This window comes from Mycobacterium sp. SMC-4 (genome assembly GCF_025263265.1).
Taxonomy (GTDB): domain Bacteria; phylum Actinomycetota; class Actinomycetes; order Mycobacteriales; family Mycobacteriaceae; genus Mycobacterium.
In genome coordinates, this window is sequence record NZ_CP079869.1 from 2,799,633 (window position 1) to 3,030,318 (window position 230,686).

182 protein-coding genes, 2 pseudogenes and 1 riboswitch (2 of these 185 only partly in view) are annotated in these 230,686 nt (G+C 66.6%); of the genes and pseudogenes, 97 read left to right on the plus strand and 87 right to left on the minus strand.

Annotation, left to right across the window (positions count from 1 at the left end; translation table 11 throughout):
- On the minus strand, positions 1-316 hold the 5' portion of the coding sequence (locus KXD98_RS13515; protein WP_260758879.1) for an RND family transporter. 2,591 nt of this gene lie to the left of the window's left edge; only the first 316 of its 2,907 coding nucleotides appear in the window; the start codon lies at positions 314-316; its stop codon lies off the left edge, out of view.
- Complete coding sequence (locus KXD98_RS13520; RefSeq protein WP_260758881.1) at positions 313-741, minus strand: MmpS family protein; 429 nt, start codon at positions 739-741, stop codon at positions 313-315. The genes KXD98_RS13515 and KXD98_RS13520 overlap by 4 nt, the downstream gene beginning before the upstream one ends.
- A 261-nt stretch (positions 742-1,002) precedes the next feature.
- Here KXD98_RS13520 and KXD98_RS13525 point away from each other — a divergent pair, with 261 nt between their 5' ends.
- Positions 1,003-2,187 (plus strand): cytochrome P450, encoded by a 1,185-nt coding sequence (locus tag KXD98_RS13525; protein ID WP_260758882.1) that lies wholly within the window; start codon positions 1,003-1,005, stop codon positions 2,185-2,187.
- A gap of 6 nt (positions 2,188-2,193) precedes the next feature.
- Here KXD98_RS13525 and KXD98_RS13530 read toward each other — a convergent pair whose 3' ends face one another.
- Positions 2,194-2,616: a hypothetical protein gene (locus KXD98_RS13530; RefSeq protein ID WP_260758884.1), complete on the minus strand. Its 423-nt coding sequence runs from the start codon at positions 2,614-2,616 to the stop codon at positions 2,194-2,196.
- 106 nt (positions 2,617-2,722) lie between these two features.
- On the opposite strand from KXD98_RS13530, the gene KXD98_RS13535 reads away from it, so the two are divergent.
- The 3 genes from KXD98_RS13535 to KXD98_RS13545 all read left to right on the plus strand — a co-directional run bounded on the left by KXD98_RS13535 (position 2,723) and on the right by KXD98_RS13545 (position 4,700).
- A complete protein-coding gene (locus tag KXD98_RS13535; protein WP_260758885.1) occupies positions 2,723-3,532 on the plus strand; it encodes a ketosteroid isomerase family protein in 810 nt (269 codons plus the stop codon).
- A 67-nt stretch (positions 3,533-3,599) separates the two neighbouring features.
- Positions 3,600-4,175, plus strand: coding sequence for a hypothetical protein (locus KXD98_RS13540; protein ID WP_396881225.1), 576 nt, complete (start codon positions 3,600-3,602; stop codon positions 4,173-4,175).
- A 48-nt stretch (positions 4,176-4,223) separates the two neighbouring features.
- Complete coding sequence (locus KXD98_RS13545; protein ID WP_260758887.1) at positions 4,224-4,700, plus strand: NUDIX domain-containing protein; 477 nt, start codon at positions 4,224-4,226, stop codon at positions 4,698-4,700.
- A 6-nt stretch (positions 4,701-4,706) separates the two neighbouring features.
- Here KXD98_RS13545 and KXD98_RS13550 read toward each other — a convergent pair whose 3' ends face one another.
- The 4 genes from KXD98_RS13550 to malQ form a co-directional block, all read right to left on the minus strand.
- Complete coding sequence (locus KXD98_RS13550) at positions 4,707-5,780, minus strand: PDR/VanB family oxidoreductase (RefSeq protein WP_260758889.1); 1,074 nt, start codon at positions 5,778-5,780, stop codon at positions 4,707-4,709.
- Positions 5,780-6,679 carry a metal-dependent hydrolase gene (locus KXD98_RS13555; RefSeq protein ID WP_260758891.1) on the minus strand — a complete coding sequence of 300 codons (900 nt, stop codon included), beginning with the start codon at positions 6,677-6,679 and terminating at the stop codon, positions 5,780-5,782. Before KXD98_RS13555 ends, KXD98_RS13550 begins: the two co-directional genes overlap by 1 nt.
- 84 nt (positions 6,680-6,763) lie before the next feature.
- Entirely contained in the window at positions 6,764-7,228 is a 465-nt protein-coding gene (locus tag KXD98_RS13560) for a hypothetical protein (RefSeq protein ID WP_260758893.1), read from the minus strand.
- Between the two features lie 110 nt (positions 7,229-7,338).
- A complete protein-coding gene (gene malQ, locus KXD98_RS13565) occupies positions 7,339-9,477 on the minus strand; it encodes a 4-alpha-glucanotransferase (RefSeq protein ID WP_260758895.1) in 2,139 nt (712 codons plus the stop codon).
- Between the two features lie 80 nt (positions 9,478-9,557).
- Between malQ and KXD98_RS13570 the strand changes: the two genes are divergently transcribed.
- From KXD98_RS13570 to KXD98_RS13590, 5 genes are all read left to right on the plus strand, one after another.
- Complete coding sequence (locus tag KXD98_RS13570) at positions 9,558-10,772, plus strand: MFS transporter (RefSeq protein ID WP_260758896.1); 1,215 nt, start codon at positions 9,558-9,560, stop codon at positions 10,770-10,772.
- A 109-nt stretch (positions 10,773-10,881) separates the two neighbouring features.
- A complete protein-coding gene (locus tag KXD98_RS13575; protein WP_260758898.1) occupies positions 10,882-12,453 on the plus strand; it encodes a carboxylesterase/lipase family protein in 1,572 nt (523 codons plus the stop codon).
- 17 nt (positions 12,454-12,470) lie between these two features.
- Positions 12,471-13,400: a sterol desaturase family protein gene (locus KXD98_RS13580; protein WP_260758900.1), complete on the plus strand. Its 930-nt coding sequence runs from the start codon at positions 12,471-12,473 to the stop codon at positions 13,398-13,400.
- A 10-nt stretch (positions 13,401-13,410) separates the two neighbouring features.
- Positions 13,411-14,820 carry an FAD-binding oxidoreductase gene (locus KXD98_RS13585; RefSeq protein ID WP_260758902.1) on the plus strand — a complete coding sequence of 470 codons (1,410 nt, stop codon included), beginning with the start codon at positions 13,411-13,413 and terminating at the stop codon, positions 14,818-14,820.
- Between the two features lie 226 nt (positions 14,821-15,046).
- A complete protein-coding gene (locus KXD98_RS13590) occupies positions 15,047-15,679 on the plus strand; it encodes a S1 family peptidase (RefSeq protein WP_260765188.1) in 633 nt (210 codons plus the stop codon).
- Positions 15,680-15,703: 24 nt separating this feature from the next.
- On the opposite strand, the gene KXD98_RS13595 is transcribed toward KXD98_RS13590, so the two are convergent.
- Positions 15,704-32,878, minus strand: coding sequence for an Ig-like domain-containing protein (locus tag KXD98_RS13595; protein WP_260758904.1), 17,175 nt, complete (start codon positions 32,876-32,878; stop codon positions 15,704-15,706).
- Positions 32,879-33,854: 976 nt separating this feature from the next.
- Between KXD98_RS13595 and KXD98_RS13600 the strand changes: the two genes are divergently transcribed.
- Together KXD98_RS13600 and KXD98_RS13605 are read left to right on the plus strand one after the other, a co-directional pair.
- Positions 33,855-34,349 (plus strand): VOC family protein, encoded by a 495-nt coding sequence (locus tag KXD98_RS13600; protein ID WP_260758905.1) that lies wholly within the window; start codon positions 33,855-33,857, stop codon positions 34,347-34,349.
- Between the two features lie 2 nt (positions 34,350-34,351).
- A complete protein-coding gene (locus tag KXD98_RS13605; protein WP_260765189.1) occupies positions 34,352-35,854 on the plus strand; it encodes an FAD-binding protein in 1,503 nt (500 codons plus the stop codon).
- Here KXD98_RS13605 and KXD98_RS13610 read toward each other — a convergent pair.
- The 3 genes from KXD98_RS13610 to KXD98_RS13620 all read right to left on the minus strand — a co-directional run bounded on the left by KXD98_RS13610 (position 35,851) and on the right by KXD98_RS13620 (position 40,826).
- Positions 35,851-36,843: an IS481 family transposase gene (locus tag KXD98_RS13610; protein WP_260758906.1), complete on the minus strand. Its 993-nt coding sequence runs from the start codon at positions 36,841-36,843 to the stop codon at positions 35,851-35,853. The two genes, KXD98_RS13605 and KXD98_RS13610, sit on opposite strands and share 4 nt — an antisense overlap.
- 125 nt (positions 36,844-36,968) lie before the next feature.
- Entirely contained in the window at positions 36,969-38,879 is a 1,911-nt protein-coding gene (locus KXD98_RS13615) for an ABC transporter ATP-binding protein/permease (protein ID WP_260758908.1), read from the minus strand.
- 45 nt (positions 38,880-38,924) lie between these two features.
- Positions 38,925-40,826, minus strand: coding sequence for an ABC transporter ATP-binding protein/permease (locus tag KXD98_RS13620; RefSeq protein ID WP_260758910.1), 1,902 nt, complete (start codon positions 40,824-40,826; stop codon positions 38,925-38,927).
- 223 nt (positions 40,827-41,049) lie between these two features.
- On the opposite strand from KXD98_RS13620, the gene secA2 reads away from it, so the two are divergent.
- The 23 genes from secA2 (at position 41,050) to KXD98_RS13735 (ending at position 87,266) form a co-directional block, all read left to right on the plus strand.
- Positions 41,050-43,341 (plus strand): accessory Sec system translocase SecA2, encoded by a 2,292-nt coding sequence (gene secA2 / locus KXD98_RS13625; protein WP_396883196.1) that lies wholly within the window; start codon positions 41,050-41,052, stop codon positions 43,339-43,341.
- A 9-nt stretch (positions 43,342-43,350) separates the two neighbouring features.
- A complete protein-coding gene (locus KXD98_RS13630) occupies positions 43,351-43,998 on the plus strand; it encodes a CDP-alcohol phosphatidyltransferase family protein (RefSeq protein WP_260758915.1) in 648 nt (215 codons plus the stop codon).
- Positions 43,995-44,888: a DUF881 domain-containing protein gene (locus tag KXD98_RS13635; protein WP_260758917.1), complete on the plus strand. Its 894-nt coding sequence runs from the start codon at positions 43,995-43,997 to the stop codon at positions 44,886-44,888. Before KXD98_RS13630 ends, KXD98_RS13635 begins: the two co-directional genes overlap by 4 nt.
- The gene (locus KXD98_RS13640) at positions 44,885-45,217 is read left to right on the plus strand and encodes a small basic family protein (RefSeq protein ID WP_260758918.1); all 333 of its coding nucleotides are present in this window, start codon (positions 44,885-44,887) and stop codon (positions 45,215-45,217) included. Before KXD98_RS13635 ends, KXD98_RS13640 begins: the two co-directional genes overlap by 4 nt.
- Entirely contained in the window at positions 45,214-46,047 is an 834-nt protein-coding gene (locus KXD98_RS13645) for a DUF881 domain-containing protein (protein ID WP_260758920.1), read from the plus strand. The genes KXD98_RS13640 and KXD98_RS13645 overlap by 4 nt, the downstream gene beginning before the upstream one ends.
- A 34-nt stretch (positions 46,048-46,081) precedes the next feature.
- On the plus strand, positions 46,082-46,477 hold the full coding sequence (gene gcvH / locus KXD98_RS13650; RefSeq protein WP_260758921.1) for a glycine cleavage system protein GcvH: 396 nt from the start codon (positions 46,082-46,084) through the stop codon (positions 46,475-46,477).
- A 148-nt stretch (positions 46,478-46,625) separates the two neighbouring features.
- Entirely contained in the window at positions 46,626-47,099 is a 474-nt protein-coding gene (gene garA / locus KXD98_RS13655; protein WP_260758923.1) for a glycogen accumulation regulator GarA, read from the plus strand.
- A gap of 45 nt (positions 47,100-47,144) precedes the next feature.
- Positions 47,145-47,891, plus strand: a complete 747-nt coding sequence (locus tag KXD98_RS13660) for a MerR family transcriptional regulator (RefSeq protein ID WP_260758925.1) — start codon at positions 47,145-47,147, stop codon at positions 47,889-47,891.
- Positions 47,892-47,984: 93 nt separating this feature from the next.
- Complete coding sequence (locus KXD98_RS13665) at positions 47,985-48,479, plus strand: bifunctional nuclease family protein (protein ID WP_260758926.1); 495 nt, start codon at positions 47,985-47,987, stop codon at positions 48,477-48,479.
- 214 nt (positions 48,480-48,693) lie between these two features.
- Positions 48,694-49,317 carry a MerR family transcriptional regulator gene (locus KXD98_RS13670; RefSeq protein ID WP_260758927.1) on the plus strand — a complete coding sequence of 208 codons (624 nt, stop codon included), beginning with the start codon at positions 48,694-48,696 and terminating at the stop codon, positions 49,315-49,317.
- 386 nt (positions 49,318-49,703) lie between these two features.
- A riboswitch (glycine riboswitch) is annotated at positions 49,704-49,802 on the plus strand.
- Between the two features lie 154 nt (positions 49,803-49,956).
- Positions 49,957-52,806 (plus strand): aminomethyl-transferring glycine dehydrogenase, encoded by a 2,850-nt coding sequence (gene gcvP / locus KXD98_RS13675; protein WP_260758929.1) that lies wholly within the window; start codon positions 49,957-49,959, stop codon positions 52,804-52,806.
- Positions 52,807-52,823: 17 nt separating this feature from the next.
- The gene (locus KXD98_RS13680; protein ID WP_260758932.1) at positions 52,824-53,552 is read left to right on the plus strand and encodes a thioesterase II family protein; all 729 of its coding nucleotides are present in this window, start codon (positions 52,824-52,826) and stop codon (positions 53,550-53,552) included.
- A 565-nt stretch (positions 53,553-54,117) separates the two neighbouring features.
- Entirely contained in the window at positions 54,118-55,893 is a 1,776-nt protein-coding gene (locus KXD98_RS13685; protein WP_260758934.1) for an AMP-binding protein, read from the plus strand.
- Positions 55,890-61,355: a type I polyketide synthase gene (locus KXD98_RS13690; RefSeq protein WP_260758936.1), complete on the plus strand. Its 5,466-nt coding sequence runs from the start codon at positions 55,890-55,892 to the stop codon at positions 61,353-61,355. Before KXD98_RS13685 ends, KXD98_RS13690 begins: the two co-directional genes overlap by 4 nt.
- Before the next feature lie 84 nt (positions 61,356-61,439).
- Positions 61,440-63,179, plus strand: coding sequence for a fatty-acid--AMP ligase (locus tag KXD98_RS13695; protein WP_260758937.1), 1,740 nt, complete (start codon positions 61,440-61,442; stop codon positions 63,177-63,179).
- Positions 63,176-67,966 (plus strand): type I polyketide synthase, encoded by a 4,791-nt coding sequence (locus tag KXD98_RS13700; protein WP_260758939.1) that lies wholly within the window; start codon positions 63,176-63,178, stop codon positions 67,964-67,966. Before KXD98_RS13695 ends, KXD98_RS13700 begins: the two co-directional genes overlap by 4 nt.
- 4 nt (positions 67,967-67,970) lie before the next feature.
- Entirely contained in the window at positions 67,971-73,412 is a 5,442-nt protein-coding gene (locus KXD98_RS13705; protein ID WP_260758940.1) for an SDR family NAD(P)-dependent oxidoreductase, read from the plus strand.
- Positions 73,412-78,805 (plus strand): type I polyketide synthase, encoded by a 5,394-nt coding sequence (locus KXD98_RS13710; protein WP_260758941.1) that lies wholly within the window; start codon positions 73,412-73,414, stop codon positions 78,803-78,805. Before KXD98_RS13705 ends, KXD98_RS13710 begins: the two co-directional genes overlap by 1 nt.
- A 44-nt stretch (positions 78,806-78,849) precedes the next feature.
- Positions 78,850-83,205 (plus strand): type I polyketide synthase, encoded by a 4,356-nt coding sequence (locus KXD98_RS13715; protein WP_260765190.1) that lies wholly within the window; start codon positions 78,850-78,852, stop codon positions 83,203-83,205.
- 22 nt (positions 83,206-83,227) lie between these two features.
- Positions 83,228-84,262, plus strand: coding sequence for an ATP-binding cassette domain-containing protein (locus KXD98_RS13720; protein ID WP_260758943.1), 1,035 nt, complete (start codon positions 83,228-83,230; stop codon positions 84,260-84,262).
- On the plus strand, positions 84,259-85,077 hold the full coding sequence (locus KXD98_RS13725) for an ABC transporter permease (RefSeq protein WP_260758945.1): 819 nt from the start codon (positions 84,259-84,261) through the stop codon (positions 85,075-85,077). Before KXD98_RS13720 ends, KXD98_RS13725 begins: the two co-directional genes overlap by 4 nt.
- Before the next feature lie 95 nt (positions 85,078-85,172).
- Positions 85,173-85,961: an ABC transporter permease gene (locus KXD98_RS13730; RefSeq protein ID WP_260765191.1), complete on the plus strand. Its 789-nt coding sequence runs from the start codon at positions 85,173-85,175 to the stop codon at positions 85,959-85,961.
- 54 nt (positions 85,962-86,015) lie between these two features.
- The gene (locus tag KXD98_RS13735) at positions 86,016-87,266 is read left to right on the plus strand and encodes a phthiocerol/phthiodiolone dimycocerosyl transferase family protein (RefSeq protein WP_260758946.1); all 1,251 of its coding nucleotides are present in this window, start codon (positions 86,016-86,018) and stop codon (positions 87,264-87,266) included.
- A gap of 5 nt (positions 87,267-87,271) precedes the next feature.
- On the opposite strand, the gene KXD98_RS13740 is transcribed toward KXD98_RS13735, so the two are convergent.
- A complete protein-coding gene (locus tag KXD98_RS13740; protein ID WP_260758948.1) occupies positions 87,272-88,102 on the minus strand; it encodes a class I SAM-dependent methyltransferase in 831 nt (276 codons plus the stop codon).
- Between the two features lie 104 nt (positions 88,103-88,206).
- Between KXD98_RS13740 and KXD98_RS13745 the strand changes: the two genes are divergently transcribed.
- The 3 genes from KXD98_RS13745 to KXD98_RS13755 are packed head-to-tail and all read left to right on the plus strand — an operon-like array spanning position 88,207 to position 90,154.
- Entirely contained in the window at positions 88,207-88,893 is a 687-nt protein-coding gene (locus KXD98_RS13745) for a flavodoxin family protein (RefSeq protein ID WP_260758949.1), read from the plus strand.
- A gap of 27 nt (positions 88,894-88,920) precedes the next feature.
- Positions 88,921-89,424, plus strand: a complete 504-nt coding sequence (locus tag KXD98_RS13750; RefSeq protein WP_260758950.1) for a DUF2505 domain-containing protein — start codon at positions 88,921-88,923, stop codon at positions 89,422-89,424.
- On the plus strand, positions 89,417-90,154 hold the full coding sequence (locus KXD98_RS13755) for a nitroreductase family protein (protein ID WP_260758953.1): 738 nt from the start codon (positions 89,417-89,419) through the stop codon (positions 90,152-90,154). Before KXD98_RS13750 ends, KXD98_RS13755 begins: the two co-directional genes overlap by 8 nt.
- A gap of 6 nt (positions 90,155-90,160) precedes the next feature.
- On the opposite strand, the gene KXD98_RS13760 is transcribed toward KXD98_RS13755, so the two are convergent.
- Positions 90,161-90,832 carry a cutinase family protein gene (locus KXD98_RS13760; RefSeq protein WP_260758954.1) on the minus strand — a complete coding sequence of 224 codons (672 nt, stop codon included), beginning with the start codon at positions 90,830-90,832 and terminating at the stop codon, positions 90,161-90,163.
- A gap of 115 nt (positions 90,833-90,947) precedes the next feature.
- Complete coding sequence (locus tag KXD98_RS13765) at positions 90,948-92,258, minus strand: PE-PPE domain-containing protein (RefSeq protein ID WP_260758955.1); 1,311 nt, start codon at positions 92,256-92,258, stop codon at positions 90,948-90,950.
- 469 nt (positions 92,259-92,727) lie between these two features.
- On the opposite strand from KXD98_RS13765, the gene KXD98_RS13770 reads away from it, so the two are divergent.
- Positions 92,728-93,495 (plus strand): phthiotriol/phenolphthiotriol dimycocerosates methyltransferase, encoded by a 768-nt coding sequence (locus KXD98_RS13770; protein WP_260758956.1) that lies wholly within the window; start codon positions 92,728-92,730, stop codon positions 93,493-93,495.
- Between the two features lie 85 nt (positions 93,496-93,580).
- Here the strand turns inward: KXD98_RS13770 and KXD98_RS13775 are convergent, their stop codons facing one another.
- On the minus strand, positions 93,581-94,906 hold the full coding sequence (locus KXD98_RS13775; protein ID WP_260758957.1) for a hypothetical protein: 1,326 nt from the start codon (positions 94,904-94,906) through the stop codon (positions 93,581-93,583).
- Positions 94,907-95,339: 433 nt separating this feature from the next.
- Positions 95,340-96,491 (minus strand): LLM class flavin-dependent oxidoreductase, encoded by a 1,152-nt coding sequence (locus KXD98_RS13780; RefSeq protein ID WP_260758958.1) that lies wholly within the window; start codon positions 96,489-96,491, stop codon positions 95,340-95,342.
- 23 nt (positions 96,492-96,514) lie between these two features.
- Here KXD98_RS13780 and KXD98_RS13785 point away from each other — a divergent pair, with 23 nt between their 5' ends.
- The 4 genes from KXD98_RS13785 (at position 96,515) to KXD98_RS13800 (ending at position 102,283) form a co-directional block, all read left to right on the plus strand.
- A complete protein-coding gene (locus tag KXD98_RS13785; protein WP_260758959.1) occupies positions 96,515-97,306 on the plus strand; it encodes an alpha/beta hydrolase in 792 nt (263 codons plus the stop codon).
- 398 nt (positions 97,307-97,704) lie between these two features.
- On the plus strand, positions 97,705-99,342 hold the full coding sequence (locus KXD98_RS13790; protein ID WP_260758960.1) for a hypothetical protein: 1,638 nt from the start codon (positions 97,705-97,707) through the stop codon (positions 99,340-99,342).
- 119 nt (positions 99,343-99,461) lie between these two features.
- A complete protein-coding gene (locus KXD98_RS13795; RefSeq protein WP_396883199.1) occupies positions 99,462-100,895 on the plus strand; it encodes a flavin-containing monooxygenase in 1,434 nt (477 codons plus the stop codon).
- An 11-nt stretch (positions 100,896-100,906) separates the two neighbouring features.
- A complete protein-coding gene (locus tag KXD98_RS13800) occupies positions 100,907-102,283 on the plus strand; it encodes a cytochrome P450 (RefSeq protein ID WP_260758962.1) in 1,377 nt (458 codons plus the stop codon).
- On the opposite strand, the gene KXD98_RS13805 is transcribed toward KXD98_RS13800, so the two are convergent.
- The 3 genes from KXD98_RS13805 to KXD98_RS13815 all read right to left on the minus strand — a co-directional run bounded on the left by KXD98_RS13805 (position 102,271) and on the right by KXD98_RS13815 (position 105,803).
- The gene (locus tag KXD98_RS13805) at positions 102,271-103,104 is read right to left on the minus strand and encodes a class I SAM-dependent methyltransferase (RefSeq protein WP_260758963.1); all 834 of its coding nucleotides are present in this window, start codon (positions 103,102-103,104) and stop codon (positions 102,271-102,273) included. The genes KXD98_RS13800 and KXD98_RS13805 overlap by 13 nt on opposite strands.
- 45 nt (positions 103,105-103,149) lie before the next feature.
- The gene (locus KXD98_RS13810; protein ID WP_260758964.1) at positions 103,150-104,373 is read right to left on the minus strand and encodes a PE-PPE domain-containing protein; all 1,224 of its coding nucleotides are present in this window, start codon (positions 104,371-104,373) and stop codon (positions 103,150-103,152) included.
- A 350-nt stretch (positions 104,374-104,723) separates the two neighbouring features.
- Entirely contained in the window at positions 104,724-105,803 is a 1,080-nt protein-coding gene (locus tag KXD98_RS13815) for a PE-PPE domain-containing protein (RefSeq protein ID WP_260758965.1), read from the minus strand.
- A 1,018-nt stretch (positions 105,804-106,821) separates the two neighbouring features.
- Between KXD98_RS13815 and KXD98_RS13820 the strand changes: the two genes are divergently transcribed.
- Complete coding sequence (locus KXD98_RS13820; RefSeq protein ID WP_260758966.1) at positions 106,822-108,306, plus strand: NAD(P)/FAD-dependent oxidoreductase; 1,485 nt, start codon at positions 106,822-106,824, stop codon at positions 108,304-108,306.
- A gap of 91 nt (positions 108,307-108,397) precedes the next feature.
- Positions 108,398-109,753 (plus strand): cytochrome P450, encoded by a 1,356-nt coding sequence (locus KXD98_RS13825; RefSeq protein ID WP_260758967.1) that lies wholly within the window; start codon positions 108,398-108,400, stop codon positions 109,751-109,753.
- A 7-nt stretch (positions 109,754-109,760) separates the two neighbouring features.
- Here KXD98_RS13825 and KXD98_RS13830 read toward each other — a convergent pair whose 3' ends face one another.
- The 6 genes from KXD98_RS13830 to KXD98_RS13855 form a co-directional block, all read right to left on the minus strand.
- Positions 109,761-110,981 carry an alkane 1-monooxygenase gene (locus KXD98_RS13830; protein WP_396881246.1) on the minus strand — a complete coding sequence of 407 codons (1,221 nt, stop codon included), beginning with the start codon at positions 110,979-110,981 and terminating at the stop codon, positions 109,761-109,763.
- A gap of 224 nt (positions 110,982-111,205) precedes the next feature.
- The gene (locus tag KXD98_RS13835) at positions 111,206-113,170 is read right to left on the minus strand and encodes a hypothetical protein (RefSeq protein ID WP_260758969.1); all 1,965 of its coding nucleotides are present in this window, start codon (positions 113,168-113,170) and stop codon (positions 111,206-111,208) included.
- A gap of 59 nt (positions 113,171-113,229) precedes the next feature.
- The gene (locus tag KXD98_RS13840) at positions 113,230-115,431 is read right to left on the minus strand and encodes a malate synthase G (protein ID WP_260758970.1); all 2,202 of its coding nucleotides are present in this window, start codon (positions 115,429-115,431) and stop codon (positions 113,230-113,232) included.
- A gap of 81 nt (positions 115,432-115,512) precedes the next feature.
- Positions 115,513-116,370: a 3-methyladenine DNA glycosylase gene (locus KXD98_RS13845; protein WP_396883201.1), complete on the minus strand. Its 858-nt coding sequence runs from the start codon at positions 116,368-116,370 to the stop codon at positions 115,513-115,515.
- A 61-nt stretch (positions 116,371-116,431) separates the two neighbouring features.
- Positions 116,432-117,493, minus strand: coding sequence for a hemolysin family protein (locus KXD98_RS13850; RefSeq protein ID WP_260758971.1), 1,062 nt, complete (start codon positions 117,491-117,493; stop codon positions 116,432-116,434).
- A complete protein-coding gene (locus tag KXD98_RS13855) occupies positions 117,486-118,826 on the minus strand; it encodes a hemolysin family protein (RefSeq protein ID WP_396883203.1) in 1,341 nt (446 codons plus the stop codon). Before KXD98_RS13855 ends, KXD98_RS13850 begins: the two co-directional genes overlap by 8 nt.
- 357 nt (positions 118,827-119,183) lie before the next feature.
- Between KXD98_RS13855 and KXD98_RS13860 the strand changes: the two genes are divergently transcribed.
- The 3 genes from KXD98_RS13860 to KXD98_RS13870 are packed head-to-tail and all read left to right on the plus strand — an operon-like array spanning position 119,184 to position 122,850.
- Positions 119,184-120,212, plus strand: a complete 1,029-nt coding sequence (locus KXD98_RS13860; RefSeq protein ID WP_396881249.1) for an iron ABC transporter substrate-binding protein — start codon at positions 119,184-119,186, stop codon at positions 120,210-120,212.
- Positions 120,213-120,218: 6 nt separating this feature from the next.
- The gene (locus tag KXD98_RS13865; RefSeq protein ID WP_260758974.1) at positions 120,219-121,760 is read left to right on the plus strand and encodes an iron ABC transporter permease; all 1,542 of its coding nucleotides are present in this window, start codon (positions 120,219-120,221) and stop codon (positions 121,758-121,760) included.
- Positions 121,753-122,850, plus strand: a complete 1,098-nt coding sequence (locus KXD98_RS13870) for an ABC transporter ATP-binding protein (protein ID WP_260758975.1) — start codon at positions 121,753-121,755, stop codon at positions 122,848-122,850. Before KXD98_RS13865 ends, KXD98_RS13870 begins: the two co-directional genes overlap by 8 nt.
- Here the strand turns inward: KXD98_RS13870 and KXD98_RS13875 are convergent.
- The 4 genes from KXD98_RS13875 to KXD98_RS13890 form a co-directional block, all read right to left on the minus strand.
- Entirely contained in the window at positions 122,803-124,239 is a 1,437-nt protein-coding gene (locus KXD98_RS13875) for a GuaB1 family IMP dehydrogenase-related protein (RefSeq protein ID WP_260758976.1), read from the minus strand. The two genes, KXD98_RS13870 and KXD98_RS13875, sit on opposite strands and share 48 nt — an antisense overlap.
- Positions 124,240-124,289: 50 nt before the next feature.
- Positions 124,290-125,756, minus strand: a complete 1,467-nt coding sequence (gndA, locus tag KXD98_RS13880) for an NADP-dependent phosphogluconate dehydrogenase (protein ID WP_260758977.1) — start codon at positions 125,754-125,756, stop codon at positions 124,290-124,292.
- A gap of 70 nt (positions 125,757-125,826) precedes the next feature.
- Positions 125,827-126,789: a M56 family metallopeptidase gene (locus KXD98_RS13885; protein WP_260758978.1), complete on the minus strand. Its 963-nt coding sequence runs from the start codon at positions 126,787-126,789 to the stop codon at positions 125,827-125,829.
- A 14-nt stretch (positions 126,790-126,803) separates the two neighbouring features.
- Positions 126,804-127,217, minus strand: a complete 414-nt coding sequence (locus KXD98_RS13890) for a BlaI/MecI/CopY family transcriptional regulator (protein WP_260758979.1) — start codon at positions 127,215-127,217, stop codon at positions 126,804-126,806.
- A gap of 229 nt (positions 127,218-127,446) precedes the next feature.
- Between KXD98_RS13890 and KXD98_RS13895 the strand changes: the two genes are divergently transcribed.
- From KXD98_RS13895 to KXD98_RS13930, 8 genes are all read left to right on the plus strand, one after another.
- On the plus strand, positions 127,447-128,217 hold the full coding sequence (locus KXD98_RS13895) for an iron reductase (RefSeq protein ID WP_260758980.1): 771 nt from the start codon (positions 127,447-127,449) through the stop codon (positions 128,215-128,217).
- Positions 128,218-128,422: 205 nt separating this feature from the next.
- The gene (locus KXD98_RS13900) at positions 128,423-128,827 is read left to right on the plus strand and encodes a PaaI family thioesterase (RefSeq protein ID WP_260758981.1); all 405 of its coding nucleotides are present in this window, start codon (positions 128,423-128,425) and stop codon (positions 128,825-128,827) included.
- 56 nt (positions 128,828-128,883) lie between these two features.
- The gene (locus tag KXD98_RS13905; RefSeq protein WP_260758982.1) at positions 128,884-129,186 is read left to right on the plus strand and encodes an urease subunit gamma; all 303 of its coding nucleotides are present in this window, start codon (positions 128,884-128,886) and stop codon (positions 129,184-129,186) included.
- Between the two features lie 10 nt (positions 129,187-129,196).
- The gene (locus KXD98_RS13910) at positions 129,197-129,517 is read left to right on the plus strand and encodes an urease subunit beta (RefSeq protein ID WP_260758983.1); all 321 of its coding nucleotides are present in this window, start codon (positions 129,197-129,199) and stop codon (positions 129,515-129,517) included.
- On the plus strand, positions 129,514-131,235 hold the full coding sequence (locus KXD98_RS13915) for an urease subunit alpha (protein ID WP_260758984.1): 1,722 nt from the start codon (positions 129,514-129,516) through the stop codon (positions 131,233-131,235). The genes KXD98_RS13910 and KXD98_RS13915 overlap by 4 nt, the downstream gene beginning before the upstream one ends.
- Positions 131,236-131,252: 17 nt before the next feature.
- Positions 131,253-131,897, plus strand: coding sequence for an urease accessory protein UreF (locus KXD98_RS13920; protein ID WP_260765193.1), 645 nt, complete (start codon positions 131,253-131,255; stop codon positions 131,895-131,897).
- A gap of 18 nt (positions 131,898-131,915) precedes the next feature.
- On the plus strand, positions 131,916-132,599 hold the full coding sequence (gene ureG, locus KXD98_RS13925) for an urease accessory protein UreG (protein WP_396881255.1): 684 nt from the start codon (positions 131,916-131,918) through the stop codon (positions 132,597-132,599).
- Entirely contained in the window at positions 132,600-133,226 is a 627-nt protein-coding gene (locus KXD98_RS13930; protein WP_260758985.1) for an urease accessory protein UreD, read from the plus strand.
- Between the two features lie 63 nt (positions 133,227-133,289).
- Here KXD98_RS13930 and KXD98_RS13935 read toward each other — a convergent pair whose 3' ends face one another.
- From KXD98_RS13935 to KXD98_RS13945, 3 genes are all read right to left on the minus strand, one after another.
- Complete coding sequence (locus KXD98_RS13935; protein WP_260758986.1) at positions 133,290-134,663, minus strand: NAD(P)/FAD-dependent oxidoreductase; 1,374 nt, start codon at positions 134,661-134,663, stop codon at positions 133,290-133,292.
- Between the two features lie 120 nt (positions 134,664-134,783).
- Positions 134,784-135,707 (minus strand): LLM class F420-dependent oxidoreductase, encoded by a 924-nt coding sequence (locus tag KXD98_RS13940; RefSeq protein ID WP_260758987.1) that lies wholly within the window; start codon positions 135,705-135,707, stop codon positions 134,784-134,786.
- Between the two features lie 51 nt (positions 135,708-135,758).
- Complete coding sequence (locus KXD98_RS13945; protein ID WP_260758988.1) at positions 135,759-136,430, minus strand: SDR family oxidoreductase; 672 nt, start codon at positions 136,428-136,430, stop codon at positions 135,759-135,761.
- Between the two features lie 324 nt (positions 136,431-136,754).
- Here KXD98_RS13945 and KXD98_RS13950 point away from each other — a divergent pair, with 324 nt between their 5' ends.
- From KXD98_RS13950 to KXD98_RS13960, 3 genes are all read left to right on the plus strand, one after another.
- Positions 136,755-137,798 (plus strand): alanine and proline-rich secreted protein Apa, encoded by a 1,044-nt coding sequence (locus tag KXD98_RS13950; RefSeq protein WP_260758989.1) that lies wholly within the window; start codon positions 136,755-136,757, stop codon positions 137,796-137,798.
- Between the two features lie 110 nt (positions 137,799-137,908).
- Complete coding sequence (locus KXD98_RS13955; RefSeq protein WP_260758990.1) at positions 137,909-138,211, plus strand: GlsB/YeaQ/YmgE family stress response membrane protein; 303 nt, start codon at positions 137,909-137,911, stop codon at positions 138,209-138,211.
- Positions 138,212-138,233: 22 nt separating this feature from the next.
- Positions 138,234-139,250: a zinc-binding alcohol dehydrogenase family protein gene (locus tag KXD98_RS13960; protein WP_260758991.1), complete on the plus strand. Its 1,017-nt coding sequence runs from the start codon at positions 138,234-138,236 to the stop codon at positions 139,248-139,250.
- Between the two features lie 8 nt (positions 139,251-139,258).
- Here the strand turns inward: KXD98_RS13960 and KXD98_RS13965 are convergent, their stop codons facing one another.
- Positions 139,259-140,026, minus strand: coding sequence for a CPBP family intramembrane glutamic endopeptidase (locus KXD98_RS13965; RefSeq protein WP_260758992.1), 768 nt, complete (start codon positions 140,024-140,026; stop codon positions 139,259-139,261).
- 20 nt (positions 140,027-140,046) lie between these two features.
- Positions 140,047-142,542 carry a phosphoketolase gene (locus KXD98_RS13970; protein WP_260758993.1) on the minus strand — a complete coding sequence of 832 codons (2,496 nt, stop codon included), beginning with the start codon at positions 142,540-142,542 and terminating at the stop codon, positions 140,047-140,049.
- 90 nt (positions 142,543-142,632) lie between these two features.
- Here KXD98_RS13970 and KXD98_RS13975 point away from each other — a divergent pair, with 90 nt between their 5' ends.
- Positions 142,633-144,114: an acetyl-CoA acetyltransferase gene (locus KXD98_RS13975; RefSeq protein WP_260758994.1), complete on the plus strand. Its 1,482-nt coding sequence runs from the start codon at positions 142,633-142,635 to the stop codon at positions 144,112-144,114.
- On the opposite strand, the gene KXD98_RS13980 is transcribed toward KXD98_RS13975, so the two are convergent.
- From KXD98_RS13980 to KXD98_RS14005, 6 genes are all read right to left on the minus strand, one after another.
- Complete coding sequence (locus tag KXD98_RS13980; RefSeq protein ID WP_260758995.1) at positions 144,111-145,127, minus strand: malate dehydrogenase; 1,017 nt, start codon at positions 145,125-145,127, stop codon at positions 144,111-144,113. The genes KXD98_RS13975 and KXD98_RS13980 overlap by 4 nt on opposite strands.
- A gap of 15 nt (positions 145,128-145,142) precedes the next feature.
- Positions 145,143-145,766 carry a hypothetical protein gene (locus tag KXD98_RS13985; RefSeq protein ID WP_260758996.1) on the minus strand — a complete coding sequence of 208 codons (624 nt, stop codon included), beginning with the start codon at positions 145,764-145,766 and terminating at the stop codon, positions 145,143-145,145.
- Between the two features lie 7 nt (positions 145,767-145,773).
- Complete coding sequence (locus tag KXD98_RS13990) at positions 145,774-146,421, minus strand: endonuclease (protein ID WP_260758997.1); 648 nt, start codon at positions 146,419-146,421, stop codon at positions 145,774-145,776.
- Positions 146,422-146,521: 100 nt separating this feature from the next.
- The gene (gene lon, locus KXD98_RS13995) at positions 146,522-148,861 is read right to left on the minus strand and encodes an endopeptidase La (RefSeq protein ID WP_260758998.1); all 2,340 of its coding nucleotides are present in this window, start codon (positions 148,859-148,861) and stop codon (positions 146,522-146,524) included.
- 126 nt (positions 148,862-148,987) lie between these two features.
- Positions 148,988-149,761, minus strand: coding sequence for a GolD/DthD family dehydrogenase (locus tag KXD98_RS14000; RefSeq protein ID WP_260758999.1), 774 nt, complete (start codon positions 149,759-149,761; stop codon positions 148,988-148,990).
- A 58-nt stretch (positions 149,762-149,819) separates the two neighbouring features.
- The gene (locus KXD98_RS14005) at positions 149,820-150,740 is read right to left on the minus strand and encodes a sugar-binding transcriptional regulator (protein WP_260759000.1); all 921 of its coding nucleotides are present in this window, start codon (positions 150,738-150,740) and stop codon (positions 149,820-149,822) included.
- Between the two features lie 173 nt (positions 150,741-150,913).
- Between KXD98_RS14005 and KXD98_RS14010 the strand changes: the two genes are divergently transcribed.
- From KXD98_RS14010 to KXD98_RS14025, 4 genes are all read left to right on the plus strand, one after another.
- The gene (locus tag KXD98_RS14010) at positions 150,914-151,951 is read left to right on the plus strand and encodes an NAD(P)-dependent alcohol dehydrogenase (protein ID WP_260759001.1); all 1,038 of its coding nucleotides are present in this window, start codon (positions 150,914-150,916) and stop codon (positions 151,949-151,951) included.
- Positions 151,948-153,516: a sugar ABC transporter ATP-binding protein gene (locus KXD98_RS14015; protein ID WP_260759002.1), complete on the plus strand. Its 1,569-nt coding sequence runs from the start codon at positions 151,948-151,950 to the stop codon at positions 153,514-153,516. The genes KXD98_RS14010 and KXD98_RS14015 overlap by 4 nt, the downstream gene beginning before the upstream one ends.
- Positions 153,513-154,553 carry an ABC transporter permease gene (locus tag KXD98_RS14020; protein ID WP_260759003.1) on the plus strand — a complete coding sequence of 347 codons (1,041 nt, stop codon included), beginning with the start codon at positions 153,513-153,515 and terminating at the stop codon, positions 154,551-154,553. The genes KXD98_RS14015 and KXD98_RS14020 overlap by 4 nt, the downstream gene beginning before the upstream one ends.
- 70 nt (positions 154,554-154,623) lie before the next feature.
- A complete protein-coding gene (locus KXD98_RS14025; protein WP_260759004.1) occupies positions 154,624-155,673 on the plus strand; it encodes a substrate-binding domain-containing protein in 1,050 nt (349 codons plus the stop codon).
- An 81-nt stretch (positions 155,674-155,754) separates the two neighbouring features.
- On the opposite strand, the gene KXD98_RS14030 is transcribed toward KXD98_RS14025, so the two are convergent.
- Genes KXD98_RS14030 through KXD98_RS14045 form a run of 4 tightly spaced genes read right to left on the minus strand, consistent with a single transcriptional unit; the run spans position 155,755 to position 159,902 of the window.
- Positions 155,755-156,726, minus strand: a complete 972-nt coding sequence (locus KXD98_RS14030) for an SIS domain-containing protein (RefSeq protein WP_260759005.1) — start codon at positions 156,724-156,726, stop codon at positions 155,755-155,757.
- Positions 156,723-157,955, minus strand: a complete 1,233-nt coding sequence (locus tag KXD98_RS14035) for a glucosamine kinase (protein WP_260759006.1) — start codon at positions 157,953-157,955, stop codon at positions 156,723-156,725. Before KXD98_RS14035 ends, KXD98_RS14030 begins: the two co-directional genes overlap by 4 nt.
- Positions 157,956-157,959: 4 nt before the next feature.
- Positions 157,960-159,276, minus strand: a complete 1,317-nt coding sequence (locus tag KXD98_RS14040) for a glycosyltransferase (RefSeq protein ID WP_260759007.1) — start codon at positions 159,274-159,276, stop codon at positions 157,960-157,962.
- Positions 159,273-159,902, minus strand: a complete 630-nt coding sequence (locus tag KXD98_RS14045; RefSeq protein WP_260759008.1) for a TetR/AcrR family transcriptional regulator — start codon at positions 159,900-159,902, stop codon at positions 159,273-159,275. The genes KXD98_RS14040 and KXD98_RS14045 overlap by 4 nt, the downstream gene beginning before the upstream one ends.
- A gap of 266 nt (positions 159,903-160,168) precedes the next feature.
- On the opposite strand from KXD98_RS14045, the gene KXD98_RS14050 reads away from it, so the two are divergent.
- Complete coding sequence (locus KXD98_RS14050; protein ID WP_260759009.1) at positions 160,169-161,446, plus strand: ATP-binding protein; 1,278 nt, start codon at positions 160,169-160,171, stop codon at positions 161,444-161,446.
- Positions 161,447-161,507: 61 nt separating this feature from the next.
- Here KXD98_RS14050 and KXD98_RS14055 read toward each other — a convergent pair whose 3' ends face one another.
- Positions 161,508-162,512: an esterase family protein gene (locus KXD98_RS14055; RefSeq protein WP_260759010.1), complete on the minus strand. Its 1,005-nt coding sequence runs from the start codon at positions 162,510-162,512 to the stop codon at positions 161,508-161,510.
- Between the two features lie 180 nt (positions 162,513-162,692).
- On the opposite strand from KXD98_RS14055, the gene KXD98_RS14060 reads away from it, so the two are divergent.
- Positions 162,693-163,127 (plus strand): DUF1810 domain-containing protein, encoded by a 435-nt coding sequence (locus KXD98_RS14060; protein WP_260759011.1) that lies wholly within the window; start codon positions 162,693-162,695, stop codon positions 163,125-163,127.
- A 3-nt stretch (positions 163,128-163,130) separates the two neighbouring features.
- Here the strand turns inward: KXD98_RS14060 and KXD98_RS14065 are convergent, their stop codons facing one another.
- The 8 genes from KXD98_RS14065 to KXD98_RS14100 form a co-directional block, all read right to left on the minus strand.
- On the minus strand, positions 163,131-164,435 hold the full coding sequence (locus KXD98_RS14065) for an alpha-amylase family glycosyl hydrolase (protein WP_260759012.1): 1,305 nt from the start codon (positions 164,433-164,435) through the stop codon (positions 163,131-163,133).
- Between the two features lie 103 nt (positions 164,436-164,538).
- Positions 164,539-166,131, minus strand: coding sequence for a regulator (locus KXD98_RS14070; RefSeq protein WP_260759013.1), 1,593 nt, complete (start codon positions 166,129-166,131; stop codon positions 164,539-164,541).
- A 10-nt stretch (positions 166,132-166,141) separates the two neighbouring features.
- Positions 166,142-166,822: a cysteine hydrolase family protein gene (locus tag KXD98_RS14075; RefSeq protein ID WP_260765194.1), complete on the minus strand. Its 681-nt coding sequence runs from the start codon at positions 166,820-166,822 to the stop codon at positions 166,142-166,144.
- Between the two features lie 8 nt (positions 166,823-166,830).
- Complete coding sequence (locus tag KXD98_RS14080) at positions 166,831-168,237, minus strand: allophanate hydrolase (protein WP_260759015.1); 1,407 nt, start codon at positions 168,235-168,237, stop codon at positions 166,831-166,833.
- Between the two features lie 57 nt (positions 168,238-168,294).
- Positions 168,295-168,975: a GntR family transcriptional regulator gene (locus tag KXD98_RS14085; RefSeq protein ID WP_260759016.1), complete on the minus strand. Its 681-nt coding sequence runs from the start codon at positions 168,973-168,975 to the stop codon at positions 168,295-168,297.
- Positions 168,976-169,056: 81 nt separating this feature from the next.
- Complete coding sequence (locus tag KXD98_RS14090; RefSeq protein ID WP_260759017.1) at positions 169,057-170,058, minus strand: hypothetical protein; 1,002 nt, start codon at positions 170,056-170,058, stop codon at positions 169,057-169,059.
- Entirely contained in the window at positions 170,051-170,644 is a 594-nt protein-coding gene (locus tag KXD98_RS14095) for a TetR/AcrR family transcriptional regulator (RefSeq protein WP_260759018.1), read from the minus strand. Before KXD98_RS14095 ends, KXD98_RS14090 begins: the two co-directional genes overlap by 8 nt.
- 79 nt (positions 170,645-170,723) lie before the next feature.
- Positions 170,724-172,718: an FUSC family protein gene (locus tag KXD98_RS14100; RefSeq protein ID WP_260759019.1), complete on the minus strand. Its 1,995-nt coding sequence runs from the start codon at positions 172,716-172,718 to the stop codon at positions 170,724-170,726.
- A gap of 30 nt (positions 172,719-172,748) precedes the next feature.
- Between KXD98_RS14100 and KXD98_RS14105 the strand changes: the two genes are divergently transcribed.
- The gene (locus KXD98_RS14105; RefSeq protein WP_260759020.1) at positions 172,749-173,495 is read left to right on the plus strand and encodes an EthD domain-containing protein; all 747 of its coding nucleotides are present in this window, start codon (positions 172,749-172,751) and stop codon (positions 173,493-173,495) included.
- Positions 173,492-174,253: an enoyl-CoA hydratase/isomerase family protein gene (locus KXD98_RS14110; protein ID WP_260759021.1), complete on the plus strand. Its 762-nt coding sequence runs from the start codon at positions 173,492-173,494 to the stop codon at positions 174,251-174,253. The genes KXD98_RS14105 and KXD98_RS14110 overlap by 4 nt, the downstream gene beginning before the upstream one ends.
- Here KXD98_RS14110 and KXD98_RS14115 read toward each other — a convergent pair.
- Positions 174,243-174,434, minus strand: a complete 192-nt coding sequence (locus KXD98_RS14115; RefSeq protein ID WP_260759022.1) for a bacterioferritin-associated ferredoxin — start codon at positions 174,432-174,434, stop codon at positions 174,243-174,245. The two genes, KXD98_RS14110 and KXD98_RS14115, sit on opposite strands and share 11 nt — an antisense overlap.
- A 9-nt stretch (positions 174,435-174,443) precedes the next feature.
- Positions 174,444-175,076: a fatty-acid--CoA ligase gene (locus KXD98_RS14120; RefSeq protein ID WP_260759023.1), complete on the minus strand. Its 633-nt coding sequence runs from the start codon at positions 175,074-175,076 to the stop codon at positions 174,444-174,446.
- A 251-nt stretch (positions 175,077-175,327) separates the two neighbouring features.
- Between KXD98_RS14120 and bfr the strand changes: the two genes are divergently transcribed.
- The 4 genes from bfr to KXD98_RS14140 all read left to right on the plus strand — a co-directional run bounded on the left by bfr (position 175,328) and on the right by KXD98_RS14140 (position 179,849).
- Positions 175,328-175,807: a bacterioferritin gene (bfr, locus tag KXD98_RS14125; protein WP_260759024.1), complete on the plus strand. Its 480-nt coding sequence runs from the start codon at positions 175,328-175,330 to the stop codon at positions 175,805-175,807.
- 114 nt (positions 175,808-175,921) lie between these two features.
- Entirely contained in the window at positions 175,922-177,976 is a 2,055-nt protein-coding gene (locus KXD98_RS14130) for an MDR family MFS transporter (protein WP_260759025.1), read from the plus strand.
- A 21-nt stretch (positions 177,977-177,997) separates the two neighbouring features.
- Positions 177,998-178,480: a carboxymuconolactone decarboxylase family protein gene (locus tag KXD98_RS14135; protein WP_260759026.1), complete on the plus strand. Its 483-nt coding sequence runs from the start codon at positions 177,998-178,000 to the stop codon at positions 178,478-178,480.
- A 28-nt stretch (positions 178,481-178,508) separates the two neighbouring features.
- Complete coding sequence (locus tag KXD98_RS14140) at positions 178,509-179,849, plus strand: glutamine synthetase family protein (RefSeq protein WP_260759027.1); 1,341 nt, start codon at positions 178,509-178,511, stop codon at positions 179,847-179,849.
- A gap of 37 nt (positions 179,850-179,886) precedes the next feature.
- Here KXD98_RS14140 and KXD98_RS14145 read toward each other — a convergent pair whose 3' ends face one another.
- The 3 genes and pseudogenes from KXD98_RS14145 to KXD98_RS14155 all read right to left on the minus strand — a co-directional run bounded on the left by KXD98_RS14145 (position 179,887) and on the right by KXD98_RS14155 (position 183,890).
- A complete protein-coding gene (locus KXD98_RS14145) occupies positions 179,887-181,650 on the minus strand; it encodes an amidohydrolase family protein (RefSeq protein ID WP_260759028.1) in 1,764 nt (587 codons plus the stop codon).
- Positions 181,651-181,661: 11 nt separating this feature from the next.
- Positions 181,662-182,110 (minus strand): annotated as a pseudogene (locus KXD98_RS14150) (nuclear transport factor 2 family protein).
- Positions 182,100-183,890: an amidohydrolase family protein gene (locus KXD98_RS14155; protein WP_260759029.1), complete on the minus strand. Its 1,791-nt coding sequence runs from the start codon at positions 183,888-183,890 to the stop codon at positions 182,100-182,102. The pseudogene KXD98_RS14150 and the gene KXD98_RS14155 overlap by 11 nt, the downstream one beginning before the upstream one ends.
- 18 nt (positions 183,891-183,908) lie before the next feature.
- Between KXD98_RS14155 and KXD98_RS14160 the strand changes: the two genes are divergently transcribed.
- From KXD98_RS14160 to KXD98_RS14175, 4 genes are all read left to right on the plus strand, one after another.
- Positions 183,909-184,139 (plus strand): dienelactone hydrolase family protein, encoded by a 231-nt coding sequence (locus tag KXD98_RS14160; protein ID WP_313901233.1) that lies wholly within the window; start codon positions 183,909-183,911, stop codon positions 184,137-184,139.
- Positions 184,140-184,219: 80 nt separating this feature from the next.
- Positions 184,220-185,359 carry a glycosyltransferase gene (locus tag KXD98_RS14165; protein ID WP_260759030.1) on the plus strand — a complete coding sequence of 380 codons (1,140 nt, stop codon included), beginning with the start codon at positions 184,220-184,222 and terminating at the stop codon, positions 185,357-185,359.
- Between the two features lies 1 nt (position 185,360).
- A complete protein-coding gene (locus KXD98_RS14170; RefSeq protein ID WP_260759031.1) occupies positions 185,361-185,756 on the plus strand; it encodes a hypothetical protein in 396 nt (131 codons plus the stop codon).
- An 81-nt stretch (positions 185,757-185,837) separates the two neighbouring features.
- The gene (locus KXD98_RS14175; RefSeq protein ID WP_260759032.1) at positions 185,838-186,320 is read left to right on the plus strand and encodes a hypothetical protein; all 483 of its coding nucleotides are present in this window, start codon (positions 185,838-185,840) and stop codon (positions 186,318-186,320) included.
- 3 nt (positions 186,321-186,323) lie between these two features.
- Here the strand turns inward: KXD98_RS14175 and KXD98_RS14180 are convergent, their stop codons facing one another.
- Genes KXD98_RS14180 through KXD98_RS14195 form a run of 4 tightly spaced genes read right to left on the minus strand, consistent with a single transcriptional unit; the run spans position 186,324 to position 188,751 of the window.
- Positions 186,324-187,616 (minus strand): cytochrome P450, encoded by a 1,293-nt coding sequence (locus tag KXD98_RS14180; RefSeq protein ID WP_260759033.1) that lies wholly within the window; start codon positions 187,614-187,616, stop codon positions 186,324-186,326.
- 17 nt (positions 187,617-187,633) lie between these two features.
- A complete protein-coding gene (locus KXD98_RS14185) occupies positions 187,634-188,029 on the minus strand; it encodes a hypothetical protein (protein ID WP_260759034.1) in 396 nt (131 codons plus the stop codon).
- A gap of 33 nt (positions 188,030-188,062) precedes the next feature.
- Entirely contained in the window at positions 188,063-188,536 is a 474-nt protein-coding gene (locus KXD98_RS14190; protein ID WP_260765195.1) for an SRPBCC family protein, read from the minus strand.
- An 8-nt stretch (positions 188,537-188,544) separates the two neighbouring features.
- Positions 188,545-188,751: a hypothetical protein gene (locus tag KXD98_RS14195; RefSeq protein WP_260759035.1), complete on the minus strand. Its 207-nt coding sequence runs from the start codon at positions 188,749-188,751 to the stop codon at positions 188,545-188,547.
- 196 nt (positions 188,752-188,947) lie between these two features.
- Here KXD98_RS14195 and KXD98_RS14200 point away from each other — a divergent pair, with 196 nt between their 5' ends.
- On the plus strand, positions 188,948-189,832 hold the full coding sequence (locus KXD98_RS14200) for a cyclopropane mycolic acid synthase family methyltransferase (RefSeq protein WP_260765196.1): 885 nt from the start codon (positions 188,948-188,950) through the stop codon (positions 189,830-189,832).
- A 4-nt stretch (positions 189,833-189,836) separates the two neighbouring features.
- Here KXD98_RS14200 and speB read toward each other — a convergent pair whose 3' ends face one another.
- The gene (gene speB / locus KXD98_RS14205) at positions 189,837-190,844 is read right to left on the minus strand and encodes an agmatinase (protein ID WP_260765197.1); all 1,008 of its coding nucleotides are present in this window, start codon (positions 190,842-190,844) and stop codon (positions 189,837-189,839) included.
- Between the two features lie 79 nt (positions 190,845-190,923).
- Entirely contained in the window at positions 190,924-191,376 is a 453-nt protein-coding gene (locus KXD98_RS14210; protein WP_260759036.1) for a thioesterase family protein, read from the minus strand.
- On the opposite strand from KXD98_RS14210, the gene KXD98_RS14215 reads away from it, so the two are divergent.
- Both KXD98_RS14215 and KXD98_RS14220 read left to right on the plus strand, forming a co-directional pair.
- Positions 191,375-192,325, plus strand: a complete 951-nt coding sequence (locus KXD98_RS14215) for a threonine/serine dehydratase (protein ID WP_260759037.1) — start codon at positions 191,375-191,377, stop codon at positions 192,323-192,325. The two genes, KXD98_RS14210 and KXD98_RS14215, sit on opposite strands and share 2 nt — an antisense overlap.
- A 112-nt stretch (positions 192,326-192,437) precedes the next feature.
- Positions 192,438-193,202, plus strand: a complete 765-nt coding sequence (locus KXD98_RS14220; protein WP_396881280.1) for a L,D-transpeptidase family protein — start codon at positions 192,438-192,440, stop codon at positions 193,200-193,202.
- A gap of 9 nt (positions 193,203-193,211) precedes the next feature.
- Here the strand turns inward: KXD98_RS14220 and KXD98_RS14225 are convergent, their stop codons facing one another.
- Positions 193,212-193,631, minus strand: a complete 420-nt coding sequence (locus KXD98_RS14225; protein WP_260759038.1) for a lipoprotein LpqH — start codon at positions 193,629-193,631, stop codon at positions 193,212-193,214.
- A 37-nt stretch (positions 193,632-193,668) separates the two neighbouring features.
- Entirely contained in the window at positions 193,669-194,451 is a 783-nt protein-coding gene (locus KXD98_RS14230) for an acyl-CoA thioesterase II (RefSeq protein ID WP_260759039.1), read from the minus strand.
- 123 nt (positions 194,452-194,574) lie between these two features.
- Between KXD98_RS14230 and KXD98_RS14235 the strand changes: the two genes are divergently transcribed.
- Complete coding sequence (locus tag KXD98_RS14235) at positions 194,575-196,962, plus strand: Ig-like domain-containing protein (RefSeq protein ID WP_260759040.1); 2,388 nt, start codon at positions 194,575-194,577, stop codon at positions 196,960-196,962.
- Positions 196,963-197,122: 160 nt separating this feature from the next.
- Here KXD98_RS14235 and KXD98_RS14240 read toward each other — a convergent pair whose 3' ends face one another.
- Positions 197,123-197,902, minus strand: coding sequence for a helix-turn-helix domain-containing protein (locus KXD98_RS14240; RefSeq protein ID WP_260759041.1), 780 nt, complete (start codon positions 197,900-197,902; stop codon positions 197,123-197,125).
- Positions 197,903-197,989: 87 nt separating this feature from the next.
- Here KXD98_RS14240 and KXD98_RS14245 point away from each other — a divergent pair, with 87 nt between their 5' ends.
- Positions 197,990-198,397, plus strand: a complete 408-nt coding sequence (locus KXD98_RS14245; protein ID WP_260759042.1) for a hypothetical protein — start codon at positions 197,990-197,992, stop codon at positions 198,395-198,397.
- 388 nt (positions 198,398-198,785) lie between these two features.
- On the opposite strand, the pseudogene KXD98_RS14250 reads toward KXD98_RS14245, so the two are convergent.
- Positions 198,786-198,932: pseudogene (locus KXD98_RS14250) on the minus strand (TetR/AcrR family transcriptional regulator); the annotation flags it as partial.
- 56 nt (positions 198,933-198,988) lie between these two features.
- On the opposite strand from KXD98_RS14250, the gene KXD98_RS14255 reads away from it, so the two are divergent.
- Positions 198,989-200,350: an NAD(P)/FAD-dependent oxidoreductase gene (locus KXD98_RS14255; RefSeq protein WP_260759043.1), complete on the plus strand. Its 1,362-nt coding sequence runs from the start codon at positions 198,989-198,991 to the stop codon at positions 200,348-200,350.
- Here the strand turns inward: KXD98_RS14255 and KXD98_RS14260 are convergent.
- Positions 200,281-201,570 (minus strand): cytochrome P450, encoded by a 1,290-nt coding sequence (locus KXD98_RS14260; protein WP_260759044.1) that lies wholly within the window; start codon positions 201,568-201,570, stop codon positions 200,281-200,283. The two genes, KXD98_RS14255 and KXD98_RS14260, sit on opposite strands and share 70 nt — an antisense overlap.
- Before the next feature lie 96 nt (positions 201,571-201,666).
- Here KXD98_RS14260 and KXD98_RS14265 point away from each other — a divergent pair, with 96 nt between their 5' ends.
- Positions 201,667-202,110: a hypothetical protein gene (locus KXD98_RS14265; protein WP_260759045.1), complete on the plus strand. Its 444-nt coding sequence runs from the start codon at positions 201,667-201,669 to the stop codon at positions 202,108-202,110.
- Between the two features lie 5 nt (positions 202,111-202,115).
- Here KXD98_RS14265 and KXD98_RS14270 read toward each other — a convergent pair whose 3' ends face one another.
- The gene (locus KXD98_RS14270; protein WP_260759046.1) at positions 202,116-203,249 is read right to left on the minus strand and encodes a nitronate monooxygenase; all 1,134 of its coding nucleotides are present in this window, start codon (positions 203,247-203,249) and stop codon (positions 202,116-202,118) included.
- Positions 203,250-203,302: 53 nt separating this feature from the next.
- Positions 203,303-204,061: an HAD family phosphatase gene (locus tag KXD98_RS14275; RefSeq protein WP_260759047.1), complete on the minus strand. Its 759-nt coding sequence runs from the start codon at positions 204,059-204,061 to the stop codon at positions 203,303-203,305.
- Between the two features lie 231 nt (positions 204,062-204,292).
- On the opposite strand from KXD98_RS14275, the gene KXD98_RS14280 reads away from it, so the two are divergent.
- Both KXD98_RS14280 and KXD98_RS14285 read left to right on the plus strand, forming a co-directional pair.
- Positions 204,293-204,679, plus strand: coding sequence for an STAS domain-containing protein (locus KXD98_RS14280; RefSeq protein ID WP_260759048.1), 387 nt, complete (start codon positions 204,293-204,295; stop codon positions 204,677-204,679).
- 45 nt (positions 204,680-204,724) lie between these two features.
- Complete coding sequence (locus KXD98_RS14285) at positions 204,725-205,171, plus strand: ATP-binding protein (RefSeq protein ID WP_260759049.1); 447 nt, start codon at positions 204,725-204,727, stop codon at positions 205,169-205,171.
- Between the two features lie 3 nt (positions 205,172-205,174).
- On the opposite strand, the gene KXD98_RS14290 is transcribed toward KXD98_RS14285, so the two are convergent.
- Positions 205,175-206,251, minus strand: coding sequence for a Gfo/Idh/MocA family oxidoreductase (locus KXD98_RS14290; protein WP_260759050.1), 1,077 nt, complete (start codon positions 206,249-206,251; stop codon positions 205,175-205,177).
- Positions 206,252-206,330: 79 nt separating this feature from the next.
- On the opposite strand from KXD98_RS14290, the gene KXD98_RS14295 reads away from it, so the two are divergent.
- Genes KXD98_RS14295 through KXD98_RS14305 form a run of 3 tightly spaced genes read left to right on the plus strand, consistent with a single transcriptional unit; the run spans position 206,331 to position 208,661 of the window.
- Complete coding sequence (locus KXD98_RS14295; protein ID WP_260759051.1) at positions 206,331-207,077, plus strand: glucose 1-dehydrogenase; 747 nt, start codon at positions 206,331-206,333, stop codon at positions 207,075-207,077.
- Between the two features lie 30 nt (positions 207,078-207,107).
- Entirely contained in the window at positions 207,108-208,397 is a 1,290-nt protein-coding gene (locus KXD98_RS14300; protein WP_260759052.1) for a competence/damage-inducible protein A, read from the plus strand.
- A 39-nt stretch (positions 208,398-208,436) separates the two neighbouring features.
- Entirely contained in the window at positions 208,437-208,661 is a 225-nt protein-coding gene (locus KXD98_RS14305; RefSeq protein WP_260759053.1) for a hypothetical protein, read from the plus strand.
- Positions 208,662-208,664: 3 nt separating this feature from the next.
- On the opposite strand, the gene KXD98_RS14310 is transcribed toward KXD98_RS14305, so the two are convergent.
- The 3 genes from KXD98_RS14310 to KXD98_RS14320 all read right to left on the minus strand — a co-directional run bounded on the left by KXD98_RS14310 (position 208,665) and on the right by KXD98_RS14320 (position 210,270).
- Positions 208,665-209,582: an alpha/beta fold hydrolase gene (locus KXD98_RS14310; protein ID WP_260759054.1), complete on the minus strand. Its 918-nt coding sequence runs from the start codon at positions 209,580-209,582 to the stop codon at positions 208,665-208,667.
- Between the two features lie 83 nt (positions 209,583-209,665).
- On the minus strand, positions 209,666-210,034 hold the full coding sequence (locus tag KXD98_RS14315) for a hypothetical protein (RefSeq protein WP_260759055.1): 369 nt from the start codon (positions 210,032-210,034) through the stop codon (positions 209,666-209,668).
- Positions 210,031-210,270: a hypothetical protein gene (locus KXD98_RS14320; protein WP_260759056.1), complete on the minus strand. Its 240-nt coding sequence runs from the start codon at positions 210,268-210,270 to the stop codon at positions 210,031-210,033. Before KXD98_RS14320 ends, KXD98_RS14315 begins: the two co-directional genes overlap by 4 nt.
- Positions 210,271-210,403: 133 nt before the next feature.
- Here KXD98_RS14320 and KXD98_RS14325 point away from each other — a divergent pair, with 133 nt between their 5' ends.
- Entirely contained in the window at positions 210,404-210,886 is a 483-nt protein-coding gene (locus tag KXD98_RS14325) for a hypothetical protein (protein WP_260759057.1), read from the plus strand.
- A 12-nt stretch (positions 210,887-210,898) separates the two neighbouring features.
- Here KXD98_RS14325 and yaaA read toward each other — a convergent pair whose 3' ends face one another.
- The 6 genes from yaaA to KXD98_RS14355 all read right to left on the minus strand — a co-directional run bounded on the left by yaaA (position 210,899) and on the right by KXD98_RS14355 (position 216,840).
- Entirely contained in the window at positions 210,899-211,645 is a 747-nt protein-coding gene (gene yaaA / locus KXD98_RS14330) for a peroxide stress protein YaaA (protein ID WP_260759058.1), read from the minus strand.
- Positions 211,646-211,687: 42 nt separating this feature from the next.
- Positions 211,688-212,251 (minus strand): C40 family peptidase, encoded by a 564-nt coding sequence (locus tag KXD98_RS14335; protein WP_260759059.1) that lies wholly within the window; start codon positions 212,249-212,251, stop codon positions 211,688-211,690.
- A gap of 246 nt (positions 212,252-212,497) precedes the next feature.
- Entirely contained in the window at positions 212,498-213,634 is a 1,137-nt protein-coding gene (locus KXD98_RS14340) for an alkaline phosphatase family protein (RefSeq protein WP_260759060.1), read from the minus strand.
- Positions 213,635-213,638: 4 nt separating this feature from the next.
- Complete coding sequence (locus KXD98_RS14345; RefSeq protein WP_260759061.1) at positions 213,639-214,079, minus strand: response regulator; 441 nt, start codon at positions 214,077-214,079, stop codon at positions 213,639-213,641.
- Entirely contained in the window at positions 214,076-215,668 is a 1,593-nt protein-coding gene (locus KXD98_RS14350; RefSeq protein WP_260759062.1) for a CHASE3 domain-containing protein, read from the minus strand. The genes KXD98_RS14345 and KXD98_RS14350 overlap by 4 nt, the downstream gene beginning before the upstream one ends.
- Positions 215,665-216,840 (minus strand): PP2C family protein-serine/threonine phosphatase, encoded by a 1,176-nt coding sequence (locus tag KXD98_RS14355; protein WP_260759063.1) that lies wholly within the window; start codon positions 216,838-216,840, stop codon positions 215,665-215,667. The genes KXD98_RS14350 and KXD98_RS14355 overlap by 4 nt, the downstream gene beginning before the upstream one ends.
- Positions 216,841-217,084: 244 nt before the next feature.
- On the opposite strand from KXD98_RS14355, the gene KXD98_RS14360 reads away from it, so the two are divergent.
- The 3 genes from KXD98_RS14360 to KXD98_RS14370 all read left to right on the plus strand — a co-directional run bounded on the left by KXD98_RS14360 (position 217,085) and on the right by KXD98_RS14370 (position 219,368).
- A complete protein-coding gene (locus KXD98_RS14360) occupies positions 217,085-218,296 on the plus strand; it encodes an acyltransferase (RefSeq protein WP_260759064.1) in 1,212 nt (403 codons plus the stop codon).
- Between the two features lie 62 nt (positions 218,297-218,358).
- Positions 218,359-219,048: an Rv0518 family GDSL lipase gene (locus KXD98_RS14365; RefSeq protein WP_260759065.1), complete on the plus strand. Its 690-nt coding sequence runs from the start codon at positions 218,359-218,361 to the stop codon at positions 219,046-219,048.
- A gap of 26 nt (positions 219,049-219,074) precedes the next feature.
- Positions 219,075-219,368 carry a Dabb family protein gene (locus KXD98_RS14370; protein ID WP_260759066.1) on the plus strand — a complete coding sequence of 98 codons (294 nt, stop codon included), beginning with the start codon at positions 219,075-219,077 and terminating at the stop codon, positions 219,366-219,368.
- 4 nt (positions 219,369-219,372) lie between these two features.
- Here the strand turns inward: KXD98_RS14370 and KXD98_RS14375 are convergent, their stop codons facing one another.
- Positions 219,373-220,116 carry a glutamine amidotransferase gene (locus KXD98_RS14375; RefSeq protein WP_260759067.1) on the minus strand — a complete coding sequence of 248 codons (744 nt, stop codon included), beginning with the start codon at positions 220,114-220,116 and terminating at the stop codon, positions 219,373-219,375.
- 43 nt (positions 220,117-220,159) lie between these two features.
- Between KXD98_RS14375 and KXD98_RS14380 the strand changes: the two genes are divergently transcribed.
- Positions 220,160-221,044 carry an O-succinylbenzoate-CoA synthase gene (locus KXD98_RS14380; RefSeq protein WP_260759068.1) on the plus strand — a complete coding sequence of 295 codons (885 nt, stop codon included), beginning with the start codon at positions 220,160-220,162 and terminating at the stop codon, positions 221,042-221,044.
- Between the two features lie 18 nt (positions 221,045-221,062).
- Here KXD98_RS14380 and aceA read toward each other — a convergent pair whose 3' ends face one another.
- Together aceA and tenA are read right to left on the minus strand one after the other, a co-directional pair.
- The gene (aceA, locus tag KXD98_RS14385; RefSeq protein WP_260759069.1) at positions 221,063-223,351 is read right to left on the minus strand and encodes an isocitrate lyase ICL2; all 2,289 of its coding nucleotides are present in this window, start codon (positions 223,349-223,351) and stop codon (positions 221,063-221,065) included.
- Positions 223,352-223,377: 26 nt separating this feature from the next.
- Positions 223,378-224,085: a thiaminase II gene (gene tenA, locus KXD98_RS14390; protein ID WP_260759070.1), complete on the minus strand. Its 708-nt coding sequence runs from the start codon at positions 224,083-224,085 to the stop codon at positions 223,378-223,380.
- Positions 224,086-224,169: 84 nt separating this feature from the next.
- On the opposite strand from tenA, the gene KXD98_RS14395 reads away from it, so the two are divergent.
- The 4 genes from KXD98_RS14395 to KXD98_RS14410 all read left to right on the plus strand — a co-directional run bounded on the left by KXD98_RS14395 (position 224,170) and on the right by KXD98_RS14410 (position 228,060).
- The gene (locus KXD98_RS14395) at positions 224,170-224,862 is read left to right on the plus strand and encodes a DUF899 domain-containing protein (protein WP_260759071.1); all 693 of its coding nucleotides are present in this window, start codon (positions 224,170-224,172) and stop codon (positions 224,860-224,862) included.
- Positions 224,863-224,913: 51 nt separating this feature from the next.
- Entirely contained in the window at positions 224,914-225,411 is a 498-nt protein-coding gene (gene tpx / locus KXD98_RS14400; protein WP_260759072.1) for a thiol peroxidase, read from the plus strand.
- Positions 225,412-225,623: 212 nt separating this feature from the next.
- On the plus strand, positions 225,624-226,223 hold the full coding sequence (ripD, locus tag KXD98_RS14405) for an NlpC/P60 family peptidoglycan-binding protein RipD (RefSeq protein WP_260759073.1): 600 nt from the start codon (positions 225,624-225,626) through the stop codon (positions 226,221-226,223).
- A gap of 55 nt (positions 226,224-226,278) precedes the next feature.
- On the plus strand, positions 226,279-228,060 hold the full coding sequence (locus tag KXD98_RS14410; protein ID WP_260759074.1) for a fatty acyl-AMP ligase: 1,782 nt from the start codon (positions 226,279-226,281) through the stop codon (positions 228,058-228,060).
- A gap of 6 nt (positions 228,061-228,066) precedes the next feature.
- On the opposite strand, the gene KXD98_RS14415 is transcribed toward KXD98_RS14410, so the two are convergent.
- Complete coding sequence (locus tag KXD98_RS14415; RefSeq protein ID WP_260759075.1) at positions 228,067-228,744, minus strand: CPBP family intramembrane glutamic endopeptidase; 678 nt, start codon at positions 228,742-228,744, stop codon at positions 228,067-228,069.
- A gap of 3 nt (positions 228,745-228,747) precedes the next feature.
- Complete coding sequence (locus tag KXD98_RS14420; RefSeq protein WP_396881296.1) at positions 228,748-229,323, minus strand: YdcF family protein; 576 nt, start codon at positions 229,321-229,323, stop codon at positions 228,748-228,750.
- A 121-nt stretch (positions 229,324-229,444) separates the two neighbouring features.
- Between KXD98_RS14420 and KXD98_RS14425 the strand changes: the two genes are divergently transcribed.
- The gene (locus tag KXD98_RS14425; RefSeq protein ID WP_260759076.1) at positions 229,445-229,978 is read left to right on the plus strand and encodes a hypothetical protein; all 534 of its coding nucleotides are present in this window, start codon (positions 229,445-229,447) and stop codon (positions 229,976-229,978) included.
- A 12-nt stretch (positions 229,979-229,990) separates the two neighbouring features.
- On the opposite strand, the gene KXD98_RS14430 is transcribed toward KXD98_RS14425, so the two are convergent.
- Positions 229,991-230,686: the 3' portion of a S9 family peptidase gene (locus tag KXD98_RS14430; RefSeq protein ID WP_260759077.1), read on the minus strand. It continues 57 nt past the right edge of the window; the window shows 696 of its 753 coding nt (coding positions 58-753); the start codon falls outside the window, past its right edge; it ends in the stop codon at positions 229,991-229,993.

Below are 230,686 nucleotides of genomic sequence, written 5' to 3' on the forward strand. Positions count from 1 at the left end.
GGGCCGCTTCGCCGAGTGGCTCGTCTCCCTCGAACACGATCATCACCGAGCTGTCGGAGTCGCCTTCCTCGAACAGCTCTCCGACCCGGTGCATCGAGATCATCGACGGAGCGTCTTTGGGGCTCATCGAGACGGCGCGCATCTCGCCGACCGCTTCGAGCTGCGGCACCGAGATGTTCAGGACAGCGATCAGCACGATCCAGCCCAGGATGATGGGCACCGCGAAGGTCCGGATCGCCCGCGCAATAAACGGCCGGTGCGGCCGGCGCGGCGGCGGGAACGAGTCCGTCGGGGCGTCGTGAACCGACGTGCTCATGCGTTCTTCACAAGGCAGAAGGTCTGGGCATTCACACCCGTGGAGGTTCTCTCGTCCTTGAGCTCGTCGTCGACGAAGATGCGACACGTGATCGTGCTGCCGTCACCCTGGGCGACGACGTTGGGGGCCGCCGAGGGCTCGGTGGTGCTCAGGGTCAGCGACCACGGCAGGCTGACCGCATCGATGCGCTGCGGTTTGGCGGCGAGATCGAGGTAGTTCACGTCGGCGTAGGACCCGCTACCGGTGATCTCGTAGCGCACGATCTTCGGGTCGAAAGGCTCCGGCAGGTCGGCGAAGTTGCGCGGTGTCTCGATGATTCCCTCGGAACCGAAGAATGTTCGGATGCGCGACACGGTCAGGCCAGCGATGACCACGATGACCACGATGAGCAGGGGCAGCCACGTCTTTTTCAGGACGGCGATCATGACGTCCGACCCCGACACATGCCCCGCATCCCACCTCTGATTTCGTTCTGACTGTTCGGACGATCGTAACTTAGCCGGTATAACTTCTCACTCGCCGCCAGATTAGCTCAAGCAATTGTGTCTCTGCTAACCCTGCGTGGTCCGGTGCGGTCCAGGTCACTGCCAGACCCTTGACCCAGACCGAAGCGCGCTGTTACACATACCGAAACCGGCATGCTGTGCGATCGCCCAAGACCGGCGCCGACCAGGAGTGTGTACTCGATGAGGGTGTACTACGACCCCTATGACGTCGGAATCACGGCCGACCCGTATCCCACTTATGCCAGGCTGCGCGACGAGGAGCCACTGTATTACAACGAGCGCTACGACTTCTGGGCGCTATCCCGCCACGCCGACGTGGAAAGGGCGCTGCTGGATTGGGAGACCTTCTCCAACAGTCGCAGCGACATCCTGGAACTGGTCAAGTCCGAGTTCGATATGCCCGACGGCGTGATGATGTTCGAGGATCCGCCCGCTCACACGATGCTGCGCGGGCTGATGTCGCGGGTGTTCACCCCGCGGCGGATGGCCGAGATCGAGGATCAGATCCGTCAGTACTGCATCAACTGTCTGGATCCGCTGGTGGGCTCCGGTGGCTTCGACATCATCGGCGAACTGGCCGCGATGATGCCGATGCGGGTGATCGGCATGCTGCTGGGCATTCCGGAGTCCGAGCAGGTGTCGGTACGCGACGCCAACGACGCCAACCTGCGCACCAAACCCGGTGCCCCGATGAAGGTCGCCGACGCGGACAGGATCGCCGACGGCCGCATCTACGCCGATTACGTGCAGTGGCGGTCGGACAACCCGTCCGACGACCTGATGACAGCCCTGCTCAACGTCGAGTTCACCGACGAAGACGGCGTGCATCGCAAGCTGACCCGCAAGGAAGTCCTGCACTACACCCAAGTGGTGGCCGGCGCCGGCAATGAGACCACGGGCCGGCTGATCGGATGGTTGGCCAAAGTGCTCGCCGAGCACCCGCAACAGCGCCGCGAGATCGTCGAGGACAGATCGCTGGTACCGCGCGCGGTCGACGAGACGCTGCGCTTCGAACCGACCGGCCCGCATGTCGCGCGTTGGGTGGCCAGGGACTTCGCGGCCTACGACATGATGGTGCCGGCCGGCAGTGCCATGTTGCTGCTGTTCGGCGCGGCCAACCGCGACGGGCGCCGCTACCGCAATCCCGACACCTTCGACATCCACCGCGACAACATCAGCCACCTGACCTTCGGCAAGGGGCTGCACTACTGCCTGGGAGCCAACCTGGCCCGCCTGGAAGGTCGGGTCGCACTCGACGAACTGCTCAACCGGTGGCCGGAGTGGGATATCGACTACGACAGCGCCCGGCTGGCTCCCACCTCCACCGTCCGCGGTTGGGAGCACCTACGAGTCCTGGTGCCCTGAACGCGCTCAGTCGGTGCCGTCGGCCGGGTCGCTGTTTTCGCTGTCGTTGTTTGCGCTGGCGTCGAGCACGCTGACCGCGATGCCGTAGGGCAGGAAACGCACCCGACGGTTGGGATCGGTGTTGTTCTTGTTGGCGCGCAACGCATCCAGCTCGGTCGGGTAGACCTGCTCGATGTGGGCACCTCCGGTGTCGTCAACGGTGTAAACGGCCCACACACCGTCACCGGTATCACCGGTGGTCGGTGGCTCGGCGCGGCGACCGGACGGCCGGGCGAACTCGTCGAACAAACCCGACCATCCCGGGCGGTCGGCCGGGGTGGACATGAACCGACCCAGACCGTCGAGCACCTCGCGCAACCCTTCACCGGCCTCGCGAACGACACGGTCGAAATCCTCGGGATCGAACCCGAAAGGCCCGTTTCTGCTCATGCTGGCTCCTCCTGACAGCCGGGCGGACGAGCTCGGCACTACCGTCCAGTGTGCCTGTCGCGGTGGGGGGCGTCGACTGTGGCAGCGGCACGTGGTAGGCAACGATATGGCTACCACCCGGTCCGACCTGCTCACCGCAGCGCAGCGGTCGCTGACCGCCGCCAACGCCCACGACCGAGAGGGCTGGATCGGGCTGTTCACCGACGACGGACGTGTCGAAGACCCCGTCGGCTCGGCACCACACCGGGGACGAGCGGCGATCGCGCGGTTCTACGACACCTTCATCGGGCCGCGCACCATCAACTTCCACCCGCACGCCGACATCGTCAGCGGCACCACCGTCGTGCGCGATGTGACGCTCGAGATCGCGATGTCGTCGGCGCTGACGATGCAGGTGCAGACGTTTATCCGTTACGACCTGCGCGAGGTCGACGGTGCCTGGCGGCTCGCGGCGTTGACGGCGTACTGGGAACTACCGGCGATGATGCGGCAGTTCGCTCGCGGCGGCCTGGCTGCGCTGCCGGCCGGAGCTGCCCTGGGCCGCACGATGCTGACCAACCAGGGGCTGCTCGGCAGCCTCGGATTCGCCGGCGGGTTCTTCGGACTGGGATCAGCGGGCAAGAATCTGTTCGCGAACTTTCTCGACGCCGCATGCAGCGGTGACGAGGTCGGGCTGCGCCGGGTTACCGCGGGCACGTCGCTCACCCGCGGCGACAATGGTCCTGTCACGAGTTCAGAGTTGGCCGCCGAGCTTGCCGGGGCGCACTGGGACAAGCTGATCACCTCCGGACGATCGGTGGCAGCGCGCCTCGAGCGCGACGGGATCGACGGGGTGATGTTCGGTCAGGTGCGCGGCCGGGTAGGCCACGAGCGCGCGGCGCTGTCGCGACTGTGCTGGTTCACCGACGAAAGGTGAACACGACAAACCCGATCTGCCCGGGTTGTCGCGCTGCGCGCGCGCCGCGTGTCAAGCTGACACCACCATGGATATGTCCGCCGACGCTGCGCCTTATGTGTCCTACGAGGAATTCGGCCGCCGGTTCTTCGAAGTCGCCGTCAACGAAGAACGGGTAGGCGGCGCCATCGCCCAGATCGCCGGGGAAGCCTTCGAAATGGGGCCGATCGCGCAGGGGCCGGGCAAGCTGGCCAAGGTGACCGCGAAGGTGCGGATCCAGCAGCCGCGAGTCAGCCGCACTCTGGGCGAGCTGATCACCTTCGGCATCCGGATCCCGCTGGAGATCGACATGGTCGTCGATCTGCGCATCGACAAGCCCAAGTTCATGGTGTTCGGCGAGATCGCGCTCAAGGCCACCGCACGCGCCGCCGAACCGTTGCTGTTGATCCTCGATGTCGAGAAGCCGCGCGCCTCGGACATCGCCATCCACGTCACCTCAAAAACGCTGCGCGCCGAAGTGGTGCGCATCGTGGGCGGTGTCGATGCGGAGATCAAACGCTTCATCGCGATGCACGTCGCCGGAGAGATCGACAGCCCGGAATCCCAGCAGGCCAAGATCATCGACGTCGCACAGCAACTCGACGAGACCTGGACGGGAATCTGATCGCCCACCTCGGCGGTAAGAACGCCGGCCCCGGCCGCCTGGTCTGACATGCCCAAGCTCAGCGCCGGACTATTGCTGTTCCGCGACCGTGGCGGTGTCCTGGAGGTGTTGATCGGTCACCCTGGCGGCCCGTTCTGGGCAGCTAAGGATGAGGCGGCGTGGTCGATCCCGAAAGGCGAATACGACCACGGCGATGACCCGTGGCTGGTCGCGCTGCGGGAGTTCGAAGAGGAGCTCGGCAAACCCGCACCGCACGGCCCCAGGATCGAGCTCGGAGCGCTGCGACAGCCCAGCGGCAAGGTTGTCACCGTGTTCGCGGTACGCGGTGACCTCGATCTCGAGGGCGCCGTCAGCAATACGTTCACACTCGAATGGCCCAAGGGTTCAGGGAAATTCACGGAGTTTCCGGAGATCGATCGGGTGGCGTGGTGTGATGTGCCGACCGCCCGGATCAAACTCCTCAAAGGTCAACGGCCACTGCTTGATCGGCTGGTCGCCGCCGTTGGGGGCGGCGCTGCTGATTAGGTCGCGCTACAGATCAAGCGTCAGGGTCGAATCTGCTGCCGCCCGCGACACGCAGGTCAGGATCTGGCCGGCGGCTCGTTCGGGTTCGGACAGCAGCGTGTCACGGTGGTCGACGTCGCCTGCCAGAACCTGGGTACGGCAGGTTCCGCAGAACCCTTGTTGGCACGAATATGGCGGAGTGACAGCGGATCTGCGCAGCGCAGCCAGCAGCGTCTCGTCGGCGCCGACGGTGACCGTCTGACCCGTTGACCCGACAATGACGTCGAACGGGTGTCCGTCGACGACAGGAGCTGCAGCGAACCGTTCGAAGTGCAACTCCACGTCGTCGCGACCGACGAGCGCTGCGCGGATGGCGGTCAGCATCGGCGCCGGTCCGCAGGCGTAGACGGCGGTCGCGGCGGTGCAGTCACCGAGCAACTCCTCGGCGTCTGGGATCCCATGCCGATCGTCGGTGCGTACCACGACCGAGTCACCCAACGTGCCGACCTCGTCGAGGTAGGGGAGACTGTCGGCCGAGCGGCCGGCGTAGACCATCGACCAGTCGATTCCCAACTGCCGTGCGTAGCGGAGCATCGGCAGTATGGGTGTGATGCCGATACCGCCGGCGACGAAGCGCAGCCGCCGGGTCGGTGACCCGTAGCCGGGAACCGTCAGCGGAAATGCATTGCGGGGGCCGTGTGTATGCACCACAGCGCCGACGGCCAGATCGTGTACCTCGATCGACCCGCCGCCACCGTCGGGGATGCGACGCACCGCGATCCGGTAGCCCTCGCGTGAGCCCGGGTCTCCGCACAAGGAGTACTGCCGGATCCGGCCGCTGGGCAAGTGCACGTCGATGTGCGAGCCGGGATGCCAGCGCGGCAGCGCACCGCCGTGCGCCGCGGTCAGGGTCAGTTCCACCACGTCCTGATCGCGGGCAACGACGCGGCGCTGCGCCACGGTCAGCGCAATGAGGTCGCCGGCCGCGCCTCCGGGTGGGCGCGGCCGCCGCAACACCGTCGCCGCCGACAGCATGCCGGAGATCGCGACACCGGCCAGCCGCACTGTGACGTTGCGTGTGCGGTGCTGGTGCTGGGTCATCACAGGTGGGCGGCGCGTGCCGCGGGGGAGGCCGCCAGGTAGGCCACCGCCTGGGCGGTGGAGCCCACGTGCTCAGGGGAGTATCGCGGCCGGAAGTAGGACAGCGTGCTGGTTCCGAACAGCTGCCGGTAGCAGGGCAGCAACCCCAGCTTCGAGTCCCGCATCCGCATCCGGTTGAAGGTCCACCAGTTGGCCCGCACGTTCGGGTCGTTCTTGACCAGATACCACGCCGCACGCTGGAAGAAGACGAACAGCATCGGCGCCGCGACGCTCATCGCCCGGATGCGGCTGAGGTAGCTGTCGTCGAAGTAGACGGCGACGTCATGGGCGACGCTGCGGTGCTCGACCTCCTCGCTGCCATGCCAGCGGAACAGGTCGACCAAGGTCGGGTCCGCGCCGTGGTCGTCCCAGGCGCAGTTGAGCGCGAAGTCGCCCATTACGGCGGTGTAGTGCTCGATGGCGGCGATCAGCCACAGTCGTTCGCGCAAATGGTTCATCCGGCGGCGGGGATCAGCTGTGTCCGACGGTGCCAGGACCTGGCTGAAGATGTGCTCGATCTGGGCCAGGATCGGGGCGGGATTCACGCCGTGCTCGACCATGTAGTCATGCAGGACTTGTTCGTGCACGTCGGCATGGGTGGCCTCTTGGCCGATGAACCCTCGGATGTCGTCGGCGAGCTTGGGGTCCTCGACGAAGGGCAGTGCCTCGTTGAATGTCTCGACGAACCACCGCTCACCGGCGGGCAACACGATGTTGAGCACGCTCACCACGTGTGAGGCGACGGGGTGACCGGGAATCCAGTGCAGCGGGACACCATCGACGTCGAATTGCACCCGCCGGGCCTGGATCTGCACCGGCCCGGGGTCGATCTCATGGTCGAAGCGGCGCGGTCGCAACATCAAACGGCTCCTGTTCGTCGTACTCCTCCGGATTCTACGACGAAAGGGGTCGGTTAATGGGAACGGCGGTCCGGGATACCTGTGTCAGGGACGCGGCGAAGTGTTGGCGATGATCGGCGGGGGGCTGCCGGCGGCACCCGGTGCGACCGGGGTGCCGGCGCCGGGAGCTCCGGGGACCGGCACCAAGGGCGTGGGGGTCACGGTGGTTACGCCATTGGCGCCGACTCGCGGACCGCCGGTAGGGCCCATCGCCTTTATCTGGTCGGCCGCGGCCTGGGTGCAATCCAGCATCAGCTGCATGCGGCCTTTGCCGGTGACCTTCTGCTGGCTGACCAGGCACGCCGACTGTGGCAGGACGCTGCCATGAGAACCACCGAAGTACGCCTTGACGCCTTGGCTCTTCAGGATTGCCAATGCACGGCCATACTGTTCGCCCAGCACATTGTGCGGATGCGAGTCGGACGGCTGCGAGATCGCGACGCCCGCTCCGAACAGGGCGACCGTTCCTGCGGCGACGAGGCCACCGCTGAACACGACGAGCTTTCTCACGACAAATCTCCTCGCTTGTGCGGATGCGGTGCGAACATATCGCAGCGGTGTCGATTGTGAAACCGCTGCGGACGTGCCCAGCGTTACACGCTTGTCCTCCGACCGCAGCGTCAGAGGCCGGCCGCGGCGGTCCGCATGGCCTCACACAGCCTGGCCGCGGTCGCATCCTCGAACACGTCTTCCAGCAGCACCTGCCGGCCCTCGGCGTCGCCCAATGGAACACGCCAGTTGGGATACTCGTCGGTGGTGCCCGGCTGGTTCTGGGTGCGTACCTCGCCGACGGCGTCGGCCAGCGACAGCGCCAACAGCCGCGACGGTGTCCGCCCCAGATAGCGATGAAGCGCCAGCACCACCGCGGCCACGTCGGCGTCCTCGGCGAGCAGGCCGACGCGGCGGAGTTCGGCCAGCCAGGCCGCCTGCTGCGCCCGATCACCGGCCAGCTCCTCGGCGGCCGGACGGGTCAGCAGGCCCAGTCGGTCACGCAACCGCACGTGCTCACCAGCCAGGTAACCCGCGGTGGGCGGCAGATCATGGGTGGTCACCGCCGATAGGCAGAACTCGCGCCACCGTTCGGCAGGAATCGGGCTGCCGTCACCCTCGTGATCGTTTTCGAACCACAGGATCGAGGTGCCGAACAGTCCACGGTCGCGCAGATAGTCCCGGACCCAGGGCTGCACCGTGCCCAGATCCTCGCCGACCACGACCGCGCCGGCCCGCTGCGCCTCGAGCGCGACGATGCCGATCATCGCCTCGTGGTCGTAGCGCACGTAGGTGCCGTCGGTCGGCGGCACGCCCTGGGGAATCCACCACAACCGGAACAGTCCGATGATGTGGTCGATGCGCACCCCGCCGGCATGCCGCAGCACCGCGTTGACCAGTGCCCGGAACGGCTCGTACGCCTGCTCGGCGAGCCGATCGGGCCGCCACGGCGGCTGCGACCAGTCCTGGCCGAGCTGATTGAACTCATCGGGGGGTGCTCCGGCGGTAACACCGAGCGCCAACGCGTCCTGCAGCGCCCACGCATCGGCTCCGTTCGGGTCGACCCCGACCGCGAGGTCACCCATGATGCCCAGCTCCATCCCCGCCGACAGCGCCCTGGCCTGCGCTGCGGTGAGCTGCTCATCGAGCAGCCACTGCAGCCACCGGTGGAAATCCACCTCGGCGACATGCTCGGCGGCGAACTTGGCGACCGCACCGCTGCGGGGGTGCTGCAACTCCTCGGGCCACGCGTGCCAGTCCGCGCCGTACTGCTCGGCCAGCGCGCACCAGATCGCGAAATCGTCGAGGCTGGCGCCCTCACGCTCGCAGAAGGCCTGATACGCGATCTCACGCCCGGCCGAGAAATCAACCAGATACACCGACTCCAGCGCGGCTCGCTTGGCCTTCCAGGCGCGGTCCCGCTCGATCAGAGTGGATCGCTGCGCACGGGCCTGCACCTGCTCGCGAGCCTTGCGGATCCGGCCTCGGTGTCGTATCTGGGCGTACTCGGGAACGGCTTCGACCCGCAGATAGATCGGGTTGACGAAACGACGTGAGGTGGGCAGGTAGGGCGAAGGCTCCATCGGCGCGGTCGGTGCTGCTGCATGCAGCGGGTTGACGAGCACGAAACCCGCGCCGTGCCGCGCTGCCGACCACACGGCCAGATCGGTCAAATCGGTCAGGTCCCCGATGCCCCACGAGTTGCGTGAGCGTGCACTGTAGAGCTGGGTGACCAGGCCCCAGGTGCGCCCGGCTCCCAGACGTGGCGGCACGTCGAGGCGCGCGGGGGTCACGATCACCGAGGTGCTGGTCTGGAAGGTGTCGACCTGCAGATGCAACCGGTGGTAACCCAGCGGCAGGTCCGCAGGCAGCTCGAACGTCGCTTCGCCCACCAGTCGGCCATCGAGATCGTATGGCGACGTGTAGTTTTCGAGCTGTCGCAGGCCGGTGCGGGTGGTGCCGTCCTCGAGCGTCAGCCAGAGCGTGACCGGATCGCCATGGGTGACGTGCACCCAGAACGGCGTCGCCGCCCCGGCGCGGGCAATGACCGACGGCGGCAGCGAGCGCGCCCAGTGTTTGCGGTCATGGTCTTGCAGCCCGGCAGCACGCTCCTGCTCGGTCGCCGCCGGCACGTCCAGAGCTGCGAGAACAGCCACCAAGGTGGACTGCGCCACCGGCACCGTTTGGCCGCGCCAGTCCTGGTATTCGGTGGCGACGCCGTAGCGCTGCGCGAGCTCGGACAGCGATGACGGGCACGTGAGTTCGGCCATGGCGCCATCTTGCCCCGTCGACGGCGATCGCAAACGTCGAGCGGATCGGCTGCCGTCGTGCTTCGGTAGGGTCGACGACCATGGCGCCGGACCGTCTGGATGTCAACGGGGCGCCCACGAGGCGAGCGCGGGTGGCCATTGCCGCGGTGTTCCTCACCAACGGCGCGCTGTTCGCCAATCTGCTGCCTCGGTACCCGGAGATCAAGACCGACCTGACGATGTCCAATGCGCTCTACGGCGCTGCGGTGGCCTCGTTCTCGGCCGGCGCGCTGCTGGCCGGGCTGACCGCAGCCGCCATGATCCGCCGCTTCCGCTCCGCGCCGGTGGCGTTGGTCACCACCTATCTGCTCGCGGGGTTCCTGGTGGCCGCCGCGGCCGCACCTTCACCAGCGCTCTTCGCCGCCGCCCTGTTCGTCGCCGGGGCCAGCGATGCCGTCACGGATGTGGCCCAGAATGTCAACGGCCTTCGGCTGCAACGCCACTACGGACGTTCGATCATCAACTCGCTGCACGCGGTGTGGGCGCTGGGCGCCATCCTCGGTGGGCTGATGGGCGCAACGGCCATTGCGCTCGACGTGCCGCGGACCGCGCACCTCGGGGTGGCTGCGGTCGTGTTCTGCATCGTTGTCACCGTGGCCTATAGAGATCTGCTGAAGGGGCCGGATCACGAGCAGCACCCGTCGGCGGCAACATCCGGCAGGCGGGAGCGCCATCCGGCGGTCTACCTGTCGTTACTGGTGCTGGTCCTCATCGCTATCGCCGGTATCACCGTCGAGGACGCCGGAAACACCTGGGCGACATTGTATTTGCGGGACAGTCTGGGGGCACCGGCCGCCGTGGCCCCGATGGGCTATGTCGCACTGGTGACGTTCATGTTCATCGGACGGGTGACTGGTGACCGACTCGTCGACCGGTTCGGGGAACGCGCTGTGGTCCGGTGCGGGGGATTGCTGGCCGCCACCGGAATGGGAGCGGCCCTGGCGTTCCCGTCGGTACCGTTGACCATCGTCGGCTTTGCCTTGGCAGGCCTGGGTGTGGCCACCGTCGTGCCCGCGGCGATGCGCGCGGCTGACGAGCTGCCGGGCCTGCGCGCGGGTACCGGGCTGACCATCCTGAGTTGGTTGATGCGTGGCGGACTGCTGGGCGCCCCGCTGCTGGTCGGGGTGATTGCCGACGCGACCAGCCTGCGCTTGGGTCTGCTCACGGTGCCGGTCGCCGGTGTGGCGCTGGTCGCATTGGCCGGCGCGCTCAGTGCGCCGCGCCGACGAGCCCCGAGTCGTCGGCATTTGCAGTGATCGTCGGCCTATTCTGGGAGCCACCGACTTCTCGGGCGAGCCGCGTGGGCGGAGACGATCAAGCCCGCTGGTACAGTTACGTACCAGCAATTGATTCGAGGAGCTCGGCATGACCGCGGAGGCGACAACCCGCAGCGACCAGGTGACGAGGCCGGTCGTCGACACCACCTACGGCCCGGTGCGCGGCGTCGACGACGGAACCGTCAAGGTATGGAAAGGGATCCGGTATGCCGCCGCCCCGGTAGGGGATCTGCGGTGGCGCGCTCCGCAGCCCCCGGCGCGGTGGACCGAGCCCGCCGACGCCAGTCGGGTCAGCCCAGTGTGTCCGCAGCCCACCGACGCCCAGCTGCCCATCGACCTCGGCGCCCCGCAAGGCGAGGACTTTCTGACGCTCAACATCTGGGCCCCGCCAGGCACCGAGGCCGGCGACGAGAAGCCCGTCATGGTGTGGGTGCATGGCGGCGCCTACGTGCTGGGGGCGGCCAGCCAACCGCTCTACCACGGTCGCCGACTCGCCGTCGAAGGCGACGTTGTGGTCGTCACCATCAACTACCGGCTCGGCGCGCTGGGGTTTCTGGAATTGCCGACCGTCGGCGCCGACTCCGACCAGTTCACCACCAACGTCGGGGTACGCGATGTGCTGGCCGCCCTGCAATGGGTCTCCGACAACATCGCCGCCTTCGGCGGTGCCTCCCACCAGGTCACCGTGTTCGGCGAGTCGGCCGGCGGTGCGATTGTCACCACCCTGCTGGCCAGCCCGGCAGCAGGCGGGTTGTTCCACGCTGCCATCGCCCAGAGCCCGCCGGTCACCTCGTCCTATGAATCGGACCGCGCTCGCCGGGTCGCCGAACGATTCCTCGATGTCGTCGGTGTGGGCCCCCGCGATATCGCCGAGTTGACCCGGCTACCGATTCAGACCGTCGTCGCCGCGTCGCGCAAGGTATTCGACGAGATCCCGGTGCGTACCCCAGGGACCCTGGCGTTCGCCCCGATCGTGGACGGCGATGTCGTGCCGGACTACCCGGTGCGCGTCGCGCAGTCCGGCAACACCCACCCGGTGCCGCTGATCATCGGCACCAACAAGCACGAAGCGGCGCTTTTCCGGTACATGAAACAACCGCTGATGCCGATCACTCCCGAGTCGGTCAAGGCCATGTTCGCCGAGATCGCCGCCGAACAGCCAGAGCTGCCGCTACCCAGCGAAGATGAGCTGAAAGACACCTACCGCGGTCGCGGAAAAAGCAGCGGAATGCGGGTCTCCAGCGACATCGGCTTCCGGATGCCCTCGATCTGGTTCGCCGACGGGCATCGCGCCGCCGCCCCCGTCTACCTGTACCGGTTCGACTTCTCCACCCCGCTGCTGCGTGCGGTGGGACTGCACGCCGCCCACGCCACCGAACTGCCTTATGTCTGGGGCAATCTGAGGGCGGGTCGCAAAGATCCGACCTTCGCCCTCGGCGGACTCAAGGCGGGTAAGGAGGTCTCCCGCCGCCTGCGCGCGCGCTGGACCAACTTTGCCCGCACCGGGCAACCGTCTGCTGCCCCCGGGGAGCCGCAGTGGGATCCCTATGACGACGACCGGCGCGCCACCCTGGTGATCGACAAGCAAGACAGTGTCGTGCACGACCTCGATGCACCTGTGCGCCGCGCCTGGGGTGACGACATCCTGAGCTTCCGTTAGCGGGAGGCGGACTGCGTATGGATCTCCTCAACGCCCTGCCCCCACAGATGCGCGAGCCGGTACTGTTCGCCGTCCCGTTCTTCCTGCTGTTGCTGGCCATCGAGTGGACAGCGGCGCGCAAGCTCGAACACCTCGCCGATGCCGACCGCCCTGGGCGTGGCGCCCACCTGACCCGCGATTCGTGGGCCAGCGTGTCCATGGGTCTGGTGTCGATGCTGACGATGAGTGCATGGAAGTTCTTGGCACTGTTGGGATATGCGGCGATCTACACCTATGTGGCGCCCTGGCAGCTGTCGGCCACGCAGTGGTACACCTGGGTGATCGCTCTGGTCGGGGTGGACCTGTTGTTCTACCTCTATCACCGGATGGCCCACCGGGTGCGCCTGGTGTGGGCCACCCACCAGGCGCACCACTCCAGCGAGTACTTCAACTTCGCCACCGCATTGCGCCAGAAGTGGAACAACAGCGGCGAGATCCTGATGTGGCTGCCGTTGCCGCTGCTGGGCGTGCCGCCGTGGATGGTGTTCTTTGCCTTCTCGATCAGCTTGATCTACCAGTTCTGGATCCACACCGAACGCATCGGCACCCTGTGGCGTCCCATCGAGTTCCTCTTCAACACACCGTCACATCACCGGGTGCACCACGGGATGGACGCCGAATACCTGGACAAGAACTACGGCGGCATCCTGATCATCTGGGATCGCCTGTTCGGCACGTTCCAGCCGGAGACGTTCCGGCCGCATTACGGGCTGACCAAGCCGGTCGGAACCTTCAACATCTGGAAACTGCAGACTCACGAGTACGTGGCGATCGGCCGCGATGTCCGCGGCGCACGCCGACTGCGGGACCGACTCGGCTTCGTCTTCGGCCCACCCGGATGGCAGCCGGCGCCGGCACCCGCGTCAAAGCCGGCGACAACGCTGACGACCTCCGATGCCGCGACGTAGTCTGCGCACTGTGCAGACCGTTTTCGATGCCCGGGTCGATTCAGCCCTGATCGACCGCGCACTGTCTGAGACCGCATTCGGGTCGATGTGGCTCGATGTGGTCGCGCGGCCCGAATTCGGCACCCCGGCGGGACCGGTCACCTGCGACCTGCTGGTGATCGGTGGCGGCTACACCGGGTTGTGGAGTGCACTGCACGCTGCTCGTCGACATCCCGACCGCCGCATCGTGTTGATCGAGGCCGACCGGATCGGGTGGGCCGCATCGGGACGCAACGGCGGTTTCGTCGACGCCAGCCTCACCCACGGCTATGACAACGGGAAATCTCGCTGGCCCGAGGACATCGACCTGCTCGAGACGATGGGGATCGAGAACCTCGACGCGATGGGTGCCGAACTCGACGAGTTGGGCCTCGACGCCGAATGGCAGCGCACCGGGATGCTGTCGGTGGCTACCGAACCGCACCAGGTCCAGTGGCTGCGCGAGGCGGCCGATGAAGGCCAAGGTCGGTTTCTCGATCTGCGAGAGGTGCGTGCCGAAGTGCACTCGCCGACCTACCTGGCGGGCTTGTACAGCCCTGACTCGTGTGCGCTGGTGCACCCGGCCAAGCTCGCCCTCGAACTGGCCCGAGCCTGTCGCGACTCAGGTGTCGAGATTTTCGAACACACCACCGCCGCCAAGATCGTCTCCGGCGGCGCCGCGCTGCGCGTGCACACCGACGGACCAGTGATCACCTGCCGCCACGTTGTGCTGGGCACCAACGTGTTTCCCAGCCTGCTGCGGCGCAATCGGCTCTACACCGTGCCGGTGTACGACTACGTGCTCGCCACCGAACCGCTGACCGAGGCCCAGCTCGACCGCATCGGGTGGCAGGGACGTCAAGGCATCGGTGATTCGGCCAACCAGTTCCACTATTACCGCCTGTCGGCGGACAACCGGATCGTCTGGGGCGGATACGACGCCGTCTACCACTACGGCCGACGCGTCGAAGCGGCCTACGAGGACCGGGCAGAGACCTACCGACGGTTGGCTGCGCACTTCTTCCTGACCTTCCCGCAACTCGATGACGTCCGGTTCAGCCATCGGTGGGCCGGGGCCATCGACACCAACACCCGGTTCTGCGCGCACTGGGGACTGGCCCGTGAAGGTCGCGTCGCCTACGTCAACGGCTTCACCGGGCTGGGGGTGGGCGCGGCGCGGTTCGCTGCCGACGTCTGCCTGGACCTACTCGACGGTGAGGACACCCCGCGCACCCGTTTGCAGATGGTGCGTCGTAAGCCGCTGCCGTTCCCTCCCGAACCGCTGGCTTCAGTAGGTATCCAGGCCACCCGCTGGTCGCTGGACCGTGCCGACCATAACGGTGGGCGCCGTAATCTTCTGCTGCGCACCCTCGACGCTGCAGGCCTGGGCTTCGACTCATAGCACCCGCCGCCCTGTAACACGGCTTTATCGAACCGCGATGAGCCAGTTACACCAGCCGCCACCGCGGGTATCTAGCGATATCGGCGCACACGCGGCGTAGCCAATACCTCATCACACGGGGAGAGCGGAGGAGGCTGTGTCTGTTCGGTCGTCGAAGGGATCGCTGCGGCACGTGCTGCAGGCTCTGCTGATCGCCCTGGCGCCGGTGATCGCGTTGGTGGTGCCGATGACCCCGGCCAACGCCGAGCCCGGCGTGCTGGTGCATCCCGGTATGGAGATTCACCAGGACTCGGTGCTGTGCACCCTCGGCTGGGTGGACCCACAGACGCGCATCGCCTATACCGCCGGTCACTGCCGAGCGTCCGGGACCGTCACCGACAAGCACGGGACCTTCATCGGGGCCCAAGGCCCGTACCGTGACAACACCCCGGACGGCACCACCGTCGACACCAACCACCAGATCACCGACTGGCAGGTCATCAACTTGGCTCCCGAGGTCGTGATCAACAACGTGCTGCCCGGCGGCAAGGTGCTGGTGACCGACCCGTCGGTGCTGCCGGTGAAGGGAATGCCGGTGTGTCACTTCGGTGTCGTGACGGGGGAGAGTTGCGGCACCGTCGAGTCGGTCAACAACGGCTGGTTCACCATGGCCAACGGTGTCGTGAGCCGCAAAGGGGATTCCGGCGGGCCGGTCTACACGCCCACCCCTGACGGGCGCACCGTGCTGATCGGCATCTTCAACAGCACCTGGGGCACCTTCCCGGCCGCGGTGTCCTGGCAGGTTGCCAAACAGCAAGCGCAAGAGGACACCATCTCGGCAGCCGCGGCGACGATGGCCGCCGTGCAAGCGCAGCCGTAGTCTTCTTGAGGTTCTGCCAGTTGGTCAGAAGTCTCTGTCGTGTGAACCGGTCTCGGTAACTGGTGTGGTCAGGATGAGGTTGCCGGCGAGGTCGGTCAGATTCGCCGGCGGGGTCCACCTCATATCGCCGGGGCCCCAGGCGGTGGTGCGGTTGATGGTCAGGAAATTCGGTGTGGTGTAGTTCCCGAGTACGACGGTGATGGTGTTACCGGTCATCGTCATCGTCGACGGCGTCCCGGTTAACCCGTAGTAGATGGTGCCTCCGATCAAGCCGTTGACGTAGTCTCCGCGTCCCAGGTCGACCGATCCCAGCAGCGGGGTGGTGTTGGTTGCGTCGAAGATCTGAAGAGTATCTCGACCGGTCGCAATGCCCAAGAAGCTGTCGTCGTAGACCCGCACCACGACATTGGTGGTGCTGCCGTCCCATCCGGCAAGAACCGAGTTCGGATCGATCGGCTCGCTGAAGGTGAACACGATGGTGTCGCTTTGCTGGATCAGGCTCGTGGTGCCACCACCGTTGCCGGCCTGCACATCGGTCACGCTGGGTCTGACGTTGTCGATGACGGTGATCGTCACGGTCGCGACGTTGCCGTTGGTGATGCCGTCGATGACGGTGTAGGTGAACGAGTCGGTGCCGTTGTAGCCCGAGCTTGGGGTGTAGGTGAATGAGCCGTTGGCGTTGAGGGTCAGGCTGCCGTGGGCGGGTCCACTGACCATCGTGACCGTCAATGTGTCGCCGTCGACGTCGGTGTCGTTGGCCAGCACGCCGGATACCGCGTTGACGCTCAACGCAATGCCCTGGTTGGTGCTGTAACTGTCGTTGTTTGCGACGGGGGCATCGTTGACCGGGGACACTGTGATGCTTACCAACGCGAGCGTGCTGGTCGCCTGGCCGTCCGATGCGGTGTAGGTGAACGAATCCGCACCGTGGAAATCCGGATTCGGGACGTAGGTAAAAGACCCATCGGCGTAGAACACCAGCGCGCCATGAGCCGGGCCGGTCACGATGGTCGCGGTCAGCGAATCACCCTCGGCATCAGAGTCATTGGTCAGCACGTTGCCGTTCAGCACCGCATCCTCGTTGACGGTGAAGTTGTCATTCACTGCGACCGGCGCGTCGTTGACTGGGTTTACGGTGATGGTCACGGTGGCGGTGCCGCTCGTGGCTTGGCCATCAGATGCGATGTAGGTAAATGAATCCGGGCCGTGGTAGTCGGTGTGGGGCGTGTAGGTGAACGAGCCGTTCGGGTTCAGGGTCAGGGTGCCGTGGGCTGGTCCGCTAACGAGAGTGACTGTGAGGGTGTCGCCGTCGATATCAGTGTCGTTGGTGAGCACGTTGCCGACCAGGACGGTGTCCTCGTCGGTGGCGAAGGTGTCGTTGTTCGCGACCGGAGCGTCGTTGACCGCAGTGACGGTGATCGTCACGGTGGCACCACCACTGGCGGCTTGGCCGTCAGACGCGGTATAGGTAAACGAATCCGATCCGTGGAAGTCGGCATCCGGGGTATAGGTAAACGACCCATCCGGGTTGAGCACCAGGCTGCCGTTGGCCGGCCCCACCTCGAGTGTGACGGTCAGATCATCACCATCGATGTCGGTGTCATTGGTCAGCACATTGCCGACCAGGACGGTGTCCTCATCGACGGTGAACGCATCATCCACAGCGACCGGGGCGTCATTCACGGCAGTGACGGTGATCGTCACGAGAGCGGGGTCGCTGGTGGCGGTGCCGTCAGAGGCGGTGTAGGTAAACGAATCCGAACCGTGGAAATCCGGGTTCGGGGTGTAGGTAAACGAACCATCCGCATTCAGCACCAGCGACCCGTTGCTCGGGCCGGCCACCAACTCGACAGTCAACTGGTCGCCATCGACGTCGCTGTCGTTGGTCAGCACATTGCCGGTAAGGACGGTGTCCTCATCGACCGTGAACGCATCATCCACAGCGACGGGGGTGTCGTTGACCGCGGTGACCGTGATGGTCACCGTGGCCACATCGCTGGTGGCGGTGCCGTCGCTGGCGGTGTAGGTGAACGAGTCCGATCCGTGGAAGTCGGCGTCGGGGGTGTAGGTAAACGAACCATCCGCGTTGAGTACCAGCGACCCGTTGCTCGGGCCGTTGACGAGTTCGACGGTCAACTGGTCACCGTCGATGTCGGTGTCGTTGGTGAGCACATTCCCAACCAGGACGGTGTCCTCATCGGTGGTGAAGCTGTCGTCATTGGCGACCGGGCTGTCATTCACTGCAGTGACCGTGATGGTCACCGTGGCAACACCACTCGTCGCGGCGCCGTCATGAGCGGTGTAGGTGAACGAGTCCGTGCCGTGGAAATTAGTGTCCGGGGTATAGGTAAACGACCCATCAGGGTTGAGCACCAGCGACCCGTTGGCCGGGCCGACGACGAGCTCGACGGTCAACTGGTCACCGTCGATGTCGGTGTCGTTGGTGAGCACATTCCCAACCAGGAAGGTGTCCTCATCGGTGGTGAAGCTGTCGTCATTGGCGACCGGGCTGTCATTCACTGCAGTGACCGTGATGGTCACCGTGGCAACACCACTCGCTGCGAGACCATCTGAAGCCGTGTAGGTAAACGAATCGCTGCCGTGGAAATCAGTGTCCGGGGTGTAGGCAAACGAACCATCCGCATTCAACACCAGGCTGCCGTTGCTCGGGCCGGCCACGAGCTCGACGGTCAGGTCATCACCATCGACATCGCTGTCGTTGGTGAGCACATTGCCCAGCAGGACGGTGTCCTCATCGACAGTGAAGCCGTCATCATGGGCAACCGGTGCATCGTTCACTGCAGTGACGGTGATCGTCACGGTGGCAACACCACTCGTCGCGGTGCCGTCGGTGGCGGTGTAGGTGAATGCGTCTATGCCGTGGAAGTCGGTGTTAGGGGTGTAGGTGAATGAGCCATCGGCATTCAACACCAGGGTGCCGTTGCTCGGGCCGGCCACGAGCTCGACGGTCAGGTCATCACCGTCGATGTCGGTATCGTTGGTGAGCACATTTCCGACCAGGACGGTGTCTTCATCGACGGTGAAGCCGTCATCGACGGCGACCGGAGCATCGTTCACTGCAGTGACGGTGATCGTCACTGTCGCCACACCACTCGTCGCGGCGCCGTCATTAGCGGTGTAGGTGAACGAGTCCGTGCCGTGGAAATCAGTGTTTGGGGTGTAGGTGAACGACCCATCGGCATTCAACACCAGGGTGCCGTTGCTCGGGCCGGCCACGACCTCGACGGTCAGGTCATCACCGTCGATGTCGGTGTCGTTGGTGAGGACATTTCCGACCAGGACCGTGTCTTCATCGGTGGCAAATGAGTCGTCGTTCGCGACCGGGGTGTCGTTGACCGCGGTGACCGTGATCGTCACGGTGGCAACACCACTGGCGGAGAGACCATCTGAAGCCGTGTAGGTAAAGGAATCGCTGCCGTGAAAATCAGGGTTCGGGGTGTAGGTAAACGACCCATCCGCATTCAGGGTCAGGGTGCCGTTGCTCGGGCCCGTCACCAACGTGACGGTCAGGTCGTCACCGTCGACATCGCTGTCGTTGGTCAGCACATTCCCAGTGAGGACCGTGTCCTCATCGACCGTGAAAACGTCATCGACCGCCACCGGCGCATCGTTGACCGCGGTGACGGTGATCGTCACCGTCGCCACACCACTCGTCGCGGCACCGTCGGTCGCGGTGTAGGTGAATGCGTCCGTGCCGTGGAAGTCGGTGTTAGGGGTGTAGGTGAATGAGCCATCGGCATTCAACACCAGGGCGCCGTTGCTCGGGCCGGCCACGACCTCGACAGTCAACTGGTCGCCGTCGACATCGGTGTCATTGGTCAGCACATTGCCGACCAACACGGTGTCCTCATCAACGGTGAACGCATCATCAACAGCAACCGGACCATCGTTCACTGCAGTGACGGTGATCGTCACTGTCGCCACACCACTCGTCGCGGCACCGTCATTAGCGGTGTAGGTGAACGAATCGCTGCCGTGGAAATCCTGGTTCGGGGTGTAGGTAAACGACCCATCAGGGTTGAGGGTCAGCGAGCCGTTGGTCGGGCCGCCCACCAGGGTGACGGCCAGGTCATCACCATCGACGTCGCTGTCGTTGATGAGCACATTGCCGACCAGGACCGTGTCTTCATCGGTGGCAAATGAGTCGTCGTTCGCGACCGGGGTGTCATTCACTGCAGTGACCGTGATCGTCACGGTGGCAACACCACTGGCGGAGAGACCATCTGAAGCCGTGTAGGTAAAGGAATCGCTGCCGTGAAAATCAGGGTTCGGGGTGTAGGTAAACGACCCATCCGCATTCAGGGTCAGGGTGCCGTTGCTCGGGCCCGTCACCAACGTGACGGTCAGGTCGTCACCGTCGACATCGCTGTCGTTGGTCAGCACATTCCCAGTGAGGACCGTGTCCTCATCGACCGTGAAAACGTCATCGACCGCCACCGGCGCATCGTTGACCGCGGTGACGGTGATCGTCACTGTCGCCACACCACTCGTCGCGGCGCCGTCGGTCGCGGTGTAGGTGAACGAGTCCGATCCGTGGAAGTCGGCGTCGGGGGTGTAGGTGAACGACCCATCGGCATTCAACGCCAGGCTGCCGTTGGCCGGGCCGGCCACCAACTCGACCGTCAGGTCATCACCATCAACATCGGTGTCGTTGGTCAGCACATTGCCGATCAACACGGTGTCCTCATCAACGGTGAACGCATCATCCACAGCGACGGGGGTGTCGTTGACCGCGGTGACCGTGATCGTCACCGTCGCAACACCACTGGTGGCGGTGCCGTCAGAGGCGGTGTAGGTAAACGAATCGCTGCCGTGGAAATCCTGGTTCGGGGTGTAGGTAAACGACCCATCCGGATTGAGCACCAACGTCCCGTTGGCCGGCCCCACCTCGAGGGTGACGGTCAGGTCATCGCCATCAACATCGGTGTCGTTGGTCAGCACATTGCCCGTGAGGACCGTGTCCTCATCGACGGTGAAGCCATCATCAAAAGCGACCGGGGTGTCGTTCACCGCGGTGACGGTGATCGTCACGGTGGCAACACCACTGGTGGCGGTGCCGTCAGAGGCGGTGTAGGTGAACGAATCGCTGCCGTGGAAATCGTGGTTCGGGGTGTAGGTAAACGAACCATCCGCATTCAACACCAGGCTGCCGTTGGCCGGGCCGGCCACCAACTCGACAGTCAGGTCATCACCATCAACGTCGGTGTCATTGGTCAGCACATTGCCGACCAACACGGTGTCCTCATCCACCGTGAAACCGTCATCATTGGCGACCGGAGCATCATTCACGGCTGTGACCGTGATCGTCACCGTCGCAACACCACTCGACGCGGCGCCGTCACTGGCGGTGTAGGTAAACGAGTCCGATCCGTGGAAATCCTGGTTCGGGGTGTAGGTGAACGAACCATCCGCATTCAACACCAAGGTGCCGTTGGCCGGGCCAGCCACCAACTCGACCGTCAACTGGTCGCCATCGACATCGCTGTCATTGGTCAACACATTGCCGGTAAGGACCGTGTCCTCATCAACCGTGAAGCTGTCATCGACAGCCACCGGCGCATCATTCACGGCAGTGACGGTGATCGTCACGAGAGCGGGGTCGCTGGTGGCGGTGCCGTCAGACGCGGTATAGGTAAACGAGTCCGAACCGTGGAAGTCGGCGTTCGGGGTGTAGGTAAACGAACCATCCGCATTCAGCACCAGCGACCCGTTGCTCGGACCGGCCACCAACTCGACAGTCAGATCATCACCATCAACATCGGTGTCATTGGTCAGCACATTGCCGGTAAGGACCGTGTCCTCATCGACCGTGAAACTGTCATCATTGGCGACCGGAGCATCATTCACGGCAGTGACGGTGATCGTCACGGTGGCAACATCGCTGGTGGCGGTGCTGTCGCTGGCGGTGTAGGTGAACGAGTCCGAACCGTGGAAGTCGGCGTCGGGGGTGTAGGTAAACGACCCATCCGCGTTGAGTACCAGCGACCCGTTGCTCGGGCCGTTGACGAGTTCGACGGTGAGGTCGTCGCCGTCGACGTCGGTGTCATTGGTGAGCACATTGCCGACCAGGACGGTGTCCTCATCGACGGTGAAACTGTCATCCACAGCGACCGGGGCGTCATTCACGGCCGTGACCGTGATCGTCACCGTCGCAACACCACTCGACGCGGTGCCGTCGCCGGCGATGTAGGTAAACGAGTCCGAGCCGTGGAAATCCGCATCTGGGGTGTAGGTAAACGAGCCATCCGCATTGAGCACCAGGCTGCCGTTGGCCGGGCCTGCCACCAACTCGACGGTCAGGTCATCGCCATCGACGTCGCTGTCGTTGGTCAACACATTGCCGACCAACACGGTGTCCTCATCAACGGTGAACGCATCATCGACAGCCACCGGCGCATCATTCACGGCCGTGACCGTGATCGTCACGGTGGCAACACCACTCGACGCGGTGCCGTCGCCGGCGGTGTAGGTAAACGAATCCGAGCCGTGGAAGTCGGCGTCGGGGGTGTAGGTAAACGACCCATCAGCATTCAACACCAGGCTGCCGTTGGCCGGGCCGGCCACCAACTCGACAGTCAGGTCATCACCATCGACATCGCTGTCATTGGTCAGCACATTGCCGACCAACACGGTGTCCTCATCCACCGTGAAACCGTCATCATTGGCGACCGGAGCATCATTCACGGCTGTGACCGTGATCGTCACGGTGGCAACACCACTGGCGGCGGTGCCGTCGCTGGCGGTGTAGGTAAACGAATCCGAACCGTGGAAATCCTGGTTCGGGGTGTAGGTGAACGACCCATCCGCATTCAACACCAGGCTGCCGTTGGCCGGGCCGGCCACCAACTCGACAGTCAGGTCATCACCATCAACGTCGGTGTCATTGGTCAGCACATTGCCGACCAACACGGTGTCCTCATCCACCGTGAAACCGTCATCATTGGCGACCGGAGCATCATTCACGGCCGTGACCGTGATCGTCACCGTCGCAACACCACTCGACGCGGTGCCGTCACTGGCGGTGTAGGTAAACGAGTCCGAACCGTGGAAGTCGGCGTTCGGGGTGTAGGTAAACGAACCATCCGCATTCAGCACCAGCGACCCGTTGCTCGGGCCGGCCACCAACTCGACGGTCAGGTCATCACCATCGACATCGGTGTCATTGGTCAGCACATTGCCGACCAGGACGGTGTCCTCATCGACGGTGAAACTGTCATCATTGGCGACCGGGGCGTCATTCACGGCCGTGACGGTGATCGTCACGGTGGCAACACCACTGGCGGCGGTGCCGTCGCTGGCGGTGTAGGTGAACGAGTCCGAACCGTGGAAATCCTGGTTCGGGGTGTAGGTGAACGACCCATCCGCATTCAACACCAGGTTGCCGTGTTCCGGCCCGACCTCGAGGGCGACGGTGAGGTCATCACCATCGACATCGCTGTCATTGGTCAGCACATTGCCGACCAGGACGGTGTCCTCATCGACGGTGAAACTGTCATCCACAGCGACCGGGGCGTCATTCACGGCCGTGACCGTGATCGTCACGGTGGCAACACCACTCGACGCGGTGCCGTCGCCGGCGGTGTAGGTAAACGAATCCGAGCCGTGGAAGTCGGCGTCGGGGGTGTAGGTAAACGACCCATCCGCATTCAACACCAGGCTGCCGTTGGCCGGGCCGGCCACCAACTCGACAGTCAGGTCATCACCATCGACATCGCTGTCATTGGTCAGCACATTGCCGACCAACACGGTGTCCTCATCAACGGTGAACGCATCATCGACAGCCACCGGCGCATCATTCACGGCCGTGACCGTGATCGTCACGGTGGCAACACCACTGGCGGCGGTGCCGTCGCTGGCGGTGTAGGTAAACGAATCCGAACCGTGGAAATCCTGGTTCGGGGTGTAGGTAAACGACCCATCAGCATTCAACACCAGGCTCCCGTTGGCCGGGCCGGCCACCAACTCGACAGTCAGGTCATCACCATCGACATCGGTGTCATTGGTCAGCACATTGCCGACCAACACGGTGTCCTCATCCACCGTGAAACCGTCATCATTGGCGACCGGAGCATCATTCACGGCCGTGACCGTGATCGTCACCGTCGCAACACCACTCGACGCGGTGCCGTCGCCGGCGGTGTAGGTAAACGAATCCGAACCGTGGAAATCCGCATCCGGGGTGTAGGTGAACGACCCATCCGCATTCAAGACCAGGTTGCCGTGTTCCGGCCCGACCTCGAGGGTGACGGTGAGGTCATCGCCATCGACGTCGCTGTCGTTGGTCAACACATTGCCGACCAACACGGTGTCCTCATCAACGGTGAACGCATCATCCACAGCCACCGGGGCGTCATTCACGGCCGTGACGGTGATGGTCACGGTGGCAACATCGCTGGTGGCGGTGCCGTCGCCGGCGGTGTAGGTAAACGAATCCGAGCCGTGGAAGTCGGCGTCGGGGGTGTAGGTAAACGACCCATCAGCATTCAACACCAGGCTGCCGTTGGCCGGGCCGGCCACCAACTCGACAGTCAGGTCATCACCATCAACGTCGGTGTCATTGGTCAGCACATTGCCGACCAACACGGTGTCCTCATCGGTGGTGAAGCTGTCATCATTGGCGACCGGAGCATCATTCACGGCCGTGACGGTGATCGTCACCGTCGCAACACCACTCGACGCGGCGCCGTCAGAGGCGGTGTAGGTAAACGAATCACTGCCGTGGAAATCAGGGTTCGGGGTGTAGGTAAACGACCCATCCGCATTCAGTACCAGCGACCCGTTGCTCGGGCCAGCCACCAACTCGACAGTCAACTGGTCGCCATCGACATCGCTGTCATTGGTCAGCACATTTCCGACCAGGACCGTGTCCTCATCGACCGTGAATCCGTCATTGTTTGCGACCGGGGTGTCGTTGACCGCGGTCACGGTGATCGTCACCATTACCGGGTCGCTGGTGGCGGTGCCGTCATTAGCGGTATAGGTAAACGAATCGCTGCCGTGGAAATCAGTGTCCGGGGTGTAGGCAAACGACCCATCTGGGTTGAGCACCAGGGTGCCGTTGCTCGGGCCGACCACCAACTCGACCGTCAGGTCATCGCCATCGACATCGCTGTCATTGGTCAGCACATTGCCCAGCAGGACGGTGTCCTCATCGACAGTGAAGCTGTCATCAACAGCGACCGGGGTGTCATTCACCGCGGTCACGGTGATCGTCACGGTGGCAACACCACTGGTGGCGGTGCCGTCAGAGGCGGTGTAGGTAAACGAATCGCTGCCGTGGAAATCCTGGTTCGGGGTGTAGGTAAACGACCCATCAGCATTCAACACCAGGCTCCCGTTGGCCGGGCCGGCCACCAACTCGACGGTCAGGTCATCACCATCAACGTCGGTGTCATTGGTCAGCACATTGCCGACCAACACGGTGTCCTCATCAACGGTGAACGCATCATCGACAGCCACCGGGGCGTCATTCACGGCCGTGACGGTGATGGTGACGGTGGCAACATCGCTGGTGGCGGTGCCGTCGCCGGCGGTGTAGGTAAACGAATCCGAGCCGTGGAAGTCGGCGTCGGGGGTGTAGGTAAACGACCCATCAGCATTCAACACCAGGCTGCCGTTGGCCGGGCCGGCCACCAACTCGACAGTCAGGTCATCACCATCAACGTCGGTGTCATTGGTCAGCACATTGCCGACCAACACGGTGTCCTCATCCACCGTGAAACCGTCATCATTGGCGACCGGAGCATCATTCACGGCCGTGACCGTGATCGTCACCGTCGCAACACCACTCGACGCGGCGCCGTCAGAGGCGGTGTAGGTAAACGAATCACTGCCGTGGAAATCCTGGTTCGGGGTGTAGGTAAACGAACCATCCGCATTCAGTACCAGCGACCCGTTGCTCGGGCCAGCCACCAACTCGACAGTCAACTGGTCGCCATCGACATCGCTGTCATTGGTCAGCACATTTCCGACCAGGACCGTGTCCTCATCGACCGTGAATCCGTCATTGTTTGCGACCGGGGTGTCGTTGACCGCGGTCACGGTGATCGTCACCAGCGCCGGGTCACTGGTCGCGGTGCCGTCATTAGCGGTATAGGTAAACGAATCGCTGCCGTGGAAATCAGTGTCCGGGGTGTAGGCAAACGACCCATCTGGGTTGAGCACCAGGGTGCCGTTGCTCGGGCCGACGACCAACTCGACCGTCAGGTCATCGCCATCGACATCGCTGTCGTTGGTCAGCACATTGCCCAGCAGGACGGTGTCCTCATCGACAGTGAAGCTGTCATCAACAGCGACCGGGGTGTCATTCACCGCGGTCACGGTGATCGTCACCATTGCCGGGTCGCTGGTGGCGGTGCCGTCATTAGCGGTGTAGGTAAACGAATCGCTGCCGTGGAAATCAGGGTTCGGGGTGTAGGTAAACGACCCATCTGGGTTGAGGGTCAGGGTGCCGTTGCTCGGGCCGGCCACCAACTCGACGGTCAGCTGATCGCCGTCGACGTCGGTGTCGTTGGTGAGCACATTCCCAACCAGGACCGTGTCCTCATCAACGGTGAAAACGTCATCATTGGCGACCGGAGCATCATTCACGGCCGTGACCGTGATCGTCACCGTCGCAACACCACTCGACGCGGTGCCGTCAGACGCGGTGTAGGTAAACGAATCACTGCCGTGGAAATCCTGGTTCGGGGTGTAAATGAACGACCCATCGGCGTTCAAGACCAGGCTGCCGTGTTCCGGCCCGGTCTCGAGGGTGACGGTGAGGTTGTCGCCGTCGATGTCGGTGTCGTTGGTGAGCACGTCGCCGACCAGGACCGTGTCTTCATCGGTGGCAAATGAGTCGTCGTTCGCGACCGGGGTGTCGTTGACCGCGGTGACCGTGATCGTCACGGTGGCAACACCACTGGCGGAGAGACCATCTGAAGCCGTGTAGGTAAAGGAATCGCTGCCGTGAAAATCAGGGTTCGGGGTGTAGGTAAACGAACCATCCGCATTCAACACCAGGCTGCCGTTGGCCGGGCCGGCCACCAACTCGACAGTCAGGTCATCACCATCAACGTCGGTGCCATTGGTCAGCACATTGCCGACCAACACGGTGTCCTCATCAACGGTGAACGCATCATCCACAGCGACGGGGGTGTCGTTGACCGCGGTCACGGTGATCGTCACCGTCGCAACACCACTGGCGGCGGTGCCGTCGGTGGCGGTGTAGGTAAACGAGTCCGAACCGTGGAAATCCTGGTTCGGGGTGTAGGTAAACGACCCATCAGCATTCAACACCAGGCTCCCGTTGGCCGGGCCGGCCACCAGCTCGGCAGTCAACTGGTCGCCATCGACATCGCTGTCATTGGTCAGCACATTCCCAGTGAGGACCGTGTCCTCATCGGTGGTGAAACTGTCGTCATTGGCGACCGGGATGTCATTCACTGCAGTGACGGTGATCGTCACGAGAGCGGGGTCGCTGGTGGCGGTGCCGTCGGTGGCGGTGTAGGTAAACGAGTCCGATCCGTGGAAATCAGGGTTCGGGGTGTAGGTAAACGACCCATCCGCATTCAGGGTCAGGGTGCCGTTGCTCGGGCCGGCCACCAACTCGACGGTCAACTGGTCGCCGTCGACATCGCTGTCATTGGTCAGCACATTGCCCGTGAGGACCGTGTCCTCATCGACGGTGAAGCCATCATCAAAAGCGACCGGGGTGTCGTTCACCGCGGTGACGGTGATCGTCACGGTGGCAACACCACTGGTGGCGGTGCCGTCAGAGGCGGTGTAGGTGAACGAATCGCTGCCGTGGAAATCCTGGTTCGGGGTGTAGGTAAACGAACCATCCGCATTCAACACCAGGCTGCCGTTGGCCGCGCCGGCCAACAACTCGACAGTCAGGTCATCACCATCAACGTCGGTGTCATTGGTCAGCACATTGCCGACCAACACGGTGTCCTCATCCACCGTGAAACCGTCATCATTGGCGACCGGAGCATCATTCACGGCCGTGACCGTGATCGTCACCGTCGCAACACCACTCGACGCGGCGCCGTCACTGGCGGTGTAGGTAAACGAATCCGAACCGTGGAAATCCTGGTTCGGGGTGTAGGTAAACGACCCATCCGCATTCAACACCAGGCTGCCGTTGCTCGGGCCGGCCACCAACTCGACAGTCAGGTCATCACCATCAACGTCGGTGTCATTGGTCAGCACATTGCCGACCAACACGGTGTCCTCATCCACCGTGAAACCGTCATCATTGGCGACCGGAGCATCATTCACGGCCGTGACCGTGATCGTCACCGTCGCAACACCACTCGACGCGGCGCCGTCAGAGGCGGTGTAGGTAAACGAATCACTGCCGTGGAAATCCTGGTTCGGGGTGTAGGTAAACGAACCATCCGCATTCAGTACCAGCGACCCGTTGCTCGGGCCAGCCACCAACTCGACAGTCAACTGGTCGCCATCGACATCGCTGTCATTGGTCAGCACATTTCCGACCAGGACCGTGTCCTCATCGACCGTGAATCCGTCATTGTTTGCGACCGGGGTGTCGTTGACCGCGGTCACGGTGATCGTCACCATTACCGGGTCGCTGGTGGCGGTGCCGTCATTAGCGGTATAGGTAAACGAATCGCTGCCGTGGAAATCAGTGTCCGGGGTGTAGGCAAACGACCCATCCGGGTTGAGGGTCAGGGTGCCGTTGCTCGGGCCGGCCACCAACTCGACGGTCAACTGGTCGCCATCGACATCGCTGTCATTGGTCAACACATTGCCGACCAACACGGTGTCCTCATCAACGGTGAACGCATCATCCACAGCGACGGGGGTGTCGTTGACCGCGGTGACGGTGATCGTCACGGTGGCCACATCGCTGGTGGCTTGGCCGTCAGACGCGGTGTAGGTAAACGAATCCGAACCGTGGAAATCCGCACCCGGGGTATAGGTAAACGACCCATCCGCATTCAACACCAACGACCCATTACTCGGACCGGCCACCAACTCGACAGTCAGGTCATCACCATCAACATCGCTGTCATTGGTCAGCACATTGCCGACCAGGACGGTGTCCTCATCGACCGTGAAGCTGTCATCGACAGCCACCGGCGCATCATTCACGGCCGTGACCGTGATCGTCACCGTTGCCGGGTCGCTGGTGGCGGTGCCGTCAGACGCGATGTACGTGAACGAATCGCTGCCGTGGAAATCCGCGTCCGGGGTATAGGTGAACGACCCATCCGCATTCAACACCAAGGTGCCGTTGGCCGGGCCGACCACCAGATCGACCGTCAACTGGTCGCCGTCAACATCGCTGTCATTGGTCAGCACATTGCCGACCAACACGGTGTCCTCATCGACCGTGAAACTGTCATCAACAGCGACCGGGGTGTCATTGACCGCGGTGACGGTGATCGTCACCGTTGCAGTGCCGCTCGTCGCTTGGCCATCAGAGGCGGTGTAGGTAAACGAATCCGAACCGTGGAAATCCGCACCCGGGGTATAGGTAAACGACCCATCCGCATTCAACACCAACGACCCATTACTCGGACCGGCCACCAACTCGACAGTCAGGTCATCGCCATCGACATCGGTGTCATTGGTGAGCACATTGCCGACCAGGACGGTGTCCTCATCGACGGTGAACGCATCATCGACAGCCACCGGCGCATCATTCACGGCAGTGACCGTGATCGTCACGGTGGCAACACCACTGGCGGCTTGGCCGTCAGACGCGGTATAGGTAAACGAATCCGTGCCGTGGAAATCCGCATCCGGAGTGTAGGTAAACGACCCATCCGGGTTGAGCACCAGGCTGCCGTTGGCCGGGCCCACCTCGAGGGTGACGGTGAGGTCATCGCCATCGACATCGGTGTCATTGGTGAGCACATTGCCGACCAGGACGGTGTCCTCATCAACGGTGAACGCATCATCCACAGCGACGGGGGTGTCGTTGACCGCGGTGACGGTGATCGTCACCGTCGCAACACCACTCGACGCGGTGCCGTCGCCAGTGGTGTACGTGAACGAATCGCTGCCGTGGAAATCCGCATCTGGGGTGTAGGTAAACGAGCCATCCGCATTCAACACCAGGCTGCCATTAGCCGGGCCCACCTCGAGGGTGACGGTCAGGTCATCACCATCAACATCGGTGTCATTGGTCAGCACATTGCCGACCAGGACGGTGTCCTCATCAACGGTGAACGCATCATCCACAGCGACGGGGGTGTCGTTGACCGCGGTGACGGTGATCGTCACCGTCGCAACACCACTCGACGCGGTGCCGTCGCCAGTGGTGTACGTGAACGAATCGCTGCCGTGGAAATCCGCATCCGGAGTGTAGGTAAACGACCCATCCGCATTCAACACCAGGCTGCCATTAGCCGGGCCCACCTCGAGGGTGACGGTCAGGTCATCACCATCAACATCGGTGTCATTGGTCAGCACATTGCCGACCAGGACGGTGTCCTCATCAACCATGAACGCATCATCGACAGCCACCGGCGCATCATTCACGGCCGTGACCGTGATCGTCACCGTCGCAACACCACTCGACGCGGTGCCGTCGCCAGCGGTGTACGTGAACGAATCGCTGCCGTGGAAATCCGCATCCGGAGTGTAGGTAAACGACCCATCCGCATTCAACACCAGGCTGCCATTAGCCGGGCCCACCTCGAGGGTGACGGTCAGGTCATCACCATCAACATCGGTGTCATTGGTCAGCACATTGCCGACCAGGACCGTGTCCTCATCGACGGTGAAACTGTCATCCACAGCCACCGGCGCATCATTCACGGCAGTGACGGTGATCGTCACGGTGGCAACACCACTGGCGGCTTGGCCGTCAGAGGCGGTGTAGGTAAACGAATCCGAACCGTGGAAATCCTGGTTCGGGGTGTAGGTAAACGACCCATCCGCATTTAACACCAACGACCCGTTGCTCGGACCGGACACCAGCTCGGCAGTCAACTGGTCGCCGTCGACATCGGTGTCATTGGTCAGCACATTCCCAGTGAGGACGGTGTCCTCATCGACCGTGAAACCGTCATCATTGGCGACCGGAGCATCATTCACGGCCGTGACCGTGATCGTCACCGTGGCGACACCACTCGACGCGGCACCGTCGGTGGCGGTGTAGGTGAACGAATCCGAACCGTGGAAATCCTGGTTCGGGGTGTAGCTGAACGACCCGTTCGCATTCAGCACCAGCGACCCGTTGGCCGGGCCGGCCACCAGGGTGACGGTCAGCTGACCACCGTCGACATCGGTGTCGTTGTCCAAGACGTTGCCGACCAGGACGGTGTCCTCATCGACAGTGAAGCTGTCATCGGCAACAACCGGACCATCGTTGACCGCGGTCACGGTGATCGTCACCAGCGCCGGGTCACTGGTGGCGGTGCCGTCATTAGCGGTGTAGGTAAACGAATCCGTGCCGTGGAAATCAGTGTTCGGGGTGTAGGTAAACGAGCCGTCCGCGTTAAGGATCAGCGAGCCGTTCGTCGGGCCGCCCACCAGGATGACGGTCAACTGATCGCCGTCAACATCACTGTCGTTGCTCAAGACGTTGCCGACCAGGACGGTGTCCTCATCGACAGTGAAGCCGTCATCAACAGCAACCGGCGTGTCGTTGACCGCGGTGACGGTGATCGTCACCGTCGCCACACTGCTGGTGGCGACGCCGTCAGAAGCGATATAGGTGAACGAGTCGGTCCCGTGAAAGTCGGTAGCAGGCGTATAGATAAACGACCCATCGGAATTCAACATGAGGTTGCCGTTGACCGGACCGTCGAGCAGCGAAGCAGTAAGTGGGTCGCCGTCGACATCGCTGTCATTGGCCAGGACATTGCCGACCAGGACGGTGTCCTCATCGACAGTGAAGGAGTCGTCGACGGCGATCGGGGTGTCGTTGACCGCGGTGACGGTGATCGTCACGGTGGCAACACCACTCGTCGTGACTCCATCGCTTGCGGTGTAGGTGAACGAGTCGGTCCCGTGAAAATCAGCAACAGGCGTATAGATAAACGACCCATCGGTGTTCAGCACCAGGTCGCCGCGCAATGGACCGTTGACCAGGGTTGCGCTCAGGTTGTCGCCGTCAGCATCGAAGTCGTTGGCCAACAGCCCGTCCTCGGCCGCCACGGTCAGGACGCCGTCCTCGGCAACGGTGTACAGGTCCCCGACAGGGACAGGTGTCGCGTTGGCGGACGACACCGTGATGGTGATGGTTGCCTTGTTCGTATGCCCGCGGTCGGGAAGGAGGAAGCCGAGGAGGCCGTGGAAGTGCAGGCACCCGGTCTTGTCGGTGACAGTGACCACGAAGGAATCAGTTCCGGTGAAGCCATCGATCGGGGCGTAAACATAGGTGCCGGTGGCTTGATCGATGGTTACCGTGCCATGAGCAGGACCGTTGGGCGTGCCCAGGCCTGGCACTGTGTAGATCAGACGATCACCGTCAGGATCAACGGCACCAAAAGAGATCGGATTACTGACCTCGCCGGCGTTGAGGACGAGGGTGATTTCTTGAGAACGAATCTGCGGCCGACGGTTGAAGAACGTGCGCTGGATCTCTTGGCGAATCCAGGCCAGGGCGATCGCGAGAAGAGAAGGAGCGGGGGGCGCGGCCGGACTTGGCGCCAGAAACGGAGTCAACAAGGCAGAGACGAAAGCTTTGACCACCGCGACCGCGGGACTCGCTGCGGCGAGCTGGCGGAATGGATGCCGTCGCTCCTGCGGCGGTGACACATTGCCGAAGGCGGCAACGTCAACAGTGCTGGCCATCATGGTGAAGTGACTCTCCCCAGAGTCATCTTCCGGAGTGAGGCTCAGCAACGTCGGGGCTTGGCTGGAATGGGCCAGTGATTCGGACTCGTTGGTCGACGTTCGGAAATCCTCGCCGGGAAGCGTGGGGTCGGTGTGCACGCCTCGATCGCGACGTTCGTCGGAGATTATTTGGCCGCCGCTCGAGTCAGGCTGCGATGTCTCAGCCGTCACATCGTTGGACGGTGGACCATCGACGGCGCCGTCAGACACCGCGTCGACGACGACGGACTCCCCGAGAACTAGAACCGAATCGACGTAAACGTTGTCCTCGGTTGTGCTGGTTTGCTCGGTGTCGTCGCTCAGCGCTCCAGCTGGCGTCGAACCTTGGCCGGATACTCCGCCGTCATCCTCGATGGAGCTATCGGCCTTGTCGACCAACGTGGCTCCGCGCGCGGTACCCGCATTTGACGGCTCGGAGTCATCCGTCGAAGCTCCGGCACGCGCGACCGATGTGGTCTGCTTGGTCGTGTTTCCGTCCTCGGACGTTGCACGGCGGTCCTTCGGACTTGTCCCAGAAGATTGAGTGGGACCATCAGCCGATCGAGAGTTCGCGCTGTCGGTTGTGTCGGCATGAGCCACCCCGATCCCGTGGCCGCTGCTGACGAACGCACCCACTCCGAGGGCAACCGCCAGTGCGCCGACCCGACCGACGTATTTGGTGTAAGCGGATACGCCGAAGCCGACAGAGGTTGGATCAGGGACCGAGCTGGCCGGATCCACACGAAACGACGGGTACCGGCCCTGGACGCGGTCAACCCGCCTCGCCTTGCGATGACGGGGCTTGCCGGGCGCACGGGCGCGTCCACAGGGGGAGGTCATGGGCAGCGGGGACCGCTACTGCGTTCGTCAGTGGCATCCGACGTGGCTAGGAGACGTATGACTGCTTCGCTTATTGCACACGGTGGGGGGCATATAGCAAATTTACGCTAGCGAAGATCAACTTGTCACCCGTTGAACGAAAACAATCTTCTGGCTGCTACGTTGGGACACCTTGTCGACGGAAAACGTGTCGTGCAGCTCAAAATCTGGCCAATTTACGCCGACATCTTGCATGATCGCGACGGATTCACCGGAAACTATTGCGCGACGGTTAGTCGCGTAATAGACTTCGCGACTCGCTGAGTCACGCCGAGAACGTGGAATCTGGCTACTGAGCTGAGCTAGTGATTAAGATTCGCGGTCTTTGGGCATTCACGATTGCTGCTGAGTCGGCGCCCAGGCGGGCGCGCCGTCGACTGGGCGACCGAGACTGCGCGGCTGCGATCGGACGACTGGTACGCGGCGCGCTGCGACCATCGCGGTGAACTAGAACACGTTCTAGCCAGCGCGGCCTGCTGGCGATATTCTCGAACGGATGCCAAACCAGACACCTGTCCAGATTGCATGGGTGACGAACGACCTCGACGCCACCGAGGCCATGTTGACCGCGTTGCTCGGCGCCAAGAGCTGGGTGCGGATGCCCGCTGTGCACTTCGGTCCCGACACCTGCACCCACCGCGGCGCCCCCGCCGATTTCGTCGCCGATATCTCACTGAGCTATGCCGGCGACACTCAGCTCGAACTGATCGCGCCGGTTTCAGGTCAGAGCATCTATACCGAGTTTCTCGACAACGGAGGGCCCGGCCTGCACCACATCTGCGTCGAGGTCGCTGACCCAGCCGGCCTGGCCGACGCGGTGGCCGCAGCGCAGGACGAGGGAGCCTCGGTTGTTGCCACCGGCACCATGGCGGGAGGCATGGAGTTCGCCTACGTCTCTGCCCGGGACTCCGGGGTCCCCTACCTCGAAATCGCTTACATTCCAGCGCAGATCCGCGCATTTTTCGACCACGTGAAGCAGGAGCAGAAGTGACCATGAACAACGTTCCCGGCACCGTCAACGTCGGCGCGGTCGGCGAATGGTCGGAACAGGCCGACGTCGTGGTGCTGGGATTCGGTATCGCCGGTGGGTGCGCTGCGGTCAGCGCGGCCGCCGCCGGCGCGAAGGTCCTAGTGCTGGAGAAGGCGGCCGCCGCCGGCGGCACCACCTCGATGGCCGGCGGACACTTCTACCTCGGCGGGGGGACAGCCGTGCAGAACGCCACCGGCCACGAGGACTCGGCCGAGGAGATGTACAAGTACTTGGTGTCGCAATCGCGCGACCCCGAGCACGACAAGATCCGGGCCTACTGTGATGGCAGCGTCGAGCACTTCGAGTGGCTCGAGGGACTCGGCTTCCAGTTCGAGCGCAGTTACTACCCAGGCAAGGTCGTCGTGCCGCCGGGGACCGAAGGGCTCTCCTACACCGGCAACGAGAAGGTCTGGCCGTTCTGCGAGCAGGCGAAGCCGGCGCCACGCGGCCACTCGGTGCCGGTGCCCGGCGAACTCGGTGGCGCGGCCATGGTGATCGAATTGCTGCTGAAGCGTGCTGCCGAACTCGGTGTACAGATCCGGTACGAAACCGGTGCCACCGCACTGGTGCTCGGCGACGACGGCGCCGTCGCCGGGGTGGCGTGGAAGCACTTCAGCGAGACCGGGTACGTCAAGGCGGGTGCGGTCGTCATCGCCGCCGGCGGCTTCGCGATGAACGACGAGATGGTGGCCAAATACACGCCCGCCCTGGGACAGCAACGCAAGACCAAGCACCACGGCACCGTCGCGCCCTACATCCTGGGCAACCCCAACGATGACGGCCTGGGCATCGGTCTGGGCGTTTCGGCCGGCGGCGTCGCGGTCAACATGGACCAGTTGTTCATCACCGCGGCGGCCTACCCACCCGAGATTCTGATCACCGGTGTCATCGTCAACAAGGACGGCCGGCGTTTCGTCGCCGAGGACTCCTACCACTCGCGCACCTCGGCGTTCGTACTCGAGCAGCCCGATCAGACTGCGTACCTGATCGTCGACGAGGCGCACATGCAGATGCCAGAGATGCCGCTGATCAAATTTATCGACGGATGGGAGACCGTCTCCGAGATGGAATCCGCGCTGGGCATTCCGACTGGCAACCTCGCCGCGACGTTGGACCGTTACAACGCCGACGCGGCGGCCGGTGTCGACCCCGAGTTCCACAAGCAGCCGGAATACCTTGCCGCACAGGACCACGGGCCATGGGCCGCATTCGACCTGTCGCTCGGTCGGGCGATGTACTCCGGATTCACGATGGGCGGACTGAAGGTGTCGGTGGACGGCGAAGTGCTCCGCGACGACGGCTCGGCGATCGCCGGCCTGTATGCCGCCGGCGCATGCGCGTCCAACATCGCCCAGGACGGTAAGGGCTATGCCAGCGGCACGCAGCTCGGTGAAGGCTCGTTCTTCGGTCGGCGGGCCGGAACGCACGCAGCCCAACGGACGGCTGCGCACACCGCCGACGCCTAGGTGTACTGCCCAGGCAGGTTGATCAATCGGGTGATGGGTGGGACCTTGCCGATCGCCGAGTGTTGCCGATGGTGATTGTAGGTGTGTAGCCAGCCTGGCAGTGCTGAGCGACGGGTGCGTTCGTCGCGGTAGTGGCGGGCAAACGCCCATTCGTTGGCCATCGTGCGGTGAAATCTCTCGATCTTGCCGTTGGTCTGCGGCCGGTAGGGCCGAGTGCGGACGTGTTTGATCTGCAGCTCGGCGCAGGTATCGCGCCAGACGAAGGAGCGGTAGCAGCCACCATTGTCGGAGAGCACTCGACTGACCGTGACTCCGCGAGCGGCGAACCACCCCACGGCGCGTCGTAATACCGCGGCGGCTGTAGTGGCCGTTTCATCGTCGTGAATCTCGGCGTAAGCAACCCGTGAGTGATCGTCGATCACGGTGTGCACGAATGCATGTCCGATCAGCTCGTGGTGGTACTTGCTGCGAGCCTTGCCCGGGGTTAGGCGTCGATTCTTCCCGCCTTGCGCGCGACCGACGAAGCGCCATCCGCCGCCGAAGGGGATGTTGCCGAGCTTCTTGACATCAACGTGAATCATTGCGCCGGGCTGGCCATGTTCGTACCGACGGATCATCTCGCCGGTGCGAATATCGACGTGTGACAGATGGTTCAGGCGGCACCGCACCAGTACGGCATGCACGGTAGACGCGGCCATCGACAGTCGCGACGCGATCGCCAGCGGTGAGAGCCGATGTCTCCATCGCAGCTCAACGATCTTGCGCACAATTGCCGAAGGTGTGCGATGGGGGCAGTGATGGGGCCGGCTGGATCGATCTGCCATGCCCGCCGGACCCATTTCCAGATAACGGACCGCCCAGCGTTTGGCCGTCGGCCAGGACACGTGGAAGTGCTCGGCGGCCCGAACGATCGGCCAGCCCTCGTCGACGATCAGACGAGCGAGCATCAAGCGCCCGCGCGGAGTCAGAACAGCGTTAGCGTGGACCACGAAGGTCTCCTGTTCGTTGAAGTGAAGTGGTAGCAGCTCCACTCCACGACAGGAGACCTTCGCCGATCAACGATCGCTATAGCGCGTCGTCACACTTTCTCAACCAACCTGCCTGGGCAGTACACCTAGCGCGCGCCTGCCGTCGCGCCCAGCTGCCACTCGCCGCCCCCGACCAGCTTCAGCTCGCGAGTGTGGTGCTGCTCGACGGAGCTGCGGTGACTGACGCTGACCAAAATGGTGTCGGGCAATTCGCTGCGCACCAACCGATACAGCGTCAGCTCAAGACCCTCGTCGAGTGCCGATGTCGACTCATCAAGGAACACTGCCTGCGGTTTGGTCAGCAGGATCCGGGCGAACGCGATGCGCTGCTGTTCACCCGGGGACAGCACCTTGGCCCAGTCCTGCTCCTCGTCGAGTCGGTCAGCCAGATGTGGCAGCGCGACCTGGTTGAGCACCTCACGCAGCGACTCGTCGGGCAGATCACCGGACTTTGCGGGGTAGGAAACCACCGTGCGCAGGTCGCCCAGCGGCACATAGGGCAGCTGGGACAAGTAGAGAGTCGAGTTGTCCTCGCCCGGAGCCCGGATGGTGCCCGATGCATAGGGCCACAGCTGTCCCAAGCTGCGCAACAACGTGGTCTTCCCGCTGCCCGAGGGGCCGGTGACCATCAGCGCGTCGCCGGGTTCCAACGTCAGATCCAGCGGTCGCACCAGCTGTCGGCCGTCGGGGGTGCGGACCTCGACGTCGTCGAGTTCGACACGACCGCCATGGGAATCCTCGGCGTTCAGTGTGGGCAGCTGCCGGCCTTCCTCGTTGGCCACCACCAGGCCGTGCAGCCGGATGATGGCGGCACGGTAGCCGGCGAAGTCGTCGTAGGCGTTTCGGAAGAACGACAGACCCGACAGGATCTCGCGGAACGCGCTGGCGGTCTGCGACAGCTGCCCCAGCGTGATCTCACCGTTGTAGAACCGGGAAAACTGCACGACGTAGGGGATGAGCTCCTGGGCCTGGCTGATCGACAAGTTCCAGCCGAGGAACCCGGCCATCCGGTTGACGTAGCGCTTGTAGTTGTCGATCACCGGCCGGAAGAGCCGGCGCAGCCCGGTGCGCTCGGCGATCTCGCCGCGGTAGAAGGCCACCGCCTCCGCGGCATCGCGCAGCCGCACCAGCGCGTAGCGGAACGCGGCATTGAACTTCTCGTTGCGGAACGCCAACGTGATGATCGGTCGGCCGATCCAGAACGCGATCACGGTGGCGAACAGTATGTAGGCGATGCCGATCCAGAACATCGCCTTGGGCAGCTGAACCCCGATCAACGGCAAGGTCACCGGTCCGGACAGATTCCACAGGATCGCGGTGAACGAGATCATCGCGGCGATCGAGGACACGGCCCCGAACAGCAACGTCGATGCCGACGTGTTGTTCGGGCGGTTGGGCAGCGGGCCGACACCGGTGGTGAAGATGTCGATGTCCATCTGGATGCGCTGATCCGGGTTGTCGATGGTGTCGTCGATAAAGCGCGAGCGGTAATACGCCTTTCCTTCGAGCCAGTCGTCGGTCAATCGGTCGGTCAGCCAGGCGCGCCACCGCAACATAAACCGCTGGGTGACCATCAGGTCGATCATGATCTTTGCGACGTTGATGACCGCCAGTACCGCGAAAACGCCCATGGACAACCAGAACCCGTCGCGGCCCGACGTCCGCACCGCGTCGTCACCGGCGCCGACCCCGGCGGCGATCACCTGGAAGCTGGTCATCATGTCGTTGCCCTGGAAGGTGAACAACACCGACAAGCGCACGCTGGTGATCACCAGGAGCAGAATTCCTGCCAACCACAGCCACACGATGACGCTGTCAGGCCCGGTGAAGTAGCCCCGGGTGACCCGCCAGAACTGCCGCCCCCACACCGTGTACCGCGTGATGAGCACCAGCGCCACCATGGTGGCGACCGCGGCGTAAGCCCACCCCTGGGCGATCCACCACAGCGAGGTCCACAGCTCATTGCCCCAGTCCAGCGACGGGGTGAACGTTTCCATGCGGAGCAAAGTACCGCGCCGTCAGCCCCACAGCGGGATGGGGCGTTATCCCGACGGCGCGAGTCGCTCCAGGTGCCAAGCCCCGTCACCGACAAGCGCGAGACGGCTGCTGTGGAACGGGTGCACGCTGCTGCGGTGGCTGACGCTGACGATGACCGTGTCGGGCAGCGCGACGCGCAACAGCTGGTAGAGCATCAGCTCCAACCCTTCGTCCAGCGCGGAGGTCGATTCGTCGAGAAACACCGCCGCCGGCCGGCTCAGCAGAATCCGGGCGAACGCAATGCGCTGCTGTTCGCCGACCGACAGCGCATGGGCCCAGTCCTTGTCCTCGTTGAGCCGGATGACCAGAGGACCCAGCGCGACGTCCAGCAGGGCCTTCTGAATACTCTTGTCGTCCACCGATCCCGGCTGCTGCGGATAGGTCACGACGGTACGGAGGTCACCGGCGGGCAGGTAGGGCAGCTGCGGGACGAACATCACCTCGTCGCGGCCGCCGGGCAAACGGACCCGACCCGAGGCGAACGGCCACAGTCCGGCAAGGCTCTGCAGCAGCACCGACTTGCCGATCCCCGATTCACCGGTGATCACCAGGGCCTCGCCAGGCGCCACAGTCACGTCCAGGTCGTGCACCAGCGGGATGCCGTCGGGCCGCCGCACTGTGACACCGACAACCTCGACCGGTCCGCTGGAGGGCTCGATGTGGACGCTGCTGAAACTGCTTGCCCGATCGTTCTGTTCGGCGAGGCCGTCGAGACGGATGATGGCCGCCCGGTAGCTGGCGAACTGGTCGTAGGCATTGCGGAAGAACGACAACGATTCGTGGATCGCACCGAAGGCGTTCGACGACTGCCACACGTCGCCGAATGAGATGCGCTGCGCAAACAGGCCTTGCGCCTGCACCAGCCAGGGCAGCGGATTGATCGCCTGGCTGACCGACACGTTCCAGCCGAAGAACAGCATCATCCGGTTCAGCCAGTGCCGATAATTCGTCATCACATCGTCGAGCCGGCCGCGCAGCAGCGATTTCTCCGCTGGTTCACCGCGGTACAGCCCGATCGCCGCTCCCGCATCGCGGACCCGGACCAGCCCGTAGCGGAACGCCGCGTTACGACGCTCGTTGAGGTAGCTGAACCGAATGAGCGGGCGCCCGATCGCGAATGCCACGATCGTGGCGACGAGAACATAGACCAGCACCACCCAGAACAGCGCGCGCGGCACGGTGGTGGCACCGAGGGTCACGGGTTCGGAGAGCCGCCACAGGATCGGGCCGAACGACAGCACCGAAAGCACGGCCTGCACGGCACCGAACAACAGAGTGTCACTGGAGTTGTAGATCGGGTTGTTCTGGTTGGCGCCGACGCCTGTGGTGAAGATGTCGACATCCTGCTGAATGCGTTGATCCGGGTTGTCGATCGGTCGTCCGGCGAACTGAGCGCGGAAGTACGCCAGATCACCGAGCCAGCCGTCGATGAGGCGGCGGCTCAGCCAGATCCGCCACCGCATGATGAATCGCTGGGTGAGATACAGATCGAACAGCAGGCGCACCAGAAAACACCCGGCAAGTACCGCGAACACCAGCATGGTTGCCCAGAAGCCGGCGATGCCGCTGGCCCGGCCCGGATCGGCCGGGCCGCTGGAGAAGGCCACCTGCAGCGAGGTGAACAGGTCGTTGACGTAGTAGGTGAGTAGCACATTGATACGCACCGAAATGATGACCGACAGCAACAGCAGCCCGATCATGATCCACACGACCGCGCTTCGCCGACCGGTGAAGTAGCCGCCCGAAACCCGCCAGAACTGTCGTCCCCACTCGGTGAAGCGACCGATCAGCGCCAGCACGACGAGCAGGCCGACCGCGGTGAACCCCCATGTGGTGGCCACCCACGCCGCCGACGCGAAGACTTCACGGCTCCAGTCCAGCGAGGGCTGGAACGTCTGGGTGTCCACGTGTGCGACCTCCCCCCGAGAGCAGAACCAGCCTGCGGCGAAGCTACCGCAGCGACCAGGCTGTGTACCGGCGACCCGCAGACGCATCCGTGCGCGGCAAGCCACCCCTCGGGCCGCGTACCGTGATCGTGTGGCACGCACCTCCTCGAAGACGTCAAAGAAAGCTGGATCCGCGCCGGGGGCCAAGCTCAAGACCGGACGCTCGACCAACCCGTTCTGGAAGCTGCTGGGCGCGCGGGTCGACAAAGATCAGGGCCGCTCCATGGAGCTGGTGCGCAGATCCGCGGAGTTCGATGACAAAGCCGCCGACCTCGACGCCGAGCAGCTGCGCAAGGCCGCCTCCCTGCTGGAGCTCAAAGAGTTGGCCGACGCATCGGACATCCCACAGTTCCTGGCCATCGCACGGGAGGCCTCTGAACGCGCGACAGGGTTGCGCCCGTTCGACGTACAGCTGCTGGGCGCCCTGCGCATGCTCGCCGGCGACGTCGTCGAAATGGCCACCGGTGAGGGCAAGACGCTCGCGGGCGCCATCGCGGCTGCCGGTTATGCGCTCGGCGGACGCAGCGTCCACGTCATCACCATCAACGACTACCTGGCCCGGCGAGACGCCGAGTGGGTCGGCCCGCTGATCGAGGCAATGGGTCTGACAGTCGGCTGGATCACGGCCGATTCCACGGCCGCCGAGCGCCGGGCCGCCTACCAGTGCGACGTCACCTACGCCTCGGTCAACGAGGTCGGCTTCGACGTGCTGCGCGACCAGCTTGTCGTCGACGTCGAAGATCTGGTCGCCCCGAACCCCGACGTGGCGCTGATCGACGAGGCCGACTCGGTTCTGGTCGACGAAGCGCTGGTACCGCTGGTGTTGGCCGGAACCAGTCACCGCGAAACCCCGCGGGTGGAGATCATCCAGATGGTCGGCGAGCTCACCGAGGGCAAGGACTACGCCACCGATGACGACAGCCGCAACGTGCACCTGACCGAGGCCGGTGCGCAAAAGGTCGAAGCTCAGCTCGGCGGCATCGACCTGTACTCCGAGGAGCACGTTTCGACCACTCTGACCGAGATCAATGTCGCGCTGCACGCCCACGTGCTGCTCCAGCGCGATGTCCACTACATCGTGCGAGACCAGGCGGTCCACCTGATCAACGCCTCCCGTGGCCGCATCGCCACGCTGCAGCGCTGGCCCGACGGCTTACAGGCCGCCGTGGAGGCCAAAGAGGGCATCGAGGCCACCGAGACCGGCGAGGTACTCGACACCATCACCGTGCAGGCATTGATCAACCGGTACCCGACGGTCTGCGGGATGACCGGCACCGCGTTGGCTGCTGGTGAACAGCTGCGCCAGTTCTACAAGCTCGGCGTGTCACCGATCCCGCCGAACAAACCGAATATCCGCGAGGACGAGGTTGACCGGGTGTATGTGACCGCCGCGGCGCGCAACGACGCCGTCATCGAACACATCAAAGAGGTGCACGCAACCGGTCAGCCGGTACTGGTCGGAACACGCGACGTCGCCGAATCCGAGGACCTGCACCGCCGACTGGTCAAAGCCGGGGTGCCGGCTGTCGTGCTCAACGCCAAGAACGACGCCGAGGAAGCTGCGGTGATCGCCGAGGCAGGCAAGCTCGGCGCGGTCACCGTCTCGACCCAGATGGCCGGCCGCGGCACCGACATCCGGCTCGGAGGTTCCGACGTCGACGAGCAGGACGCCGAGAAAGAGCGGGTCGCCGAACTGGGCGGTCTGCATGTCATCGGCACCGGACGTCACCACACCGAGCGGCTCGACAACCAGTTGCGCGGCCGCGCCGGCCGGCAGGGCGACCCGGGCTCGTCGGTGTTCTTCTCCAGCTGGGAAGACGACGTCGTGGTGGCGCATCTCGAATCCAGCAAGCTTCCGCTGGACTGCGACGACACCGGCCGTGTGGTCCATCCCAAGGCCGCCAGCCTGCTCGAACATGCACAGCGCGTCGCCGAAGGGCGGCTGCTCGACGTGCACTCCAACACCTGGCGGTACAACCAGCTGATCGCCCAGCAGCGCGCGATTCTGGTCGAACGCCGCGACACGCTGCTGCGCACCCCGACGGCCCGCGACGAACTGGCCGAGTTGTCGCCGGAGCGCTACGCCGAACTGGTCGAGCGACTCGCTCCCGACGGCGAGACCAAGTTGGAGAAGATCTGCCGGATGATCATGTTGTTCCACCTCGACCGTGGGTGGGCGGATCATCTGGCGTTTCTTTCCGACATCCGCGAGAGCATCCACCTGCGTGCGCTGGGCCGGCAGAATCCGCTCGACGAGTTCCACCGGATGGCCGTCGATGCTTTCGCCTCGCTGGCCGCCGATGCGATCGAGGCGGCCCAGCAGACCTTCGACACGGCACCGTCGATCGAAGACGAACCCGGCATCGACCTGTCCAAACTGGCGCGGCCCACGTCGACGTGGACCTACATGGTCCACGACAACCCGCTCAACGACGACACCCTCTCGGCGCTGAGCCTTCCCGGCGTGTTCCGCTAGGTTCATCGCATGGCCGAGACATCGGCGTTCGAGGATCCACCGCCCGGCAACCGGGTGCTGACGGTGCCCAACGTGCTGTCGGTGATCCGGCTGGCGCTGGTGCCGGCTTTCCTCTACCTGCTGCTGGTCGCCGACTGGCCCGCCGCCAACGGGTGGGCCGTGGCGATCCTGATGTTCAGCGGCGTGTCCGACTGGGCCGACGGCAAGATCGCCCGGTTGTTCGACAATCAGTCCTCGCGCCTGGGTGAGCTGCTCGACCCGGCCGTCGACCGGATCTACATGGTCACGGTGCCGGTGGCGATGGCGGCGGCCGGGGTGCTGCCCTGGTGGCTGGTCGCGGTGCTGCTGGGCCGTGACCTTGTGCTGGCCGCCACGCTGCCGCTGTTGCGTCGACGCGGTCTGACTGCACTGCCCGTCACCTACATCGGAAAAGCGGCGACTTTTGCGTTGATGTCAGGGTTGCCGCTGGTGTTGTTGGGCCAATACGACGCGCTGTGGAGTCGCGTGGTGTTGGCCTGGGGCTGGGGGTTCGTCATCTGGGGACTGGCGATGTACCTGTGGTCCGGTGCGCAGTACCTGATCCAGGTGGCGATGGTGGTGCGCGCGCTGCCGCCGAACGGCCCACCCTCGCGCACCGCGGAGTCCGCGCCACGATGAGCATGCTGGGGGGATATGACCCGACTTCGGGGCGCAGCGCGCACCGGGCCGACACCCCGACCCCGATTCCGGTGCCCTCGCTGCTGCGCTCACTGCTCTCCGATCATCTCGATCCGGGCTACGCTGCCGCGGCCGCGGCCGGCAAACCGCGGGGTCGCGCCGCACAGTGGGGTTGGCAGGTGCTGGCCGCGGTGACGGTTGCCACGGTGTTCGCGCTGGCTTGGTCGCAGGCCCAGGCCACGGCCCCGGGCGAACGGGAGTCGCAGCGGGTGCTCGTCGGCAGCGTGCGTTCGGCGGAAACCCAGAGCACGCAGATCGCCGAGCGCCGCAACGAACTGGCCGTGGTGGTGGAGACCGAGCAGCGCAGCCGGCTGGAAGGTGACGTCGCAGGGCGACTGTTGCTGGGTGACCTGGACGAAGCCAACCTGGCTGCGGCAGCCACCCCGGTCATCGGGCCCGGGTTGATGGTGACGGTCACCGACCCCGGTGTCACCCCGGACCTCACCGACGTTTCCAAGCAGCGCGTGCAGGGCAGCCGGCAGGTGATCTTGGACCGTGACCTGCAGCTGGTGGTGAACTCGCTGTGGGTCAGCGGTGCCGAGGCGATTTCGGTCGGTGGTGTGCGGGTCGGTCCGAACGTCACGATCCGTCAGGCAGGTGGCGGGATCCTGGTGGACAATCAACCGATCAGCAGTCCCTACGAGATTCTCGCGGTAGGCCCGCCGCATGCGTTGCAGGACAACTTCGGTCGCAGCAGTGGGCTGCAACGGCTGCGGCTGTTGGAGACCTCGTACGGTGTCGGTGTGCGGGTCTCGGCCGGGGAAGACCTGTCCCTTCCCGCCGGTTCTGTGCGAGACGTCAACTTCGCTACTGAGATTGGTCCCAAATGATCGGCATCGTCGCCCTCGTCGTCGGCATCGTTCTCGGTGTCGCCTTCCAACCGGACGTGCCCGAATTCGTCCAGCCCTACCTGCCGATCGCCGTGGTCGCCGCCCTCGATGCGGTGTTCGGCGGTCTGCGCGCGTACCTGGAACGGATCTTCGACTCCAAGGTCTTCGTCATCTCGTTCGTCTTCAACGTGTTGGTGGCGGCACTGATCGTCTATGTCGGTGACCAGCTCGGCGTGGGAACTCAGCTCTCGACCGCCATCATCGTCGTTCTCGGCATCCGTATCTTCGGCAACGCGGCGGCACTGCGCCGGCGGCTGTTCGGCGCATGACCGAACACACACCCCAGCACTCGTCCGACCGGAAGGCGCACGGCCGCCACGAGCTGCCGCGTGAGCATGCGCGTCCCGAGATCGGTGCACTCAACGCCGGCGGGGTGGCCGGGGTCGCGCGCAAGGGCCGCTCTCAGGTGGTGTTCGGGGTGCTGGGCGTGGTGCTATGCCTGCTGTTGGGGGTAGCGATCGCCACCCAGGTGCGCCAGACCGACTCGGGTGACGCATTGGAAACGGCGCGCCCGGCCGATCTGCTGATCCTGCTCGACTCGTTGCAACAGCGCGAGGCGGCGCTGAACAGCGAGGTCGCCGAACTGCAGCAGACGCTGGCCCAGCTGCAGGCATCCGGCAACAACGACGAGGCCGCGATCGAAAACGCGCGCTCCCGGCTAGCGGCGCTGTCCATCCTGATCGGCTCGGTGCCCGCAACCGGCCCGGGCGTCACGTTGACCATCACCGACCCCACCCAGGGAGTGGCAGCCGAGACCATGCTCGATGTGATCAACGAACTGCGGGCGGCCGGAACCGAGGCGATGGAGATCCGCGGTGAACGCAACGGAGAACAGGTGGCCGTACGCGTCGGCGTGGACACCTGGGTGGTCGGGGCGCCGGGAGCCCTGATCGTCGACAGCAACACAATGGGGCCGACGTATTCCATTCTGGCCATCGGCGATGCGCCGACCCTGGCCGCAGCCATGAACATCCCCGGAGGTGCAGTGGACAGCGTCGAGCGTGTCGGCGGCACCATGACGGTGCAACAATCCGAACGGGTCGACGTGACCGCCTTGCGACAACCGAAAGCCCGCCAATACGCTCAGCCCGTCAAATGACGGACCAGCGATCGACCACAGTTCAAGGAGCGCCGTGACCGAGATTCCCGCCGACCTGTCTTTCACCACCGAACATGAGTGGGTTCTGCGGACCGGCGACGACACGGTGCGTGTCGGCATCACCGACTACGCGCAGGCCGCCCTCGGCGATGTGGTGTTCGTTCAGCTCCCCGATGTCGACACCGAGATCACCGCGGGGGAGTCGTTCGGTGAGGTCGAGTCGACCAAGTCCGTCTCCGACCTCTACGCACCGATCACTGCGAAAGTCATTGCCGTCAACGGTGATCTGGAGAGTAATCCGCAGCTGGTCAACTCCGACCCGTATGGTGAGGGTTGGTTGGTAGAGCTGCAGGTCACCGACGGCGCGCTGGAGAGCGGTCTGGCCGAATTGCTCGACTCAGAGGGCTACCGCGCCCACGTAACCGAGTGATGTGTTGTTAGGGTCAAACAGACCGGATACGACAAGCAGATCCGGTCGTGGTGGATACAACGCGGTCCACTGCGCGGTACGGTCGACACGGCGGCAATGGCCGGGGGTCTGACCGGTTACCGCCACAGCAGCCAGTGAGGAGCAGCGGGTGACGGAAAAAGACTTCAATTCGGGGGCGGACTCTGACGAAGTCACCGTGGAAACGACATCGGTCTTTCGCGCCGACTTCCTCAACGAACTGGACGCTCCGGCGGCCCCAGGTGGGGACAGCGCGGTGTCCGGTGTCGAGGGTCTGCCCGTCGGGTCGGCGCTGCTGGTCGTCAAGCGCGGCCCCAATGCCGGGTCCCGATTCCTGCTCGACCAGGCGACCACCTCGGCGGGTCGCCACCCCGACAGCGACATCTTCCTCGACGACGTCACCGTCAGCCGGCGCCATGCGGAGTTCCGGCTGGAGTCCGGTGAGTTTCAGGTTGTCGACGTCGGGAGCCTCAACGGCACCTACGTCAATCGCGAGCCCGTCGACTCGGCCGTGCTGGCCAACGGTGACGAAGTCCAGATCGGCAAGTTCCGGTTGGTCTTCCTCACCGGGCCGAAGGGCGATGACGACGGCGCCGGTAGCTGACGGACCGCACGTCACCGCCGATCGCCGAGCGACCACCACGATCCGATGACACAGCCCGAGACCTCTGCGCTGAACGGGATGTCGATCGGGGTTGTCCTCGATCTCCTGCGCGGGGAGTTCCCCGACGTCACCCACTCCAAGATCCGGTTCCTCGAAGCCGAGGGGCTGGTCACCCCGGAGCGGACCGCGTCGGGTTACCGTCGGTTCACCGCGTATGACTGTGCGCGCCTGCGGTTCATCCTCACCGCCCAGCGTGACCACTACCTACCGTTGAAGGTCATCAAGGCCCAACTCGACGCGCAACCCGACGGCGAGTTGCCGCAGACCGCAAGCGCGTACGGAACACCACGTCTGGTACCGGTGGACGACGGCGTCGACCGAGTTCCCGGCACCCCGGTACCGCCCAGCCAGGTCCGACTGAGTCGCGAAGATGTGCTGCTGCGCTCCGGCGTCGGCGAGGAGCTGCTGACGGCTCTGGTCAAAGCGGGCGTCATCACCCCGTGCTTCAAGGGCGCCACTGCCACGTTCTTCGACGAGCACTCGGTGGTGATCGCCCAGTGCGCCCGCGCCCTGGCCGACTACGGCGTGGAGCCCAGGCACCTGCGCGCTTTCCGCTCCGCGGCCGACCGGCAGTCCGATCTGATCGCGCAGATCGCCGGACCCGTGGTCAAGGCCGGCAAGGCAGGAGCGCGCGACCGCGCCGACGATCTGGCGCGTGAAGTCGCCGCACTGGCGATCACCTTGCACACGTCTTTGATCAAGTCGGCTGTCCGCGACGTTCTGGACCGCTGAGGACTAGACTCGCCGTGACGGCTCAGCCGTCAGGTCCGAGCCGTAGACGGCTGGGATGACTTGGAGCAACACCAGTGCGGAGGGTAGGCACACATGGGTGAGGTTCGTGTGATCGGCATTCGAGTTGAGCAGCCGCAGAACCAACCCGTCCTGTTGCTGCGCGAGTCGAACGGGGACCGCTACCTGCCGATCTGGATCGGGCAGTCTGAGGCCGCCGCGATCGCCCTGGAACAGCAAGGTGTCGAGCCGGCACGGCCGCTGACCCATGATCTGTTTCGAGATGTCATTGCTGCTCTTGGTCATTCACTCAAAGAAGTTCGCATCGTCGATCTGCAGGAGGGCACCTTCTACGCCGACCTGGTCTTCGACCGCGACATCAAGGTCTCGGCGCGCCCATCGGACTCAGTGGCCATCGCGCTGCGGGTGGGCGTGCCGATCTACGTCGAGGAAGCGGTGCTGGCCGAAGCCGGCCTGATGATCCCCGACGAGACGGACGAGGAGTCGGGCGGCGGCGTCCGCGAGGACGAGGTCGAGAAGTTCAAGGAGTTCCTCGACAGTGTGTCGCCCGACGACTTCAAGGCCACCTGACCGGGCATTCGATCTTGGTCACGGATGCGTCTCGTCGCGTTCGACACGCGGGGCGGGTTTTCTGAAGCACCGCGCCGGGCAGCCATACTTGGTCCCGACACGCAGTCATAGTAGGCCGTCAAAGCGTATGCTCGAATCAAGTTCGGGCAGGGTGTAAGCAGGGGTTGAGTGCGCCCACGCAGGTCAGAGTCAGATCGGCGAGAGGATTCGCAAAGTGGGAGACACGCCACGCCAGGAGCAACTGGACCTCACCACGGGCTCCCCGCAGGCGGACACCTTTCCCCGTGTGACCGCCGACCCTGTCCAGGCGGGTCTGTTCCCCGACGATTCGGTGCCCGATGAGTTGGTCGGTTATCGCGGACCCAGCGCCTGCCAGATCGCGGGCATCACCTACCGCCAGCTCGACTACTGGGCCCGCACCTCCTTGGTGGTGCCGTCTATTCGCGGCGCTGCCGGTTCGGGCAGCCAGCGGCTCTATTCGTTCAAAGACATCCTGGTCCTCAAGATCGTCAAGCGGCTGCTCGACACGGGCATCTCGCTGCACAACATCCGCGTTGCGGTCGACCACCTCCGACAGCGCGGCGTCCAGGATCTGGCCAACATCACGCTGTTCTCCGACGGCACAACGGTCTACGAGTGCACCTCAGCCGAAGAGGTGGTCGACCTCTTGCAGGGCGGCCAAGGCGTGTTCGGCATCGCGGTCTCGGGAGCGATGCGCGAGCTCACCGGCGCCATCGCGGACTTTCCCGGGGAGCGGGCCGACGGCGGCGAGTCGATCTCGGCGCCCGAGGACGAGCTGGCGTCCCGACGCAAGAGCCGGGATCGCAAGATCGGCTGAGCCGATCATCCAGGTGAAGACGGCTGAGCCGATCATCTTGTGCTGCAGTTGATGTCACGCCGCCCAGCGGTGATTGGCGAATTCCGGCGCTCGACCACCAATTTCACATGAGTTTCTCTGTGGGGCAACGGAATCACTCCGTATGACGGCGCACTCGACGTCTGAACTTCTGGCAGATGATCTCGGCCACAATGGCTTTCGCCGGCTCGCTCGGCGCAGAGGGTTGGTCGCCACAGGTGATGTTGCGCGGAGGGCGAATCGAGCGATCGGTGCCACCTGTAGACAGGTCGATATCCGCGGTGACGGAGCCTGGGCTGCGCCAGCGGCGCCAGGGTCTCGGCAGGGACGGCGTTGGGTCTGCCAGGGCGGTAGACTTACCTGCGCATCGCCCTTGCGCGGGAGAGCTCCGTGGCCGCCAGCCACGGGCGCCGAAGGAGCAACACCTCTCCGTCAACCTCTCAGGCACCCAGGACCGCGTGAAGCCCCGATGCCTCTGGAAAGCGGTTTACCGCCCCTCAACCGGCGGGTGAACCCGCCCATGGGGAAAGGCAGCACGCCGAATCTCTCAGGCAACCCGGTCCGGGTCGACGACAGAGGGGGAGGAGCCGCCATAGTTCGTGCCCCGGGAGAAGTCGTCACGTGTCTGATCAGTCTCGCTCCAACGCATTCGTCGACCGCCACATCGGCCCTGACGCGCGCGCCGTCGAAACCCTGCTGAACACCATCGGTGTCGACTCGCTCGATGACCTCGCAGCCAAGGCGCTGCCCGCCGGAATTCTCGACCAGGTCTCGGGCGACGGAGTCGCTCCCGGGCTGGAACCGTTACCCGCGCCGGCGACCGAGGCAGAGGCGCTCGCCGAACTCCGCGCACTGGCCGATTCGAACACCGTCGCGGTGTCGATGATCGGGCAGGGCTACTACGACACGCTCACTCCGCCGGTGTTGCTGCGCAACATCATGGAGAACCCGGCCTGGTACACGGCCTACACGCCGTACCAACCCGAGATCAGTCAGGGTCGACTCGAGGCGCTGCTCAATTTCCAGACCATGGTCACCGATCTGACCGGCCTGGAGGTCGCCAACGCGTCGATGCTCGACGAGGGCACCGCGGCCGCAGAGGCGATGACGTTGATGCAGCGCGCGGTGCGTGGTTCGGCCCGCCTGCTGGCAGTCGACACCGATGTCTACCGCCAGACCGCTGCGATCCTGTCGACCCGGGCGCAGCCGCTGGGCATCGAGATCGTCACCGCCGACCTGCGTCAGGGGTTACCGGACGGCGACTTTTTCGGCGTCATCGTCCAACTGCCCGGCGCCAGCGGATGCGTCAACGACTGGAGTGCGCTGATCAAGCAGGCCCACGATCGCGGCGCACTGGTGGCCGTGGGTGCGGACCTGCTGGCGATGACTTTGATCACCCCGCCCGGCGAGATCGGTGCCGATGTGGCGTTCGGCACCACCCAGCGCTTCGGTGTCCCGATGGGGTTCGGGGGACCGCACGCCGGATATCTGGCCGTTCACTCCAAGCACGCCCGCCAACTGCCGGGGCGCCTGGTCGGGGTGTCGGTCGACGCCGACGGCGCGCCCGCCTACCGGCTCGCGCTGCAGACCCGCGAGCAGCACATTCGTCGCGACAAGGCCACCAGCAACATCTGCACCGCACAGGTGTTGTTGGCCGTGATGGCGGGCATGTATGCCAGCTATCACGGCGCCGAGGGGCTTACCGCGATCGCTCAGCGCGTGCACGGTCACGCCCGCACGCTGGCCGCCGGACTGACAGCCGGCGGGGTCGAGGTTGTGCACGACACTTTCTTCGACACGGTGCTCGCACGCATCCCCGGCGCCGCCCGCGGCGTTCAGGCCGCCGCCAAGGAACGCGGCGTCAACATCTGGCTCGTCGACGAGGACCACGTCTCAGTGGCGTGCGACGAAGCGACCACCGTCGGCCACGTGGCCGATGTGCTGGGCGCATTCTCGGTCGAGACCCCAGACCATGACTACACCGGGCCGACAATCGCGACGCGCACCTCGAGCTTCCTCACCCATCCGGCCTTCACCCGGTTCCGCACCGAGACCGAGATGATGCGCTACCTGCGCTCGCTGGCCGACAAGGACATCGCACTGGACCGCAGCATGATTCCGCTCGGTTCGTGCACGATGAAGCTGAACGCCGCCGCCGAGATGGAGGCCATCACGTGGCCGGAGTTCGGCCGTCAGCACCCATTCGCCCCGGCATCGGACACGGCCGGGCTACGGCGGTTGATCGCGGATCTGGAGACGTGGTTGAGCGGCATCACCGGCTACGACCGCATTTCCTTGCAGCCCAACGCCGGCTCCCAAGGGGAGTATGCGGGCCTGCTGGCGATCCAGGCCTACCACGCCGCGCGCGGGGATTCGGCACGCAATGTGTGTCTGATCCCGTCGAGCGCACATGGCACCAATGCCGCCTCGGCAGCCCTGGCCGGGATGAAGGTCGTCGTCGTGGGATGCCGCCCCAACGGTGACGTCGACCTCGATGACCTGCGATCCAAGGTGGCCGAGCACGCTGACCGGTTGTCGGCGCTGATGATCACCTACCCGTCCACCCATGGCGTGTACGAGCACGATGTGGCCGACATCTGTGCCGCTGTGCACGACGCCGGCGGGCAGGTCTATGTCGACGGCGCCAACCTCAACGCGCTGGTCGGACTCGCCCGACCGGGGCGGTTCGGTGGGGATGTCAGCCATCTGAACCTGCATAAGACGTTCTGCATCCCGCACGGCGGTGGCGGGCCGGGCGTCGGGCCGGTCGCGGTGCGCGCGCACCTGGCGCCCTATCTGCCCGGTCACCCGCTGGCCGCGGAGCTGTCCGATGACCTCACCGTGTCCGCCGCGCCGTACGGGTCCGCATCGATCCTGCCGATCACGTGGGCCTACATCCGGATGATGGGCGCCCAGGGCCTGCGCTCGGCCACCCTGGTGGCCATCGCGTCGGCCAACTACATCGCCCGTCGGCTCGATGAGTACTACCCGGTGCTCTACACCGGTGAGAACGGCATGGTCGCCCACGAGTGCATCCTCGACCTGCGGGCGATCACCAAGTCCACCGGCGTCACCGTCGATGACGTGGCCAAACGGCTCGCCGACTACGGGTTCCACGCCCCGACCATGAGCTTCCCGGTGGCCGGCACGTTGATGGTCGAACCGACCGAGAGCGAGTCGTTGGCCGAGGTCGATGCGTTCTGCGAGGCGATGATCTCGATCCGAGCTGAGATCGACCAGGTCGGGTCGGGCGCCTGGCCAGTTGATGACAACCCGCTTCGCAACGCACCGCACACCGCGGAGTGCCTGCTGGTTGAGCAATGGACCCACCCTTACACCCGCGAGCAGGCCGCATATCCGCTCGGCAAGGCGTTCCGACCCAAAGTCTGGCCGCCGGTCCGGCGGATCGACGGCGCATATGGCGATCGCAACCTGGTGTGCTCGTGCCCGCCCGTGGAGGCCTTCGCCTGAACGGTAGGGTGCCTCCCATGACAGAGGACGCTGCGGGCAAGACCCCGAAGTTGTTCATCTTTCCGCACGCCGGTGGCTCGCCGCAGTACTACGTGCCGTTCGCCAAGGCGTTCGCCACGGACATCAAGCGAACCGCCGTGCAGTATCCCGGCCAACGCGGCAAGCAGGACTTCGCGTCGTTCACCGACCTCCCTGCGCTGGCCGACGAGGTGCTCAAGATGGTTTCACCGGACGCCGACCACGGCGGCCCGATCAGCTTCTTCGGCCACAGCATGGGCGCGCTGTTGGCTTTCGAGGTGGCGCGACGCTTCGAGGACGCCGGCAGGCCGATCTCGACGCTGTTCGTCTCGGCCTGCGCTGCGCCGGGCCTGGTCGGCTTCGAGGACGTGCCCGACACCGATGACGGGTTGCTGGCGGCGGTCAGCACGTTGACCGGTGCGAGCCCGGAGTTCATGCAGAACTCCGCGTTTGCCGCGGCGATTCTGCCCACACTCAAGGGGCTCAAGGCCATCGCAAACTACAACGTCGCACCCGAGGTGACGCTGTCCTGCCCGATCCACGCGTACTACGGCGACGACGATGAGATCGCCACGACGGAGAAGGTCATGCCCTGGGCCCAGCGCACCGCCGCGGAGTTCACGGCGCGGGAGTTTCCCGGTCATCACTTCTACCTGTTGGAACAGCTCAATGAGCTGGTGCCCGACTTGGAAGAAAAAGTCTGGGCGCGTAGCCGTGCGGTGAATTAAGCAACAGTGTGGTATTCGCCACATCCAGGGGCGGGGGGTAGCTGCCGCCACGGCGAAGCCGAGCACATTCTGCGCACGCCCCTTCGCACATTCTGCCGGCTTGTGTAGCACGTCGTCGCAGCTCGTTCTTACTGCAGAGTCAGGAACGCAATTGTCCCGCACGTGCGATTTCCGCAAATCGTTTACGCCTACGTCAAAGCCGAGCGAGCACGGGGTTCGGCTGCTGTGGAACCGTAACCGCGTACCGAACGGCCGCTGTAACGAGCAACTGGAAAGCGCCGAATATAGTGGGGTGTTTCTGCAGCTGGCAAAACTGGGCAGCAGGCCGCGGCAAGGAAATATGTAGGTGGGTACGTTCACCGCGGGCGAAAATTCAGGACGATCGCGCGCTTTTCTCTGGCAAGCAACTCGTGGTCTAATCCATCGTTGGATTCGACGACACGAGCGCTGGGTCGGTGTTAGCCTTCGGGTCGAGCGGGGGCTGCGCGGCAAGAGCTGCGGATCGGTTTTGCCAACCACGGCAATGGGGCCGGGGCGCACACACATTTGATGAAAGGACGTCGCCATGCCGTTGCTTGAGTCGACCATCCCTGGCGTTCTCGCCGAGCGCGCGCGGTTGCAGCCCAACGAAGCGGCCTACACCTTCATCGACTACGACGTCGATCCCAACGGGTTCGCCGAGACGCTGACCTGGGCGCAGGTCTACCAGCGGGTCCAGGTGGTCGCCGAGGAGTTGCTGCGCCACGGGACCAAGGGGGACCGCGCCGCCATCCTCGCCCCGCAAGGGCTCGAGTACATCATTGCCTTCTACGGGGCGATGCAGGCGGGCTTCATCGCCGTTCCGCTGCCGGTGCCCGCCATGGGCCAGCTCGACGAGCGCGTGAACGGCGCGCTGCGCGACTGCCAGCCCGTGGCCGTGCTGACCACCTCGGCGGCCGTCGGCGAGATCATGACCTACGTCGGCGCGCAGTCGGGGGCCCCGACCCCGGCGGTCATCGAGGTCGACGCACTGGATTTCGATTCGCCGAACACCGTCGAGGTCAATGTCGGGCCGCTGCCCAAGACCGCCTACCTGCAGTACACCTCGGGCTCCACGCGTGCGCCCGCCGGCGTGATCATGACCCATCGCAACGTGATCGCCAACGTGAAGCAGGTGTTCGACGACTATATGGAGCACCGCGACGGCATTCCGCCGCAGGACATCACCATGGTGTCGTGGCTGCCCTTTTACCACGACATGGGCCTGATCCAGGGCGTCTTCGCGTCTCTGCTCACGCCGTCCGAACGCGGTGGTCTGCACGGCCGCCCGGCCATGCTGATGAGCCCGGTCGCGTTCCTGCAGAAGCCGGCCCGCTGGATCCAGCAGCTGGCGACCTACTCCCATTCCTGGTCGGCGGCGCCGAACTTCGCGTTCGAGCTCGCGGTGCGCCGCACCAAGGACGAGGACCTCGACGGTATGGACCTCAGCGGCGTGCTGGGCATCATCAGCGGCAGTGAACGCATCCACTCGGCGACCATCCGCCGCTTCAACGAGCGCTTCGCCAAGTTCGGCATGCCCGACACCACCGTGCGCCCGTCTTACGGGCTGGCCGAGGCCACGCTGTACGTCATCTCCGCGCCGATGGGCCACACCCCGTCGACGGTACGGTTCGACTACGAGAAGCTCGCCGCCGGCCACGCCGAGCGCTGCGGCGCCGAGGGCGGGTCCGAGCTGGTCAGCTACGGCGCCCCGCGGTCGTCGACGGTGCGCATCGTCGATCCGGAGACTCGTACCGAGAACCCCGACGGCAAGGTCGGGGAGATCTGGGTGCACGGCGACCAGGTCGCAATGGGGTATTGGCGCAACCCGCAACAGACCGAGCGCACCTTCGGCGGCGAAATGGCCGACCCCACGCCGGGAACCCCGACCAGCCAGTGGTTGCGCACCGGCGATCTGGGCGTGATGAGCGAGGGCGAGATGTTCATCATCGGCCGGATCAAGGATCTGTTGATCGTCGACGGTCGCAACCATTACCCCGACGACATCGAGGCCACCATCCAGGAGATCACCGGTGGCCGCGTCGCGGCGATCTCGGTGCTCGACGACACCAGCGAGCAGCTGGTGGCCATCGCCGAGCTCAAGAAGCGGGGCGACTCCGAAACCGAGGCGCTCGACAAGCTGCGCGCCGTCAAGCGTGAGGTCGCCTCGGCGATCAAGAAGTCTCACAGCGTCCGGGTCGCCGACCTGGTCCTGGTGGCGCCCGGCTCCATCCCGATCACGACCAGCGGCAAGATTCGTCGTTCGGCCTGTGTGGACCGGTACCGCCAGGACGAGTTCAGCCGACTGGACGTCACCACATGACGGCAGAATTCGATGAAGCCGCGATCAGGCACTGGCTGGTCGACTACCTCGTAACCAACATCGGGTGCAGTCCCGACGAGATCGATCTAGACGCGCCGCTCAACGATCTCGCGGTGGGCTCCAGTGACGCCGTCGTGCTGACCGGAGAGCTGTCGGAACTGCTCGGGCGCACCATTTCACCGGTGGAGTTCTGGCAGTACCCGACGATCAGCTCGTTGGCCAAATTCCTCACCGGCGGTGAGGTGGAGCCGCTCGTCGACTCCGCAGCCCAGGTCGGCTCCACCGACGAGGCGATCGCCGTCGTCGGCTTGGGGTGCCGGCTGCCCGGTGACGTTCACGGACCCGACGAATACTGGAATTTCCTCATGGAAGGACGCTCCGGGGTTCGCGAGGTACCTCCCGAACGTTGGAAGGTTTTCGAGAACGGCTCACCTGAAGACGTCGCAGCCCTGGCGGGTACCACCCGCTGGGGCTCGTTTCTGAGTGATGTCGACGCCTTCGACGCGGAGTTCTTCGAGATCTCGCCGAGTGAGGCCGACAAGATGGATCCGCAGCAGCGGTTGCTGCTCGAGGTCACTCACGAGGCACTCGAGCATGCGGGCATCCCTGCAGAGTCGCTACGGCACTCCCAGACCGGCGTGTTTGCCGGTGCGTGTGTCAGCGAATACGCCTTCCTGTCGACCGCGCAGCTGAGCCAGGTCGACTCATGGTCGGGCACCGGGGGCGCGTTGAGCATCATTGCTAATCGGGTGTCGTATTTCTTTGATTTGCGGGGTCCGTCGGTGACGGTGGATACGGCGTGTTCGTCGTCGTTGGTGGCGATTCATTTGGCGTGTCAGAGTTTGCGGTCGGGGGATTCGAATCTGGCGTTGGCCGGTGGGGTGAACCTGGTGTTGGCTCCGGCGGTGACCCGCAGCTTCGACCAACTCGAAGCGATGTCGCGCAGCGGGCGTTGTCATGCGTTTGATGCGCGTGCTGATGGGTTCGTGCGGGGTGAGGGCGCGGGTGTGGCCGTGCTCAAACGCCTCTCTGATGCGGTGCGTGACGGGGATCGGGTGTTGGCGGTGATCCGGGGGTCGGCGGTCAATCAGGACGGCCGTTCCAACGGGTTGATGGCGCCGAATCCGGCGGCCCAGATGGCGGTGCTGCGCTGGGCCTATGCCGCAGCCGGGGTCGAGCCGCGCGAGGTCGATTACGTCGAGGCCCACGGCACCGGCACGTTGCTCGGTGATCCGATCGAGGCGCGCGCGTTGGGCACGGTGCTGGGCCGCGGTCGCGGTGCCGATGCCCCGTTGTTGATCGGTTCGGTCAAGTCCAATCTGGGCCATTTGGAAGCCGCTGCCGGTATCGCCGGGTTCGCCAAAGCCGTGTTGGCGCTGACCCATCAGCAGATCCCGGCCAACCTGGGCTATGAGAGCCCCAACCCGCACATCCCGTTCGACAAGCTGCGTCTCAAAGTGGTCGACGCCCACACCGACTGGGCCCCCCAAGGCCGGCCGCGCCGGGCCGGGGTGTCCTCGTTCGGGTTCGGTGGCACCAACGCCCACATCGTGCTCGAACAGGCCCCCGCGATGGCCCCGGCCCCCGCCCCGGCCGACCCGGTGATCTCCACCTTGGTGATCTCAGGCAAGAACCCGGCCCGTATCGCCTCGACGGCGGCCATGCTCGCCGACTGGATGAGCGATCAGGGCGCCGAGGTCGCGTTGGCCGATATCGCCCACACCCTCAACCACCACCGCACCCATCACCCCAAGTTCGCCACCGTGGCCGCCCGCGACCGTGACCAGGCCATCACCGGTCTGCGCGCGCTGGCCGCCGGTCACAGCGCCCCCGGGGTGGTGCCCGCACCCTCCACCGGGCGCCGTAACGGCACCGTGTTCGTCTACTCCGGTCAAGGCTCCCAATGGGCCGGCATGGCCCGCCAACTACTCACCGACGAACCCGCCTTCGCCGAAGCCATCAACCGCATCGAACCCACCTTCACCGAACACGTCGGTTTCTCCCTGCGCGACGTGATCGCCAACGGAGAGACAGTCGTCGGCATCGAACGCATCCAGCCGGTGCTCGTGGGCATCCAGCTGGCGCTGACCGAGCTGTGGCGCTCCTACGAAGTGCAGCCCGACGCGGTCATCGGCCACTCCATGGGCGAAGTCACCGCCGCAGTGGTCTCGGGCGCACTGAGCCTGGCAGACGGCCTCACAGTCATCGCCACCCGCTCCCGACTGATGTCCCGCCTGGCCGGCCAAGGCGCGATGGCGCTGATCGAACTCGATGCCGACGCCACGACCGAGCTACTGGCCGGCTATCCCGATGTCACGCTCGCGGTGCACGCCTCGCCGCGCCAGACCGTGGTCGCCGGCCCGCCTGAGCAGGTCGACGGCGTCATCGCCGCGGTGTCGGCCCGTGAGCTGCTGGCCCGCCGGATCGAGGTCGACGTGGCGTCGCACCATCCGACGATCGACCCGATCCTGCCGGAGCTGCGGGAGGCCCTGGCCGATCTGTCACCCGGCACCCCGACGATCCCGTTGATCACCACGACCGTCGACCACACCGGTCCCACGCCGACGTTCGACGCCGATTACTGGGTGACCAACCTGCGCAATCCGGTGCGCTTCAGCCAGGCGGTCACTGCGGCAGGCGCGGAGCTGGGGACGTTCATCGAGGTCAGCCCGCACCCGCTGCTGACCTACGCGATCGCCGACACGTTGAGCGGGGCACAGCACCAGACCATCGCCACGCTGCAGCGCGGCGAGGACGACACGCTGACCTTCCACACCAATCTCAACGCCACCCACACCACGCATCCGCCGCAGAGCCCGCACAGGACCGAACCGCACGTGGCGTTGCCGCTGACGCCGTGGCACCACAGCAGGCACTGGATCAGCACCGAATCCTGGGTGCGCAGTGGGGCAGGTTCGGCACCTCGGCTGGGCACCCTGCTCGGGGAACACACAGCTGTGGCGACGACGCCGCCGGCGCACCTGTGGCAGGCGCGGTTGGTTTCCGAAGCCAAGCCGTATCCCGGCTACCACCGGATCCAGGGCGTCGAAGTAGTGCCGATGGCGGTGCTGCTGAACACCCTGTCGGCCGCCGCCGCCGAGGTGGGAGTGCAGGGCGTCGGCGATCTGCGCTTCTTCCAGCCCATCGTGCTGAGTCAGCCACAGGTGATCCAGGTGGTCGTCGAAGACGAGATCATCACGGTCTCCTCTGCTCCGTCGGCCGATGCTCCCGCCCACCGCTGGGTCAAGCACGTCAGCGCCCGTGCCACCAACGCCGCCGCTGCGGCGGTAGTGGCAGCCGAGGGTGAGTTGGCCGCGCTGGACGCTGCCGACATCGCCGAGCTGCAGAAGAAGTGGGGCGTCGACGGCAACCCGTTCCGGTGGACCATCGAGTCCTGCCACACCGGCCAGGGTGCGCTTCGCGCCGAGGTCGCGCTGATCGACGAGGCCGCGGTGGCACTGCTGGATGCGTCGGTCAACGCCGCACGGCTGGTCGACACCTCCGACACCCGGCTGCTGGTGCCGTCCGACGTCGAGAGCATCCGGATCGCCGATGTCGGCGTCGGCTCGACCGGGGTGGTGCAGGCGCGCCGCCGCGCCACCGCTGACGACGAGCTGGTCGTCGACGTGGTCGCCACCGGCACCGACGGGACACCCTGTGTCGAGATTAGGGGACTGCGCTTTGCCGACGTGGAGGCCAGTGCCCCACACGCCGTGCGCGACGCCGATCCGCGCCGCGTCGCGCACGCCCTCGACTGGCAACCGTGGCTTCCGGACAACTCGGATGCTCCGGGGCCGCAACGGGACATCGCGATCATCGGAGAGGGCGAGACCGCCCAGGCGCTGCGTGACGCGGTCACCGCGGGCGGTCACCGGGCAGCCGACGTGGCCGAGGCCTCGTGTGTCGTCTACGTCGCCGACACCGCAAGCACCGGCGGCGCCGACCTCGATGTCGCCGTGCGGCAATCCGCAGAGGTGGCCGCCTTGGTCAGCCGCCTGGTCGAACAGGGCGGTGCCCATCCGCCCGCGCTGTGGCTTGTCACGCGGGGGGTCCTGGAGGCCGACACCGCCGCTGCACTGCAACAGAGCCCGCTGTGGGGGCTGGCGGGCGTGATCGGCGCCGAGCAGCCGGAGGTGTGGGGCGGACTGGTGGACCTGCCCGCCGACGGCGACTTGGACGACGCGGTCACCGCCGTCGCCGCGCTGCTGCCGACACCGGCCCGAACCACCCTCGCGTGGCGCGCCGGAAGCTTCCTGAGTCGCGAACTGGTCGCGCTGGACACCGAGCCCGTGGGTGAACCGCTGCGCTGCCGGGCCGACGGCACCTACCTGATCACCGGTGGCCTGGGCGCGCTCGGCCTACTGATGGCCGAATGGCTGGCCGACCGCGGCGCCCGGCGGCTGCTGTTGGCCGGCCGGACGCCGCTGCCGCCCCGTCGCGAGTGGGACAGTGACGACCTCGATGCCGCGACACGCGGCAAGATCGCCGCAGTTCGCGCTCTGGAGTTACGCGGCGTGACCGTCGAGGCAGTCAGCCTCGACATCGGGTCGGCCGACGCACTGCGCGCGCTCGTCGCCAGGCGCGACGCCGACGGCGCCGCGCCGATCCGGGGCGTCATCCACGCCGCCGGCATCAGCGACAGCCAGCTGCTCACCGACGTCGACGAAAGCCGGTTGCAGGCCACGATGTGGCCCAAGATCGCCGGTGCTGCCGCGCTGCACGAGGTGTTTCCGGTCGCGGAGTTGGACTTCTGCTATTTGACCGGCACCGCGGGTACGGCCTTCGGCATCCCGGGGCAAGGTGCCTACGCAGCGGCCAACGCCTATCTCGACGCGCTGGCCCGAGCCCGGCACGGGCAGGGCGGCCATACCGTCAGCCTGGCGTTCGTGGCCTGGCAAGGGCTGGGCTTCGGCGCCGAGGCTCAGATCGTGGTTGCCGAACTCGCCCGACTCGGGTCGCGGCCGATCACGCCCACCGAGGCGTTTGCGGCCTGGGAGCACACCCACCGCTACCCGCTGGCCCAGGCGGTTCTGGTGCCGATGGAATCCGACGACGTCGCCGGCCCCGGCGCCGGCGGTGCGCCGGAGGCCCCGACCCGGGATTGGTCGACGATGTCACCGGCCGAGGTACACGCCGAGCTCGCCCAGGGTCTGCGCGCCATCCTGGCTTCGGAGCTGCGGATCCCCGAGGACCAGGTCGAAGTCGATCTGCCGTTCGCCGAGTTGGGCCTGAACTCGGTGATGGCGATGTCGATCCGCCAGCAGGCCGAGCAGCTCGTCGGGCTGCAGCTGTCGGCGACCATGCTGTGGAACCATCCGACCATCGGAGCCCTTGCCGGATTCCTGGCTGAGAAGCTACTGCCCGAAAGCTCTTCCGAGGACGATCCCGGCGATACCGAGGACTCGTCGGACAGCGTATTGGACTCGCTGTTCGACAGCGTGGAGTCGGAGAGCAGAATTTGATGCCGACGGTGTTCTTCCGAACCCCCGAGGTGATCGGTCGGCAGCGACACCGCCGTGCCGAATCGACTGGGAAGGATGTTGCTGATGGCGACTGCTGAATACTCGATTCCTGCGCTGGTCGCCCAGCGCAGTACAGACGACCCGGATGGGATCGCCTACACGTTCGTCGACTACGACGTCGACCCGGCCGGTGTCGCGGAAAGCCTCACCTGGTCCGAACTCAACGAGCGCATCCAGGCTGTGGCGCAGAAGCTCAGTCAGTGCGGCGAACCCGGTGACCGCGCGGTGATTCTGGCTCCGCAGAACCTCGACTACGTCGTGGCGTTCCTCGGCGCGATCGAGGCCGGCTTCATCGCGGTGCCGCTGTCGGCCCCGCTGTTCGGCCACCACGACGAGCGCATCGTGGGCGCGCTGGCCGACTCCACCCCGGTGGCGATCTTGACCACCTCGCCGATCGTCGACGACATCCGCCACTACGCGCAGGATCAGCCGAATCAGCGCGCGCCCAAGGTGATCGAGGTCGACCTGCTCGAGCCGTTCTTCGGGGACCCGATCGACGTGGCATCGCGGCCGAAGACGGCGTACCTGCAGTACACGTCGGGCTCGACGCGCGCTCCCGCCGGGGTCGAGGTCACCCACAAGAACGTCATTCGCAACATCGCCCAGCTGCATCCCGACTACTTCGCCGGCCATCCGGCGGGGGAGTATCCGCCGGGCCTGCGCGCGGTGTCCTGGTTGCCGCTCTACCACGATATGGGCCTGGTGATCGGCATCTTCCTCGGTCTGGTCAGCGGCGCTCCGACCACGCTGATGAGCCCCATCGGCTTCATGCTCAAGCCGGCCCGCTGGATGCAGCAGCTCGCCGTCGACGAGGGCTGGGTGGTCACCGCGGCACCGAACTTCGCCTACGAGCTCGCGGCGCGACGCACCAAGGACGAGGACCTCGAGGGGCGGCATCTGCGCAATCTGCGCGTGATGATCAACGGGGCCGAGCGGGTGCACGGTGCGACCCTGCGCCGGTTCCACGAACGCTTCGACGCCTACGGCCTGCCCGCCACCGCCATCCGGTCCTCCTACGGGCTGGCCGAGGCCACCATCTACGTGTCCTCCACGTTGGCCGAACGTCCGGCCGAATCGGTGTTCTTCGATTTGGAGAAGTTGTCGGCCGGCCATGCCGAACGCAGCGCCGACGGCGGGTCCGAGCAGGTCAGCTGTGGGCCGCCGCGGTCGACGACGGTGCGCATCGTCGATCCGGAGACGTGTGTGGAAAAGCCCGCCGGCCAGGTCGGCGAGGTGTGGCTGCACGGTGATCACGTCACCGCCGGTTACTGGCGCAATCCAGAACAGACCGCGCGGGTGTTCCGCGGCAAGATCGTCGAGCCGACCGCCGGTACCCCGGCCGAGCCGTGGCTGCGCACCGGCGACCTGGGCATGATGTTCGAAGACGAGCTCTACATCGTGGGGCGGATCAAGGATTTGTTGATCGTCGACGGGCGTAACCATTACCCCGACGACATCGAGGCCACTGTGCGCGAGGTGACCGGTGGTCGAGTCGCGGCCATTTCGCTGCCCGAGGACGCGACCGAGCGGCTGGTGGTCGTCGCCGAGCTGAAGAAGCCCGAAGAGTACGACCAGGCTGCATTGGAGGCGATGCAGCAACGGGTGACCGCTGCCGTCTCGGAAGGCCACAGCGTCCGCGTCTCCGACCTGGTGCTGGTCGGGCGGGGTTCACTGCCGCTGACCACCAGCGGCAAGGTGCGGCGCGCGGCCTGTCTCGAGCGATACCGGCTGGGCGAGTTCAGCCGGCTGGGTGCCGATAGATGACCGCACCTCTCGACGAGGCTGCTATCCGACGTTGGCTGGTCGACTATCTGGTCACCAACATGGGCTGCAACCCTGACCAGATCGATGCCGGGGCTTCCATGCACGATCTCGGGGTCGGCTCCCGTGATGCGGTGGTGTTGACCGGTGAGCTCTCCGAACTGGTCGGCAGCACGGTGTCACCGGTGGATTTTTGGCAGTACCCGACCGTCGACGCGCTGGCCAAGTTTCTCAGCGGCGGCGAGGTGGAACCTGTGGACGTTGTCGCACCCGCGCCAAACCCCGGCGGCTTCAACGAGCCGATCGCGGTGATCGGGCTGGGCTGCCGTTTCCCCGGCGACGGTGCTGACCTGCAAGGCCCCGACCAGTACTGGGAGTTCCTGCTCGACGGAGGGTCCTCGGTGACCGAGGTGCCGGCGCAGCGGTGGGCCCCCTTCGACGACGGCACCGCCGAATCGGAGGCCGTCCTCGACACCGTGACGCGCTGGGGTTCCTATCTGAGTGATGTCGACCAGTTCGACGCCGAGTTCTTCGAGATCATGCCGCGCGAAGCCGCCCGGATGGATCCGCAGCAGCGGTTGCTGCTCGAGGTGATGCAGGAGGCCCTGGAGCACGCCGGTATCCCCGCCGACTCCCTGGCCGAATCGCCCACCGGGGTGTTCACCGGCGCATCGGTGACCGACTACGGCTGCATGGGCGCGCTGGATCTGCCGGGCGTCGACGCGTGGTACGGAACCGGCAGTGCGTTGAGCATCATTGCTAATCGGGTGTCGTATTTCTTTGATTTGCGGGGTCCGTCGGTGACGGTGGATACGGCGTGTTCGTCGTCGTTGGTGGCGATTCATTTGGCGTGTCAGAGTTTGCGGTCGGGGGATTCGAATCTGGCGTTGGCCGGTGGGGTGAACCTGGTGTTGGCTCCGGCGGTGACCCGCAGCTTCGACCAGGCCGAGGCGCTGTCGAAGTCGGGGCGTTGTCATGCGTTTGATGCGCGTGCTGATGGGTTCGTGCGGGGTGAGGGCGCGGGTGTGGCCGTGCTCAAACGCCTCTCTGATGCGGTGCGTGACGGGGATCGGGTGTTGGCGGTGATCCGGGGGTCGGCGGTCAATCAGGACGGCCGTTCCAACGGGTTGATGGCGCCGAATCCGGCGGCCCAGATGGCGGTGCTGCGCTCGGCCTATGCCGCAGCCGGGGTCGAGCCGCGCGAGGTCGATTACGTCGAGGCCCACGGCACCGGCACGTTGCTCGGTGATCCGATCGAGGCGCGCGCGTTGGGCACGGTGCTGGGCCGCGGTCGCGGTGCCGATGCCCCGTTGTTGATCGGTTCGGTCAAGTCCAATCTGGGCCATTTGGAAGCCGCTGCCGGTATCGCCGGGTTCGCCAAAGCCGTGTTGGCGCTGACCCATCAGCAGATCCCGGCCAACCTGGGCTATGAGAGCCGCAACCCGCACATCCCGTTCGACAAGCTGCGTCTCAAAGTGGTCGACGCCCACACCGACTGGGCCCCCCAAGGCCGGCCGCGCCGGGCCGGGGTGTCCTCGTTCGGGTTCGGTGGCACCAACGCCCACATCGTGCTCGAACAGGCCCCCGCGATGGCCCCGGCCCCCGCCCCGGCCGACCCGGTGATCTCCACCTTGGTGATCTCAGGCAAGAACCCGGCCCGTATCGCCTCGACGGCGGCCATGCTCGCCGACTGGATGAGCGATCAGGGCGCCGAGGTCGCGTTGGCCGATATCGCCCACACCCTCAACCACCACCGCACCCATCACCCCAAGTTCGCCACCGTGGCCGCCCGCGACCGTGACCAGGCCATCACCGGTCTGCGCGCGCTGGCCGCCGGTCACAGCGCCCCCGGGGTGGTGCCCGCACCCCCCACCGGGCGCCGTAACGGCACCGTGTTCGTCTACTCCGGTCAAGGCTCCCAATGGGCCGGCATGGCCCGCCAACTACTCACCGACGAACCCGCCTTCGCCGAAGCCATCAACCACATCGAACCCACCTTCACCGAACACGTCGGCTATTCGCTGCGCCAGATCATCGCCGACGGGTCAGCGGTGCGGGGCGACGCCGAGGTGCAGCCCGTGTTGATGGGTCTGCAGCTGGCGCTGACCGAGCTGTGGCGCTCCTACGGCGTGCACCCGGACGCGGTCATCGGCCACTCCATGGGCGAAGTCACCGCCGCAGTGGTCTCGGGCGCACTGAGCCTGGCAGACGGCCTCACAGTCATCGCCACCCGCTCCCGACTGATGTCCCGCCTGGCCGGCCAAGGCGCGGTGGCGCTGATCAACGTCGATGCGCAGACCTGCGCACAGCTGATTGCCGGCCACCCCAGCGTCGAAGAGGCCGGTTACCTGTCGCCCCGCCAGACCGTGGTCGCCGGGTTGCCCGGCGAGATCGAATCGTTGATCGCCGAGGTGACCGCGCAGAACCGGTTTGCCCGCAAGGTCAACATGGAGGTCGCCTCGCACACCGCCCTGATGGATCCGGTGCTCGACGAGCTGCGCGCCGCACTGGCCGACATTGATCCGCGGCTGCCGACCATCCCGTTCCTGTCCACCGTCACCGGTCCCGAATCGACGCCTGCGCTGGACGCCGACTACTGGGTGGCCAACGTCCGTCGTCCGGTGCGCCTACACGATGCGGTCTCCGCTGCAGCCGTCGAGCACGGCACCTTCATCGAGGTCAGCCCCCATCCGACGATGGGTCAGCCGATCAGCGACACGCTGGCCGACGTCGAGCACCGCAGTATCGGCACGCTGGCACGCGACAGCGACGACACGCTGACCTTCCGCACCAACCTCAACGCCACCCACACCAGGCGGCCACCGCCCACCGATCCCCGTCCGGGACCCCCTGTGCCGCTGCCGACCACGCCGTGGCAGCACGGCCGGCACTGGCTGGACGTGAGGCCGGTACGGCACTCGGCGGCGCGGCGCTTCCGTGCCGAAGCCGGCGCGGACAGCGGGCTGCCGCCGGAGTGGTTCTGTGAGCTGACCTGGCCGGAGCAGCCGCTGTCCGACAATGCCCCCGATGCCGCAGCCTCTGCGGCACGCTGGGTCGTCGTCGGCGACGCCGCGCTGGGCGCGGAGTTCACCCGGGTGCTCGGCGCCTCGGTGACCGTCCTGGCCGACGCCGGCGACGCCGACGCGTTGCGGACGGCGATGGCCGGCGCAACCCATGTGCTCTACGCACCTGGGACGACGGCACCGGACGACCTCGGCTACGGCCTGTTCGCCGCGGCCCGCTCGATCGTGGCCGGCGCAGCGGTCGCCGACGAGGTGCCCGCGGTGTATTTCCTGACCCGCAACGCGCAGCCGGTGCAGCCAGGGGACCGGGCCAACCCGCCCCATGCCCTGCTGTGGGGGCTTGGCCGCACGTTGGCGCTGGAACACCCGCAACTCTGGGGCGGCGTCGTCGACCTCGACGAATCCGTTCCCGTCGAGCTGGCCGTGGCAGCGCTGCTGAACGAGGCCCGCCGCGGTGGCGACGAGGACCAGATCGTGTATCGGGCGGGACACCGACACGTGGCGCGGTTGCAACCCGGCCGACCGCTGCGCACCGACGGCACCCTGGATCCCGACGGCAGCTACCTCGTCGTGGGCGCCACCGGCCGGATCGGACCCGCACTGATCGAGCAGCTGGCAGCGATGGGCGCGCGCACCGTGGTAGCCGTGTCGCGCAACCCCGGCTCACGGCTCGACGAGCTGACCGAACGGTTGTCGGCGAGCGGAACGACGCTGGTGACCGTCGCCGCCGACGCATCCGAGGAGGCTTCGCTCGGCGCGGTGTTCGAGCGCTTCGGCGCCGACCTGCCGACGCTGCGCGGCATCTATGTCGCGGCCTTCGGCGGTGGGCCGGTGACGTTGGCGGACATGACCGACGCCGATGTGGCGGCGATGTTCCGGCCGAAGATCGACGCTGTTGCGGTGTTGCACAAGCTCTCGGTTCGTCATCCGGTGCGCCAGTTCGTGATGTTCACGTCGATCTCCGGGATCCTGGGCTCCCGCTGGCTGGGGCACTACGCCGCGACGACGACCTATCTGGACACCTTCGCCTACTTGCGCCGAGCGGCCGGGCTGCCGGCGAGCGCGGTCAACTGGGGACTGTGGGAGTCGCTGGCCGACGAGCAGACCGGAGTGGAACAGCAGACCACCGTCGAGTCCGGGCTGGAGCCGATGGCCGACGGCGTCGCGATCACCGCGTTGGCAGCGTTGACCGGACCCGACGCGCCGGTGCGAACCACCATCGTCGCCGCGGATTGGCCTCGGCTGGCCACCGCCTACCGCACCCGCGCGGCCCTGCACATCGTCGATGATCTGCTGCCCGCAGTGGCCGACGGAACGGCCGCAGGCAGCGCTGACACCGAGTTCCGCCGGGAGCTGCGCGCCGCCGATCCACAGCGTCGCTTCGATCTGCTCACCGCACATGTCACTTTGCAGGTGGCTGCGGCGATGGGGTTGGCCTCGCCGCAGTTGCTGGACCCGTCGGTGGGCTTCTTCCAGTTCGGCATGGACTCGTTGATGAGCGTCACGTTGCAGCGTTCGCTGAGCGAAAGCCTTGGTCAGGTGCTTCCGGCGTCGGTGGTCTTCGACTATCCGACCGTCGAGGCGCTGACCGATTATTTGGCGACGGTGATTCCTGAGATACTCGAAGCCGCCGACTCGGCCGAGGCCGCGGCCGGCGACGGCGTCGGGGGCGGCGTTGGAAATGGTGTTGCAGGCGTCACCGAGGATGTCTACGACGATCTGGCCGAGGACGAGTTACTGCAGAAACTTTCGGAAAGACTGAGTTGAGACGATGACAGCTGCATCGCCGGATCGCCGCGCGATCATCACTGAGGCACTGCGCAAGATCGACGACCTGTCGGCGCGTCTTGAGGTGGCGGAGAAGGCCGAGACCGAGCCGATCGCGGTGGTCGGTATGGGCTGCCGGTTGCCGGGCGGGGTGAACAACGCCGACGAGTTCTGGACGTTGCTGACCGACGGTGCCAGTGGCGTCATCCGGGTACCCGAAGACCGCTGGGATGCCGACGAGTACTACTCGCCCGACCACACCGTGCCCGGCACGATCTGCAACCGCGAGGGCGGCTTCCTGACGTCCTGGAAGCCCGACGAGTTCGACGCGGAGTTTTTCGCGATCAGCCACCGCGAGGCAGCCGGCATGGATCCGCAGCAGCGGCTGTTGCTCGAGGTCGCTTGGGAGGCACTGGAGAACGCCGGGATCAATCCGCGCGCCCTGCGCGGGACGTCGACTTCGGTCTTCGTCGGTATGACCACCAGCGACTATTACGCCTCGTTCATCGGCAAGCTGCGCCGCGAGGAGATCGACCCGTACATCCCGTTCGGCAGTGCACCGAACTTCGCCGCCGGGCGGTTGTCCTATTTCCTGGGCGTGCGCGGACCCGCGGTGGTCAGCGACACCGCGTGCTCGTCGTCGTTGGTGTCGATCCATCTGGCCTGCCAGAGCCTGCGCCGCGGCGAGAGTGACCACGCGCTGGCGGCCGGGGTGAACCTGATCCTGACCCCGCAGAACAACATCGCGTGCTCGCGCTGGGGCATGCTGGCCCCGGACGGCACCTGCAAGACCTTCGACGAAGGCGCCAACGGTTATGTGCGCAGCGAGGGCTGCGGTGTGGTTGTGCTCAAGCGGCTCTCGGATGCACAGCGTGACGGCGACCGGGTGCTGGCCGTGGTCCGCGGCTCCGCGGTCAACCAGGACGGTGCCAGCAGCGGGCAGACCGTCCCCAACGGTCCGGCCCAGCAGGTGCTGATGCGCCGGGCGCTGGAGGTGTCGCGGTTGTCGCCGTCCGATGTCGACTACATCGAGGCGCACGGCACCGGCACCGCGCTGGGAGATCCGATCGAACTCGACGCACTCAACGAGGTGTACGGCGAGCGTGCCGGATCCGCACCGCTGGTGCTGGGTTCGGTCAAGACCAACCTCGGCCACCTGGAGTCCGCCGCCGGGGTGACGGGCTTCATCAAGACCGTGCTGAGCGTGCACCACGGCCACATTCCCAAGCAGCTGCACTTCAAAAAGCTGACCCCGCAGGCCTGCGAAGGGGCCCGGCGGTTCAGGATCGCCTCCGAGCCGATGGACTGGCCGCCCGTCGACCGGGTCCGCCGGGCCGCGGTGTCGTCGTTCGGTGTCAGTGGCACCAATGCCCACGTCGTGATCGAGCAGGCCCCCGCCGCTGCAACGACCGATGTCGAGACGTCGCCGGAGCCGGCGGTGACGACGCTGGTGGTGACGGGCAAGACGCCGGCGCGGATCGCGTCGACCGCCGCGCAGCTGGCTGACTGGCTGGAGGGCCCGGGCTCGGTGCACCCGCTGTCGGCGGTCGCGGGCACACTGAATCACCACCGCGCCCAGCACAACAGATTCGCCACCGTCGCCGCCACCAACACCGCACAGGCCGTGGCCGGACTGCGTGCACTGGCCGGCGACTACCCGGCACCGGGCGTGGTCGGGGTCAACGAGGTCCCCGGTGCCACCGGCACCGTTTTTCTGTACTCCGGACAAGGCTCGCAATGGGCCGGCATGGGCCGGCGGCTGTTGGCCGACGAGCCGGCGTTCGCGCAAGCCGTCGCCGATCTGGAACCGACGTTCGTCGAGCAGGTCGGGTTCTCGCTGCGCGAGGTCCTGCAGTCCGGTGAGTCGGTGGTCGGTATCGACCGCATCCAGCCGGTACTGGTCGGTGTTCAGCTGGCGCTGACCGAACTGTGGCGCTCCTACGGGGTGGCGCCCGATGCGGTCATCGGGCACTCGATGGGGGAGGTGACCGCCGCGGTGGTGGGTGGCGCACTGAGCCCAGCCGACGGCCTCAAGGTCATCGCCACCCGTTCCCGGCTGATGAAGCGGCTCTCCGGGCAGGGCGCGATGGCGCTGCTCGAGCTCGACGCCGGCGCGGCCGAAGAGCTGATCGCCGGGTACCCCGGCCTGACGGTGGCGGTCTACGCCTCGCCGCGCCAGACCGTGGTCGCCGGCCCGCCCGAGCAGGTCGACGCGGTGATCGCGGTCGTCGATGCGCAGGGCAAGCTGGCCCGGCGGGTCGACGTCGACGTCGCCTCGCACCACCCGATCATCGACCCCATTCTCGATGACCTGCGCACCGAGCTGGCCGGTCTGAAGCCCACCACGCCCGCCATCCCGGTGATCGTCACCACCGACGGGCGCCCGACCGACGGCAGCACCGTCTTCGACGCCGAACACTGGGTGGCCAACCTGCGAAACCCGGTGCGCTTCGGCCGTGCGGTGGCCACTGCCGGCGCCGACCACGGAATCTTCGTCGAGGTCAGCCCGCACCCACTGCTGTCCCACGCGATCAAGGAAGCGCTCGGGCAGGCCCGGTATCGCTGCCTGGGAACGCTGACCCGTGACGCCAATGATTCGCTGACATTCCGCACCAACCTCAACGCCGCACATACGGTTCGCCCCCCGAAGGTGCCCAAAGCCGGCCAGTCCCGGGTGCCGATCCCCACCACCCCGTGGCATCACACCCGGCACTGGATCACCCCGGTCGCCGACACCGACCCCGCGGCGGCCCCTGCTCCGCATTCGGCTGCCCGCAACGGCGCCGAAGTGCCCTCGGGATCTCCAGCGGCACAACACCATCCGTGGTTCCACAAGCTGGCCTGGCCGGCCAGGGAGCTGCCGCAGGCCGGAGACACCGACGGCTCGTGGCTGGTGATCGCCGACGCCGAGACCGGTGCCGAGCTGGCACGTGCGCTGGGCGGCGATTCCCCGGCCCTGGACGCGTCGGTCCTCACCGCCGAGGGCCAGGAGCCGGCGCTGCGTGCGGCGTTGACGGCCGCCGACCGCGTCGTTTTCGCTGCGCCGGTGCGCTCGGCGCGGCTGGACATCACCGACGGGTATCGGCTGTTCCGATCGCTTCGCTGCCTGGCTCGTTCGTTGGCTGCGCTGGGCGCGGATGCCCCGCGGCTCTACGTGGTGACCCGCAACGCCCAGCCACTCGACGAAGGAGATCGCGCCAACCCGATCCACGCGGTGCTGTGGGGCCAGGTCCGCACGCTGGCCGTCGAGAACCCGGAGTTCTGGGGTGCGATCATCGACGTCGACGAATCCGCACCGGCCGAGCTGGTGTCGCGTTACCTGCGCGCGGAAGCCACTGCCGGGGAGGGCGACGGCGCCCGCGACGACCAGGTTGTGTACCAGGGTGGTGTCCGGCACGTGCCGCGGTTGCGCCGCGCGTCGCTGCCGGCGACGACGTTGACCCGCTTGGAGCCCAACACCAGCCACCTGGTGATCGGCGCGACCGGAAACGTCGGGCCGTATCTGATCCGCCAGCTCGCCGAGATGGGGGCCGCCACCGTGGTCGCGGTGTCGCGGCGCGGCTCGCAGCTGACCGAACTGGCCGACGAGCTGTCCGCCCAGGGCTGCGCGCTGGTCGAGGTGGCCGCCGACGCGGCCGACGAAGCTGCGATGGCTGAACTGTTCGGGCGTTTCGGCGCCGACCTGCCGCCGTTGGACGGCATCTACCTGGCCGCGCTGTCGGGCGGTGAGGCGTTGCTGACCGAGATGAGCGACGACGACCTGGCCACCATGTTCCGGTCGAAGCTCGACGTGACCGCGGTACTGCACAAGCTGACGCTGACCACCCCGGTGCGCCGGTTCGTGCTGTTCTCGTCGATCACCGGGATTCTGGGCTCACGTGCGGTGTCGCACTACACGGCCGGCAACGCGTTCCTGGACACGCTGGCCTACGCGCGTCGCGCGCTGGGACTGGCGGCCACCGTCGTCGACTGGGGGCTGTGGAAGACGTGGGCCGACACCCATCCAGCGCTGGCGGCCGCCGGCCTGGAACCGATGCCCAACGATGTGGCGATCAAGATGCTGCCCGCGGTGCTCAGCCCCGAAGCCGGTGTGCACAGCGCCGTCGTCGGCGCGGACTGGAGCCGGTTGGCCGACGCCTACCGGATGCGGGCCTCGGTGCGCGCCCTCGACGACATGCTGACCCAACCCGGCGCGGACACCGCCGATCTGGGTGACCTCGCAGAACCGGTGTACGGCACGCTGCTCGGCGAGCAGGTGACAGGTCCGCAGCACGACAGGGTGTGGCGGGCCCGGCTGCTTCCCGAAGCACAGCCCTATCCGCACGCCCACCGGGTCCGCGGGGTCGAGGTGGTGCCGATTTCGGTGATGCTGCAGACGTTGTCGGAGGCCGCCGCACAGCTCGGTGCGGCAGCGGTCAGCGATGTGCGTTTCGAGTACCCGATCGTGGCCGGACAGCGCCGGGTGGTGCATGTGGTCGCCGACGGCGCCGAACTCACGGTGTCGACCAGCGCAACCGCCGACACCCCGGCCGAGCGGTGGACCCGACATGCCAGCGCCCTGATGGTGGCTGACGGAATGGCCCCCACCGGTGTCTCGATCGGCTCGGTGCAGGGTGAGGGCTACGACGCCGCCGTCATCTCCGAGTTGCAGCACAGCTGGGGTATCGAGGGTCAGCCGTTCGACTGGACCGTTGGTGACAGTGCCGCCGCGGGCAGCGCGGTGCGTGCACAGATCACGCTGCCGTCGGCCGATCCCGCGGCGTTGGCGGCCGCGTTGGTCGACGCGGCGGTCCATGTTGCGCGTCTGGCCGACAAGGACAACCCGCAGCTGCTGTTGCCCGCCGGTGTGCAGACGCTGTGGACGGATGCCCAGGCGATCGGCACCGAAGTAGTTGTCGAGGCGCTGCGTCGCGAGGACGTCACCGGCAATGACCTCATCGTCGACGTCACGGTCAAAACCCTCGAGGGTCGTCCGTGCATCGAGGTGCACGGGCTGGTCTACGCCGCGGTCGAGTCGACCCCGATTCCAGCGATGGACGACACCGCCGGTGCGGCTGCCGAATTCATCGACTGGTCGGCGATGTCGGCCGCCGAGCGCCTCGAACAACTGCGCACCCGGCTGCGAGCGATTTTGGCTCGCGAGCTCGGCATGCCCGACACCGCCGTGGACTTCGACATGCCGTTCCCCGATCTGGGCATGGACTCGATGATGGCGATGAACCTGCTGCGCGACGCCAAAGCCCTGGTGCGCGCCGACCTTTCGGCGACGATGCTGTGGGACAACCCGACCATCGCGTCGTTCGCGGCCCACATTGCCGAGCTGATCGCCCCGGAGGAAGAACCCGAAGACGAGCTCGAGGACGCCACCGACGACTCATTCAGCGTGTTGGACTCGCTGTTCGAGAGTGTCGAATCCGCCTCCAGCAGTAGCGAAAGCGGTATCTGATGAAGACGATTTTCGATCGTATCTCCGGGATGAACCCCGAGCAGCGCGGTGCGCTTTCGGAGCAGTTCGAGAAGGCCTCGCGCATCGCCGCCGCCGAACCGGTGGCGGTCATCGGGATCGGCTGCCGGCTGCCCGGCGAGGTGGACGGGCCGGAGAAGTACTGGAACTTGCTGACGGCGGGAACCGACGCCGTCATCGAAGTGCCGGCAGATCGCTGGGACGCCGAGGCGTTCTACGATCCGGATCCACTGGCACCGGGTCGGATGCCCACCAAATGGGGTGCCTATCTGTCCGATATCGACGGGTTCGACGCCGACTTCTTCGGCATCACGCCCCGCGAAGCGCTGGCAATGGACCCCCAGCAGCGGCTGTCCCTCGAAGTCGCCTGGGAGGCACTGGAAAACGCGGGGCTGGCACCCGACCAGCTGGGGGAGAGTCGCACCGCTGTCATGCTGGGCGTCTACTACAACGAGTATCAGAACGCCTCCGGCGGCAATCCGGACACCATCGATCCGTACTCGGCGACCGGTAACGCCCACAGTGTCACCGTCGGTCGCATCGCTTATCTGCTGGGCCTGCGCGGTCCCGCGGTCGCGGTCGACACCGCGTGCTCGTCGTCGCTGGTGTCGATCCACCTGGCCTGCCAGAGCCTGCGGATGCGCGAGAGCGACCTGGCCCTGGCCGGTGGCGTGAACCTCAATCTGCGCCCAGAAACTCAACTGGCACTTGCCAAGTGGGGCATGATGTCACCGAAGGGCCGCTGCCACGCGTTCGATTCGCGCGCCGACGGCTTCGTCCGCGGTGAAGGTGCGGGCATTGTCGTGCTCAAGCGCCTCACCGACGCGGTGCGCGACGGTGACCGGGTGCTGGCGGTGGTGCGCGGGTCGGCGGTCAACCAGGACGGCCGGTCCAACGGCTTGACCGCACCCAATGCCCCGTCGCAGCGCGACGTCATCACCCGTGCGCTGCGCTCGGCCGACGTGACCGCAGGTTCGGTCAACCTCGTCGAGACCCATGGCACCGGAACAGCTCTGGGCGATCCCATCGAGTTCGACGCACTGGCCGCGGTCTACGGCAAGGGTGAAACCCCTTGTGCGTTGGGAGCAGTGAAAACCAACTTCGGCCACCTCGAGGCGGCAGCCGGGGTCGCCGGCTTCATCAAGACGGTGCTGGCGCTGCGCCACGGCGAGATTCCGCCGAACTTGCATTTCTCGCAATGGAATCCGTCGATCGACCCGTCCAAGACCCGGCTGTTCGTTCCGACCGAATCCACACCGTGGCCGGCCCAGGACGGGCCGCGCCGGGCCGGGGTCTCGTCATTCGGCATGGGCGGCACCAACGCCCACATCGTGCTTGAACAGGGACCCGAGTCCGCCCCGACAGCATCCACCGACGCACCCTCGGTCACCACGCTGGTGGTGTCGGGCAAATCCCCGGCACGGTTGTCGGCGGCCGCCGGCGCGCTGGCCGGCTGGCTGGGCAACGGCGGAGCAGCCGTCGCATTGCCCGACGTCGCCCGCACGCTGTCGCGACGCAGCCGCTACACCACGGTGGCCACGGTGTCGGCGCGCAACCACGCCGACGCGGTGGCCGGGCTGCAGGCACTGGCCGCCGGGCAGCCGGCTGCCGGTGTGGTCGCCGCGCACACCGCCACACCCGGCCCGGGCACGGTGTTCCTGTACTCCGGGCAGGGCGCGCAGTGGCCTGGCATGGGCAAGCGACTGCTCGCCGAGGAGCCGGCATTCGCCGCCGCGATCGACGAGCTCGAGCCGATCTTCGCCGACAAGGCCGGGTTCTCGCTGCGTCAGACGCTGGAGGCCGGCGAGCCGGTCGTCGGCATCGACCGTATCCAGCCGGTGATCGTCGGCATGCAGCTCGCACTGACCGCGCTGTGGCGCTCCTACGGAGTGGAGCCCGACGCGGTGATCGGGCATTCGATGGGGGAGGTGTCGGCGGCGGTGGTTGCCGGCGCGCTCACCCCCGCCGAAGGCCTGGACGTGATATCCACCAGGTCACGGCTGATGAAGCGGCTGTCCGGGCAGGGCGCGATGGCCGTGCTCGAACTGGACGCCACGGCCACCGAGCGGCTGATCGCCGACCGGCCGGACGTCACGGTGGCCGTCTACGCCTCGCCCAAGCAGTCCGTCATCGCCGGTCCACCCGAGGCCGTCGACGAGCTGATCGCGATCGTGGACGCCAAAGGGCTGCTGGCCCGCCGCGTCGAGGTGGACGTGGCCTCCCATCACCCCACCATCGATCCGGTGCTGCCCGAACTGGGCACCGCCCTGGCCTATCTGGCGCCGACCACCCCGAAGATCCCGCTGCTGAGCACGGTCGGGTACACGGGTTCGGCGCCGCAGTTCAGTGCCGAGTACTGGCAGGCCAATCTGCGCAACCCGGTGCGGTTCAACCAGGCGGTCACCGACGCCGCCGCCGAGCACGCCAACTTCGTCGAGATCAGCCCGCACCCGCTGCTGACCCACGCGATCACCGAGTCGCTGGCCGGGCTGACCCCGGCCAAGAACGCCAAGGTGCTGGGCACCGTGACCCGCGACTCCGACGAGACGCTGGCCTTCCACGCGCAGCTGGCGACGCTGCGCCCGCCGACCGACGCCCCCGAGGCGCCGGCCGCCGATGTCATCGACGTTCCGCCGACGCCGTGGCTGCACACCAAGTACTGGATAGCCAACACCTCGGCCGGTCTGGAGTACAGCGGTGCGCATCCGCTGCTCGGCATGCATGTCGAGCTGCCGGTCGGTGGCGCCCATGTCTGGCAGTCCGACGTCGGCACCGAACTGCATCCGTGGCTGCTCGATCACAAGGTGCACGGTCAACCGGTCATGCCGGGCGCCGGGTTCGCCGAGATCGCGCTGGCCGCCGGATGTGCGGCGCTCGGGGTTGCGGCCTCGGCCGTCGAGGTCAAGCGCCTGGAGGTGGAGCAGATGCTGCCGCTGGACGCGCGTACCCGGCTGACCACCCAGTTGCTGCGTGACGGCGACGAGCTGCGCGTCGAGATCCACTCCCGATCCGAGGACGGTAACTGGACTCGGCATGCCGTGGCGCGCATCGAGCGGGCCGAGTCCGCCTCGCCCACTCAGTTGAGCACCGCCGGTGCCGCGTCCGCTTCGACGGTTTCGCCCAGCGACTTCTATACCGCGTTGCGGCGGACCGGCGCTCACCACGGACATGCCTTCGCAGCACTGACGCGGATCGCGCGTTCTGCCGAGGGATGGGCCGACACCGAGATCGTGTTGCCCGACGAGGCCACCGCGCACCGCGGCATCCAGTTGCATCCGGTGATGCTCGACGCCGCGCTGCAGGGGCTGGCCGCGGCGATCGGCGCCGAATCGCTGTCGGAGACCGACGAGGTCACCTATCTGCCGGTCGCGATGGAGTCGATCCGGGTCTACGGCGATGTCGGTCGACGCGCACGCTGCCGCGCGGAGCTGGTCAGCATGGTCGAAGACGGTGGTGACGCGATCGGTCGCGTGACGCTGGCCGATCAGGCCGGTCATGTCACCGCCGAGGTCACCGGCGTCTACCTGCGCCGCGTGCAACGCCGAACGGTGCCGTTGCCGTTGTCGCAGAAGGTGTTCGACACCACGTGGCAAGAAGCTCCGGCCGGCGCGGGCGCCGTCCCGCCGGGGAGCTGGCTGGTGCTGACCGACGGTGCCGCTGCCGAGGACCGGGCCCGCGAGTTCATCGATCGCTTCGGCGCCGACACCCGCCGGGTGATCGCCGCCGCGCTCGGCGACGAGTCGGCCGTGGGGGAGGCGTTCGCCACCGCGTGCAGCGACCCGGAACTCCCGCCGATCGGTGTGGTCGTCCTGCTCGACGACACGGCTGTCGATGCCGGCAGCGATATTTCCGCGCTGACCAAGGCCCGGGACACCGTGTGGACGGTGTCGAGCGCGGTCCGCGCCGTCAGCACCGGCTGGCACGGCAAACCGCCACGACTGTGGCTGGTCAGTCGCAACGGGCTGGTCGTCGAGGACGGAGAGTCCGGTGATCCCGCCGCGGGCACTCTGCGCGGACTGGTTCGGGTGCTGGCCTACGAGAGCCCGGATCTGCGCACGACGTTGGTCGATCTGGACACCGACGCCGACGTGGCCGCGGTGCTGACCTCTGAGTTCGACGCCGAGGGTGGCGACGACATCATCGCCCGCCGCGGCGCCCGGCGTCTGGTCGAACGGCTCTCGCGAGCCACCGTTGCGGCTCGTCGCATCGACCCGGTGGTCCGCCCGGACGGGGCCTACATCGTCACCGGTGGTCTGGGTGGCATCGGGGTGACCGTGGCGCGCTGGCTCGTCGACAACGGCGCCGGTCGTATCGTGCTCAACGGGCGCAGCGCCCCGTCCGACGAGGTCGCGGCCATGCTGGAATCGTGGCAGGGGCGCAGCGAGGTCGTCACGGTGCTCGGTGACATCGCCGAACCGGGCACCGCAGAGCGGCTGGTGACTGCCGCCGAAGCGACCGGGCGCGGGCTGCGCGGCGTGATCCACTCCGCGGCGGTCCTCGACGACGAACTGGTCTCGGCGATGTCCAAGGACAGCCTGGACCGAATCTGGGCGCCCAAGGCCACCGGCGCCTTGCGTCTGCACCAGGCCACCGCCGAGCGTGAGCTCGACTGGTGGGTCGGGTTCTCGTCGGTCGCCTCGCTGCTCGGGTCGCCCGGGCAGGCGTCCTACGCATGCGCCAACGCGTGGCTGGATGCCTTTGTCGGATGGCGCAACGCCACCGGCCGACCGGCCACCACCATCAACTGGGGCCAGTGGGCCGACGTCGGCCTGGCCAAAACGCTGACCTTCAGCGTGCTCGATCCGATGTCGACCGAGGAGGGTATCGAGGCGCTGCAGACCGTGGTCGCCGGCGCACCTACCCGCATCGGGGTCGCCCGGCTGCGGCTGGACCGTGCCGCCGCGGCGTTCCCCGAGATCGCCAAGATCGGGTTCTTCGCCAATCTGGTCGCCGAGTTGGGCGCGCTGGATGACGACGACGACTGGGCCGGCACCGACGCGCTGCGCGAGATGGCGCCAGGTGAGGCCCACCGCGTCGTGGTGGCGCGGCTGCGCCGACGCATCTCGGCGATCATGGGCTTCTCCGACGAGAACGCGATTGCCGTCGACCAGCCGCTCACCCAGCTGGGCTTGGATTCTCTGATGGCGGTGCGCATGCGCAACACCGTCCGCAGCGACTTCGGCGTCGAGCCTCCCGTCGCCCTGTTGCTGCAGGGCGCTACGCTGGCTGACCTTGCCGTCGATCTGATTCGGCAGCTCGGGTTGGCCGAAGACGACGCGCCTGATCGGCCCAACGCTGTGCGTGACCGGGTGCAGCAACGAGCCGCAGCCCGCCAGCGGGCGGCAGCGCGGCGAAAGGTGGGACAACGACTGTGACGAGCAGTAATCCGCTGCCCGACAACGCCATCGCCATCGTCGGCATGGCGGGGCGGTTTCCCGGCGCCGAGTCGGTGTCGGCGTTCTGGCGCAACCTGCGCCTCGGGGTGGAATCGATCGTCGACCTGTCCGAGGACGAGCTGCTCAACAGCGGTGTCACCGAGCAGACGTTGGCCAACCGCTCGTATGTGCGCCGCGCTGCCCTGATGACCGGGATCGAAGAGTTCGACGCCGAGTTCTTCGGATTCACCCCGGCCACCGCCCGCACGCTGGACCCGCAGCATCGGCTTTTCCTGCAGTCCGCGTGGCATGCTTTGGAAGACGCCGGGTATGACCCGGGCGTGATCGACAGCACGGTCGGCGTCTTCGGCACCAGCTCCACGAGTGGCTACCTGCTGCACAACCTGATGTCGCAGTACGACCCCGCCATGGTGATCGGCCAGGGTGCGAGCTTCGACATGGTCAACCTGTCACTGCAGAACGACAAGGATCACCTGGCCACCCGGGTGGCTCATCAGCTCAACCTGCGCGGCCCGGCCATCTCGGTGGCCACCGCATGCTCGTCGTCGCTGGTCGCGGTGCATCTGGCCTGCCAGAGCATCCTCAACGGGGAATGCGACATCGCACTGGCCGGCGGTTCGTCGATCCGCATCCCGCACAAGGTCGGCTACTGGTACGAGCAGGGCACGATGGTCTCGCCGACCGGCCACTGCCGGCCGTTCGACGTCCGTTCCGACGGCACGATCTTCGGCAGCGGGGTCGGTGTGGTGGTGCTCAAGCCGCTGGCCGACGCCCTCGACGAAGGCGACCGCATCCACGCGGTGATCCGCGGGTCGGCGCTGAACAATGACGGCGCGACGAAGATGACCTACGCCGCCCCCAATGCGCTCGGGCAAGCCGAGGTGATCGCCGAGGCCCATGCGGTGGCCGAGGTCGATGCGTCGACGGTGGGATACGTCGAGACGCACGGCACCGGCACCCCGCTGGGCGACCCGATCGAGATCGAAGGGCTGCGCCAGGCCTTCGAGTTGGCCGCCGAGAAGCGTTCCGGCCCTTGCTACATCGGATCGGTGAAGTCGAACATCGGTCACCTCGAGACGGCGGCGGGCATCGCCGGCCTGATCAAGGCCGTCATGTGCCTGAAGCATCGGGCGATCCCGCCGACGCTGCACTACACCAGCCCGAACCCGGAACTGCACCTGGATCGCAGCCCGTTCCTAGTGCGCGCCGAGGATGGTCCCTGGGACTGGGACGGTGTCCGCCGCGCCGGTGTCAGCTCGTTCGGCGTCGGCGGCACCAACGCCCACATCGTGCTGGAGGAAGCGCCGGCGACGGCGCCGGCGCCGGCGCGCAGTGGGCCGCAGGTGCTGGTGCTGTCGGCACGCACCGCCGAGGGGCTGGCCCAGGCCCGCAGCGCGCTGGCCGACGAACTGTCCGCACAGGACGACGTCGACCTTGCCGACGCCGCCTACACGCTGACCCGCCGCCGCACCGAGACCCACCGGCTGGCCGCGGTGGTCGACGACCAACAGCACGCGGTCGCAGTCCTGGTTAACGACGAACACGACAATGTCTTCGTCGGTTCGGGCCCGGAGCCCCAGACCGAGGCCGCCGACGACCGCATCGTGTTCCTGTTCCCCGGTCAGGGCGCCCAGCACATCGGCATGGCACGCGGCCTCTACGACACCGAGCCCGTCTTCGCCGAACACTTCGACGCGTGCGCCACCGCGTTCGGTCAGGAACTGGGCTACGACCTGCGCGCCGAGGTGTTCGACGGCGCTGGGCGCGATTTGGAGCGCACCGATCGCGCCCAGCCGGCGCTGTTCACCGTCGAGTACGCACTGGCCAAGCTCATCGAGTCCTACGGGGTGCGCCCCTCGGCGCTGGCCGGTCACAGCATCGGCGAGTACGCCGCCGCGGCATTTGCCGGTGTGTTCGACCTGCCCACCGCGGTCAAGGCCGTCGCGATGCGGGCGCGGCTGATGCACGCCTCGGCGCGGGGCGTGATGGTCGCGGTCGCGTTGAGCCCGGAGGCGGTTGCCGAATATCTGGCCGACGACGTGGATCTGGCGGCGGTCAACGACCCGGGCAACTGCGTGGTGGCCGGATCGGAAGAGGCCATCCGCAGCTTCCAGGCGCGGCTGGCCGAGAAAGGCATCGTCGCCCGCCGGGTTCGTACCGCGCACGCGTTTCACTCGCGGTTGATGGATCCGGTGATCCCGGAATTCTCGGCGTTCATGTCGCGGCTGACATTGAATCCCCCGCAGATCACGTTGCTGTCCAACGTCACCGGCGCGCCCATGTCGGCGGCCGAGGCCACCGACCCGACCACCTGGGCACGTCAGATCCGTGCCACGGTCCGCTTCGCCGACGAGCTCGACCTGCTGTTGACCGACCCGAACCGGGTCATCGTCGAGGTGGGTCCGGGCGGGGCGCTGACCTCGTCGGCGGGGCGCCACCCGAAGTGGTCGGCCAACCATCGCGCGGTGAGGTTGATGCGGCACCAGGCGCAGAATCGCAGTGACCGCGACACGTTCCTGCTGGCGCTGGGTCAGTTGTGGGCCGCCGGTGTCGACGTGGACTGGACCCCGCTGTCCGGGCCGCATCCGCAGCTGATCTCGCTGCCCGGCTATCCCTTCGAGCGGCAACGGCATTGGATCGAGCACAACGCGAATGCGGCGTGGCTGTCCGGCCGTGCCGCGACCAACGGTGCCGCAGCCGGCTCTGGTGGCAGTGGCGCCACGGCCACCAGCAGCAAGTCGCAGATGGAGGCGGCACTGCAGGGCATCTGGTCGCAGTGTCTCGGTGTGGCGTCGGTCGACACCACCGCCAACTTCTTCGAGCTCGGCGGCGACTCGCTGATCGCGATCAGCGTGGCAATGACGGCATCCAAGCAGGGACTGGACCTGACGCCGCAGGACCTCTACGAGAACCAGACGATCGCATCGCTGGCGCGAGTGCTCATCGCGCGGTACGCCGAGGGCGGACTGGCCCGCCATTCGTTGACCGAGGACGCCAACCCGCCGGTGCCACCCAACGTCGCGCACTTCCTCGAACACGGTCTGCGCGACGGCGGCCGCTGGCGCATGCCGGTCGTGCTGGCACTGCGCTCCGATGTCGGGGTGGACACCGTGCGCGCGGTTCTGTCGGCGGTGGCCAACCATCACGACGTACTACGGGCCCACATCGTCGAACACGCCGGCACCTGGGAGCAGCGGATCGCCGAGCCGGGGGAGTTCGCCGACATGGCGATTCATTCACTGCCCGACGGGGTGGCCGCGGGAAGTCCGCAGGAGCGCGAGGCAGTGCTGGCGGTGTTGACCGAGCAGATCGCCGAGCACCAACTGCTGACCGCCCCACTCACCGCAGGGTATGTGCACGGCGTGCCGGGCGGGTCGAACTACCTGACCATCAGCGTGCACGGAATCGCCGGCGACGAGACCTCGCGCGACATCCTGGTCACCGACATCTTCACCGCGATCCACCAGGTGCTCGCCGGCGAAGAGATCTCGCTGACCCCGGTCAACACGTCGTGGCGGGAATGGTCCCAGCGGTGCGCGACGCTGGCGACCCATCCGGCGGTGCTGGAAAGCCGCGACTTCTGGGTACAGACGGCCACCGCGGCCACCGTCACCGTGGTGAGCACCGAGGCCGCCGAACCACCGCGGGCCGAGGACATGTTGCGGTTGTCGGCGGGATTGACCGTCGCCGAGACCGGCGAGGTCGACGACGCCCGCCGGCGCCTGCGTCTCCCGGTGGAAGAGATCCTGCTCGCCGCGCTGAGCCGCACCGTGGCCGCGACCGTCGGCGAGGGCGCCGTGGCCGTGGACCTGGGCGGCCGGGGGCGGCTGGTGCTCAAGCCCGATGTCGATCTGCAGCGCACGGTCGGCTGGTTCACCACCGTGCACCCGGTGCTGCTGCGCAGCGCCTCGGAGCACAACGCCGGTGCCGGCCAACTACTCGAGGACGTCCGAGCCACCTTGACGGCGGTGCCGCACTACGGCATCGGCTACGGCCTGCTGCGCTACAACTACGCCCCGACCGCACGGGTGCTCGGCAACACCCGCCCGGCCGACATCCTGGTCTCGCACATGGGCACCATCCCCGAAGTGCCCGGCGAGCAACCCGACGACGCGCCGGTGCGTTTCGACAGCGACACCGCGATGCCGGTGCGCGACTCGGTGTCCGGGCTGGGTCACCCGATCGAGCTGCGGGTCTACCGCTCCGGCGGGGTGCTGCATCTGGACTGGTGGTATGACAGCCGGCGCCTGGGTCCCACCGACGTCGAATCGCTGGCCGGGCAGTTCTCGACCGCGCTGTTGGACCTGACCCGGGAAGCGCTGGCAGAAAACGAGATGGAGTCCGGAGGCGACGAACTCGCATTGGTGGACCTGTCATGACAGCAGCCCAGGAGGAGCAGCCGTGACCGGCTCGGACAAGGCAGTCGTCGTCTCGGACCTGAAGAAGTCGTTCGGGTCGGTCGACGCATTGCGCGACATCACCTTCGAGGTCGGTAAGGGTGAGGTGCTGGGTCTGCTCGGCCCCAACGGTGCCGGCAAGACCACGACGGTCAGCATCCTGTCGACGCTGACCAAGCCCGATGGCGGAGAAGCCATGGTCGCCGGTCACGACGTGCGGAAAAACCCTGCCGGAGTGCGAGAGTCGATCATGCTGACCGGTCAGCACGTCGCACTGGACGACATGCTGACCGCCCGCGAGAACCTGGTGATGTTCGGCCGGCTGCGTGGATTGAAGAAGGCCGAAGCACGCACCCGCGCCGTTGAGCTGCTTGAGCACTTCGACCTGGTGGCCGCCGGCGACCGCAGCGTGAGCACATTCTCCGGCGGTATGCGGCGGCGGATCGACATCGCCTGCGGGTTGGTGGTGCGTCCGGAGGTGGTGTTCCTCGACGAACCGACCACCGGACTGGATCCCCGCAGCCGGCAGAGCATCTGGGAGCTGGTCAACGACTTCAAAGAAGCCGGCATCGCGACACTGCTGACCACCCAGTACCTCGAAGAGGCCGACACCCTCAGTGATCGGATCATCGTGATCGACGGCGGCACGATCATCGCCGAGGGCACCGCCGACGAGCTCAAGGAGCGCACCGGCGGAACGTTCTGCGAAATCGTGCCGCGCCGGTTGTCCGACACCACGGCCATGGCCGCGGCGCTGGGCACTCTGCTGCCCGACCGCAACCGGGCGGCCTTGGCCGAGGGCGCCGACCGCATCTCGATCCCCGCGCCCGACGGCCCGAACACGCTGATGGAGGCGTTGCACCGACTCGACGAGGCGAACATCGAACTGCTCGACATCGCGTTGCGCCGGCCCTCACTGGACGAGGTGTTCCTGGCTTTGACCGGGCAACAGCCGACCCCGGCCGAGGCGACCGACGGCGACGACGCCCGCAAGGACGCCGATTCCGCCGATTCCGTTGTCGCCGAGGCGGTGCCGTGACGTCGAACGCGGTGGCCGGTCTGGGCGCACGCCCACAGACCTCGGCACTGCAGCAGTGGTGGGTGCTGACGCTGCGCATGATCACCCCGTCGCTGCGCAACGGCGAGGTGGCCACCCTGGTGGCCAGCTCGGTGATGTTCACCATCGGCTTCTACATCCCGCTCAAGGAGATGACCGGCGGGGTGACCGGGATGAGCAGCTACGCGCAGTTCCTCACGCCGATGGTGGTGATCGTCGCGATCACGTTCGCCGCGGTGTCGGCGGCGTTCCGCTCGGCCAGCGATGCGGGCCTGGGTATCAACCGGCGGTTCAAGGCGATGCCCATTCCGGCGCTGACCCCGTTGACGTCGCGGATGTCGGCGAGCATGTACCGCTGCACGGTGGCCATGGTGGTCTCGCTGGCCTGCGGCCATGTCATCGGCTTCCGCTTCCACAACGGCATCGCCTATATCGCGGCCTTCTGCGGGCTGGCTCTGCTGGTCGGTGTGGCCCTCTCGCTGCTCGGTGACTTCATCGGCACCGCTACCGAGAACCCCGAGGCCACCACGCATCTGATCCTGTTGCCACAGCTGATCTTCGGATTTCTGTCGGTGGGGGTGCAGCCGGTCGAACGGTTCCCCGAGTGGATTCAGCCGTTCGTGCGCAACCAACCGGTGTCGCAGTTCGTGTATGCGCTGCGCGCTCTGGCCGGAGATACCACCCCGACGGCGCCGCAGGTGAGCTGGTCGGTGATCGGGCCCGCGCTGATCTGGGCGGTCGCGATCATCGCGGTGCTGATACCGCTGCACAGACTGATCGCTGCGAGGCGCCAATGACCTCCCTGGCAACGGGTGACCCCCGCAACGTCACCGAACTGTGGCCGGCCGATCCCGGCGACATCCGCGACGGCAACGGCGCCGGACGCCACCGCATGCCTGAGGCGTGGGAGAACTCGCCGCGGCGGTTGTTGCTGCACACCTTCGTACTGACCGCACGCATCCTGCGGCGGTGGAGCCGCGACGTGTCGACGATGTCGCAGTCGCTGGCCATGCCGGTGGTGCTGCTGATCACCATCCACATCGTCTTCGAGGACGGCGTCTCGGCGGTCACCGGTGAGAGCGCGCTATATGGCAGCGTGCCGCTGATCGCGATGATCGGCGCGATGACCGGCGCGATCATCGGCGCCATCGGCGTGATGCGGGAACGCGACGACGGGTTGCTGTCCCGGCTGTGGGTGATGCCGGTGCACCGCGCGTCCGGTCTGCTGTCGCGGCTGGCCGCCGACGCGATCCGCATCTTCGTCACCACCCTGGTGATCATGGGCGCCGGCATGGTGATGGGCTTCCGCTTCGAGAAGGGTCTGCTCAGCGCGGTGGCTTGGGTGTTCATCCCGGTCATCTTCGGCATGGCGTTCTCGGTGGTGGTGATCCTGCTGGCGCTGTACTCGGCCAACACCATCGCCGTGGAGGCCACCGACCTGTTGGCGGCCACCACGATGTTTTTCTGCACCGGTCTGGTGCCGCTGAGTCAGTACCCGGACTGGATCCAGCCGATCGTCGAGCATCAGCCGGTCAGCTACGTCGTCGAGACGATGCGGGGACTGTCCATCGGCGGACCGGTGCTGCAACCGTTCCTGGGCACCGTGGCTTGGTCGGTGGGGATCATCGCGGTGTGCGCGGTACCGTTGACGGTCGGATATCGCCGCGCCAGCATGCGGTAGCGCGCTCCGGCGAACCGCGCAGACCGTGCTCGTATCTTCTCAGGGAGTCGTGAAGTGTTTCCGTCATCGGTGATCCGAAAGCTGGCACGCAGCGAGGAGATGTACGCCGAATCCCAGAACTTCATCGGGTTGGGCGCCACGGTGCGAGGTCCGGTGGACATCGACGCGATGTCGACGGCGTTCGACGCGATGCTGCAGGCACATCCGGCCCTGGGCGGACACCTGGAACAGGACGCCGACGGCCGCTACGCGATCGTCGTCGACGATCTGCTGCATCCCGGCATCGAGGTGATCGAGCTCGACGATCCAGCAGCCGATGCCCCGCCCATCTTTTTCGACCAAACGCAGGCACTGGTGGCCTGCCGGGTGATTCGCCGCGGCGAGGAAACCCAGATCGTCCTCTACATCCACCACAGCCTTGCCGACGGGCAACACCAGTTCAGCCTCATCGAGAAGATGCTCGCCAACTACACCGATCTGGTGACCTCCGGCACGATGCGCCCGATCACCGTTGCGCCCGCACCGGATTCGCTGGAAACGGTGCTGAGCGATCGTGGTGTGGAGAAGAAGGGCCGCTCGGGCCTGGAGCGGTTGATGGCCGCGATGTTCACCTACGACCTGCCGCCGTCGCGGCGTGCCGCTTCGACCGAGACGCCGCCGTTTCCGATGCGGGTACCGATGGTGTACTGCAAGTTGAGCACCGCCGAAACCGAGAATCTGATCGCGTTCAGCCGCTCACAGAAGCTCGGTGTCAACGGTCTGCTGTCGGCCGCGATCCTGATGGCCGAATGGCAGCTGCGCGGCACACCCAAGATCCCGGTGCCCTACGTCTATCCGGTCGACCTGCGTTATGTTCTCTCGCCGCCAGTCTCGGCGACGGCCTGCACCAACCCGGTCGGGGTGGCGACGTACCTCGCGGAGATCTCGGAACGCACCGATCCGGTCGAGCTGGCCCGCGACATCGTCGACACCTTCCGCAAGGACCTGAGCGAGGGCGTGATCCAGCAGTCGATGCTGCACTTCTCACCGCAGTACGTGGGCAACCCGCCGGGCATGCCCGACGTGGTGATGTTCACCGACAACGGGGTCATCCCGCCGATGCGCACGCCGGCCGACCTGGAGCTCACCGCCAGCCACGGTGAGCTGTACTTCCAGGTCAACGCCGGCATCGAGATCTACACCAGCAAGATCTTCAACGGGCAGCTGATGGTGGAATACCACTCGCACGGACCCAAGCCCGAACGTTCGATCGCCGCGATCGAGGCGCTGCTCAAGCAGTTCGCCTCGATGCACACTGTCGCCTGAGGGCCTCAGCCGGCGTCACCGAACGCGTAGCGGTGGTACTGCAACGATTTGCGCAGTGCCGGAACCACCCGTACCAGCCGTTTGACCACCTGGAAGATGCCGGTGACCCGGTCGAAGGTACTGGCATCGAAGAGTGTGGTGGCCGCCAGCAGCCGCAACCCCGGAACCTGCTGCAGGATGTCGTCGGGACGGTTGACCGCCCAGTAGAGCGTGGAATTCGAGCGCCGCACCAGGGTCTGGGTCTTCTGCGACTTGATGGCCAGCCAGTTGAAGAAGTCGATCTGAACCTCGCCGGAGGCAAAGCGCTCCACCACCCGGCGCAGCAGCGCGATGCCCTCCTCGTCGGTGAGGTACATGCTGATGCCCTCGGCCAGGAACAGCACCGGACGGTCGGCGGGGATCTGCTCAAGCCACGACGGATCGGTCGCCGAGCTGGCGATCAGGTGGTAATTCGGCCGGCTCGGGTAGACCTTCTCACGCAGTTCGATGACACCGGGGAAGTCGACGTCGTACCACTGCACGTCCGGGCCGGGATCGAGGCGGAACACCCGGGTGTCCATCCCGCAGCCCAGGTGGATGACGGTGGCCCGTGGGTTCGCGGCCAGGAACTGGCGCGCCCAGATGTCGTACTGCGCGGTGCGCACCGTCAACAGCGGCGCCCACCCGCTGGTGATGCCCAACTCTTCCCAGTTGAAGTCGATGCGTTCGATCGCGCCTTTGGCGAACTCGTCGCCGAGGACCGGCTGCTCGAAATCGGCGTCCAGCGCCTTGAGGTACAGGGTGGATAGCATGGTCTTTGCCGGGCCGGTCAGGTCGACGGAAACTTTGTTCGTCACGTATGTGAGGCTATTCGCCGGAGCCGACGTTCGGCACGTCGGGGCAGACATCGACGCCTGGGAGACGGGCACAAGGGAGGACGCACCATGAGCAGAGGATGGCGATGAGCGCGGATGCCGGCAACCGCGACGACGACCGGAAACCGCGCGTTCTGCTGCTCTTCTACAGCTACACCGGTCAGACGGGGAAGGTGCTCGACGCGGCCGAGGAGGTGTTCCGCAAGCGCGGTTACCTCGTCGATCGCGCCCTGATCGAGTTCACCGACCCGAAGTACTCGGAGAAGTTCAGCCGCTTCCCGATGCGCCGGGTGTGGCCGGATTTCTTCAGCGTGCTGCCGGCCCAGACGCGGGGGGTGACCGGCGACATCCGCACCCCCGATGAGGTTCGCACCGGTGACTACGACCTCATCTGCATCGGGTCGCCGACGTGGTGGGACACCGTGTCGATGCCGCTGCGCAGCTTCCTGGTGTCCCATGAGGCCCGACCACTGCTTGAGGGCACACCGTTCGCGGTGTACGTGGTGTGCCGGCGCAAGTGGCGCAAGAACCTCAAAGGGGTGCGCAAGCTCGCCGAGCAGAAGGGCGGCCGCTTCGTCGACAGCATTCATTTCACCTATCCGGGTGGGGAACTGTCGTCGATGCTGTCGCTGACCAGCTATCTGGGATCGGGGGAGTACAAGGAGCGTTATCTGGGCGTCAAACTGCCTCCGACCAACATCAGTGACGAACAGGTCGAGGAAGCGCGCCGGTTTTCCGCCCGCCTGGCCGACAAGGTGTTCGGCAAGAGATGACGGTTCCTGTTCACCCGAGGAGCATTCGTGCCGCGACCCTTTGACGTCTCCACCGATTCGACCGCCGACGTGGATGCCATCCACGCGGCCTTCGGCAACGAAGACTATTGGCGGGCACGCCTTTTCGAGTTCGGCAAGGACTCCATCCGGCTGGACACACTGACGGTCGACACCGACGGTTCGGTGCATGTGTCCACCACCCAGGACATGGGCCGCGAGATGTTGCCCACCGTGCTGGCCAAGGCCATTCCCGGCGGTATGCGGGTGATGCGTCAAGAACGGTGGCGCCGCACCGAGGACCTGCTGCACTGCGACGCCGTCGTGACGGCCACCGGGGCCCCGCTGCGCGCCACCGGGACGGCGCTCATCACCCCGGTGGGCACCGGATCCCGGCTGCGCTTCACCGGTACGCTGCAGGTCAAGATCCCGCTGCTGGGCGGCACCGTCGAGAAGTTCATCGTCTCCGCGTTGGCCGACGAGATCCCCGCGGCGCAGCGCTTCACCACGAATTGGATTGCCGCGCATGGCTGAGCGTCAACCGCAGTCCCGACCGCCGCAGCCCATCCCCACCGCCGAGGAAGCGCTGGCTCGATTGGACATGCCGCTGGTGGAGGCGATGCTGACGCAGCGCGCCATCCGCCGGGTCCGACCCGATCCGGTCGACGATGCGGTGGTGCTCAAGTGCATCGAGCTCGCGCTGCGCGCGCCCAACGGATCCAACGGGCAGAACTGGGAATTCATCGTCGTCAAGGACGAGCGGATCAAGGCCAAACTGGCACGCCGGTACCGGATCGCGTGGTGGGCGTTCTACCACAGCAAGGTTCGCGATGTCGCCGGCTACGACGCGGAGATGGCCAAGACGGTCAAAGCCATCGAGTGGCAGCTCGACCATTTCACCGAGATCCCGGTGCTGGTCATCGCCTGCCTGAAGCTGGGCGCCCACGACGGCCGCATTCCGTTCACGCCGAAGCCCCCGGCAGCAGAGTCGGGGTTTTACGGCTCGATCTACCCGAGTGTGCAGAACCTGCTGCTGGCAGCACGGGCCATGGGTCTCGGAGCCTCGTTGATCACGCTGCCGCTGTGGAATCTGACGTCGGCGCGGCGCATCCTGAAGCTGCCGATGTCGGTGACGCCATGCTGCGTGATCCCGCTGGGATGGCCGAAGGGCCGCTACGGGCCCACCACGCGTCGTCCGGTCGACGAGGTGGTCCACCTCGACACCTACGGCAACCGGGCCTGGTTCGGGCCCGCCGACCTCTGAGGGGCGTTACCCGACGCGGCCCGCGACGAAATCCGCGGCCAGATCGGTCATACCGTTGCGGGGATAGGCGCCGTGGGCCAGGAAGTCGAGTCCGTCAGAACAGAACGGGTCACCGCCGGCACACAAGTCGATGGTCTTGGACCCGAAACGCGGACTGATCGCGTTGAGCGGGCCGCCGTCGGCCATCTTGCGCACCGGGTTGCCGAAAACCACGACGGCGGCCACGCGGTCGGCGACCTCCGAGGACAGCGGCGCCGCCTCGAATCCTCGCACCGGCCCGTCAACCGTGGTGATCAGCGTGATCACCCCGGCCCCCTGCGACGTGCCGCCGAGCACGATCTTGGTGTCTGGGCAGGCCGCGGCGATCGATTCCACCTGTGCACGGGCGTCGGCGGCACCGGCTGAGGCCGACGGTCGGAAGTCCCACGCTGCCGGATAGTTCACCGGCCGCACATCTACCGACTGCCCACCGACGCGGTCGCGCAGCTTGTCGACGAAGTTCTGGCCGACCGGCCCCGGACCGGCGGGACTGCCGGTGCCGCGCGCATACACGACGGTGATGTCCGAGCACGGTTGCCCCGCCGCCGGCGCGGCAGCCCACAGCGAACCCGCTGCCACTGCACCGAGCAGCGTGGCAACCGCTGCTGAGAAACCGAACTGTTGTGCCGTCCGCGACATGCTGAACCATCCATTACCGACGAGAACTGATCGACGGCGGGCCCTGCGCTCAGCGCTTCAGGCGCGTCATCTCCCTGGTGGTATCGAGGATACCTAAGGAAATGTTTCGCAGCGGTCAGGCAGCGTCGCTGCCGCGACGCTCCGAGCCGCCGCTGTCGTTCGACTGCGACGAGCCGGTGCTGGAGTCGTTGGTGTCGCCGGCGCGCTGCGTCGTGGTCTTCGCCGAGGAGTCGTTGTCGGTGGTGACCTTCGACTCGCTCTGGGCTTCGGCCTTGGCCTCCTGGGCGAGCCGGTTCTTGATCGACGCGACGGAGCTGCGCTCGCTGCCGCGCTTGATCCGGTGCGCCCCGGTCGGCGCGGAGTCCGAATCGCCGGCCTCGGCGGCCGGGGTGTCGTCCGAACCGTCCTCGCTGACGACAGCGGCGGGCTGCTCGGCAGCCGGCTCACTCGTCTCGGCTGCCGGCTGCTCCGACAGTTCCTGCTCGGTGGACTCGGCCTGCTCGGTGGACTCCGGTTCCGGCTTGGGCGTCTGAGCGCCCGCCGAATCCTGGACCTGCTCGTCGGCGTCCTGCTGCGGCGCGTCGTCGGCGACCTCGGCCGGCTCCTCGAGCTGGCGCGACACCGTGCGCAGCGCGCTCTGCGGGCTCTTGTCGTCGTTGCGGCTGTAGCCGCGGTCGACGATCGCGCGCAGGGTGTCCTCGTAGGGCGCCAGGAACGGCATGAACCGCACCAGCGGCAGCGTCTCGGTCGGGATGAGGTAGTGGGTGACCGATCCGCCGAGGCTGTTGTAGGTGACGGTGATGTTCTCCAGCGGAACGTCATCCAGATTCGCGGAGTTCAGCGAGGGGATGTGCAGGTAGAAGATGCCCAAGGTGGCGTTCATCGCCGCCAAACCGTTCCACCACCGGTCCGGGTAATCGGAGAAGCCGTCGTACTCGGCGTTGATCACGGTGATGTGGTAGGGAACGTCGGGCGCCAGGAACTTGGGGCTGTTCGGGCTGCGCGACGGATCGCCGACCAGCACGAAACGCAGCTTGTCGGGATCAGGAACGTTGTTCTCCAGCAGCAACCGGTACATCACCTGGTCGGCCACCGCTGCACCCTGGGAGAACCCGGCGACCACGATCTGCTCGTCGGGGTTGGCCCGCATCGCCGCGTCGATGGCGCCGTAGAGCAAGATCGACCCGATGCCGATCGAGGGCAGGAAGTCGACCGATCCGGGGTACCTGACGTTCTGCCGGGTGAAGATGTTGTCGTTGGCGAAGTAGCCGCTGAGGATACTGCTCATGGCGGCGTCGTCGAGGGTGCCGGTGAGGGTACCGCCGAGGATCAGGGCCTTGCAGGTGCTCTCGATGGAGCAGTTGGGGATCGGCGGCGGGATTTCCGACGGATCGGAAACGGCGCCCGCCGGGGAAATGGTTCCCATAGCCAGGGCCGCGGCTGCGACGGGGGACAGAATGCCTAAGGCAGCCGAACGAAGGCCGAGGCGCATGAGGAACCCTCCAGTGTTGCGGTTCGATAACAGGGTGTGGTGGTGACTCACTGTATCCAGGTAGCTGAGGAAAATCTAGCAACGAACGAACTTTGTTTGCTCGTCTCGTCGATCGGGGCTCGAAACGGGGGTCGCGGCGAGCAGCCTCGTTGCGTCTCGCGGGATATCTCGAGGTGGCGAGGACGACCGACGTCGTCGCCCTGGTGCATCTTAAGACAATCGAGGCCAACGCACGCGGGTACCCGGAGTTTGCCGACAGGTTTGCCGATGCTCTGAGGTGCCTGGCATACTGCCTGCCATGTCGACCCGTCGCTCGAATAATGTTGGCGCCGCTCAAGATGCGCCCGAACACAACCCTATCGCCCAGCGTGTGGTCGGCTCCAAGGGCCTCAATTTCCCGTTCATGCGAAAGCTGAGCAGGAAGTACTTCTATCCCTTCGTCAGTCGCCGGATGGCCGACGAGGACGTGCTGTTCATCAACTGGGGATACGAGGAAGACCCGCCCATGGGCCTGAAGCTCTCGCCTGAGGACGAACGCAACCGGTACTGCATCCAGCTTTACCACCGCACGGCCACCCAGGCCGATACCGACCTGGCCGGCAAGAAGGTCCTCGAGATCAGCTGCGGTCACGGCGGCGGCGCGTCCTACCTGATGCGCACCTTCAATCCGGCCAGCTACACCGGCCTGGATTTCAACCCCGACGGCGTCGCCTACTGCAAACGCCGCCACACTTTGCCGAACCTGGATTTCGTGCAGGGGGACGCGGAGAACCTGCCGTTTGCTGACGAGTCGTTCGACGCCATTGTCAACGTCGAGGCGTCCCATGTTTACCTGAACTTCACCCGCTTCCTCGACGAGGTTCACCGGGTGCTGCGCCCGGGCGGGCGGATGCTCTACACCGATATGCGCAGTGATGACCAGATCGCGGAGTGGGAGCAGGGCATCGCCGCGTCTCCGTTGAAGGTCATCCATCAGCACGTCATCGACGCCGACGTGTTGCGTGGCCTGGAGAACACCGCCGACATGCACCTGGAGACCGTCCAGCGCGCGCTGCCGGCGCTGTTGCGCCCGTTGGGTCGCCAGATCGTGGTGTCCCCGGGCTCACATCTGTACCGCAAGCTGGCCAACGGGCAGATCTCCTACCGGGTGTACTGCTTCGAGAAGGCCTGAGCCGCGGGGAAAGCGAACCCGAGTAACCGGTCGACTGACACAAGAAAAGCCACGCGATGTCGCGTGGCTTTTCTTGTCGGGTCGGTCAAGCAGCGGAGTCCGAACTCGCCCTGCTGGAGCGGGTCGACGAAGAGCCGTCGCTGTCGGAGCTCGAGCCACCTGATCGCTTGAACGTCTCGGTGACCCGCGACAAGCTCGACTCCACCCGATCGACAGAGCGGCTCCAGCTTCGTTCGCCGTCGTCGACTCGGCGGTGCCGCCCACCGGTCTGCTGTTTGGCCGTCGACTCCTCGGCCTTCTCGGAGGGCTCCGGCTTGAGATCGTCGGCGGTCTGGGCCTTCTCGTCCTTCGCGTCCTCCGACTCGGCGGTCTCGGCCTTCTCGGTCTCCGGTTCGACGGCGGGTTTGTCGGCCGACTCCACCGGGGCGACGACCGGCTCGGTGTCGCTGGCATCACCGGCGGGCGCCTGGGCACCGGTGTCCACGGTCAGCGTGAAGGTGCGGGCCACCTCGGGAACATCCTCGACGCCCGCTGGAGTCGAGGCCAGTCGGGCCTCGCTCTGCTCGGCGGGTTCGGCCGGCTCGGCGCTGTCGGTGTCGTATGCCGGATCCTCCGGGTCGACCGGCGGAATGGGGGCGATGTTCTTGGGTTTGGGCACGAACAGCTTGAAGAACGTCTCGATCTCCCGGACTGCGATGAAGTTCGGCAAGTGCCCGGTGGTCTGCAGTGCCGACGCGAGATTCGCGAACGCGGTGATCACTTCGTACATGCTCGGAATATGGATCGCCTCCGGCTTGGAGACCAGGAAGTTCCAGAACGACTTGACCGGCTCGAACGGGTCCAGTTGGACAGTGCGCCGCGACCAATCGGTTTCCCAGCCACCGACCGGGTTGATGACTTCGGGGAAGGTGTAACCCTCTTCCCGGTAGAAGTGCCACATCGGCACCTTGAACATCTTGTCGAGCATTCCGCGCAGGTCTGGGCAGTCGAAGGTGCAGCCTTCGTGCATCGGAAGATTGGCGGTCAGCCACCAGTTCAGGTGCTTGCCCACCGGCCGGGAGATCGCCGGGATTGGCATGAACATGTTCACCAGACCCCAGGTGTGCATCGGGTTGGCATCGTCCCAACCCCACACGTTGTACGGGTGCGACGCGTTCCAGTCCCCGCTGAGTTCCATGGCCGCGGCGAACTGCTCCATCCCGAAGATGAAGTTGCCGGGCGCATTGATCATCATGTGGATCAGGTTGATCGGCACATAGGCCAACGAGGTGGTCGCGGCCAGCGCGACGCTGGCTTCGACGCTGCGGACCTCAGGCTGGGCCGGCGGCACCGTGATCGGTGAAACAGCCATGACGCTGGCCCCCACCAGCGCGACGCCTGCAGTGGCATACGGGCGAACCGATGCGAGCATCGACAGCCCCCCTTTCGCATTCACGGAAGACGACGTGGCTTGCCCGCCACATCGAAAGGCTCTGTTCGGAGCTTGGTCAGCAAACTTACCCTATCGACTGCTCCGCACCTAGTCTGCAAATTGATCAAATTCTTTGATGTCGATGCCGAGCGCCGCCGATCTGGTCCCCAGCGCCGACCGCGCTGGCCGTTCGCGCCGCCGATAGCGCTACCACCAGCAGTAAGGTCGCGCGCCACCGGCGAATCCCCAGTACCGGCACCGACATCGGCAATCTATTGACGGCACCGTAAGAGTGTGCCCGCGCTCCGAACCCGCGATGCACGCAATCCCCGGCCGAGCCCGAGTCGACGAATACCGCAACGCGAGGTGACCGGCAGGCCGACCGTCCGCAACCGATGTGCGGCGCGTGTAACGCCCGCCCGGGCAAACGCGATTACATCTTCTTGAGGCCGCGCAGCACACGCGCGAACGGCAGGCTCGCCGAGACCGCCTTGGTCAGCTTCGGGTTGAGCTGGCTGGCGTTGATCACCAGCAGGTAGCGCAGTCCGGCATCGCGCCACTCGGCGACCTGATCGAGCACCTCATCGGGTGTGCCGTGGAAGCACAGCTCCCGCATCAGCGACGCCGGCACCTTCTTGATGTGCGAGAGCGCCGACTCGTAGTCCATCGTCTGGGGGATCAGATCCTGCACACCGGCGAAATCGGCACCGAGCGGGTGTTCGACTCCGTGCCGCGCCCAGGCATGGGCCGGGGCGGCCAGCGCCATCGTCTTGAACAGCACGCCGTCGAGCGCCTCGTCGACGTCGTCGCGGGTGCGACCGCAGACCACCGCGCGGTTGAGCGCGGGAACGATCGCCGTCGGGTCACGTCCGGCGTCGCTGGCCGCAGTGCGCACCGCCGCCAACGATTCCGCGTAATCGGCGGGACGCGAGATCGTGAACGGTACCCACGCGTCGCCGTAGCGACCGGTCAGGCGCAACATCCGCGGACCTTGGGCGGCGACCCAGATCTCGGGCCAGGTGCCCTTGTACGGCGGAAGGTCGAACAGCGCGTTGCGCAACGGGAAGTACGGCGAATCGCGGGTGACCAGCTCACCGCGGCTGTCCCATAACGCGCGAATGGTCGCCAGCGCTTCTTCGAACCGGGCCACCGGCTTGGCCCACTCGACCCCGTAGGGCTCATTGCCCTCCCGTTCGCCGACTCCGATGCCGAGCAGGCCACGACCGCGGGTGAGCAGATGCAGCGTGGCTGCGGCCTGCGCAGTGACCGCTGGGTTGCGCCGACTGGCGTCGGTGACGCAGACCCCCAGACGCAGGCGGCGGAACCGATTGCGCGCCGCGAGGTGACCGAGCATCGTCCACGGCTCCAAGACCGCATCGACTTTGGGAATCAGCTTGGCCCCGACACCGAGGTGCTCCGGCGTGGCCAGGGACCGGGGGACCAGTGAGTTGAGGTGGTCGCCGACCCAGAGTGAATCGGCCCCGGTGGCGGCGGCGGTCATGGCTGCGCTGGTGGCAGGCAGCGACGCCGAGAATCGGGTGTTGACAATGCCGTCCAGCAGACCGAACCGAAAATCACGCCTCACCCCATGGACCGTACTATCGGGTGGTGCGCGAAGCACTCGAGGTCATCGCCAAAGGCTCCGCGACCGATTCCCATCCCACGCCGTTGTTGTTCGTGCACGGCGCCTGGCATGCCGCGTGGTGCTGGGATGACCATTTTCTGGACTTCTTCGCCGACCGCGGGTATCACGCCGTCGCGGTGAGCCTGCGCGGCCACGGTGGCAGCCCGACCATCAAGCCGTTGCGTCGGTGCTCGTTCGCCGACTACCTCGACGACGTCGCCGCGGCGGCCGACGCGCTGCCGACCGCTCCCGTGCTGATCGGACACTCCATGGGCGGCTACCTGGTACAGAAGTACCTGCAGAGCCGAACCGCGCCGGCCGCGGTGCTGATGGCCTCGATGCCGCCCTCGGGATATTTCGCCTCCGGGTTGCGCTGGTTGCGACGTCACCCGTGGCATTTCACCCGGATCTCGGTGACCGGCCGGTCGTTGCCCTTCGTCAGTACGCCGGAGCTCGCCAGGGAACGGTTCTTCTCCCCACACACCCCCGACGAGGTGGTTGCCGGCTGCGTGCGACGGCTGCAGGAGGAGAGCGCGCGCTCCGGCCTGGACGGCCTCTACGACCGGCCTCGCCCGGAGCGGGTAGCTACCGACGTGCTGGTGCTGGGCGCGCGGTGCGACGGCGCGGTCACCGAGGCCGAAGTGCACGAAACAGCCCGTGCATACCGCACGAGCGCCGAGTTGTTCCCCGATATGGGGCACAATATGATGCTCGAACCCGGCTGGATGGCTGTCGGCAACCGAATCGACGAATGGCTCCGGGCCCGGGGGTTGTAACGCTCGTGCGCCGGGCGACGATTAGCCGGCGAAGCCCGCTACCGAAACTGGCGTAGTCTGCGTCAAATTTGCGCACAGCCAGTGTTGGCTGGTTCAGTCCGCTGCTTTGCTTTGCCTGTGTGTTGCTGCAGAGATAACTGACGGTTGCGTCAGCAAAGCATTCAATTGTTACAACGTTCGCTGGTTTGCTAGACACTCGGTCTCTTTTTGGATACGGTTCTGGCTGTCCTAACATCGCTCAGCAATCTGAAACTGAAAGGGGCGTCATGCCTGCTGCCGTACGTTCGTATGTCACGGCTGGCGTTGCGCTGGTGGGGGCCAGTGTCATCTCCGTTACTCCCGTCACACCTGGAATCGCGCAGGCGCAACAGCCAGAGGCGCGAACTGTCACCGCGGATGTGGACCTGACCGCCAGTGCGGCCAACATCCTGCCGAACTTGATCAATGCGATGCTCAACGCCCCGCAGGCGCATGTCGACGCCGTCAACTTCTGGGCCGAGTCGTGGGCCAAGAGCGGCAACTGGTGGGTCTACTCGCAGGTCAACGTCCTGGGCTGGGATCCGCCAAACGTCGACATGGCCTACTCCACCGTTGCGTTGATGGTGCCGTTCAAGCCGCTCTGGCAGCCGTACGGCGAGGCCACCGAGTCGTGGATGGCCGCCAACCTGCCCATGCACTACGGCTGCTCCGGCCTTCCGCCGTGCCCCGATTCCGCGTCCATGCTCAACAGCATGTTCCGGGTCAACCCGCTGTCGTTCTACCTGGGCAATGGGTTCACCTACGGCGCCGAGGACGGACCGGAGGGCACCCCGAAGTGGAACCCGGTCAGTTCGCGCGAGAATTACTGGGGCTACGAGCTCGGTGAGGACGCCTCGGCAGACTTCAAGATCAAGGACGAGAACGGCAACCCGACCGACCAGTGGGATCCGGCGCTCTATGACGAAGCGACCGGAAAGCCGACCGAGCTGGGCATGCAGCTGTATCCGAACAGCTACATCGGGTGGCACGGCGAAACGCGCAAGCTCGATCCCAACGCCGGCAACAAGGCGTTCTGGGACTACTTGATGGGCGACCCGCAGCCGGTCAAATTCCCGTCGTTCGACGAGCAGATGACCGCCTACCGCAAGTTCGCCGAGACGCTGGCGATCATGTGGAACCCGTTCATGCCGCAGAGCTACATCTGGAATCCGCGGTACTCGACGGCGGCCTACTTCGTCCGGCCATTCGCGAAATACCTGTGCCCGCACTGCAACCCGTATGACCCGTTCATGCCGGTGGGCTGGAAGCCGTCGGACGGCTTCCCGGAGCCGGTCGACGATGGCTGGCAGCCACTGTTCCCCTGGCAGGCCAAGACGCCGACCGGTCTGCCGCTGCCCACCGAGGACTACCTCGAGCCGGGCTATGTGGCGCCGGAACAGCGCGCGGCGCAGGAGAGCACCGCGGCACTGCTGGTCTCTGACACGACCGACGCCACAGACGAGACGACCGCGGAGGACACCTCGGCCGCCGAGTCCGATCTGTCGAAGACGCTGCAGGCCATCCAGGCCAAGGCGACTGACATCCTCACTCCGCAGACCAAGACCGAGGACACCACCCCGGTCGCAGACGAGGTCACCACCCCGGTCGAAACCGAGGTACCCGCGGAGCCCGAGGTCACCACCCCGGTTGAGACCGAGACTCCTGCGGAGCCCGAGGTCACCACCCCGGCGGAAACCGAGGCTCCCCAGGAAGCCGAGACTCCGAAGGAGACCCCGAAGGAAACCGAGGCGGCCAAGGAAACCGCGAACGAGAAGTCCGACCCGGTCGCCGATGCGGTGAAGTCGGTTCGCGACAAGTTCAAGCGCGGTAGCGAGGCCAGGGAATCCCGGGCCAGCGAGCGCGCTGGCAACGAGAGCTCGACCTCGACGCGGGAATCGTCGTCGACGTCGACGTCTTCTTCGCGGGACTCGTCGTCGCGGGACTCCGGCAGCAGCGGTAACAGCTCGGATTCCAAGCGCACGGCGAGCTCCGGTGCCAGCAAGGGCTCCGACAGTTAGCCAGTGGTTAGCCAAAGCACAACTGCGGCCGGTGGGATGACCTCCCACCGAGCCCGTAGTATCGCTGAGTGACCACCACGCACTTCGACGCTGTCATCGTTGGTGCTGGATTCGGCGGCATGGGTGCCGCCATCCAGCTCAACGAGCTCGGCTACCACAACCTCGCGATCCTCGACCGCGAAGACGACCTAGGTGGGACGTGGCACGTCAACCGTTATCCCGGACTGACGGTTGACGTCCCGTCCACCACCTATTCGTACTGGTTCGAACCCAATCCCTATTGGTCGCGGCTGTATGCGCCGGGCGAGGAGCTCAAGCGCTACGCCGAGCACGTCGCCGACAAATACCAGCTGCGTCGGTACATGCGCTTCAACACCGTTGTGGACAGCGCGCGCTGGGACGACGAGACCCAGCAGTGGCTGGTGTCGCTGACCGACGGCCAGACGCTGCAGGCGCGCTTCCTGGTCCTCGCGACGGGGTATCTGTGCCAACCCAAGAAGCCGGACATCCCAGGCATCGAGACGTTCGCCGGCACCGTGCTGCACGCCCAGGAATGGGATCACGATTATTCGCTGAAGGGCAGGCGCGCAGCGATCATCGGGACCGGCTCCACCGGTGTGCAGCTCATTCCCAAGTTGGCCGAGGACGTCGCCGACCTGACCGTCTACCAGCGCACCCCGATCTGGGTGATGCCCAAGCTCGACCTGTCGTTCGGCCCCCGGACGCAGCGCATCTTCGCGAAATTCCCTGCCACACAACGCTTTGTCCGCTTGTCCAGTGACATGTTCATGGACTTCATGACGACACTGGCAATGTGGAAGTTCCGGCAACTGCGGCCGATCAACACCATCGCCAACAGGATCGGCGCACTGCACCGTTTCCTGGCCATTCGCGACCGGGAACTGCGCCGCAAGCTCACCCCGGACTACGACTTCGGCTGCAAACGGCCGACGCTGTCCAATGTCTACTACCGCACCTTCACCAAGCCGCACGTGCACCTCGAAACCGTTGGCATCGAGCGAATCGAACCCGACGGGATCGTCGGCAGGGACGGCACCAAGCGCGCCGTCGACACCCTGGTGCTGGCCACCGGCTTCGACGTGTGGGAGTCCAACCTGCCCGCCATCGAGGTCATCGGCCGCGAGGGCCGCAGTCTCGGAAAGTGGTGGCGCGAGAACCGGTTCCAGGCCTACGAGGGCATGACGGTGCCGATGTTCCCGAACATGCTGACCCAAGCCAGCCCCTACGCGTGGGTCGGCATGAGCTGGTTCGACACCGTGGAGACACAGATGCGGCACATGCGACGCCTGTTCGGCGAACTCCAGCGTCGGGGTGCCACCACCTTCGAGGTCACCGAGGCCGCCAACGCCCGGTTCCTGGACGAAATGCTGCGCCTGCTCGACGACTCTGTCTTCCGGTTGGGTGACTGCGCCACGTCGCGGTCATACTGGTTCAACGGTTCGGGCGAATCACCCCTGTTCCGTCCGACGTCGGTGCGCAGTGCGGTCAAGGCGCAGGAACGGTTCCCGCTGACCGACTACACGATGGCCTAAGGAGTGACCAGATGACTACGGCGACCACCGATCCGGTGCGCCTCCCGCCTGGACCACGCGCACCGAAGTTGCTGCAGGGCCTTGGGATGGTGGCCGTGCAGAGCCGGATGCTCACGGCACTGTCCAGGAAGTACGGCAGTGCCTTCACCGTCAACGTGCCGTTGTTCGGCCGGATGGTCATCGTCAGCTCGCCCAGCGATGTCAAGGAACTGTTCAGCTCCAGCCGTGAACTGATCGGCCGACCCACCAACAACCTGGGCGATGTGCTCGGCAGCGGTTCGGTGTTCGCCCTCGACGGAGACGAACTGCTGGCCCGCCGCCGCCTGCTGCTGCCGCCGTTCAACGGCAAGAGCATGCGCTCCTACGAGACGATCACCGAAGCCGAGGTGATGGCCGAGCTCTCCACCTGGCCCGAGGGCGTGGAATTCGAAACCCTCGATCCGATGATGCGCATCTCACTGAACACGATCTTGCGCGCGGTGTTCGGCGCCGAGGGCAAGGAGCTCGAGGAACTGCGCACGTTGATGCCCGCCGCGGTGGAGTTCGGCTCACGTATCGCGTTGCTGCCCGGGGTGATCCGGCGCGATTTCGGCAAGTGGAGCCCCGGCGGCCATTTCGCGCAATACCGCCGCCGGATGGACGAGCTGATCGCGACGCTGATCGCCGACGCCCGCGCCGACCCCGATTTCGATCAGCGCCAGGACGTGCTGACCCTGCTGTTGCGCACCCGCTACGACGACGGGACGCCGATCTCCGACCAGCACATCGCCGACGAATTGCTGACGCTGCTGGTTGCCGGGCACGAGACGACGTCTTCCCAGCTGTCCTGGGTCGTCGAGCGCATCCGCCGGCACCCCGAGTTGCTGGACCGGCTCACCGAGGAAGCCGACGCGGGCGGCTCGGAGCTGCTGCGCGCCACCATCCAGGAAGTGCAGCGCACCCGCCCGGTGCTGACAGCATCACTGCGTAGGACGAAAACACGAGTTCAGCTGGGGGAGTGGGTGATCCCCGAGAACACCACGGTGATGGGCAGCCTGCACCTGGCGATGACCAGTGCCGACAGCTTTCCGGAGCCGGACAGGTTCAATCCCGATCGCTTCCTCGGCGTGAACCCCAACCCGTTCGCCTATGTGCCCTTCGGCGGCGGCATGAACCGTTGTATCGGAGCATCTTTCGCCTCCATGGAGATGGAGATCGCCGTGCGGGCGATCTTGCGCGAATTCCGGATCGAGCCGACCGAGGCCGCTGACGAGCGCCCGTTCAATCGCGGTGTGTCGATCGTGCCGAACAAGGGTGGTCGCGTGGTGGTACACCGGCGTAAATCTGTTGCGGCGAGCACGAATTCGTCATCGGCTCCCGCCGAGCAGAGCAATGATCAGCGGCGCTGAAACCGGTAGCTCAGAATTCGGGCCTTGCGTGCAATCGCGGGCACTCGTTTGGCGAGGCGACTGGCCGTCCGTAGGCCGCGGGGAAACAGCGCGGCTTCGGGCTCGAACATCGCACTGGCCTCCTCGACGAGACGCAGATCAGGGTTCCACTGCTGCGGGTGGCGAGCGTCCTTGAAACCGGCGAAGTCCCATTGCCGATGCGGCGAATTGGATCCGCGCATAGCCAGTTGACCGGCGATCCGGTTCAACCGGCCCACTCGGCCGTAGTCGTTGAACGCCACCATGCCCGATGCGAAGTGAGCGGTGGTCCGGCGCAACAAGGCCACGATGACCGGCTCGGTCAGAAACGCGAACAGACCGTCGGCAACCACCATCGTCGGCCGGTGGGCGGGGATCGCATCGCACCACCCAGGTTCGGCGACCGATGCCGCGACGGTGTGCGCACCATTGCGCGGCGGCAGAACCTGCGAGCGCAGCGCCACCACGCCCGGCAGGTCGACGCTGTACCAGTCCACGGTCACCGGTGGGTCCACCCGGTAGACCATGCTGTTGAATCCGGCGCCCAGATCGACGACCACGGCCTCGGGATGTGCGGCGACAAAAGCGCGGACCCGCTCGTCGAGCATCTTGGCCCGTAGGGCGACCAACGAGCGCACGCTGGGGGTGACGCCGAGGATGGTGTAGTCATAGTCGAGCTGCGCCACGACCTGCGCGGCCAGCGGGTCGCCGAGGATGGGGCGGGCCTGCCGCGCGTCGGCGGCTCGGGCGTATTCGGTCAGCAGGGTGGTGCGTTCTACGGGGGTGAGATCACCGACATCCATCCGGTCAGCCAAGCACATCCCGGCCGGGACGTGCCCGCGCGCCGCTCAGTCGGCGGATCGGGAACCACCGGCGGCGGCCCTGGTCCTCTCGCGCGAGGTCGACTTCTTCTCGCGTGCCGTGGCCCGGGTGGTGTCGCGCTCAACTTTGTCTGCTCGCCGCACGGCCGGGGTATCCTGCTGTCGCCGTTCCTCGGCAGCAGCCCGAGACACGACCTCAGCCGCCTCGGAATCGACATCAGCGCCGATCTCTGAGTCCGCCGGCGCCGCGGGCTGGCTCTTGCCTGTGGCACGCTTGCGCAGCTCCGCCTCGTCGCGAGCAGATTCAGCCTCAACCGATTGTGCGGCCGGATCGTCGACCGCCTGCGCCGGCGGCGTTACCTTCGGAGCGGTTGCGGACCCGGGGCCGGTCGACCGGCTGGCGGCCGACGAGGCCGACGGCTCATCGGTGCGCGCCCGGTCGGTCTCCGTCGAGCGGGGCTGCGCGACGGTACGCAGCTGCTCGGTCAGCCCCAGCTCCCACGGGCGGTCGTAGGCGCGCTCGATGATCTCTTTCAGCGGCCCGTTGAGGCGGTCGGCAAGTGCTTTGAGCCCCAGCGCGCGCAGCGGCGAGAGCAGCGGCAGGTCCTCGGTGGGGACCAGGATGTAGGTGGTGTTGCCCTCGGTCCACCGGTAATTTGCCGGGTCGTCGATGTCGACCGTCGAATAGTCCACGTGCAGCGGCGACAGGAAGCCCAGAGCCAGGTTCATCTGCGCGAGCAGGCTGAAACGGTTCGGCGTGTCGGCGATCGGGTCGTACTGGCGGGCGATATCGATGACCTGGTACTGGGTCTGTGGCATGGTGTGGAACTTGCGGTTCGCACCGCCATACTTCCGAGTGGGATTGCCGATCAACACGAACGACAAGACCTCGGGTGAGGGCGCATCGGCGGACGCCGCGTTGCGCGCCATCCACGTCGACGCCCCGGCAGCTCCGCCGCTCAGCGCGAAGACCGTGACCTTGTCACCGTCGGGGAGTGCGCTACTTGCCCCGGGAGGAGCTACTCGGGAGGTGTACTCCGCGATGGCCTCGGTCAGTCGCTCGATGGCGACGTTGAGCGCCCACGAGTACTTCACCTTGTTGCAGACGTTCGGGCTGGCACACATCGAACCCTGCAGCGCAGGGGGCATCCGGTGCGGCAGCGGGCTGATCGTCAGTACCGTGGCCGCGCCCGCGGTCGGCGTCGAGGCCAGCATGAACAGCGAGGTGAGCATGGCCAGGATTGCTGTCATGAATGCGCCGCGGAAGGCGCTTGAAGTACTTCTTCCCATATCCGTCCCCCAATGTGAGACCACCGACCCCCCGGTGGTTTTCATGCTACGCGCGTTATTGCTGTCCCAGCTGGCGTTTGCCGGTTCTTGCGAGCCCGGTGCCGCCGACCGCTTGCCCTGATCACGCTCCCCGTCCGCCGCTCGAGCGCTGGGAAGGTCAATGTTCTTGGCACACATGTTTTTTGCTCCTGGAACAGCAGTACCGACCGGGTTGAACACATGCCGTGCGCGACGGTGAACGCACCGTGGGCCAGACCGGTGAAGGGTTATCTGGCCGCACGGTGCGTTCGCTTGCGTGTGCGGTGACGGGCCTAGGAGTCAGACCCCTGGCGAGCCGAGCTGCGGACCCTGTCCGCCTTGGCTGCCGAGCGAGCCTCGCTGCGCAGCTCGCGGGCCTGCCTGCCGGACTTGGCAGCGCTGTCGTCGCTGGCCTTCTTGTCGCGAACCGTCGTCGCCTCGGCGGCTTCGACATCCTTGAGGACTGCGGCCACGTCGTCATCGAGCTTGGCCTCGACAGCTTCGACCGGTGCTGCCTCGGACTTGCTCGACGCTTGGGCCGAATCGGAGTCGGCCACGCTCGCCTCCACCGTCTCGACCTTGGCGGCGGTGCGGGCCGAACTGGTGTCCTCGACCGGTTGTGCGACAACCTCATCGGCCGTCTCGACCGGTGCGGCGGCTCGACTGACCGCGACCCGGCTGGCGGCGGCGTTGCTCTTGTCGTCGTTGCGCTTGTACGCCTTGTCGATGGTCGCCTTCAGCGAGGCCTCCCGCGACTTCAGCCACGGCATCAGCTTGACCAGCGGCAGCGTCGCGGCGGGGACCAGATAGTGCGTTGTCTTACCGCCCAGGATGTTGATGTCGACGGTGATGTTCGACTCGGGGACCGCGTCGAGGTTGGCAAACGCCGTCGGGACATGCTCGGTGATCACCCCGGCATAGGCGTTGATCACAGCCAGGAAGTTCCACGGGCGGTCCGGGAAGTCTGCGAAGCCGTCGTACTCACCGGTGACCACGATGACGTCGTAGGGCACGATGGGGGCCGGCTGATAGGTGTAGTCGAAGCGCGCGTTGTACTTCACCTGGTTGATGAACTTCTGCCGGCTCGAGTCCGCCACGATGATGAAGGTCAGGTTGTCCTTCGACGGAGCGAGCTCGGGGTTTTCCAGCAGCATCCGCATGACCTCGTCGACGACCAGCGAGCCCGCCGAGAGACCGACGACGGTCACCGGCTGTTCGGCGTTGAGGACCCTCTCGTAGAGGGTGGCCTGTCCCTGCGCGATCGACTGACCCAGGGTCAGGTGGTTGCGCCCGGTGTAGGGAGTCGCCTGTGCCGGCCACTTGATGTCTTCGCGGATGTCGTTGGCGAACCGCTTGTTCAGCAGGTTGCTCATGATGAGGTCCGGGACGCTCGGTTGCATGATTCCGCCGACCACCAAAGCAGTACCTGCCCAGGCGGGGGCTACGGCTGTGGACAGAGCCAGCAGGACCGCGGATACGAGCGCCACAAGGGCCGTACCCGCCGATCTCAGTAGTAAGCGCATGTGGACCTCCAGGTCATGCAGTAATCGAATAGTTGCCGTCCCGCGATTGCGCGGTCACCCACAGCATGGGCCACGATTAATGACGCTGCTAGCAAATTCATGACATTGTCTCAGCCAGCCCATCGTGGCAAACTCCTGGAGCATACCTGGCACACCGGCTGACCTCGTGATCTCCGACACAGCGCTTACGCGGGCGAAAAAAAGTTTTTCCGAGCGCGGATCCGACCTTGATCCCTAATCAGGCCTGGTAAACACCGGATTACCGACCGCCGGCCCAGAGCGATACACGAGCTGAAATCGGCATAAGGTGACATATGTCACCCGTTGACGACGCCGGTCCGGCCATCCAGGCTGGCCCGCCTGTTGACGCTGTCGTTAACTTATGAGCTCACCTTTATAGCGGGGTTTTCGGACGCCTCCGTTAATTTCATTCGGATGCGAATTCAGTTAGCAAAGCGCGTTATTTCGGACTCTTTGGTGCCGATATCAGCCAGATCACAGCAAAACATCGCTTTATCTTGAGGCGTGTGGCGCTTTATCGAGGTGAGACCTTTCAGCTGTGGTCTCGTGACATTTGCTGACACAGCGACACAGCGGCGATTCGAGACCGCCGCTGTGTCGAAACTCTTCGCTCGCTGTTCATCTTGGCAACCATGAGAGCCGACTCGCGCCGACCCGTCGGCGATGCAGCGGCTGCGTTGTTCGCCACAGCTCGGTGGCACTGCCCCTGGCCAGCGGTTTCCGCTGTTGTCGTGCGGAAATGCAACGAATCCGGGCGCTCCCGACTGCCCGGATGGCAGCAGGCACGACCGCTCGGTCCGGCCGCATCGGGCTGAATCTTGTCGGCGAGTCAGCTACGGTGATCGGCATGAGTGCCCAGCAACCCCTCGATGTCGTCATCGTGGGCGCCGGATTCGGCGGTATCGGCGCGGCAATCCAGTGCAAGCAACTGGGCTACCGCAACATCGCCATCCTGGAGCGTGAAAGTGACCTCGGGGGCGTCTGGCACGTCAACCGATACCCAGGCCTGGCAGTGGACCTGCCCTCGCCCACCTATTCCTTCGACTTCGAACCCAACCCGTACTGGTCTCGCCTGTACGCACCCGGCGCGGAGATCAAGCAGTACGCCGAACATGTCGCCGACAAGTACGACGTTCGCCGGTACATGCGGTTCGATACCAAAGTCGAGAATGCGCGCTGGGACGACGAGCAGAAGGTCTGGCAAGTGACGCTGGCCGGCGGGGAAACCGTGACGGGCCGGTTCTTGATCGCGGCCACCGGGTTCATGTCGCAGGCCTGCTTCCCCGACATCCCGGGCGTCACCGAGTTCGCCGGCAAGGTCATCCACACCACTGCGTGGGACGACACCTATGACCTCACGGGACGTCGTGTCGCGATCATCGGCACCGGCGCGACCGCGGTGCAGTTGATCCCCGAGCTGGCCAAGAAGGCTTCCGAGTTGTCGGTCTACCAGCGCACGCCGATCCACGTGGTGCCCAAACAGGATTTCGCCATCCCTTCGGCCGTGCAGAAGCTGTTTGCTCGAATTCCGTTAACCCAGCGTGTCTTTCGCTGGCTGACCGACATCCAGGCCTCGGTGGTGTTCCTGCCGGCGATCAAGTTCCGGCAGTTGCGCCCGCTGGTCAACTTCACAGCGGTGATCTCCAGCGCGCAACGCTTCGCCGCGATCCGTGACAAGGGGTTGCGCCGGGAATTGACCCCGCAGTACGACTTCGGCTGCAAGAGGCCGACGTACTCCAACGAGTACTACAAGACCTTCACCCGACCGAATGTGGCGCTGCGCACAGCCGGTATCGAGCGGATCGAAGCCGATGCCGTCGTCACGGCCGACGGTGTCCGCACCGAGATCGACACCCTGATCCTGGCAACCGGATTCGACATGTGGGAATCGAACTTCCCGGCCATCGAGATCATCGGGCGAGAAGGACGCAATCTGGGCAAGTGGTGGCGCAGCCACGGATTCCAGGCCTATCAGGGCATGACGGTGCCATACTTCCCGAACTACCTCGGCTTGGCCGCCGGGCCCTACGCCAACAGCGGTCTGTCCTTTTTCAACATGGTGAAGTACCAGAGCCGCCATATCGAGCGACTGTTCGGGGAGTTGCGCCGGCGCAATGCCACCACATTCGAAGTCACCGAGCAGGCCAACACCGAGTTCCGTGAGCGGATGGAACGCCTGCAGGAGGGCACCCTGCTGCACTTGGGTGACTGCTCGAACTCGCGTTCGTACTACTTCGGCCCCAATGGCGAGACCGTCCTGCGCCCGACGACTCCGCGCACGGCACTGCGGGAGCAGGAAACCTTCGCACTGACCGACTACACCTTTGCCTGACGGGTTCGGCTCGGCGCCCTTGGTAACATGCGGTGTCCATGACACGCGTCAAACGCAGGAGAATCGGACTCACGGAACGGAGGGGTGAGCCATGGCAGAAGCAACAGCCGACCCCGTGCGACTCCCACCGGGTCCGCGGATACCGAAGCTGATCCAGGGCTTGATGATGCTGACCGTCCGCAACCAAGCGGTCGACGCAGCATATCGGCGCTACGGCAGCGAGTTCACGGTCAACGTGCCGGTGCTCGGCCGCACGGTCGTTGTCAGCGATCCGGCGCTGATCAAAGACATCTTCGCGACCAACCGTGATGTGATCGTCCGGCCTGGGCACAACCTGGGCGCCACCATCGGACCGGGGTCGACGTTCAGCCTCGAAGGCGAGGAGCATCTGCGCCGGCACAAGCTGCTCGTTCCGCCGTTTCATGGCAAGCGGGTGCGTGGCTACGAGCCGGTGGTCGAAGAAGAAGTGCTGCGCGAGATCGCCGACTGGCCCCAAGGTCAGGAGTTCGAGACGCTCGAACCGATGATGCGTATCACCCTCAACGCGATCCTGCGCACGGTGTTCGGCGCCGAGGGTGCCGCGTTGGACGAGCTGCGCGAACTGATCCCGCGCGCTGTCGCGATGGGTTCGCGCTTCGTGCTGCTGCCCGCTGCGGCCCGTCGTGACCTCGGCGCCTGGAGTCCGGGCGGACGATTCAAGCGGCTGCGCGATCGAATCAACACCGTGATCGGTGAGCTCATCGCGCAGGCACGCACCGATCCGCACTCCGAGGATCGCGTTGATGTGCTGTCGTTGCTCGTGCACGCGCGCTACGACAACGGCGAACCGATCTCCGACGACCACATCGCCGACGAGCTGCTCACCATGATGGTGGCCGGCCACGAAACCACCGCGACCCAGCTGGCCTGGACGATCGAGCGGCTGCGCCGCCACCCCGACCTGCTGACCCGGCTGACCGACGAGGTCGACGCGGGCGGATCCGAGCTGCGACAGGCGGTCATCTGGGAATCGCAGCGCACCCGGCCGGTCATCGACAACATTCCCCGGCAGACCAGGCAGCGAGTTCGGCTCGGGCCGTGGGTGCTGCCGGAGAACACCAACATCTTCATCAGCATCCAGCTGGCCCAATTCGACCCCCAGAATTACACGAATCCCGAGGCGTTCGACCCGGACCGGTACGCCAACGGTGCACCCAAGCCGCCGATGTGGATTCCGTTCGGCGGCGGCATCAATCGGTGCATCGGGGCCAACTTCTCCAATATGGAGATGGACATCACGCTGCGGACGCTGCTGCGTGAACTGCGGTTCGAGCCGACCACCGAAGAATCTGAAGCGTTGTGGGACAGGGGAGTGGCGCTGGCCCCCAAGCGTGGTGGACGCGCGGTGGTGCATCGTCGCGTCCCAGCGGCTGCCCCGTCGCCGCAGCACGCGCCGTCGGTCAGCTGAGGGTCGGTCAGTTGGGGTCCACGGTCCCTAGCGGAGCCGTCTGGTACCGACGCGCCAACCGTTGCGCCTTGCGCGGGCTCAGCGCCGCGCGCCGGACATCCCCGTGGTAGTGGGCGACCACGCGCGGGTCCATCACCTTTCGCCACAACGGCGGAAATATGGCGAGCACGACCATCGCGGCGTATCCGGCGGGTAGCTGAGGCGCCTCGTCAGCGTGACAAAGCGCCTGGTAGCGGCGCTGGGGGTTGGCGTGGTGATCGGAATGGCGCTGCAAGTGAAAAAGGAACACGTTGGAGATGACGGAGTTGCTGTTCCAGCTGTGCGACGGCTGGACCTTCTCGTAGTTGCCGTTGGGCCGCCGTCGGCGCCGCAGACCGTAGTGCTCCAGGTAGTTGATCGTCTCCAGCAGCGAGATACCGACCAGCGCCTGACCGATCAACCACGGCAGCACGGCCACCCCGAAAGCCAGAGTCAATGCGGTGAACAACGCGACCGTCAGCAGCCAGGCGCTGAGCACGTCATTGCGCAGAGACCAGACCGAGCTACCGCGACACCGCAGGCGCCGGGCCTCGATGACCCATGCCGACCGTAGGCTGCCCGGGATGGACCTGAAGAAGAACTGGTAGAGGTTCTCACCCAGGCGCGCGCTGGCCGGGTCCTCCGGAGTGGCGACCCGGGCGTGATGGCCACGATTGTGCTCGACGAAGAAGTGCCCATAACCGCTCTGCGCGAGCGCAACCTTGCTCAGCCAGCGCTCCGTGCCGGCTCGCTGATGGCCCAGTTCGTGAGCGGTGTTGATGGCGACACCGGCGATTCCACCGACGGTCAGCATCAATCCCAGCTGGTCGACGAGGTTGAGCGTGACACCACCACCCCCGCTCCACAGCCAACAGGCGAGCACCAGCGACAAGTACTGCGCGGGCAGATACAGGTACGTCGCCCAACGGTAATAGCGGTCCTGCTCGAGATAGATCAGCACACTCTCGGGCGGGTTATCCGAATCGCTGCCGACCAGGTAGTCCATCAGCGGGATGAGAACCACGGTCATCAGCGGACCCGACCACCAGAACAGGCCGCACCCGGTGATAGCCACAGCCAGCCAGGACACCGGGACCAGAACCGGGATGACGAGCCCGAGCAACCACAGGTAGCGTTTGCGGTCCCGCCACCGCCGCGGTCGGGCAGGTTGCTGACCGGCAGGTGCCATGTCCGGGTGCTGGGTTGGCATCGTGCTGGTCGCGCCCCCTCTGAAACGAGTTCTTCGCCGATCCTCGCAGGTTAATGCGACGGTTCGGTAACGCCGTCGTACCATTGCCGCCTGCCCCCGGGCAATATCCCCAGCGAACAATTTCGGTTGATTGATGTTGCTCGCCGGTGTGCAGGCAAGCTTATCGGAAGGACAGCCGTCAAGTCTTCTCAGCCACGCTGACCAGCCGGGAGGCCGCCGGAGAGTTAGCCCAGCAGTACGGCGATCACCGCGGCCAACTCGGGGGAGTCCGACGACGCGAGATTGTGGTACTGCCCACCGGTGGTCTGCGCGACGCCCTCCCAGGCCGCCCGGTCGCTGTCGTCGCCGAAATCGACGACGTTGACCGCGACGGGCCGCTCGGGGTCGAAAGCGCCGCTGATGTACTGTTGCAGACCCTCGCCACCGAGCGTGCGGTCGGTGTGTGGTCCGGTGGTGATCACCAGCACCGAATTTTGCTGTCCGTCGCGGTAGTTGGCGGACGCATCGGCATAGACCAACCGAAGCGTAGTGAAGGACACCGCGCCACCGCCGGATGCGGACTGGGAGTCCAGCGCGGCGGTCAAAGCTTCGGAGCGGGCTCGGCCGTCCACCGGTTCGGACAATGCACCGGGGCTGACCTCGTTGCGGCCCGCCACGCCGTCGAACGTCCACAGCCCGACCCCCGAGTCCGGCGGCAACACCGGCAGCCGTGCCTTGAGGGCGTCGACGACGTTGGCCAGCCGGGAGCGGCCGCCTTCCTCGGCGGGCATCGACTGGTCGAGCATGATCGTCACCGTCGGGCTCTGGATCGGCGACGTGACGGTATCGGCGATGGTGGCGCGCAACGCCACGTCGCCGATTTCCAACGGTGTATCCACCGGGGCGAAGTCGACCACGTCGCTGGCCGGCGACTCCTGGCCGGTGACCTGGAAGCCGGCGTTGGCCAGGTCACCGAGCTGCTCGGGCTTGCGCAGGAACCGTGCGAACTCGCTGGCCGCGGTGAGCTGCTCCTGGGCCAGCCAATCTCCGGAGAGCAGGACGGTGGGGAAATCGGCCACTGCAGTCGGGCCGGATGGCCGCCAGGCCGCCACCTTCGATGCGGCGTCCGGCAGCGACGCGGCACGCTGGAACAATTGCTGCTCGGTGGTCACCACAGCGTGGACCGATGCCGCCTGCGGGTCGGCCGCGTCGATGAGCGCATCCAAGGCCGTCGCGGCGGTGTTGTCGGGCAGATCGGGTGCGCCGGCGATCAGGGTGCTCACCGCGCCCAGACCGGAGCTCACGGGAGCACCTTGGGGTGCCGATGCCGCAGCAACCGCTTCGGCGGCCAGATAGGCCGCGTCGCTGTCCCGGTCCAGCGGCAACGCCACCCGCAGGCCACCCCAGCCCTGCAGTCCCAGACCGTCGAGCCCGGCCGGATCGGTCTGCAGCCCGGGCAGTGCGGCCCAGGTCTGCTCGGCAAGAGCGGATCTGACCGGAGGCGCCACGGCGAGCACCACCGGGGAAGTGACCAGTGATCGGCTGTCGGTGATCGTCTGCGGTCCGGCGGCAGCCTCCAGTCGAGCCTCAGATGCCGTACTGGCCGGGATCCACAGAGCGGGACGCTCACCCAGTTCGGCGGGCCACTGGTCAGCCAGACCGTTGACCACCGCCGCCGAGTCTGCCGCGGTGATGCCTACCTGGACGCAGCGATCCCCGACGGTTTCGGCGTTGTCGTTGTAGCGCTGGGCAAGATCTTGCACAGGCTCGGCGATCGCCGGGTCCACAACGACGGCGATGTTGATCTCGCCGTCGACACACCGGGCCGCGGCCACATCCGAGCGGGTCGACAGTGCGTCACCGAAGAATCGCCACAGGATGACCCCGCCGACGACCACGACAACGGTGATCAGGGCAACGATGACGCCGACGCTGACACCTCGCCGGCCCGGAGTGACGGCACGGTGGCTGCCGGTCCACTCACCGCCGTCCCATTCGCGTGATCGCGGTGGCGCGGGTAGGTGGTCGGTGTCGGCAGCGTCGTCGGAAGCAGACAGATCCGCACCGGGGTGCTCGTCGTGCGCTTCGCTCTCGTCGTCGGCCCGAAACCGCGCCGCCGGCCCCTCGGATCCGAACGCGAAACGTTCGGTCTGCGGATCCTCGGACGGCGAGCCCGACTCGTCCGGGTCCGGGAGGCTATGCCGTCCCATACCGGCCAATCCCGCTCATACCGCCTGCGCTTTCACGTCGTCGCACAACTGCCGTCGCGTCATCCAACGTTACGTGACGCTTTGAACTCTCGGCGGCGCCGGTGCAGGATCGGCTCGGTGTAGCCATTGGGCTGTGCACCACCGGCGAGGATCAGCTCCTGGGCGGCCTGGAATGCCACGCTGGTATCGGGATCTGTTGCCATGGGGCGGAATTCGGGATCACCGGCGTTCTGCTCATCGACCACTGCGGCCATCCGACGCAAACTGGACTTGACGTCTTCCTCGGTGATCACCCCGTGGCGCAACCAGTTTGCCAGCAGCTGGCTGGAGATCCGCAACGTCGCGCGATCTTCCATCAATGCGACGTCGTGAATGTCGGGCACCTTGGAACAGCCCACACCAGCGTCGATCCAGCGCACCACATAGCCCAGGATCGACTGGCAGTTGTTGTCGACCTCTTCGCGGATCTCCTCCGGCGCCCAGGCCAGCTCCTTGGCCAGCGGAATGGTCAACAGCTGCCCGATCGAGGTTCGGCGCTTGCCGGCAAGTTCGGCGTGCACGGCGAACACGTCGACCTCGTGGTAGTGCATGGCGTGCAAGGTCGCCGCAGTCGGGGACGGCACCCACGCCGTGGTGGCACCCGCCTTGGGCTGGCCGATCTTCTGCTCGACCATGTCCGACATCAGGTCGGTCATCGCCCACATGCCCTTGCCGATCTGGGCACGACCGGAGAACCCGGTGGCCAGGCCGATGTCGACGTTCTGGTCCTCGTAGGCCTTGATCCAGTCGGTGGACTTCATCGCACCCTTGCGGATCATCGGACCGGCTTCCATGGAGGTGTGGATCTCGTCGCCGGTGCGGTCCAGGAACCCGGTGTTGATGAACACCACGCGATCGGCCGCGGCCTTGATGCAGGCCTTCAGATTCAGGGTGGTGCGGCGTTCCTCGTCCATGATGCCGACCTTGATGGTGTTCTGCGGCAGCCCGAGGACGTCTTCGACGCGGCTGAACAGCTCGCAGGTGAAAGCGACCTCGTCGGGACCGTGCATCTTGGGCTTGACGATGTAGATCGAACCGGTGCGGCTGTTGACCAGCTCGCCGGTGCCCTCACCGGAGCGCAAGCCGTGTATCCCGATCAGGCTGGTGAACAGGGCATCCTGGATACCTTCGGGGACCTCGGCGCCTTCCTGGCCATCGGCACCCGTGATGATGGCGTCGTTGGTCATCAGGTGACCGACGTTGCGGACGAACAACAGGCTGCGGCCGGGCAGGGTGACCTCTCCGCCGTCCGGCCGGGTGTAGGTGCGGTCGCTGTTGAGGACGCGGGTGAAGGTCTTGCCGCCCTTGCTGACCTCTTCGGACAGGTCGCCGCGGTTGAGCCCGAGCCAGTTGCGGTAGCCGAGCACCTTGTCGGGCGCGTCGACGGCGGCGACGGAGTCTTCGAAGTCCATGATCGTGGTGATCGCCGACTCCAGCACGACGTCCTGGATCCCGGCCTTGTCGGTCTTGCCGATCGGGGAGTCGGGGTCGATCAGGATCTCGATGTGCAGACCGTTGTTGACCAGCAGCACCGATGCCGGCGACGCGGTGTCACCGGTATGACCGGCGAACCGCTGCGGATCGCGCAGGCCGGCGGCCCCTCCGTCGTCCAGAGTGGCGAACAGCCGGCCGTCGTCCACCGTCAGACCGGTGATGTCCGCCCACGAGCCCGACTCCAACGGCGCGGCGGTGTCGAGGAAGCGCCGGGCGTAGGCGATGACCTTGTCACCGCGCACCTTGTTGTAGGACGTACCGGGCTCGGCGCCGCCGTCGGTCGGGATGACGTCGGTGCCGTACAGCGCGTCGTAGAGCGAGCCCCAGCGGGCGTTGGCGGCGTTGAGCGCGAAGCGTGCGTTGAGGATCGGCACCACCAGCTGCGGGCCTGCGGTGCTGGTGATCTCGTCGTCGACGCCGGCAGTGGTGATGGTGAAATCGTCAGGTTCGGGCTGCAGATAACCGATGTCGGTGAGGAACTGCTGGTACTCGTCGGCGTCGAAGGGACCGATCACCCGCGCCCGGTGCCACTTGTCGATCTGCGCCTGCAGCTCGTCGCGTCGAGCCAGCAACTCCACATTCTTGGGGGTCAGGTCGGCGACAACCTTGTCCACGCCGGACCAGAACGTGTCGGGGTCGATGTCGGTGCCGGGCAACGCCTCGTTGTTGATGAAGTCGTACAGCTCAGGGGCGACGCGCAGGTTGCCCACCGTCACGCGATCGGCCATGATTCCTCCCTTGTTTGCACGCGCCTTCACGCGCCTGCAGTCTGCGGTTCGTCGAACCAGCTTACCCAGCGGTAACTGGGCCTATTCCCCGGCCGCAGGGGCACCCAACGCGCGGCAGCGCGCCAGCAGGCGGGCGCGCAACGGCGCAGCCCGCTCGGTGACGGCCTGCTGCGCCGCGGCGTATGCACGCCGGCCGGCCGGTGTTTCCACGGCGATCGGCGCAAATCCGTATTCACCCAGGTCGTAGGGACTCGCTCGCATGTCGAGCACCCGGGCCTCGACGGCGAGCTCGAAACAGTCGAGCACCAGGTCGGTCTCGATCAGCGGGCCCAGCTTGAACGCCCACTTGTAGAGATCCATGCCGGCGTGCACGCAGCCGGGTTGCTCATGGCCGATCTGCGACGACCGGGTCAGGGCGTGCTGGTTTCGCCCGGCGGCCGGCTCGGTGAAGAACCGATAGGCGTCGAAATGGCTGCAGCGCAACGGCATCGATTCGACGACTGCATCGGTATCGGAGGCGCTGAGCCGCATCGGGATGCGGTGGCGCGCGCGGGGGGACCGGTAGACCATCGCCCATTCGTGCAGACCGAAGCAGTTGAATCGGGCCGGCCGAGCTGCGGTGGCGGCCAGCAGGTCGGCGATGAACGCCACAGCGCTGACGCGGGCGTGAAGATAGTCACTGCTGACCGTGACGCCGTCGGGATGCTCGGTGTAGCCGGTGCGGTGCAGATAGCCGCGCGCCGCGTGACCGCCGAGGACGATTCCGTGGCCGGGATGCCACCGCCGTAGCTGGCCGGGTCGAAGGCTGTAGTAGGTGAACAGGAAGTCGTAGACCGGATGGGGCCCACCGCGGGCTGCCAGCACGGGTTCGAGCACCGTATCGGCGCGGCGCCGGTGTGCTTCGGCACGGGGGAGCCAATCGGCGGGGGAAAGTACCACGGCGGGCCGCGCATCAGCTACCGCGGCGGGCCGCGCATCAGCTACCGCGGCGGGCCGCGCGTCACACACGGTGGGTGCCGTCGCGAACGGTACCGACAAGGTCCTCGACCAGGTCTTCGAGCGCGACCATCGCACTGACTGTCCCATCGGTGCTGGTCACCAGCGCGAGATGGCTGTTGGTACGGCGCAGCCGCGACAGCGCGTCCGGCAGTGGCAACGACGCCGGCACCCGGGGCAGCGGCCGCACCATCGACCAGTCGACCACGGCCGAACCCTCGGGTGTGCGGTTGAACAGTGGCAGCACGTCTTTGATGTGAACGAAGCCGACATAGGTGCCGGTGTCGTCGGTCACCGGGAACCTGGAATAACCGGTCTCGCGCAGCGCCTCCTCCAGGGCCCGCACCGTCGGACCGGAACCGTGTTGGGCGGCCGGTACCGCGCGTATGCGGTGCAGCGGGATCGCGACGTCGTTGACGCTGCGGTTGCGGATCTGCAGCGCCCTGGTCAGACGGCTGTGCTCCTCGGGGTCGAGCAGCCCCTCCGACAGCGACTCGGCGATCATCTCCGACAGTTCGACCGTCGAGACGGTGACCTCGAGTTCGTCCTTGGGCTCCACGCCGCAACTGCGCAGGATGAAGTTGGCGCACCAGTTGTAGAACGCGATGAACGGGCGTGCTGCCCGCATGTAGACCAGGTAGACGGGGATGAGCAGCATCGCCGTCGACTCGGGGCCGGCGATCGCGATGTTCTTGGGCACCATCTCGCCGAGCAGCACGTGCAATGTCACCACGATCGACAGCGCCACCAGGAACGACACGGTGTGCAGCAGCGCGTCGGGGATGCCGAGCAGACCGAACGGCTTCTCGAACAGGTGCGCCACCGCGGGTTCGGCGACCCGACCCAGCAGGATCGAGCAGATGGTGATGCCGAGTTGGGCGCCGGCCAGCATCAACGACAGGTTCTCACCGGCCCGGATCACCGTGACCGCACTGCGTTTGCCCTGTTCGGCGAGCGCCTCGAGGCGGTCTCGGCGTGCCGAGATCAACGCGAACTCCGAGGCCACGAAGAACGCGTTGGCCGCCAGCAGCACGAAGGTCAGCAACACTCCGAACACGTCACCCACGGCTGTCTCCGCCGGGTCCGAGTTCGGTCAGCCGCAGTGTGTCGATGCGCCGGCCGTCCATTCTGATCACCGTCGCACGCCACCGCGCGGGCTCCTGGGGCCCGTCAGGGTCGAACGCGGTCAATTCCACCGACTCTCCTTCTTCGGGGATGTGGCCGAGCTTCTCCAACACCAGGCCACCGATGGTTTCGTAATCGCCTTCAGGCGCCCGGAACTCGGTGTTCTCGGCGACCTCGTCGATGCGCAGTAGTCCGGAGACCTGCCAGCCGCGTCCCGCCTGCACCACGTCGGGAGGCTCGACGTCGTGCTCATCGCGGACGTCGCCGACGATCTCCTCGATGAGGTCCTCCACGGTCACCATGCCGGCGGTGCCGCCGTATTCGTCGACCACCAGCGCGGTCTGAAGTCCGTTGGCGCGCACCTCGGCCATCACCGCGTCACCGTCGAGGGTGGACGGCACTTTGGTGACCGGGAGGGCGAGGTCGGCCAACCGGGTGCTGGCCCGCTTGTCCTGGGGGATTGCGAAGATCTGTTTGACGTGCGCGACGCCGATGGTCTCGTCGAGGTCGCCGCGGATGATCGGGAACCGGGAGTGCCCGGTACGGACCGCGGCGTCGCTGAGATCGAGCACCGTGTCGTCGGCTTCGAGGGTGTCGATCTTGGAGCGCGGCGTCATCAATTCCTCGGCGGTGCGCACGCCGAACTGCAGCGAACGGTCCACCAGCACCGCGGTCACCGGATCGAGTGCGCCACTCTGCGCTGAGGACCGGACCAGCGAGACGAGCTCCTGCGGGGAGCGCGCCGAGCGCAGTTCCTCGGCCGGTTCGATGCCCATGCGGCGCAGGATCCAGTTCGCGGTGCCGTTGGTGAGCCGAATCAGCGGGGTGAACAGAAACGAGAACATCAGCTGTGGGCCGGCCGACCAGCGCGCGGTCGGGACGGGTCGGGCCACCGCGAGGTTCTTGGGTACCAGTTCGCCGAACACCATGGACAGCGACGTCGCGAACAGGATGGCCAATGCCAGCGCCAGCCCGCTGGTGAGGTTTTCCGGGACACGTAGCGCACTCAGGCCGGGCGCGATGAGTCTGGCCACCACGGGTTCGGCCAGAAAGCCGGTGGCCAGCGTGGTGATCGAGATGCCGACCTGGGCGCCGGACAGTTGAGTGGACAGCGTGCGGTGGGCCCGCTGCACCATCTGGTCTCGCCGATGACCGCTGCGCGCGTTGGCGTCCACGGTGCTGCGCTCCAGTGCGGTCAGCGAGAACTCGGCGGCGACGAAAACCGCGGTCCCGGCCGTCAGCAGCGCGAACGCCATCAGCGGCAGCACCGACATCACGACGTTCACCGCATCACCCCGCGGGCAGGGTCACAGAAGCCGGGCCGGATGCCCGGCTGACTAGAGGAGGGTTCAGCGTCGGTGGGCTCGCGACCGGGCCGCTCGGTGTGTTCGGCCGGCTCGACCGAGCCTCCCCCTAGTGCCTGCGGCACCTGGTCCCTTTCGTCGTGGCGCTGGACTGACCCGCGGCCAGCGAAGGTGGCGCGAATCGGAATCTATGACCCTCACATGTTAACGCCCCTGGTCCCGGCACCCGGCTCCGATCCGCATTGGTGAGGCTGTCCTCACCCCAGTGGTAAGTTGCCGGAAAGGCGCGACCGACGACGGCATTGCTGGAAAGGCGAAGACGCGCAGATGATGAAATCGATGACCCGGTGGGCCGGTGCTCTCGGAATGACAGTCGCGATGCTGGTTTCCACCGCGTGCGGCTCACCGTCCGAGGACCAGAACGGCAACAAGATCGTGGTGTACTCGGGGCGCAGCGAAGAGTTGATCGCGCCGTTGCTCGAACAGTTCACGACCGACACCGGCATCGAGGTCGAGGCCCGCTTCGCGGGGTCGGGCGAGATGGCCGCCCAGCTGCTCACCGAAGGCGACAGGTCACCCGCCGACGTCTTCCTGTCGCAGGATGCCGGCGCGCTCGGCGCGGTGTCCAAGGCCGGCCTGTTGGCGCCGTTGGACCCGCAGATCGTCGAGGCAGTGGCCGCGCAGTTCGCCGCCGCCGACGGCACCTGGGTGGGCGTCTCCGGCCGCGCCCGAGTGATCGTCTACAACCCGAGGCTGGTCCCCGATCCGCCCGACACCATCGACGAGCTGTTGGCACCGCAGTGGCGGGGCCAGGTCGGCTTCGCGCCCAGCAACGCCTCATGGCAGGCATTCGTCACCGGCCTGCGGGTGCTGCGCGGTGAAGACGGCGCCGAGCAGTGGTTGCGCGCCTTCAAGGCCCAGGACCCCCAGGTCTTCGAAAACAACGTGGCGATTCGTGATGCCGTCGACGCCGGCCAGCTCCCGTTGGGTCTGTCCAACCACTACTACCTCTACGAGCTCATCGCGGCCAGAGGTGCCGAGGCGGTGACGGCGCAGAACCAGTTCATGGCGCCGGGGGATCCCGGTGGCTTGATCAACGTCGCCGGTGTCGGGGTTTTGAAGTCCGCACCCAATCCTGAAGGGGCGCAACGTTTCGCGGCGTACCTGGTCGAAGAGTCGGCGCAGCGTTACTTCGCCGAGGAGACGGCTGAGTACCCGTTGGCGGCGGGGGTGGCGCCGACGGCGGCGATGCCGCCGCTGGACTCTTTGCAACCACCGGCGGTCGACCTGTCCGACCTTGACGACATCGAGGCCACCCAGGAACTGCTGGTCGAGACCGGTCTTTTGACCAACTGACCCGGCGTGTCGGTCACCGCGGGCCGCCGCCCGCCCGCGCCGCTGGTCGTCGCGGCGGCGGTGGTGGCCGCTGCGACGCTGATTCCGCTGGTCTATCTCGGCGAACGCGCGTTGCAACGCGGCTGGTCGTTCGTCGTCGACGAACTGATCCAACCACGCACCGCAGCGCTGGTGGGTCGTTCGCTGTTGCTGGTGGTGGTGGTCACCGCGTGCTGCGTCGTGCTGGGAGTGGGCCTGGCGGTGCTGGTGACGCGCACCGACATCAGAGCGCGCCGGGTGCTCGCGGTCGCCCTGACGCTGCCCCTGGCCATGCCGAGCTACCTGCTGGCCTACCTGTGGGTGTCGGCTTATCCGACGGTGGCCGGGTTCTGGGGATCGGCGCTGGTGCTCACACTGGTCAGCTATCCGCTGGTGCTGTTGACCACGATGGCGGCATTGGCCCGGGTCGATCCCGCCCAGGAGGAGGTCGCGCGGTCGTTGGGTCTGGGCGGTTGGGCGGTGCTGTTCAAAGTGACACTGCGTCAGTCCCGCGCCGCCATCGCGGCAGGGGCTCTGCTGGTCGCTCTGTACGTGCTCAGCGATTTCGGTGCGGTCGCGGCCATGCGTTTCGAAGCGTTCACCTGGGTCATCTACGGCGCCTACCGGTCGGGGTTCAACCCGTCGCGTGCGGCGGTCCTCTCGCTGGTACTGATGGTGTTCGCGGTCGCGCTGGTGGTGGCCGAGCACCGAGCGCGTGGACGGGCCTCGGCGTCGCGGGTCGGCGGAGGGTCGCCCAGGCCGGCTCCGCTGAACCGTCTCGGCAGGTGGCGTCCGGTGGCGATGGTGGCACCAGCAGCGGTGCTGGGTGCCGCCGTGGTGGTGCCGACCCTGGCGCTGGCCGACTGGCTGGTGACCGCGGGACCGCGGTGGGACAGCGCGCAGTGGTTCGATGCGCTGGGATCGACGATCTGGCTCTCGGCGGCCGCAGCGCTGACCTCGTCGCTGGCGGCGCTGCCGTTGGGTGTGCTCGCGGCCCGGCACCGCGACCGCGCCACCCGGATGCTGGAAGGGGTCAGCTACATCGCCCACGGGCTGCCCGCGATCGTCATCGCGATCTCCATGGTTTCGCTGGGAGTGGTGCTGTTGCGGCCGATCTACCAACGCGAACCCTTGCTGATTCTGGCCTACACCGTGTTGTTCGTCCCGTTGGCGATCGGTTCGGTGCGGGCGGCGGTGGAAGCCTCGCCGATCCGGCTAGAGGAAGTGGCCCGGGCCCTGGGCCGCACCCCGCTGCGGGCGTTCAGTACGGTGACCGCGCGGGTGGCCGCCCCCGGGATCGCAGCCGGTGCCGCGCTGGTGTTGTTGACCTGTATGAAGGAATTGCCGGTGACCCTACTGCTGCATCCCACCGGCACCAACACGCTGGCCACCCGACTGTGGGGCTACAGCTCGGTCAGCGATTACGCGGCCGCGGCGCCCTATGCGGTGGCGCTGTTGGTGTTCGCCGCGATCCCGACCGCCGTTCTCGGGTTCTGGAGCACCAACGTAGGCGGGGTGCGCAGTGACTGAGCGCGAAGCTGCGGCGGTCGCGGCGTGCGGGATCCGCAAGGCCTTCGGCGATCGCGAGGTGCTCGCCGGGGTCGATCTCGACGTGCCGGCGGGCACCCTCACCGCTGTGCTGGGCCCCTCCGGCTGCGGAAAGACCACGCTGTTGCGCATCCTGGCCGGGTTCGAGGAACCCGACGTCGGGACGGTACAGATCGCCGGGCAGGTCGTGGTGGGCGGCGCTGCCACGGTTCCGGTGCACCGCCGGCGGGTCGGGCTGATGCCGCAGGAGGGTGCGCTGTTTCCGCACCTGAGCGTCGGCGAGAACATCGCGTTCGGCATCGCCGGGTTGCGCCGCGACGAAATCCGATTGCGCGTCGAGCACTGGTTGGACGTGGTGGGCCTACAGGGGCGGGCCGGCGCTCGTCCCCATCAGCTCTCCGGCGGGCAGCAGCAGCGAGTCGCGCTGGCGCGGGCACTGGCCGCGCAGCCTCGGGTGCTGCTGCTCGACGAGCCGTTTGCCGCGTTGGACGCCGGACTGCGGGTGCGGGTCCGCGAGGACATCGCGACGATCCTGCGCGACACCGGCACCACCGCGGTGCTGGTGACCCACGACCAGTCCGAGGCGCTGTCACTGGCCGATTCGGTTGCGCTGCTCATCGACGGGAAGGTCGCGCAGCACGGCGCCCCGGCAGAACTCTATGACCGGCCGGCGACGCTGACCAATGCGCGCTTCATCGGCACAACCATCGAGATCCCCGGCACCGCAGACGCGCACACGGTTCATACCGCGCTGGGGCCGTTGCGGGCGCGTCTGCCGCTTGCCGACGGTGCCGCGTTGGCGGTACTGCGACCCGAACAGTTGAGGGTCAGTCACGACCCGGCGGCAGCGCCGGCCACCGTCACGGTCTTGCGCTTCTACGGCGCCGAAACCGTGGTGGCGGCTCGGCTTTCCGACGGCACCCAGATCCAGTTGCGCTGCGCCGGGCGGCCCGACCTGGCTGTCGGCGACGCGATCACCGTCGAGGTCGTCGACGCCGACGCCCGCGGCGTCCTGGCTTACCCGTCACCACCCGGTGGGCAGCGGATGCCCCTCGGCGAAGCCTGCCGCTGACTGCACACCGAGCACCACCTTCTCGTGCAGTTCCGGCAGCGTGGCCGCCCCGACATAGGTGCAGGTGCTGCGCACCCCCGAGGTGATGTGGTCGATCAGATCCTCGACGCCTCCGCGCTGCGGGTCCAGGTTCATCCGGGACGTCGAAATCCCTTCTTCGAACAGCGATTTGCGAGCCCGGTCGAACGCGCTGTCACCGGCCGCGCGCGCGGCCACCGCACGCTTTGATGCCATGCCGTAGCTCTCCTTGTACGGCTGGTCATCGCGGTCGTGCATCAGGTCGCCCGGCGACTCGTAGGTGCCGGCGAACCACGACCCGATCATCACATTCGAGGCACCCGCCGCCAATGCCAGAGCCACATCCCGGGGATGCCTGACACCTCCGTCGGCCCACACATGGCCACCGAGTTCCCTTGCTGCAGCCGAACATTCGACCACAGCGGAAAACTGCGGCCGGCCGACGCCGGTCATCATCCGGGTGGTGCACATCGCCCCGGGACCGACGCCGACCTTGACGATCGATGCACCGGCGTTGATCAGGTCACGGGTGCCCTCGGCCGAGACGACGTTGCCGGCCGCCAACGGCAGGCCCAGATCCAGTGAGCAGACAGCGGCGATCGTGTCGAGCATCTTGGCCTGATGTCCGTGCGCGGTGTCGATCACCAGCAGGTCGACACCGGCTTCGGCGAGGTCGCGCGCCTTGGCGGCGACGTCACCGTTGATGCCGACCGCGGCCGCGATCCGCAGCCGACCGGCGGCGTCCACGGCGGGGGAGTAGATGCCCGCGCGCACAGCGCCGGTGCGGGTGAGCACTCCGGCCAGCGATCCGTCGGGCTCGGTGAGCACGGCGATGTCGACCGGTGCGTGTTCAAGCAGGTCGAAGACCTTGCGCGGCTCGGTGCCCACCGGCGCGGTCACCAGATCGGCGATCGCGACGTCACGGACCCGGGTGAACCGATCCACACCGTGGCAGGCCGCTTCGGTGACCAACCCGATCGGGCGGTCCTCGAACAGCACCACCGCCGCACCGTGTGCGCGCTTGTGGATGAGGGCGGCAGCATCGGACACCGAGTCGTCGGGGGCAAGCGTGACCGGCGTGTCCACCACCGTGTCACGACTCTTGACGAAGTCCACGGTGTGCTTTACCGCCGAAGGCGGGAGGTCCTGTGGCAGAACCACCATCCCGCCGCGACGGGCCACCGTCTCGGCCATCCGGCGCCCGGCCACCGCGGTCATGTTGGCCACCACGACTGGGATGGTGGTGCCCGACCCGTCGGCCGTGGCGAGATCGACGTCGAAGCGGGAGGTCACCTCGGAGCGCCCGGGCATGACGAAGACGTCGTTGTAGGTCAGGTCATACGGCGGGTGGTGGCCATCGAGGAAACGCATGCCGCCAGCCTAGTGTCGTGCCGTTCGCCCGCGAGCAGACGCAAATACCGCTAGGCCTGGACCTCGCTGCGGTCCCCGCTCCACAAGGTGTGGAACCGGTCGGCGGGTTGCGCGTCGACGCGTCCATAGGTGTGTGCACCGAAGTAGTCGCGCAGCCCCTGGGTCAGCGCGGCGGGCAGACGTTCGGTGCGCAGAGCGTCGTAGTAGGACAGTGCAGAGGCAAATCCCGGGACCGGAATACCCAGCGTGGTAGCCGTCACCACCACGCGACGCCAGCTGTCGATCGCGGCCTCGATGGCCGAGCGGAAGTAGGGCGCGACGATCAGTGTCGGAAGATCGGGCTGCTCGTCGAAGGCGTCCTTGATCCGGTTGAGGAACTTCGCCCGGATGATGCAGCCGCCGCGCCAGATGGTGGCCAGGTCTCCGGGAGTGACGTTCCAGCCGTACTCGGCGCTTCCGGCCTGAATCTGGTTGAACCCCTGCGCGTAGGCGACGATCTTGGAGGCGTAGAGCGCCTGCCGCACATCCTCGACGAATTGCGCTGTGTCGGATGGTTTCTCACCCAGGTGCCCGGATGCCAGGCCGGTGGTGGCCTTGCGCTGGGTCACCGAGCCGGACAGCGCACGGGCGAAGACCGCCTCGGCGATACCGGTCACCGGGACACCGAGATCGAGCGCTGACTTCACCGTCCACCGGCCGGTGCCCTTCTGCTCGGCCTCATCGACGATGACGTCGACGAGCGGCTTACCGGTCTTGGCGTCGGTCTGACGCAACACCTTGGCGGTGATCTCGACCAGGAAACTGTCCAGGTCACCGGCGTTCCACTCGTCGAACACATCGGCGATCTCGGGGGCCGTCTTGCCCAGCGCGTCGCGCAGCAGCTGATAGGCCTCACCGATGAGCTGCATGTCCGAGTACTCGATGCCGTTGTGCACCATCTTGACGAAGTGGCCGGCACCGTCGGGGCCGATGTGGGCGCAACAGGGCACCCCGTCGACATGGGCGGAGATCTCCTCGAGCAGCGGTCCCAGCGACTCGTACGACTCGGCGGGTCCGCCGGGCATGATCGACGGTCCGAGCAGCGCACCTTCCTCGCCGCCGGAGATACCGGCGCCGACAAAGTGCAGACCCCGCTCGCGAATCGCCTTCTCCCGCCGGATGGTATCGGTGTAGAGGGCGTTACCGCCGTCGATGATGATGTCGCCGGGTTCCATCGCGTCGGCGAGCTCGTCGATCACCGCGTCGGTGGGGTCCCCGGCCTTGACCATGATGAGTACCCGGCGCGGTTTCTCCAGCGCATCGAGGAACTCACGGATGCTTTCGGTGCGTACGAAGGCCCCTTCGGAACCGTGCTCGGCGATCAGCGCGTCGGTCTTGGCCACCGAACGGTTGTGCAGGGCCACGGTATAGCCGTGCCGGGCGAAGTTGCGCGCGATGTTCGAGCCCATCACCGCCAAGCCGGTGACACCGATCTGGGCGGTGGCGGTGCCGGCGGGTTCAGACTGCGACGAGGTCATGGACGAAAACCCTTTCGATTCGGTTACAGCACAACGTCTGGCGCCTGGCGGCGCCGCGGGTGGCTCGTGATCACGCGAAGAACAACAGACGCAGCTCGGTCAGCCACGGCACCGCAAAGGCGACGGTCGGCACGACGAGCACCGCTGCTGCGGCCGCATAGGCGCCCGCGGCGAGCAGGCGGCTGTTGGGTGCACCGCCGAGTCGACGCACCCGCACCAGCGTCGACGGCCCGCCAATGGCCAGTGCGCCACGGGGGGCACGGGCCGAGGCGCAGGCCACCAGGGCGCGGGCCAGCGGTCGGGGACCTGTGGAGCGCACCGCGGCATCATCGGCGAGCAACTCGATGAGCAGACGCACCGCGGTCAGCGCCTTGGCACTGCGCACCCATCTCGGGAATGCCGTGCGCATCGCGGTGAACATCTCCAGAACCAGATCATGGCGGGCCCGTAGGTGCGCGTGCTCGTGGGTCAGAATCGCGGTCATCTCCCGGTCGGACAGCGCCTTGACGGCGCCCTCACTGACCACAACACGGCTGCGCACCCCGGGCAGACAATAGGCCAGCGGCTCGTCGACGTCGAGGATCCGCAAACCGCTGTTGGCCAGCGGCTGGGGCTGCTGGCAGAGCTGCGGAAGGCTGTCCTGCGAGGCCCCGACGAGGTCGACGACCATCCGGTGATGGGCACGCCGGCGCCGGGTCGCGATGGCGACCCGCACGATGGAGATGATCAGCCGAGCGCCGATGACCAGGGTCAGGGCCAGGACCACGACGTAGACGCTCCACAGCGGCCAGCCCAGCGTGGCGATAGAGCCGGTGAGCGTCGCGGTGGGTCGACCGTCCGGGCCGGGCTGGAAGAGGCCCAGCGCGATCGCGATTCCGGCGGAGAATGCCGACAGCACCGCGGCCAGTGCGATCGACTGCCAGAGCACGATCGCCGCGCGCGGAGCCCGCATGGGCCAGTCGGCTCGCGCAAGCATCGCAGGCACCGGCCCCGACAGCAGCAGGGCGATGATCGTGAAGGCCAGCGCGGACACGCCGATAGTGTCTCTCAGCCGGTACCGGAACCGCCAGCGGGTCCGGCGCGGTGTTTGTCGTCGAGCTCGGCCAGAGCACGACGCAGTGCGGCGGCCTCGTCGGCGCCGACGCGCTCGACGAAGTGCACCAGGGCAGCTTCACGGCTTCCGGAGTCCGCCGCCTGGTCCAGCGCATCGACCATCAGTCCGGCCACCAGTTCGTCGCGACCGTGGGTCGGCGCGTACCGGTGGGCGCGGTCGTCCCGGTGCTGGACGACCAGATGCTTCTTCGCGAGCCGCTGCAGCACCGTCATCACGGTCGTGTACGCGAGATCGCGATGGGCCGACAGGGATTCGTGGACTTGGCGGACGGTCTGCGGTTCGCCGGTGGACCACAGGTGATCCATCACGGAGCGTTCGAGCTCTCCCAGGCGAGTCAGCTTGGCCATCTTCCCTTCATCTCCTACGGACGACTTCCCAAAGCCTACTACGGGCGTACTACCGCGTGTCGTATCGATTGTGGGCGGTAGTCGCCGCCCACTGCCAGAGGTCGACCGACCAGCGGCAACGGGCCGGCGAGTAGCCATTTCCAGAGGACGTGTGAGTCGAGTCACAGGGGGTAGCTCCTTTGTCGCTGGTGACTATAGTAAGGCTAACCTAACTGACCAGGGAGGTGTCATGACGGTCGTCGTCGACGATCCGCTCATCGCGAGCATGGCCATCAGCAGGCCGCTTCCGCTGCACGAGTCGAGTCGGCGGCTGCGCGAGCTCTACGCCGCGTGCCCCCGGGTGTACGGCGTTGCGGTGATCGGCGACCTGTCCCGGCGGCGCTGGTGGCCGCTGGCCGAACTGGTGACCACCGACCGCATGGTCACGATGTTCGACGCCGGCCTTGCCGAGACCGAGAGCCGGACCGCGGTGACCCAGCAGCTGGCCGCCACCTTTGCCCACGTTGTGGTGGGCCGCGTCGTCCCGCTGCTGGCCCTGGAGGGCCGTGCGTGGGACAGCGGACTGGAGAACCTCTGGGTCCACGTCGATTCCGAGGGCGCCATCGACTGGGTCGGCGTGCAGGACCCCACCGTGCGCGCGCTGCCCGACGACCCCCATTTCACCGCCCACGGCGTCGGCGCGAGGTCCCAGGACCGGATCGTCGCGCTGCCCAGCGAAGCGGCGCTGGCCACCTGGGTCGCCCACCGCAGCCATCGCGCGCTGGCACCGCTGTTCGTGCGACTGGCTGAGGTCAGCGGCGGCGCGATGTCGGTATCGGCGATGTGGCACACCGTCGGCGCGACGGTGGTGGGCGCGGCCACCCAGGTTCCACTGCTGGCCGGATCCAGTGAGGTGGTGAGTATGCGCCGCGGGCAGGCCGTTCTGGATGCGCTGGTCAGTTTCGGGCTCCCGGTTCGAGGCACCGCACGGACCAATTCGACGAAGGCATTGCTTAATTAGGACAGCCTTGCCTAAACTATGATCATCATGATCAACAGGGGATTCATTCCCACACGACGTACCACCGGACCGAGCCGGAGTCCTGAGGGCTGCAGAGACCCCCGGTCCACACGAAGGACGGGCCCCACGCCATTGGCGTGGGGCCCGTCTCCATTCGCGACACCCCACGCACACGCCCGCGCAACACGCGTGTAGACACAAGCCCGTGAGCACTCAACGCCCAGAGGGTCTAGGCGACGGTTTCGACACCGAACTCGGTCTGCGGTATCTGGACGTGGGCCCCGACGGCGGTCGCGCGGAGCTGACGATCCATGACACGCTGCTGCAGCCCTGGGGGATCGTGCACGGCGGTGTCTACTGCGCGGTCATCGAGAGCCTGGCCAGCGTGTCGGGTCACGTATGGCTGCGCGAAAACGGCGGTGGGACAGTAGTCGGGGTCAACAACAACACCGACTTCCTGCGGGCCATCTCGTCGGGCACAGTGACCGCCACGTCGACCCCGATCCACCGGGGCCGGCGCCAACAACTGTGGTCGATCACCATCACCGACGAGGACGGCCGCACCGTGGCGCGGGGGCAGGTCCGGCTGCAGAACATCCCCGAGGACTGACGCCGCCGGCTGCGGCGCGCTGCTGAGCGCCCGATGTCGTGGCAGGATCGCCCACTATGCGTCTTACCCCGCATGAACAGGAGCGACTGCTGATCTCCTATGCCGCCGACCTCGCTCGCCGCCGCCAGGCCCGCGGCCTGAAGCTCAACCACCCCGAGGCCGTCGCGGTGATCACCGATCACATCCTCGAAGGTGCGCGCGACGGCCGGTCGGTGTCCGAACTGATGGTCAGCGGCCGCGAGGTGCTCAGCCGGGCTGATGTGATGGAGGGGATCGCCGAGATGCTGCACGACGTCCAGGTCGAGGCCACCTTTCCCGACGGCACCAAACTGGTGACCGTCCACCACCCGATTCCGTGAGGGGACACCGGTGATTCCAGGCGAGATCGTGTTCGCGGCCGGTGAGGTCGAGATCAACGCAGGCGCGCAACGGCTCGAACTGCAGATCGTCAACACCGGCGACCGTCCGGTGCAGGTCGGCAGCCACGTACACGTGCCGCAGGCCAACGGCGCGTTGAGTTTCGACCGTGCTGCCGCCTACGGATACCGGTTCGACGTGCCCGCCGGTACCGCGATCCGGTTCGAACCCGGCGTGACCCAACGCGTCGGCTTGGTTGCGCTGAGTGGCAATCGCGAGGTGCACGGCTTGAGCCTGGATCCGCCCGGCCGGCTGGATGAGGAGAGGCCATGACCAGCCTGCCCCGCTCCCGCTATGCCGCGCTGTACGGCCCCACTGCCGGGGACCGGATCCGGCTGGCCGACACCGACCTGTTCATCGAGATCAGCGAAGATCGCAGCGGAGGCCCGGGCCTGGCCGGAGACGAAGCGGTCTTCGGCGGCGGGAAGGTGCTGCGTGAGTCGATGGGACAGTCACGCGCCACCCGCGCAGACGGTGCGCCCGACACGGTCATCACCGGTGCGGTCATCCTGGACTATTGGGGAATCATCAAGGCCGACATCGGCATTCGCGATGGTCGCATCGCCGCCATCGGCAAGGCCGGCAATCCCGACATCATGTCCGGCGTTCACCCCGCCCTGGTGGTGGGGCCGTCGACGGAGATCATCGCCGGCAACGGTCGAATCGTGACCGCCGGAGCCATCGACTGCCACGTTCACCTGATCTGTCCACAGATCCTCGAGGAGGCGCTGAGCGGCGGCATCACCACCATCGTCGCCGGAGGCACCGGCCCGGCCGAGGGCAGCAAGGCCACCACCGTCACCCCGGGAGCCTGGCATCTGGCCCGCATGCTCGAGGCCCTGGACGGATGGCCGGTCAACGTCGCGTTGCTCGGCAAGGGCAACACCGTGTCCGCCGAGGCAATGTGGGAGCAGTTGCGTGGTGGCGCAGCAGGTTTCAAATTGCACGAAGACTGGGGGACCACCCCGGCGGCCATCGACGCATGCCTTTCGGTCTGCGAGCAGGCAGGTGTACAGGCCAACATTCACACCGACACGCTGAACGAAACCGGGTTCGTCGAGAACACACTGGCTGCGATCAAGGGCAGATCCATCCACGCCTACCACACTGAGGGAGCAGGCGGAGGCCATGCTCCGGACATCATCACCGTTGCCGGCCACCCGAATGTGCTGCCCAGCTCCACCAATCCGACGCGTCCGCACACCGTTAACACCCTCGACGAACATCTGGACATGTTGATGGTGTGTCATCACCTCAACCCCGGTGTGCCCGAGGATCTCGCATTCGCCGAGAGCAGGATCCGGCCCTCGACGATCGCCGCGGAGGATCTGCTGCACGACATCGGCGCGATTTCGATGATCGGCAGCGACGCCCAGGCGATGGGACGGATCGGCGAGGTGGTGTTACGCACGTGGCAGACTGCACACGTGATGAAGCGGCGCCGCGGCCTGCTCAGCGGTGATACGGCGGCCGACAACACCCGCGCCCGACGGTATGTCGCCAAATACACCATCTGCCCCGCAGTGGCCCACGGCCTGGACCGCGAGATCGGTTCGGTCGAGGTGGGCAAGCTCGCCGACCTGGTGTTGTGGGAGCCCGCCTTCTTCGGCGTGCGCCCCCACGCAGTGGTCAAAGGCGGGATGATCGCGTGGGCCGCGATGGGCGATGCCAACGCCTCCATCCCGACACCTCAGCCGGTGTTGCCGCGGCCGATGTTCGGTGCAGCTCCGGCGGCGGCGGCCGCAACGTCGGTGCACTTCGTCGCACCCCAGGCCATCGACGACGGACTGGCCGACCGTATAGCGGTCGACCGCAGACTCATCGCGGTGGACAACGTGCGGGGGATCGGCAAGGCCCAGATGCCGCTCAACGATGCAATGCCCGACATCGAGGTCGATCCCGACACGTTCACGGTCCGCATCGACGGCGAGGTGTGGCAGGAACAACCGGCCGCGGAACTGCCGATGGCGCAGAGATACTTTCTGTTCTAGGCGAATTCCTGTTCATGATGACCAGCCTGGCCACGCTGCTGACCCTGTCGGACTCCCGATTGCCCACCGGCGGCCACGTACATTCAGGCGGAGTCGAGGAGGCCGTGTCCAGTGGGCTGGTCATCGACCTGGACACCTTGACTGCATTTCTGCGCCGGCGCATCGGGACCACCGGGCTCGTCACGGCGTCGCTGGCTGCCGCCGTGCACCGCGACGCACTGTCGGCTGCGGCCGGCGGTGACGGCGACCTCGAAACCGATGCGCGCACACCGTCTCCGGCGGCCCGCCAGGCTTCGCGAGCCCAGGGCCGCGGCCTGGTCCGGCTGGCCCGCCGGGTGTGGCCGGACCGGCCCTGGGGCACTCTCGGTACCACTCCTCACTTTTCCGTGGCCGCCGGCACTGTCGGTCAGGCCAGTGGGTTGGCGCCGGAGCAGACCGCAATGTCGGTGGTGTACACCACGATGACGAACTCGGCCACCGCCGCGCAACGACTGCTGGCCCTCGATCCCGGCGACGTCGCAGCGATCACCTTCGAGATGGCGGCGCTGTGCGAGCAAGTTGCCGTCGAGGCCACCAAGGAACTCGCCGACCTATCCGACCCACTGCTGGACGTCCTGGCCCAGCGGCACCTCGAGCGCGACCGCCCGTTGTTCGCGTCCTGACGAAAGTACCCACACCCCATGCCTCCCCATCTACTCGACGGCCAACCACACAGCCATGCCGAACGTCCCCGGCGCACGCGCCGCGCGGGAGAACCACTGCGTATCGGGGTGGGCGGGCCGGTAGGTTCCGGGAAAACGGCCTTGGTGGCAGCACTGTGCCGAGAACTACGCGATGAGCTGTCCCTGGCCGTACTGACCAACGACATCTACACCACCGAGGACGCCGACTTCCTGCGTCGCCACGCAGTACTGCCCGACGACCGCATCGCCGCGGTGCAGACCGGCGGCTGCCCGCACACCGCGATCCGTGACGACATCACCGCCAATCTCGACGCGATCGACGATCTGATCGCCGCGCACGCGGGGACCGGGCGTGATCTCGATCTGATCCTCGTCGAGTCCGGGGGCGACAATCTCACCGCGACGTTCTCCTCCGGGCTGATCGACGTGCAGATCTTCGTCATCGATGTCGCAGGCGGTGACAAGGTGCCCCGCAAGGGCGGTCCCGGGGTCACATTCTCGGATCTGTTGGTGGTCAACAAAACCGACCTGGCACCGCTGGTGGGAGCTGATCTGGAGTTGATGCGACGTGACGCCGAGGCGGTGCGCGACGGCCGACCCACCGCGTTGATCTCCTTGACCGCCGACCCGGCGGCCTCGCCGGTGGTGCAGTGGGTGCGTGAACAGCTGCAGGCGGTGTGAGTGCGCTCCGACGTGCTGATCGCAGCGCGCCCGGGACGGGGCCCGCACATCGAGTGCCGCGGAGGGATCGCGGTGCACCGCACCGCGATCGACACGGTGCATCTGGTATCCACGGCGGCGACACCACTGGGTGGAGACGTCATCAGCGTGCGGGTGGTGGTCGAGTCCGGGGCGCGGCTGACCGTGCGAAGCGTCGCCGCAACTCTGGTGCTGCCGGGCGCCTCGAGTGCGCAATCCCGGTCAGCCTGGCGGCTCGAGGTCTCCGGAACCCTCGACCTCGACCCTGAACCGACTGTCGTAGCGGCAACTTCGCAGCACCTCGCCCAGACCCGGCTGGTCCTGACCGCGGGCGCCGCGGTGCGCATACGCGAACGCGTGCAGATCGGCAGAACCGGTGAGCGGGAAGGGTTCTGGTCTGGTTCTATGCATGGCGACATCGACGGTGCACCGTTGATCCGCCACCGCGTCGAGTTGGGTCACGGGATTCTGACCGACGACGCGATCGCCAGCCCGCGGGCATGCGTCAGCGAACTGCACTATCCGCGCGGCGATCCTACTGTGGCGGGAGTGGCGCTGAGTCTGGCCGGCGGCGGCTGCCTGACCACCTGGCAGGGCGACCGCCTCTGACTCGGTGCCGGTCAACTCGCTGCTCGCTCGGTGCCGGTCAACTCGCTGCTCGCTCGGTGCCGGTCAACTCGCTGCTCGCTCGGTGTCCTGCACCGAGGCGGCGATCTCCTGGAGTTCCTCGATGCGAGTGCGAGCGTAGGCCTGCTGCTCGGTGATGGTCAGCTGTCCGCGCTTGGTCGACAAGAAGGTCACCGTCCACGACAACAGCGTGACGATCTTGGTCTTGAAGCCGACCAGGTACACCAGATGCAAGATCAGCCACGACAGCCACGCGATGAATCCACCGAACTCCAATCGTCCCACCTTGGCGACGGCACTGAATCTCGACACGGTGGCCATCGACCCCTTGTCGAAGTAACGGAACGGCTCCCGCTCTTCGGGGTCGGCGCCCTTCAGACCTGCCGCGATGGCCTTGGCGGCATAGCGGCCGCCCTGGATCGCGCCCTGGGCCATGCCGGGAACACCCTCGACGGCGGCCATGTCCCCGACGACGAAGACGTTGGGATGGCCCGGGATCGACAGATCCGGCAGCACCTTGACCCGGCCGGCACGGTCGAGTTCGACGCCGGACTGCTCAGCGAGGTCACGGCCCAGCGGGCTGGCCGACACACCGGCCGACCACACTTTGCACGCCGCCTCGATGCGGCGCAGTTTGCCGTCGGGATCCTTGACGGTGATCCCGTTGCGATCGACATCGGTGACCATCGCGTTGAGCTGGATCTCCACGCCCATCTTCTCCAGCCGATCCTGAGCCTTGCGACCCAGCTTCTCACCCATCGGCGGCAGCACCGCGGGCGCGGCATCGAGCAGGATCACCCGCGCTTTGGTCGAATCGATGTGGCGGAACGCTCCTTTGAGGGTGTGATCAGCCAATTCGGCGATCTGTCCGGCCATCTCGACACCGGTGGGTCCGGCACCGACGACGACGAACGTCAACAGCTTCTCGCGGCGGACCGGGTCACTGGAACGCTCGGCCTGCTCGAAGGCCCCCAGAATGCGGCCGCGCAACTCCAGCGCGTCGTCGATGGTCTTCATACCCGGCGCCCACTCGGCGAAATGGTCATTGCCGAAGTACGACTGGCCGGCGCCGGCAGCGACGATCAGGCTGTCGAACGGCGTGACGTAGGTGTGCCCCAGCAGTTCCGAGCGCACGGTTTTGGTCGCCAGGTCGACTCGGGTGACATCGCCGAGCAGCACTTGGACGTTCTTCTGCTTGCGCAGCACCACCCGAGTGGCAGGCGCGATCTCGCCCTCGGAGATGATCCCGGTGGCCACCTGGTAGAGCAACGGCTGGAACAGGTGGTGGGTGGTCCGGGCGATCAGCTTGATGTCGACGTCGGCCTTCCGCAGGGCCTTGGCCGCGGTCAGGCCACCAAAGCCCGATCCGATGATGACCACTCTGTGCCGATCGGATGCACTGGCTCCGGGTTGGCTCATTGGATACTCCTCGACGGATCGTGTAGCGGCTGGGTGTGCTTTACCCATTCACCGCAACGAGAACCTTAGTCCTGCCTGTTCCGTCGTGTGCGGTGAGCTCAGCCACCGCGTCGAAAACGTTCAGCCCCGCACCAGCGGCGCGAGCGCTTCACCGAGGGCGGCGATGTGGCCGGGCTGGTAACCCAGCATCTGTGTCGGCACGAATACGATGACGCCGTCGATGCCGGCATCGAGGACCTTGGTCTTGATCTGCTCGGCCATCTGATCGGGCGTTCCGGCGACCATGCGCTGCCGGAAGTCCTCCGGGATGTCCTCGGGCCCGGCGCCGGGGATGGCCCCCACCAGCATGCTGGTCTCCAGGGTGGCGGGATCACGGCCGATGTCCTCGCACCGCGCGGCCACGACGTCGAGCTTGGCGCGCAATTCATCGAAGCCGGCGATGACGTTGAGGTGGTCGAAGTGGCGCGCCGCCAGCGGGATTGTCTTCTTCTCGCCGCTGCCACCGATCATCAGCGGAATATGGTCCCGGAGTCGGGGATTGGCCATCGCTTCCTGGGTGCGGTAGTACTTGCCGGCGAAAGTCGGTCGCTCGCCCTTGATCATCGGCACGATGATCTGCAGTGCTTCGCCGAGTTTGTCGAAGCGGTCGGTGAAGGTGCCGAACTCGTAACCCAGCTGGTCGTGTTCGAGTTCGAACCAGCCGGTGCCGATCCCGAGCACCGCGCGCCCCTGGCTGATGACGTCCAGGGTGGTGATGGCCTTGGCCAGCAGCGTCGGGTTGCGATAGGTGTTACCGGTTACCAGAGTTCCCAGCTGGACGGTTTCGGTGCCCTGCGCCAACGCCCCGAGCGCGGTATAGGCCTCCAACATGGGCTGGTCGGGGCTGCCGATGCCCGGCAGTTGGTAGAAGTGGTCCATCACGAAGACCGAATCGAAGCCGGCGTCGTCAGCTTCGCGCGCCTGCGCAACGACGGTCGGAAAGAGGTCGGCCACACCGGTGCCGTAGGAGAAGTTGTTGATCTGTAAGCCCAGACGAATGGTCACTTCCGCGAGCCTAGCCCGTTCATTGCGGGTATGCCGGTCAGCCGCAAGGGGTCAGCCGAAGTTGGCCATTGCCCCGCGGGTGACGTGCAGGGTCTGCCCGGTGATGTGCCGGGCGGCCGGGGTGGTCAGGAAAAGTGACAGCCGGGCGATCTCCGTGCCGACCTTCGGGGAGCCGGCAGTCAGACCGTCGTAACCAGGTTCGAATCCCCGGCCCACCGCAACGGCGTTGACGTTGATGCCCCGCACGCCGAACAGATCGGCCTGCCCGGCCGTCCAGTCGGCGACGGCAGCCTTGACCGCGGCGCCGGCACTGCCCTCCAACAGCGAGTCGGGGATCACGGTGACGATGGATCCGCCCGAGCGCAGTTGGTCACCGATCATCTGGACCGTCAGGACCGCAGAGACCAGGCTGGCGTCGAACAGGCCGCGCCATTCGGCAGCGTGATCGGCCAGCGAATACGTTCGGGGATCACCGGGCGCCCACGTCGGGGTCGGGACGTTGATCACGGTGTCGAGGTGCGACGGGAGCGCGGGTGCGGCCGCCAGGATCGAGGCAGGGTCGGTGGCGTCGAACGCGACCGCGTCGACGTCGAGTTCCTTGGCTGCCACCTCGAGATCGTCTGCGCGTCGGCCCGCGAGGATGACGTGATGGCCCGCTTCACAGAAGCTCTGCGCGATGGTGCGACCCAGATCGGTGTCGCTTCCGGTGATCAACACATCCATCGTCGACCCTCCTGTCGTGTTCGACGCTGAACCCCAGCGAGTACGACCAATGTTACTGGACGGTAGCTAGCGCCCGAAAACGACGCGCCGAGTGCGGTAACGCGCGCCGGGCACCCGACGATGACTCAACAGAACGACACTGCCCGTCACTGCCGGCACCCAACCGGCCGCCACCCCGGACGCGGACACCGGGGCTTTCATGCTGCAGCAAACCAATGAACTTGGGTTGAACTGTATGTTTTGCATCTAGGGCAATGTAACGATTTGGCACATTCACAGCAGTTCACACTTGCGTCACGGCTGTAACACGGTAGTTTCTGTCCCATGGATCAGGTGGACCCTCGCCGTAGCAGGTTGTCGAAATCGCTGTCGCTGGCAGCACTGACCGGCGCGACCGTGGCAGCGCTGACCCTGCCGTCGGTCGCATACGCTCAACCGGCCCCGCCGCCGGAGCCCCCGCCGGCCCCCACGGCCGTCGACGGCGCGCCGGCCGCCCCGCCGCCACCTCCCGCTCCACCGGCACCGGCCGATCCGAACGTGCCACCACCGCCGGGCGCGCCCCCGGGTCCGCCGCCTGCTGAGGCGCCGGTGCCGCCGCCCGCCCCCGACGCGCCGCCCGCCCCGGACGCCGAGCCCGGCGCGCCGGCCGAGCCGGGGCCCGAACCCGGCCGGGTCGACAACGCGGCCGGCGGGTTCAGCTACGTGGTCCCGGCAGGCTGGAAGGTCTCCGACGCGACTCAGCTGTCCTACGGTCAGGCCCTGCTGACGAAGCTGCCGCCGGAGGGCTCGCCGCCCGACGCCCAGCCTCCCAACGACACCAGCGTGCTGCTGGGCCGGTTGGACCTGAAGCTTTTCGCCGGCGCTGAGGCCGACAACACCAAGGCCGCACAACGTCTCGCCTCGGACATGGGTGAATTCTTCATGCCCTTCCCGGGCACCCGCGTGAACCAGGAAACCGTCCCGCTGGAAGCCGGCGGACTCGACGGCGTCGCGTCGTACTACGAAGTGAACTTCACCGACACCAACAAGCCCAGCGGGCAGATCTGGGCCGGCGTGGTCGGCGAACCGACCGCCCCGGGAACTCCGCGCGGTCAGCGCGCACCTGAGCGCTGGTTCGTGGTGTGGCTGGGCACCGCACAGAATCCGGTGCCGCAGAACGAAGCCGTGACGCTGGCCAACTCGATCCGGCCGTGGGCGCCCCCGCCGCCGCCACCGCCGCCTGCCGCGCCGGACCCGAACGCGCCGGTCCCGCCCGCTGATCCGAACGCACCGCCGCCGGATCCGGAAGCCCCGGCTCCGCGCCCGGCCGTGGGGGTTCCGGTGCCGGTCGATCCGGCCACCGCGCCGGGAATGGTGCCGCCGGCCTGACGGTCCAATTGTTCCCATAGGCATTGTCGGACCGTTACCCGAAGTGGGTATAGCTGGTAGCGAGGTCCGGCGCCACCCGTTCGGACCTGGCTGGTACCTAGGAGGTCTTGATGGAACTACTCGCTAGCGAGCTGCTGGCTCGCTCGACAACGCTGACCAGTGTCGGTTGGATCGGCTACATCATCATCGGCGCCCTCGCCGGATGGATCGCCGGCAAGATCGTCAAGGGCTCAGGGTCGGGAATCCTGATGAACATCGTGATCGGCGTCGTCGGTGCTCTCATCGGTGGTTTCCTGTTGAGCTTCTTCCTCGACACGGCCGGAGGTGGCTGGTGGTTCACGTTGTTCACCGCCATCCTGGGTGCGGTGATCCTGCTGTGGCTTGTCGGGTTGGTGCAGAAGCGCAACGCCTGACCCGTTCGGCACGGCCCGCCCCATGACGGGGTCCACCATGCGCGCCTGGCAGGTGCGGCGGCCCGGTCCGATGTCGACCGCCCCGCTGCGCCGCGCCGTCGTGCCGATACCCGCACCCGCGGACGGCGATCTGCTGGTCGCTGTCCGCGCGTGCGGGGTGTGCCGGACAGACCTGCATGTCGCCGAGGGCGACCTGCCCGTCCACCGGCCCGAAGTGGTGCCCGGCCATGAGGTCGTCGGCGAAGTGGTAGCTGTCGGCGCCGACGTCGCGCCGGGCTTGTCGATCGGTGATCGGGTCGGTATCGCATGGCTGCGCCACACCTGCGGGCACTGCCGATACTGCCGACGGGGTGCGGAGAACCTCTGTCCGAGCTCCCGCTACACGGGCTGGGACGCTGACGGCGGGTATGCCGAGTTCGCCACCGTGCCTGCCAAATACGCGCTACCGCTGCCCGCCGGGTATTCCGATGAAGAACTGGCTCCGTTGCTGTGTGCCGGCATCATCGGCTATCGCGCTCTGCTGCGAGCGGAGCTGCCGCCCGGTGGCCGGCTGGGGATCTACGGGTTCGGCGGTAGTGCGCATCTGACGGCCCAGGTTGCGCTGGCCCAGGGCGCCGAGGTGCACGTGATGACCCGCGAACCGCAGGCCCGCGAACTCGCCCTGGCCCTGGGTGCAGCCTCGGCACAGGGTGCTTACGACCGGCCGCCGGTGGCCCTGGACTCGGCGATCCTTTTCGCACCGGTCGGCGATCTCGTCCCGCCGGCGCTCGCGGCACTGGACCGGGGAGGCACCTTATCGGTGGCGGGTATCCACCTCAGCGACATCCCGGTGCTGAACTATCAGCGGCACCTGTTCCAGGAGCGGCAACTGCGATCGGTGACGTCGAACACCCGCGCTGACGCCCACGCGTTCCTCGAGTTCGCCGCAGAGCACCACCTGCAGGTCACCGCGCCGCGTTACCCGTTGGACCGCGCCGACGAGGCACTGTCCGACCTCAGCGCAGGACGGGTGGCCGGGGCCGCGGTGTTACAGGTCTGACCCCGGTGTCAGCCCAGATGCCACACCATCGCCGCCGCCAGTGCACCCATGCCGTTGAGGGACCAGTGCAAAGCGATCGGAGCAATCAGGCTGCCGCTGCGGTTGCGCAGCCAGGTGAACACGAACCCGGCGGCCGCGGTGGCCAGCACCGCTCCCAACACGCCGATGGCCATGCCGAACACACCACCGCCCAGGATCTTGGTAAATCCGACATTGCTCGCCGTGAGCCCCATCGAGGTGGCGATGTGCCACAGCCCGAACAGCAGTGACCCGGCCGCCGCGACGCCGCGGAAACCCCAAGCGCGGTGCAGTGCGCCGTGCAGCACACCCCGGAAGGCCAACTCCTCGGGGATCACTGTCTGCAGCGGGATGATGACCATCGAGGCGATCAGCGCGCCTGACAGCGTGGCGTAGTTGTTGTTGAGAAACAGCGGGCGTGTCCAGGGCAACAGCACGCCCACGGCGATCACGCTGCCCACCAGGATCACCGCGCCGGCGGCGTATCCGGCGCCGGATTTCCAGTGCTCGCGCCCCAGCCCCAGATCCGACCAACCCAGGCCGCGCGAACGCACCAGCAGGACCAGCCCGACGGCGGCCGCGGGCACCACAGCGACGTTGGCCCAGGGCGTGGTGAAGTGTGCCAGCAGGTTGGACAACGCCAGCACCACGACCACCACGGCGATGTCGACGTAGATCCGGAAGTGCTGTAACGCCGAGAGCTGGGCGACCAGCGGATGAGGCTCGGCCGGCACGGCCACCACGGAAACGTCAGACATAACCGTGCCAGGCTACCGGCTCAATCGTTGTCCCCACCGGTGTCGTCGGTCGCGTCGGCGGCTTCGGTGCCGAACCCCGATTCCCGAGCGGCCGGCCACACCCAGTCCTTGACCTCCGGGATGTCCTCACCGTGGGCGCGGGTGTAGTCGCGTGCGGCGATGCGTTTGTCGACCATCTGCTGGCGCAGGGTCGCGCAGGTCGACCGCAGCGCCGGGACCCGGTCGATGACATCCATGACCAGGTGATAACGGTCGAGGTCGTTGAGCATCACCATGTCGAACGGCGTGGTGGTGGTGCCTTCCTCCTTATAGCCCCGCACGTGCAGGTTGGGGTGACCGGTGCGCCGGTAGGCCAGCCGGTGGATCAGCCATGGGTAACCGTGATAAGCGAAAATGATCGGCTTGTCGGTGGTGAAGATCATGTCGAAGTCGCGCGTTGGCAAACCGTGCGGATGCTCGGTGGAGTCCTGCAACCTCATCAGGTCCACGACGTTGACGAAACGGACCTTCAGTTCCGGCAGGTGCTGGCGCAGGATGTCGGCCGCGGCCAGCGCTTCCAGGGTCGGGATGTCACCCGCTGCGGCCAGCACCACGTCGGGGTCGGTGCCGACGACTTCGCTACCCGCCCACTCCCAGATGCCCAAACCGCGGGTGCAGTGGGCGATGGCCTGCTCCATGGTCAAGAAGTTGGGTGAGGGCTGCTTGCCGGAGACGACGACGTTGACGTACTGCCGGGACCGCAGGCAGTGGTCGTAGGTGGACAGCAAAGTGTTGGCGTCCGGGGGCAGGTAAACCCGCACCACGTCGGCGCTCTTGTTGACCACGTGGTCGATGAAACCGGGGTCCTGATGGGAGAACCCGTTGTGGTCCTGGCGCCAGACGTGGCTGGAGAGCAGGTAATTGAGGCTGGCGATGGGGCGTCGCCACGGGATGTCATTGGTGACCTTCAGCCATTTGGCGTGCTGGTTGAGCATCGAGTCGACGATGTGGATGAACGCTTCGTAGCAGTTGAACAGGCCGTGCCGGCCGGTGAGCAGATACCCCTCCAACCAACCCTGGCACTGATGTTCGGACAGCATCTCGACCACCCGGCCCACGCGGGCGAGGTGTTCGTCGACCTCGGCGCCGAGCAGCTCGGCGTTCCATTGTTTGTCGGTGGCCTCATAGACCGCCTGCAGGCGGTTTGACGCGGTCTCGTCCGGGCCGAAGATTCGGAAGTTGTCCGGGTTGAGCCGGATGACCTCGGTCAGCCACTGGCCGAGAACGCGGGTGGCCTCGGCCACCGTGGCGCCCGGGGCCGGGACGTCGACGGCGAAGTCCCGGAAGTCGGGCATCCGCAGATCCCTGAGCAGCAGGCCGCCGTTGGTGTGCGGGTTGTCGCTCATCCGCAGCGGTCCGGGAGGCGCGAGTTCGGCGATGTCGGCATGCAGCGCTCCGGTGTCGTCGAACAACTCGTGCGGCCGGTAGGAGGCCAGCCAGTCTCCGAGCACGTGGAGGTGCTCGTCGGTGTCGCGGGCACTGGCCAGCGGCACCTGATGGGCGCGCCACGATCCGGTGGTCTTCTTCCCGTCGATGTAGTCGGGTCCCGTCCAGCCTTTGGGGGTGCGGAACACGATCATCGGCCAGGCCGGCCGGGAATCGTCACCGGCGGCCGCGGTGGCCTTGATCGCCGCGATCTCGTCGAGCACGTCGTCGAGTAGCGCGGCGAAGCGGCGATGAGCATCGAGGGAATCATCGATGCCACTGCCCTCGTCGGGGACTTCGAAGAAGTAGGGACGGTGGCCGTAACCGACCATCAGGGCGCGCAGCTCGTCCTCGGGTATCCGGGCCAACAGCGTCGGATTGGCGATCTTGTACCCGTTGAGATGCAGGACCGGCAGCACCACCCCGTCCTGCGCCGGGTTGACCAGCTTGTTGGAATGCCAGCTGGTGGCCAGCGGACCGGTCTCGGCCTCCCCGTCACCGATCACCGCGGCCACCAACAGGTCGGGGTTGTCGAATGCTGCGCCGTAGGCGTGTGACAGGGCGTACCCCAGTTCGCCGCCCTCGTGGATCGATCCCGGTGTCTCGGGCGCAACGTGGGAGGGGATGCCGCCCGGGAACGAGAACTGCCGAAACAGTCGCCGTAACCCTTCGTCATCTCGGGTGACGTCGGGGTAGATCTCGCTGTAGGTGCCGTCGAGGTAGGCGCTGGCCACCAACCCGGGCCCGCCGTGACCCGGCCCGGTGAGATACACCGTCGACTGTGCGCGTTCCTTGATCGCCCGGTTGAGGTGGGCGTAGAGGAAGTTCAATCCCGGCGTGGTGCCCCAGTGACCGAGCAGGCGGGGCTTGACGTCGTCACGCGTCAGGGGCCTGCGCAGCAGCGGATTGTCCAGCAGGTAGATCTGGCCCACCGACAGGTAGTTCGCCGCGCGCCACCAACGGTCGATCCGTTCGAGCTCGGCATCGGCCACGCAATCGCGGTCGACGGTCGTCCATGCGGCTGTGTGCACGTTGGGGGCGGTGGTGGTCATCTCTCCATCCAAGTCGGCGGCGCGCTGCGTGGGAACGCATACCCGATGGCAATCTGGTTAATCTCTGCGCTGCCGTTATGGTGTGCAGTCATGCCCCTCGCGCCCAGGACACCGGTACTCGTCGGCTACGGCCAGATCACTCAGCGTGATGAGAATCCGTCCGTCGAACCGATCGACCTGATGGCAGCCGCGGCCCGCGAAGCGGCCGAGGCCCGGGTGCTCGAGGCCGTCGACGCCGTACGAGTGGTCAATCTGCTGTCCTGGCGCTACCGGGATCCGGGACTGCTTCTGGCGCAACGCATCCATGCCGACAAGGCCACCACCCGATACACCGGCATCGGTGGCAATGTGCCGCAGACTCTGGTGAACCTGGCCTGCCTGGACATCCTGCGCAACCAGGCCGACGTGGTGTTGATCGCAGGCGCGGAGACGTGGCGCACCCGCAGCAGGCTGCGCGCCGCGGGACAGCGACCCGACTGGACCAGGCAGGACGAGTCGGTGCCGTTGCCGCCGGGCGCAGACGAGAGCGTACCGATGGCTGCACCCTCTGACGAACGGATTCACCTCGACCGCCCGGCGTTCGTGTATCCGATGTTCGAGCAAGCGGTGCGCATTGCCGCGGGTGAGTCGATCGAGGACCACCGGCGCCGCGTCGGTGAGCTGTGGGCGCAGTTCTCCGCGGTGGCGGCGACCAACCCGCACGCGTGGAACCGGGATCCGCTCAGCGCCGACCAGATCAGCCGGCCCTCGGCGAGCAACCGGATGATCAGCTGGCCATACACCAAGTTGATGAACTCCAACAACATGGTCGACCAGGGCGCGGTGTTGATCCTGACCTCCGCCGAGCGGGCCAGGGAGCTCCACATCCCCTCGGAGCGTTGGGTTTTCCCCCATGCCGGAGCAGACTCGCACGACACCTACGCCATCGGGGAGCGTGCGCAGTTGCACACCTCACCGGCGATCCGTATCGCCGGGCAGCGCGCGCTGAAGTTGGCCGGGGCCGGCGTCGACGACATGGACCTCATCGATGTGTATTCGTGCTTCCCGTCAGCCGTTCAGGTCGCCGCCAAGGAACTGGGTCTTCCGGTGGGCGACCCGGGCCGACCGCTGACGGTGACCGGGGGTTTGACGTTCGCCGGCGGGCCGTGGAACAACTACGTGACCCACTCCATCGCGACGATGGCCGAGCAGCTGGTGGCCGAACCGGGCCGGCGTGGATTGATCACCGCCAACGGTGGTTACCTGACCAAGCACAGTATCGGCGTGTATGGCACCGAGCCCCCGACTCACGAGTTTCGTTGGCAGGATGTGCAATCCGAAGTGGATCGGGAACCGACCCGGACGGCGCTGGTCGAGTGGAGCGGTGTCGGCACCGTGGAATCGTGGACCACACCGGTGGGCCGCGACGGAACTCCCGAGAAGGCGTTCCTGGCCGTGCGCACCCCGCAGGACGCTCGGGCACTGGCCGTCCTCACCGACCCGGACGAAGCCGCGGCGACGGTGCGTGAGGACATCGCCGGTGCATCGGTGCGGGTGCACGCCGACGGTACCGCCGCGCTGGACCCGCGCTAAAGCAGCCCGAGCGCGGCGACGGCCGCGCGCTCAGCGCGCAGTTCGGCGACACTGGCGTCGATCCTGCTGCGGGAGAACGGATTGATGTCCAGTCCGTCGACGATCTCCCATTGCCCGTCGACCGCACGGCAGGGGAACGAGCACACCAGGCCTTCGTCGACGCCGTATACACCAGGGGAGGGCAGCGCGACCGACGTCCAGTCTCCCGGTGGCGTGCCGTGCACCCAATCGTCGACATGGTCGATCGCGCCGTTGGCCGCCGAGGCGGCCGAGCTGGCGCCGCGGGCCTCGATGATCGCGGTGCCTCGACGCGCGACGGTGGGGATGAAATCCTCGCTCAGCCATCGGGTGTCGGCTGCGTAGTCCGCTCCGGAGCGACCGCCCACCACGGAATGGAAGATATCGGGGTACTGGGTGGGGGAGTGGTTGCCCCAGATCGTCATTCGGCGGATCTCGGTAACTGGTACCCCCGCGTGCCGGGCCATCGCCGAGACGGCCCGGTTGTGGTCCAGGCGGGTCAGTGCGGTGAACCGTTCGGCGGCGATGTCGGGCGCGTGCGCCGCGGTCACCATCGCGTTGGTGTTGGCCGGGTTGCCGACGACCAGAACGCGCACACCTGCAGCGGCACCGGCGTTGAGGGCCTCGCCGGCCGCGGCGAAGATCTCGGCGTTGGCGCCGAGCAGGTCGGCCCGTTCCATGCCCTTGGTGCGGGGTTTGGCGCCGATCAGCAGTGCGACATCGACGCCGTCGAACGCGGCGGCCGGATCGTCGTAGATGTCGGTGCCGGTCAGCAGCGGGAACGCTCCGTCGTCGAGTTCCATCACCACGCCCTCGGCAGCGCGGACCGCATGCGGCAGCTCCAGCAGCCGGAGCTTCACCGGGGTGTCGTGGCCGAGCATCGCACCGGCGGCGATCCGGAACAGGGCGGCATAACCGATCTGGCCGGCCGCACCGGTGACGGTGACGGTGACCGGCGCCGTGAGAGTGCCGCGGAGCGCGGTGGTGGACGGCATGGTCGTTCCCCTTTCTCAGACAGCGTCGGCGGGGACGTCGGTGTAGTGCAGGCGCAACGTGTCAGCGGAGAAGGTGAATCCCTGGCCGCTGAGCTCGGACAGACATGAGATTCCCACTGTCTCCTGCACGTTGCAGCGGAACCCCGCGACCGCCAGGATCCGGTTGAAGGGCAGCACCGTGGCCGGTTCTGCGTCGGCGTCCAGACCGAAGGCAGGGGTGTCGAGTGGGACGAACCGCGGCTCGGCGTCGCGCTCCACGACGATGGCGTTGGGTGCAGCCAGTGTGCCATTCGGCCTGGGAACTTCAGCGGGCGCGGCGGTGACACCGATGCGGTGGGGACTCTGCGCGTTCTGGCATCCCGCACGCACCCGCGGTTCGATCGCACACGCCCAACGACCGCTCGGCGAGGTGAAGTAGTACCCGGTCTGCCCGTCGACCTCAGCGGCGAAATCGAACGCGTTGACCAGGTGCGCATTGCCGGCGGCGGTGGTCTCGGGTGCGGCGGTGCTCGTCGGGACGGGGGTGTACGTCGCGTCCTCGGTGGTGATGACCGTCGGGCCCGAGCACGCGACCGCGGTCAGCACGATCACCGGCAGGCCGGCGTAGCGGAAGGCATGCATGTCGAACCAGCCTGCCATGCACCGGTCACTGTGGTTGCCGCACGCTGCGCCGAACTTCGTCGTCCAGCGAGACCCGCACCAATGCGGCCCCCAGGTTGGCGGCCCGTTGCGGCGCCAGCGCGGCCAGTGCCCTCGGGTCGTCGGGCAATCCGATGTCAACGGCCGCAGCGGTGGCACGCTCATCGAAATACGGACGCACCCAGGTCCAGGTGTCCTGCACCTCGCGCAGGAAGATGTCGGCCCCGGTGTCTCCGATACCGGTGAACTGCTGGAGCAGCTGCCTGGTCTTCAGGACGTCGCGTTCGGCGGCCACAGCCAGTCGGCGCAGATCCCCGGCGTATTCATCGGTGACCCTGGTGGCGATGTCGACGGCTCGGGTGGCGGAGCTCTCGTCGTAGCGGACGTAGCGGGCACGACCGAATGCCTCGATCACCTCGGACCGGTCTGCCTGACCCACCTTGGCCGGGGTGCGCAGGCCCGCGCCGAACAGCTCGCGGGCGGCCCGTGCCGCGGTGGTGGCATCGATCGGCTTGCTGGCCAGCATGCACAGAATCAGCAGCTGGAACAGCGGCATGGGTTTGTCGCGCAGCCGGATTCCGGCTGCGGCGGCGAAGGTGGTCCCGGCGTGTTCGAGCAGCCGGCGGGTGGTCTCCCGGTGCGTCGATGTGACCATGTCTTCGGGCTTGCCCGATCGGTGTCGGTGGAAACGCCGAGCAGACGCACACTGCCCCGAAATCACGCAAGTGTGGGGAGGGTGCGTCTGCTCGTGACAGCTACGCCGCCGTCGCGGCCGGCGCTGCGGCACCCACCGGCTCCAGGGCCTGTGCGACGATCTCGGCCACGTCGGTCATCGGCCGGACGTCAAGCGTGCCCAACACTTCGGCAGGCACCTCATCGAGGTCGGCTTCGTTGCGGGCCGGGATGAATACCGTTGACAAGCCGGCACGTTGGGCGGCCAACAGCTTCTGCTTGACTCCGCCGATCGGTAGGACCCGCCCGTTGAGGGTGACCTCGCCGGTCATGCCGACATCGGAGCGCACGTTGCGTCCGGTGGCCATCGACACCAGAGCCGTCACCATCGTCACACCCGCCGAAGGACCGTCCTTGGGCACCGCACCGGCCGGGACGTGCACGTGGATGCGGCGATCGAGCGCTTCGGGGTCGACACCCAGCTGCTCGGCGTGCGAACGCACATAGGACAGCGCGATCTGCGCGGACTCCTTCATGACATCGCCGAGTTGGCCGGTCAGCTGCAAGGATCCCTCACCGGGCGGAGTAGATCCGGTGCTTCCGGCCTCGATGTAGAGCACGTCGCCCCCGAGTCCTGTGACCGCCAGTCCGGTCGCGACCCCGGGCACCGCCGTGCGTTCGGCCGATTCCGGGGTGAACCGCGGACGTCCCAGCAAGCTCACCAGGTCGGGCTCGTCGACGACCACGGGTCCGGTTTCGACGGCCAGCTTGGTGGCCACCTTCCGCATCACCTTGGCCAGGAGCCGCTCAAACTGCCGCACCCCGGGTTCACGGGTGTAGTCAGCAGCGACCTTGCGCAGCGCGGCCTCGGTCACCGTGACGTCGTCTTCGCGCAGCGCGGCCTTGTCCCGCTGGCGAGGCAGCAGGAAGTCCCGTGCGATCGCGAGCTTGTCGTCTGCGGTGTAGCCGTCGATCTCCACCAACTCCATGCGATCCAGCAGGGCCGACGGGATGTTCTCGATCACGTTGGCCGTGGCCAGGAACACCACGTCGGAAAGGTCGAGGTCCAGATCGAGGTAGTGGTCGCGGAACGTGTGGTTCTGTGCCGGGTCGAGTACCTCCAGCAACGCCGCCGCCGGGTCGCCCCGGTAGTCGGAACCGACCTTGTCGATCTCGTCGAGCAACACGACAGGGTTCATCGACCCCGCCTCGCCGATGGCCCGCACGATGCGGCCCGGCAGGGCACCGACGTATGTGCGGCGATGCCCGCGGATCTCGGCCTCGTCGCGCACACCACCGAGCGCGACGCGCACGAATCGACGGCCCAGCGCCCGGGCCACAGACTCACCCAGCGACGTCTTGCCGACCCCGGGCGGACCGGCCAGCACCATCACCGCACCGGAGCCGCGGCCGCCGACGACGGCCATCCCGCGCTGGGCGCGACGAGCCCGCACGGCCAGATATTCGACGATGCGGTCTTTGACGTCGTCGAGCCCGTGGTGATCGGCGTCGAGGACAGCATGTGCGGCTGCCAAGTCGGTCGAATCCTCGGTGCGCATGGTCCACGGCAGCCCCAGCACCGTGTCCAGCCAGGTGCGGATCCAGCCGCCCTCCGGACTCTGCTCGCTGGCGCGCTCCAACTTGGCGACCTCACGCAGCGCCGCCGTGCGCACGTGGTCAGGTAGATCGGCGGCCTCGACCCGAGCCCGGTAGTCCTCGGAGCCTTCCGGATCGTCCTCACCGAGTTCCTTGCGGATCGCGGCGAGTTGCTGGCGCAGCAGGAATTCCTTCTGCTGCTTGTCCATTCCGGCGCGGACATCCTCGGCGATCTTGTCATTGACCTCAACCTCGGCGAGGTGCTCACCGGTCCAGTCGATCAGCGACCGGAGCCGACGATCCACATCCTCGGTTTCGAGCAGCTCACGCTTCTGCACGTCACTCAGATAAGACGCATAGCCGGCGGTGTCGGCCAGCGCCGAGGGGTCGGTGATCTTGTTGACGACGTCGACGATCTGCCAGGCCTCACGCCGCTGCAGCATCGCCAACAGCAGCTTCTTGTAGTCGGCGGCCAGAGTCGTTGTCTGGTCGGTGATCACCGGGTCGGCAACCTCCTCGACGAGCACCCACAACGCGGTCCCCGGGCCGGTGGTCCCGGAGCCGATGTGGGCACGCTTCTCGCCACGCACCACCGCGGCGGCGCCGCCACCGGGGACCCGCCCCACCTGGACGATGCTGGCGAGCACGCCGTGGGTGGGGTAGCGGTCATCCAGGCGTGGAGCGATCAGCAGCTTGCCGTTGTCACCGGCCTGTGCGGCGTCCACCGCGGCGCGCGCCGCATCATCGAGCTCGATCGGCACCACCATGCCGGGCAGCACGATCGGTTCGCTGACGAACAGCATGGGCACATGCAGAGCTTCAGGCATCAAACCTCCAAAGTTGAACCTGATGCGCTCAACCTCGGCCGGGTCACGTTTGTTCCCGTGATGTGCTGTCAGCGAACAGGGCCAGCGCGTGCGGTGCGGCCCAGGCTGCCGGGTCCGGGCGACATGTCACCTGATGGTGTAACCGCCGTCGACGAGCAGATCGGCGCCGGTGATCATCGCTGCCGCATCGGAGGCGAGATACACAGCAGCCGCGGCAATCTCGGCAGGATAGGCGAACCTACCCACCGGGATCGACGTTTTCAGTGCGTCGCCGCGGGGCCCGTCCCAGGCTTTGCGCCCGAGTTGGGTCAGCACCACTGTCGGTGAGATCGTGTTGACACGCACGCCGCGCGGACCCCACTCGGCGGCCAGCACCTTGGTGACCCCGACCACACCGAACTTCGAGGCGCAGTAGGCGACGTGCTGGTCGAGGGCGACTGTGGCAGCCTGCGAGGCCATATTGACGATCGTGCCGCGGCCTGCTGCCAGCATGTGCCTGCCGACCGCCTGACATACCACGAAAGTGCCCTTGAGATTGATGTCGATGGTCTTGTCCCAGGCGCCGAGCTCCAGATCCTCGGCCGGCGCGAGCATCACGACACCAGCACTGTTGACCAGGATGTCGATCCGGCCGAAGGCCTCGGCCACGGCGTCCACCGTCGCTGCCACAGATGTGGGATCTGCGACGTCGCAAGCGAACCCGCGACTGCCGGGCCCGGCCTCGGCGGCCTGCGCCGAGGCGGCGTCCGCATCGAGGTCGACGACAGCGACCCGGGCGCCCTTGGCCGCGAACGCCGCGACGATCGCGGCGCCGATACCCGATCCGCCACCGGTGACGACCGCAACCTTGTCGTCGAGGGGAAAGTTCAGGTCCACCACCGGTTCCGTGCTCGATGTCATGCGCTGTCCTTGTCTATTCTGTGTCCTGTTCCGTACTGGGGCGCCGGGGTCCGGGGATTCAGCCGAGCATCGCGGCGGCCACCTCGCTGTCGGTGACCAGCCCCGATATCAGGCCCGATTTCAGCACCGCCCTGGTCGCATCGATCTTGGCCGGGCCGGTGCTGAGAGCGATGACCGTGGGGATCGCTCGAAGTGTGTCCTCGCGGATGCCCATTCGACGTTCGTCGAGCCCACCGACCCGTTGGCCGTCGGCGTCCAGCAGTAGAGCGCACGTCTCGGCGCAGACGCCGGCAGCCTGAAAACCGTTGGCCTCTTTCAAGGTCAGCGAAGGGTAGACCTGGGAGGCGTCCGGCCCCCAGGCGCCGACGGAGACGAGGGCGCATGTCACATTGGCGTGCTGGGCGCAGGTTTCCTGGATCTGCTGGCTGCTGGCCAGACTCTGGGCGGTACGGGCATCGGAGACCACCAGGGGGGCGTAGAGCGGCCAGGATGTCCCGCCGGTGATCTCGCTGATACGCCGGGTCAGGTCCGCGCCGTTGGAGGTGATGGGCCCGGCCAGGCCCGTCAGTTGCACCACATCGCACGGGGGCAGCGCCGTCAGGTAGGGCGCGATGTGGGTCATCGTCCGGCCGGAGTCCACCCCGATGACATCGTCGTCGCGCAGAATCGACTGCACCAGGTCGGCCATCGCTTTGGCGACAGCCTCCACCTTGTCGGCCGGCTTCTTGGACTCCGCGGCTACTGCGTAAGCGTGCCGCAGCGAGTATCTGCGTTGCAGCGCGGTCGACAACTCCATGTCGATCGACCCCGGATCGTGGATGGTGATCTCGACCATCCCGGTTTCGAGCGCCTCTTCCAGCATCCGGGCCACCTTGAAGCGGGACAGGCCGAATTCCTCGGCGATCTCGACGCGGGTGCGGCCTTCGAGGTAGTAGCGCCGGGCGATCACTGCGCGCTGGAACAACTCATCCGGCCCCATGACGCCTCCTACGATTTCGGCCAGTTGCTCATATGAGCGATACCGCTTGACACATGAGCTTAGCGCAGACCATGATCCACATCACAAGAACTCAGATGAGCGACAGACGCAACAAACGAGCGGCCACCGGCGGGCCTGACCGGCCGCCGGCCGGCTCAGGGAAGGGAAGCCAGATGACCGCCGCGGTCGAGTCCACACCGGCCACCATGCGCGCCAGCGTCATGACGGGTGTGCGGACCCTGCACATCGAAGACCGCCCGGTGCCCACGCCGGGTGAGCATCAAGTCCTCGTCGAGGTCGCGGCCGTCGGCGTGTGCGGCTCCGACGTGCACTACTACCTGCACGGTCGCATCGGCGACTTCGTCGTGCACGAGCCGATGGTGCTCGGCCACGAGCTGTCCGGCCGCATCGCCGCCGTCGGGGCCGGCGTCGACCCGGGACGCACCGGGCAGCGTGTCGCCGTGGAGCCGCAGCACCCGTGCCGGCGTTGTGCGCAGTGCAAGGCCGGCCGGTACAACCTGTGCCCCCACATGAGGTTCTACGCGACCCCGCCCGTGGACGGCGCGTTCTGCCGGTACGTGCTGATCGACGACGACATGGCCCACCCGGTCCCTGATGCGATCTCCGACGAGGCGGCGGCGCTACTCGAACCGCTCTCGGTGGCGATTGCGACCATGCGCAAGGCGCAGGTTGTACCCGGAACGTCAATTCTCATCGCGGGCGCGGGTCCCATCGGCGTGATCTGCGCGCAGACCGCCCGGGCCTTCGGCGCCTCGCGCATCGTCGTCACCGACCTCGTTGCCGAACGTCGGGACAATGCCCTGCAATTCGGCGCGACGGAGGCGCTCGACCCCACCGTCGTGGACATCGCCGGGATCGAGCCCGTCGACGCATTCATCGACGCCACCGGGGTACCTGCCGCGGTCGTCAGCGGGATCAAAGCGGTAGGGCCGGCCGGTCGCGTGGTGCTCGTCGGCATGGGCGCCGACGAATACCCCCTGCCGGTAAGCCACATCGCCAACCACGAGATCACGGTGACCGGGGTGTTCCGCTACACCGGCACCTGGCCGGCCGCCATCCACCTGGTGGCTTCGGGTGCCGTCGACCTCGACGGTATGGTGACCGGTCGCTACGACCTCGAGCACGTCGGGCAGGCCCTCGACAGCGACTCCGATCCGGCCAGTCTGAAGTCGATCGTGGTGCCCAGGTGAACGCCGCAACTGCGCCGACGTCGGGCACCGCAACACGCTCGCTGTTGCGCTGCAGCGATATCCACAAGAGCTTCGGTGGAGTGCCGGTGCTTAGGGGTGTCGCGCTGGAACTGCAACCCGGAACCGTCACCGCGCTGGCGGGTGAGAACGGGGCGGGCAAGTCGACGCTGATGAAGATCATCAGCGGGCAGTACACCGCCGACCACGGTGTGGTGGAGGTCGGCGAAACCACCCTGACGCCAGGCAACACCAAGGACGCCGTCCGCCACGGCGTGGCCATCGTGCCGCAGGAATTGGCCTCGATCGAGGACATGACGGTTTACGAAAACCTGTTCGTCGGAAGGGAAATCAAGGTCGGGCCGTTTCTGAACCGGCGCGCGATGATCGACGAGGCACGCGACGCACTGGGAGTCTTCGGCATCGAGATCAACCCGTCCGCCCGGATGGGCAGCCTGCCGGTCGGGTTGCGCCAGATCGTCGAGATCGTCAAAGCCGCCCGCACCGGCGCACGGGTCGTCATGCTCGACGAGCCCACATCCGCGATCTCCGAGCGCGAGGTGGATGGGCTCTACACGGTGGTGCGCAGGCTGCGCGAGCACGGTGTCGCGATGGTCTACACCACCCACAAGATGGCCGAGATCCGCGCCATCGCCGACCGGGTCGTGGTGCTGCGCGACGGCGGGTTGATCCTGGACAAGGGCATCGACGACGTCACCGACGACGAGATCGTCACAGCGATGATCGGCCGCGAACTCGATGCACTGTTCCCCGAGCGGCCCACCCCGGGCACCGAGCCGGCGCTGCAGGTGCGTGACCTGCACGTCCAAGGCGCCACCGGGCCGGTCTCGTTCACGGTGAACGCCGGTGAGATCGTTGGCCTGGCAGGACTTGTCGGTGCCGGTCGCACCGAACTGCTGGAAGCGATCTTCGGCGCCCGCACGAGTACCGCGGGAACGATCACGGTGCGGGGCAGGACCGTCAAGCGCAATCATCCCGCTGCGGCCATCAGCGCCGGCATGGCCATCGTGCCCGAAGACCGCAAGCTCTCCGGTGCCGTGCTCTCGATGAGCGTGCTGGACAACGGGACTCTGCCGCGGTTGTCGTCGTTCTCTCTGGCGGGCTGGCTGCGCGGCAAATCCCGCAGCAAAGCGGTATCGGATGTGATGTCTTCGGTGCGACTGCGCAGCCGCGGACTGGCCCAGGAGGTCGGCACGCTCTCGGGCGGCAATCAGCAGAAAGTGGTGCTGGCGCGTTGGCTCACCGGCGACGTCGCGGTGCTGCTTCTCGACGAACCGACCCGCGGGGTCGATGTTGGAGCCCGCAGCGAGATCTACCGCATAGTCACCGAATTCGCGGCCCAGGGGATGGCGGTGCTGATGGCGTCGTCGGACATGCCCGAGGTCGTCGGGCTGTCTCACCGGGCATTCGTGATGCGGGGCGGCACCTTGGTCGGCGAGCTCGACCGCGACGCCCTTGATCATCCCGAGGTTCAGGAGTCGGTGTTCCGCCTGGCGACCGCACTCGACGGTGGATCTGAACCCATGACGCAGCAGGAGGCACCATGACGACCGAGGTCGACGAAGACCGGCAGCCACCGGGGCCGTCCAAGGCCCCGACGGTGACGTCGCCGGTCACCGGCGAGCCGGTGAAACTCTTTTCCAAGCAGTGGTTCTCAGCGATGTTGCTGCGCTACTCGATGGTGATCGTCGTGTTGCTGGTGATCGCCTACTTCAGCTACCGCAGTGCGCGATTCGCGACACCGGAGAATCTCGTCACCATCCTGGTCGCGGCGGCGCCGTTCGCGCTGATCGCCCTGGGGCAGACGCTGGTGATCCTCACCGGCGGAATCGACCTGTCAGTGGGCAGTGTGATCGCGGTGTCGGCGATGGCCGGAGCGGCGACAGCCAAGGCCAATCCGGGACAGGTCTGGATGACGGTCACCGTCGCGATGGCCGTCGGGCTCGCGTTCGGCTGCATCAACGGTGTCCTGGTGTCGCGGATCAACGTCCCGCCGTTCATCGCGACGCTGGGTACCATGACCGCAGGTTCCGGTGTGGCCTACGTCATCGGTGGTGGCGCACCGATCAACGGCCTTCCCGCCGAGTTCGGATCGATCGCCAACACCAAGATCCTCGGACTGCAGATTCCGGTGCTGTTGATGATCATCGGCATCATCGCGCTCGCCATCATCATGAAGCGCACCTCGTACGGCATGCGCGTATACGCCGTCGGCGGCAACCGCAACGCCGCCGAACTTGCCGGCATCAACGCAAAGAATGTGTTGTTCAGCGTCTACGCGTTCTCTGGTCTACTCGCCGGGCTCTCCGGTGTGATGCTGGCCTCCCGTGTCATCTCCGGTCCGCCGAACTTGGGACAGGGGTACGAACTGGACGCGATCGCCGCGGTGGTCATCGGCGGCGCCAGTCTCATGGGCGGGCGCGGAAGCATCTGGGGCACCACGCTGGGGCTGTTCATGATCATGACGCTGAACAACGGCCTCGACATCCTCGTGGTGCCCGCGTACTGGCAGGACGTCATCAAGGGCCTGTTGATCGTCTCCGCGGTCGCGGTGGACGTGTGGTCATCCAGGAGGCGCACCTGAATTCAGCAGAAAACTGACCGGCGCAGGGTCTTTCACCGTCGAAACACTGCTATCGAAAAGAGAGAATGACATGAGACTCACCACCAGAATCGCGGCGATCGCCTCGGTAGGCGCCCTCAGCCTCGGGCTGACCGCCTGCGGCGCGGGTGACACCGCGGCCAACGGCGACACCACCCGCATCGGTGTGTCGGTGTACGACATGAGCTCGTTCATCACCGCGGGCAAGGAAGGCATGGAGGCCTACGCCAAGGACAACAACATCGAGTTGATCTGGAACTCGGCCAACCTCGACGTCTCCACCCAAGCCAACCAGGTCGACTCGATGGTCAATCAGGGTGTCGACGCGATCATCGTGGTTCCGATCCAGGCGGACTCACTGGGCCCGCAGGTCGCCACCGCCAAGGCCAAGGGCATCCCACTGGTCGCGGTGAACGCCGCGCTGAACAACCCTGACGTCGCGGGCAGCGTGCAGCCCGATGACGTGGCCGCCGGCGCCCAACAGATGCAGATGATGGCCGATCACCTGGGTGGCCGCGGCAACATCGTGATCCTGCAGGGACCGCTGGGCCAATCCGGTGAGATCGACCGCACCAGGGGCATCGAGCAGGTGCTGGCTAACTACCCGGAGATCAGGGTGCTGGCCAAGGACACCGCGAACTGGAAGCGCGATGAGGCGGTCAACAAGATGAAGAACTGGATCTCCGGATTCGGTAACCAGATCGACGCCGTCGTCGCCGAGAACGACGACATGGGCCTGGGTGCGCTGCAGGCGCTCAAGGAGTCCGGCCGCAGCGATGTGCCGGTCGTCGGCATCGACGGCATCGAGGACGGCCTCAATGCGGTCAAGAGCGGTGAATTCATCGGCACGTCACTGCAGAACGGCACCGTCGAGCTGGCGGCCGGCCTCGCCGTGGCCAACGCGCTGGCACTGGGCGAGGAGGTCAACACCGAGCCGGTGTACGTCATGCCCGCCATCACCAAGGACAACGTCGACGTCGCGATCCAGCACGTGGTCACTGAGCGACAGCAGTTCCTCGACGGGTTGTCGGACCTGACGAAGAAGAACCTCGAGACCGGCGACATCGCCTACGAGGGAATTCCGGGGCAGACCCAGCCCTGAGCCCAGCCATCCCCGGCACAGGGCCGGTCGCCGTCCGGCGACCGGCCCTTGCTGCCTTCCCGCGACGATCCGGGTGCGGCGCTATCCGTTTCCGGCGGCCTGCCACGCTCGCGCCGCCACCAGCTCGGGAACCAATGTCTCGGTGAGCAGGCGCACGTCGTCGACCTCGTCGTGGGGGTAGCGCAGCGTGATGGTGGCCGTCGGCACGTCGCCGCCCACCCCGACCATCGTGGTTGCGCGCGGGCCTGTCCATTCAGCCATCTGGGTTTCCCACTTCGATCCGGCGAAGACCAGCATGCGCAGATCGCTGTTCTTGGTGCGGTATACGTCGACATGGCTCCAATCACCACTCTCGCAAGCCATCGCCGACCTGCGCGGCCCTTCGCGGAACATCAGGGCGCCCTGTTGCGCTGACGACAACCGGTGTGCCGGGGCACACAGGTGGGTCTCGGCGTCTGCCAGGATCAGCGTCGAAACGTCGGGACGCCAGGTGTTTTCGGTGGACAACAGCCAGTCACTCGCGCGTGCGGCCGATTCGATCGCTTTGATCAGCCCGTCGATCGGGGTGGAGGTGAGCTGGCATTCCAGCGCCATCAACATCGCCAGCGTGTGCTGGTAGCTGCGGCACGCCACGCCTCCCACCTCGGGTTCTGCCCGCAGATCGACGGCCGCGTCGCAGCTGCCGGTGATCGCCGAATCCGGCGTGTTGGTCAAGGCCACAGTTCGTGCCGATCCATCGAGTCGCGCCAAGGCATCGAGGGTCTCGACCGAACCGCCGGATGCCGAGGTGGCCACCACGAGTGTTGCCGGCCCCCACTGTGGTAGCAGCTCGGACGAGGCGATCTCGGAGACGGCGCAGATCCCGCGGGCCCGCAGCCGCGCCGCGGCGACGCCGGCGGCATACGCAGACGAGCCCATGCCGAGGAAGACCACTCGGGACAGGTCGTTGGGGACAATGTGTGACCACGGATTGTCTTGTGCCAGTGTGTCGGCCAGATTCGACAGGACGGCCGGCTTCCGGGCGAGGTCGGTGGCGAATGCGTCGGGGTTCATCGGCTCGATTCGTCGATCAGCTCGGGTATCAGGGCGGGTAGTGCCGCATCGGGAACGTACATCCAGCGCGGCAGGTGGTGGGCGGCGTAGACGATTTCGCGCAGCACCTGCTGCAGTCGCAGCGCCGGCACCGCTGCCTCGATGTGCAGGTCGGCCTGACCTGCCTGCCGCAGCCTTCCCAGGTAGGCCTCCAGCAGCGCAGCCCTTGCTGCCTTGTCCAGCGCCCCGAGCGTATTCGGTGCCAGTTCAGCGTGTTTGGCGGCGACGACGGCAACATGAGACAGGGACTGCAGAATGCCGGCCAGGTCGACGGCGGCCGGGACGGGCAGCACTCGCTCGGCGGGGTTCACCACCGGATTGCCGTCGAAGTCCGTCACGACCAGCCGGTCGCCGACACGCAGCACCTGCCCGACGTGCAGGTCACCGTGCGCATCGAGGATCGGGACATCGGTCAGGTCGGCCAGGCGCTCCAGAACGGCTGCGAGGGTGGCGTCGTGGCAGGTCAGCAGCGCCGCGGCGGCTGGACTTGCCAGCGTCCGCGCCCGGGCCAAGGTGGCGAAGGCGTTGTCACGCCACCGTCGCGCATCCGCACGGGTCGACCGGGTGGCCGTCACAGCCAGCCCGATGTGCATGTCGGCGACGACGTCGCCCAGGGTGCGACAAGCCGCGCTCGCGGCGGAGAAATCCCCACTGCCGGCCGCGGCGATGAACATCTCCACCGCCCAGGTCCAGCCGTCGACTGCACCGGGCAGATAACCGGTGACCATCACAACCAGAGTTTCGGGTCCGGACTCGGGCTTCCAGGTGACCACACCCCACGGCGTGGGCATCGCGGTGAACCCGGCGGCGATCAGCGTCGACAGCCTGCCCGGGGCGGGATGAGGACCGGGCTCAAGATGAGTCGCCCACTTCACCACCGCCTGCTCCCCGACGATGACCGATTCGTTGGTCTGGTCCACGGTGATCGCGCGCTCGGCGCCGGGGGCGTACCGGTTTGTCCACGACATCACCGAGAACCGGCCGCGCTGCGATCGTCCGGGAGTCTCGACGAGCAAGCGGACGAGGGCATCAGCTGCGCCGCTGCCGGCGATCGCCCGCCGCCAATGTCCGTCGCCGGTGGCGACGAGCGGCATGGCGGAGAGCGTTCCGTGCTCCGAGGCGATGGACAGCGCGTGGCGCTCTCCCAGGTCGAGGACATCGACCGGCTCAGGTGGGCAGTCGGGGTGCACGGTCTCAGTCGGCGGCGCTGCGGTGATACCTGGCCACCCGTTCGATGACGTCGGCTGCCAGCCCGAGACCGTCGCGTTGGCGCACGGCCGCGCCGATTGCCGAAACACGTTCCCGCAGTTCGTTGTCAGCCAGTACGCGGTCCAGGGCGCCGGTCAGTTCGTCATCGTCGAAGTGGTAGGTGTCCAGCCGGACACCGAGGCTCAATTCGTCGATCCGCTGGGCGTTTTCGTACTGATCCCAGAACAGCGGGAGTACGACCAGTGGCTTTCCGAAATGTAGCGCCTCGGTGGTGGTGTTGTTGCCGCCATGGCTGATCACTGCGTCGACCAGCGGGATGATCCTGGTCTGCGGCAGCATCTGCGCTCCGACCATGTTGTCGGCGAGGGTGAGTCTGGCGGCCTGTGGGCCCATACTGACGACGAATCGATGCCGGGTCGTTCCGAGAATGTCGATAAGCCGCTGCATCAGCGCGACATCGGCGCCGCCCAGGGAACCGAGTGACAGATAAACCAGGGCACTGCCGGCCGGGCGGTCAGCCACTGCTGCGGGCAGCTGGTAGCTTCCGTCGGTTTCGCGAATGCTGGAGTCCACGCGCGTCCAGGAGTGGTCCAGCGGCCGCCGGTCGGTGTAGTCGGCCTCGGCCGGATAGAGGTAGAGGTTGGCGGCGTTGTCGCGCGGCATGAATTCCAAGTCCGGCAATCCCGGCGCGCCCTGGGCGCGCACCCAGGCGTCGAAGTCCTGCCACATCGGTCGCAGACTTCGGTCGAACTCGGTCAGATACTCGGTCCAGCCGGACTTGTCATCGCTGGGCAGACCTGAAAACGGTGGCGGCACATCGGGGCCCCGCACTTCCAGCGGGCTGCACGAGATGAACCGTACAAACGGTTTACCTGCGGTGACCAGCGCGGGGAACAACACGACATTGTCTTCGACGATCACGTCCGGTTGGTGGGCGCCGATGATCTCGCCAAGTCGTGGTTCGCAGTACTTCGCGCCATCGATCAACGCCTGGTAGGTCGGTTTGATGAATGTCTCGAGCTGCTCGATGGTCGGCTTGGCAAACTCGGGGGCCGTCTCTGCGATGAAGTCGGTCCAGAATTGCCCGGGGTCGGCATCCTGGTCACCATCGACCGGCGGGGACAGGTCGACAAGTTCCTCGATGAAGCCCAATGGTGCGATCTTGCCGGCCCACGAGGACTCTGCGGCGAACACGATGGTGTGGCCACGGGCACGTAACTTGGCCGCCACGCCGATGCATTGGTTGGTGGGTCCGTATGCGGACTCCGGCCAGAACATGATGGTCAACGCCTGCTTGGTCATTGCGGTCGGTGCGTCCTTTCGCCGTGTGCAGCACGGGGCAACGGGTGCCCGGTTGCCACCCGCGCATAGTCGAGGATCAGTTCGACCGACACCTCGGCGTCCAGGCTGGGGTGGCGGGCCACCATCCGGTAGCCATAGGCATCTTCCAATGCCACGATGTTGCGTGCGATGGTCAGCGATGGCGAGCTCAGCGCGAATGCACCTTGTGCAGCACCGGATTCCAGAATCACCTGGTACATCGCCACCTGCCGATCGAAGAGTGCCGTCAACAGCACGGCATAGATGGGGTAACGTCCGGCCGCGCCGCCGAGCTCACAGAGCAGCTTGACCGCGGGATCGTCGGAGTCGGCCGGCAACCCGGACTCGATGGTGAGGACCAGTCGGCGATCAGGGTGGTGAATTCCTTCGATTCGTCGCAGGCGTTCCTCGTAAAACCGTTCCATACCGGCTCGGTTCGCCTCGACCAGCAATGTCTGCATGTCGGGGAAGTGATACAACACCGCCCCAGAGGTCAGCCCGGCTTCGGCCGCGATCTGGTTGAGCTGAACGTCGGCACCGTGTTTCATCACCGCGCGCTGAGCCGCGTGCAGCAGGTTTGCCCGCCGCTGGGTACGGCTCACCGTCATCGCACACCTCCTGAACGGCCGTGGGTGTCACTGTGCCAAACGCCGGACGATTCGGCTCGGGTTTCCTGAACAAGAATTCAATTTCTTGGTCAGGATTTCTCCTGAAGTGGATAGCTTAAGGGGGTGAGCACTGAACTGCAGTGCAACTGGTCGCCCCGTAGACTCCACGACGGTGACCACCCACGCACGGGGGAGGCGTGATCCCCCGATCGCACCACCCTCTCGGGCGATACCGGGGCGCTGTCCACGACGGTAGAACTTTGCGCATGCCCCCCTGGCGTTTACGTGACTTCCACGATGATGACCTCGATCAGGCGATCTCGGTCTGGGACCAGAGCCGCGAACCCGCCGAGGCGCCACCGGTGTTCCCGGTCTCGGAGGTGGTCGCGGCGGCCCGGTCCGGCCAACCCGCGGTGGTCGCTCTCGTCGGTGACCAGCTCGTCGGGATGGCGGTGGCGCACGTCGCCGGCGACCGCGCCTGGATTTCGATGGTGGCACTGAGCAGTCGGTGGCGGAATCGCGGCATCGGATCGGCGTTGCTGGGCGAACTGGAGACGCGCCTGCGCAATCTGGGTGCGCGCCGGATCAGCGTCCTGCTACCCGGTAACGCCACGGGCGCCACCGCGTTGCGCAACTCCGGCTACAACGAACGTGGCGATCTGCGGTACTTCGAGAAGATCGATCACGCCGGCGCGTCCGACACCGGCCTGCTGGCTGCGTTGGGCGGTCAGCACATGGGTCAGGGTCTGTGGCAGGGGATGGCCGGCATGGAAACCGAGAAGCGGATGATCGAGCGACGCATCGTGGCACCGCTGGCCCAGCCGGATCTGGCCGCTCGGTACGGGGTGTCACCGCCCAAGGCCGTCATCCTGTTCGGTCCTCCCGGCACCGGCAAGACCAGTTTCGCCAAAGCCGTGGCGGGACGGCTGGGTTGGCCGTTCGTCGAGATCTTCCCGTCTAGGCTGGCTGCCCCCGGTGTGGCGATGCCCGCCGCGCTGCGCGAGGTGTTCGCCGACCTCAACGAGCTCGACGCGGCCGTGGTGTTCATCGACGAGGTCGAGGAGATCGCCGGTTCGCGCTCGGGAATTCCCTCCGATCCCGCACACGGGGTGACCAACGAGCTGCTGAAATTGATTCCCACGTTCCGTCAGCACGACGAGCGGCTGTTGATCTGCGCGACGAACTCGGTGAGCTCGCTGGACTCGGCGTTTCTGCGGCCCGGTCGATTCGACTACATCATTCCGGTCGGGCCACCCGACGAGGCTGCGCGCAAGGCAATCTGGCGGCGCTACCTCAACGGCAACGCCGACTCGGTCGAGGTCGACAAACTCGTGGAGGCATCGGACATGTTCACCCCCGCCGATATCGAGTTCGCTGCGCGCAAGGGCGCCCAGTGCGCCTTCGAGCGCGAGATCGAATCCCGACGCGGTGAGCCGGCCTGCACCGACGACTATCTCGCGGCGATAGCCGAGACCCGCCCCACGCTCACCGACGCGATGCTCGACGAGTTCAACACCGACATCGAGAACCGGACCCGGCTGTAGAACCGACAGCAGGGAGCCTGCCGCTCGGGGGAAACGGCAGGCTCCCTGGGTCGGAGGAATGTCAGGCCGAAGCCTGGGCGCCCAACACGCGCTGGATGTCCGGCTTCATCTGCTGCAGCTGCTGTCCCCAGTAGCCCCAGCTGTGGGTGCCGTTGGCCGGGAAGTTGAACACCCCGTTGGTGCCGCCCGCGGCGATGTAGTTGTCCCGGAAGCTGATGTTGGTTCGCAGCGTGAACCCCTCGAGGAACTGCGCGGCCATCAGGTTCTGGCCTGCGGTCCCGGCGTCGATTTCCGACGGAGTACCGGTGCCGCAGTAGATCCAGATCCGGGTGTTGTTGGCGACCAGCTGGTTGATGTTGACCATCGGGTCGTTGCGCTTCCACGCCGGATCACTCGACGGGCCCCACATGCTCTCGGCGTTGAAGCCACCGGCGTCGTTCATCGCCAGTCCGATCAGCATCGGCCACCAGCCTTCCGACGGGTTCAGGAAACCCGACAGCGATCCGGCGTAGATGAACTGCTGTGGGTGGTAGATCGCGTAGGTCAGCGCGCTGCTACCGGCCATCGACAAACCGACGACGGCGTTGCCGGTGCGCGAGACGCCGCGGTTGGCTTCCAGCCAGGCCGGCAGCTCCTGGGTCAGGAACGTCTCCCATTTGTAGGTGTAGTTCTGTCCGTTGCCGCGCGAAGGCTGGTACCAGTCGCTGTAGAAGCTGGACTGGCCACCGACCGGCATGATCGTGGACAGACCGGACTGGTAGAACCACTCGAAGGCGGGGGTGTTGATGTCCCAGCCGTTGTAGTCGTCCTGCGCACGCAGGCCGTCGAGCAGATAGACCGCGTTGGGTCCGCCGCCCTGGAATTGAATACGAATGTCTCGGTTCATCGCCGGCGAGAACACATCGAGATATTCCACGGGAAGACCCGGCCGGGAGAACGCACCCGCGGTCGCCGAGCCGCCGGCCAAGCCGATCAGCCCAGGCAACGCCACGGCCGCGACGGCTGCGGCAGCCGCTCGGCGCAGTGCGGTCTTCGCAGAACCGCCCAACTTCTCTGTCCACTTCATAACGGCAACCAACCCACCTTTCTGGTCAAAACTCACGCATGCGCCGCACTGTGCCGTCGCTTTGCAGTCGTAATGCAACACGGTCGGCCTGGGCATACGCGTGTGCGACACAGTGATTCGATGTCGCGGTTGGCTAACGATTGCGACTCGGCGCGGACACCTGTCATGCTCGGCAGTGCCATGCCTGATGCCACCCCCGGTGATCGTTTCGACCTCGCCCGGTTCGTCGACGCCCAGGACCGGGTGTACTCGACGGTGCTGGGCGAGCTGCGTGCCGGCCGCAAACGCAGCCACTGGATTTGGTTCGTCTTTCCGCAGCTGCGTCAGCTCGGGCACAGCCCGACCGCGCAACGGTTCGGTATCGCGTCGCTGGCCGAGGCGCGGGCATATCTGCAACATCCGGTCCTGTCGGCTCGGCTACAGGAGTGCGCAGCCACGCTGCTCACCCACACCGACCGCACCGCCCACCAAATACTGGGCTCCCCTGATGATCTCAAGGTGCGTTCGTCGATGACGCTGTTCGTCAGGGCCGGAGGTCCCGAGGTGTGCCGGACTGTGCTGGAGATGTTCTACCAGGGCCGGGAGGACCCGGCGACCGTCGAGCTGCTGTCCTGAAGGTCAGTGGGGCGCCAGGATCAGCCAGCCGTGCGGCGCGACGGTGATATCGGTGACGGTGTCTGACGGTGGTGCGCCGGAACCGGCGATGATCTCGGCGCGCGCAAATCCTATGTCCGACAACGTTATCGCGATCGGTTCGTCGGCGACGTTGAGCGCGACCACCAAGGTGTGGTCCCCGCTGCGGGTGGCGTAGAGGTATACGCGGTTACTCACCTTTAGGGCGATGGTGCGCGCAGTGTGCAGCCACGGGTGCCGGCGGCGCAACCCGATCAGGTGTTGATGGGTACGTAACACCTGTCGCCCGTGTTCTCCCACTCCTTCGTAGGGCGCACGGAACTGCGGACGTACTGCATCGTCGCCACCGAAACGCTCCTCTTTGACGCCGCGATACGCGACCTCGTCACCGGCATAGACACTCGGGGTCCCGCCGGTGGTCAGCAGCACCACCAGCGCATGCTCGACATGGTCGGGATGAGTCAGCCGGCTGGCGATGCGGGTGACGTCGTGGTTGCCGATGAAGGTCATCGGCACGAAGGTGTCCAGAAAGTCGTTGTGCCGCTGCAGCGCCCAGTCGAGCTCGTGCAGATTGGCGTCGTTGAGACTGCTCCAGACCGCTTTCCAGAGTTCGTACTGGGTGACCGCGTCGAAACCGGATGCGCGCACCGTTGCCGAGTAGTCGCCGTGAATCACCTCTCCGACGATGTAGGCCTGCGGGTAGGTCTGGCGCACCCGAGGCAGCACCTGAGCCCAGAACCGGTCTTGGACGGCGTAGGCCGCATCGAGGCGCCAGCCGTCGGCACCGCGTCCGAGCCAGTGGCGCATCACATCAACGGTGTAATCGATGACCTCGGGATTGTCGTGGTTGAGCGTGATCAGCCCATCGTGGCCCTCGAACGTGGCAAAGTCGTTGCCCCGCATCTGGAACCATGAGGTATCCAGTCCGCGGCGGGCGTCGCGGTACCGGCCGAAGTCGGTGCCGACGTGGTTGAACACGCCGTCGAGCAGAATCCGCAGTCCGCGCCGGTGCGCTTCGTCGACCAGGTGCTCGAAGTCATCATCGCTGCCGAGACGGGGATCGATGCGGTAGTGGTCGGTGGTGTCGTAGCCGTGCGTGCGAGACGCGAACAGCGGGCCCAGCGCCACGCCGGACGCGCCGAGTTCGAGCGCGTAGTCCAACCAGTCGACGATGCGCCGCAGCCGGTGCTCGTCGGCCGCAGGCGCCGGCTCGGCGGGATAGGCCCCGACGAACCCGAGTGGATAGATCTGCCACCAGAGGACGTGTTCGACCCAGTCAGGTTCGGTCATCGACGAAGCGCCTCCGCGGAGAACGTCGTCTTCGCTGTCGGCTCGTCTGTAGGTCCGGCCACAGCCGAAGTCTACGGCCGTGGCCGGTCACCGGTCACAGTCGTCAGTGGCCGGCGACCACCTCGGATTCCTCCGATGCACCCGCAGTTCGTGGCAACAGGGACGAGGCCAGGCACACCGCAGCGAACAACAGATAGCCGAGTGCCACCTGCGGACTGGCGGCCCACCCGACCTCGTGAGCGTGGATCAGCCCGATGAAGGACATCGCAGCGCCGACCGCCGATGCGATCGCCGCGGCCAGGAATTTCTTTTCCACGATGAAAGTCACCATCGTGCCGAGAACCAGCCCGACCAGCACCGCCCCTTCCCCGAGGGTTTTCAGGCCGTCGTAGACGATACCGGCCCCGTTGAGAGCCTCGACGGTCACTTCTGCTGCCGAGGTGCCGGCGGCACTCAACGCGTTGTCGATCATCCCGCGACCCCATTCGGCCAGGTTGGGCAGCAATGCGGCGACCACGGCAACGGCGTGGATCCGCGGGACCGCCTGGAAGGCCTGCGCACCGATCAGCAGACCGATGTAGAGCAGGATCGGCACGATGGCCGGGATGGGCAGAAGTGTTGCCAGCACACCGAATAGCCCCAGGAAGCACAGAATCGCGATCAGCACACCGCTGGCCAGCGAGTAGGTGGCCCGCCCGCCGGCATCCTTCCATCCCGGATGACCGATGTACACCGCCGGCGGGAACGGCGATCCGAATGCTGAGCCGACCACCGCGCCGGCCCCATCGGCGAGCAGAACGCTGCGCAGGTTGTAGTTGTCGCCGGCCGCCGCAGCACTTTCCACGTTGCTCATCGCCTCGGTGAAGTTGTAGACCCCGAGCGGAATCGCAGTCCCCAGCAGCGGCGCAAGGTTGCCGAGACCGCTGAGTAGCAGGTCGATGCGTAGATCCGGGATTCCGATCGCAATGTCGCTGACAGCTTGGCTGACCTCCGGCGCCGACATGTAGCCGCCGGCCCAGCCGATCGCGGTACCGACCAGCAGCGCCACCAAGCCGATGGGAATGTTGCCGGGAAGGCGGATGTCGGTGAAAAACCCGATGAGGATGATGGCCAGCACCGGCAGACCGATCCAGGCGACCTCCCACATCTGGGCAGCCGGTCGCATGGAGATGAAGGTGATCGAGATACCCGCGAGGGTGCCCAGCATGGCTGCGCGTGGGGTCAGCCTGCGGATGTAGGGACCGACGAAAGCGCCGATCATCACGATCACACCGATCAGGAATGCCCAGGCCAGTCCCGCCTGCCAGGCCTGTACCGGATCGTCGGTGGCCAGGTACACCGGCAGCATCACCACGAAGACCACGATGAACATGTGCGGCACACTGGGCCCGTACGGCAGAGCGGTGACGTCGGAGCGGTTTTCCCGGCGGGCCAGCCGCCGAGCCAACAGCGCGTAGTACAGGTTCCCCAGGATCAGCGCGACGCCCAGGGCCGGCAACACCGTGCCCAGCACGTCGCCAGCCGGCAGCCCAACCACGCCGATCGTCAAGGCTGTCAGCGTCAAGACGTTGACCAGGATGTTGAAACCGAATCCGAAGAACGCGTTGGTGTCCCCGCGCGTCCACCAGGGGATAGGTGGGCTGGGGGTCGCTTGGGGTTCGACCGGGTCGGCAGGGGGATCGGCAATCGTGCTCATCGTGTTCCTTTCACGCTGTCGTTGCGGCGAGTTGGTTCAGCGCCGGGATGAGCGCCGCAGAGTCGGCGACCCAGCCGAAGATCCCGCCCTGCGCACTGATCATCTGCAGGCCGACGCGCTGAAATTCGGGGAAGTAAGAACCGACGCAGTCACTGACGACGAGGCACTCGTAGCCCCGGTCGTTGGCTTCGCGGGTGGTGGTGTGCACGCACACCTCGGTGGTGACGCCGGTGATGATGAGTTGGGTGACGTCGGCCTCGGCGAGAACCTCGGACAGTTCGGTGGCGTAGAACGCTCCCTTTCCGGGTTTGTCGATCACGACTTCGCCGGGCCAGGGGGCAAGTTCGTCGACGATGTCGTGGCCGTACTCACCGCGCACGAGGATGCGCCCGTACTTGCCGGGATCACCGATGCGTCTGCTCGGCGCTCCACGGTTGAGTTTGGCGGGGGGACAGTCAGATAGATCGGGTTCGTGACCTTCGCGGGTGTGCACGATGGTGATACCGGCACTACGGGCGGCCTGCAACAGAGCGGCCAGCGGTGTGACGACTCTGCTCAGTTGGGCGACGTCGTTGCCGAGGCTTTCGCCAAAGCCACCGGGCAACAGGAAATCTCGCTGCATGTCGATGATGACCAGCGCGATGTGACCAGCCGACATCGGGAAGGGGCCTGGGGCGGCGGGGATCATCATCGGCTCGTTCACAACCGTTCCTCCGTGACGACGAATTCGAATGCGGGCGTCGGACGCTGGGGGCGGGGTTCATCGAGGATCTGGGCCGCGAGCTGGAGCACGGTGTCGTCGGACAGAGCCGGCCCGATCAACATTGCCGAGTGCGGACGTCCGTCGGCGGTGACACCTGCGGGAACGGCAGCGCCCAGCAGGTCGAGGAGATTTCCGAAATGTGTGTAGTGCCCCAGCATCGTGTTGCAGTCGATGGGCGCCGCCAAGACCTCGTCGACGGTGAACGTGGTACCGATGCTCGGCACGACCACAACGTCGACATCGACCCACAACCGCGCGATCCTCGCTTTGAGCTCCTGCAACTGCTGCAGCGCGGCGAATGCGTCGACAGCGGTGTAGCGATGCCCGCCCTGCAGGATCTCGCGGACCACCGGGTGAATCGAATCAGGTTGTTCGGCAAGGAAATCAGCGAACTCGACCAGGCGTTCGGCGACCCAGGGCCCTTGGTAGAGCAGCGATCCGGCAGCCAGGAAGGGTTCCATCGGCACATCGACGACGGTGTGGGACCGGGTCAGCTGGTCTCGAAAGCTGCTGTGGGCCTGCCGCATCTGCTCGTCTCCGAAGAACTCCAGTGCGTCGGCGGAGGGCAGGCCGACTCGGATCGGCGCCCCACCGTAGCGGGGACCTCGTGCACGCGACCAGGGGTCGTCGTGGTCCGGCCCGACCATCACATCGAGCACCCGGTCCACGTCATCGACACAGCCGGCCATGACGCTGATGCAGTCCAGCGACTTGCAGGCCGGCACCAGACCGACGGTGCTGATCAGGCCGCGCGACGGCTTGAAGCCCAGAATTCCGTTCAGCGCAGCCGGGACTCGGCCCGATCCGGCGGTGTCGGTGGCGACGGCAAACGGTACCTGCCCCAGTGCGACGGCCAGCGCCGAGCCGGAACTGGAACCACCGCAGATCATGTCGCCGCCGAACACACTGCGGGGGATGGTGTGCGGGGTCCGGGTTCCGTTGAGTCCGGTGGCGAATTGATCGAGGCTGGTCTTGCCGACGTAGAGCGCTCCCGCATCGAGCAGGCGCTGTACCGCGGGGGCGGTGGTGGTGGCGACATAGCCGTAATCGGGGCAGGCCAGGGTGGTCCGGTGACCAGCGACGTCGATGCTGTCCTTGACCCCGAACGGGACACCGTAGAGCGGCAGCGTGCGCGCCCCAGGGCGACGCTCGATGGCCTCAGCGCAGGCAATCAGATCGTCGCGCGGCACCGTGGACAGCCAGACACCGTCGTCACCGGCGGCGGCGATGGCATCGGCAACCCGGGCCGCGGTCTTGCTCGGGGAGCCCGTTGCCCCCGCGTGCGCGGTGAGAATCTCCGACACCGAGGGCCCGACCGACGGGCCCGTCATATCGCTGACCATGCCTGTCGATTGTCGACAAAATAATGGCGATCTCGCGTCGGCCGTGTGTCTTCTGTGTTAGCGCTGCGCCGGTTTCTCGGGCAGGCCCAGGTACTCCAGCTGACCGTGATCACGCACGGCACGCAGTGCCGCGGGCCCGTCATTGGACTCCAGCGCGCTCAGAATGGCTCTGTGCCGGTCGACCCCGTCGGCAGGAGTGCGCCTGCGGGCTTCCTCGCGGAGGTTCCTGGCCATCGGCAGTTGCAGTTTGAGCAGCACTGGTTCCAGCGCAAGGTCCAGGTGGCGATTGCCGGCCAGCGCGACCACCGCGGCGTGAAACGCGCGGTGGGCGTCGTCTCGCTCCAACGGGTCCTGCGCTTCGGTCATCGCGGCCAGGGCCGCACGGACCGGTACCAGCGCAACTCCCGGATCAGGTAGTGGCAGCGCCGCTTCCAGGGCATGTCTTTCCAGCACATGGCGCAGTTCGAACAACTGCACGATGTCGGTGACCGACCACTGCGCCACCCGGGATCCGCGCCGCGGCAGGTGCTCGACCAGACCCTGCTGCGACAGGGTTCGCAGCGCCTCCCGCAGCGGAGCGCGGCTGATCCCGAAACGGGCGCAGAGCTGCTCTTCGACGATCTTCTGACCGGGACCGAGCTCTCCGGAGAGGATGACGCTGCGCAGGTGCAGGCCCGCAGCCTCCACCAACGTCGCCGGCAGCACACGCCGGGCTGGGTTCTCGCTCGGCGCGGCCATGGGACCCAATGGTAAGCAACCACCGGCGGTCGGCACGGTGACCGCACAGCCAGGGTGTCAGAGCCCGCGTGCCCAGCGCCGTCAGCGCCGAGCGAACGAACTGCGACGCGCGACGGTCGCGGCGACGGCCAGCAGACACCCCGCACCGGCCCAGATCGCCAAGGTCAGCAGTGGGGTGGCCGCTCCATGCCCGTCGAAGTAGCAGATGCTGCGCAGCAACGAGACCCCTGAACCCTGCGGCACCACGTCGCTGAGAGTCGAGTAGAAGCTCGACAGCAGGGGACGACCCACCGGACCACCGGCAGCGGCGTTGCCGACGACCACCAGGAACAGTCCCAGCCCGATCGAGGCGGGCACTCCGAACGCCGCAGCGACACCGGTCACGGCACCACCGACGGCCATCGCGTAGAGCCACAGCGAGGCGAACACCTCCCAGGTGTGCCCGGTCAGGGCGCCCAGCACCGGCCCGACGTAAGCGGTGACGACTCCGGCGAGAACGGCCGAGAATCCGACCAGCGACAGCGTGCGCAGCGCCAGTGTCGCCGGCGTGCGCACGGTGCCCATCACCCGACCCAGCAGCGCCGCGCCCAACGACGCACCGATCGACAGGAAGATCACCGCGTAGAACTCGACGGTGCCCGACGGGTCGCCGGCAGTGGTCGGCGCGACGTCCTCGACGACCGATGTCAGCCCGGCGCGTTCTGCCGCAGCACGACCCACGGTTTCGGCGGCTGCGGCCACGCTGCGGCCACCTCCACCGGCGACATACACCGTCATCCCGTGGTCCGAGGTGACGGCCAGGGCGGCGTCGGCGCTGCGCTGAGAGACCTGGGCACTTGCGGCGGCGGCATCGCCGACCTCGTTGACCGACAACGCTTCCTGACTGCGCAGCCCGTCGATGATCTGCTGCGGAGCCGCGACCGCGACCGTCATGTGGTGCAGCGTCGGTTTCGCGAAGGCCCCGGAGTAACTGGCGATCATCGCGAGTACGAAGACCGTCAGCGCCGCCAAGGCCACGACGGTCGTACGCAGCGCGCAGCGGTCGGGCACGGCGGGGGTCTCGGGGGTGTGATGCCTACCCATCACGAAGTCCTCTCACGTTGTCGCCGGAATTGCCCAGCAGCGCGTCGACGGTGTCGAGGGCCGCGCGCGCACGGGCGAGAAGGTCGGTGGCCTGCGGAGCCTCCATCCAGGAGCGCAGCACCTCGGTGAGTCCGCCGACCAGAAACCTGGTCACCGCCTCGGCAGTCAGCGGCGCGACGGTGGTCAGCACCGTCATGCTCTGGTCGGCGATTTGCCGACAGGGCGGCACCAGCGCCTCCCGGTACTCGGCGAGCACGTGTTGATGGACCGTGCTCGACGCGATATTGCGGCACAGCAGGCAATGGCGTGCCGCGAATGCGAACAGCTCGATGATCCGGGCACGGGCGTCCGGCTCAGCTGTCCCGGTCGAGGTGGCGAAGGCGTGGGTGAAGGCCGACGCCACCGCATCGTCGCGGTCGCGGAAGTGTCGATAGAACACCTGCCGACTGACCTGGGCCCGCGCCACGAGATCGCCGACGGTGATCTGGTCGACGGGTTGCTCGTGCGCCATGGCGAACGCGGCCTCCCGAAGGCGGGCCCGCACCCGCTCGGCGCGGGGATCGGCGCTGCGGCCACGTTCGGTCATGTGCTCAGGCTAGGAACTTTGTTGACAGTTGTCCACGAAGTCCGGCGTTACGTGCGCCACTGTCCTGCCGAGACCGACGTCATCGAGCTGCGGTGGGCCCGGCAGTGACGGCAATGGTCGTCAGGTTGCGGGTGATGGCCCCGATCTCGGCAGCCAGGACACGCGCTGCTCCCTTGTCCAGACCGTGGCGGGGCACGGCGTCGCGCAGCCGTCGGTCGGCGGCGGTCAGTTCGGCCGTGTCGATCATCCACGGCGTGTCGGGGGTCGGTGGATCACCGCTCAGCGATTCCAGGTAGACGTCGACGGCTACCGAGAATTCGCTGTGCGCGGTCGGGGGACTGGTGGGCAGGTTCATCTCCAGCGTGGAGCACGATGCGGTGAGCCCGTTCAGCGCGGTGCGGTAGGCACGCAGCCAGTGGCGCAATTCCGGTGACTCCGCGCGGGCCGCCCCCGACGCGGCTTCGAACGCCGCGCGCGCCCGAAACGCCCGTTGCCACGCCGAGGCCAGCGCCTCCGACGGGGCGGGCAGCGCATGCAGGTAGGCCTTGATCACCGTCGCGACATAGTCGATCTCGGTCTTCAACAGCTCGCCGGCGCGCTGTTCCAGGCGGGTCATCTCGTCATCGGGCAACACCACGTGAGCCAGCACCGCCAGCGCGCCGCCGACCGCCGCACCGAGTATCTGCTCGCTGATCGGGGCACCGCTGCCGATGTGACCGCTGGCGAGCAGGAACGCCACCGCCGCCACCAACGCGGCTGTGACCGCGAGATATCCGTAATGGGCGACCGTGAAGGTGACACCGACCAGCAGCACCGCGACCGCCGCCGACACCGGTGCCGGCGGATCCAGCACCAGTAGCACCACCGAAGCCATCGCAAGCGCTCCGACACCGGCAGCCAACCGCCCGGCACAGCGCGTGTAGGTGTGCGCGGTCTCGGGTCGCAGCACCAGCAGGACCGCCAGCGCCGGCCACGGATTGTGCACCTCGTCGGCGAATCGCTCGACCGCGACGGCGATCCCGACCGCCACGGACAACCGCAGCGCATGCCGGAACACCGGCGACCGCCAGCGGATGTGGTCGCGCATCAGGTGGATGCCCGAGCGCAGTGACGTCCGCAGCTCAGGGCGGCGCAGCCGCACCATGTCCGGGGTGGACGGCACGAAATCGCCCAGCCGGATGGCGACGGCCTCATGGCACTGAATTGCCAGGCGCTGCGCGACGGCTGCGCCGTCGCCGCTGACCTGCTCGACTGCCCGGTCCAGGCGTTGGATGGCCGCATCTGCCTGGACACCGGCACTGCGTCCGCTGTCGGCCACCGCCGCCAGGGTGTCGGCCACGGCGACCAGGACGTCGGTCATCGACTCGTGCCCGGCGGCGTCACGCAAAGTGCCCGAGATGCGTTCGGGAAGGCCGTACCAGCTGCGGTACTGCGCCGGACGGCGTTTGGTCTGACCGTCGAGATCGGCGAACGCCGAGCGCAACGCGAGCAGCGCGGAATCGTCACGCTCGACCGGCCCCGAGGACTGCGCATAGACACGGGCATCATCGGCCAGCGAGCGGTAGGCGGCGGTGAGAGCATCACGCTGGCTGCGCCAGCGCCGAGGGGGAAAGGCAGCAACCAGACCGGCCTGCAGCAACCCACCCGCGACTGCCAGGCCAGCAGTGCCCAGGGTTGTCGACCAGGTCGGGGTCAACGGTGCCGAGCTGACCAGCAGCGCCGCCGAGGCCGTGGTGATCAAACCCGCATTGGCTCCCAGCGCCCACGGCATGGCCGCACCGAAACACCACAACGCCACGACAGCCACGAAGACCAGCGGGTAGGCCGACGTCAGCGCACCGAGCAACACGGCGCATCCCAACAGCAGCGAAATGCCGACGACCAGCGGGATCCTGTTGCGCGGACTGTCCCGCAGGGCCGCGGCACCGGCGACCGCCGCGGCACCGCCGACCGCGGTGGCCGACCCGGCCGGCCCCCAGACCGCCGCGGTCACCGTCACCACAGCCACGCCGAGCAGGCAGCGCATCACCACAGGGTCCGGCATCACCAGACGTAGTGCGCGGCCCTTGTCCACCCGACCATTCTGGCCCGCTATGTTCCCGGGATGGAGAAAGTCATCGTCACCCTGCGTGGCGCGCTGCCCGACGAGGCGTGGTGCCGCCGGTTACGCACCGACGTGGCGCAGGAACTGGCCGACACCGGCGTACCGGGGCTGGCCGTCAACGTCCGCGACGGTGCCGTCGGTGAGTCGTTGATGACCCTGACGACTCTGGACCCTCCGGTGATCGCCGTGGTCAGCATCTGGACCCAGCAGTACTACGGGCCGCAAACACGCGCTGTCACAACCCTGTTGGGTCAGCACTGCGAACAGGTGGCCGGTTACCTGGTGACCGAGTCGGTACCACTGGCGCCCCCGCCCACCGACCCCGGACAGCGCACCCCGGGTTTTGCGAACGTGGCTCTGTTGCGCCGCCCCGCCGACATGGCCGAGGACACCTGGTTGACACGCTGGCACCAGGACCACACCCAGGTCGCGATCGACACCCAGTCGACGTTCGGTTACGTGCAGAACACCGTGGTGCGCCCGCTTACCGCCGATGCCCCGCGCGTGTCGGCGATCGTCGAGGAGCTGTTTCCGCTGACGGCGGCTACCGACCTGCACGCGTTCTTCGGCGCCGCCGACGACGACGACCTCAGCGACAGGATGGCGCGAATGCTGGCCAGCACCGCAGCCTTCGGCGCTGACCGCGACGTCGACACCGTTCCGACGAGCCGGTATGTGCTGCGTGATCCGTTCGGCGCGGCGGCTCGGGTCGACCACGCCGACCACCGCGATACGCTGCCGCGGTGACTCTGCAGATCAGTGACGACAACCGGGTCCGCACCCTGGTCCTGAACCGGCCCGAAGCCCTCAACGCGTTCAACCAGGAGCTCTACCTCGCGACTGCGACGGCACTGCGGGCTGCCGACCGGGACCCTGAGGTCGCGGTGGTATTGCTGACCGGCGCCGGGAGAGCGTTCAGCGCCGGCAACGACCTCAAGGAGATGGCCGCGGGCATCGCCGACGGGTCGCTGACCAGCGGCGGCAGCCACTTCACCACGATGATCGACGCTCTGACCGAGTTGTCCAAACCGTTGATCTGCGCGGTCAACGGCGTGGGCCTGGGTATCGGTACGACGATCCTCGGCTACGCCGATCTGGTGTTCATGGCCAGCACGGCCCGGTTGAAATGTCCGTTCACCAGCCTCGGAGTGGCGCCCGAAGCTGCGTCGTCCTACCTGCTGCCGCAGTTGATCGGGCGGCAGAACGCGGCCTGGATGCTGTTGTCCTCGGAGTGGGTCGATGCGCAGGAGGCACACCGCATGGGGGTCGCCTGGAAGATCTGCGAACCCGACGACCTGCTGCCCGAAGCACGCCGGCACGCCGACATCCTTGCGGCGCGGTCCATTCCGAGCTTGGTCGCCGTGAAGAAGGCCATCGTCGAACCGTTCCGGGCTGGTATCACCGCCGCGACCGAGTGTGAGAACGCCGCGTTTTCCGAGCTCCTCGGTGGCGCCGCGAACGCCGCGGCGCTGGCCGAGTTCACCGGCAAGCCGATCAGCGGCTGAGGTTGCCGGTTGCGCTCACCGCGTAGTGGGCTTCGATGATGGCGCGCAGGGTGCGCCGGCAGCGGCCGCAGTCACCGCCGGCGCCACACGCATCGGCGATCTCCCTGGAGGTGCGCGCACCGTTGGCCACCACCTCGCTGACCGTGTGGCTGGTGGTTCCGGTGCACAGACAGACGAACATCGGCGCTCGCTAACCCGGCTCGCCGATGCTGAGCAGCTGGGCGAACCGGCCGACGAATCGGGTGGGGTAGGCGCCCATGCCGGCGTTGGCCATCCATTCCGCGGCCGCGTCGGGGTGGTCGATCCACTGCCGCGCCTTGGTTTCGTTCTCGATCTCCTGAAGGATCAGCACCTCTCGACCGTCGTCGAGCGCGCGGTAGACCCAGATCTTGCGGACGCCGCCGCTTTTGAACCGCTCCAGGCCGTCGTGGACCTTGAGCATCAACGCCGAAACGTCGTCGACCGAGGACATTACGCCGACCACCACCCGGCCCACATGGCGTTGGGAGGCCGAACCGTCCAGGTCGATCTTCTCGACCACCTCACCGCCGAATACCGGCGGGATATCGTCGGCGCCGGCAATGTCGAACCATTTGAATATCGCCGGGGACCGCAATACGTCGCGAATCGAATTCGCATGCCGTACGCCGATCGTCATCAATACGCGGCGCGGCTCCCAAATCGATTCATACAGCACGACGTGATGGGCGCCGAATTCGTCGAGTTCGTCGCGGTGCTTCGTCAGCCATTTCCACATCCGCTCGACGTCGTCGACGCGGAAATCACAGGCAAGAATGAATGAGTGCAGATCGTACTCACCCATTGGATACCCTTACCTCACTGTGCTGGTTGACAAGTTAGCAGAGTCTATCCTTACTTAGCCTAGGCAGTCCAGAGTTGGTTCCTGATCTGCGCGCCGCGCACGCCGCGAGAGCCGACTGCGTCGCGAAAACTACCCTGCGACACCGAGAATGGCCACGACGACGAGCGCTTTTTCGACTAGATTGGAAGTGCTCGCACACAGCTCGTGTAGATAGCGCACGCGATCAGCCCACAACGCCCATAGGAGCGATCATGCAAGGCGATCCAGAGGTTCTGAAATTGCTCAATGAGCAATTGACCAGCGAACTTACGGCGATCAATCAGTATTTTCTGCATTCGAAGATGCAGGAGAACTGGGGGTTCACCGAATTGGCGGAACATACCCGGAAAGAATCATTCGAGGAAATGGTTCACGCCGAGGAGATCACCGATCGCATTCTGCTTCTCGATGGCCTGCCCAACTACCAGCGGCTGTTTTCCCTGAGGGTCGGACAGACATTGCGCGAGCAGTTCGAGGCCGATCTGGCCATCGAGTACGAAGTGGTCGGCCGACTCAAGCCGGGCATCCTGATGTGCCGCGAGAAGGGCGACGCGACCACCGCGACGCTGTTCGAGAAGATCCTCGCCGACGAAGAGTTGCACATCGACTATCTGGAGACCCAGCTGGAACTGATGGGCAAGCTCGGCGAGGAGCTCTACATGGCTCAGTGCGTGGCGACGCCCCCGAAGTAACAGCACCCTCAGCACACCCGGGGCACTGACGCCTGCCCGACAGGCGTAACTTCAATAGCTCATCTAACGATGATCGCTGTGGAGTTCACGCTCGACCGGGAGGGGCAGGTACCGATGACCGCACTCCGGGGCCACCACAGCCAGGGCGGTCCCACAGCACCCGCTGAGGTCAACGCGCACCGTCGCAAAGTCATCTTCGCCGCGGTGGCGCTCGGCATGATGCTCGCCGCCCTGGACCAGACGATCGTCGCGACGGCGCTGCCGACGGTGGTCGCCGATCTGGGTGGGGCGGGCCATCAGTCCTGGGTGGTCACCAGCTATCTGCTGGCCTCGACGATTGCCGCCGCGATCGTCGGCAAGCTCGGAGATCTCTTCGGCCGCAAACTCATCTTTGCCGTCGCGATCCTGTTCTTCCTGGTCGGTTCGGTGCTGTGCGGCATCTCCTCGTCGATGGAGATGCTGGTGGCCTCGCGGGCGCTGCAGGGCATCGGCGGCGGTGCCCTGATGGTCACCGCTGCCGCGGTCATCGGCGAGGTGATCCCGCTGCGCGATCGCGGACGATATCAGGGTGCCCTGGGCGCAGTGTTCGGCGTCACGACGGTGGCGGGCCCATTACTGGGCGGCTACTTCACCGATCACCTGAGCTGGCGCTGGGCATTCTGGATCAACATCCCGCTCGGCATCGTGGTCCTCTTCGTCGCGGTCGCCACGATCCCGGCACTGAGCCGACGCGGCAGGCCGGTCATCGACTACGCGGGCATCGTGCTCATCGGTCTGGGCGCCTCCGGACTGACGCTGGCCACCAGCTTGGGTGGCAGCACCTTCGACTGGTCGTCGCCGACGATCATCGTGCTGGGGATCGGGTCGGTGATCGCGCTGGCATTCTTCATCCGAGTCGAGCGCCGCGCCGCCGAGCCCATCCTGCCGATCCGGTTGTTCACCAGTCCGGTGTTCACGGTGTGCTGCATCCTGTCGTTCATCGTCGGATTCGCGATGCTGGGGGCCCTGACATTCTTGCCCACGTTCATGCAGTTCGTCGACGGCGTGTCGGCAACCGAGTCCGGACTGCGCACCCTGCCGATGGTCGGCGGACTGCTGCTGACATCGATGGGCAGCGGAGTGCTGGTCAGTCGTACCGGTCGCTACAAGATCTTCCCGGTCCTGGGCACCGCGGCGATGACGCTGGGCTTCGTGCTGCTCTCACGGATGGACCAGACCACCCCCGTCCTGCAGCAGAGCGCGTATCTGTTCGTCCTGGGCACCGGTATCGGAATGTGCATGCAGGTGCTGGTTCTCATCGTGCAGAGCACCGCGAAGTTCTCCGACCTCGGTGTGGCCACCTCCGGCGTGACGTTCTTCCGAACCATCGGAAGTTCTTTCGGGGCAGCCATCTTCGGCTCACTGTTCGCGACCTTTCTGTATGCCCGGATCACCCCGGCGTTGGCCGCCGGCGGCGCACCGCCCGAAGCGGCGCAGTCCCCCCAGGCGCTGCATCGTCTTCCCGACGCCGTCGCGGCACCCGTGGTGACCGCGTATGCCGATTCGCTGGGCCTGGTGTTCCTGTGCGCGGCACCGGTCGCAGCGATCGGATTCCTTGTCTCGTTGACGCTCAAGCAGGTGCCGCTGCAGGACATCGAAGCGGCCGCGGCGCTGGACATGGGGGAGGGCTTTGCGATGCCCTCGGCCGACACACCCGAGGACATCCTGGAGACCGCGGTGGCGCGACTGATCCGGCAGTCTCCCGAGATCCGGCTGCGCAGCATCGCGGGCACCTACGGGTGTGCAGCCGACGTGGCACTGCTGTGGGCGTTGATCCAGATCTACCGGCAGAGCCAGGTGTTCGGTTCGGCCCGACTGACCGAGATTGCCGAGCGGTTGCGGGTGCCGCCGGAGGTGCTGGCACCCACCTTCGATCGACTGGTCGGATGCGGTCACGCGCTGCGCACCGGAGACCAGCTCTGGTTGACCCAATCGGGTGCGCGACAGGTCGACGCAACGTCCTCGCCGTTGGTCAGCCGGATCGTCGCGAAGCTGGAGAGTTCACCGGCATTCGAGGGCCGCCCAGATCGCGCCGAGGTAGAGGCCGCGCTGGAGAAGATCGCACAGCGCCTGCTGGTGCAACGAGACTGGGAAGGGGATCCGAACGCACTCACCACGGCCGCACGGTGACACCGCGTACGATCGGAGCTCATGAGCAGAATCGGGGATTTCGCGGACGACGATGTGACCGGCTTCGCTGTGAAGTCACCGGATCTGGGCGCCGCGATGGCACAGTTCAGCAACGCCGTTTACACCAAGAACCGGCTGCCGATGCGGGTCCGGGAAGCGGCGCGAATCGTCATCGCCTACGCCAACGAGTGCGTGGTGTGCCAGAACACCCGGGATTCCGACGGTGCGGACAACGGCATCACCGAGGAGTTCTACGACTACGCGACGCAATGGCGCACCTGGCCGGGTTACAGCGACGCCGAGCGCGTCGCCATGGAGTTCGCGCACCGGTTCGCCACCGACCACACCGCATTACGTGACGACGAGGACTTCTGGCGCCGCGCCGCAGAACATTTCGACGACGAGCTGATGACCGATCTCGCTATTTCCTGTGCCATGTGGGTGGGCATGGGCCGGATGCTGCGCACCCTGGACATCGGCCAGAGCTGCAAGATCACGCTCTGAGAAGAGCCTCGGGCTGCAGAATGGCCATATGGCAGCCAAACCGCTCGCCGCCGCGGCGATCGCTCAGCTGGAAGCCGACGGCGTGGCCACCCTCATCGGCTCGGTCGTCAACCCCGCGGGTCTGATCCACGCCAAGACCGTGCCGCTGCGCAGGATGGCATCGTTCGCTGATCCCGGTCTGGGGGCCAGCCCGGTGTGGCACGTGTTCGCCGTCGACCAGACCGGCATCGTGTTCAGCGACACCACCGGTGTGATCGGCGACCAGCGCATCCGGATCGACCTCGGTGCGCTGCGCATCCTCGGGGACGGATTGGCCTGGGCCCCAGGTTCTTTTTTCGGCCAGGACGGCACCCCCGACCCGTACTGCGCCCGCGGTGCGCTGCGCCGCGTGCAGAATGCGCTGACTGCGGCGGGCATCGAGGCACTGGTCGGCCACGAGATCGAGTTCGTCCTCGTCGGTCCCGACGGCGCGCCGCTTGCCGGGCATCTGTGGGCCCAGTACGGGCTGGCCGGGGTGCTCGAATTCGAGGGGTTCGTTCGTGACGTGAGCGCCGCGGCGACCGCCTCCAGTCTGGTGATCGAGCAGTTCCACCCCGAGTACGGAGTCAACCAGTTCGAGATCTCGCTGGCCCCGCAACCGCCGGTGACCGCGGCCGATCAGGTCACGCTGCTGCGCATCATCGTCGGACGGGTCGCCCGCAAGTACGGTATGCGTGCCAGTCTGTCCCCGGTGCCCTTCGCCGGCAGCGTCGGAAACGGTGCACACCAACATTTCTCGCTGACGCGCGACGGGGTACCGCTGTTCTCTGGCGGCGACGGACCCGCCGGCATGACCGCCGAGGGCGCCTCGGCAGTCGCCGGTGTGCTGGCCGGACTGCCGGCGGCACAGGGTGTGCTGTGCGGGTCGATCCTGTCCGGGCTGCGGATGCGGCCCGGACAGTGGGCCGGCGCCTACGCATGCTGGGGAACCGAGAACCGGGAAGCCGCGGTGCGGTTTCTGCCCGCCGGCGAAGCCAACCCGTACGGCGCCCACGTCGAGGTCAAGGTCATCGACCCGTCGGCGAACCCGTATCTGGCCTCGGCGGTGATTCTTGGGCTGGCGGCAGGCGGCATCGAAACTGGTGTGGAGTTGCCCCCCGAGGTCGCCGTCGATCCGTCCGGCCTGACCGGAGGATCGGCTGTACCGGTACTCGACACCGAGCAGTCGGTCATGCTCGACGCGCTCGACCACTCGTCGAAGGTACGCACCATCCTGGGCGACCCCGTCGTCGATGCCGTCGTCGCGGTCCGCCGCTACGAGCAGCACAACTACGCCCACCTGAGCGACGACGAGCTCGCCGAGAAGTTCCGGCTGTCCTGGAGTGTGTGAGTGACCGCGCCGAGGGTTGACCCGCTGACGTCGGCGTTCAGCGCACCCCGCGCAACAACCGGCCGGGCCGGGCTCCGGTGTCGATGCCGTGCCGACGGGTCAGCACCCCACTGACCACCGTCGCGTCATAGCCCGAGGCGCCCTGGATCAGCCGCTGACCTCCAGCGGGTAGGTCGTAGACCATCCGTGGGACGTCCAGTTGCAGTGCGTCGGTGTCGATGACGTTGAGGTCGGCCTTCTTGCCCTCGGCGATGACTCCGCGGTCCGAGAGACCGAAGAGCGTCGCGGTGTCGAGGGTTTGTTTGCGAATCACGTATTCCAGAGAGAACTTCGGGCCGCGATGGCGATCACGAGCCCAGTGCGTCAGCAGGAACGTGGGATAGGAAGCATCACAGATCAACCCGCAGTGCGCACCCCCGTCGGACAGCCCCGAGACCGCCGCCGGATGGGTCATCATCTCGTAGATCGCGTCGTGGTTGCCCTCGGCATAGTTGAAGAACGGCAGCATCAGCATCGCGGTGCCGTCGCCTTCGAGCATCAGGTCATAGAGCGTCGCCAGCGGAGTCTGCCCGCGCCGCTCGGCAATCGCCGCGACCGTCTGATCGGGAGTCGGTTCGTAGTCGGGTGGGTCACCGATCGGGTAGATCCGGTCGGTGCTGTGCTGGATCAGTGCGAACAGCCCGTCGAACAACGGAATCGGCTGCGGCGGCAGGTCCTCCTCGGCCAGTATCGCCGCGCGCACAGCGGGCTCGGCCAGCCGCGCGGCCAACTCCTGGGCTCCCATCGCGGCCTTGAGTCTGCGGTAGGTCGGTCGGTGGGTGAAAGCGTGGTAGCCCGGGAACCCGAACAGCATGCCGAAAGGCCGAGCGGCGAACTGCGCGAACACCTCGATACCGTTCTCCAGCGCTTTGCCCGCACGCTCAAGCTGTGTGCGCCACAGATCCGGTGCGCCGCCGGTCTGAATCATGGTGAACGACACCGGCCGTTCAATTTCGGCGCTGAGCTTGGTCATCCAGTCCATTTCACGCATACAGGCCTCCGCGGGACTCTCGCCGGCAGTGCCCTGCGGTGACACCTCGAACACCGCGCGCCCGCCGGCCGCCATCGCGCGGCCCAGACCGAACAGTTCGGCCTCGGCGGCGTAGGTGCCGGGTACCGGTTCGCCGCTGATGGCACGGTGAGCCTCGGTACGTGAGGTGGAGAATCCGAGCGCACCGGCCTCGATCGCTTCGGTCACGATGCGCGCCATAGCGGCGATGTCATCGGAGGTGGCTTCCTCATTGCGGGCGCCACGTTCACCCATCGCATACCCGCGAACCGCGCCGTGGGCGATCTGGGTGCCGTAATCGACGGCGAGAGCCCGCTTCTCGACGGTGTCGAGGTATTCGGGAAAGCTCTCCCACTGCCAGGTGATGCCCTCGGCGAGGGCGGATCCCGGGATGTCCTCGACGCCCTCCATGAGTTCGATCAGCCACTGCTCGCTGCCCGGCCGCACCGGAGCGAATCCGACCCCACAGTTACCGCTGACCACCGTGGTCACGCCGTGCAGGCTGGACGGTTCGAGGGTGTCGTCCCAGCTGACCTGGCCGTCGTAGTGGGTATGCACGTCGACGAAGCCCGGTGCGACGATCCGATCGGTCGCGTCGATGGTCTGCAGCGCCTCGGTGGTCAGTCCGCAGTCCTCGCCGCTGCGACGGCGAACCGCCACGATGCGTCCGTCCTTGATGCCGATGTCGGCACGGAAGCGTTCGGCGCCGGTGCCGTCGACGACGGTTCCGCCGGTGATCTTCAGATCGAGCATCAGGTTTCCTCTCAGACCAGTCCGGTGGCGTCGAACACCCAGGACATGTCAGCGTTGGCGAAGTCTTCCATCCAGGTCGGCGGAGCGTGGTTGGCCAGCGCACCCATGTCCCAGTAGTCCTTCCACAACGTGATCTTGCCGTCTCGACCCGATGCACCGAGACGAAGGGCAGAAGTGCGGATTCACCGGAGGGCCAACGCCATTGCTCGCTGTGCTCATACATCACGTCGACACCGTTGGTGACCATCAGGCCGGGGAAATTCTGGTAACCGGCCAGCGGTTCGATGCCGATTTTCAGCCGTTTGACGATGTCCTCGGGTCCGCGGGCGGCGGCGGCGGGACCGACGGGCACGTCGAGGTAGATGCAGTCGGGGGACAGGAACGTCTGCAGTGCCTGCCAGTCGCGGGCCGACAGCGCAGCCCACATTCCGGTCACGGTGTCTTCGGGGTCAGCCGGCATCGGCCAACTCTCCTTCCTGCCCGCCGAGCGCGGGTGTACGTTGGCCGGCTCGCAAGAACTGGCCGGTGCGGTGGCGGCCCAATGCCGCGGTCGGTCTCCCGTCGACGAACACAGCCCGACCACCGACAAAGACCGCCGTGACGGTGCGGTCGTTGCGGTTGACCATCCGCGACAGACCTCCGTAGATGTCGACGGCGTCCTCGGCGTACCCGTCGAGTGCCGAGTCGAGCCGCTCGGGGTCGACGATGAGCAGGTCGGCGCGGTCGCCTCGGCGTAGGTGACCGGCGTCGATGCGGTACCAGTCGGCGAGTTCGCCGGTCAGGCGGTGCACCGCCTGCTCCACTGTCATGAAGGCACGACCGGCACGCTCGGCGTCGCGGACGTGCCGCAGCAGGCGCAGTCCCATGTTGTAGAAGGCCATGTTGCGCAGATGGGCGCCGGCGTCGGAGAAACCCATCTGCAGTCCCGAGTCGCGCGCCATCTTCTGCAGCACTTCTGGGCGGTGGTTGGAAATCGTTGTGCGCCAGCGCAATGCCTTGCCGTGCTCGACCACCAGGTCGAGAAACGCATCCACCGGGTGGATATCACCAAGCTCGCGACCCACCTGACCGAAGGATTTGCCGATCACCGAGGTGTCCGGGCAGTCCACGATCTCAGCATCGAAGAAATCGCGTTGCCACACCCGCACCCCGAGCTTGTTCTCGTAGTCCTTGCGGAACCTGCGGCGATAGGCCTGGTCGCGCAACATCTCGTTGCGGGCCAGCTCGTCCTGCAGGTGCAGTGCGGCCTCTCCGGCACCGAACTCCTCGAAGATGACGAAGTCGATGCCGTCGGCATACACCTCGAACGGCACCGGCAGGTGCTGCCAGCGGAAGTCGCCGCCGAGCCGGTTGATCAGGCGCGCCATCGGCCCCAGTGCGCGCCAGGCCAGCGGGTTGGTCTTCACGTCTGCGGCCGAGAGCAGGCTGGTCTTGAGGGCGCCGCGTCCACGTCCCAGCGACCGCACCAGATGCGAGAGCAGGTTGACCGGGTTCTCGATGTCGGGCGCGGACTGCAGCACCCGCCCGGAACGGCGCAGCAGCGATGTCAACCGACGCAGTTCGCCCCGGTTCGCGTAGGTCGACGGCAGCGTGCGCGACCGGTACCGTTGGCCGTCGAGCTTGTCGAAACGCAGTTGCAGCGAAGACATCCCGAGGAATCCCGCACGCAGCACGTCGATGAGCATCTGTTCCATCTGCCGCTGTTCGTCCGGGGTGGGCCCGGTCTCGGCACGCGTCGATCGATCCAGGCCCATCGTGGCCGCCCGGATGTCGGAGTGCCCGATGAAGGCTGCGACGTTGGGGCCCAGCGGTCGGGATTCCAGCGCCGCAATGTAATCCTCGCCGCCGCTCCAGTTCTTGTGGCGCTCGACGGCGGAGATCACGTGGTCACGGGGGATAGCCTCCACCCGGCCGAAGATGTCGCCGGCGGTCACCGCGTCGACATGCACGGTGGACAGCGAACAGGACCCGAGGACGACGGTGGTGACACCGTGCCGCAGGGATTCCGACAGCGCCGGACCGTCGAGGACTTCGATGTCGTAATGGGTGTGGATGTCGATCATGCCGGGGAGCACCCACTTACCGTGCGCATCGATCACTTGCGGGCAGCCGGTGGCGTCCAGGTCGTCGGCGGTGACGGCAGCGAGGTGCCCGGCGTGGATACCGAGGTTACGCACCGCCGACGGGGCGTCGGTGCCGTCGAACCAGCGGGCACCCCGGATGATCGTGTCATAGGTCACAACCTCATCGAACAGGCCGTGCAGACACGTGTCAATGGAATCGATGAACAGATTTTCGAGAATGTCTACAACGCCACCGAACCGATCGCCCGGACGGCGCTGCAGGACGTCGGGCTGGTCCACGAGATCATCGTCGAGCCCGGTGCCCACCACGCGTTCTTCAACGACACCGGCGACCGGTACGACGCGTCCGCGGCCGCGGACGCTTGGCACGGGTCGCTGGATTGGCTCTCCGGGTATATGGCCTGAGCGCCACCGGAAACCCGGTGTTCGATTGACCTTCGCCCCCACGTCGCCGGGCGCACACGCGCACCGGATATCGATGCTGCATGCGGGTCGTCCAGGTCGCCAACTTCTACGGTCCCCGTTCCGGCGGTCTGCGCACGGCGGTGGACCGCCTCGGCGCGGAGTACGGCCGCGCCGGGCACCAGGTCTTCCTCCTGGTGCCCGGTCGGACGCGGGAGCAGACCCGGCTTGACACCGGCGTCACTCGGATCACGCTGCCGGCCCGGCAGATTCCGTTCACGGGCGGGTATCGCGCGGTCTCTCCGCATCCGGTGATCGACGAGCTGCAACGGTTGGGTCCCGACGCGCTGGAAGTGTCGGACCGGCTGACGCTGCGGCGGCTCGGGCGATGGGGGCGCGACCACGGCGTGTGGACCGTCATGATCTCCCACGAGCGTCTCGATCGCCTTGTCGGACAGGTTCTTCCGGACCGGTGGGCCCAAACGGTCGCCGACGTGGCCAACCGTCGTACCGCAAATGACTACGACGCCGTCGTGTGCACGACCGGCTTCGCCCGCGAGGAGTTCGAACGCATCGGGGCCACCAATCTCTCGACGGTGCCGCTGGGCGTTGACCTTCATCAGTTCCATCCCTCCCGCTGGTCGCTGCCGGTTCGGCAGCACTGGGCGGGCGCTGGTCAGCCACTGCTGGTGCACTGCGGCCGGTTGTCGGTCGAGAAGCATCCGCACCGCAGCATCGCCACCCTGGCCGCGCTGCGCCGAGACGGCGTCGACGCCCGACTGGTGGTCGTCGGGGAGGGCCCGCTGCGCACCCGCCTGCAGCGGCAGGCCGCGGGGCTGCCGGTCGACTTCACCGGCCACATCGACTGCCGCGACACCGTGGCGAGCATCCTGGCCAGTGCCGACGTCGCGCTGGCTCCCGGACCCCATGAGACCTTCGGTCTGGCCGCGCTGGAGGCACTCGCGTGCGGGACGCCCGCGGTGGTGTCCCGATCCTCGGCGCTGGCCGAGATTCTCACTTCGGAGAGTGGTGCCACCGCAGCCGACGACGCCGGCGCGCTGGCCCGCGCCGTCACGTCGATCCTTGCCCGCCCCGAACCGCAGCGCCGCCGGTCGGCACGCCGTCGCGCCGAACAGTTCACCTGGACGCGTTCTGGGCAGGAGATGCTGGCCGTACTGACGCCATTCCCCGCGCGTCCACCCCGCGGTGGCTTACGATCCTGACATGGTGCGGACGTTCACGATGCTCGGAGCCACGGCTCTTGCGGCCTCGACGCTGAGCATCGGCACCGCCTCCGCGCAGCCGGCCTCGCCGGCCTGTGTGTACGAGCTCAGCCCGCCCCGTGTGGTCGACGTGTCCGGCACCGCCATGGTCACCGCGACGGTGAGCACCCGCGCCTGTGACGGCGCGGTCACTTTCCAGACAGTGGCCTGTCTGGTTCGCGCCGGCGACACGGGTGCGGGCACCTGCGCGCAGGGTCGCGGGATCCTGCCGGCGCAGGTCTTCGTCCCGTACCGGCCGGGAACGGCATACACCTCGACCGGTCGGGGGTGCGCGTCCAAGGGCAACCCGCCGCAGAAGTTCTGCGAGCAGAACGGCCCGCTCACCGCCACGCTGTGAGCGTTTAGCGCGACCGCGACTCGGGCATCCGTCGGATCAACGTGGCCGTCACACGAGTGGCCCGTGAGCGAAGGAGCCGACATGGACAACTCCGTCTGGATCATCGTGGCGGTCGTCGTCGCGTTGATCGTCTTGGGGCTCGTGGTCTTCCTGGCGAACAAGACCCGCCACCGTCGCCGCGCCGACGAGGCCGACCGGATTCGCCAGGAGGTCGCCGAAGACAGCCATCGCGTCGACAGGCAGGCCACCCTCGCGCAGGAGGCAGAGGCGAAAGCCCGTGCGGCGCAAGCTGAAGCGGATGCCAAGGCCGCCGAGGCCGCTCGCCTCGCCGACACCGCGGCCAGCCGCCGCGACACGCTCAACAGCGCGCGGGAGCACATCGACTCGCGCTTGAGCGAAGCTGACAAACTCGACCCTCGGGTCGGTCGGGACGCCGGGACCGGTGCCCGGACGGGTCAACCGGGCACCGGGTCTTCCCCCACCCGGCCCGACCAGCCCGACCAGGCGGGGCGGCACACCGATCCCGGTGCCGAGACCATGCGACCCGACGTCTCGAACCGCTGAGACTCAGCGCCGAGGCGTCCAGATCACGGGCAGGTGCTTGATTCCGTGGATGAACGCCGAATGCAGACGGTCCGGCTCGGCGACCGCCCTCAGGTCCGGCACCCGACGGTGCAGTTCCTCGAACGCCACCGTGATCTCGCGGCGGGCCAGGTTGGCACCGAGGCAGAAGTGCGCGCCTCCACCGCCGAAACCGACATGCGGATTGGGGTTGCGCCGGACATCGAAGGTCCACGGATCGATGAATCGGGTCTCGTCACGGTTGGCTGAGCCGTACCAGAGTGTGAGCTTGTCACCCTCGGCGATACGCACGCCGCCGATCTGGACGTCGCGGGTGGCGGTGCGACGCATGTAGGCGACCGGGGAGGCCCACCGGACGATCTCCTCGACCGCCGTCGGAGCCATCGTCGGGTAGTCGGCCCACCAGATGTCGCGCTGCTCGGGATAGCGGCTCAGCGCGAGTACGCCGTGGCTGATCGCGTTGCGCGTGGTTTCGTTGCCGGCGACGACCAGCAGGATGAAGAACGACGCCACCTCGGCCGAGGTGAGCCGCTCACCGTCGAGTTCGGCCTGGACCAGGGCGGTGGTCAGGTCCTCGGTCGGATGGGTACGCCTCGCGTCGGCCAGTTCGGAGGCGTAGGCACCGATGGCCATCGCGACCGAGAAGAACTCGTCGAAGTCCGTGGCAATGTCGGGATCACCGAACCCGAGGATGACGTTGGTCCAGTGGAAGATCTGCTGGTGGTCGGCCTCGGGAATACCCATCATGTCGCAGATGATCTGCAGTGGCAGGGGACCGGCCAGCGCCGTGACGATGTCGGCCTGCCCGTCGGGGTGCTCGTCGATCATCGCCTCCACCAACCGCGCGGCGCGGTCACGCACCGAATCCTCGATCAGGGCCAGCACGCGCGGGGTGAAGGCGCTGCGCACGATGTTGCGCAGCCGAGTGTGGCGCGGGTCGTCCATCGCGATCATGGAGCCGAAATACTCTGCCAGTTCAGGTGTTTGGTCACCGACCGTAATGCCCAGCGCCGAACTGAACAACTCGGGGTGGCGACTGACGTAGTGCACGTCGTCGTAGCGGGTCAGCGCCCAGTGCCCGGCCACCTCGGCGTCGGTGTCGATCACGAACGCCTCGTGAAAGGAGACCGGGGCCTCGCGGCGCAACGTCGCGAACGCGCCGTCGCGGATATCGTCGTCGAGCCCCCAGAAGTCCCACGAGCTCAGGTCGATGTCCACCAGCGGAATCTCTGGTGGCGCAGTGCCGTTGATCCGCGCGACGAGGGTACCGGTGTCCATACGGACCCAGCGTAGCCTCAGGGCCGAGACTCGTGACCTTTTCTGCCGGCAGTGCGCCGGTCCTCTTTCATCCGGGACTCGTGGAGGTGGCGGGCGCCGCCGACCAACTCCTCGCGCACACGGCGCTCGTGATCTCGGTACACGTTCCAGTAGGTGTCGTCGAACTCCTCCACGATCTGGAACGTCCAGCGCCCCTCGAGCACGTTGCGACCTACCAGATCCGTTTTCAGCCGTTCGGCCACCTCGTCGTTTCCGCTGTCGCGCAAGGCTTCACACGCGTCACCAACCAGGAGGTCGGCACGCCCCATCAGTTGGTGGAAGGCGTACAGATGCCCGCGGGCCCGCTCGAGGTACTCCAGACCCTCGGTCAGCTTGCCGACGGCGTCGACGACTTCATCGCTCGGCTCGGTCACCGAGGCTAGATACCCACCCGGACCGCCCCGCAATCACGACTCGCCCGGACCCTCGACGACGGCTTTGATCCGTTCCAGGGTCGTGCGCATGTCACGCAGGTTGCGCCGCCGGCGCAGCTGCCCGCCCAACACGGCAAAGGCCGACATCAGCGGGCTGGGGCTGAGGTGGAACGACTCGGTCACGTCGGTGACCCCCGCCTGCCCGGCCGAGGGGCTCAGCAGGTAGTGCCAGTTGTTGACGGCGCGGTCACCGACGAGGACCTCGAAACCGAACTCGCGGCCCGGCGTGCACGCGGTGACCCGGCAGGTCGTCCAGTACACCGGCCCGATCTCGTTGCGACGGACGCGACCGCGAAACCGTGCCTCGAGGGTGGGCGCCGTGACACCGTCGAGCCACTCGGCCTCGATGACCTCCGGGGAGAACGTACCGGTGTTCTCCACGTTGGCGATCAGGGCCCAGATCCGGTCGGCGGGCGCGGCCATCGGCACGGTCACCGAGCCGCGCAGCGGGCTGCTCAGCGGTCGAAGTCAGCGTCGTCGACGGGCACGTCGATGGCCTGCTCCAGCAGATCGGCCTCATTGGCCTGCCAGTCGCGGTCAGCCGAGACCCGCTGCGCGTCGGAGAAGACCCCGTCGTCCTCGACGTCATCGACCGGGATGCTCTGTTCGACGACGTCAGCCTCGGCGGCGGCGTCGAACGCGCTGGGGTCTGGTCTGGTCATTGCTCCCTCTCACGGTTGACGTGCGCGGTAGACCTCCACGATAGGCCGCCGATCCACCCACCGACGACGGCGAGGGCCGCTGATTCTCTCGCCGTACCATCTCGGGTAGTGTGCAGAAACTGCGCAACGACAACACGGGTCCTCAAAACGGCGGGGCCGTCAATCGACCAGCATTCGATTCCAAAGGCTTGTGACTTTGCCAGAGACCAGCAATGGGGCACGCGATCTGACCCCGCACTTCGAAGACGTCCAGTCGCATTACGACCTGTCCGACGATTTCTACCGACTCTTCCTCGATCCGACGCAGACCTACAGCTGCGCCTACTTCGAGCGCGACGAGATGTCGCTGGAAGAGGCGCAGATCGCCAAGATCGACCTGTCGCTGGGCAAACTCGGTCTGCAGCCCGGGATGACGCTGCTCGACGTGGGCTGCGGCTGGGGCGCCACCATCCGGCGGGCGGTCGAGAAGTATGACGTCAACGTCGTCGGTCTCACGCTCAGCCGCAACCAGCAGGCACACGTCCAGCAGGTCCTCGACCAGCTGGACAGCCCGCGCTCCACGCGCGTCCTGCTGGCGGGTTGGGAGCAGTTCGACGAACCGGTCGACCGCATCGTCTCGATCGGAGCGTTCGAGCACTTCGGACGCGACCGTTACGACGATTTCTTCAAGCGGGCCTACGAGGTGCTGCCCTCCGACGGAGTGATGATGCTGCACACCATCGTCAAGCCGTCCGACGAGGAGTTCAAGGCGCGCGGCCTGCCCCTGACGATGACCAAGCTGAAGTTCTTCAAATTCATCATGGACGAGATCTTCCCCGGCGGGGATCTGCCCCAAGTGGTCGCCGTGGAGACGCACGCCCGCGCTGCCGGGTTCGAGGTGGCGCGCGTGCAGCCGCTGCGCCTGCACTACGCCCGCACCCTCGATCACTGGTCGACGGCGCTGGAGGCACGCAAGCACGAGGCGATCAGTATTCAGTCCGAAGAGGTCTACGACCGCTACATGAAGTACCTCACCGGCTGCGCCGACCTGTTCCGCGAGGGCTACACCGACGTCTGCCAGTTCACCCTGACCAAGGGCTGAACGCTCATCCCCGCCGACGGTAGGTGCGCGCCGGTTCTCCGGGCTCCGCGCCCGCCGCATCTCGGCGTCGGGCAGCCATTCCGGCCAACGCTTCGAACACCACCCGGTGAGCAGCGTTGACGGTCAGCTCCGCGTGGTCGTAGGCCGGCGCGACCTCGACGACGTCCACCCCGGCGACGTCGTGTTCGTAGCAGAGTTGGCGCACCATTCGTAGCAGGTCGGCACTGGTGATGCCGCCGGGTTCGGGAGTTCCGGTCCCGGGCGCGTGTGCGGGGTCGAGTACGTCGATATCCACCGATACGTAGAGCTTGTCGGCTTTGGCGAGCGCCTCGGCGACCGCATCGGCCATCACCGCCGGGAAACCGCGCTCCCAGATCTCCTGCATGGTGTGCCAGGTCATGCGCTGCTCGCGCATCCACTCGAAGGTGTCCTGGGGAGGCCAGTACCCGCGTAGGCCGACCTGCACGAAATGCGAGCCCGGAACCGCGCCGGACTCGATGAGCCGACGCATCGGTGTGCCGTGGCTGGCCAGATTGCCCTCGATCTCGTCGGCGGTGTCGGCATGGGCGTCGAAGTGCACGATGCCGACGTTGCCGTAACCGTGCACATCGGCGACGGCCGTCGCGGCGGGCCAGGTGATCGAGTGGTCTCCGCCGAGAATCACCGGCACGATTCCTCGACTGGCGACATCATGAACGCGCTGACGAATGTTGTTGTGCGACAGCTCAGTCTGGCCGTGCGGGCAGTACGCGTCGCCGAAATCGACCACTTCGAGCCATTCGAAGATCTCCAGTCCGAGATCCATGTGATACGTGCCGGGCTCGTAGGCGGTGGCCCGGATCGCGCGCGGGCCGAACCGCGCACCGGGGCGGTTGGTCGTGCCGATGTCGAACGGGGCGCCGACGATCGCCGCGTCCGGTTTCCAGGTCTGGAGCTGGTCGAGGTCGGTCAGGAACGGACGGTGGCCGAACGACGCCACTCCGGCGTAGGCCAGCTCAAGTTGCTCGGCCATACCGGGCGTGAGCTCCCTGCGGGGTCCGTGATCACCGCCCATGTCGATGACCGTACCGCTCGTCGGCTCACTCCAGTGCTCAACCGGGGTTCAGTGCCGCCCGCATCTGCTCAGGCACCGGTCGCTTGGCCCAGTCGGTCGTCGAGACCAGGACATAGACGTTGTGTCCGCGCACCGCGACCCGTTCGTCGGCAGCGCCGGTGCGGGCCAGCACGGTGAAACCGACGGTGAAACTGGTCGTCCCGACCCGGCTGCACTGTGCGATCACCCGCACCTCGTCGCGCCACCGTACCGGGGTGACGTAATCGATCTCGGCATGCACGACCTGAAAGTCCAGACCCAGGTCCATCAGTGCCGGATACGAGATGCCCAAGGCATCGAACAGCGCCGTGCAGGCCTCGTCGAACCAGGTCAGGTAGTGCCCGTTGAACACCACACCTTGTTGATCGATCTCGGCGTATCGAGGCACCACCGCCAGCGAGAACTCCGCCACCCGCAACACCCTAGTGCCGCCGGGCAGACTGGCAGCCATGCAGCTGGTGACCCTCGACGACGTCCGTGCCGCCGCGCGACGCATCCGGCCCCACGTGGTGCGGACCCCGCTGGTGCCCGCGCTGTGGGGTGACTCCGACCGCCCACTGTGGATCAAGCCGGAGAACCTGCAGCCGATCGGCGCGTTCAAGGTGCGCGGGGCGTTCAACGCGATCGCAGCCCTGCGGGTTCGCGATCCCGGCGTCCGGGATGTGGTCGCATATTCCAGCGGAAACCACGCCCAGGCGGTGGCCTACGCGGCCGCCACCTTCGGCCTGCGGGCGCACATCGTCATGCCGGAGGAAACGCCGGCGGTCAAGGTCGAGGCCACCCGCATGCACGGTGCGCGGGTGGTGCTGTGCGAGGCCGGCGGGCGCGAACGGGTGGCTGGCCAGGTCGCCGCGGACACCGGCGCGGAGATGATCCCGCCGTTCGACCACCCCCTGATCATCGCGGGGCAGGGCACGGTGGGTCTGGAGGTCGCCGAGGACCTGCCTGACGTCCGCAACGTGCTGGTGCCGGTCAGCGGCGGGGGATTGTGCTCGGGGGTCGGTGTCGCGATCCGTGCATTGTGCCCTCATGCCAGGGTCGTCGGAGTCGAACCCGAACTCGCGGCCGACACCACCGAGTCGATGCGCCTCGGTCACCGGGTGGACTGGCCGATTCACGACCGTAACCGCACGGTCGCCGACGGCCTGCGGTCGCAGCCGTCCGACCTCACCTTCACCCACCTGCAGACCGTCGTGGATGAGATGATCACGGTGTCCGAAGACGAGATACGCTCAGCAGTAAGGGAATTCGCACTGCGCGGTCGACTGGTCAGCGAGCCCAGCGGCGCGGTGGCGTTGGCTGCGTATCGACGCCGCGGCACCGCGACCGGATCGACGGTCGTGGTGTTGTCCGGCGGGAACATCGATCCGCAGCTGTTCGAGGCGATGCTGCGCGGGTGATGCCGCCCGCGACATCTGGACCCGCCGGTACTGGTCGCCGATCGTGAAACGTTTGCCGCCGGCGAGCCGATAAGTCACTGATAGCCCGATGGCCGACGCGTAGGATGGAAATGTGCTGAGACAACGTCTGCAGCAAATCACATTGATCTGCGGTGTACTGATTGCCGGCTTGGCGCTGGTGGTGCCGGCCGCGACCGCCACCGCCGGGCTCGCGCCGGGCAGCCGCGTCGTCGACGTGTCGCCGGGACCCGGCCAGACCGTGGGCGTGGCCCATCCGGTCACCGTCGCATTCAGCGGCGCGGTGGCGAACCGGGCGGCCGCCGAACGGTCGATCGTGGTCCAACCCGCCGGCGCCCCCGGACCGGTGGCGGGGACATTCCAGTGGCTCGATGCCCGCACCGCCCAGTGGACACCGACGGACTTCTTTCCCGCCCACTCCCGCATCGATGTCGGCATCGGCGGGTTCTCCACCAGCTTCCAGACCGGCGCCTCGGTCGTCAGCGTGGCCGACGTGAGCGCGTACACGTTCACGGTGAGCATTGACGGCGTGGTTGCCCGCCAGATGCCGGCGTCGATGGGGAAGGCGAAGTTCCCCACGCCACTCGGTCGGTTCACCGCGCTGTCCAAAGAGCGCAACGTCACCTTCGATTCCCGCACCATCGGCATCCCGCTCGATGATCCCGAGGGCTACCTGATCAAGGGGGAGTACGGGGTCCGGGTGACGTGGGGCGGGGTGTACGTGCACTCAGCGCCTTGGTCGGTGGGGTCACAGGGCTACGCCAACGTCAGCCACGGCTGCATCAACCTCAGCCCCGACAACGCCGCCTGGTACTTCGACACCGTCAGCGTCGGTGACCCGATCATCGTCCAGGCCTGAGGCTCGTCCTCAGCAGTCGGCCTGAATTCGGAACCGAGCGCTGACCGCTTCGCTGGGCTTGTCGGTGAAGTTGCCGTCGGCGGTCCCGGTGATCGTGTAGCTCCCGTTGGCGCCCGTCGCCTCGGCCTCGCCGACGTTGTCGACCCAGAATGACCCGGTGAACCCGCCGAAGTCACGGAACTGGACCGACTTCGCGGTGACCGGTCCACCGGTCTCCAGAATTGCCGAAAAACCCTGATTCTCGTCGGGTGTCTCGATGTACCACGCCCACCCGGCCTGGTGACAACGCACCGGGTGCGACCCATTGATCTGGTCACCGTCGATCGAGACGGTGGCGGTGGTCCCGCCCAGCGCCGGGTCCGGTGCCGAGCATCCCGCCAGGCACAGGGCGATTCCGGCGGCAGCAGCCAGGAGGTTTCGGGTCCTCATGGACCCTGACTCTATTCGGTCGATCGCCCACAACACGTCAGATCCGCCATAGCGACTCCTGCGTCACGCTGGCCACCAGCGTCGTGTCCTCGGCGGTGATCGACCCCCGCGCCAGGCCGCGGGAGTCGCTGTGGCTGATTGCCTCGGCTTGGTAGAGGTGCCACTTGTTCAGGTCGATCGGTCGGTGGAACCACACCGCGTGGTCGAGACTGGCAGCACCACCCGGTCCCGGCCGCTGAGCCTCGCCCGGCGGCCGGGCCGTGGCCACCAATCCCACATCGGAGATGAACGTCAGTGCGCAGGCCTGCAGCAGTGGGTCGTCTTCGACCTGCCGGCGGCTGCGCAACCACATCGGCTGGAGGGGCCAGTCATCGGCTCCGGGGCCGTCACTGCGCATGTCGAAGTGGTCAGCCCATCGCTCCGGCAGCGCAGTGACCGGGGTGGCGTCCGACCAGGTGACGCTGGGCTGTGCCGGGCGCTGCCAGTCCGTACTGGGTTCGGGCCGGTGAAACGAGGCCAGCATCTCGAAGATGGGGACACCGTCCTGGCTCGCCGTCACCCGCCGGGTGTTGAACGACCTGCCGTCGCGAGTGCACTCCACCACGTACTCGACATCGACACCGACGCGGCCACCCTTGATGAAATACGCGTGCAACGACTGGGGCGGCCGGGTGGGGTCGATGGTCCGACCGGCCGCCGCGAGTGCCTGCGCTGCTATCAACCCACCGAAGAGCCGACCGCCCGCGCCGAAAGCCGCTGCGGTACGGAAGGTCTGGCCGTATCCGTCCAGACGTACCAGGTCGGCGATCCAGCTGGGCATGGTCCTCCGTCGTTGGCGGGTGGGTGCAGTCGCCACATCGTAGAGGGTTTGCCCTGGTTTGCTGATTCGCGCCTGTCCGGCTAACCCGAGGGCTACTGTCGTGCTCAAGTGGGAGGGGATCCCGTGTCAGCACAGCAACACTGCGGGTGGGTCGTCGGTATGTCGCTGACGGCAGGGATCGGTGCCGCCGTGCTGCTCGGTGGAGCGGGCACGGCTGCTGCGGACGCCTCGTCGGAGAGCAGGTCCTCGGAAAACAGGTCGTCGGAGAGCAGGTCCTCGGAAAACAGGAACGCCGCCGTCGAACGACCGCGGCGCCATCACGACCGCAACCGCGCGGACCGTGCCGTCGACCGTCACGCGCTCTCGTCGACACGCACTCCGGCCGCCGACACCACCGTCGAGGCAGAACGCGAGGTGCGCAAGATCGACGACACGGCTGACCAGCAGGTCGGTGTCGCGCCCGCCGACGAGACAGACGGTCGCGAACCCGCTCCGCTGGACGCCGTCGCCACCACGGCACTGGGTTCCTCGGCAACCCGCAGGCTTGCCGAACCGGAGAGCGAACCCGCACCGAACTCCGCTCCGACGCTGACGACCCACGTGGGTACACCCGACGCGCTGACCGGTGTCACCAGTATCACCGCCATCGGTGTCGATCCGGATCTCGATGAGCTGAGCTACACCGCGGGCCGAGCGAGATTCGGCCTGGTCACCGGCGACGGAAGCGGTCAGTTCAGCTACACACCGTCCGACTTCTCGCGACTGCTGGCCCGACTGATGCCGTTCATCCGATCCGACCGCTTCACCGTGACGGTCAGCGACGGTCGCGGTGGGGTGACGTCATCGGTCGTCACCACCGCGATCATTCCCGTCAACGCCGCGCCGCGAGCCCGTCCGAGCACGATCGATGCACCCAAAGCCCATACCGGGATCGTCACCGGGCGGGCCAACGCCATCGACCCCAACCGGGACCGGCTGACCTTTCTTGCCTCCACGATCGACACCGGTCAGGGCACCGTCGTGGTCCGCAGCGACGGCAGATTCACCTACACTCCGACGGCCGAAGCCCGTCACGGCGCCGCCGCCACGACCGCGTCGCTGCTCGATCGGACCGTCACGTTCCGGGTGAGCGTCACCGACGTCTTCGGAGCGATCACCGAGATCCCGGTCACGGTGCCGATCAGTCCGTCCAACACCGCGCCGACCGGAACCGTCCTGGTCGACGACCCGGACGCGACCACCGGGTTGGTGACCGGACGGGTCTTGGGCAGCGATGCCGACGGTGACAGCTTGACGTTCAGCGGTCCGACCGGCACCGCCCGGGGTACCGTCGCCGTCGACGCCGACGGCGCCTTCACCTACTCGCCCAGCGAGTTCGCCCGGCTGCTCGCGGCATCGGTGTACTCCACCCCGGCGTTGCGATCCGACACCTTCGAAGTCACGATTTCCGACGGGCACGGCGGGGCCACCATCGTCACCGTCAACGTCGCGATCAGCCCAGACACCCAGTCTCCGGCCACGGTGCCGCTGTCCACCTTCTGTGGGTGCACGATGATGCCCGTCGACAGCATCTATCACGCCGACATTCGTGGACTGGCCGCCCTCGCCGAATCGGCCGGCTGGATCGAATTGCTCGGCGGCGGTAGGGGAGCGACGATGCACGCCGGCTGGGGCGGCTCGGAGTGGATGGGCAGCACGGGCGGTATACCGGTCAACGTCGTGGGCCCCGACCATCCAACCGAGATGGTGATCTTCAACCGCGGTTACTCGACTTCGGGGCCGGGAATCGACAACCGCCCGTATGCAATCCCGGACCGTCCCCTAGTGGAGGGTATGCCTTCCTATCCGGCCTGGGACCGCCACTTGTTCGTGTTCCAGGAGGGAACCTGCATCTCGCAGGAGTTGATCAACGTCGCCAACGGTGTCGAACTGCCCGGGGCCGGGATTCTCGATATCTTGGGTAACGCTGTCTACCGGGCAATCTGGGGATCGACGTGGATAGCCCAGGGCGGTGTGCAGTACGACATGAACTCGGCTCTTTACCCCGCGATCGGCTTCGCCAACGCGTCGCGGCTGCCGCAGGTGCCGTTGCTGGTGCGCCCTGATGAGATCGAACGGGGCTACATCGATCACATGTTGGGGATCGTGATCCCGAAAAACCTTGGTGCAGGCTATGTGTGGCCGGCACGCGCGGGGGATGGCAGCGGCGCCGACGGAGTTCCGATGGGAATGGTGTTCCGGTTGCGTGAAGATATCGACCTCAGCGGATACACCGCTTCGACCCAGGCGGTGCTGCGGGCCCTTCAGGTGCACGGAGCCGTGGTCTTCGACTCGGGCGCCTCGGGCGGAGACGGGATCAAACTCGCGGGGATGAGCAATGGGTGGGAGGGCACCGACCTGCGGCAGATGCAGCGCGAACTGAGTTCCATCCCGGTGCAGTGGTTCGAAGCTGTCGACGTGGTCGGCCTGGCCGCCGATCCCACCGTCGGCTGGTACGTCACCACCGTCTAGTTGGGTGAGGTCAGGACGTTGGCGACAGTCGCGTGGGCCCCTCTCGGTGTGATCATTGATCAGCCCCATGGCCTGCATAAGCGCGAACGTGGTTGCCCTAGAAGGCACAAGGTCGATCTGGAAATGCGGTGTCAACAGCCCCCTGACCCGCAATATCTCGTCATCCCAGATAGGCCGCGGTGGCCGCATCTGCGGGCAGGAACGCTTCGATACTCAGTTCGGCGGCGGTGAGGTCCAGTGCGGTGCCGAAAGTCGTCACCATGCTCAGGAAGCTGAGCCGGCGCCCGTCAAGAGTGTCCACCTCCAACGGCACGGCGACCTCGCCGACGCGGTGACCATCGTCGAATCCACCCGGGTAGGACCGCAGTTCATCGAGCAACGCGCACAGCTCTGCAGGTCCACCGCCTGCGGCAATTTCCCGCTGTAACCGTGCCAACAGGTGGGCGCGCCACTGGGCGAGGTTGCGGATGCGCGGCGCGAGCCCCTGCGGGTGCAAGGCGATCCGCAGCGCGTTGGGCTCGTCGAGCAGAACGGGCGCGACCCCCTCGAGCAGCATGCCAGCACCTGGGTTGGCGAGCTGGATCATCCAGCAGCGGTCCACTGCGATACACGGAAAGGGCTGGTAGGCATCGAGTACGCGCTGCACCCCGGCGCGCACCACGGCCATGTCCGGTTCGTCAAGCGATCGTTGCGCGAATTCCGGCGCCAGCCCCGCCGCGGCGAGCAGGCGGTTCTGTTCGCGGGGTGGGATGTCGAGCGCCTCGGCGAGTCGCAGCACCATCGCCCGACTGGGCGTCGAGCGGCCGGTCTCGACGAAGCTGACGTGCCGCGACGAGACGTCAGCGTCGATTGCGAGGTCGAGTTGGCTCATTCGACGGTGCCGGCGCCAGCGGCGCAACAACTCACCGAAGGAGTCGGCGCACTCGGTTGCTACGGCCATAACTGCAAGTGTGGTGGGTATGACGTCGCCAGACCATTACCTCTGAGGTAATTGCCTCGCCTACCGGCGCATCGGCACCGTATAGGTATGTCTGAGAGAAGCAGTCCGACCAATGCCGCGATCCCGCGCTGGTTGCGGGCGGTACTGGTCTGCGATCGAACCGGGTCGGCGTGGTACATCGGGGCCGGCTTCTTCTTCGCCCCGATCCTGATCCTGGTGTCGCCGTGGCCGGAGCTGACCGCCGTGCTGTGGGTCGTCATCGCAGTGGCCGGCCTATGGCTCGGCCTGCTCGGGGTGGCAATGGCCACCGGCCTGGCGATCGTGCTGCGCGCGAACGCCGAGATCCCGGAGGACTACTGGCGCACGGTCATCGACTATCCACAGACCACACCGCGAGCAGCTGCTGATGGAGCGTGTCAGCCATCCATTTCTCGAACCGTCGCGCCGACCAGCCGTGCGCCCCGACGAGATGTCGGTGTATCACCGGGTCACTGAATAGGCACGCCAGATCGGTTGCGGCGGAAGTGCTCAATCCTTCGCGCAGTACTCCTCGCACGCGGACGGCATCGACGACTGCCCGGGCACCGTCCCGACGTTGCGCGTGCAGCTTCTCCAGCAACGCGCGTGCACTTTCATCTGTGGTGGCCGCAGTTTCCAGCGCAGCGAAGAGTCCGCCGACGCGTTCGTCGATGGACCTGATCAGACGCGCCCATCCCTGCAGCAGGTCTCGGGCGTCGTCAAGGGCCATCAACGCGATCATTTCGGGCCGTTGGGCCAACGGCACCGGTTCGTCGTCACCCGCGATGGCCCAGTCCACCGCTGAGGACAGCAGCTCGGCCTTTCCGCCGAATGCCGTGAAAACTGTCTTGCGGCTGACGCCGGCGGCTGCGGCGATCGCGTCCACCGAAGTCCCCGCGTAGCCGGTCGTGACGAACGAGTCGACCGCGGCGGCAACAATTCTGCGCCTTGTCCGCTCTGCCTGTTCGTCCCGCACAGGCGAACGGTACGTGCGCTTGACATTCTCAGGCATTTCGGGTGACCCTTGGTGTATTCATATCACCGAATGATACTCGAAATGAGCTCGCAATGCGCATCATCGTCGTCGGCGCCGGCCCCACCGGGCTATTCACTGCTGTCGCCCTGGCTCGCCGGGGACATCACGTGCTGGTTCTGGACCGCGACAACGGTCCCAGTTCGCTGGGGCACTGGCCACGCAGATCGGTCATGCAGTTCGAGCACGCACACACATTCCGGGGACCCGTCGTCGATGCGCTGACTTCGGAGATCCCAGATGCCTTGCGGGATATGCGACACGCGGGCGCAGACATCGTTGTGGCTGCCGACGGGGAGCCGTTGGCGTTGCGGATCCGACGGATGACTTTCGAGCGGGTTCTGCGCGACATTGCGGCACGGCAGGCAGATCTGACGCTTCTGCCCGGACATAACGTCAAAGCGCTGATGCACGCTGGCGGCCGCGTCGTGGGCGTCCAGACGCGGACCGAGCGACTGACGGCTGACCTGGTGGTCGATGCCTCTGGACGGTCCGGACGGGTAACCCGCCACCTGCTCGGGCCCGGGGAAGGGGGACCGTGCGCAGCGATGTATGTCACCCGGCAGTTCCGACTCAAGACCGGGTCCGGACCCATGAACTCGCCCGTCGGCCTGTCATTGAGCCTGGAGGGATACTTCGCGGTTGCCTTCGTCCACGAGGACCGCCACTTCTCGATCACGCTCACCCACGGAGGCACTGATCGCCGTCTGCAACTGCTGCGCGAACCAGCCGTCTTCGAGGTGGCTGTGCGTGCCATCCCGGCGCTGAGCGTGTGGGCCGAGCCCGGCCGGGCCGAACCCGTGTCCGCGGTGCTCCCCGGTGGAAGGCTCTACAACACCTACCGCTCACAAGTCGCGGCCGACGGCCGCCCCTGCGCACCCGGGCTCATCGCGGTCGGCGATTCCGTGTGCACCACAACACCCCTCGCCGGCCGAGGGGTCACGCTGGCTTTCCTGCAGGCACGTGCGCTGGTGGACATATTGGTCGAGCACCACTACGACATCGACACGGCCGCCATCGATTTCGATCGTTGGTGCCGCACCCACGTGCGCCCCTGGTTCACCGACCACGTACGCACCGACAACGACCGGATTCGTCGGTGGGCCGGCGGCGACGTCCACCTTGACCGACCTCTGCCGTCAGACCTGGTGGTCGCGGCAGCTGCGGTAGATCCAGTCCTGCGGCCTGCAGTCAGCGCCTACGAACGTATGTCGGCTCTGCCGTCGAGTCTCGACGCGGTGCAGGAACGAGCCCGGTCTGTCTATGCCACGGGTTGGCGCCCACCGTCGGCCTCGGGGCCCACCGCCGCGGAATTGGCCGTGCTGTGTCAGACCGTCGGGGGATCGGAGCTACCCGCAGCCTGGTGCGCCACCGGACAGGAGCGCTGCCCTGCATAGTCGACCGGCCAGTGCTTGATGCCGTTGAGCCACCCCGACCGCAGCCGGTCCGGGGGACCGAGGGCGGTGAGGTCGGGAAGGTGATCGGCGATCGCGTTGAACATCAACTCGATGGTCATCCGGGCCAGGTTCGCGCCGATGCAGTAATGCGCACCGGTGCCGCCGAAGCCAACGTGCGGGTTCGGATCACGCAGAATATTGAAGGCGTGCGGGTCGTCGAAGACCTCTTCGTCGAAGTTGGCCGATCGATACGACATCACCACGCGCTGGCCCTTCTTGATGAGCACACCGGAAAGCTCGTAGTCCTGCAGCGCAGTGCGCTGGAATGACGTCACCGGGGTGGCCCAGCGCACGATCTCGTCGACGGCGGTCAACGGCCGCTCGCGCTTGAACAGCTCCCACTGATCGGGGTGCTCGGTGAACGCGACCATCCCGTGGGTGATCGAGTTCCGGGTGGTTTCGTTGCCGGCCACCGCCAGCAGCACCATGAAGAACCCGAACTCGTCGTCGGAGAGTTTGTGGCCCTCGACGTCGGCTTCGATCAGCGTGGTGACGATGTCTTCGCCGGGTTGTTCGGCCCGACGCGCGGCCAGCTCCATCGCGTACATGATGAGCTCGGTCGCCGCGTTCCTGTTGTCGTAGTGGGCATACTCCGGGTCGTCGTCACTGACCATCTGATTCGACCAGTCGAAGAGCTTCTTGCGGTCTTCCAGCGGCACCCCGAGCAGACCGGCGATGGCCTGCAGCGGCAGTTCGCACGACACCTGCTCGACGAAATCGCCGGACCCGCTGGCCGCTGCGGCCCGAGCGATCTCCTGGGCCCGCCGGTCCAGGTCGGCACGCAGTCGTTCCACGGCGCGTGGAGTGAATCCGCGCGAGATGATCTTGCGCAGATGGGTGTGATGCGGTGCATCCATGTTGAGCAGGACGTACTTGCCGGTTTCGATCTGCTCACCCGTCGAACCCTCGGGATAGCGCGGCAACGCCGTCTTCTCCAGACTGGAGAAGACGTCGCTGCGTTTCGAGATCTCTTTGACATCGCGGTGTTTGGTGACCAACCAGAATCCGCCGTCGTCGAAACCACCGATGCCGTCCGGCTGCTCGTTCCACCAGATCGGAGCGTGGCGGCGCAGGTGGGCCAGTTCCTCGACCGGCAGTCGCTCACGATTGAGATCAGGGTCGGTGAAATCGAAACCGGGCTGGAAGGTGGGAGTCGCCATACTGGCTCCTAACCGTCAGAGGGCCTATCGCATTGCTACACCACCAGCGGGCCCGGTGTAACGAAATCGCCGTGCGTGGGGAAGCACAGAGTGACAATGGACGGCGACCCGGAGGGGGCCTCGGTGAAGTTGCGACGCGATGCGATGACCGTTGGTGTGGCAGGAGCGGCGATGTGGGCCGGGCTGCTGACCTGTGCGCCGCTGGCCACGGCCGAGCCGCTGCCGCCCGCCCCGCCCGTTGCGCCGGCGCCCGAGCAGCCGGTGGTCACCAGTTCGGCTCAGCCCGCCACCGAAGGCGTCCCGCATCTGGCCAGCCCGCACAACCTGCCGCCCGGCACCAGCACCACACCGGTGTCGCAGTCGCGGCTGGACTACCTACGCGACCTCTGGCATGCCATGCAAACCCAGGAAGTCAGTGGCAGCAATGCGCTGCTGCTGCTCACGCAGCGCCCGCTGAGTTCCGGGCCCCCGGCGGCGCAGCCGGTCCCGGCGCCGCCGCCGGCCCTGCCCCCACTACCGCCGCCGGCGCCGACGCCGTAGTCGGGTCAGACCGACGCGGCCTCGTTGAGCTCGTTGAGCGTGTTGGTGGCCTCCAGGTACTCCTGCACCCAGCGCTGGATCACGGTGGCGGTCTTCTCGACCTTGGTGAACTGACCGACGACCTGGCCGACGGGGTTGAACGCGACGTCGACCGACTCGTTGGGGTACTTGTGGGTTGCGGCCACCGCCATACCGGACACCATGTACTGCAAGGGCATCCCGAGTGGCTTGGGGTTGTCCGGATTCTCCCACGCCTCGGTCCAGTCGTTCTTGAGCATGCGCGCGGGCTTGCCGGTGAACGAGCGGCTGCGCACGGTGTCGCGACTGGTGGCTTTCGCGTAGGCGGCATGCTGTACAGGCGTGTGCTCGGACTCCTCGACCATCACCCACTGCGAACCCGTCCACGCTCCCTGAGCGCCGAGGGCGAGCGCCGCGGCGATCTGTTGCCCGCTGCCGATACCACCGGCGGCCAGCACCGGAACCGGCGCAACCTCCTTGACCACCTGTGGCCACAGCACGATCGAACCGACCTCGCCGCAGTGCCCGCCGGCCTCGCCGCCTTGAGCGATGATGATGTCGACGCCCGCGTCGGCGTGCTTGCGGGCCTGCGACGGCGAGCCACACAGCGCCGCGACCACGCGGCCGGCCTCGTGGATATGGGTGATCATGTCCGCCGGAGGCGTGCCCAGCGCGTTGGCGATCATGGTCACCTTGGGGTGCTTCAACGCCACCTCGACCTGGGGCGTGGCGGTCGCCTCGGTCCAGCCGAGCAGCTGCAGGGCATCGTCGTCGCTGTGGTCGACCGGTACGCCGTGATCGGACAGGATCTTCTTGGCGAACGCGATGTGCTCGTCGGGCACCAGATCGTTGAGGGTCTTCTTGAGGACTTCGGGATCCATGTCCGCAGCGTCCATCCCCTCGTACTTGTTCGGGATCACGATGTCCACGCCGTAGGGATGGTCGCCGATGTTCTCGTCGATCCAGTTCAGCTCGATCTCGAGCTGCTCAGGGGTGAAGCCCACCGCGCCCAGCACGCCGAACCCCCCGGCCTTGCTGACCGCGACCACCACATCGCGGCAGTGGGTGAACGCGAAGATCGGGAACTCGATGCCGAGCTGGTCGCATAGGGGAGTATGCATAGTTCGCTCCTGGTGGGCTCATGGGCGTCAAAGGCCTAAAACTGAAACGTGTTCTACTTTAGTACACGACGGGTGCCGTTGCGGAAGCCTCGCCCGGGCATCCGCAAGACCGGCCAGCCCTCCTGCGCGGCGACCACCGCGAGTCGTCGCCGCGGGTTCACCGGATGGGGGTGACCGACCAAGCCCATCAACGCGATGTCCTCCTCACCGTCGGCGTAGAAGTAGCTGCAGGTCAAGTCGACGGTGTTGGCCGCACAGAATTCCTGCACCGCGACGGCCTTTTGCCGACCCCAGATCACCGGTCTGGCGATGGCGCCGGTCAGTCGACCATGGGTATCAACCTCGAAGTGGTTGCACAGCACATGGTCGATCTCCAGATAGCGGGCAACCGGTTGGGCATGAATGGTCAACGCCGACGAACTCAACACCACGGTGTGGCCGCGCCGCTGATGGGCCAGCACGATCTGGTGCATCACCGGGAAGACGCGCGAGCGCACGCGCTCGCCGAACAGCCGATGTCCCACTGCATCGAGCTCGGCCAGGGAATCGCCGCGCAGATAACCCGCGGCGCGCGCCAGCAATTTCTCGAAGTGCACCCGCCCGAACCGATACCGCATAGCGGCCTCGACCACACCGAACACCTCACCGACCCGGGCCTGCCGGCGCCGGATGCGATCGCCGGCGTGCGCCGTGGCGGTGATGCCGTCGACCAGGGTTCCGTCGAGATCGAAGAACGCGCCGACCTGCGGACCCGGTTGACTGTCGCCGATCTTTGCGATCACGTCCACCGGATCGGCGGGATCGGCGGTCACATTCGGCTCCTAGGTCACGGGCGCCACAGGCTGTTGACCCGCCATGCTACGGGGCGTGTCGGCCCGTCTCGGGGCGTCGCGATTACTCCTGGTTTAATCTGTGGCCGGTCGCAGCACACGGCCACGGTAGTTTGGTCCTTGCCGGGTTCAGGATGCAGCCTGCGCGGGTGGCACGAGCAGTGCCTTGCCGTACTCGTTGCACGATGCGGCCTGTGACATGGAAGGTGAACCTTGGACGAGCAAGCAGCCGAAGGCGCAACTGCCCAATCGGGGGCGTCGACCTGTGTCGTCACCCATCGATGGGTCGACCGGGTAGCTGTGGTGGCGGTGTCAGGTGTCGTCGACATGCTCACCTCGCCGCAGCTGGAGACGGCCATCAACACCGCGCTGGAACAGCAGCCGGAAGGCGTAGTGATCGATTTCACGGAGGTGGAGTTCCTGGCCTCGGCCGGCATGGGCGTGCTGGTCGCCGCGCACGACAAAGCCGGCTCTGCCGTGGCAATCAGCGTGGTCGCCGACGGTCCGGCGACCAGTCGGCCACTCAAATTGGTCGGAATCGCCGACATCGTCAGCCTGTATCCCAACTTGGACGAAGCCCTCGCGGCCCGCGGTAGTTGAGAACGCCGAATAGGAACGTGCTTCTCGGGGTAGCCACCGACTGCCATGATCGATTCCATGCCGCCGGCTGAAGTAGCCAACGCAGACCGTTTCGAGCGCTTCGGGCTCGAAGCGGACGCGTTCGCAGTCGCGCAGACCCGCCAGGATTTCGCGCAATGGCTCCAGCGGTTCTTCGACCTCGATGCGGTGCGGTGCAGCGATGTGGTGCTGGCGATCAACGAGGCACTGGCCAACTCTGCCGAATTTGCCTACCTGCTCGCCGAGCGCCCCGGAACCATCGATATCTCGGCCGAGTACAACGCCAACGACCAGAAGCTGACGGTGTTGATCTGCGACCGTGGCGCCTGGCGCACCCCGCAGACCGACCCGGCGCCACGAAACCGCGGCCGGGGCATTCCGTTGATGGAAACGCTGTCCGACGAGCACAAGATCGAGACGTCGGCCGACGGTACCCGGGTGCGCATGGTCTGGCACGGTGTGGGCCGCCGCTGACGGTCACCCCGGTCGGTAGATGCCCTTGCCGGTGCACAACGGAAGATCCAGCGTGCTGCGAATCCCTGGCGGGGCCGCGATGACGTCGGGGATCGCGTTGACGATGCGTCCCGCCGCAGCCAGGATCGCCGCGTAGTTGTGGTCGCCGTTGCGGCTGGTCGGGCAAATATCCATCACGTAAGACGGTTCGCCGGTGATCTCAACACGGTAGGAGCCGCCCTCCTGCGCCGGTTGCGCCCAGTCGGGGCGCAGATCCCCCCGTAGCCGGGTGATGTGTTCGACCACGATGGCCGACCGGCCGTCCACCTTGCCCTCGATCAGAAATCGGACCGCGGCGACGGTGCCCTTCCTGATGGTGCCGACGGCGACGTCGAAGTCCTCGGGGGCCGGTTCCTGCTCGACCGAGTCGGTGATCTCGTCGACCTCGATACCCAGACCGGCGGCAAGCTGACGGATGCCGACGCCCCAGGCCATGCTCAGCATGCCGGGTTGGTACAGAAACGGTAGATCGCCGATCTCGTTACCGAAGCCCATCACGTCGAACATCACCGTCGCGCCGTCATAGCTGGCGTAGTCGGCGATTTCCATCGTGCGGATCTGTTCGATGTGCTGGCAGGTGCCCGCCAGCGCTAGCGGCAGCAGATCGGTGACGAAACCGGGATCCACACCGGTGATGAATATGCTCGAATTGCCCTGCTGGGCAGCGGCTTCCATCCGATCGATCGATTTTTCCGGAAGCACTCCCCACGGATACTCCAGGCTTACCGGCGAGGAGCCCACCACATCGATACCCGCTTGGAGAAAGCGGCGGACGTCGGCCATCGCCTCGCGCATCCGGACATCGCCCATCGCGCAATACACCACGCAATCCGGCGCGGCCTCGACGATCGCATCGAGATCGTCGACGGCGGTCACGCCCGTGGTCACGTCCAGCCGTGCGAGCTCGCCGGCGTCCTTGCCGACCTTCGCCGCGGAGGACACCCACACCCCGGTGAGCTCGAAACGGTCGTCCTCGATGAGCTGGCGCAGCGCCAGGCTCCCGCAGTTCCCCGTCCCGATTAGTGCCACACGAATCGCCATGGCCAGCAGTATGCGTGCTCGGAATCGAAATAGGAACAGGTTCTAGTTTGTGTCTACCGGTGCGGTAGCCTGACGCCCCATGGGACGCGTGGACGGAAAAGTGGCACTCATCAGCGGTGGAGCGCAAGGCATGGGCGCTGCAGATGCCTGGGCTTTGGTCGCCGAGGGCGCCAAAGTGGTCATCGGCGACATCCTCGACGAGAAGGGTCAGGCGCTGGCCGAGGAGATCAACGCCCAGACCCCCGATTCCGCCCGCTACGTCCATCTCGACGTCACCCAGGCTGATCAGTGGGAGGCGGCGGTGGCTACCGCGGTCAACGACTTCGGCACCCTCAACGTGCTGGTCAACAACGCCGGCACGGTCGCGCTCGGCATGATCGGTCAGTTCGATATGACCAAGTGGCAGAAGGTGATCGACGTCAACCTGACCGGGACTTTCCTCGGGATGCAGGCTTCGGTGGAGGCCATGAAGGCCGCCGGTGGTGGGTCGATCATCAACATCTCGTCCATCGAGGGTCTGCGTGGCGCGGTCATGGTGCACCCGTACGTGGCTTCGAAGTGGGCCGTGCGCGGTCTGACCAAATCGGCCGCGCTGGAGCTCGGCGCGCACAACATCCGGGTCAACTCGGTGCATCCGGGCTTCATCCGCACCCCGATGACCAAGCATTTTCCCGACAACATGCTGCGAATCCCGCTGGGCCGGCCGGGTCAGCCCGAGGAGGTCGCCACCTTCGTGGTGTTCCTGGCCAGTGACGAGTCCCGTTACTCCACCGGGGCCGAGTACGTCATGGACGGCGGCCTGACCAACGACGTCCCGCACAAATAGCCCGGGTCCGGCCTGCGTAGGGTCGGGCAGGTGAGCGTGCGGGCCGGGATCGTGGTGACGGGGACCGAGGTTCTGACCGGACGGGTCCGGGACCAGAACGGACCGTGGCTGGCGGACCGGCTGCTGGAGTTGGGCGTGGAACTGGCCCACCTCACGCAGTGCGGTGATCGTCGCGCCGACATCGAGGCTCAGCTGCGGTTCCTCGCGCAACAGCGGGTCGACCTGATCATCACCAGCGGCGGTCTGGGCCCCACCGCCGATGACATGACCGTCGAGGTGGTGTCACGTTTCTGCGGTCGGGAACTGGTTCTCGACGACAGCCTGGAACGCACGATCAACGACATCGTGACCACCCTGATGACCCGTTTCCCCGACGTCGACGCCGCGGCCCTACGGGCGGCCAACCGTAAGCAGGCGCTGATCCCTGCCGGTGCGCAGATCCTCGCCCCGGTGGGCACGGCGCCGGGGGTGGTGGTTCCCGGCACCCCGACCGTCGTGGTGCTACCCGGCCCGCCGCGCGAACTCCAACCGATGTGGCAGGTGGCGGTCAACACCGACGCCGTGCAAGCCGCCATCGCCGGTCGGACCCGCTACGAACAGCACACCGTGCGAATGTTCGGGCTGCCCGAGTCGGGACTGGCCGAGACCCTGCGCGACGCCGAGCGCTGCATCGACGATTTCGGTCATCTGGAGATCACCACGTGCCTGCGCCGGGGGGAACTCGAGGTCGTCACCCGTTTCGAGCCCCAGCACCTGGCGACCTACCACCAGCTGCTGTCGGCGCTCCAGCAACGGCACGGTCGTGAAATCTTCTCCACCGACGGCGCCCTGGTCGACGACCAGGTTGCCGGACTGCTGGCCGGTCGCCGAATCGCCACGGCCGAGTCGTGCACCGCCGGTCTGGTGGCCGCACGGCTGACCGAGCGCCCCGGCGCGTCGGCGTACTTGGCGGGCTCGGTGGTGGCCTATTCCAACAGCGCCAAGGTAGATCTGCTCGGAGTGGACGCCGCCCTGATCGACCAGCACGGTGCGGTGTCGGAGCCGGTCGCCGAGCAGATGGCACGCGGCGTGCTGGAGCGGTTCGACGCCGACACCGCAGTCGCGGTCACCGGTATCGCCGGCCCAGGCGGCGGCACCGAGGCCAAACCGGTGGGAACCGTGTGCTTCTCGGTGGCACTGCGCACCGGTCACGGCGACGACGGCGACACCGTGCACCTGACACGCACGACCCAGCTGCCCGGCAATCGGTCTGACGTCCGGGAGCGCTCGACCACCGTGGCCCTGCATCTGCTACGCAGGGCGCTGCTCGCCAACGGCTAGAGTGGCGCGGACACCACTTCGATACGGGAGATTCTGGCGATGACTGACACCGACGAGCGACAGACGGTCTCGGCGCTCGCCGAACAGACCGGGTGGCATCACCGGGTCGCCGACCGCAGCGACTACTTCGACAAGGGTGTGGTGCGCGTCCACCTGGTGTGGACCGGCAACACCGCGATCAGCGGCGGCACGCTGTACCACGACGACTTCATGCAGAGCTACAGCCGAGACCTGCCGACCGTGCGGGGCTGGCTGCAGCGCTGATCGTCAGCGGCGGTCCTCCAGGTCCCACTGCTCGGTCATGGCGGTCATGATGGCTTCCGCCTGCCCGAGTCCCCCGAGGTGGCTCTCGCCGGGCAGCGTGTAGAGCTCGGCGTCGGGCAGCAGGCTCACTACGTGCCGGCCGTGCGCGAACGGCACGATGTGGTCGGCGTCGCCGTGCCACCACCGCACCGGTACCTTGACCTCGTCGAGCCGGAACCCCCAGTCGCGGGCGAACACGACAACGTCGGCGAAGGGCGCTGCCAGCTGTCTGCGGCTGCCGTTGAGCAGATCATCGAGGAACATCGCCTTGAACTCCGGACGGGCCAGCAACCGCCGGTCACCCTCGGGGGAGACGGACGCGTAGAGACCGAGCACCGGTTCGGCGACAGGCTTGATCAACCGGATCAGGCCGGCCGCAACCAGGCTCAGCGGGGTGCCGAGGTGTTCGAGCAGCGGGGCCGCGGGCAGGCCGACGTTGCCCATGAGGCCGCCTCCGATGGCGTCCGAGCCCCGCGTCGGCGCGACGCCACCGAGCACCCCGACGGCGGTGACACGGTCGGGCATCACCGCAGCGCAGGCCAACGTGTACGGGCCGCCGCCGGACAGGCCGATGATCTGCATCCTGGCGATACCCAGAGTGTCGGCGACGACGCGCAGGTCGTGGGCGAAGTCGATGACCCGGTGGTACTCGTGCGGCGACGAGGACCCGATGCCCGGCCGGTCGACGCCGATCAGCCTGATGCCGTTTTTCTCGGCGAACACCCGCGCCTCGACCGGGATCTGGCGGCGCGCGCCGGGGGTGCCGTGCAGCCAGAAGATGGCCCGGCCCTGCGGGTCACCGAACTCGGCGAACCCGAGTTGGCGGTCCTCGTCGACCAGGACCTTGCCTTCGAGCTTGGGACGGGCGATGTCAAGGGCCATGCGCGACAGTCTCGCACGTGCCCCCGGGCTGCCGGACCCGGTCCCGGCAAACTCCACCGGATGACGGTCCGGCGGCCCCGGCATCAGCCGACCGCGGCCGAGTAGGCCACGCCACCCAGGAACAGGGTCAGCAGGCACAGTGCAAGGGTGCCGGCCGCGAACGGCCATCCGGGCTGGGCGCGAACCAGCTGGATCACCGTGATCACCAGGCCGGTGAGCCCGATCGCCCCGGCGACCAGCAGCGCGGTGAATACCGCGTTGACGGCTCCGGTGACACTGCACGTCTCGGGCGGACAGTGGTCGAGGAATGCCAGCAGGAACAGCCCCAGGACCGCCGACACGGCACCGATCAGGACTGTCAGCACCAGGAGCGCGATCGAGATCCCGATATCGGTGCCGGAGCGGCGCGGTTTCTCCGGAACCGGGTACCAGGAGTAACCCATGGCGCTCATGAGACCGTGTCCGGTGTCCGGCGCGGGACGGCTTCTCGTCTGCGCGCTGTCATCTCGTCGGTGAGGTACAACGCGATCAAGATATCGGCGAACGTGATGAGCAGGCCCCACCAGTACATCCAGCGCACCGTCGGATCCGGCTGGATGGTGAAGTAGATGAACAGGAAAATCGGTCCGATGATGCCGAAGACGAACGTCATCGCCTGAAGACGCAGGTAGAGCAGCAGCGTGGACATCGGCGAAAGTCTCCCGCGCCGGCCCGCACGCGTCAACGGCGGCGGCCACCGCAATCTCGGGGCGTCACCGCCGGAATCGATCTAGGGTGACCTCAGCACCCAATCTTCTCGGGAGATGAGGAAACCGACTCTCATGCGCCGTACCGTGCGGACCGTCTTCGTTGCCGTTAGCCTGGCACTCTTTTCGGCCTCCGCGATGCTCGGTCCCGCCGTCGCCGCCGCGCAGGGCTCGCTGGTTCCGTTGTCGCAGAAACTGCGTCGATGCGATTTCAGCGAAAACCCCTATCAGGGGGCCAGCGACTTCGGACGGGTGATCAGCCATCTGCGCACCGAGGGCGGCAGTGTGGTCGCCGATGTCCAGATGGCCACCGGGAAACCGAATATGGCCTACGACGTCCGACTCATCCAGGTGCCGCGCGGGCTCTCCTGCGCGCCCGGCGACCCGGGTGTGGCCGGGGCGGTGTTGATCACCGACGTGGTGGGCGGCGGTGCGGTGACGGTGCGGGCGCCGATCGCGCAGGGCGCCACCGGAGCGTGGGTGTCGGTCACCCGACCCAGCGCGTTCTCACAGCATCCCGAGGAGTTCTACACCACCGACTTCCTGTTCCGGCTGTAGCCGCGGCGATCGTCAGGCCGCCACCACGATGGTGAGGTGGCGGTCGGCACGTTCGATCCGCATTCCGGCGCGACGCGCGATGGCGGCTACCCCGGCGGCGTCGGTCGGCTCGGATCGCGTGGTTGCCAGCACGCGAGCCAGCCGACCCTTGTGGGCTTTGTTGAAGTGACTCACCGTGGTGCGCCGCCCATCGTCGCGCTCGGCCACCACGCTGACGGTGACCGCCTCGGCGAGTCGGCCCAGCGTGGCATAAGACCCGGATCGTAGGTCCACCACCAGCTGCTCGGCGGCCGCGTCGCTCAGGACAGGCTCCAGCACCGGGCGCCAGCGCATCGCAAGGCCGGGCCGCCCCGGAATCTTCGATGTCGCCGACAGGCGGTAGGCCGGAATCGCGTCCTCGGCCCGCAGCAGCCCGAACAGCGCCGACCCGACAGCCAGCCGCGAGGCGGCCCGCGCAGCAGCGGCGCCGCGCAACGATGTCACGTCCAGCGCGTCGTAGAGCACGCCGGTGTAGCGCTGAATGGCCGGCAGGGTCGGCGCGGTGGCCAACGCGGCGTTGCGGTCGATCTCGGCATCCTGCGACGCGGAGATCCCCAAGGCCCGGCGGCTGGCATCGCGGTCTGCCGCCAAGGCGACGAGTTCGTCGACCAGTTCCCGGCGTAGGCCGTTGAGCGCTGGGGCCGCGAGTTCTTCCAGGCGCAACGGGGTTGGGTCACCACCGGGGCGCTTGGTCTCCGACGGGGGCAGCAGCACCATCACGGCAGAGACGCTAGCGCGCGCCGGACGCGCACCGGCAACCGCTTACAGCGGAGCGCCCGGAGCCGGCGGCGGAGGGGGAGGGGCCTCGTGGCCCGCCAGCACAACTGGCGCACCGGGCGGTGGGGGTGGCTGCGGGGCCGGTGGTGGCGGCGCCATCGGATCCATCGGTGGCGGCCCCAACGGCGGTGCGGGCAGCGGTGGGGCCAGCACCGGGTCCGGGGCCGGGGGCACGTGCGCCGGCATCGGAAGGAACATGTGCTTGGTGAACTGGTCTTGGTAGGCGCCGCCGCCGCCGATCTTCACTCCGCCACCCTCACCGGAGGACACCGGGGTGCCGTCGGGCAACGTCACAGCAGTGTGACCGCTGTTCCACCCGACCACCAGGGCGCCGGGCTCACTTCCGTATTGGAACCCACGGGCCAGCAGTGCACTTTCGATGTTCCCGGTGTGAAACCGGTCACCGTAAACCGGGCGGCCGGTCGCAGCGTTGGTCACCCAGGACACCAGGCCGGAGCAGTCCGTACCCGCCGGCGAGTCACCGCCGACCACGTACGGAGTCCCCGACACCTGATTGACAAGCGTCAAGAGAGTCGCGAGAGCAAACATGCGGACGGACGTTAACAGCGGGTCTCTAAAACCCCAAAATCTGTGACCACGACCACAATACATCCGAATGTGACATGAGCGTCACGAAAACGGTTGCCTGTCCGTCAAATTGGGGTGTGCCACCAGCGTGCCGGCACGGATGAACTTGACAGATCGGACGTGCCAACCAAGATCACCGAATATTGTTTGCTTACAACATATTTCGTCCCACGGGCGCGACTAAAACCGCGGTCATACCTACCCGAGTCAGACGCCGGCGAGTAGAAGGGGGATGCGCTGCTCGGCGTCGGTCAGCGAGCCATGCTGCCCGACCAACGACGATTCGATCGGTTCGGCCGTCGTGCGCAGGACGCCGGCCGAACCGCGTGCCGCTGCAACCACATCACCGATGCGCGCCAGCACATCGTCGCTCACCCGCGGGCCGAACCACCCCGCCGCCACGGCCTCGTCTTTGGCCACCACCCAGGCGCGTGCCCCCACCACCGTCCGCCAGGTCTGCAACACGTCATCGAGTGCTCCGTCGCGGACGTAGACGTGGCGAGCGCGCACCTCACCCCCGAGTGCGGCCACCCCGTCGAGGAGCTCAGCGGTGTGGTCGGTATCGATCGTCTGGTCAGGATCGAGGCTGATCATCCCATGGTCGGCGACCACCGCCAGCAGCCCACCGGCGGGCAGGTTGTCGACCACCGTCTCCACCAGCCTGTCGACCTGGCGCAACTGGAAGCGCCACGCCGGCGAACCTGGACCGTGCAGGTGCCCGACCAGATCCAGGTCGGCGTGATAGCCGTAGCAGAAGCCGCGTTCGGCGACGGCCGAGGACACCGTGGCCGCCAGATCACCGAGTGCGTGCACTCCGATATAGCGTCCGCCGCGCAGCACCGCGCGGGTCAGACCCGATCCGCTGAACTGTGCCCCGGAGACCACACTGACAGTCATACCGGCTGAGGTCGCACGTTCGAACACGGTGGGCCGCGGCTGGATTCGCTCGGGTACCGCCGCGGAGCGCAGATCCTCACCCCAAGGATGGGGACGCCAGCGCAGCGCGTTGATCAGGCCGATGTCGGGCAGCAGAAACGACATTCCGACCATGCCGTGCTCACCGGAGCGGCATCCGGTGCCGACGGCTGCCAAGCCCGCAGCGGTGGTGGACGGAAAACCCACCTGCAACGTCTGCCGGTGCATGCCGGACAGTACGGGTGCGTCGGCGCGGTGACGATCGAGCAGTTCGGCGCCCAAGCCGTCGATCAGCAGCACACACGCGCCGGCCACGTCGGCGGGTAGCTGCAGTGGCGACTCGAAGCCCTCGACGCCCATCGCGGTGAGCACCGCCGGCGCGACGTCGGCGAGGTGAGGCAGGTCCGGGTCGAGCCGCGGCAGGTCCACGGTGTCAGAACTGCGGAAGCCGGACCACCTGCACGAAGAACTCGTCGATCTGGCGCACCGCGTTCATGAACTGATCGAGATCGACCGGTTTGGTGACATAGGCATTGGCGTGCAGCTTGTAGCTGCGCAGGATGTCCTCTTCGGCCGACGACGTCGTGAGCACCACGACCGGGATGTGGCTGAGGTCAGGGTCGGACTTGATCGTCTCGAGCAGCTGACGCCCGTCGTACTTGGGCAGGTTCAAATCCAGCAGGATCAGATCCGGCGTCGGAGCATCTCCGTACGGGCCGCGGCGGTACAGGAAGTCCAATCCCTCCTCGCCGTCGTGCGCGACGTGCAACGTGTTTTTGATCTTGTTGTGTTCGAAGGCTTCTCGGGTGATCAGCTCGTCACCCGGATCGTCTTCGATGAGCAACACGTCAATGGCGCGTTCAGCGGGGGTCATGACGTCGATCCTTCCAAAACGGGAGCCGCGGTGTCTTCCACTGCGACGGGCAACGTGAACTCAAAGCGTGTCCCCCCGGTGTAACGGTTGTCAATCCAGATGGTTCCGCCGTGGTGTTCGACGATCTTCTTGCACAGCGCCAGGCCGATCCCGGTGCCGCTGTATGCGTCGCGACCGTGTAGCCGCTGGAAGATCACGAACACCTTGTCGCTGAACTCCGGAGCTATACCGATACCGTTGTCCGCCAACGAGATCGACCAGTTCTGATGGTCGGAATCGGCGTCACATCTGATGGTGACCCGAGGAGCGACGTCGGGCTGGCGGAACTTGACCGCGTTACCGATCAGGTTCTGCCACAGCATCGCCAGCAGCGTCGGATCACCCTTGACCGTGGGCAGCCCCTGGGCCGGCCGTTCGATCACCGCACCGGATTCCTCGATCGAGGTGGCCAGGTTACCCAGCGCAGCGTCCAGCGCCGCGTCAAGGTCGACGTCGGTTTCGGTGGCGTTGAGCCGGCCCACCCTGGAGAACGTCAGCAGGTCGTTGATCAACACCTGCATTCGCTTGGCCCCGTCGACGGCGAAACCGATGTACTCGGCGCCGCGTTCGTCGAGTTGATCGCCGTAGCGCTTCTCCAGCAGCTGACAGAAAGACGCCACCTTGCGTAGCGGCTCCTGCAGATCGTGGGAAGCCACGTAGGCGAACTGCTCGAGTTCGGCGTTGGACCGGCGCAGTTCCTCGGCGTGTTCATCCAGCGCAGCTGTCGCCGCCTGCGAGGCTTCGAGTTCGTCGACGATGCGCTGACGCATGTTCTCCACGTCGTTGGCGATGGCGCGGATGTCTCTGGGGCCCTGCGGAAGGATCTGCTCGTTGAAGTGACCTTCGGCCACTCGACGGCAGGCCGCCGCGACCGCGGTGAGCGGCCGAACCAGCGCTTGGCGAAGCAACAGCGCCAGCAGCACCATCGTCACCAGAAACGCCGCCAGCATCGCCAGCAGCACCACGTTGCGCCAGGCCCGGATGCTGTCGAGCTCGGCGATGCCGGCATCACGCGCCTGCTCCAGGCGGTCATTCTGGATCTCGAAAAGGCCACGCAGCCGGTCGAACTCACTCTTGCCGATCGCATTGAGATCCGGGGAGATGACCGCGGGCCGGCCAGGTTGCACCGTGGCGATCGCGGGCTCGGCGAATTCGGTTCGCCACGTCGCCGCGGCCTGTTCGATGGCGTCGAGGTCCTCGAGGAGGTCCGGTCGATTCTGTTCCAGCAAGCGCAGTTCCACCGAGGTCTCGGCTTCGGCCTGTCGACCGTCGCCGTACGGGGCCAGGAACTGCTCGTCGGCCGAGATCAGGTACCCGCGCACCGCGGTCTCCTGGTCCCGCAACGCCGCTTGCAGCTGATACGCCGCGACCCGCGACGGAGCGATCTGATTGATGATCTGACTCGACACCTGCTCGGTGCGGTTGAGCAGCACCGCCACCACCACCGCGCCGGCGAGGACGACGACGGCAAGAACAGCCAAGATCATGTTCTGCCAACCCTGAACGGTCAGCCTCGGCCCCCCGGCGGGCCGTGGTTGCGGCCGGGTCATCGCTGCGGCACCCGCTCGACCCGGACGACGGCGATATCGTCACCGATGCCGCCCTGCGGCTGGGCACGATCTTCGACCGCGTTGATGAGCGCGTCGACGAACGCCCGGCCCGGCAGCGCGGCCAGCGATTGCGCCAGCTCCAGGAGTCCCGACTCACCCAGGCGTTCGTTTCCGCGCCCGATGTGCCCTTCGAACAAGCCGTCGGTCAGCAACACCAACCCTTTGCCGTCGGGGAGCTCCACCTGCGCGGGAGCCCATTCGCCGGCCTGCAGACCCAACGCGGGTCCACCGGGCGGTTCCACCCACTCCACGGTTCCGCCGCCGTGCAGCAGCATGCCCGGATGCCCGGCCCGGACCGCGGTGATCACCGGACCTTCCGGCGGGATGGCCAAGCTGAGGACGGTGGCGAAGATCCCCTTACCGGCCCGTTCGGCGCGCAGAATCCGTTCCAGTTGCCGCATCCGCTCCGCGCCGCGCAGCCCGGCGAAGGTCAACGTCCGCCACGCGATCCGCAGCGCCACCCCCAGAGCAGCCTCGTCAGGGCCGTGGCCGGCGACGTCGCCGATCATCACGTGCACCGTACGATCCGGGGTCTGCACGAAGTCATAGAAGTCGCCACCGAGCAGGGCGTTGGCGCGGCTGGGCCGGTACTGGCTGACGATGTCCACGCCGGGGTTGTCCAGCAGCAGCGGCGAGGGCAGCAGACCCCGCTCCAACCGCGCGTTCTCCCGCTCGCGCAGCTGCGTGGCGTGCAGATCCACCGCGGTCAGCTCGGCGCGTTTGCGCTCGATCGCGTAGAGCACCGCGCGGCGCAGCGTGTCGGGATCGACGCGGTCTTTGACCAGATAGTCCTGGGCTCCCGAGCCGACCGCCACCGACGCGAAGTGCTCGTCGTTGAGCCCGGTCAACACCACCACCGGAATGGTGGCGTCCATTCCCGCGATGCGGGCGAGGCCGTCCATGCCGTCGATGTCGTGCAGGTGCAGATCCAGCAGCACACAGTCAGGGCGGCCGCCTGCGATGAGCGCCTCGGCCTCGCCCATGGACTGCGCCCACCGCACCGTGATGTCGACGCCGGTGTCGGCGATGAGTTCCTCGACCAGGATCGCGTCCGCGCGGTCGTCCTCTACCAGCAGCAACGACAGCGTGTCGCTGTCATGCAGGACGCTCATGGCCCCTGGCTCTTTCGTTGGCACGCTCACCGGCGGGCCGATCTGTTCGATTGACAATTTCTTGAGAATACCCGGGGCAGGTGGTTCGCGGACAACCGCGCCGATGCGGCGTTGCGGACCCGGGCCACCGGTGCCGGCGCTGATAATCTGCCTGCGTTCGCCGCCGGTGAGCTCGGGGTCTGGCTTTCGCACATCGCCCCCGGCCGCGGCGTGGCAAAGGCACACAGCAACCCGATCCGACGAAATGAGTGGCGTGCGCAGCGGAGAGATCAAGGCCTTGTCCGGCCTGCGCATCGTCGCCGCAGTATGGGTGGTGCTGTTCCATTTCCGGCCGATGTTGGCCGCGGCGGCGCCCGAATTCAGTAGTGCACTCGCGCCCATCCTCGACGCCGGCGCGCAGGGCGTCGATCTGTTCTTCATCCTCAGCGGTTTCGTTCTGACCTGGAACTACCTGGACCGTATGGGCCAGACATGGTCCACCAGGGCGACACTGCGTTTTCTGTGGCTGCGGCTTGCGCGGGTGTGGCCGGTGTATCTGGTGACGATGCATCTGGCTGCGGCGTGGATTGTTTTCACGCTCTACGTCGGTCGTGTTCCCGCCGAGCCCGAGGTGGTGCAGTCTCTCAACGCCACCAGTTGGTGGCGTCAGGTTCTGCTGGTCCAGCTGTGGTTCGAGCCCTACTTCGACGGGACGAGCTGGGACGGCCCGGCGTGGTCGATCAGTGCCGAGTGGCTGGCGTATTTGCTGTTCGGCGGGTTGATCCTGGTGGTGTTCCGCATCGCGGCGGTGACCCGGGCGCGGGCGTTGATGTGGTTGGCGGTCGCGGCCTCGATGCCGCCGATCTTGTTGCTGTTGGCCAGCGGGTTGTTCTACACGCCGTGGAGTTGGCTGCCCCGCATCGTGATGCAGTTCCTGGCAGGCGCGTTGGCCTGCGCCGCAGTGCGCAAGCTGCAACTGTCGGAGCGCTCGCGACGGGTGGCAGGCGTCACCTCGCTGGGGATCGGCGCGGCGATCATCGGCGGGCTGTACCTGCTCGATGCCCATCCACCCGGGAACATCTACGACGCCGGCGGTCTGGTCGACGTCCTGTTTGTGCCGTTCGTGATCGCGGTGGCCATCGGTGCGGGAACGCTGCCGGCCTTGTTGTCGATCAGACCCATGGTCTATCTCGGGCACATCTCGTTCAGCCTGTACATGCTGCACGAGATCGTGCACACCGCGTGGAATTGGGCAGTGCAGCAGTTCGACATCACGCTGACGCCCAGCTGGTCGGCGAAGATGATCGTCGTGGGCCTGATCGTGGTGGCGGGTCTGGGCGCGGCGTGGCTCTACCACTTCGTCGAGGAGCCCGCTCGGCGGTGGATGCGGCGGATGGTCGCCCCGCACGACCCGCACCGGACCCAGATGGCCGAGCCGCCGCCGGGCAGACTGCAGCCGGTGGCGCGCGCCGGATAACGATCGCGGGGCGCTGCGGCGCGTCGCGGCCGACGACTACGCCGACGAACTACGCTGGTCCGGTGAGTCGGCTGTGCACCTTCCTGCTCGCTGCCGCAGTACTTTTCGGCAGCACCTATGTCCCGCTGCCCGCGGCGCAGCAGCCGCAGGTGCGGCACCTCAACTTCATCGCCAACAGCGTGACGGTGATCGGCGACTCCTACACCACGGGCAGCGACCAGGGCGGCAACGGACCCAGGTCGTGGGCGCCGCAGGTGTGGCGCGAGCTATCGGCGCGTGGCATCGCGGTGAGGCCGACGGTGGCCGCCGAAGGCGGCGCGGGTTATTGCACCCGCGGCAACCGGGGCAGCGTCTTCGAGGATCTGACGGTGCGCTCGGTCAAGCCCGGCGATGCGCTGGTGGTGTTCTACGGATCCCGCAACGACATGCCCGTCGACCCGACCCGGTTGTCCATCGCGATGTACGGCACGCTGAAGTTGGCTCGCCAGATCGCGCGCTCGGCCAAACTTCTGGTGATCGGACCGCCCTGGCCGACGGAAACCCCGCCACCGGAGATCCTGCGGATCCGCGATGTGCTGTCTTATCAGGCCGAACTGGCCGGAGCGACATTTGTCGACCCGATAGCCGCGCGCTGGTTCGCCGGCCGATCGGAACTGATCGGCAAAGACGGCGTGCACCCCACCGATGCGGGTCACGCCTACATGGCCGCCAAGATCGCCCCGCTGATCGGTGCCCAGCTCAACCCGTATTGAGGCTACGGTGATCCGATGGTGATCCGATGATCCGCAACGTGGTCCTGGCCAAGCTCACATCCGGTTACGACGCCGCCGAAGTGGCCAGCATCCAGCAGGGGTTGCGCGAGCTCAACTGTCCGGGGACCGTGCGCGTGACCGTGGGCACCGACGCCGGGTTGCGGGACGGCAACTGGGATTTCGTGATCGTCGCCGATTTCGCCGATGTGGCGGCGTACCGCGGTTACGACGAGGATGCGGCGCACAATCAGCTGCGGGCGCGTCTGGCACCGATGGTCGAACAGATCGCGCGGGCCCAGTTCGCGGTCGACGACGACTGAGCCGTCACCGGGGGCGGGTGTAGCGCTGGGCGAAGCGTCGCAGGATCGTCATCGGCGCGCTGACCGGCCGTTGTCGGGCCGTCTCCTTGAGCGTCTCGGCGGTCTCGGGGGCGAAGTACCCGTGATCCTTGTACACGTCGACGCGGGTACACAGGCCGTCGACGTCGAGCTCGGGATGGAATTGCGTGGCATAGACGTTGGCGCCCACCCGGAACGCCTGAATCGGGCAGGCGGGGGAGCTGGCCAGGTGCGCGACACCCGCCGGCAGGCTGGCGGCAGCCTCCTTGTGACCCCCGAAGGCGTCGAAGTCATCGGGGAGCTCGGCGAAGACCGGGTCATTGCGTCCCTGTTCGGTCAGCGACACCCTGACCGGCCCGACCGGCTCGCTGTGCACCCGATCGATTGTGGCGCCGATGGCAGCTCCGACCGTACCGATGCCGTAGCAGCACCCCAGAAACGGGAAGTCGCGGTCGATCACGGCGTCGAGCAACCGCGCCAGTTCGGCCTCCACCCGCCGCTGTGTCAGGGTCTTGGCACGCTCATCGTCACTGACGTTGTAGGGACCGCCGCCCAGGATGATGCCCGACCAGTCCCGGAGGTCCACGTGGCCCAGCGGTTGGGTGGTGAGCGCGATCCGGTGCAACTGATGGTCGGCCAATGCGGCGAAGCGCCGCATCGCCCGGAATTCGTCGTCGGCCGCCGCATCTTCGTCGCGGATGGACAACAGCAGGAACGGCGCATCGGCCACGCCGTTAGGTTAGTCGCGGCCGGCCGGACTACGTTGTCGGTCAGTGAGAACGCTGATCGACTTCCGCGACGCCCGCGTCGTTGCCCTTCCCACCCCCGACGGGCTGCGGGTCGGCGTCCTGGTGGAAGGCCCGCAGGGCTGGGGCGAGTTCAGTGCGCCGCCCGATGCCGACGATGCACTCGCGGCGCGATGGCTGACAGCAGCTATGGAGCCGAGCACTGTGGGCTGGCCGGACGCGGTGCGTGGTCAGGTGCCGGTAGCTGCCGCGCGGGTCACGGTCGCCGCGCGTCCCGGGGCGCTCGACGCTGCGCTCGAGCGCGTGCACGCCGTCCATGACAATCTGCCGGCGGGGGCCCTGTTGCGCTGCTCGGTACAGGTCGCCGACGTCGACGCTGCTGTCGGGCTCATCGGCGAACTGGCGCGCACGATCCCCGCACTCGACATCGTCGAATTGACATCCGCCTCAGCGGTTTCGGCCGCCGCGCTGCGGTCTCGCAGCGCGGTCCCGGTCGCCGTCGAGGCCGATGTGCTGGCGCAGGCACCTCGGCCCGCTGAGATTGCCGACGCGGCGATACTGCGCAGCGGCCCGCTGGGCGGGGTGCGCCGCGCGTTGCGGCGCGCCGAAGCGATCGGGCTGCCCGCGCTGGTGAACCCGACAGGCCTGACCAGCGTGGGAATTGCCGGCGACATCGCGCTGGCGGCCGCCATGCCGCAGCTGCCCTACCCGTGCGGTCCGACCCCGAGGTGGCTGGCCGACGCCGACGTCGTCAGCCCATCTCGTTCGCTGACCGGGGAGGGCGGGTGGCTTCCGGCCGCCCCGACCCCGGCATCGCCGGACACCGACCGGCTGGGCCGCTACCAGGTCACCGACCCGAGCACGGTGGAGCGGTGGCAGGCGCTGCTGCAGCGCGCCGGCGAGGCACGCTAGCCACCCGGTGACCTCTGCTCAGTCCTGCTTGCTGATCAACCGTCCCAGCGCCGCGCGATCCGGTGCGAGCAGTTCGTCGATGCGCTCCTGATTGACATCGGCGACGATGATTTCGCCGACCTCCTGATACACGTCGCTGAAGATGCCGTGCGCCTTCATCTTGTCGGTTTGGTAGATGTTGTCCTCGGTCGGCGTCACGTAGTACACGATCACTGCCTTGAATCGGTGGATCAACCACAGGTGGATCAGGTCCATCAGCCGCTTCTGCCGCAGGTGTTCGGCGAAGGTGTTCTGGTCGCGGACGGTCAGGATGCTGCGGCCGTGTCGGTCCTTGATCGGGTCGACGACGACGTTGGCCAGCGGCTCCTCCCCGTCGCCGAGGATCTGCAAGTCGAGCACGTCGGAGCCGGCCCGCCGGGGACGCAACTGGACGTGCAGCTTCTCCGAGATCTGGTAGTGCTCGGCCCACAACGCCAGCCATTCCTCGAGCAGCTTCTTGGGCACCTCGGTCTGCACCAGGTGCTGATGCTGAGTGGAGCCCTTGCCCATCGACTTCGTGGTAGCCGTGCGCCCCGACGACGCTGCCAGTGCCGCGTCGCTGCGCGGACCTCCGACCAGCGTTTGCGGTGTGCGGTAAGGAGATTCGACCAACCGCATCTTGCGCTGCAGCCTGGCCAGCGCGAGCATACCTTCCTGGCGAAGCGAGGTCGCGAACTCTTCGGAGGCCACGCCGTCGACCTGGTGGCCGCCGTAGGTGATGAAGTTGAAGACGAACCCCATCTTGCCGAGTTCCTCGGGGAATGCCCGCATCTCCTCATCGGTCATTCCGGTGGTGTCCCAGTTGAACGACGGCGAAAGGTTGTAGGCCAACATCTTGTCCGGGTAGACGGCGTGGATGGCATCGGCGAACTGTTTGGCGTCGGCCAGATCGGCGGTCTTGGTCTCCATCCACAGGATGTCGGCGAACGGTGCGGCGGCCAACGACTTGGCGATCGCGTAGGGAATACCGCCGCGCACCTGGTAGTAGCCCTCGGGCGTCTTGGCCCGCTCGCAGTCCCAGGCCACGTCGGCGCCGAGTTCTTTGGCCTTCTCACGTGCGGTGTACAGCGGAGCGCGCTCGGCGAACGCGCGCCACTCGGCCACACTCATCGACGACGGCTCGCCTTCTCGGTCACGGAATTCCAGCAGCTCGGCGACCGCGCCACCGTAGGTGTTCAGCCCGGCATCCTGTTCCCACAGCTCGACGCATTTCGACTCGACCTTGTCGTAGGCCGCGTCGACCGAGGCCACCGCGCCATCCTTCCAGGTGCGCGCGGCGTCGTCGATCACCGCGACCAGACCCTGGCGCTGCAACCACGCCTCGGCCGCGGCGTACTCACCGTCGGGCAGCGCGTAGAGCAGGTGACCGTTGATCTCGCTGACACCCTGGTCGTAGAAGCGCCGCATCATGGCCAGGAAGCACGCCTTGTAGGGCGGGATCTTGAGGTTGGTGGCACCGAGCAGGAATGGTTGGTCCCGCTCATCGGCACGCCCGTCGATCAGGTTGGCCGCCTCGGCGTCGGTGCGCGCGACGATGATGCCGGGCACCCGCATCACGTCGAGCTGGAAACGCGCGGTGTTGAGCCGCTTGATCTGCTCGTCGGACGGGACGAGCACCTTGCCGCCCTGATGACCGCATTTTTTCGTCCCGGGACGCTGGTCCTCAATGTGGTAGCCCGGCACGCCGGCTTCGACAAAGCGCCGAATCAGGTTGCGTACGTGCGGATCACCACCGTGACCGGTGTCGGCGTCGGCGATGATGAACGGTCGGTAGTCGTACTCGGGAGTGGTCGCGCGTTGTTCGGGCGTCATCTGCTGGCGCAGGTAGTTCTGGTTGCGGTCGGCGGTCAGCAGCGCCCGGACCAGACCCGCGGCCTCCTCGGGCACCTGGCTGAGCGGATAGCTCGCCAGGTCCGGGCCGGGGTCCTCGGTGGTGGAGCCCTTCGCCGACGTGGCCCAGCCACCGAGGTAGATGCCCTCGATGCCCATGCGCTTCATCACCACGGCCTGGCCGGGGGAGTACGGCCCGAACGTGGTGATGGACTTCTTCTGCTCGAACAAGTTGCGCAGGTGCGGATAGAACGCGGTGGCGGCTTCGCGTGCCACTGCGTAGTCGACGGCGATGGTGCCGCGCTGCTCGGCGACCTGACGAGCGGTGTAGAGCCGAATCGTCCCGTCAAAACGCGGGCTGTCGAGGTAGCGCTGGGTCTCGGCGACATCGCGCTCGAAGGACGAATCGGACTGAAGGTCAGCTTCGGTGATGGCCATGCTTCACCCTACGGCGCGAGACCCGGCTAAACGGGCCATTTCTCCTGACGGTGGCCGGCGTCGAAGAACATCCACTCATAGCGCGCGGTCGTCACGAAGTGCGCTCGCGCGACGGCTTCCTCGTCGGAGGTCAGCGACGGGCCGATCCGGTCGGCCAGATGCAGCACCTCGGTGACGGTCGTGGCGAATTCGTCACCCCCGTAGCTGTCGATCCAGCGCTGGTAACGCGGATCGGTCGAACCCCGCTGTGCCAGTTCTGCGCCGACCTCGGCGTAGATCCAGTAGCACGGCAGCACCGTGGCCAGCCCGTCGGCGAAGCTGCCGTCGTAGGTGGTGGCCAGCAAGTAGCTGTTGTAGGCCTGGGTGGTCGGGCTGACCGGGATCCGGTCGACCTCCTGGGTGGACAGGCCCAGCGCCGGGAGCAACTCGCCGTGCAGCTCCAGTTCGACCTCGAAGACCTCGGCGGCGTGCCGGGCGAACATCGCCGTGTCGGCCAGCGTCGGCGCCTTGGCAGCGACGAGAGCCAGCGCGCGAGCGTAGGCCCTCAGGTAGTGCACATCCTGGGCGACATAGAACGCGAAAGAATCCGGTGCCAGGCTGCCGTCGGTGAGACCGGTGACGAACGGATGCGACACGATGGCGTCGAAGATCGGGGTGATCGCCGTCCATAGCTGCGTCGACCACGAATCGGCTCGGCCGGCTCCGATGCGGGGCACTGCGTTGGGCGCTGTCATGCCCGACATACTGCCAAGCGATGAGTTTGTCGTGTCGCCTCGGTCAGTATCGAGAGTTCACCACACACGAGCAAAGGTACTGCGATGACACGACCGAGCGCGCTGCCTCCGGTGGCCGACGCCGAAACCTGGCGCACAGCGCTGGCCGAGCTGCGAGCCCGGGAAAAGGCCGCCACCCGAGAGTTGGACGCGATCGCCGCGCAGCGGCGGCGGCTGCCCATGGTGGCGCTGCCCGACTACACGCTGATCGGCGCCGACGGACCGGTTCGGCTGGCCGACGTATTCGCCGGGCGCAGTCAGTTGATCGTCTACAACCATATGTGGACCGACGGCGCCGAATGGCAGTGCGGTGGCTGCACCGGGTTCACCTCACAGTTCACCCGACTGGAGTTCCTCGACAACTACGACGCCCGGTTCGTGATCGTGACCTCGGGGCCGATCGAGGAGGCGCTGGCTTACCGGGACAAGGTGGGCAACATGATGGATTGGTACTCCTCGGCGCAGAGCAGTTTCGCCGCCGATGTCGACGCCGCGCCCAACACCGGGTTTGCGGTCAACGTGTTCCTGCGTGATGGCGAGACGGTCTACCGGACCTGGCACACCAATGGCCGCGGCACCGAACAACTCAGTCACACCTTTGCGTTGATCGACATCTTGCCGTGGGGCCGGCAGGAGCAGTGGCAGGACGTACCGCCGGGCTGGCCGCAGCGGCCCACCTACTCGGGATGGCTGGATTCGCCTGACATCGCGCGCCAGTACGGCAACGGCCAGGCCTGAGCGGTCGGACCCCGGCGCGCCTGCGTGGGCTGGGGTTGGCAGACTGTGTCCATGGCACAGATAACGTTGCGTGGAAACCCGATCAATACCGTCGGCGAGCTGCCCGCTGTCGGCTCCCCGGCACCCGGCTTCACCCTCACCGGTACCGATCTCGGCTCGGTCAGCGCCGATCAGTTCCGCGACAAGCCGGTTCTGCTCAACATCTTCCCCTCGGTGGACACCCCGGTATGCGCGGCAAGCGTGCGCACGTTCAACGAGCGCGCTGCGTCCAGCGGTGTGTCGGTGCTGTGCGTGTCCAAGGACCTTCCGTTCGCGCAGAAGCGATTCTGCGGCGCCGAGGACATCGAGAACGTGACCACCGCGTCGGCGTTCCGGGACAGCTTCGGCGACGACTACGGCGTCACGATCGCTGACGGCCCGATGGCCGGTCTGCTGGCGCGTGCGGTCGTGGTGCTCGGCGCCGACGGCACCGTGACCTACACCGAGCTGGTGCCCGAGATCGGCCAGGAGCCTGACTACGACGCCGCACTGGCCGCGTTGAATTCCTGACCCAGCGTTGTGCGCACCCGGCAGCCGGCACCCTAGAGTGCCGGCCGCCGGCGTAGGTCACCGTTTCGTCCCGGTTGCGCAACTGTCCGGGCCGGCTCCTGCGACGACGTCAATACCTGTCTATGCCGTGGTGTAGAAGTGGTCATAGTGACAGTTGTTGTTTGAGTCCAGCGTCGGAGAGCCGCTGGCCGTCCGAAAGCGGTGGAAGTGCGATGCGACGCGTCCTTGTCCTGGTGATCGGTGTGGCGCTGCTGGTGGCAACGCCGGGCCTGGCAGCCGCCGACATCACGCGCTCGGCAACCAACCAGAAGGCGGTCGAGCTGGTCATCGCCCGGGCGATGTCCCAGCGCGGCGTGCCGTTCGCCTACGGAGGCGGTGGAGCATCCGGACCGAGTAAGGGCACCGTGGCCGCGCCCACTCCCGAAGAGCAACAAGAAGACACAGTGGCGCTGGGTGTGACGCCCGGCCTGGCTCTACCGCCGGTCACGGCAGCACCGCCGGCCGTGGCACCGGCTCCAGCGCCCCGCATCGAAGTGGTCGGCTTCGATGCTTCGGGACTCATGGTGTATGCCTACGCCGGCGCGGGCGTGAAGCTGCCCCGCTCCTCGGGCGAGCAGTACAAGGTCGGCCAGAAGGTGCTGCCGTCGATGGCGCTGCCCGGCGATCTCATCTTCTACGGACCGGAGGGCACCCAGAGCGTCGCGCTGTTCATCGGCAACGGACAGATGGTGGAGACCACCGACAAGGGCGTGGCGGTGTCAGCGGTGCGGACCAACAACATGACTCCCTATCTGGTTCGCATCATCGCCTGACGCCCGGGACTTGTTGACACATCAGCTTTTTGGCCTCCCACCGTAGACTGCGCTGATGGGCCTGTTGCAGATCGAGGAGTGCCTCGGGCCGGACGGCGGCATCGTGCTGCCACCCGGCGTCACGCTGATCTCGTTGATCGACCGAAACATCGCCCACGTCGGCGATACCGTCGCCTACCGGTACCTGGACTACACCGGTTCCTCCAGCACTCGTGAACTGACGTGGTACGAGCTCGGGATACGGATGCAGGCCATCGGTGCGCGCGTGCAACAGGTGGCCGAGCGCGCAGACCGGGTGGCGATCTTGGCACCACAGGGTCTCGATTACATCGCCGCGTTCTTCGCCGCGATCCGGGCCGGCACGATCGCCGTGCCCTTGTTCGCCCCCGAGTTGCCCGGTCACGCCGAGCGGCTCGACGTCGCCCTGCGCGACGCCCTCCCGCACGCAGTGCTGACCACTGCGGCGGCCCGCGACGCGGTGGTCGACTTCCTGGAGGCGATGCCGTCGTTCGAGGTGCCGCCGGTCCTGGCGGTCGACGAGATCCCCGATTCGGCGGCGGGAACGTTCACGCCTGTTCCCATCGGCATCGAAGACGTTTCGCATCTGCAGTACACCGGTGGCGCCACGCGGGCGCCGGTCGGTGTCGAGATCACCCACCGCGCGGTGGGCACCAATCTTCTGCAGATGATCCTGTCGATCGACCTGCTCGACCGAAATACCCACGGGGTCAGCTGGTTACCGCTGTACCACGACATGGGCCTGTCGATGATCGGGTTTCCCACGGTCTACGGCGGGCACACGACATTGATGTCGCCGACGGCATTCATCCGGCGGCCGCTGCGGTGGATCCAGGCGTTGTCGGACGGTTCGCGCACCGGGCGGGTGGTCACGGCTGCGCCGAACTTCGCCTACCAGTGGACCGCCGCACGCGGGCTGCCGGCCCCCGGCGCCGACATCGACCTGGCCAATGTGTCGCTGATCATCGGTTCTGAGCCGATCAGCATCGAGGCGATCGGCACCTTCACCGAGGCTTTCACCGCATTCGGGTTGCCGCCCACGGCATTCAAACCGTCGTACGGACTGGCCGAGGCCACCTTGTTCGTGTCCACCATCGGACCCGCGGAGCAGGCCAGGGTGCTCTACACCGACCGCGAGGCGCTCGGCCGCGGCCGGGCCGTCCCGGTCACCGCCGACGACCCCCGCGCCATCGGTCATGTTTCGTGCGGCCGGATCGCTCGCAGTCTGTGGTGCGTGATCGTCGATCCGGCCACCGGTTCGGAACAACCCGACGGGCAGGTCGGTGAACTCTGGCTTCAGGGTGACAACATCGGTCGCGGGTATTGGAACCGGCCCGAGGACACCCGGCACGCGTTCGGCGCCCGGCTGCGATCGCAGCTCCCCGAGCACAGTCACGGGGCCGGGGCCCGAGCGGACCAACAGTGGCTACGCACCGGTGATCTCGGCTTCTATCTCGATGGGGAGCTGTTCGTCACCGGTCGCATCGCCGACATGGTGCAGGCGCACGGGCGCCAGCACTACCCGCACGACATCGAAACCACTGCCGCGGAGGCCTCAGCGGTGGTGCGGCGCGGCTATGTGGCGGCATTCACCGTCGACGGCGACCGGCTGGTGGTTGTCGCCGAACGTGCGACCGGAACCGGCCGCGCCGATCCGGCGTCGGCCGCCGAGGCGATTCGCGCTGCCGTGCAGCAGCGACACGGCCTCGAGGTGGCCGAGGTGCGCATCGTGCCTGCGGGTTCGATTCCCCGCACCACGAGCGGAAAGCTGGCCCGCCACGCGTGCCGTAGCGACTTTCTCGGTGGCCTCTTCGACTGAGCGCGCTCAGGCCGGAACCGCGCCGGCCACCGTGAACATCAGCACCAACCCGGGAAGCAGGTTGGTCACCTGGTGGGCCACGATGCTGGCGTACAGATTGTCGGTGTAGAGCCGGGCCAGCGCGATCGGCACCGCCACCACGACCAGCAGCGGAGCCCGCGTCCACTCCAAGTGGGCCAGCGCGAACACCACGGTGCTGATCACCAGGGCGGCCCACCGACCCCACCGCCGGTCGATCGCCCCCCACAACAGACCGCGATAGAGGATTTCTTCGCACACCGGTGCCACGATCACGATCACGACGAAGACCAGCACCGCCGCGGGCCAGCTGCCCCGCAGGCCGCCGAAAACCTCACCGGCGGCGGAGTTGGCGTCCTGTCCCACGATCTGCACCCATAGCAGCGCTGCCGGAATGGTGAGGAACAAACCGCAGGCGCCGAACAGCAGGCCGATGGCCACCGCCCGTCCCGACCACTGCAGTCTGAGGTCTTGGCGTGGCCCGTTGCCGCGCACCCGGGTGATGACCACGGCCAGTGCGGCGGCCAGCACGGTCGGGCCGGCCACGACCAATGCCACCCCGGCAACGGAAAGGCCCGCGCCGAACTGCAGCGCCAGGAGCAATGAGGTCAGCAGGTAGACGGCCTCGACGACAAGAAACGCCCCCAGACCCCACCGATGCGGCATGCGTCAGGTGATGGTGACGAACGGGCTGATGACGTCGCGCACGAATTGCGTGATGTTGATGGTCGGGTTGCTGTCCGGGAAGCTCACGGTGGCCAGCACTTCGGCCCCGGCATCGGCGAAGTTCCCGTCGGCGCGGCCCTGGTGCGACGACGAGGTGACCAGGATGATCCCCGTAGCACCCGCTCGCTTGGCCAGCGGCACCGAGAACCGCGCATTCTGCACCGTGCTGTTGGCCCGATCCTCGACGATGATCCGATGCTCGGGCATGCCCAGCAGGCGCAGCATCTTGCGCATCTGGCCGGCTTCGGTGTTGCCGTTGCGGGGGTTTCCACCCGTCACGATCACCGGCGCTTCCGGAAAGATCTGCGCCACAGCCAATCCGGTGAGCACCCGGGTGTGCAGAATCGTGCGCATGGTGCCATCGGGTTTGAGACCGTAGCCGAGGATCACGATCGCCGGCTTCGAGAAGTCCTTGGCGACAATCGGAGACGCGGTCGCGGTCCGGGTCGGAGCCACCAGCATGGCACACGCCATCACAACAGCGGCGAGCACGGCGACGGTTCTCGGTCGAAGAGTCATCAAGGTGTTGATCGTCGCACGCGGCGCGATTATTACGGCGCGGTCTCAGACGGTCAACGATGCGTGTTCAACGGCGGTCCGCGTTGGCCGTGCGGGCACGAGCGTGGTCTGGTGGACAGTGATGTCAGCACACCGAATGATCTCCGGTCCGAAACTGCGTCGCCGCGCCGTCACCGCGGCAGCTTCGTGCTGTGCTGCGCTGCTGGTCGCACCACCGGCATGGGGCGCGCCGAACTCCGACAGTCGCGGCTACCTCGACTCGACCGCCCGCTGCGCAGCGCCCGATTCCGCAGTCGTCTTCGGGTACACCGAGACCTCGCGGATCGCGATCTGCGAGTCACCCGGCGGTGCTCTCACCTATCGCGGTGTGCGCGTGCGCGATGGTGCCAGACTCATCACCTCGGCGACCCGATCTGCCGACGGTGCCTTCACCGCCACGCGCAACGGCGTCGAGTACCTGGTGACCGCAAAGTCTCTGGTGATCAGCACCGGCGAGAAGGTGATCCGCGACGAGCCGATGCTCGATTTCCGCCGGGCGGGAGCATCGACGACGCCGGAGTCACCGGCGACCGCCACGACAACACCGACCACGACGGCCCCGACGACACCTCTGCCACCACCGTTGCCGGCCGAAGTGGGCGGTGGTGACCGCTGAATTGCGGCCGATTCACAGGTAAGGGTCGACCCACGCACTGATGATGCGCGCCGCGCGAGCTGCCTGGTTCTTCTCGGTGAGCAGGTGGTCGGCGCCCTCCAGCGAGATGAAGCTGCGTGGGTGCCGGGCCGCCTGGAAGATCGCGCTGGCGTTGTCGATGCCGACGGTGTTGTCGGTCGGCGAATGCATCACCAGCAACGCTCGGCGCAACGTGGCGATGAGGTCTTTCGCGTCGACCGCGCGCACGTCTTCGATGAAGTGGCGTTTGAGCGTCAGGGCCTTACCACCGATGGAAAACGGCGCTTCGCCCTCTTTTTCGATGCGGTCGATCAGCGCGTCGTAGTTTCGTTCCACATGGGCGGGATCGCACGGTGCCCCGATGCTGACCACTGCGGCCACCGTCGGGCATTCGTGGGCGGCCGCGATGGCAGCGGCGCCGCCGAAGGAATGACCCGCCAGGAGGCGGACCTCGCGGTCGGCTTCGTTCATGAACTGCACCGCTCGAACGGTGTCGGCGACCTTGTGGGAGAACGAACCGTCACCCCAGTCGCCTTCGGAGTCACCGAGGCCCAGATTGTCGAAGCGCAGCATGCCGATTCCCTCGGCAGCCAACTGCTTACAGATACGGCTGGCTGCCGGGGAGTCCTTGCTCAGGGTGAAACCGTGCGCGAAGACGCCCCATCCACGCACCAGGCCGTCGGGCACGTC

What these genes read in the sequence shown, in the direction of transcription:
- KXD98_RS14290 (WP_260759050.1), bottom strand. Translation starts at nt 206,251, where the DNA reads ATGGCGATTCGTGTGGCACTAATCGGGACGGGGAACTGCGGGAGCCTG.
- KXD98_RS13945 (WP_260758988.1), bottom strand. Translation starts at nt 136,430, where the DNA reads ATGGATGTGTTGATCACCGGAAGCGACACCGATCTGGGTCGCACCATC.
- KXD98_RS13605 (WP_260765189.1), top strand. Translation starts at nt 34,352, where the DNA reads ATGAACAACGTTCCCGGCACCGTCAACGTCGGCGCGGTCGGCGAATGG.
- KXD98_RS13905 (WP_260758982.1), top strand. Translation starts at nt 128,884, where the DNA reads ATGCGTCTTACCCCGCATGAACAGGAGCGACTGCTGATCTCCTATGCC.
- KXD98_RS14285 (WP_260759049.1), top strand. Translation starts at nt 204,725, where the DNA reads ATGATCGATTCCATGCCGCCGGCTGAAGTAGCCAACGCAGACCGTTTC.
- KXD98_RS13960 (WP_260758991.1), top strand. Translation starts at nt 138,234, where the DNA reads ATGACGGGGTCCACCATGCGCGCCTGGCAGGTGCGGCGGCCCGGTCCG.
- KXD98_RS13915 (WP_260758984.1), top strand. Translation starts at nt 129,514, where the DNA reads ATGACCAGCCTGCCCCGCTCCCGCTATGCCGCGCTGTACGGCCCCACT.
- KXD98_RS13895 (WP_260758980.1), top strand. Translation starts at nt 127,447, where the DNA reads ATGACGGTCGTCGTCGACGATCCGCTCATCGCGAGCATGGCCATCAGC.
- KXD98_RS13535 (WP_260758885.1), top strand. Translation starts at nt 2,723, where the DNA reads ATGGCTACCACCCGGTCCGACCTGCTCACCGCAGCGCAGCGGTCGCTG.
- KXD98_RS14230 (WP_260759039.1), bottom strand. Translation starts at nt 194,451, where the DNA reads ATGCCCAGCTGGATCGCCGACCTGGTACGTCTGGACGGATACGGCCAG.
- KXD98_RS14020 (WP_260759003.1), top strand. Translation starts at nt 153,513, where the DNA reads ATGACGACCGAGGTCGACGAAGACCGGCAGCCACCGGGGCCGTCCAAG.
- KXD98_RS13775 (WP_260758957.1), bottom strand. Translation starts at nt 94,906, where the DNA reads ATGCTCGCATCGGTTCGCCCGTATGCCACTGCAGGCGTCGCGCTGGTG.
- KXD98_RS14135 (WP_260759026.1), top strand. Translation starts at nt 177,998, where the DNA reads ATGAGCAGAATCGGGGATTTCGCGGACGACGATGTGACCGGCTTCGCT.
- KXD98_RS14255 (WP_260759043.1), top strand. Translation starts at nt 198,989, where the DNA reads ATGCGCATCATCGTCGTCGGCGCCGGCCCCACCGGGCTATTCACTGCT.
- KXD98_RS14210 (WP_260759036.1), bottom strand. Translation starts at nt 191,376, where the DNA reads ATGGCTGCCAGTCTGCCCGGCGGCACTAGGGTGTTGCGGGTGGCGGAG.
- KXD98_RS13765 (WP_260758955.1), bottom strand. Translation starts at nt 92,258, where the DNA reads ATGGGAACCATTTCCCCGGCGGGCGCCGTTTCCGATCCGTCGGAAATC.
- KXD98_RS14010 (WP_260759001.1), top strand. Translation starts at nt 150,914, where the DNA reads ATGACCGCCGCGGTCGAGTCCACACCGGCCACCATGCGCGCCAGCGTC.
- KXD98_RS14420 (WP_396881296.1), bottom strand. Translation starts at nt 229,323, where the DNA reads ATGACTCTTCGACCGAGAACCGTCGCCGTGCTCGCCGCTGTTGTGATG.
- KXD98_RS14245 (WP_260759042.1), top strand. Translation starts at nt 197,990, where the DNA reads ATGTCTGAGAGAAGCAGTCCGACCAATGCCGCGATCCCGCGCTGGTTG.
- KXD98_RS13755 (WP_260758953.1), top strand. Translation starts at nt 89,417, where the DNA reads ATGGCTGAGCGTCAACCGCAGTCCCGACCGCCGCAGCCCATCCCCACC.
- KXD98_RS13980 (WP_260758995.1), bottom strand. Translation starts at nt 145,127, where the DNA reads ATGCCGTCCACCACCGCGCTCCGCGGCACTCTCACGGCGCCGGTCACC.
- KXD98_RS14395 (WP_260759071.1), top strand. Translation starts at nt 224,170, where the DNA reads ATGACACGACCGAGCGCGCTGCCTCCGGTGGCCGACGCCGAAACCTGG.
- KXD98_RS14075 (WP_260765194.1), bottom strand. Translation starts at nt 166,822, where the DNA reads ATGATGATCCCCGCCGCCCCAGGCCCCTTCCCGATGTCGGCTGGTCAC.
- lon (WP_260758998.1), bottom strand. Translation starts at nt 148,861, where the DNA reads ATGCCTGAAGCTCTGCATGTGCCCATGCTGTTCGTCAGCGAACCGATC.
- KXD98_RS13530 (WP_260758884.1), bottom strand. Translation starts at nt 2,616, where the DNA reads ATGAGCAGAAACGGGCCTTTCGGGTTCGATCCCGAGGATTTCGACCGT.
- KXD98_RS14295 (WP_260759051.1), top strand. Translation starts at nt 206,331, where the DNA reads ATGGGACGCGTGGACGGAAAAGTGGCACTCATCAGCGGTGGAGCGCAA.
- KXD98_RS14050 (WP_260759009.1), top strand. Translation starts at nt 160,169, where the DNA reads ATGCCCCCCTGGCGTTTACGTGACTTCCACGATGATGACCTCGATCAG.
- KXD98_RS13840 (WP_260758970.1), bottom strand. Translation starts at nt 115,431, where the DNA reads ATGGCCGATCGCGTGACGGTGGGCAACCTGCGCGTCGCCCCTGAGCTG.
- KXD98_RS13860 (WP_396881249.1), top strand. Translation starts at nt 119,184, where the DNA reads ATGATGAAATCGATGACCCGGTGGGCCGGTGCTCTCGGAATGACAGTC.
- KXD98_RS14105 (WP_260759020.1), top strand. Translation starts at nt 172,749, where the DNA reads ATGGAGAAAGTCATCGTCACCCTGCGTGGCGCGCTGCCCGACGAGGCG.
- KXD98_RS13965 (WP_260758992.1), bottom strand. Translation starts at nt 140,026, where the DNA reads ATGTCTGACGTTTCCGTGGTGGCCGTGCCGGCCGAGCCTCATCCGCTG.
- KXD98_RS13950 (WP_260758989.1), top strand. Translation starts at nt 136,755, where the DNA reads ATGGATCAGGTGGACCCTCGCCGTAGCAGGTTGTCGAAATCGCTGTCG.
- KXD98_RS13635 (WP_260758917.1), top strand. Translation starts at nt 43,995, where the DNA reads ATGAGCATGCTGGGGGGATATGACCCGACTTCGGGGCGCAGCGCGCAC.
- KXD98_RS13875 (WP_260758976.1), bottom strand. Translation starts at nt 124,239, where the DNA reads ATGCGTTTCCTCGATGGCCACCACCCGCCGTATGACCTGACCTACAAC.
- tpx (WP_260759072.1), top strand. Translation starts at nt 224,914, where the DNA reads ATGGCACAGATAACGTTGCGTGGAAACCCGATCAATACCGTCGGCGAG.
- gndA (WP_260758977.1), bottom strand. Translation starts at nt 125,756, where the DNA reads ATGACCTCGTCGCAGTCTGAACCCGCCGGCACCGCCACCGCCCAGATC.
- ureG (WP_396881255.1), top strand. Translation starts at nt 131,916, where the DNA reads ATGCCTCCCCATCTACTCGACGGCCAACCACACAGCCATGCCGAACGT.
- KXD98_RS13570 (WP_260758896.1), top strand. Translation starts at nt 9,558, where the DNA reads ATGGCGCCGGACCGTCTGGATGTCAACGGGGCGCCCACGAGGCGAGCG.
- KXD98_RS14320 (WP_260759056.1), bottom strand. Translation starts at nt 210,270, where the DNA reads ATGTCCACGCTGCTGCTCTACCTGCGTCTTCAGGCGATGACGTTCGTC.
- KXD98_RS14170 (WP_260759031.1), top strand. Translation starts at nt 185,361, where the DNA reads ATGGTGCGGACGTTCACGATGCTCGGAGCCACGGCTCTTGCGGCCTCG.
- aceA (WP_260759069.1), bottom strand. Translation starts at nt 223,351, where the DNA reads ATGGCCATCACCGAAGCTGACCTTCAGTCCGATTCGTCCTTCGAGCGC.
- KXD98_RS13795 (WP_396883199.1), top strand. Translation starts at nt 99,462, where the DNA reads ATGGGTGCCGCCATCCAGCTCAACGAGCTCGGCTACCACAACCTCGCG.
- KXD98_RS13665 (WP_260758926.1), top strand. Translation starts at nt 47,985, where the DNA reads ATGGGTGAGGTTCGTGTGATCGGCATTCGAGTTGAGCAGCCGCAGAAC.
- KXD98_RS14215 (WP_260759037.1), top strand. Translation starts at nt 191,375, where the DNA reads ATGCAGCTGGTGACCCTCGACGACGTCCGTGCCGCCGCGCGACGCATC.
- KXD98_RS13815 (WP_260758965.1), bottom strand. Translation starts at nt 105,803, where the DNA reads ATGAGCAACCTGCTGAACAAGCGGTTCGCCAACGACATCCGCGAAGAC.
- KXD98_RS14335 (WP_260759059.1), bottom strand. Translation starts at nt 212,251, where the DNA reads ATGTTTGCTCTCGCGACTCTCTTGACGCTTGTCAATCAGGTGTCGGGG.
- KXD98_RS14305 (WP_260759053.1), top strand. Translation starts at nt 208,437, where the DNA reads ATGACTGACACCGACGAGCGACAGACGGTCTCGGCGCTCGCCGAACAG.
- tenA (WP_260759070.1), bottom strand. Translation starts at nt 224,085, where the DNA reads ATGACAGCGCCCAACGCAGTGCCCCGCATCGGAGCCGGCCGAGCCGAT.
- KXD98_RS13700 (WP_260758939.1), top strand. Translation starts at nt 63,176, where the DNA reads ATGACCGCACCTCTCGACGAGGCTGCTATCCGACGTTGGCTGGTCGAC.
- KXD98_RS13760 (WP_260758954.1), bottom strand. Translation starts at nt 90,832, where the DNA reads ATGTCGCGGACGGCACAACAGTTCGGTTTCTCAGCAGCGGTTGCCACG.
- KXD98_RS13730 (WP_260765191.1), top strand. Translation starts at nt 85,173, where the DNA reads ATGCCTGAGGCGTGGGAGAACTCGCCGCGGCGGTTGTTGCTGCACACC.
- KXD98_RS13630 (WP_260758915.1), top strand. Translation starts at nt 43,351, where the DNA reads ATGGCCGAGACATCGGCGTTCGAGGATCCACCGCCCGGCAACCGGGTG.
- KXD98_RS14310 (WP_260759054.1), bottom strand. Translation starts at nt 209,582, where the DNA reads ATGGCCCTTGACATCGCCCGTCCCAAGCTCGAAGGCAAGGTCCTGGTC.
- KXD98_RS14240 (WP_260759041.1), bottom strand. Translation starts at nt 197,902, where the DNA reads ATGGCCGTAGCAACCGAGTGCGCCGACTCCTTCGGTGAGTTGTTGCGC.
- KXD98_RS13555 (WP_260758891.1), bottom strand. Translation starts at nt 6,679, where the DNA reads ATGTTGCGACCGCGCCGCTTCGACCATGAGATCGACCCCGGGCCGGTG.
- KXD98_RS13715 (WP_260765190.1), top strand. Translation starts at nt 78,850, where the DNA reads ATGGCGGGGCGGTTTCCCGGCGCCGAGTCGGTGTCGGCGTTCTGGCGC.
- KXD98_RS13955 (WP_260758990.1), top strand. Translation starts at nt 137,909, where the DNA reads ATGGAACTACTCGCTAGCGAGCTGCTGGCTCGCTCGACAACGCTGACC.
- KXD98_RS13640 (WP_260758918.1), top strand. Translation starts at nt 44,885, where the DNA reads ATGATCGGCATCGTCGCCCTCGTCGTCGGCATCGTTCTCGGTGTCGCC.
- KXD98_RS13680 (WP_260758932.1), top strand. Translation starts at nt 52,824, where the DNA reads ATGACAGAGGACGCTGCGGGCAAGACCCCGAAGTTGTTCATCTTTCCG.
- bfr (WP_260759024.1), top strand. Translation starts at nt 175,328, where the DNA reads ATGCAAGGCGATCCAGAGGTTCTGAAATTGCTCAATGAGCAATTGACC.
- KXD98_RS13830 (WP_396881246.1), bottom strand. Translation starts at nt 110,981, where the DNA reads ATGCCAACCCAGCACCCGGACATGGCACCTGCCGGTCAGCAACCTGCC.
- KXD98_RS13580 (WP_260758900.1), top strand. Translation starts at nt 12,471, where the DNA reads ATGGATCTCCTCAACGCCCTGCCCCCACAGATGCGCGAGCCGGTACTG.
- malQ (WP_260758895.1), bottom strand. Translation starts at nt 9,477, where the DNA reads ATGGCCGAACTCACGTGCCCGTCATCGCTGTCCGAGCTCGCGCAGCGC.
- KXD98_RS14165 (WP_260759030.1), top strand. Translation starts at nt 184,220, where the DNA reads ATGCGGGTCGTCCAGGTCGCCAACTTCTACGGTCCCCGTTCCGGCGGT.
- KXD98_RS14345 (WP_260759061.1), bottom strand. Translation starts at nt 214,079, where the DNA reads ATGACCCCCGCTGAACGCGCCATTGACGTGTTGCTCATCGAAGACGAT.
- KXD98_RS13710 (WP_260758941.1), top strand. Translation starts at nt 73,412, where the DNA reads ATGAAGACGATTTTCGATCGTATCTCCGGGATGAACCCCGAGCAGCGC.
- KXD98_RS13835 (WP_260758969.1), bottom strand. Translation starts at nt 113,170, where the DNA reads ATGGGACGGCATAGCCTCCCGGACCCGGACGAGTCGGGCTCGCCGTCC.
- KXD98_RS13525 (WP_260758882.1), top strand. Translation starts at nt 1,003, where the DNA reads ATGAGGGTGTACTACGACCCCTATGACGTCGGAATCACGGCCGACCCG.
- KXD98_RS14145 (WP_260759028.1), bottom strand. Translation starts at nt 181,650, where the DNA reads ATGCTCGATCTGAAGATCACCGGCGGAACCGTCGTCGACGGCACCGGC.
- ripD (WP_260759073.1), top strand. Translation starts at nt 225,624, where the DNA reads ATGCGACGCGTCCTTGTCCTGGTGATCGGTGTGGCGCTGCTGGTGGCA.
- KXD98_RS14175 (WP_260759032.1), top strand. Translation starts at nt 185,838, where the DNA reads ATGGACAACTCCGTCTGGATCATCGTGGCGGTCGTCGTCGCGTTGATC.
- KXD98_RS13805 (WP_260758963.1), bottom strand. Translation starts at nt 103,104, where the DNA reads ATGGATGTCGGTGATCTCACCCCCGTAGAACGCACCACCCTGCTGACC.
- KXD98_RS14325 (WP_260759057.1), top strand. Translation starts at nt 210,404, where the DNA reads ATGCGCCGTACCGTGCGGACCGTCTTCGTTGCCGTTAGCCTGGCACTC.
- KXD98_RS13600 (WP_260758905.1), top strand. Translation starts at nt 33,855, where the DNA reads ATGCCAAACCAGACACCTGTCCAGATTGCATGGGTGACGAACGACCTC.
- KXD98_RS14045 (WP_260759008.1), bottom strand. Translation starts at nt 159,902, where the DNA reads ATGACGGTGAGCCGTACCCAGCGGCGGGCAAACCTGCTGCACGCGGCT.
- KXD98_RS14120 (WP_260759023.1), bottom strand. Translation starts at nt 175,076, where the DNA reads ATGGGTGAGTACGATCTGCACTCATTCATTCTTGCCTGTGATTTCCGC.
- KXD98_RS14260 (WP_260759044.1), bottom strand. Translation starts at nt 201,570, where the DNA reads ATGGCGACTCCCACCTTCCAGCCCGGTTTCGATTTCACCGACCCTGAT.
- KXD98_RS14360 (WP_260759064.1), top strand. Translation starts at nt 217,085, where the DNA reads ATGAGTGGCGTGCGCAGCGGAGAGATCAAGGCCTTGTCCGGCCTGCGC.
- KXD98_RS13825 (WP_260758967.1), top strand. Translation starts at nt 108,398, where the DNA reads ATGGCAGAAGCAACAGCCGACCCCGTGCGACTCCCACCGGGTCCGCGG.
- KXD98_RS14270 (WP_260759046.1), bottom strand. Translation starts at nt 203,249, where the DNA reads ATGCATACTCCCCTATGCGACCAGCTCGGCATCGAGTTCCCGATCTTC.
- KXD98_RS13705 (WP_260758940.1), top strand. Translation starts at nt 67,971, where the DNA reads ATGACAGCTGCATCGCCGGATCGCCGCGCGATCATCACTGAGGCACTG.
- KXD98_RS13685 (WP_260758934.1), top strand. Translation starts at nt 54,118, where the DNA reads ATGCCGTTGCTTGAGTCGACCATCCCTGGCGTTCTCGCCGAGCGCGCG.
- KXD98_RS14070 (WP_260759013.1), bottom strand. Translation starts at nt 166,131, where the DNA reads ATGAGCACGATTGCCGATCCCCCTGCCGACCCGGTCGAACCCCAAGCG.
- KXD98_RS13540 (WP_396881225.1), top strand. Translation starts at nt 3,600, where the DNA reads ATGGATATGTCCGCCGACGCTGCGCCTTATGTGTCCTACGAGGAATTC.
- speB (WP_260765197.1), bottom strand. Translation starts at nt 190,844, where the DNA reads ATGGCCGAGCAACTTGAGCTGGCCTACGCCGGAGTGGCGTCGTTCGGC.
- KXD98_RS13800 (WP_260758962.1), top strand. Translation starts at nt 100,907, where the DNA reads ATGACTACGGCGACCACCGATCCGGTGCGCCTCCCGCCTGGACCACGC.
- KXD98_RS13550 (WP_260758889.1), bottom strand. Translation starts at nt 5,780, where the DNA reads ATGACCCAGCACCAGCACCGCACACGCAACGTCACAGTGCGGCTGGCC.
- KXD98_RS14315 (WP_260759055.1), bottom strand. Translation starts at nt 210,034, where the DNA reads ATGAGCGCCATGGGTTACTCCTGGTACCCGGTTCCGGAGAAACCGCGC.
- KXD98_RS13645 (WP_260758920.1), top strand. Translation starts at nt 45,214, where the DNA reads ATGACCGAACACACACCCCAGCACTCGTCCGACCGGAAGGCGCACGGC.
- KXD98_RS13890 (WP_260758979.1), bottom strand. Translation starts at nt 127,217, where the DNA reads ATGGCCAAGCTGACTCGCCTGGGAGAGCTCGAACGCTCCGTGATGGAT.
- KXD98_RS14195 (WP_260759035.1), bottom strand. Translation starts at nt 188,751, where the DNA reads ATGACCAGACCAGACCCCAGCGCGTTCGACGCCGCCGCCGAGGCTGAC.
- KXD98_RS13615 (WP_260758908.1), bottom strand. Translation starts at nt 38,879, where the DNA reads ATGGAAACGTTCACCCCGTCGCTGGACTGGGGCAATGAGCTGTGGACC.
- KXD98_RS14180 (WP_260759033.1), bottom strand. Translation starts at nt 187,616, where the DNA reads ATGGACACCGGTACCCTCGTCGCGCGGATCAACGGCACTGCGCCACCA.
- KXD98_RS14115 (WP_260759022.1), bottom strand. Translation starts at nt 174,434, where the DNA reads ATGTTCGTCTGTCTGTGCACCGGAACCACCAGCCACACGGTCAGCGAG.
- KXD98_RS13920 (WP_260765193.1), top strand. Translation starts at nt 131,253, where the DNA reads ATGACCAGCCTGGCCACGCTGCTGACCCTGTCGGACTCCCGATTGCCC.
- KXD98_RS14410 (WP_260759074.1), top strand. Translation starts at nt 226,279, where the DNA reads ATGGGCCTGTTGCAGATCGAGGAGTGCCTCGGGCCGGACGGCGGCATC.
- KXD98_RS14090 (WP_260759017.1), bottom strand. Translation starts at nt 170,058, where the DNA reads ATGGGTAGGCATCACACCCCCGAGACCCCCGCCGTGCCCGACCGCTGC.
- KXD98_RS14225 (WP_260759038.1), bottom strand. Translation starts at nt 193,631, where the DNA reads ATGAGGACCCGAAACCTCCTGGCTGCTGCCGCCGGAATCGCCCTGTGC.
- KXD98_RS13810 (WP_260758964.1), bottom strand. Translation starts at nt 104,373, where the DNA reads ATGACAGCAATCCTGGCCATGCTCACCTCGCTGTTCATGCTGGCCTCG.
- KXD98_RS14005 (WP_260759000.1), bottom strand. Translation starts at nt 150,740, where the DNA reads ATGGGGCCGGATGAGTTGTTCCAGCGCGCAGTGATCGCCCGGCGCTAC.
- KXD98_RS14265 (WP_260759045.1), top strand. Translation starts at nt 201,667, where the DNA reads ATGGACGGCGACCCGGAGGGGGCCTCGGTGAAGTTGCGACGCGATGCG.
- KXD98_RS14055 (WP_260759010.1), bottom strand. Translation starts at nt 162,512, where the DNA reads ATGAAGTGGACAGAGAAGTTGGGCGGTTCTGCGAAGACCGCACTGCGC.
- KXD98_RS14425 (WP_260759076.1), top strand. Translation starts at nt 229,445, where the DNA reads ATGTCAGCACACCGAATGATCTCCGGTCCGAAACTGCGTCGCCGCGCC.
- KXD98_RS13590 (WP_260765188.1), top strand. Translation starts at nt 15,047, where the DNA reads ATGACCCCGGCCAACGCCGAGCCCGGCGTGCTGGTGCATCCCGGTATG.
- KXD98_RS13770 (WP_260758956.1), top strand. Translation starts at nt 92,728, where the DNA reads ATGCGAAAGCTGAGCAGGAAGTACTTCTATCCCTTCGTCAGTCGCCGG.
- KXD98_RS13745 (WP_260758949.1), top strand. Translation starts at nt 88,207, where the DNA reads ATGAGCGCGGATGCCGGCAACCGCGACGACGACCGGAAACCGCGCGTT.
- KXD98_RS14350 (WP_260759062.1), bottom strand. Translation starts at nt 215,668, where the DNA reads ATGACCCGGCCGCAACCACGGCCCGCCGGGGGGCCGAGGCTGACCGTT.
- KXD98_RS14030 (WP_260759005.1), bottom strand. Translation starts at nt 156,726, where the DNA reads ATGAACCCCGACGCATTCGCCACCGACCTCGCCCGGAAGCCGGCCGTC.
- KXD98_RS14095 (WP_260759018.1), bottom strand. Translation starts at nt 170,644, where the DNA reads ATGACCGAACGTGGCCGCAGCGCCGATCCCCGCGCCGAGCGGGTGCGG.
- KXD98_RS14065 (WP_260759012.1), bottom strand. Translation starts at nt 164,435, where the DNA reads ATGACCGAACCTGACTGGGTCGAACACGTCCTCTGGTGGCAGATCTAT.
- KXD98_RS13985 (WP_260758996.1), bottom strand. Translation starts at nt 145,766, where the DNA reads ATGGCAGGCTGGTTCGACATGCATGCCTTCCGCTACGCCGGCCTGCCG.
- KXD98_RS14040 (WP_260759007.1), bottom strand. Translation starts at nt 159,276, where the DNA reads ATGACCAAGCAGGCGTTGACCATCATGTTCTGGCCGGAGTCCGCATAC.
- KXD98_RS14140 (WP_260759027.1), top strand. Translation starts at nt 178,509, where the DNA reads ATGGCAGCCAAACCGCTCGCCGCCGCGGCGATCGCTCAGCTGGAAGCC.
- KXD98_RS13820 (WP_260758966.1), top strand. Translation starts at nt 106,822, where the DNA reads ATGAGTGCCCAGCAACCCCTCGATGTCGTCATCGTGGGCGCCGGATTC.
- KXD98_RS13855 (WP_396883203.1), bottom strand. Translation starts at nt 118,826, where the DNA reads ATGTCGGTGCTGCCGCTGATGGCGTTCGCGCTGCTGACGGCCGGGACC.
- KXD98_RS13660 (WP_260758925.1), top strand. Translation starts at nt 47,145, where the DNA reads ATGACACAGCCCGAGACCTCTGCGCTGAACGGGATGTCGATCGGGGTT.
- KXD98_RS14355 (WP_260759063.1), bottom strand. Translation starts at nt 216,840, where the DNA reads ATGAGCGTCCTGCATGACAGCGACACGCTGTCGTTGCTGCTGGTAGAG.
- KXD98_RS13545 (WP_260758887.1), top strand. Translation starts at nt 4,224, where the DNA reads ATGCCCAAGCTCAGCGCCGGACTATTGCTGTTCCGCGACCGTGGCGGT.
- KXD98_RS14130 (WP_260759025.1), top strand. Translation starts at nt 175,922, where the DNA reads ATGACCGCACTCCGGGGCCACCACAGCCAGGGCGGTCCCACAGCACCC.
- KXD98_RS14085 (WP_260759016.1), bottom strand. Translation starts at nt 168,975, where the DNA reads ATGGCCGCGCCGAGCGAGAACCCAGCCCGGCGTGTGCTGCCGGCGACG.
- KXD98_RS13520 (WP_260758881.1), bottom strand. Translation starts at nt 741, where the DNA reads ATGATCGCCGTCCTGAAAAAGACGTGGCTGCCCCTGCTCATCGTGGTC.
- KXD98_RS14025 (WP_260759004.1), top strand. Translation starts at nt 154,624, where the DNA reads ATGAGACTCACCACCAGAATCGCGGCGATCGCCTCGGTAGGCGCCCTC.
- KXD98_RS14060 (WP_260759011.1), top strand. Translation starts at nt 162,693, where the DNA reads ATGCCTGATGCCACCCCCGGTGATCGTTTCGACCTCGCCCGGTTCGTC.
- KXD98_RS14370 (WP_260759066.1), top strand. Translation starts at nt 219,075, where the DNA reads ATGATCCGCAACGTGGTCCTGGCCAAGCTCACATCCGGTTACGACGCC.
- KXD98_RS13695 (WP_260758937.1), top strand. Translation starts at nt 61,440, where the DNA reads ATGGCGACTGCTGAATACTCGATTCCTGCGCTGGTCGCCCAGCGCAGT.
- KXD98_RS13575 (WP_260758898.1), top strand. Translation starts at nt 10,882, where the DNA reads ATGACCGCGGAGGCGACAACCCGCAGCGACCAGGTGACGAGGCCGGTC.
- KXD98_RS14415 (WP_260759075.1), bottom strand. Translation starts at nt 228,744, where the DNA reads ATGCCGCATCGGTGGGGTCTGGGGGCGTTTCTTGTCGTCGAGGCCGTC.
- KXD98_RS13935 (WP_260758986.1), bottom strand. Translation starts at nt 134,663, where the DNA reads ATGAGCCAACCCGGAGCCAGTGCATCCGATCGGCACAGAGTGGTCATC.
- KXD98_RS13990 (WP_260758997.1), bottom strand. Translation starts at nt 146,421, where the DNA reads ATGGTCACATCGACGCACCGGGAGACCACCCGCCGGCTGCTCGAACAC.
- KXD98_RS14080 (WP_260759015.1), bottom strand. Translation starts at nt 168,237, where the DNA reads ATGGTCAGCGATATGACGGGCCCGTCGGTCGGGCCCTCGGTGTCGGAG.
- KXD98_RS13975 (WP_260758994.1), top strand. Translation starts at nt 142,633, where the DNA reads ATGCCCCTCGCGCCCAGGACACCGGTACTCGTCGGCTACGGCCAGATC.
- KXD98_RS13690 (WP_260758936.1), top strand. Translation starts at nt 55,890, where the DNA reads ATGACGGCAGAATTCGATGAAGCCGCGATCAGGCACTGGCTGGTCGAC.
- KXD98_RS13970 (WP_260758993.1), bottom strand. Translation starts at nt 142,542, where the DNA reads ATGACCACCACCGCCCCCAACGTGCACACAGCCGCATGGACGACCGTC.
- KXD98_RS14000 (WP_260758999.1), bottom strand. Translation starts at nt 149,761, where the DNA reads ATGACATCGAGCACGGAACCGGTGGTGGACCTGAACTTTCCCCTCGAC.